Origin of the sequence: Williamsia sp. D3 (genome assembly GCF_000506245.1) — a bacterium.
Taxonomy (GTDB): Bacteria; Actinomycetota; Actinomycetes; order Mycobacteriales; family Mycobacteriaceae; genus Williamsia; species Williamsia muralis.
Genome location: NZ_AYTE01000004.1, coordinates 1 through 227,919, shown reverse-complemented (window position 1 = coordinate 227,919; position 227,919 = coordinate 1). Strand labels below are relative to the sequence as shown.

Sequence of the window (227,919 nt, the reverse complement as noted above, 5' to 3'; positions counted from 1 at the left end):
GACTGATCATCGCCGCGTCTCTGCTGTAGTCCGCTCCATTGGCCACATCCACCGCCCCACCCGACACCACCGCGCCGCCGCCACTACGCCGGGCAGCACGGTCAGCGCTCCTGGCGGTGGTGTTCATCTGCGCCGCTTGCGGACTGGTCTACGAGCTCGCGCTCGTCACGCTGGGGTCGTACCTGATCGGGAACACGGCCACGCAGGCCGCAATCGTGTTGTCGGTGATGGTGTTTGCGATGGGCATCGGATCGCTGGCCGCAAAACCTCTGCAGAACCGGGCCGCCGTCAGCTTCGCAGTCATCGAGCTGGTGCTGGCTCTGCTTGGTGGTCTCTCGGTGCTGGCGTTGTACGGGGCGTTCGCCTATCTGTCGCTCTACACACAGTCGCTCGTCGTGGTTGCCTTTGTGCTCGGAATGCTGATCGGCGCCGAGATACCGCTGCTGATGGTGTTGCTCCAACACATCAGGGAGCAGTCGGCAGGGTCTGCGGTGGCCGATCTGTTCGCCGCCGACTACGTGGGCGCGTTGCTCGGCGGCCTGGCGTTCCCGTTCCTGTTGCTGCCGTTGCTCGGCCAGATCCGCGGCGCGCTCGTGGTCGGCATGATCAACGCCGTTGCCGGAGCCGCTCTTGTACTCATCGTGTTCCGCCGAGACCTCGGTCGAGTCCGCATGCTGGCATTGGGGGCCGGGTCGGTCGGTGTGGTCGCGGTGTTGATGGCGGCGATGTTCTATGCCGACACCTTCGAGGTCAACGCACGGCAGGCGCTGTATCGCGACCCGATCGTGCTGGCCGACCGAACCCCGATCCAGGACATCGTGATCACCAATCGCGGCCTCCCCGACGGCGAGGACACCCGACTCTTCCTCAACGGCGATCTGCAGTTCTCCAGCGTGGACGAGTACCGATACCACGAGTCGCTGGTGCACCCGGCGCTGGCGCAAAAGCGGGACAACGTCCTGATCCTGGGCGGTGGCGACGGTCTGGCACTACGCGAGGTGCTGAAGTACCGCGATGTGCAGTCGGTGCACCTCGTCGAACTCGACCCCCGGATGATCGATTTGGCGCGCACGGAACCGAGACTCACCGAACTCAACGGCAACGCCTTCGCCGACGACCGGGTCTCCGTGGTGACAGCCGACGCGTTCAACTGGTTGCGTGAGGATTCGGGTCTGTTTGACGCCGTCATCGTCGACATGCCGGACCCGGACGAGACGGCAACCGCCAAGCTGTACTCGGTGGAGTTCTACGGGCTGATCCGCGGGCACCTGGCGCCGGGTGCCCGAATGGTCGTCCAGGCGGGCTCGCCCTACTTCGCGCCCCGCTCGTTCTGGTGCATCGGTCAGAGCATCGCCGAGGCAGGGGTGACGACCGCGGCCTATCACGTCGACGTGCCCTCGTTCGGTGACTGGGGTTTCTTTCTGGGGGCAGCGGGTGACGTCGCACCGGCGGTGACGGTGGACCCTGCGGTGGACCGTCGCTTCTTGTCGGCGGACGAGCTGGATGCCGCCCGTACGTTCCCGCCCGACCGCCCACCATTGGAGATGCCCTCGTCCACCCTGATGCAGCCGCGGATCCTCGAGTACTCGCAGTCGGAGTGGTCGGTGTACTGACCGTTCCGGCGATGCACCGAAGGGATGTCTTCCGCAAATCGGACCCTGTGAGTTGTCGTCTCCGGTTGACGTGAAGTTATCCACAGGCGTCGCCTAACGCGCTGGTTCAGAGCCTGCCAGCAAACACTCAACCTGTGGATGAGGCTGTGGAAACTGTGGAGAACTCGGCGTTTTGAGTGAATTGTTAGTGAACCTCGTCACAAATCATGTTGCTGCTCGAAGGATTATCTTTCGGATTGTTAATTATCTCGACATTTGGGCGACGATGAGCGGAACGCGGGGCCCTGTGGATAACCTGTTGAAAACTGCGGGGTGGCGGCGCACGCCGGGGCAGCGTGCCACCATGGACGGGTGACTATGTCGGATGTTCCGTCGGTGCCCGTCACCGACCTACCGGTCGATTTCACGGCAGAGACGAACAGGATCCTGCTGGACGTTCGAGAAGACGACGAGTGGGCGAACGGGCACGTTCCCGGAGCCTCCACATCCCTCTCGCCGAAGTGCCCGCTCGGGTCGACGAGATCGACCCCGACGCCGAGCTGTTTGTCATCTGTCACTCGGGTGGCCGCTCGGCCCGCGTGCTCGGGTACCTCTTGCAGCGCGGGTACGAGGGCGCGAACGTCGGGGGCGGAATCCTGGCGTGGGCGCAGGCCGGTAGGCCCCTGGAGACAGGCGCAGGTGGATCCGGGGGAGCGGCGTCCTCGGAGACCGGGCGGTGACAGTTCCGCCTTCTGGCCCGGTCCGGGACTACTGCCCGCACTGCCGGATCGCTGGACCGCACGATCCCCGTCGACCACGCTGCCCACGATGTTCGGGTCCGCTGACCCCGCTCGACGCCTACGGCCGCGCCGTGGTGTTCCGGCCGCCGCCGCAGCAACGGCCCGTGTCTGCCCCGGGAGGCGTTCCCGCACCCCCTCCGCCTGGCCCGCAGCCGCGGCCGAACAACATGTACGTCCCGCCGCGCAGTCAGCGTCATCAATCGGTGTCCGGCGGCGCGCCGCGTCAGATGTCTCCGACAGCACGGCGGATGGTGCGCTGGGTGGCGCTGCGTCCGCCGGAGGCCCGGCCGCGTCCGCGAGCCCGGGTCGAGCGGCACGAAACACCCACGCCTCGCTACCGAAGCGTCCCGCAGTGGGGTCTGCAGGACAGCCCGGCAACCGAACCCGAGACGCGTGAGCAGAACCTGATCGAACAGGCTACAGCCCGGCTTCCGCAGCTGTTGCTGATCGCAGCGGGCGTACTCGTCGCGGCGGCCGCCGCCGAGGCGTGGATCTACGCATTGCTCGTGGTCAACCTGGAAGAACCGGTCGGCCGCGGTATGCAGGTCGCTGCCGAGGGCGCGGTGTGGATCACCGGCCTGGCGTCGGTGGCGATGATGCTCGCGTGCCTGGCCGGCGCCGCCGGATGGTTGATCGAGGAGCGGCGGAGGTCATACGGCGAGCACGGTCAATACGACCCGCGAACCCGCCGGGAGATCTTCATCGGGTGCTGGGTCCCGGTGATCAACGTCTTCCGTCCGGTGGCCTTCATGCGCGAGGTACTCGAACTTCGCGACGATCTGCCGCGCGACCACATCCGTAAGCGACTGTGGTGGTTGTGGGCCGGCTGGGTACTGGTGAATCTGCTGGTGGTCGGGTGCATCGTGCTGCGGATCTTCGCCGAGTCCCTGCTGTGGCAGTCGAATGCAGTGCTCCTTGTCATCGTGTCCGACCTGGCCAGCGCCGGGTTCGCGGTTGCGGTGTGGTGGACGATCACGCGACTGCTCGACCGGGAAGCCGAGACGGCGGCCCCCACCCGATGGCTGGTCGCGGTATGACCGACACCCATCGGGTGCTGCGCACGGAAACGCCTGCGGTGGTGGCTCACCGGGGGGCGTCGGGCCACAAACCCGAACACACGCTGATGGCGTACGAGCTCGCCCTCGAGCAGGGCGCTGACGGACTCGAGTGCGACGTCCGGCTCACCGCGGACCACGAGCTGGTGTGTGTCCACGACCGCACGATCGACCGCACCTCCGACGGCAGCGGTGTGGTCAGTGAACTCACCCTCGCTCAGCTCCGGGAGTTCGACTTCGCGAGTTGGCATACGTCCGGTCTCACCTCGAAGGTCCTCACACTGCGCGAACTGATGGAGCTGACGCTGGACTGGAAACGCCCGGTGCGCCTGTTCATCGAGACCAAGCACCCCGTTCGATTCGGTGGTCTGGTGGAGCAGCTGCTCCTCGCCGAACTGCAGCGGTTCGGTGTGGCGACGCCGGCATCGGCAGATCACAGCCGCGCCGTGGTGATCTCGTTCTCCACCGCAGGTGTGTGGCGCATCCGACGCAACGCGCCGATGCTGCCCACCGTGCTACTCGGCGACACCGCCCGGTTTCTCGGCGGAAGCGCCGCCACCGCCGTAGGGGCCACGGCCATCGGACCGTCGATCTTCAGTCTTCGGGAGCATCCCGATGCGGTGGATCGTGCTGCCGCCGCTGGTCGGGCCACGTACTGCTGGACGGTCGACGAGCGGCGCGACGCGACATACTGTGCCGATCTCGGCGTCGGCTGGATCGCCACCAACTACCCCGACCGGGTGAGGGGCTGGCTCGCTGCGTAAGTTCTTCTCACGTGGCTAAGAAGAGCAAACGTGGCAGCGGACCCCGACCCGGAAGCAATCGCGCCGAACGGGTGGCGGCACGCAAGGAACGGCAGGCCCAGGCAGCTGCGCCGCTCTTCCGGCCGTTCGCCGGGATTGCCGCCGAATGCGACCTGGTGGCCCTGAGGGCCTTCGTCGCCTCGGCCACCGCCGAGTTGCCGCTGACCACACCGAGCACAAACCCCGTGCGACTGGTGACGGTTCTGCCCGGTGCCGGACCGGCACTGGTGCGTGAGGAGTCCGGCGCAGCTGTGGGTCTGGTTGCGCTGCAGACCCAGCCCGAGCACGAAGAGCCCGGTGCCGCATTGGCTGCCGCGATTCGTTGGGCAACCGAAAGTGCTGCGGGAGAAACACTTTCAGAGGTCGACATCGCCGAGGCCGGTGCACTCGAGGACGTGCTCGATCCCGCCGCTGCGCTCGACATCACCGTGCACAACGACTTCAACTGGTGGATCGAGGGTCAGGACAGCCCCGCTCCTCAGATCACCGCGATGATCGAGCAGGCCAACGCGGCCATCATGCCGACGGCCCGGTTGGCCGGGGACTTCGTCGGGGCGCCGTGGTGGGTCGACGCCGGTGAGCGTGCACATCTGCGGTGGATCCGCCCCGAACCCGAAGACGACGTGATGGCGGCGCTGGCGCGCGTGCATGCATCGGGTGGGCTGACACTCGGCGAGGGATCACGCTTCGCGGGTTCATTCCGTACACACGGGCTGCTGGTTCCGGTGTTCGACCTGGACCGCGAATTGCACCCCACCGAGTGGACTGCGGGCGTGGAGACGTTCAACAACCGGCTCAACGAGGCGCTGGCCTCGGACGCCGAGCTGACCAGCGACGAGCGGCGCTCACGCGACGGTATCCGGGCCCGGCAGGTCACCCTTCGCTGAGGTGGCGGGCAGTACGCCCGAACAGACACGACAACAAAGTGCGCGGCCGGAGAGATCCGGCCGCGCCCTTTGTGCGTGTTTACGTGCTGTTGAGCGGGTTTACAGGGTGCCGCCGGCGGCGCCGGGCGCCGTGGCGTCTGCCTTGGCGGCGGTGCCGACCTCTCGGGCGACGAAGTTCTCGAGGTCGAAGAGATTGCCTTCGCACCGATCGGCGACGGTCTGCAGGGTGCGCATCACCGCGACCTCTTCGATCTGCTCCTTGAGGAACCACTGCATGAACTGCTCGCCCAGGTAGTCACCTTCGTCGCGGGCCGTCTTGGCCAGTTCGACGATCTGGTCGGTGACACGCTGCTCTTGCGAGAGTGCCACCTTGATCGGGGCGCGGTAGTCGGCGAACGAGTTCTCCGGCTGATCGATGCCCGGGGTGTGCACCACCATGTCGCGGTCGAGGAAGTACTGCACGATCATCATCGCGTGGTTGCGCTCTTCGACAGCCTGGGCGTAGAAGTGCTTGGCCAACTGCGGCAGGTCTTCGTTGTCGTAGTAGGCGGCGATGGCGATGTACTGCTGTGACGCAGAGAATTCTTGACGAATCTGGTCGTGCAGGAGCTCATGGAAGCGGGTTCGGATTGTGCTCATGACGACCAGGTTAGGACCAGGTGAAAGCCGTTGTCATCCAAGCTCATCCTTACTAAGGGTGGCATTGCCGAACTTGTCCGAGGGAAGGTTAACCTTGGCTGACAACAACTTCAGCGCTCCGTGCGTGTGATCGGCGCGGTGTGAGCTGACGGCGCCTCACACCGCATCGTCGAGCCGGCGCCGCGCGATCCGGTCGGCAGCCACACCGGCCGCGATGTTCTCTCGGGCTGCGGTCTGAAGAATGAATGTCATTGTGTCAAAGACGGATTCGACGCGCTTGCGTACCGCTTCGCGGGTGCGCCCGCGGAGCTCGCCCTCGACCTGGATGAGCCCACCGGAGTTGGCCACATAATCCGGTACCCACACGATTCCGCGGTTGACGAGTGTCCTCTCGGCCCCAGGGGTGAGCAACTGGTTGTTCGCGGCGCCGCAGACGATGGATGTGTTCAGCGTCTCACTGGTGGCTATGTCCAACGTGCCGCCGAGCGCACACGGGGCATAGACGTCGAGGCGCTCGGCTCGGACGTCTGCCGCCACCCTTGTGCGGGGGAAGGCGTCCAGCACGCGGTCGAGTGAGGGCTGATAGACGTCGGAGACCAGAACCTCAGCACCGGCATCTGTCAGGAGCGACACCAGTTCGAAGCCAACCTTTCCCGCACCCTCCACGCCCACCGTGCGTCCGGCGAGTTCGCGTTCCCCCCACACCTGCACTGCCGCTGCGCGCATGGCCTGGAACACCCCGAGGGCGGTGTTGGGCCCGCTGTCACCCGATCCGCCGGCAGCCGTGTTGCGGCCGACGACGTGTGCGGTCGATTCGCCGATGATGTCGAGATCGTCGCTGTTCGTGCCCACATCGCCGGCCGTGACATACAGACCGTCGAGTCTCTCCACGAATCGGCCATAGGCGCGCAACAACTCCGGCGTCTTGATGGTCCGCGGATCACCGAGGATGACGGCCTTGCCTCCGCCGAGGTCGAGTCCGGCTGCCGCAGCCTTGTACGTCATCCCGCGGGACAGCCGCAAAACATCTGTGAGCGCGGCACTTTCGTCAACGTAGGGATGAAACCGGGTGCCGCCGAGGGCGGGTCCCAGCGAGGTGGAGTGCAGCGCGATGATGGCCTGCAGGCCGCTTGCGCTGTCCTGGCAGAACACGACCTGCTCGTGCGCGGGCTCGTCGATGGGGAAGTCTGATCGACCGAACACGTGGCTTGTGGCCGACTCTGCGGACAGAGGGGTGACGGTGACGGACATGGAAACCTCCGGGTAGGTGGTCGAGGGTTGAGTGTGCAACTAGCTGCACGAATGTTGTCCCGGAGCGACGAAGTGGTCAACAGTGAACTGGATAATTGCGCAACGTGCACATTTTGGTGCGTGTGCCGGCTGTCACGTTGCTCAGATTGCCGCCTCGGTCACCACGCGCCCTGGCCTCACCGACCGTGCGCGAGCCGCTCGAGCAGGGGGCGGGTCCGGTAAGGGATTGCGTCGCGCATGGCCACCGACATGGTGGTCCGTTCGACGCCGGGTACTGCCAGGATCAGCCCGGCCACGCGGTAGAGGTCGTCGGCGTCGAGGGCTGCGACCGCGATGAGAAGGTCTGCGTCCCCGGAGATCCCGATCACCTCGATCACCTCCGGGATGTCGCTGAGGAGGGCAATGATCGGTTCGAGTCGGTGCTGGTCGACGACCGCGCTGATGTAGGCGCGCAGCGTGTATCCGAGGTCTCTGGTGGAGATCAGTCGGTCCATCGGCGCCAGCACACGCCGCTCTTCCCATCGGGCCAACCGGGATTGGACGGTGTTCCTGGCCATCTGGAGGGCGGCCGCCAGCTGCACCCCGGTGGCGCGTGGGGTCTCGCAGAGGGCGAGTAGAAGGCGGGCGTCAGAGCGGTCGAACTTCGTCATGTCGCACAGTGTCGCACGTCTCATCGCCGCGAAGTTGGTCAAAATGCGCAAGTTAGTCGATAGCTCTTGTGCAGTGTGGCGCTCACTGGTTGCCTGACATGCACCGAATGAACCGTGGGCGAATGTCCACGTCAGCCCTGGCGAGTGGAGGCCCCGGTGATCGACAACGACGATGTGGTCCAACTGATCAGCCCGACGGGCGAGCGACTCGAGCACCCCGAGTACTCCGACCTCGTCTCCGACATCGACGTGGACGCGTTGCTGCGCCTCTACGAGGACCTGGTGGTGGTGCGGCGCATCGACGCCGAGGCAACCGCTCTGCAGCGCCAGGGAGAGCTCGGCCTGTGGGCGCCGCTGCTCGGCCAGGAGGCGGCGCAGGTCGGCTCGGCGCGGGCGCTCGATCCCCAGGACTTCGTCTTCGCCAGTTACCGCGAGCACGCGGTCGCCTACTGCCGCGACGTGGACCCGGCCCACATGCTCCGGTTCTGGCGAGGATCCACCCATTCGGGCTGGAACCCCTATGAGTACCGGATGACAACACCGGCGATCATCGTGGGCTCGCAGGCGTTGCACGCCACCGGATACGCGCTGGGCATGCAGTTCGACGGTGTGGACGGCGCCGCGATCACCTACTTCGGTGACGGGGCCACCAGCCAGGGCGACATCTCCGAGGCCTTCGGTTTCGCCGCGAGTTTCCATGCCCCTGTTGTCTTTTTCTGCCAGAACAACCAGTGGGCGATCTCCGAGCCGGTCTCGTTGCAGTCGCGTGTGACCATCGCCGAACGTGGCCGGGGTTTCGGGGTTCCGAGTGTGCGGGTCGACGGGAACGACGTACTTGCCGTCATCGCGGTCACCCGCGCGGCGTTGGCGCGGGCCCGAGAAGGCAGTGGCCCGACCTTGATCGAGGCGGTGACCTATCGGATGGGACCGCACACCACATCCGACGATCCGACGCGATATCGACCTGCGGCGCTGGACGACGAATGGCGCGCCAAGGACCCTCTCGACCGGGTGCGGGCGCTGCTCGACGCGGCAGGCGTACTGACCGACGATGTCTACGAACGGATTCGAAACCAATCGGACACAACCGCAGCCGAACTCCGACGCGGCTGCCTCGAGACCGTGGAACCGACGCCGCTGTCGATGTTCGACGAGGTCTATGCCGAGCAACACCCCCTGATCGATGAGGAACGACGCGAGTTCGCCCTCGTACCTCGAAGGATTCGAAGGAGACGCCCGATGAGTGCCCCGGCCATCACCCCCGCGGTCATGCCGATCGGCAAGGCCATCAACTCCGGCCTGCGCAAAGCGATGGAGAAGGACCCGAAGGTGGTGCTCCTCGGCGAGGACATCGGCAAGCTCGGAGGTGTGTTCCGGGTGACCGATGGTCTGCAGAAGGACTTCGGACCGCAGCGGGTCATCGACACGCCCTTGGCCGAATCCGGGATCATCGGCACGGCAGTGGGTCTGGCGATGCGCGGCTACCGGCCTGTGTGTGAGATCCAGTTCGACGGGTTCATCTATCCCGCGTTCGACCAGATCGTCTCGCAGGTTGCCAAGCTGCACTACCGGACCGGCGGCAACGTGAAGATGCCCATCACGATCCGGGTTCCCTACGGCGGTGGAATCGGCGCGATCGAGCACCACTCCGAGTCGCCTGAGGGCTACTTCGCCGCGACCGCTGGTCTGCGTGTGGTCACCTGCGGTACCTCCGCCGATGCCCACCAGATGATCCAGCAGGCAATCGAGTCCGATGACCCGGTGCTGTTCTTCGAACCCAAACGCCGGTACTGGGAGAAGGGGCCGCTCGCCGAGGCCGGGGATGCCTACCCGCTGCACAAGGCCCGCGTCGTCACGCCCGGCTCGGATGTCACCCTGGTGGCCTACGGCCCCCTCGTCACCACCGCGGTGCAGGCGGCGAAGATCGCAGCGGGAGAGGGCCGTTCGATCGAGGTGATCGACCTACGCTCGATCTCCCCGCTTGATGTCGACACCGTTGCGGACTCGGTTCGCCGCACCGGGCGCCTGGTGATCACCCATGAGGCCCCGGTGTTCCTGGGTATCGGCGCGGAACTCGCGGCGCGCATCGGTGAACGCTGCTTCTTCCATCTCGAGGCCCCGGTGGCCCGCGTGGGCGGGTTCACCCTGCCGTATCCGCCGGCCAAACTCGAAGAACACTTCCTTCCCGACGTCGACCGCATTCTCGACGCCGTCGACCGCACGTTCGCATCGTAGGAGCCAGCTCATGTCGACAACCCAGACCTTCTTGCTCCCCGACCTCGGCGAGGGGCTCACCGAGGCCGAACTGCTCACCTGGCTCGTCGCGGTCGGCGACACTGTCGAACTCAATCAGAACATCGCCGAAGTGGAGACGGCCAAGGCCTCGGTCGAACTCCCCTCTCCCTACGCGGGAACCGTTGTGGCGCTGTACGCAGACGAGGGCGCCACCATCGAGGTGGGCCGGCCGTTCATCGACATCGCCGTCGAGGGCGCCTCCACTGACGACCACACGCCGACTGCCCCGCAGGATCCCGTCTCATCAAGCCCTGCCCCGTCGGACTCACGTCCCGCGAGCAAGGAACGCACGCCGGTTCTTGTCGGGTACGGCGTGGCCGAGGAGAGCACGGGACGGCGTCGACGGCGGACAAACGCGGCCACCGTGTCGGCGGCCGATGCTGTTGTGACAGAGCAGGAGCGCCCGCTGGCCGCGCCGCCGGTCCGGTTCGCAGCCAAGCAGAACGGTGTCGATCTGGCCGAGGTGCCCGCCACCGGCGATCGGGGACAGGTCACCCGCGACGACCTCGAGCAGTACCTGGCCCGATCGGCTGCCGACCCGGTGTCTGAGCCCGTACCCGTACCCGAACCCGCCGCAGCTCCGGGCGAATCCGCCCGCCCTGCCGCGGCGGTGCTGGACGAAGAACGCACCCCGATCAAGGGGGTACGCAAACACACCGCCGACGCCATGGTCCGCAGTGCCTTCACCGCACCGCATGTCACCGAGTTCGTCACCGTGGACGTCACCCCGGCCGTCGATCTGCTCGCACAACTCAAGGAGTCCAAGCACTTCCGGTCGGTACGCATCACGCCGCTGGCGTTGGTGGCCAAGGCGCTGCTCGTGGCACTGCGGTCCAATCCGTCTCTCAACTCTGCGTGGGACGAGGCGAATCAGGAGATCGTCACCAAGCGGTACGTCAACCTGGGGATCGCAGCGGCCACCCCGCGCGGCCTCATGGTGCCCAACATCAAGAACGCCCACACATTGAGCCTGCGTGACCTCGCCGAAGCGCTCACCGCGTTGACGACAACGGCGAAAGAAGGGCGCACCGGGCCACAAGACCTGTCCGCCGGCACCATCACGATCACCAATGTCGGTGTGTTCGGGGTGGATTCGGGTACCCCGATCCTCAACCCCGGCGAGGCGGCGATCCTGTGCTTCGGCGCAATCCGCCGACAGCCGTGGGAGCACCGAGGTGAGATCGCCCTGCGATCGGTGACCACGCTCAGTCTCTCGTTCGACCACCGGCTGGTCGACGGCGAGCAGGGATCTCGTTTTCTCGCAACCATTGCCGACATCCTGTCCGATCCCGTCACCCTGATCGCGCTGAGCTGAGCGCAACCGGAGGAAAAGCCATGACCGACATCCCCGACGTCCTGATCCTGGGAGGCGGGTCGGGTGGGTACGCTTCGGCCTTCCGCGCCGCCCAACTCGGCAAGACCGTCACCCTCATCGAAGAAGACAAGGTGGGAGGGACCTGTTTGCACCGCGGCTGTATCCCGACCAAGGCGTTGCTCCATGCAGCCGAGGTGGCCGACACGGTTGCCCACGCATCCAAGGTCGGGATCGGAGCCGAGCTCACCAAGGTCGATGTGGCGGGAATCCACACGTACAAGAACTCAGTGGTGGACCGCTTGTACCGCGGCCTGCAAGGGCTGGTGAAGGCCCACCGGGTCGACATCGTGAACGGCACCGGCCGCTATGTCGGGGGACGCAGCGTTGAGGTCGGGGGGACCACGTTCACCGGACGATCACTGGTGCTCGCGACGGGTTCAGCAGCCCGGACCTGCCGGGTGTCGACCGCGGTGGTCGAGTCCTGACGAGTGATGACGCCCTCGAACTGCCCACGCTTCCCGAGCGGGTGGTGGTTCTCGGCGGCGGGGTGATCGGCGTCGAGTTCGCAAGCGTCTGGACATCTTTGGGGGCTCAGGTCACCATCGTCGAAGCGCTGCCACGATTGATCGCCACCGAGGACGAGTGGTCGTCCAAACAACTCACCAGGGCTCTCAAGAAGCGCGGCGTGACCGTCAGGACGGATGCGCGGTGCGAGGCTGTCACGCAACAGGCCGACGGGGTGACCGTGGCACTGGCAGGCGGAGACCTTCTCGAGGCGGACGTTGTGCTCGTGTCGGTGGGTCGTGGTCCGCGGACGTCTGGGAATGGCTTTGCAGAAGGCGGCATCGAGCTCGACGAGCGTGGATTCGTGCGCGTGGACGGTGCGCTGCGCACATCTCAGGACGGGGTATACGCGGTGGGCGACATCGTCGCGGGACCACAACTCGCCCATCGCGGTTTTGCGCATGGCATCCACGTGGCCGAGGTGATCGCCGGACGCGATCGGGTTCTCGCCGACGACTCCTTTATCCCACGAGTCGCGTACTGCAATCCGGAAGTCGCATCTGTCGGGCTCACCGAGGTGCAGGCGCGTGAGAAGTACGGTGAGGTGTCAACGGTGGTCTACGATCTGGCCGGAAACGGGAAGAGTCAGATACTCGGGACCGGCGGCGGGATCAAAGTGGTTCGTGCGCAGAAGGATTCGGGACCGGTAGTCGGCATCCACATGGTGGGTGAACGCGTCGGCGAACTGATCGGCGAGGCACAACTGACCGTGGGGTGGGGTGCCTACCCCGACGACGTCGCCGCTCTTGTCCATGCTCACCCGACCCAGTCCGAAGCGCTGGGTGAGGCGCACATGGCGTTGGCGGGGCTGCCGTTGCACAGCCACGGCTGAACCCCGCCCGCCTCGTCACACGGTGGCGCCTCTCCCGTCGAGTGCGGAGGCCACCAGGTTGCTCGCCGCAAGCGGTTCGCCCTTGTCGACTGCCGCAGCCCACTGCTCGGTTGTCGCCACGGCCGCGAAGTTCGAGTTCAGCAGAACCATGATCGTCTCGTGTAGCTGCTGGGCCGACACACTGCCGGCCTCGTTCGACAACGCTATGGCTCCGGTGGCGTCAGAGAGCACCTCGGTTGTGAACCCGAGGGACTCGGCGTGGGCGGCGGTTGCGATGTCGCAGTTGTTGGTCATGAAGCCGACGATCGAGATGGTGTCGACACCGTTGTCGTGCAACCACTCTGCTGCATCCGTTCCGGCGAAGACGCTTCCGTACACCTTCTCGACACGCTTCCACTCGGGTTGGACCATTTCGGCCACCGCGGGGTGCAGTTCACTGCCCGGCGAGCCGGGAGCGAACACGGGGGCACCTGCCGGGAGGAGATGCTGAACGACCACAACGGGAATCGACTGCGTTGTGGCGACTTCGATCGCCCGTACAACGTTCGCCAGCGAGTCCTCACGGGGCGGGTACTGGATCTCCAGGGGGCCGTCGAAGTATTCCTGCTGGACGTCGATGACGATGAGTGCGCGTCGAGGGGACGACATGGGTGACTCCTTCTGGGTCAGGTGCGTGCTGGTGTACCCGCCATTCTTCGGGTCGGACGTACACTGCGACAGTGGCCCATATGCACTCTTTCGATGAGATCGTGCCAATCTGATGCGGATCGGTATCTACGCTTTCGACGGCATCACGTCGTTTCACCTGGCCACTCCCCAGATGGTGTTCGGCGAAGTGGCGCGGCTGGGCATCGACGCTGCATGGGAGACGTTTCTGTGGTCCGATTCGCCGGGGAGCATCAGAACGCTCGAGGGATACACGGTCGATTCGGTCGGCGGACCGGAACTCGCTGATGGGGCCGACATCATTGTTGTGCCGTCCTGGCCCGTTGATGCGCCGGCGATCGGTGATTCCCTGCGACAGAGCCTGATTCGTGCCCACGATGCGGGCGCCATCATCGTAGGGCTGTGTCTCGGTGCGTTCGCCGTTGCCGATACCGGCATCCTGCACGGACGCAGCGCCGTGACCCATTGGGAGGCGATGCCCCAACTCTCGCGCCGGCATCCGGACATCGTGCTGGACGATTCGGTCCTCTATGTCGACCACGGCGATGTGTTGACCTCTGCGGGCACCGCAGCCGCAATAGACGCGTGCCTGCACCTCATCCGCAACCACATCGGCGCGGCAGTCGCTGCCCGCGTGGCGCGAAGTCTGGTCGTGGCTCCACATCGGGAAGGTGGGCAGGCCCAATACATCGATCGGCCTGAGGCGCTTCCCCGGATCAACGGGGCCATCGCGGAGATCCAGCACTGGGCACTCGAGCACCTCGATGAACCGCTCGGTGTGGATCGCTTGGCTGCACACGCCCGGATGAGCCGGCGCAGTTTCATCCGGAAGTTCACCCAAGAGACCGGATCGAGTCCCGCCAGATGGGTCTTGAGACAACGAATCGGCGCTGCCCGGGCACTCCTCGAGAGCACGGACTGGGGGATGGATCAGATCGCCGACGCCTGCGGGTTCGGCAGCACCGTTACTTTCCGGCAGAACTTCGTGGCCATTCTGGCGACAAGCCCGACCAGCTATCGCCGCCAGTTCACGACGCAGAGCACGCCCACCGGCGACCGTGGCCAGAACCGCCGGCGGGACAGCCGAGAGCCGGTCAGCGCGCGGCGTTGATCGCGAACCGCTGGTTGCGTGCCCGCAGTTCGGACTCGGTGGCCGGAACCATGAAGTCGCGGGCTTCGTGAACGCCTTCTTGCGCGGTGGCCACCCGCGGGCGCAGCAACTGCTCGTAGCGGGTGAACGCGATGTCATGGGCGGCGCCGGCTTTTGTCATCTCCGACACCAGGGTGTGGGCACCGATCATCGCCAGTGAGGTGCCTCGCCCGGAAAAGAGTGATGCGGCGTGTGCGGCATCGCCGATCAGGACCACCCGCCCGCTCGACCACCGGGGCATGTGCACCTGGCTGACCGAATCGAAGTACAGCCTGTCGGCCTCGGCAACGGCCTGCAGCAAGAACGGGGACTCCCAACCCTGCTCGCCCTTCATCAGGTCGACCAGCACGCGCTTCTGGTCGCCCAGGTCACGGTTGTCGTAGTCGACCTCGGGGGTACGAGCGGCCATGAATCCGATTGTGCGCGAGCCGAAGTCCGTGATGCAGAACATGCGGCCTGGGGTGTTGTAGGTGACGCTCTCGCCCGGGGTTCCCGAACCCAGGGGAAGGTCGACAAAAGCGGTATAGGTGTCGAGGTGCCGGCGGAAGGTGGTCTCGGGTCCGAACACGGCTTCTCGGACCGTCGAATGGATACCGTCGGCGCCGATGACGAAGTCGAAAGCGCCTGTACGGCCGGACGCGAGCGCGACATCGACGGCAGTACCGGTGTCGGTCACGTCGACGATCGAGTCGTCGTAGACGAACTCGACATTCGGGCCGATGGCGCCGTGCAGGATTCCGATCAAACTGTCTCTGGCGATCTCGACGTCGTCGGCCGAGTCGGTGGCGAACTCGTTGGGGAGCACGGCAATCGGGTGGCCCTGATCGTCGACCCAGGTGGTGAACGCCTCACGGCCGGACGTCGGCACCCTGCTGTCGCGGATGTCGCCGAGGATTCCCATCGCGTCAGCGACCGCGAGTGCGTCGCCACGGATGTCGATCGGTGACCCTGCAACCCGTAGTGCGGGTGCGCGCTCGACCACTGTGACCTCGTGACCGGCCTTCTCGAGCCAGAATGCAACCGAGAGACCGGCGACGCTCGCTCCCGAAACCAATACAGCCATGGTGGCCTCCTTCAGATCTGAGCCCGCATCCGATCGTATGCAATTCGGCTACAATAGGATCCAATCTAGCATTGTGTGCGTGTTCGCGCACTCGATTGCGACGATGTTTTCCTCCCATCGAGAAAGAAGATCGACATGTCAGACATCGTGGTCACGCTCCGAGACGGCAGATCGGTGCCATGCATCGTAAAAGGTTCTGGCGCACCGCTGTTGCTGATCCACGGGGCCGAGAGTGATCGGACGCAGTTCGCCGACCTGATGACACGGCTCCCATCCGGCCTGCAGGCAGTCGCCTACGATCAGCGCGACACCGGCGACCAGGTCAGCCCAGATGAGCACTACAAAATGGACGCCATGGCAGACGACGCCGCCGAGGTGATCGAGGCACTGCAATGGTCGAATGTGCACGTGCTCGGAACCTCGTACGGGGGGCGTGGTCGCCCAGTCGCTGGCGATCCGGCACCCGGAGCGGGTCAGGACACTGTCGTTGGTGTCGACCACCGGTGCGTACTCATGGCTGAGTGGATTCGCGGAGAAGTCGAAGAAGATGTCGGCCGCCGCGAGGGCCCAGACCATGCTCGACGCCGCGGTCAGCCCAGACGCGCGAGCGGCCGATCCAACGCTAGTGGACCGTATCCGGGCGGCCTTGGTGGACCGGACAGCCGAGCAGCACGCCCGGCGGATGAACGCACTGAAGCACCACGACTCGAGGCAGCAGCTTCACCGGATCGGTGTGCCCACTCTTGTTGTGCACGGCGCCGACGACCCGGTGATCCCAATCGCCGCAGGTCGGGAGTTGGCCGATCACATTCCTGGGTCCGCATTCTGGGAGATCCCGAACGCGCGGCACGCCACCGCGTTCGAGTACGGCGACGAGTTGTCCGGGAGGGTGGCGACTTTGGTGGAAGGCCGATGATCGTGCCGTGATCCGGGTTGGTCAAGCCACACAAAGAGGGTGCCTCCGAGCGGAGGCACCCCCTTCTGCGGTGGCTGATCTCAGTCGGTGAGGTGCTCCTCCAGGTCGTGGCCATGGCCACGGCGCCGGTACACGACGGCCCCGTAGATTGCGCCGATGACGGGGATCGCCGGCATGGCTGCGACGATCCAGGAATCGCTACCGGTGACGTCCTGGTAGTTGATCACGACGATGACCCCGATGGCGGTGAGCAGCAGACCCGAGATGGCCGGTGCGATCTTCGACGACCATGCGGTCTCTCCGTCGAGCCGACCACGCATCGAGGCGACGACAACACTGAGGGAGCAACCGATCATCAGCCGATGATCGACAGTGATGTGATGCCTGAGACCGCCGGGAAGAGATTGATGATGGGGTCGGACTCGGCGATGACAAACGGTACGAGAACGATCAGGGAGATGGCGATCTGAACGGCACACGACACCTGTGGCGTGCCGAAACGGGGGTGGACGTCAGCGCATCGCTCCGGCAACAGCCGCGACCGGCCGAGGGCGAACATGTAGCGCGCGGCCATGTTGTGGAAGGCAACCGCTGCGGCCAAGAAGCTGAAAGCGACGAGCAGGCTGAGCATCTCATCGGACCATCCACCGAGGTATTCGCTGGCGGTGGCGAAGATCAGGCTTCCTGGATCCTCGGCGGCCACGGTCTGGACGTCAGGAAACGCTGCCACGATCGACCACGTCGAACCCATGAACACCAGTACAAGAAGCGCCAGAGCGCAGTACGTCGCGACCTTGATGCTGCGCCGGGGTGCGCGCGCCTCCTCGCCGTAGATCGCCGTGGCCTCGAAGCCTGCGAATGACAGCACGCAGAACACCAGCGACAGTGCGAGGTTGCCTTCGAACATCCGGTCCGGGGCAAATACGTTGAGGGAGAAACCCTCCGGGCGTTGGACGAGGATTGCGATGCCAAGCCAGATGATGATGCCGAACTGGGCGATCGAGACCAATGAGGTCACCTGTTTCGTGATCTCCACACCCACCAGTCCGAGGACTGCGGTGATCACCAGTGCGATTGCGCCGTAGACGTACCAGGGCAGGTCGATGTCGGTCATCGTGCCCACCGCGATGTCGGCGAAATAACCGGTGGCAGCGATCATTCCAGCGGCAGCGAGGTTGTATGCGATCGTCGCCACGAATGCCGAACCGGCGCCGGACGCCTTGCCGAGACCGTAGCCGATGAATGCGTAGTAGGCACCGGCGTTGATGACCCGCCGACTGAGAACCACGTAACCGGCCGTGAAGATGGCGAGCAGGATGCCGACCAGGACAAGCAGTCCGACAAGTCCCTCACCGACTCCGAATGCCAGGCCGATCGAGAGGTTCGACGCCATCGCGGTCAGGGGAGCGGTCGCAGCGACGACCATGAACACCATGCCGGCGACGCCGATGGTGTTCTTCTTGAGTTGATGTGTTTCTACCGGGCTCGTGAGCTCGTCGTTGGGGACGGCCATGTCTTCTTCTCCTGGTGAGGGGATCTGTCTGTGGTGATCAGGGCGCACGGAATCGCAGTCGGGCATCGCCGCCCCGTGGTGGTGTTCTGCGTGGCGCCGCTGGGGCGCCGATGTTCAGATGGTGAAGGAATCAGCGATCGGCGGGTGTGGTGAACGACCCGCGATCGTTGTGCTGCCAAGGCAATTCGGTCTCGCTCGGCGAGGTCTCGAGCAGTTCTACGACGTAGTGGGTGACGGTCTCGTCACCAAGGTTGCGGATGCGGTGAGGATTGAGCGGCTTCGCCGATCCCACGGTCTTGTAGAGGACAAAGCCGGGCTCCGCGTGCTGCGTGATGCCCCATTCGTCGTCACCCAGCTCCTGCCCCTGGGCGTTGCCGGCTGCGGGCCAGATGACGACGTGATCGTGGTGGTGCTGATGGAAATCGAACATCCCCCCGGGTTCGAGCGTCATCGACCACACGCGCACTCGATCGTTTTCGAAGATGAGGGTGTCACCGGGCGTCGGGGGAATGGCGGTGCCGGGACGGGTCGGGGTGTCGGCCATGTGGTTGCTCCTAGCGGGTGGTGAAGTGCTGTGTCCAGTGTTGCTGATCTGAACGCGGTTCGTAGTTGGATCCAAGAAATTGAAACAGGATGCAACGGCGACCTTGCCACTTCGCGAACAGCCCGTCAATAGGAACGTCGGTTATCTACGCAGGTAGAAGATGTTTCGCGGACGTTACACCGCCTGGTTCGCGGTATGCGGTGGTCGGATGACCGTCGCGAGTTGCTCACGTAGTGGGCACCAACCCGTTCTGGTATGGCTACTATTCGAGTAGATAGGATCCAATAACGAGAGCCAGTGAGGTTGACGATGCCCTTCACGCCCCCGAGTGAGTTCCTCACCCGCCCAGACCTCAAGGGAACCTTCGGGATGTCGGCCTCGACGCACTGGCTGGCGTCGGGTGCGGCACAGTCGGTGCTGGAACGCGGTGGTAACGCCTTCGACGCAGCCACGGCTGCCGCGTTTGTGTTGCACGTTGTCGAACCGCATCTGAACGGCCCGGGTGGCGATATGGTCGGCATCGTCTCCCCGGTGGGCAGACCACCGCAGGTGCTGATGGGCCAGGGTCCGGCGCCGGCCGCAGCCTCCATCGCTCACATCCGTCGACTCGGTCTGGACATGGTGCCGGCGTCTGGTGCACTCGCCGCCGCGGTGCCGGGTGCGGTGGATGCGTGGTTGCTGCTCCTGCGTGACCATGGCACCTGGGAGCTGAGCGACATCCTCGATTACGCGATCGGCTACGCCGACAACGGCCACTGCCTGTCAGGACGAGCGTGCGCGGTGATCGGCACCGTCGCCGACCTCTTCTTCGAACACTGGCCGACATCGGCAGCGCTGTGGATGCCCGACGGTCGCGTGCCACTCGCCGACCAGTTGTTCAAGAATCCGGCGTACGCGGCGACTCTTCGACGGCTGATCGCCGCCGGCCGGGACCGACGTTCACGATCAGAGCGGATAGAAGCTGCGCGTACGGAGTGGGGCTCGGGGTCGATAGCGGCTGAGATCGATGCGTTTGTGCGACAACCGCATCGGCATTCGTCCGGACGGGACCATCGAGGGGTGTTGGCGCTCGCTGACATGGCGGCGTTCAGCGCCTGCTGGGAGCATCCGGTGGCCTTCGACTTCCATGGATCGACCATCCTCAAGTCCGATGCCTGGGGGCAGGGGCCGGTGTTGCTGCAGGCGCTGGCCATTCTCGACGAACTGCCCGACGAGGATGTCGATCCGTCGACCGCGGTCGGTGCACACAACGTCCTCGAGGCGCTCAAGCTGGCCATGGCCGATCGAGAGGCGTACTACGGCGACGGCCTCGACCGGTCGCAGCTCGAGGTGTTGCTGTCACGGGAGTACGCCGCCGTTCGCCGCAAAGAGATTGCGTGGCATGCGTCCAGCGAGTTCCGGCCCGGGGTGTGCGGCATCGAACCCTACGTGCCCCCTCTGGTGGAAGCGGCCGGCCAGGCGTCGGGCGGTGCGACCGGCGAACCGACCGTCACCGTCACCGGCGAGACGCGCGGCGACACCTGTCACATCGATGTCATCGACCGGTGGGGCAACGCGATCTCGGCGACTCCCTCGGGCGGGTGGCTGCAGTCGTCGCCGACCATTCCCTCGTTGGGTTTTGCTCTGGGAACACGACTTCAGATGACGTGGCTCGATGCCGCCAGCCCGTCTGCCCTTCGCCCCGGGAAGCGGCCGCGGACCACGCTGACCCCCACCATGGTGATGCGCGATGGATGGGCGGTTGCTGCGCTGGGCACGCCCGGTGGCGATCAGCAAGACCAGTGGCAACTCAGCTACCTCCTACGAACGCTTGTCGGCGGCTACACACCTCAGCAGGCGATCGATGCCCCGACGCTGCACACCACGTCGATGCCGGGCTCGTTCTGGCCACGCACCTGGGAGCCGGGAGGAGCAGTGGTCGAGGATCGGCTGGGGGACGGGGTGATCGGGGAGCTCGTCGCTCGTGGGCACCACATCACCCGCGCCGGTGATTGGTCACTGGGCCGGCTGAGTGTGGTCACCCGCGACCCGTCTTCCGGCGTACTCGGGTCGGCTGCCAATCCCCGTGGGGCACAGGGTTATGCAGTCGGGCGATGATCGGCGCGGACGATGGGATCTGTGACGGTCAGGGCGTGAAGGTCTCTTGTGATCGGCTGGTGATGAGTTCGCGAGCCCGGCGGGAGTGTTCGATCATCAGGTCCCGGGCAGCGTCGCCGTCCCGGCGGTCGATGGCTTCGACGATGCGTGCGTGCGCGTCGGCGTTCTCGGCCAGCAAGCGTGGGTCGGCATCAAGAGCCGTCCATGTGAGGTTGCGGGGGATCCGGTGATGCAGCGACGACACCGTCGCGGTGAGCTGAGTGTTCCCGCCCGCGTCCAGGATCGTGTCGTGAAAGGTGGAGTTGGCCTTGACCCAGCGCTTGCGAAGCTCTGCAGGCGTGGACTCCCCGTCGAGGGCAGCCTGCACGACGGCACGGAAATCATCGACGGCCGCGTAGAGAACCTGCAGTTGAGAGTGGGTGATCAACCGGGCTGCCTCGTGGGCGGCGTGCCCCTCGAGCAACGCCCTGACCTCGAAGACCTCGGTCAACTCGCGCAACGACGGCTGACGGGGCCGGGCTCCGCGGTTGGGGACGATCTCAACGACGCCCAGAGCCTGCAGTTGGCCGAGCGCTTCACGGATCGGCATCCGGCTCACGCCGAGTTCTCTGGCAAGCGACTCCTGGCGTATCCAGGTCCCGAAGTTGTACTCGCCGCGGCTGATTCGCTCCGCGATCGTGTCCACGAGCTGCTGGACCAGCGGCGAGGTGGCTCCGGCGGGCTCACCGCCGCCGTTCTGTGCCATCGATTTCCTTCCGCAGACGTCTCGAGGATTGGATCCAGATGAATGCTACTGACTCGGTCGGTGCAGTGTGGGCAATGGTACCCACGCCCTTCACACCAGGCGGCGAACGTATCTGCGAGCAGTCCCTCCGGGCGCTGACCCGCGAAATGCTCGGGCGAGGATGTACGGGATCGATCGCGCTCGGGGTCATCGCCGAACCGGCCTCGCTCTCGCTCGACGAGAAAATGACGGTGCTCGACGTCGTGATCAGCGCATCGCAAGGCGCTCCCGTCATCGCCACGGTCATGTCACTGGACCCGGCGGTCGCGGCGGACGAGGCGACGGCGCTCGGCACACGGTTCGGGACGTCGCTGGCAGGAGTGATGATCCCTGTTCGATCAAACGACGCCGATGTCGTAAGACGTTCAATTGTTGATACGCACGGCCTCAGCAATCTGCGGGTGATGGTGCAGGATCTGCCGTCGGCCACCGGTGTTCGCATCGACATCGACGATCTGGTCGGTGCACTGGCAGGTCTGGGACCATCGCTGATGGCGGTCAAAGCCGAGGCGCCGCCGACATTTTCGAGAATTCGCAGGCTTCGGGAAGACGTGGACACCGTGGTTGTCTCCGGTAACGGTGGCATCGGCGTGGTCGATGACTTCCTGGCCGGGGCCCGGTGGGCTGCTGCCGGGATCTCGCGTCCCGAGGTACTGGTGCAGGCAGTCAGGCGCATCGAGTCGGGCGACCTCGTGGGTGCACAGCGAATGATCGACCCCGTGGCCTCGCTGATTTCTTACGAGACCCAACCGGGCACGAGCATTGCGATCCGCAAGGAGCATTGGCGACGGCAAGGTGTCATCGCCGACTCGGCTGTCAGGCGACCTACGATGTCGTACGACCCGGCATTCGACGTCCACAGCGAGCGAATGGGTTTCGCTGCCGGCTGAGCCCACACCGTCCGTTGCCGAACTCAGCCCGCCCTACCAGTTGGAGCACCCGATGACATCCCCGAAAGAACCGGCACTTCTCGACCGCGTCGAAAGGCGGGGCCTGGTCCTGATGTTGGTACTGACGTTTGTCACCGGCGTGGTCGATGCGGTCGGCTACCTGGGGCTGGACCGTGTCTTCGTGGGGAACATGACGGGCAACATCGTCATCCTCGGAATGGGTGTCGCCGGCGCCGACGATCTCCCCGTCCTCGGACCCGCCATTGCGCTCGGCACCTTCGTGATCGGGTCTTTTGCCGCCGGAATGGTTTTGCGGCGCAGGCCGAAGGGCTGGACAACGGCCGTGACTGGTTGCCTTGCTGCGGGTTCGGTGATCCTCGCGGCCGCGGCGACAGCTGCCGCCCTCACCGACACCGAACACTCTGTGTCGGCTCAGATCTGCGTTGCCGCGGCAACGGCCGCCGCAATGGGCATCCAGGCGTGCGTGGCACGCAAGGTTGCCATCGCCGACATGACCACGGTGGTGGTGACCTCCACCCTGACATCGCTGGCCGCCGAGACATGGACGCGTGGTGGTCGAACCGCTCTGTGGAACCGTCGATTCGGCGCGATCGCAACGATTTTCGTCGGAGCGTTGATCGGCGCTCTGCTGCTGGCTGTGAGCGCCGTGGGTGTCGCGCTGGCCGTCGCCGCGGGGTTGTCGGTCCTGGTGACCGTGATCGGGCACATTCACATGCGAGCGTCGGCCTGAAGAAGTTGTGATCCGCTGTGCATCGGGAGTGGACTCCCGACCGTCACTGCTCTTGAGTGTGCGGTGCGGGCGGTATCCGGAAGCCCCGGAATGTGACCTGTTCGCGTACGCGGAAACCGAGTCGTTCATAGAGTGAGACGGCAGCGGTATTCGACTTGATCACGTGCAGGAACGGCCGATCACCGCGGGCCATGATGCTGGTGACAAGCGCGGTTACCAGTTGAGACGCGTAACCGCGTCCTCGAGCCCCGGGGGCCGTGCAGACTGCACTGATCTCAGTCCAACCCGGTGGCCGCAGCCGTTCACCGGCCATCGCCACCAGAGCACCGTCCTCACGAATTCCGATGTAGGTGCCCATCTCTGGGGTCTGCGGGAAGAACGGTCCGGGGCGGGTCAACGCGACGAGGTCGAGCATGGCGGGCACGTCCTTCGAACCCAGCTCGACCACGTCGACGCTTGCGTGCCCCCACGGTTCGTCGTCGTCGTAGATCATCTGAAAGCCGTCGAGATGGAACACCGGTTCCCAATCGGCCGGTGGCTCTGCGGTGGAGCTGAACATGTCGGCGAGCTCACCTGGGCCCACCAATTGCGCGAGATCGTCCCATCTGCGGGGATCTTGGTCACTGTCCACGGCCGCAAAGGTGGCGACGCCGGAACGGTATGCGCTGGCCCGGCCGAATCTGCGCGCGAGATGAGCGTGACGATGCCGCAGTGATTCACCGACTGGGTCCGCCAGCGGGCCGATGTCGCTCACCGGTGTGGAGCTGGTGTTCTTCTCAATGCCTGCCACCTCGCGAGTATGCACGACTCCTCCGTGGGGTTCAGTGCACACCGTGGCGCCGATCGCCGAGAATCCTGGTGGTCACCGCTGTCTCGATCTCCCGTGAGAACGACGCCGCCCTGGCTTTGACCGCCGCCTGCGCATTGCTGGAGATGAGGTCGAAGTTGATGGCGGCGGCGGCCCTCATCCCACCGGCTGCCGACGACCCGACCGTTGCCGAGAGGTCGGTGACATTGCCTGCAGCCCAGACACCTTCGATGTCGGTGCGACCCATCTCGTCAGTCGCCACGTAGAGGCCACCGGACATGTGGTCGGACAGCTTGCCGCCGAGCAGCTCGTAGACGTCGGCTCGTGCGACCATCCGCGGCATGACCGTGACGGCCTCGACATCAAAACGTCGTCCGCCGGCCACCTCCACTCCGCGCAGCGTGCCATCTTCGATGACAAGCTGCGTGACTCTCCCTTGCACCACAGACACATTCAGGGCAGCGAGCTGCAACCATTCGCTCTCGCTCGGTTCGGGCATCTCGTGCAAGAACAAGGTGACGTTGTCGCTGAGCTGGCGGAACAACAGCGTCTGGTGCACGCTCATGGCTCCGGTGCCGAGCACCCCGAGCTTGCGTCCGCGCACTTCCCAGCCGTGGCAGTACGGGCAGTGCAGCACGCTCGATCCCCACAGCTCGGCCACGCCGGGAATGTCGGGGAGTTCGTCGATGAGGCCCGTCGCCAGCAGGAGTCGGCGGCAGTTGACGGTGTGGCCGTCGGTGAAGTCGACCTCGAAACCGTCGGTGTCGCGTCGGACCGCCGACACGCTGCCGGTCGTGATCTGCGCGCCGTAGTGCTTCGCTTCGCGTCGGCCCTTCGCCAGCAGCTCAAGTGGTGAGATGCCCTCGTTGCCGAGCAGATTGTGCGCGCCGTCTGCCTTGGCGTTGCGTGGTTCGCCGCCATCGATGACCAGGACCGTGCGAAGCGACCGCGCCAGGGTCGTCGCTGCGCCCAGCCCAGCCGGTCCGCCGCCGATGACGACCACGTCGTAGAAGTTGTCAGTCGAGTTCATGAATCCTCCTTGAGGTGCTCATCGCCTATCGATGGGCACGATTCAAGGTGGTTCAAGGTTTCGAGATCCGGCAAGTATTCTTGCTGGATTGGCAACTTGTGGGCGGGTTCGGGTGTAGGACGGGTTGTGTCGCCACCGCGGGCGCGGGTCAGAGAAGCTCAGGAAACCGGGCCAAGCTGAGGCCGGCAACGCCGGTCATGAAACCCGCGCGCGCTCGGTCTGCGGGCCGAGCGTTGGTCGGTATCGCGAGCGAAGCTCTGGGCCCGCTCGCGAAACTGGGCGTTGCGTCGTCTGTAGTCCGAGCGTGTGCCGGTTTGGCGAGCGCTCCTGGCGGCCCGGTCACGAAACTCGAGCGTCGGCCGGTACCGCGAGCGCACACCCCCACCCAACGACAAAAGGCGACGCGGTGAACACCGCGTCGCCTCTGCCTTGTCGTACTGGCTACTTGGTTTTCGGGTTGTCCGCTGCAGCGATCTCGACTTCGGCTGTGGCCTGGATCAGCGCCAGCAGTTCCTTGTCGAGGCCGGGTGCGAACTCTTCCTTGCGTTCCGGCGCGATGGTCATGGGGAAGCCCTCGGGCATCACGGCAGTCGACAGTTCGGTGCCGTCATTCGACGGTGACGCTCCGCGGTAGAGCTTGGCGGCTTCACTCTGGTCGTCAGCGCTGAAGGTGTACTGGATGCTCTGCAAACCCTTGTCGATGAGCTTCTTGACCTCCGGGAACGATTCGGCATTCGTCTTGGGAATCGGCAGCACCTTGCCCCAGTTGACGCCGAGACTCTCCAGTGCTTGGCGAAAGCGTTCTCGTGGGCCTGATCGCGCACGATCAGATAAGAAATCGTCGAGCGCGCCGCTTTGTTGTCGGTCATCTCGTAGATCCGGCATTTCTGCAGTCGACCGGTCGACTCCAACATCAGGTTGTACAGCAGGTCGAGGACCAGGTTCCCGCTGTTGTAGACATACGACCCCGACCACGGGTTACCGGCGGCGTCCACAGGCAGCGCGCCCTGCGCGCCCACCAGGTAATGGTGGATGTTGCTGGTGTCGAGAGCGATCTTCAGCGGCGTCGCGCCCTTGGCACCAGGCTTGTCGACGGGATCGGTCTTTTTGCCGTTGTACTCGGGTGACCCGTCCAGGAGCCGGGAAATGGTGGTTCCGATCAGCTCGACGTGGCTGATCTCCTCGGTCCCCACGCCCTGGAGCAGGTCTTTGTATGCCTTGGACGACGCATCGCCGCGGAAGTTCATCGACTGGAAGAGGTACTGCATCATCGTGCGCATCTCGCCGAACTGACCACCCAGACCCTCTTGCAGCGCGTTCGCGGCTGCGGGATCGGGCTCGTCGATGGCGATCTCATTGATCAACTGCTGTGTGTGCAAGTACACGATTTCTCCTCAAGATTATTTCGGTGAAACGACCGGAAAACATAAACTGAATGCATTTGTTCACCGACTCAAAGCGGGCGGCAACGGCGTCTTTGTATTCGCCCACCGCATTCGGAGCAACCGGTCAGTCCTCTAGTACCCATGTAATCTCAGATCAAACCGACGTGTCCGTATTAGGGATGTCAAGCGTTCAACCGCGGGTCGTAGGTTGGGTCCGGATACATTGCGGGGGAGCCCTTCTCAATTGCGTCGAGGCGCATTTCGAAGTGCCACGGCTCGTTCTGATAGATGCGGCACAGCCCGTACCGTGCACCGTGCGTGGACAGCCACGCCGCCGCCCGTGGGGGCCCGACGTCGATGGCGTCTCCGGAGACATGTGCCGATCTCTCCGGCGCGGCGACCCACCGTGCCGCCTCTGCGCGCGAGCCGAACTTCAAGACCGCGTCCTGAAGGAGCTGCGCCTGATAGGCCGGGGAACGCCATCCGCTGTTGACCTGCAAATCGACGCCTTCGGCTGCCGCGTCAACGGCCGCGCGGCGAACGGCACGGAGGAGGTCGCGGTGGACGTTGGCCACACCCGGGAGGTGCTCGTCGAACACGGAGGTGCCTGGGGGCAGGACTCCGTCATCCTCGGACAGGACGCGGTGACCGTTGGTCGCGCTACTAGGTGCCGGTGCTGTGCGGGTCATGGTTCCAGTGAAGGAACTCCCGTGTTGCCAGCGTGTATGTGCTTTTCGGTATGTCGACGATATGCGGCGGCTCGTAGCATCAGCGAATGCGTGTTTTGGTGGTCGAGGACGAACCGTTGATGGCCGAGGCCATCCGGGATGGGCTGCGCCTTGAGGCGATTGCCGCCGATACTGCCGGTGATGGCGACACCGCTCTCGAGTTGTTGAGCATCAACTCCTATGACATCGCTGTGCTCGACCGCGACATCCCCGGGCCGTCCGGCGATGAGATCGCCGAGAGCATCGTCGCTTCCGGCAGCGGGATGCCGATCTTGATGCTGACGGCGGCCGACCGGCTCGACGACAAGACAACCGGGTTCGAGCTGGGTGCCGACGACTACCTCACCAAGCCGTTCGAATTGAAAGAGCTCGTGCTCCGGCTCCGCGCGCTCGACCGCAGGAGGACACGCAACAGGCCGCCCGTACGGGAGATCGCGGGGTTGCGCGTGGACGCATTCCGCCGGGAGGTCTACCGGGATGGTCGGTATGTGGCGTTGACCCGCAAGCAGTTTGCTGTGCTCGAAGTCCTCGTCACCGCTGAAGGAGGTGTGGTCAGCGCCGAAGAACTTCTGGAGCGGGCATGGGATGAGAATGCGACCCCTTCACCAATGCGGTGCGGATCACGGTCTCGGGATTACGGAAGCGGCTTGGTGAGCCCTGGCTGGTCGCCACCGTGCCGGGAGTCGGGTATCGGATAGACACGGCGGCCAGCACGGACGACGTAGGAGAAGGACGTGGATAGGAAGCCCGGGTTGAGTGTCCGACTCAAACTCACTCTCAGCTATGCCGGGTTCCTCATGCTCGCGGGAGTTCTGCTGCTCGGTGCAGTGCGGGTGTTCCTGCTGCGCTACGTACCGGAGGTTGCCGAGATGAACTCGGGCGGGATGCCGAGGATGCCGGGCTCCGGCCCCGACCGCTCCGACCTGGAGGACGCTTTCATACCCAAGGCGGCCGCCGCGATGGCGTTCCTGCTTGTGTTCGGCCTCGTGGGAGGCTGGATCCTCGCCGGACACATGTTGGCACCGCTGACGCGGATAACCACCGCCACCCGGCTGGCCGCGGGTGGGTCACTGTCCCACCGGGTTGCACTCGAGGGCCGCAACGACGAGTTCCGCGAGCTCGCCGACAGCTTCGACGCAATGCTCGCCCGACTCGAAGCGCACGTCGCGGAACAACAACGGTTCGCCGCCAACGCTTCTCATGAGCTGCGCACTCCACTGGCCATCACACAGACCCTTCTCGATGTGGCACGCAGCGACCCGAACCGCGACACCGGAGATTTGATCGACCGCCTCTATTTTGTCAACTCGAGGGCGATAGATCTCACGGAAGCGCTCCTGCTGCTCAGCCGTGCCGACCAGCGCGTGTTCAGTCGGGATCACGTCGACTTGTCCCTCATCGCCGAGGAAGCCGTCGAAACCCTTCTTCCCCTTGCAGAAGACCGTGGCCTGACCATCGAGACCGTCGGTGACATCGCTTCCACCGCCGGTTCACACGCACTGCTGCTCCAGATGGTGACCAACCTGGTTCACAACGCGATCGTCCACAACCTGTCCGAATCGGGCACGGTGTGGATCAGCACGACTGTCGGGCCCGACGCGGTTGTTCTCACGGTGGACAACACCGGCGACAAGCTGACCGCTCGAGCGGTTTCCACGATCACCGAGCCATTCCAGCGGGGTACCGCCCGTGTTCGAGACGGCCACGCGGGTGTGGGTCTCGGTCTGGCCATCGTCAAGAGCATCGCCCACGCACACGACGGAACGCTGACCCTCACGCCGCGGCCGGCCGGAGGCCTGCGCGTCATCGTCCGATTGCCCGCGGCAGGTGAGCGCATCGTCAGGTGAAGTCGGCCCTTACTCCGTTGATGTGCGTCGGTCGGCGACAACATTCAGTACATGGCGGGCGAGAACCACGTCGGCATCCGGTGCGCCTGATGCCGATGCCGCGGCCGACATCGCCTTGAGTCGAACGTGATTCGTGAGCAACGGGATCAACGTGGTCTCGATCCAGGTCGTGTCGAGGCACGCGTCTTCGATCTCTATCGCGCCGCCGGCCGCCACAACCGGCGCTGCGTTCAACCGCTGCTCGCCCCCGCGCAACGGCAGCGGTACGTACGCTGCCGGTAGGCCGACGGCGCCGAGTTCTGCGCACGTCATGGCGCCAGAACGGCAGATCGCGAAATCTGCTGCAGCGTAGGCATATTGCATGTCGTCGACATACGGGACAACGACATAGGGTGCGCCCTCGAAGTCGCCACCGGGAACATCGATCCGGCGCTGAGGTCCCGTGATGTGCAGTACCTGCACACCGTGTGCCCGCAGTGACGGCGCCGCACCGGAGACCGCCGCGTTGATGGTTCGGGCACCTTGGGATCCGCCGGTCACCATCAGGACCGGCAGGTCGGTTCGCAGGCCGAATCGGCGGCGGGCCGCGTCGCGCAGACTGAGACGATCGAGCTGAGATATGTCCGGGCGCATGGGTATTCCGATGACCTCGGCGTGTGGCAGGCGAACACCGGGCGCGCCGGTGAACACATGTGTCGTGAGTCGGGCGCCGAGCCGGTTGGCCATGCCGGGCTGGGCGTTCGCCTCGTGCACAACGATCGCGAGACCACGCATGCGTGCGGCGAGATACGCCGGCGCGGAGACATATCCGCCGAAACCCACCAGAACCTCCGCGTGGGCCCTGTCAAGGACCGCACCCGCAGACCGTACCGAAGCGCACAGCCTCGTCGCAGGTTCAGCAGCGCACGGTTCAGTCGGCGGGGTAGCGGAACCGGTGGTATCAGTTCAAGCCGGTATCCCCGTGACGGGATCAGGGTGGTGTCGAGTCCGCGAGTGGTACCGAGCGACGTGATGACGGCAGTGGGTTTCAGGCTGTGGAGTGCGTCGGCGAAGTTCAACATCGGCTCGATGTGGCCGGCTGAATGTCCCCCGGCCACAACCACACGCGGAGCCGGTACCGGGCCGGCTGTCACGTGATCGGGAAGTCGAAGTAGGTGTCGGGGTGGGGCTCGTCCCTCAGTGTGTAATGCCACCACTCACTGTCGTACGAGGCGAAGTCGCACGCCTCCATGAGGGAGCGCAAACACTCGCGATTCCTGGCCGCGGCGGCTGTGGTCCCGGGCGCGCCATGATGCGAGATGGGATCCATCAGGTCATGCCCGCCACCCATGGCAGCGAGTTCTCCGGTGTCCAGGTGGTACAGCGTCAGGTCGGTGGTGCTACCCCGGCTGTGGCCCGATTTGTAGGCCACATAACCTTTGTCGAACATCTCGGTTCTGCTGATGTTGGGGTGGTACCGGGACTTCGTCTTCGCGTCATCGGGCTGCTGTGCCCAGCGGACGAAGCAGTCGACGGCGCACTGAGGACGGTAGCCGTCCCAGAGCAGCAGGCCGAACCCGAGTGATGCGGCCTTGTCCCTCACCTGCTCGAGGGCCGAGCACAGGGCTCGCGTGCCGACTATCCGATTGGCGAGGTACCCGTCCACGGGTTTGCCGGTGAAGTTGTCCCACGTCGCATACTTGGCGTCCCAACGTATGCCGGACACGAACTCATCGACGTAGACGAAATCGGCATTCATGAGTACGCACCGGCCAACGTCATGGAGACCATGTGGTCGATCACGTCGGACAACGACATGCCGGCAGCGGCCATCATTCTCGGGTAGCGGCTGTATGAGGTCAGTCCTGGCAGGGTGTTGACCTCGTTGAGGATCACCTGCCCGTCCTCGGTGAGGAACATGTCGACGCGGGACAGCCCCCGGCAGCCCAAAGCGCGGTAGATGGCCTTCGCTGTCTCCTGCACATGTGCTCGCGACTCGGCGGATATGTTCGCGGGAACGGTGACGGTCGAGTTCTCCGAACCACTTTCCGGATTCGCCTCTTGATGAATTCGAAAGAAGCCGTCGGACAACGTGATCTGGTCGACCTCCCCGACGATCACGTCGCTGCTGGTGCCCAGCATGGCGCAGCCGACTTCGCTGCCGAGAACTGCCTCCTCGATGAGAATCTTCGAATCATACTGGCGTGCATCGGCAATGGCATTCGCGAGCTCGCCCGGACCCCGCACCTTGCTGACGCCGAACGACGACCCGGAGCGTGCCGGTTTGACGAAGACCGGGTAGGGAAGTTGATCGGCGTCGACGTCTCCCTGGACACCGACAACCCAGAAGTTCGGCGTGGCGATTCCCGCGCTTCTGGCGACGGTGTACGCGAGTGATTTGTCCATACAGAGGGCTGAGCTCTGGATGTCGCAGCCAAGGTAGGGAATGCCGGATAGTTCCAGCAGTCCCTGGATGGCCCCGTCCTCGCCGAGGGTGCCGTGCAGAACGGGAAGCACCAGATCCAGACGCATGATCTCGTAGCGTCCGTGGTCAAGGACCAGCAACCCGTGGACGCTTCGGTCGGGAGACAGCAGCGCCGGTCGAGATTCGGCTGTTTCCCAACCGTATTCAGGGTTGTCGCACAGCCGCCAGGCGCCACTTCTGGTGATGCCGATGTAGAAGGGCTCGTACTTCGCGAGGTCCACGTGCTTGGCCACCTCCTGCGCGGACTTGACCGAGACGGGGTGTTCCTCGGAACATCCGCCGAAGATGATTCCGATGCGCAACCTAGCCATGATGTTCCCTCTCGAATCTCAAGCAGTTGACGATGGAGTTCTCGACCGTGTCGCGCAGTGCGTGGTCGGTGTAGTAGGCGGTGTGCGGACTGACGATCACGTTCGGCATCCTCTGCAAACGCGACAGGAGGGTGCTTCTGAGCGATCGAGTCCTGCAGTCCGCGTAGAAAATCCCCTCCTCGCCCTCCACCACATCGAGGGCCGCGCCACCGAGGTCGCCCCTCTCCAGCGCACCTACGAGCGCCTCGGTGTCGATGAGCGAGCCCCGGCCGGTGTTCACGATGTACGCGCCGCGCTTCATCCGGCCGAGTCGTTCGCGATCGAGGAGGTGGTGTGTTCCCGCGTGGAGCGGTGTGTGCAGGGTGATGAGGTCACTCTGCTCCACCAGTTCGTCGAGGTCGACGAAATCGATGCCAACCGTGGGGCGGGTGTCGTAGGCCAGGATGCGGCTACCGAAGCCTCGCAGTCGATTCATGACGGCGGTGCCGATGCGGCCGGTGCCGATCACTCCCACGGTCATATCGCGCAGTTCTCGACCGCGAACCTCACTCAACCGGTAGTCGCTGACGTCCGTGCGTCTGATGACCGACTTCGCATCTCGCACGGACATCAACATCAGCATCACGGTGTAGTCCGCGACGCTGTCGGGGGAGTAGCTGACATTCCCGACCGAGATGCCCAGCCGCCGAGCATATTCGACGTCCAGATGGTTGTAACCGATGCTCCTGGTGGAGATGTACTCCACACCGGCCCGGCTGAGTGCCACCAAGGTAGGATTCGACACCGGTGTCTTGTGCCCGATGCTGATGCAGCGATTCCCCTCTGCCAGCCCTGCATTGGAGGTGGAAACCGTTGCTGCCGTGATGGTCATCGCCACACCCAGCTCGAGCGCCATCTCTTCGAAGAGGTGGGCTTCGTCGTGCTCGCAGCCGTACACCGTGATTCCCACGAAAGGTGCGGGCGTTGCGGACGAACCGACAGGCATCGGCCGGTGGGCCGCCTGGTGTACTGATGTGCTGTAGGGCATGCCCACAGTCAAGACAGGCGGGTGTTGCCAGGACGTATGAGGAAATCGATACGCCGACGATACGTGCCGCTTCTGGTTGTGCTTACGGCATCACGCCGTGTGAAGGGTCAATCCTGTTGCAAGGCCTCCTGGTCGCGGCCTGCCATATCTCCGGTTCCGGGAGTCCCATCGGCGAGTTCATAGCGCAGATAGACGGTGCCGCGAGGCCCCGCTGCCGGTGGTTCGACGAGGGTGAGATTGGTGGGAACGGCACCGCCATCGAATATCTTCTTGCCGACTCCGAGCATGATGGGATGAAGCCACAGATCGATCCGGTCGAACAGCTTGTCGCGCAACAGGGTCTGTACGAGGTTCAGACTTCCGACGACCTTGATGTTCTCGTGCCGCTCACGGATCTCGTCCACCGCATCGGACAGATTCGGTCCGAGTTGAGAAGAGCCTGCCCACGAGAGGTCCGGCTTGCCGCGTGAGGCGACGTACTTGGGGATGCGGTTGAACAACGTGGCGATCTCGTTGTCGGGGCCTTCCTCCTGATGAGGCCAATGTGCAGCGAAGATGTCGTAGGTTCGTCGGCCGAGAAGAAGGGCGTCGGTGCCCTCGTAAGCAGCGCCGACCTGGCCCCCTGCGACCTCGTCGAACAGTGGTGCCTGCCAGCCACCGAACGGGAACCCGATCGGGTCCTCGTCGGGTGCGCCGGGCGCCTGTCCGACGAGGTCGAGGGTTGCGAACAATTCCAGGTATATCTTGCCCATGGTGTGCTCCCGATGAAGTGATCTGGCCGTCGAAGAGTGGACCCCGCAACTCGTCGGAACTCATCGGTGACAAGGCCGGGACGTCAGTACAGGGTTTGGTAGGCGACCTCGATGTCCTCGTCGATGCGGTGCGCGGTGGCCTCATCACGCTGCAACTGAGCGGCCATGATCTCGCCGGTGGTCGGTACCTCTCCCGGTGACGCAAGACTCGCGGGGTCCCACAACTTGGATCGCAGAATGGCCCTGCCACAGTGTAGATATGCCTCGTCGACCTCGACGACGAGAGCGAGTCCGGGAGTTTTGTCCTTGGCCGCGAGTTGGGGCAGGAGGTCAGGATCCTCGGTCAGGTAGCCATTCCCGTTGATACGCAAGGTCTCGCGATGACCGGGCACAAGAAAGATGAGACCGATGCCGGGGCGGGACAAGATGTTCTCGAACGAATCGATCCGCTTGTTGCCGATGCGGTCGGGGATGGCGATGGTGGTGTCGTCGAGAACTTTCACGAATCCTGGCTGGTCGCCGCGTGGAGAGCAGTCGGCGGATCCGTCGTCGTTGGAGGTGGCCATGCACAGGAACGGCGAACGTGCGATGAACCGGCGGAAGCTGGGGTCGATGGTGCGTTGCACTTTTGTCACCGCCAGGCCCGCGGGCTCACCGATCAACTCCCTGACCCGGTCATGCGACATGCGGCTCGGACGTCCCGTGGGGGCGGGCCCACCTGATGTCGATGTCATGGCAGAAACGCCCTTTCGATGGTCGGATTGATCCGTGTGAAGGATCAGCCGGTCTGGATCAGTTCGGGCGGGACCTCTTTGCCGTCTGCGATGGCCGCGAAGAACGCGGTGGTGTTGTCGCCCCAGGCAAGTGAGTCACCGTCATCGGTGAAGATCGACCCGTCGTTGGGAGTGGTCACCGTGACCGGGTCACTGCGCAGGGCCCACGCGAGGCGTGCGAGATGCCATATGTGGTCGCCGTTGTCGACCGTCAGGGAGCTCACGGTCCCGTTCACCAAGGGCCAGAAGCGGAACGGGTTCAGGATTGTCGAGGCGCTGGTTGCCTTCTTCATCAGCGCTGCCATGAACTTGCGCTGGTTCACCACACGCTCGAGGTCGGCGTTCGCGAATGCGCGGGTGCGGACGAACCCCAGGGCCTCGCGGCCGTTCAGGGTCTGGCAACCGGCCTTGAGGTCGATTCCGGCGAGCGGGTCGTTGATCGGGGCGTCGAGACACATCTCGATACCACCGACCGCATCGACCATCTTGTCGAATCCGCCGAAGCCGATTTCTGCGTAGTGGTCGATCCGCAGGCCGGTGTTGGTCTCGATGGTCTGTACCAACAACTTCGGGCCGCCCAGGTTGAAGGCGGCGTTCACCTTGTGTGAACCCTGACCGGGGATGTCGACGTAGAGATCTCGCGGGATGGAGATGATCATCGGCTTACCGCCCGACCCGAAATGGACCAGCATGATCGTGTCTGTCCGAGAGCCCTCGCTGTCGCCTGTCGAGAGAGCTTGACGCTCGGCCTCACTGAGGTCGGCGCGGGAATCAGAGCCGACCAGCAGCCAATTGGTGCCGGCGCTGCTCGCGACCCGTCCCTCGTAATTGGACAGGGCGTCGACGCGATTGAGTTTGGTGTCGAAGTAGACGAGCAGGCCGACGGTGCCGAGCACCATCACCAGCAGCAGGATCAGGACAGTACGCACGATCGGGAGCCGTCTGCGGCGGCGCGGCGGTGGTGGCGGTGGGACCGTACGGTCTCGGCGGCGATCCCCCGGATCGCGCGGAGGTTGCCGCGGCGGCCGGTTGTAGGCGACCACCGGGGGTGGTCCCTGAGCAGGTCGCGATGTTCGGGTCTCGGGCGCGCCGGACTCCGACCAAGCGCGGGCGGGTTGGTAGTCCTGCGGGCGTGGGTGGCGGACCCGTGAGGCGACCGCGGTGGTGCGGCGGGAGGTGGGGCCTGACGCGGCGGACCCTGCCCTGGGACACGTCCGCGGAATGGGTCCTGCTGTGGTGGGCGCCCGGGAACCGGGCCGGGCCTTTCGTTGGGTTGGCCACCACCGGGGCCCGGGACCATCCGCCGGGTCGGCCCCCCGGGCTGGGGCGGTTGTCCCTGACGGGGACGTCCCGCGCCGCCTGGGCGGCGGATGAACGGCTCGTCCTGGTCAGTCATTGCACAGACTCTACTGAAGAACGCAGGGCCGAACGCGACTCAATTCGCTTCCAGCCACCCGAGGTGGTCCTTCAGCATCGCGTACCCGACAAAGGCGACCGTATCGATGAGTGCATGCCCGATGACCAGCGGCCACACTCGATTGGTTCGCTGGAAAACGCGGCCGTAGACGAGGCCCATGACGACGTTGCCGAGTCCACCGCCGACACCTTGGTAGAGGTGATAGCTACCGCGCAGCACAGCAGAGAACAGGAGGCTGCGGTTCTCGCTCCATCCGAGTTGTCGCAGCCTGGTGATGATGTAGGCCACCACGAGGAACTCTTCGGCTGCCGCGTTGCCGATTGCCGCGAACACCAACATCGGCAATCTCCAGAATGTCTCGTCGAGATTCGACGGGAGAACCTGGACGTTGAGATCCAAAGCCCTTGCGACAACGTAGAGACCCAGGCCGGGTATCCCGATCAGCGCGGCCAGCCCGATTCCCAGGGGGAGATCGAAGCGCGCCTTGATGCGCGGAAAACCGATGCGTGCCAAGGGAACCCCGGCACGCCAGATCAGGTACACCGCCAGTGCGGCGATGCCGAACAATCTGCAGGCATCAAGCAGTTGGTAGAAGAAGTCGATGAGACCGAGATCGGATGCGCTGTTGTTCAGTGCGACGGCGCTGCCGCCCACCCCGCGCTCGGACATGGCGGTTTCGATGAGCGAGAGAAGAGAACGAGCGCCCGACAACCCGAAGGTGAGGACGAGCACGATCGTGATCTCGATACCGATCGCGCGTCGCTGACGGGGATCGGTGATCACCTCCGGCTGCGCCGGTCGTGTCGGCTGTAGCCACGGGCGCAGGTTCACCCGGTCGAGATTACTGGCGCTTTCTGCGCAGCGTCGTCAGCTCTGGCCGGGCAGGCTGTTGATGTAAGGGCAGCCGGCCAGGGCTCGCAGGGCACGCGACAACTCGAAGACGTCGTGAACCGGTCGTGGGAACGACAGCCGAACATCGGAATCGCTCTCGGGTCCCTCGATACGGAGCCGGACGCCGAAGCGGTCGATACCCAACGGACGCACCTGGCCTTCGCGCAATTCTGCCGGCAACCGGCCGCTCAGCGCGGCGACCAGATCGGCGTGATCCTCGTCGAGGTGGGCGACCCAATCGGCCTCCAGCTCCCAGAAGGGGTCCGGCGCGGCGGCGGCCAACTCAGGCGTGGACACCGAGGCGGCTCCGGACGAATTGGCAAGAACCGCGGAGCTCAGGTTCAGGCGGAGCAGCGAGTAGCCGTGACCGATGTCGAGCAGTCCCGCCGAGGGGTGGTCGGTGGCGATCTCACAAGCCAGATCCCGTTCGAGATCCGAGGGCACCGAGTGCAGTGCCCCGTTGAGCCAGATCAGGGAACGGACCTGTTCCCGTAGCTCGATGGGGGCGAGGTCGGTCACCTCGACCATCGCCGGCAGTCCCGCTGAACCGGCCTGCCAAGCCAGCGCGCACGCGGCGGAGTCGGAGGGTACGAGAACAAAGGCCTGCGAGTCGTACAGGTGCACCATCGTCACCGGCGAGGGTTCGCTGCCCTCGATCGCGAGCATTGCCTCGGTGACGCGCATGCAGGCGGTACGGATCAGCTCGGCGTCTGACGGTCGTGCGGTGGCGATTTTCGACATCTGCTGTCCTCGATGGTCGGCGGAAGGGTGTCACCCTGTCTGCTCGGTGTAGGTAACCCTAACCTAATCACGGGTTGCTTCGGCTCGCAAGCTTTCTGGCGGCTCCGGTTCACTGCCGTAATCTTCAAATCGTGCCTGCGATCGCCTACTTCGGACCCTCCGGAACGTTCACCGAGATGGCTCTGGAGCAACTGCTCACCGAGAATCCGTCGTTCGGGGACGACGGTGATGTCGAACGAGTCAGTGCCACGAGCCCGGGCCGAGTGATCGATCTCGTCCGTCGAGGTGAGGTCGCCTACGGATGCGTCCCGATCGAGAGCTCGGTGGAAGGCTCCGTGCCGGCGACCCTGGACGCGCTGATCAAGGGCTCGAGGGTGCAGATCTTTGCCGAAACCGTTCTGGACATCGCCTTCACGTTGGCCACCCGGGGGCCGATGGCCTCCTCGGACATCACGACGATCGCCGCCTACCCGGTGGCCTCGGCACAGGTTCGCGAGACGCTCGAGCGCGACTACCCGGGGGCGCAACTCGTCACCAGCGGATCCAATTCGGCGGCTGCGCAGGACGTGGTGGAAGGTCGGGCGGATGCCGCGATCACCACGCCCCTGTCGGTCCGGCTCTACGGCCTGCACGCGTTGGCGACGGGCGTCGCCGATTCGGCCGAGGCCAACACCCGCTTCGTGCTGGTGGGCCGGCCCGGTCCGGTCCCCGCTCGCACCGGCCGCGACCGCACGTCGGTGACCCTGGACCTGCCCAACGTCCCGGGTTCGCTGATGGCTGCCATGTACGAGTTCGCGACGCGCGGCATCGACCTGACGCGTATCGAGTCACGACCCAGGCGGGAGCCAGGCGGCTTCTTCTTCAATCTCGATGTGGTGGGCCATCTCGACGATCCGCCCATCGCCGAAGCGCTCGGGGCCCTCCATCGGCGCGCGACGGCGATGCACTTTCTCGGCTCGTGGCCGTCGGCCCGGCCCAACGGCACCCCGCCGCCCAGCCATCAACACAGCGATCAGTGGCTCGAATCGATCAGGCAGGGTCTGGACCGATGAGCTCATTGCATCTCGTCCGGCACGGCGAGACCACCTCGAATGTGCTCCAACGACTCGACACCGCATTGCCAGGCGCGGGTCTCACCGACTTCGGCGCACGTCAGGCCGCCAGGTATGCGCTCGAACGACCTGACGTCGCGGACCCGGTGCTGTTCTCGTCGCAGGCCCTGCGCGCCCGGCAGACGGCCGACCTGATCGGTTCGGTGTGGGAAGTGCAGAACCAGGTACTCGACGGCTTGCACGAGGTGCAGGTCGGCGACCTCGAAGACCAGACATCCGAAGACGCGCACAAGGTGTTCTCCACCACGGTCCGAAGCTGGTTCGCCGGCGACCTCGGCGCGCGGTTGCCCGGTGGTGAATCACTGAACGACGTCTACGAACGTTTCCTGCCTGTCATCGAGGACATCGCCGACCGGTACCTGCAGGCCGACGACTCCGGTCCCGATGTGCATCTGGTGAGTCACGGCGCAGCCATCCGGCTCGTCGCAGCCCGCCTGGTGAACATGCCGACCGAGTTCGCGCTCGCCCACCACCTCGGGAACACAGGATCGATCGAACTGACCCGGACCGCCGACGGATGGACATGCCTGCGGTGGGGGAGCGAATTGCCGCCGTTCCGGCGTGACGACGAACCAGAGCTCGCCCGCGACCCGATGGGCTAGCCGTGGCGGTTTGGCTGGTCGGGGTGGCCCGCGCTCCGGTCTCAACCCCACCCGTTGGCGTGGAGCCAATCGTCGGAGATCCCGAAGTGATGTGCGATCTCATGGACCACCGTGATCGCGACCTCTGAGATCACCTCGTCCTCGCTGTCGCACATGTCGAGGATGGGCTCGCGGTAGATGGTGATGGTGTCCGGAAGGGTGCCGCCGTAGTGGCTGTCGCGTTCGGTCAGTGCGATTCCGTAGTACAGCCCGAGTAGGTCGGGTTCCTCGGGATGGTGCGGCTCGACCAGGACCACCACGTTGTTCATCGCAGCGGCGAGTTCTTCGGGGATGGTGTCGAGCGCATCGGACACCAGTTCGTCGAACGCTTTGTCCGACATGACAACCGGCATCGGTCAGCCACCACCGCCGCCGGCCGGCGCCGGGGTTTCGATCGGATTGGGTTCGATGCCGGGGGGCAGTGGCACCGGCGATGGGATGAGGCGTCCAGGAGGCTCGGCGGGTGGCGGGGTGGGCACCTTGCCGTTGATGAGCAGGGTCCCGGTCGCGGCGTCGCCGACCAGCGTCGCGAATCCGCCCTGATCAGGCAAGCCGATGTAACACACCACTTTTCGGCTACCTGCCAGCCAACTCGGCTCGGCGAGTGTGGACCACTGCAGGTTGAGGGTGGTCTGTGTCAGCTTGTCGGGGCCGCCGAGGAACTGGCTGGTGACGTCGGGGCAGGTGGTCTTGAGATAGTTGTCCTGTTCGGCCACAGGGGGATACGGCGCACCCGCCCCCGTGGGGTCGAACCTCGCCGAGAGGTCGACCACAGACGTGACTTGAAAAGCGTGGGGCTCAGCGCAATCCACCGGGTCGGTGGGCTTGCGGGTGGCCGGGTCGATCCCGATACACGTGCCCTCTGGCCACTGCTGTGACTGGTCCTGGTCACGCACCAGACCGGCGAACGGCTTCAACGTTCCGGTGGTGCCCGACAACTGCAGCCCACAACGCAAACTGCGCTCACCGTCTGTCCACTGCTGTTGAGAGGGATACATCAGCCCGACCGAGAACCGCCCGGCCGGATCGAGCTGCCCGCCGAGGTAGTTGTTCACCACCACCGGGCAATGTTCGTCGCGAATTGCGGTGAACTGCTCGGCGGTGGGCCACGGTGCGTCCTCGCCGAACTGAACACCCGGGTAAGCAGCGGTGTCCACTGATCCGGCGACCTCGAACATGTGCTCGGCGGTGCAGTCGACCTTGGACTGTTTGGCCGGTAGGTCCACCGGCCAGGTCAGGCAGTCGCCGGCAACCGACTCCGAGAACGGGCTCGACCGCGCCGACGTCTTGGCGTCGCCGATCTCTTCTCCGTCGACCTTGCCGGGATCGTCGAAGCCACCCAGCACAGCAACCACGCCTGCGCAGATCACCGCACCCGCGAGGATGGCGGCAAGCAACACCCTGACCGGGTGTCGAAGCACATGACCCAGTCGATCCCGTCGGCCGTCTCTGTCAACCATCGGTGTCCATCATGCACTGAGGACTATTGCCGCGAGACGAAACCCTCGTGCGCATTGGCCCGCGTTGTGCACTGAGGACTATTGCCGCGAGACGAAACCCTCGTGCGCATGGCCCGCGTTATCGTCGGAGGATGGAATCAGACGCGCGAGGCGATGAATCCGACGCCGTGACGCCGAGCGAGGACGTGGCCGAGCTGGCCGGACGGCTGTTCGACCTGGCGCGGTCCGGTGACACGGCCGTGCTCGACTATGTGAAAGCCGGTGTGCCGGTCAATCTGACGAACGGCGCCGGCGACACCCTGCTGATGCTGGCGGCCTACCACGGGCATCACGACGTGGTGTCCGGGCTGATCGAATCGGGTGCCGACGTCAACCGCGTCAACGACAAGGGGCAGACGCCGCTCGCCGGCGCTGTCTTCAAATCGCATGACGACGTGGTGCGAGCGCTCATCGCCGCGGGGGCCGATCCGGACACGGGGCACCCCACCGCGCGTGATGCCGCTTCCATGTTCGGGCGCGAAGATTACCTGGGGCTGCTCGACCAGTAGGGTTTCCAGAGTGATCGACCTGAAGATTTTGCGCGACAACCCCGACCTCGTCCGGGCATCTCAACGGACCCGCGGTGAGGATCCCGGCCTCGTGGATGTGCTGCTCGCCGCCGACTCCGAGCGTCGGGCCGCCATTGCCGAGGCCGATCAGCTGCGCTCGGAACAGAAGGACCTCGGCAAGCTCATCGGGAAGGCGCCCGCCGAGGACAAGCAGGAACTGCTCGCCCGGGGCAAGCACCTCGCGGACCAGGTCAAAGCCGCTCACGCCCGTGAATCCGCGGCCGACGAGAAGATGGCTGCCGCTCATCGCGCCATCAACAACATCGTGGCGCCAGAGGCACCGGCCGGTGGCGAAGAGGACTTCGTCCTCGTGGAGACCGTGGGCGAGCCCACCCCGATCGAGGACCCCAAAGACCACCTGGAACTCGGCGAGAGCCTCGGTCTGCTGGACATGGAGCGCGGGGCGAAGGTCTCGGGCTCACGCTTCTACTTCCTGACCGGGCCGGGAGCCATGCTGCAGCTGGGGCTGTTGCAGCTCGCAGCGCAGAAGGCGACAGCCAACGGCTTCACCGTGATGATCCCTCCGGTTCTCGTTCGACCCGAGGTGATGGACGGCACCGGATTCCTGGGTGCCCACTCGGCCGAGGTCTACCACCTCGCCGAAGATGATCTGTATCTCGTCGGTACCTCCGAGGTCCCACTTGCCGGCTACCACATGGGTGAGATTCTCGACCTGTCCGCCGGACCCAAGCGGTATGCGGGTTGGTCAAGTTGTTTCCGTCGTGAGGCAGGCAGCTACGGCAAGGACACCCGCGGGATCATCCGGGTGCACCAGTTCGACAAGGTCGAGGCCTTCATCTACTGCAAGCCCGAAGACGCCGAGACCGAACACGAGAAGCTCCTTGGCTGGCAGAAGGACATGCTCGCCGCGATCGATGTGCCGTACCGCGTCATCGATGTTGCCGGCGGCGACCTCGGTTCGTCGGCGGCCCGCAAGTTCGACTGTGAGGCATGGGTTCCGACACAGAACACCTACCGCGAGCTCACCTCGACATCCAACTGCACGACGTACCAGGCCAGAAGGCTCCAGGTGCGTTACCGCGGGGACAACGGCAAGCCGCAGGTGGCCGCGACCCTCAACGGCACCCTGGCCACCACCCGCTGGATCGTGGCGATCCTGGAGAATCACCAGCAGCCGGACGGCAGCGTGCGGGTGCCGGAGGCGCTGGTGCCCTTTGTGGGTTCGGAGATCCTCGCGCCTGCCGCACTCAGGCCTTGATCAGGAAGCCGGTTGAGGCAATTCGCCCGTGACCTGAAAGACGATACGACGACCGATCAGCACTGCGTGATCGGCAAAAACGCTCGTAGAACCGACCGAGAAGCGTCACGTCTATCGCGGCGGCGACGCCGTGCGGCCACGAGCTGTCGTCGAGGGTCGCCGTCAGTCGGTGGTGCAGATCATCCATGATGTCGTCATCGTCGTGGAGACGGCGCGCATCGGCCGGGTCACGAGTGAGCAGCACATCGCCGACGGTGTGCGACATCGTCACGGCGACCTGTGCCATCTCCGAGAAGTAAGGGGCCACCTCGTCCGGGACGACGCTCTCGGGATGACGCCTTCTCGCTGCTTCGGCGATGTGGACGGCGAGTCCGCCCATGCGATCGATATCGGCGATGATGTGCGTCGCGGCGACAACCGTCCGTAGATCACAGGCCACCGGGGCCTGCCGGGCCAGTAGCAGGAAAGCCTGAGACTCGGCCCTCGCTGACAACGCCCGTAGGTCATCGTGTGAACTGACGACCTCCTCTGCAGCTGCAAGGTCTGCGCATAGAACGGCGTGACTGGCTCGCTCGACGGCATTGCCGGCAAAAGTGGCCATCGTGCTGAGCGTCGTGTTGAGGTCGCGTAACTGGTCGCGGAATGTGCTGCGCATGAGAGTGTCTCTCTGTGTGGAGCCAGTGGCCGAGTGGAGATCGCCGAGCGAGTGATGCACTCGCTGAAAGTGACTGCGCATTCTTCGACAGATGGCGAGATGGCGCACGAGCGGTGCGCCTGTGATTCATTCTACTTGTCCGGTCATGGGTGACGAGGACTACAAGCGCAGCGCAACCGATTCCGCCGAATCAGAGGCAGCACGTTGCTGAATCGGTTGAAGACCAGGTCAGCAACGTGGGTTTGCGCATCGCTCGACGATGCCGGACAGCGCTGCGCACGAAGGCCGCGACACCGATGGGTGTCGCGGCCTTCGCGTCAGACAGGACGATGTTCGCCAGTGCGCCTCTCGGCAAGTGGTTGCTCGCAGCAACTTTGGGGTGGTACCCGGGGCAGTGATACGAACACCGTCGGTTCCTACAACGGGCGGAGGTACCGCACTATTCCCCGCTCCAGGCGCGTTCGTGCGCGGAAGTCGTCGGGCCCCGACATAATCCCCTCATGATCATCGGGATTCTCGCGGCGTTGTTCGCCTGCATCGCATACGGGGTGTCCTCCGTCATGCAGGCCTATGGCGCACGCTCGGCAAAGCAGGCGGCGGCCGCGCGTGGCGAGAGCCGTTTCGAGACCGACAAGGGCGCACCGACCATGCGGTCGACGATGGCCGCGGTCTTGACGACCGCATTCATCGTCGGAACCGTTCTCGATGTCGTCGGGTTCGGCGGCAGCGCGGTGTCGGCACGTCTCATCCCGCTCTTCCTGTCGCAGACGATCGTCAGTGCGAACCTGGTGGTGACAGCGATCCTCGGCATCTTCGTGCTCGGCATCAACCTCCACAAAAGGGACTGGCTGGCGATCGCCGTCGTGATCGTGGCGCTGTTCGCGCTGGGCATCTCGGCGGACTCCGAAGGCCACGGGCACGACGCCGCCTGGTTCCACTGGGGCCTGCTTGCCGTCACCCTGCTGTTGTTCGCCGGTTCGATCGGTTTGATCAGATGGCTGGGCTCCCGGGCGGCGATCGCCGCCGGGCTGTGCGCGGGCGCGATGTTCGGTGCCGTGGCCATCGCGGTGCGCATCCTGCACGGCATCTCTGACTTCGACGTGGTCGACATCCTCACCGATCCCGCCGCGTACGCGCTCGCTGTCGCCGGAATAGGTGGCTACTACCTCCACACCGTCGCCCTGCAGTTGGGCTCGGTCAACGGCGCGACGGCCGCGCTGGTGGTGGGCGAGACGGTGGTGCCCGGTCTGGTCGGCATCATCTGGCTGGGCGACAACGCACTCCCGGGGCGGACATGGTTGGCTGTTCTCGGTTTCATCTTCGCGGTCGTCGGCGCGGTCACAGTGGCGTGGTCGGGCGCGGTGGAAGCCAGCGCACAGGCCGAGTCCGGAGCAGAGAAGGCACCAGCATGAGCACCACGATGTACAAGCGGTCCACCCGAATGGTCCGCTTCGATGAACTGTCCATGGAGATGACAGCAGCCCTGGCAGAACATGCACAAAGCCACCAGTTGGTTCTCAGCGATGACATGCCGGCCTGGCTCACCTCCAGCCAGAACCTGCCATCCAATTCGCTTCTCGGAAAGGTGTTCCGCCGCAAGGCCAACTGGACCGATCCCGATGCGGCGCACGAGGTGCTCGTGGTCATCCATTCCACGCACCTGATCGTGGTGACAGCGGGTGAGAAGCGGGGCACCGCGGTGTTGTCGGTTCCGATGTCGCAGGCCTCGGCCCGGGTGGGCAGCGCGCTCGAAGACACCTTTGCGGCGGTGGAGGATTCAGGGATCACACTGGGCGGCTTCCCGGGAGAGCACGGACAAGCCGGTACCTTCTACATCGGGCTCGGTCCCGAACCTGCGGGAGCCGAATGCGCAGAGGCGATCCGTGAGGCGATCACCGAGGCAAAGAACCCGTAATCGGTTGTCCTGCCCGGCCCCAAGGTCACTTCGGCAATCTGGGTTGTCGCCGCGCCGACCTCAGCCGGGTAGCGTTTCGCCGCCAATCGGAGCCAGCACCTCACCGCTGTAGTACGACGACATGGTCTGCGATGCGAAGAACACGTAGGACGGTGCGATCTCGTCCGGCTGTGCGGCGCGACCCATGGGAACCTGCTTACCGAAGTCGGCGACCTTGTCGGCCGGCATCGTCGCTGGGATCAACGGTGTCCAGACAGGTCCCGGGGCAACACAGTTCACCCGGATTCCGCGGTCGACGAGACTCTGCGCGAGCGAGTAGGTGAGCGCGATGACAGCGCCCTTGGTGGCCGAATAGTCGATCAATGACTTGTTGCCGCGTAACCCGTTGATGGAACCGGTGTTGATGATGGCCGAACCCTCACCGAGGTGATCTAGGGCCGCGTGGGTCACGTGGAAGAAGCTGTGGATGTTGACATCGAACGTTCGCTTCCACTGCTCGGGGGTGATCTCAGAGAAGTCCTCGACAACGTGTTGGTACGCAACGTTGTTCACGAGGATGTCGAGACCGCCCAAGTCCTCGACCGTTCGGCCCACGATCTGGCGGCAGTGCGTGGGGTCGGCCAGATCCCCTGCGTACGTGGTGCATCGGCGTCCTTCGGCTTCGACGAGCCCCTTGGTGTGTGCGGCATCGTCGGACTCGTCGAGGTATGCGATGGCGACGTCGGCACCCTCTTTGGCATAGGCCACGGCGACCGCCCGTCCGATGCCGGAGTCGCCGCCGGTGATGAGAGCTTTTTTGCCCTGCAAGAGTCCGCGGCCTTGGTACGACCGCATTTCGTCGTGCGGCTGCTCGCTCATGTCCCCGGTCCGGCCCGGGTACTCGATGTTCTCGGCTGGATGTTCGCTCATGGTCTGCACCTTTCTGTTCCACCGCTGCTTACCCGGCGCTGACCGGGTGAAACCTCGAGTTTGACGGTCCTGCTGACGGGTAACCTCCAGGACCGATCGAACATCTCGAGAAGGAGGAAGCACATGCCGAAGACGACAAAATCGGGTGCGCCGAAGAAGAGTGAGCTGCCCAGTACGTTGATCAAATCGGGCAAGAAGGCACAACGCACCTTCACCAAGACCTACGACTCGGCGATGGACGAATACGGCGACGAGAAACGTGCGCACCGCACGGCATTTTCCGCTCTCAAGCACAGCTTCGAAAAAGTGGGCGACCGTTGGGAACCCAAGAAGAAGAAGGGTCCTTCCGACAGCCGGGCCAAGAGTGGTGGCCCCAATCCCTCAGGTAAGTCTGCCGAGGGTGTGGACGCCAACGCCAGTAAGGATCATCTGGTCAAGGTGGCGAAGCGACTCGACATCAAGGGCCGCTCTTCCATGAAGAAGAAGGAACTGGTCTCCGCCATCAAAAAGGCGAACAGAAAGAAGACTGCCAAGAACCGGTGAGAGTTCTCGAGCAGTCTTCTCCTGGTTGGCCGTGAGGCCTTCGGGCCTCAGGGACGGAGCAGGATCTTGACCGCGCCGTCCTGCTTCTTGGAGAAGATCTCGTAGGCGTGCGGGGCCTCTTCGAGACTGACCTCGTGCGTGGCGAAGGTGTCCACGCCCAGCGGGTCGTCGTCGGTGAGGAGCGGCATGATGTCGTCCACCCAATGCTTCACGTTGGCCTGTCCCATACGTACATTGATCTGTTTGTCGAACATCGTGCCCAGCGGCAGCGGGTCTGCCTCGCCGCCGTAGACGCCGATGAGAGACACCGTGCCACCGCGGCGGACAGCGTCGATGGCGGTGTAGACAGCCGTGAGCCGGTCCACGCCGGCGGTTTTGAACACCGGCTGAGCCACCGCATCGGGAAGGAGGCCGGCGACCGTCTGGACAAGCTTTGCCACGGGCGCACCGTGGGCCTCCATACCCACCGCATCGATGACGGCGTCGGTTCCGCGCCCTGAGGTGCGGTCCCGGATGACTTCCCCGATGTTCTTGTGCGAGCGCATGTCGATGGTGTCGATACCGCGCGCCGTGGCCCGATCCAGACGTTCCGGCACCATGTCCACCGCGACGACGTCGTACCCACGGTGAGCAGCGATGCGCGCACACATGTCGCCGATCGGACCGAGACCGAGAACTGTCACCGTTCCACCGTCGGGCACGTTCGCGTACTCCACGGCCTGCCAGGCTGTCGGCAGAACGTCGGAGAGGTACACGAATCGCGAGTCGGGCGGCCCCTCGGGCACCTTGATGTGGGTGAAGTCGGCCAGCGGGACTCGAAGGTATTCAGCCTGACCGCCGGGAACCTGACCATAGAGCTGGGAGAACCCGAACAGGGCCGCGCCGCGACCCTCCGACGTGACCTGTGTGGTCTCGCATTGGGTGTGGAGCCCTCTGTCGCACATGAAACAACTGCCACAACAGATCTGGAACGGGATGACCACACGGTCACCCACGGCCAGGTTCTTCACGTCTGCCCCGACCTCGACCACACGTCCCATGGGTTCGTGACCCAGGATGTCGCCGGCATTCATGAAAGGCCCGAGCACCTCGTAAAGGTGGAGGTCCGAGCCGCAGATGTTCGTGGTCGTCAGCTCGATGATGGCATCGGTAGGCTCTTGGATCTTGGGGTCCGGTACCGTTTCGACACGCACGTCCCGTTTGCCCTGCCACGTCACTGCTCTCATGAGTCCTCCTGGTTGGGTTCGCCCGTTTCGTTCCTCGGGCACGCGGGTCGGATACCCATGGAGTGCCGTGGTGAACCCAAGCGCTGCTCGAGAACAGGGCCGCATGGCAGGGTGATTGAAGACGAACTCGACGGGGTAACCCAGACGAGTTGAATCAGCAGCGTAGATGGGACCGTGTTGGAGCGAACTCAACCGAAGGCGCGGGTCTCTGACGACTATGCCGACGTCGTGGACTTGATCGCGCGTCTACGGGAGAAAGAGAAGGGCACGCCCGCTGCCGACCGTCTTCGCGACCAGGTCATCACCCGCTGCCTCCCTCTCGCCGAGAACATCGCCCGCCGGTTCAGTGGTCGCGGCGAAAATCACGACGACCTCGTCCAGGTTGCCCGCCTGGGCCTGGTCAATGCGGTGGATCGGTTCGACCCTCAGCACGGTTCGGAGTTCGTGTCTTTTGCGGTACCCACGATCATGGGTGAAGTGCGCAGGCATTTCCGGGATGCGGCCTGGGCCACCCGTGTCCCACGTCGGCTGAAGGAGTTGCACAAGTCGATCAGCGACGCCTCGGAAAACCTGTCCCAGCGCCTCGGGCGGGCACCATCGCCCAGCGAGATAGCCGCCGAGCTCGACCTCAGTGTCGCGGAGGTGACCGAAGGCCTCTTGGCGCGTGGGGCGTACCAGGCGCTGTCCACCGATTCCGGTGCAGCCGACGACGAGCTCGGCGCACCCTTGCTTGAAACACTGGGTTCGGAAGATCCCGAGTACGAGCACGTTGAAAGCTATGTCGCGATCCGGCCGGCTCTCGCCAAGCTGTCCGAGCGGGAGCGACGAATCCTGGTGCTGCGATTCTTCGGATCCCAGACCCAGACCGAGATCGCAAAACAACTCGGGATCTCTCAGATGCACGTCTCGCGCATCCTCTCCAGCACCCTCGCCAAGTTGCGTGACGAGCTCGGCTCTGACGAAGACGGGGCATTGGGTGGCCCGAATTCCTTCCTGAATTGAACAATGAATTGTAGATTGTTAATCAGGTTGGGAAGGCAGCCGGGCTTTCTGGAGTGGCCTGCTCGGTGGGCGGCGAGCTCCAGGGGCAGTCATCGCCAGTCGGCCGGAGGTTTTCATGTCGCCATCGGAGACCAATTTCTATCCTGAACTACGAGACATCGGCTCCATGACCGAGCTCGGGCACACGTGCACCAGAAAGATCACGTTCTCCTGCACCCGGGCGCATCCCGTCGTTGTCCGGGTCGATGGTGAGATGGACCGCGACACCGTAGTGCTCCTCCAGGACTACCTCGACCATCTGCTCAGCGGGACCAAGGCACTGATCGTCGACCTGTCCGACGTCGACTTCGCACCGTCGTCGTGCCTCGAACTGCTCATCAATGTCGCCGATACGGCAGCCACAGAGGATCGGTGGTTTGCGGTTGCCTGCGGGCGATCCGTGAGTCGGCCGTTGGAGCTTCTCGGGGACCTGGTCGAATGTTTCGATTCGTTGAAATCGGCACGCCAAGCCACTCCTGCGCAGTAGTAACCCGGCCCGAATCTCGCTCGAGACGGCTTCACTTACGCTCACCGCGGAAGGGTGATGCGGCGCGTGCCCGGACATCCGACTGTGAAATCGTGGGGCTCAGAAGGCACCCTGACTATTTGTTCCGCGAGAGTGCTTAGGGCAGCCATCCTCGGGGTATACGGGGTGAGACCGTAGTAGGAGTAGTGCAAATGTCGATCGTGATCAACACCGTTGGCCGGGGTAACCTGCCCGGTAAAGGGGGATCGAAGTGGTAGTGGGTGACGTCATGCGTATCGACGAAACGGCAGTGGCTCCGGTGAACATCCGGGTGCCCGCCGACAAGTCGCAAGTTGCGATGGTCCGGGCCATCGCCGAGACCTTGGCGGTGCTGGCCGATTTCTCCCTGGACGAGGTCGCCGACATCAAACTGGCCGTCGACGAGGCCGCGATGACGATCATCGGACATGCCGGACCGGGTGCCGAGTTGACGGTCGCCTTCACCACAGCCGAGCACCACTTCAACGGCGTGGTCCAGTCGTGGCTGCCGCGCTCTAACTCCTTGCCCCAGACGGGGTTTGGGTGGCATGTGCTGCAGACGCTGACCGAGTCGGTGACCGTCCATGAGGCGAGGCCGAAAACGATGGCCGTCTGGTCGCAATCGAACTGGTGAAATAGCCAGATCCCGTCCGAGCCGACGGCGCCGACCACATCGGCGCGGGCTCAATCGAGCTTGGTGAGCGGGCGGGTGGCCGGCCCTTCGAGGACCGCCCCGTCGGCCGCGAAACGTGACCCGTGAAGCGGGCAGTCCCACGACTTCTCGGCGTCATTCCAGTTGAGTACACCGGCAAGGTGAGGGCACACCGCCGACACCTTGTGCGTCTGTCCTTCCACGGTGCACACTCCCATCGGTCGGGCACCGTTGCGACGCAGCACCCCGCCGCCCTCGGGAACGGTCTCGTCGGTGGTGGTCGAGGCGCCGGGTTTGATCGCTACGCCCGCCCACCCTCTGGCCATGTGCAGCCCGACCTCGGCATTGATCACCGCGGCAGACGGGACGCCCACAACCTGCGCGGGGCGGGACGAGTCCAGGTACTCCGCCCACGCCGGACCACCGCCGAGGAGCCGGCCGGCAAGCGCCAACGCAGCAGCCACCCCATTTGTCATGCCCCACTTGGCAAATCCGGTGGCCACGTAGATACTGTCGTGCCCGGGAAGGATCGGTCCCACGTAGGGCAGCTCATCGATCGTGATGTAGTCCTGCGCCGACCACTGATGGGTCAGCTCAGCGGTCGGGAAATACGTTGTGGTCCAGTCGATCAGCTCGTCGACGTGTTCCTGCTCCGATTTGGCCCGCCCCACGGGATGGCCGCTTCCTCCTGTGAGGAGAAGTGGCTCGCCGTTGGGCCCCGGAACCCACCGGACCGACCTCGACGGCTGGTCGGCGGCAAGGTACATGCCCGCCATGATCGGCTCCGAGACCGAGAAGGCGGCAGCGTACGAGCGCTCGGGATGGACGCGGGCAAAAAAGCCGCCGCGGTCGAGAATTGGTGTACCGGTGGCCAATACGATCTTTCTGCCACGTACGGTGAGGTCGTCTCCGGTGACGGAGTCCACCTGGTCCGTGCGAAGTATCTGGTCGCCGTCTTTGCTGTGCGCAGACACGACCCTGGTGTTCTCGTAGACCTGCACGCCATGCCGTTGGGCTTCGGCGACGAGAGCTTCGAGGGCATCGAGTGGGTGGAACTGGGCCTGGTCGTCGAGGGCCACTGCCGCCACCGATGGAAATGGTGTCCCGGGATCGTCGACCCAGCGGACGTCGAGGCCCGCTTTCTGGCCGGCTTGGAATTCCTTGCGGATGCTGTCGAGGCCCTTGTCCGACTGCGCGTATGTGTATGCCGTCTCGATTTGGAACGGCACCTCGTGCTGCCCGCAGAAGGCCAGCAGCCATTGCTGCGCTTCGACGTTGGCGTCGACATACCCGCGCAGCGCAGCGGCCGAGTGCTTGCTCGAGATGGAGGACAGTCGGGTGCCCTGGAGCACACTGACTTTCGCGGTGGTGTTGCCCGTGGCCACGGCGCCGAGTTGTCGGGCTTCGACCAACGCGACGTCGGCACCCGATCGACCCAGGAGCAGCGCAGTGGTGACGCCGGTGATGCCTCCGCCGACAACGACGTAGTCGAAGCGTGAGTCGGTGATGCTTCGAACAGGCGGATCGACCTTGACGCTCTTCATCCAGAGTGAGGACACAGCGCTCTGATACCCGCGGCGTCTGCAGTTCAAACTGCTCCCGCGAAACACCGTTCCGCCGGCATCAATTGAACCGGCAGAACGGGAAAGCGGCGATGAAAGCAGAAAGTTTGAGGGGAGACTCGCTTTTTGAGTCTCCCACGCCGAAGGGAATGGTCACCTCAAACGCCGGGAAAATATAACTCCCGTACGGCTTTGAGGTCAACCGGTCTCGAAATGTCAGCGTCAGGACTCGATTCGAGCGCTGCGCAATTCATGCCCCTTGCTGGTGAGGCACCGCCCGCTGGGCAGGTCCCATGACCAGCCGTGGAGGTTGCAGGTCAGCTTGTCGCCCTCGATGACACCGAATTTGGTCAGATCGGCTTTGAGGTGCGGGCAGCGGCGCTGCAACTTCCAGCCGTCCTTCTCGATGGAGGACGAGTCATCGTGTGCCTCGGCGAACCACCCGTCGGCGTAAGCAATTCGCTCATCGGTCAGACACTTGAAAAAACGTGTACAGGAATTCGTTGTATCCGCCGATGCGCCAGGTGGTGAAACGCGTCGAGAGAAAGATCGTGTTGACCCAATCGGGTTCGTTGTCACGCAGGACAGTTCTGACCAACTCGGGCGCAATCCGGAATCCATACCGGTATTTGCCTTCTTTTTCTTTCGGTTCTCGTACTGTGCGGTTGGGGAAGTCGAGGACAACGGTCTCCTCGCCCATCACCAATCCGACCGGGTACCCGATGCCGTCGCAGATCAGATCGCTCTGGGCCATGATCGGCTCGAAGAGCTCCTTGAGAGCGGGCAGCAAGGGGTCACCGACGGCGGGGGCCCACGTGGCCTTCTGCGCTGCGATCACCGGAGCGAACTTCTCGGCCATCCGATCCAGGTATGCGGCCTTGTTGGGGCCGAAGACCTGCTCCGGCGGATACGGATGCGACAACTCGTTGAGCTGTGAGCCCGTGATGTCGACGGTGGAACCCGACACCATCATCAGGCCACGGTGCTTCTCCCCGTCGTCGGTGCCCTTCTCCTTCATCTGGTCCAGGAACGTCTCCTGGTCCGGGAAGATGCTCGTGGGGTCGTTCTCGATGTCATTGAGGTAGCGCAGATCCTCGTCGAGGAACATGGGCGGCCCGGCAGACGGGACAACCCAGGTGGCACCGACCTGCTCGATGTACGACCTCGCCCTGTCCATACCGCGCTGGCGCTTCTGGGCAGCGAAGTTGGCCTTGGAGCGTTTCGGGATGTCGTACACCATCGGGTACCAGATCGCGCCCGAGTACTGAAGCAGGTGAAGGTCGATGTGACCGAACTGCTCAGCGATCACGTCGAGATCCACAGGCCGCGCATCGTTCATGTTGAAGACGGTGGTCTCACCATCGCTGACCACAAGGCCGCTGTCGCCGATGGGACCGTCAGCCGGCGCCCGCAATGCGACGATCATCACGTCGAGACTGCCCTTGTCGTTCGTGACGGTGGTCTTCACCGAGTCCTCGGTCTCCACGAACTTCGTGAACCCCAGCTTCTCCAGTTCGCGGCGCAGGTCCGGCACCGGGTAGTCAGGAAGCAGTACGGTCGCGTCCTTGCTGACGTTGTCGCGCAGGTTCTGCTCGTCGAAATGGTCCCGATGGAGATGGCTGACGTACAGGTAGTCGCAGTTCCCGAGCGCCTTCCAGTCCAGCTCACTGTTGTCGGGGAACGGCACCCATGAGGCGAAGTAGGCGGGGTTCACCCATGGGTCGCACAAGATCGACCCGGCATCAGTCTCGATGTGGAATCCGGCGTGCCCAATGCTCGTGACCTGCACGTGCTGCCTCCAAAATCGTGGTTATTGCTTCAACTTCTGGTTCGTCGCAATGAGAACCAGAGTATCGACCAGTTCCGGTTGGCCCCTCTTTGGCCAACGCTATGCTCGCCGCATGGAACCGGTCTACGACACAGTCATCGCCATTGCCAGATCACTCTGGGCCGCCGAGGGCCTGAAGTTCACCGTGACCGGGGTCGAGAACGTACCGAAGACGGGTGGCGCGGTGGTGGCGATCAACCACACCGGCTACCTCGACTTCACCTACGCCGGCTTGCCTGCGTTTCTGCAGGGTAAGCGCAAAGTACGGTTCATGGCCAAAAAGGAGGTCTTCGATCACCGCATCAGCGGACCGATCATGCGGAGCCTCAAACACATCCCGGTGGACCGTTCGGCCGGCGCGGACAGCTACCGCGCCGCGGTGGAATACCTCCAGCGGGGAGAGCTCGTCGGCGTCTACCCCGAAGCGACGATCAGCCGGAGTTTCGAGATCAAGGACTTCAAGTCCGGTGCTGCGCGGATGGCGCTCGAAGCGGGTGTCCCGATCCTGCCGACAGTCATCTGGGGCGCTCAGCGGGTCTGGACCAAGGGCCATCCCAAGCGGCTGGGCCGGACGAACATCCCCATCTCGATAGGTGTCGGAGAGCTGATCGCGCCCGATGGCGATCCGGCCTCGCTCACCGAGCGTTTGCACAAGACGATGAGTGAGGAATTGCTGACCTTGCAGCAGAATTACGGGCCACATCCACAAGGGGAGTTCTGGGTGCCCGCCCGACTGGGCGGATCGGCGCCCACGCTGGAAGAGGCCAACCGGATGGATGCCGAGGACCTGGCCGCCCGGGCGGCCAAGCGTGACGGCGGCGTCTGACCTACTTGTCGCGCTCGGCGCCGAGGTTCCATTCCAGGTTCACAGTGGTGCCCTGAGGACTGGGGTTGATGCGCGGATGGTCCGCGAGCGCTTGCATGAGGGGAATGCCGCGGCCGCGAAGCCGGTGAGTTGTCGGGTCGGGCTCTCGCCAGTTCCCGTGGTCCTGAACGGTCACATTCAACTGCTGATCATGCGGGTGATAGGTGGCACGCAGACTCATCGTGCCCGGCTCACGCCCGGTGTATGCGTGCTCCACCGCGTTGGCAAGCGCTTCGTAGACCGCCAGCGTGATCGAGTCGGAGAGGTCGCCGACATCGGGTACATGTTCGGCAAGCCATTCAGCCAGCAACTGGCGTAGCGAGGTCGCGGCCGCCGGTTCGGCAGCCACATCGGTATACATGAGCCGTACGCCCTCGGTCGGCGAGTTCGTCATGACTTGATCGGCACCCACAGCTCACTGTTACCCAAGCAGTACCGCTTTTAAGCGGTGTAAGGATCGTTGCTCTCTTCGGCGAAGTCCGCAGCCGCGGCATCGACGGTCGCATACATGAGAATCGTCTCGTCCAGACCGACGAGACGCATGGGCCGTTCGGTGGCCGGGCCGTCGGCGACGACGCCGAATTTGCCCGTCGGCGCAATGTTCTCGTGGGCGGTGACCAGGGCGGCCATGCCCGCCGATGACAGGAAATCGACTTCGGTGATGTCGATGATGAGTCCGGCCGGCACGCCACTGATCGCCTCGCGAACGGCGTCTGCCAGCTGCGGGACGGTGAGGATGTCGATACTTCCGCGCACGGTCAACACCACCAGCCCACCTTTTCGGTCTGCGGCGATGGTCAGTCCGGTGCCCGGCAACTCATGACCCTCGCGGGCAACTTGCGCTTGCCCGTCGATCGATTCCATCGATACCCCTTGCTCAATGGTGTTGTCTACCGTGCGCGCGGTCTGGGTTGTCAAGACAGCACGCACCCCCGGCTGCTAGCTGAACCGACCTGTCCATGTTTGCACAACTCGGCGACACGGTAACCGAATGGTCGCCGAAATCGGACTCGGACTCCTGCCCGGATGCTCCCGTACGATGCGTTTGGCCGAAGGTTTGCCTGGGTATTAAACCCGTTGCCTGTTGCGACGTGCGAGATCGACAGCCCGTCGTACCCCCCCCAAGAAATGGATCGTGGGCCTCCTTCGAGCCGTTGTCGAGAGAGTCAGGAGCTTTGAGAGTCCATGAGCGGTGTTCGACTCGCAGCCGTACACGACGTCATCAGCATCAAAGTGTCGAAAAGATGACAGGCGCAGAACCTCTGTCGATCGCCCTCATCGCATCGCACCGTTATCCGATCGCGGAACCGTTTGCAGGAGGCTTGGAAGCCCACGTGTGGCATCTGGCCAGGGCACTGGCTGGGCGTGGCCACGACGTTGCGCTGTTCGCAGCTGCCGGATCGGACCTCGGTGTCGAGCACGCATTGCTCGACGTCAGCGAGTTCGAACCGAGTCCGGCGGCTCAGCGCGACACCTCCATGCCGGAACCGGGGTTCATGGCTGCGCACCACGCCTACCTCGAACTGATGATGAGACTCGGTCGCGACAACCGGTTCGACGTCATCCACAACCACAGCCTCCATTACCTCCCGATCGCGTTGGCCCGGACAGCCAAGCGCCGGTGCTGACGACACTGCACACCCCGCCGACGCCGTGGCTGGAATCAGCCATCGACGTGAACGCCGAGAACACACGGTTTGCCGCGGTCAGCGAACACACCGCCCGATCCTGGAGTCATGTCGCCCGTGACATCGAGGTGGTCAGCAACGGCGTGGATGTCAACCTCTGGCCGGCCGGGTCCGGCGGCGACGACCTTGTGTGGTTCGGACGGTTTGTACCCGAGAAGGGCGCCCATCTCGCCGCACGGGCAGCGGAGAGGGCCGGACTCGGCCTGCGCCTGGCCGGGCCGATCAGTGATCGCGACTACTTCGACCGCGAGATCAGCCCGCTGTTGTCCGATCGCATCCGGTATGTGGGCCACCTCGATCAGAATGAGTTGGCGACGGTGGTCGGCTCGTCGGCCGCCACCTTGGTGACACCGCTGTGGGACGAACCCTACGGACTCGTGGTCGCCGAGTCGCTCGCGTGCGGAACCCCGGTGGCAGGCTTCCGGCGCGGGGGGATCCCGGAGATCGTCGGCGACGACGGCGGGGTGCTCGCCGACTCCGACGACGCCGACTCGCTCGCGGCGGCGGCGCGCCGGGCGATGAGCCTGGACCGGCGGGTTGTCCGAGCGCGGGCCGAGAGTCACTGCGCCGAGGATGTGATGGTGGATCAGTATCTGGCGCTGTACCGGCGGCTGGCCGGCCGGGCGCACCTGGCCGCATGATCGGCTACTACGTCCACCACCAAGGCCACGGCCACCGAAATCGCGCGGCATCCATCGCGGGCGCAATCCGAACTCCCGTCACCGCGTTGTCGTCGGCTCCGATCGAAGCCGGCGTGTTTCACCGTGTCGTCGAATTGGCCCGCGACGACCTCGGCGAGCGCCGCGATGTCACCGCCGCCGGCATGGTGCACTGGGCGCCGATCCGTGACCCGGGGATGCGAGGTCGGATGGCTCAGCTGGCCGCCTGGGTGGAGGAGACGGACCCGGCCGCACTCGTTGTGGACGTCTCGGTCGAGATCGCGGTGTTCGCGCGGCTTCTCGGTGTTCCGGTGATCGTGGTCGCGATGCCCGGCACCCGCGACGACTCTCCTCACCAGCTGGCTTATGGCTTGGCCGACGCGATCATCGCGCCGTGGCCGTCGGCGATCTACGAACCCGACTGGCTGCGTCCGCATCTGCACAAGACCACCTTTACCGGCGGCATCAGCAGATTTGCCGGCCGCACCCGATGCGTGGATGACTCCGAACGCTCCGACGTCCTGGTGATGACGGGATCGGGAGGCACCCAGATCTCGGAACAGACCGTCGAGGCCTGCCGCTCGGCGTATCCGGATATGACGTGGCGTTTCGCCGGCGGTCCGGGGAGCTGGTTGGCCGATCCCTGGCCGGCGATGTGCAATGCCGGTGTGGTGGTGGGCAATTCGGGACAGAACACCGTCGCCGACCTGGCAGTCGCGGCGAGGCCCGCGATCCTGATCCCCGAGGACCGGCCATTCGAGGAGCAGCGTGCCGTGGCCGAGATGCAGCGGGTTCTGCGACTGGCGGCCGTGATTTCGCATTGGCCTGAGCTCTCGAGTTGGCCCGAGTTGTGTGCGACGGCGGCGCAGACGCCCTCGCACCGTTGGTCCATGTGGGAGACCGAAGGCGCGGCCGAACGCGCCGCGGCGGCGATCAAGGAAGTCGCGCAGAAATGGACATGACCGTCGCCGTGCTCACGATCGTGAGTGGCCGGCACCGGCATCTGCGGGCCCAATTACAAGCTCTCGCGGCCACTTCCGAGCGACCCGACCTCCACGTGGTGGTCGCCATGGATGATCCGGACATCGCTGAACAGGTCGAGCTGGGTGAGGCAGTGGTCGCACACGTCGCGCGCGTCGAGGACAGGCTGCCGCTCGCGCTTGCGCGAAACACCGCCGCGGCGATCGCCCGTGACCGCGGCGCCGACCTGCTGATCTTCCTCGATGTCGATTGCATCCCCGCCCCCGACCTCGTGTCCCGTTACAAGGCCGCCGTCCAGCTCCGGGCCGGAGAACGCCTGCTGTTCTGTGGGCCTGTCACCTATCTCGACGAACGGGCTTCCGAAGTGGCACGTGGCGGAGGTGACCTCGAGCCCCTGACGGCGCCCCACCCGGCTCGGCCCAATCCGCCTGCGGGGGCCGTCGAGCTTGGTACCGACATGAATCTGTTCTGGTCGTTGTCCTTTGCCATCACCGATGAGCACTGGGCCCGGATCGGCGGCTTCTACGAGGGCTATACCGGATACGGCGGCGAGGACACCGATTTCGGGCAGACGGCCGCCTCTCTGCACTTCGCGATCGCCTGGGTGGGCGGTGCCCGTGCCTATCACCAGTTCCACCCCGTCTCGAACCCGCCTGTGGAACACCTCGACGACATCTTGCTCAATGCCAGCATCTTTCACGCTCGCTGGGGGTGGTGGCCGATGGGCGGATGGCTGGACGGCTTCGCGGAACTCGGACTGGTCGTTTTCGACACCGAGCGGAATCGTTGGGTGCGAACGTGAATGGTCCACGAACCGGGGGATGGTCCTTGGTAGTACGGGCTCTGGGTGAGAACGCTAGCCGGACGAACTAACATCGTTACCCGGGTACCAGCTCCGGATTGCAGCGAGATATGTTGTCTCGCTGGCGCATTGCAGCCTCCTGTGGGCCAGTCCTCTCGAGGACTTTGACGTTGGACAGTTCGGTGGTTGCGTTGGCGAGGGTGTGTGGATCAAGTCGGAACTGATCCGATCAGCGATGAGCGGAGCGTTTCAAGTCTCAACGTCAGTTGCGTGGCGTAATCTCGGTCCGGTGGCATCGAACGAGACACGACGGCCCCGCGTCGTGATGATGTGCGGGCCAGGTGGTGCCGGAAAGACCACCTACGCCAAGCGCTTGGAGCGCGAGGGCTGGACGCGTTTGTCGTTCGAGGTGGAGTTCTGGGATCGCGGAATCACGGCGATGCCCTCCGCCAAAGTGGTCGGCGAGGTGGCAGCAGACCTGAAGGCGCGCTTGCTGCGCCATGTCGCGGCGGGGAACGATGTCGTGCTCGACTTCGGATTCTGGTTCCGGCGACAACGCGATGAGTTCCGCGCATTGCTCGCACCGCAGGGCATCCTGCCGGAGACCATTTACATTGCGACGAGTCTTGAGACCATCCTGAGCCGGGTCGACGACCGACACGGCAGGCGGGCGGACGATTGGCCACTCACCGAACAGACGGCAACGGAGTACTTCGAGCGGTTCGAGCCGCCGACGCCCGAGGAGGGGCCGCTCAAGGTGGTCCGCTAGGGCGCTTGAATCGTTTTGAGTCCCCAAAGTGCTCACGCGCGTGGACCGGGCTCGGACCCCCGCTCTGGCCGCTCTCGATTCGTTGCCAAGCTGGCCATCAGCCCTTGGATTGAGGCACGATCAACTCCCTCAAAATTGGGGTGTGGTTGATGTCGGCGTGGCCGGCTGCCGGTGGTCTACGCGTCCGGGAGGTGAAGTTCGCTTATGCCCTCCGCCCGCCGACACCGCTCTTGATTTTGAAGCACAGATGAGTTTCACTGTGACGATGACTACGAACACGACGCAGGGGCCCCGGTATGTCGGGCTGCTGGGCGCGATCATCGTGTGGAACGTTCTCTCGACGACCGTCCACTACACGCACAATTTTGTGATGGCAGAGGACTACCCACCGGTGCCACTGTTCTTCCCCAACGCAATTGCGTATCAGATTGGGATTGCAGTCTTTTTGGCCTGTTCTGACCGCGGCGGGTTTCTGGGCTTTCGCCCGGTACCGCAACGGTCATTACCGAGGGGTTTCGACCGCCCTGATCGCCTACGCGATGCTGGGATTCACCAGCCCGGGCCACTTCCTGGGCGGGGTTCCCGATATTCCGCCGTTCTTCTTCGCGACCATCTTCACCGACTTCATCGGTGGCACAGCCTTGTTGGTGTTTGCCGCGTGGCTCATCGTCGGCGGTCGCCGCGTTCGCGCACAAGCGGCGGGAACTGCGTGAGGTCGCCGGCGCCAGGCCGCCTGTTGGTGTATGGAATCTGCGGCTACACCGGCAGACTGGTCGGTGAAGAAGCAGTGCATCGCGGTCTCGATCTGGTGGCCGGGCGAAGTCGTGAACAAACGTCGCTGGCAGCCCGCGTACTCGGTGTTGAATCAAGGACTTTTGCCCTCAATGACCCCGATGTTCTCGATGAGGCCCAACGCGACGTCGACGTGGTGGCGCATTGCGCCGGGCCGTACGAACGGACAGCCGAGCTCATGGTGGCCGCGTGCCTGCGGACCGGTACCCACTATCTCGACCTGGCAGGCGAAGCGAATGTGTTCGAAGCGATTTACCGACACGATGGTGAAGCCCACGCCGCTGGCGTAGCCCTCGTACCCGGCGTCGGATTCGACGTCGTCCCTACAGATCACTTTGTCGCAGTGGCTGAATCGGCGCCGATGGGTCGATTCGAAACTCCTTGACTCAACCCTCATCCACGATCCACCGCCACGAAAGGCAGATGCTTGATGAGCAGCCATACCGCATTCCCCACCGACAAGATCTCGATCGCCGGGACCGGGCTGGCCATCGTCGGCGCAAGCCACTTTGTCGCCCCCCAAGCGTTTGCGCCGATCACCTCACCTTTGTTCCCCGACAACACCAGGGCGTGGACCCTCCGAAACGGAGGTGCCGAAACCGCCATCGGAATGGCGTTGACGGATCGCAGGACCCGCCCTATCGGGTGGTTTGGGCTGGCAGCCTATCTGGGCTTCCTCGGGTTCCGGGCCCTTCAGGCCCAACGTTGACTCTCGCTCTCCCACCTCGAGATTCACCGTGGTGACTGTCCTGCGACAGCTGACTGGACCGGTTGCCGCAGTTGCCGCCGCCCTCGTCGCAGCATTCGCAGCGGGTTCGGCCTCCCCAATGCCGGCCGAGGCGCTCAGGGCGATCGCCACCGTTGCAGGCGCTCTATGTGTCGGTTTCTGCATCCTGATCCACTGGGCCCTCCCCACTAGCACCTCCACCACAACCGAGGCTGTTCAGGCCTGGAGACCGCTGGCACTGTGGGCGGGCCTGTGGATCACCGCGACCGCTTTGTCGTTTCTTCTCACTGCCAGCGAATTGGCCAACGTAACGCCGTCGACGTTGACCGGCGCGCACCTCGGCTCCTTGCTACACGCCACAACACTGGGCCAGTGGGGTTTGGTCGCAGTGGTGTGCCCAATGGTGTTGATGGTCATCTCGATTGACGCCGCCCGCGGCGGAGTGGGTTGGCACCCGTTGGTGGTGGGCGGTGTCGCCGTGTTGGGTTTGCTCGCACCACCGGTCAGCGGCCACATGTCGGTAACCACGATCGGTTCTGTGGTGATCGGGATTCATGCCGCGGCTGCAGCACTATGGCTCGGCCCGCTGCTCGCAGCACTCATGACACTGAGAACCACAACCGCATGGACCAGGTTCCTTCCCCGCTACTCACGGCTGGCATGGTGGTGCGCAATAGGTGTCATTACCAGCGGAATCGCGGCGCTGACACTCCGCCTCGTATCGAGCCCGACCTCTGACACATACGTTGTACTCGCCGCAACCAAAGGCCTGCTACTGATTGCGCTACTCGCTGGCGGATACCGTCTGCGGCGAATATGGGTTGGCAGGCAGTGCGCAGTGACCACATCCCTGCGACACGCCATCATCGAAACCACGGTGATGGCGTCGACAGTCGGGATCGCAGCGACGTTGTCGTTCACCCCCTGAACCTGGCTACTCCTCTTCGGCAGAAGCCGCCCACGAGACCGCCCACGCTTCCAGCGGCAAACCAACCTCGAGCAAGCTTGTCCCCCAAGATGTCAACGCGTATCCATCGTCGCCCAGTTCCACCAGACCCGCCTCACGCAACTCCTTGGTCCGCGTATTCAACGTCGCCGACGCCATTCCACCAGTTGCTTCCTGAAGAGCCCGGAACGCGCATGGACCCCCGCGCAACGCCCACAGAACGGCCAGACACCCCCGCCGACCAAGCAAGTCGAACAACGCCATCAACGGCCGGCCAGTATCCGAGCCACGGACCGGGCGACCCGGCTTCGGAGCAGCAGCGGCCATGAAGGCGATGTTATCAATCTCAACATCGACTGGATAACCGATCAGAGGTTCGTCCAGCGAAGATCACCCCGAGTAAACGAGCAGCACCCGCCCAGGTGACCAACCTCTCGCCCGGCCCACTGTCGCATCGACACCACCAGCCTAGGCCACAACACAAGACCCGCACGAGCGGCCCGCGCTGAACCTGACATGATCTGTATCAGGGGCTACTTCCGTTGCGAAGCAGTCTTTTACGATTCGGCGGTGATCAGTCGGTAGCCGCCGTCGTAGTCAGTCTGTGCGTTCAGGTGGCCGTAGCGCCGCTCCCATGTTCCGTCACCGATTTCGGTTTCCAGTCGTCGGATCCCGGCGTCGACCGCGTCCTGGTTGAGTTGGGCCAGGCCTGAGCAGCAGGCGCGGACAGCGGGGTCGAGGTAGGCCTGTGGCCGCCGCCAATTCGCGATCAGAACACCATCTCGCATATCGGCGGGGACGCGCAGCGTACGGATGACGTCGGACTCAAGCAGCGAAGCGAGGCGTTCGACCGAGGGTGCACGGCCGAGTTCGAAGTGGGCGATCTCAGGGATGTAGTCGCAGAGCCAGAACTGGGCGTGCAACCTGGGGTCGTAGGTGAGGACCACTTGCCGGCGCGACACCCGACGCAGCTCGGCAATGCCGGCCTCCACATTTTCCCAGTGATGCACGGTCAAGATGGCCATAGCAACATCAAATTGACCGTCCGCGAACGGCAGATTCTGCGCCATCGCTTGGATCACTGGCGCGCTGGCCGGTGCACGCTGCTCGATCATGGTCCGCGATGGTTCCACCGCGACCACAGTCCGGTCTGTGGGTTCGTAGGACCCAGTGCCCGCACCGACGTCGAGCACCCGCGCCCCATCACCGATAGCGGACTCAATCTGCCGCATCCATCGTGGATCGGGCTGACGGCCCGTGACATAACCGACCCCAATCTGGTCGTAGACCGGTGCGCCATCATTCACCGCGTTCCGGCATTCGCCGCGCTGGCCCTCTTCAAGCATGTGCCATCACCCTCCGCTTCTCACGAACTGTAGACATGGCGGCCATCTGCGGTCGATGTTTAGGTGACTGCAGCCGGACTTCACAGTTTCAACAGCCACGCCTAGGCAGATCGTTGGGTACGGTGCCCAGGGTGGACATGGTCACCGCGGCGCTACTCGTCGTTTGCGTTGTCTTCGTGCCCGTTTCAGCGTGGGTCGCGGCGGCAATGGTGTCCGCAGCCAGCATCCTCAACGGACCGCCCGCCGTCGCACATCCGCGGCTTTGGCTATTGATCGTCTGGACGATTCCGTTAGTCGGGGCCGGCGCATGGTGGTTCTACCTGCGCCGCATCAAGTTTACTTGACATAATCATTGTTACCCGCATGATCGATTGTGCACAATACGTTTTCACCGTGCGCGGGCGGCAAATGGTGGGCGAGCGTGCGTTCTATAACGCCGCTGGCTCCCAGATGAGTGCTTCGTCGCGGATCGTCGGTTTCCACCCATCGAGTGGGGTTTGGTGTGTGATGCTCACCCTTACGGCGGCGAGCATGTCGGCGATGGATGACCATTTCGGGCCAGCCTCGTCCGCGTCGTCGCGGTCATAGGCGCGGATGCAACCGTAATGGTCGCTGGGTCGGGTGTCGCAGAAGTAGTAGTAGCTGTCGGCCCCGCTGATCGGGATGTATTCAGGGATGAAGGCGGCCACACGGCTGCCTGCCGTCGGGTGGCGTGCAACGATGTTGGCGTATCCACCTGGGTAATAGTCATTGTCGCCGTTAGCGAGGGCGGTCCAGACCTCGATCATCATTGCATGGTCAGAAGCGACTCGCTCGGTGCCAAATAGCTCGTGCGCGGGAAGAATCGAGCCGGGAATCGCGTCTGCGTAGTCCGCGGATTCACCGTTGTGAAGCGCGTAGAACTCGTGCAGCTGCGCCGGCCAGGTCACGCCGATCGACGATTCGGCCCGCCGAATCATGTCCGGCGCGCGGCGTACGGCAGGCAGTATGTTCCGGCCCGTTTTAGGGGCTTCGAGTCGGAGGACGTTCATCAGTAGTCCCCACTCGGCCGTGACTGTCATTGCCTCACACTAGAGCGCAGGGTGTACGCCGGCAGGTTCATCCAGGCACCAGGGCATGATCTTCTCCAGCACCTCAGGATGGCATTGTCGTCGACGGAACGGTTCTGCAAGGCTGCAAACGTGCAACGTCGACCCGTCAACCCCGGGCCTGCGCCAGCATTGCAGCCATGCGAGCTGACGTAAGCTACATTGGCGGCTACTTTCGTTGCAATGCAGTGGGTTTGGGTTCGGCGATGATCTGTCGGTAGCAACGCGTCGACCAACCTGACACGTCTCTGGAATTAACGTTCTCGGGCACCCCTTAATCGTCCCTCGTGACGTGTCAGAGTCCTTGAGGATGAACCTTCAAAACAGTTTTCGGAAACTCCTGTGAGTGCAGAAGGTGCTGCACGGTGGCCGCAACCAATCCGACAATCGCCATCGGGGCAGCGATCCACAGGGACACCCAGAATGACGCCCAGTTAGCTACGCCAATGAAGGTCAACGCGACAAAGGTGGCCACAACCAACCACGACATCCAGCGACGCATCACCAAGGCCGCCAGAACTGGTGGGATCGTCAGCAACATACCCAGCTGAACCAGCGGCCAGACCCCCAGCACGTTGACGAGGGAATCGCCACACTGCAACGATGATCTGTCGCCGTCAAGGCCAAGGACGCCGGTCTTCGAACACGACAACGACACGCCTGCTACAGGCTCCATCGACATAGCGATGGCGTACACCGATGCGGTTAACGCCATACCCCACCAGACCGCTCTCAGCACCGCCACAACGGCAGCCTAAACGTCACTGCGAGCCACAACCTGGCCATTTCATTTGGCGGGCGGGACTTGTCTGAGCATTGCAGCTTCCAGTTGGCCGGTTTGGGGGTCGATCACCAAGGACCAGTGCCCGCCGACGATTTGCACGAATCCCCAGTGGCAGAGGCCCGCTCGCGCGGTAGCGGTGAGGTAGTCCTCGACACCAACTCGAATCTCCTTCGCTGTTGGGTCGAGCTTCTGAGCACTGTCATGCAGACCTGCACGCGTCACTTCCACGATGACCGCGGACGGGCGCTGCAGTGTGGCGACCTCGTCTGCAAATTGCCTCAAGGCCGGCGTTGACTGGTTCGTCTCGCTCAGCGCTACCAGTTCTTCAAGGTGCAGCGTTGTTACGTGGGGCGGTGCCGGCGGAAAGCCTCGGAAGATGCCGTCGTCGTCGGCCGCATCTGCGAACGAGCGAAAGTCCATGTTTGAGATCGACAGATTGGCCTCCACCGACGCCATCTGGTTGGGCACCACACGAAACGTTCGCCCAGGCTCGTGCCCGTATTCTGGCCGGCCAGAATCGACGGCCAGGATAGGCATTTCTGGATGGCTCATTGAGACCGAGTCAGCCATGAATGCGTAGTACGGAGGATCTTCGCCGATCCGAGCAACCAGATCGGCGACTGTGAGCCCGGCGTTTTCCCGGTTGTCGACACATGTGAGCCCTGCCTCGAAGGTGGGGAAGTCAGCGGAGCCACTGTCTACTGGTGCCATTGCCTCGAGCGCTACTGCCCGCCATCTCGCGTCGTCAGTGAAGTCAGTTCGTACGAGTAGTGAAACATTGCCGCCACCATGCAAGTAGTCATCGAGGTTTCGTCCCACCCCAAGGCGGTCAACGATCGCAGCCTCGGTTGCTGCAGCGTGGCGCGCAGCGACGGCCTGTTTAATGTCATCGATCGCCGCCGGCGGGTCGGGCAGTACCAAACCATCGAGTATGCGGTCGGCGTCCTCTGCAGAGACTTCTGCATACGATCGCAGCTCGACGGTCCAAGGACCTACGACCGACCGTGCGCGCGGAGTGGAGAACTCCATCGAGAAGTCGATATCGGGCTCGCCGATGTCGGTCAGCCACCGCCGGATGGCGAACTGGGTGGAATTGACTGACACTGAGGCATCGAGAGCGCCCGAGAGTGGGTCACCGTTCGTCGGGGCGGCGTGAATTTGTGTGGGCGCCCATCGGACGCTTGTTTGTGGCATCGCCGCGATTTCACGCATCTTCTGTTCGCGCTGCAGTTGTTCTGGGGAGTCGCGGAGTTCCTCCGGAGCGATTGTCGGCCCGTCCCAAGTGAACAGCGTCGAATCGAATATTTCGTCGAGCACAGGAGCGGACATCTCGATCCACTGTGAGGCTTGGCTCCACGCCAGGGTGACGCCGAGTTTCTTGTCGATCACCACGCGAATTGGCGGTCCACCGTGCAGATCGTTGAAGTGAACCTGCCAGCCCTGCCGACCACGAACGATTGTTTCGGTCAGGTCGGTGGGCTCACCGACCTGCGGTCGGTTCATCTGGTCGGGTGCGGGCCACAGCCGATGCGCGGTGAATAAAAGCTTGGGGGAGAGCCCCATCGTCGCGACCAGCCGGTGCGGCGACTTTGCGGTGTGCACGGCGATACCGTCTTCGCCGAAGCGGTACTCGTCGGTGTCGTTCTCGATGAAGGTCGGCGTCCCGTCCGGCTTCTCAATGCGCCACAACGTCGGCGGCTCGAACCACACCTCGTTCCATCCGCCTTCGGCGTAATGCACTGTGCCACGGAGTGTTCTACCGATCGGGCTGTAAGTCAAACCCCTGATCTGCGGCCACGACATCATAGTGCTCAACGTATAGGGCGCCACGAACCATCGAGCAAAAACCCAGGGTTCAAACAGATGAAGATCTTCAACTCATGTGCGCATTGCACCGAGTTTGCTGATACTTCTGCAACCATCAAACGATGGCAGAACCAACAGAAGGCCCTGCGGCCCGCTGCATCGTCCTGGGCTGCCGCCGGGATGTCACCTGGGTCGAAAGGACCTACACCTCGGACGGAGAGCACCAGTCGGACGGCCACTGGCTCTGTGAGCTACACACCCAGTGACGCAACTAATCGGCCCGGGCTTAGACGAGCTCCAACCCGCCTGACCGGCACGTCATCAAGTTGCTTGACCTATCATTGTTTCCCGGTTCGCCCGGTTTAGTGCTCCACGGCCGCTGTCAGGAAGTTCATCGAATGAAGTGATGCCGCTGTGACTTTGACGCCGGTCAGCCTTTCGCCGAGTGCGAAACAGGCAGCGCGGTAGTTCTTACGTGGCTCGTCCTCGTCAAGCCGGATGCCGCCCACCTCCTTGACCAGGTCGAGCAGGGCGCCTGGCTCATAGCCGTCGAATCGTTCATCGGGGAAGTACCCTGAACCGGGCACGAACCTCGTTTTGAGCGCGCCGGCCGCCCACCACTGAAAGTGGGAGACTGCGTTGACGTTCGAGCCGTGGTAGATCCAGTCATGGTGGGCGGCTATCGGCGCCACCTTGCGATGGTCGACGCCTACCCATCCACTGTGACACTCGGCCAGTACGCACCACTGATCATCGACTCGCGCGGCTCCAACGGCACTGTTGATCCCATGCTCCCAATCCGCAGCGAGGGAGCCGTCACCCTCAACGCCGACAGTAATAACCCGATGCGTGTCAGCGCCAAGTTCATCAAGCAGCTGCTCCGGCCCGATATCGCGGACGAACGCCAAACCATAGCCAGTCTCTACCCAACCCGGGAACTCGTCATCAACCCAGGTGTAATCGGTATACCTAGCAGACATGTTGCCACCCTAGACGCACCACGAGTCATCAAGCTGGACCCACAGACTCAGACAGATGAACATCCACAAAAGCGCATTCGCGTCGACTGAAATTGCTAAGTCTTCTGCGGCCATCAAACGAGGGCAGAACCAGCTGAACACGCAGACCGCTGCATCACCCTGGGCCTGCCGCCTTGAGGCGACCTGGGTTCAGATGACCTACGCCGCCGACGGAGGGACCGAATCAGACGGCCACCGGCTATACGAGCTACAGACCCCACGACACGACTAGCCCGTGTTGGAGCGCCGGAATTACCAAACCACCAGCACAGCGTTAAGCTCATAATCATTGTTAGCGGTTGCTTCGTGACGAGCAAGTGTGAGGCGTGCAAACCCGCCGGCCGCGCTGCTAATTTCGTTTACTGCGTATCCCTCGGCAGAGCGTCGAGGTTGAGGTCGACGAGGACGCCGATAACTCGCTCATTTGGTTCGGTGGCATGTAGTTCGGTGAGGTTGGGCCATCTGGGCGCGCTATCAACGTCTTCGTATCGAAAGCCAGCGTTGGGCACAGGAACCCATGCCCCGCCGGATAGCCCGTACTGCGTGGATACCAGCGATACGTGGGTAACTCGTCCGAGCGCCGATCCTCGCGCCCACGGCGCGACGGAGAATCCGCCAGTCATCTCAACAATCCCACTGCGGGGTTGGCTACCAACCCACGTAGCAGTCCAGCCGTCTCCCCGCAGAAGACCTGTCCACTGCCAATGCGCTCGGTGTTTCGCCGGCCGCGAGGCAGACGAGGTTTGTCACTGGCAAGCTCAAGGTCCGCCTGCACGGCCATTATGCGACGCCCGGGATCCCCAACAAGCCCGTCCTCGGAGAAGGCCAACGGCAGACGCATCACCGCGCCCACCCGTGGCTGGAAGTCCCCGGCCTCCACCAACATCGAACCGACGAAGACCGTTAGGACTCGACGCGCGCTCATGCGCCTTTCGGCCTGGTGGGCAGCATGAAACAAACGCTACACCCGATTCATTTATTGCATCATCAATGCCAGACCGCAGGTCAGCAAGCGGCAGGCACCCGGATTCACAGTCTCAACAGCCACGCCTAGGCAGATCGTTGGGTACGGTGCCCAGGGTGGACATGGTCACGGCGGCGCTACTCGTCGTTTGCGTTGTCTTCGTGCCCGTTTCAGCGTGGGTCGCGGCGGCGATGGTGTCCACGGCCAGCATCCTCAACGGACCGCCCGCCGTCGCACATCCGCGGCTTTGGCTATGCTCGTCTGGACGATTCCGTTAGTCGGGGCCGGCGCATGGTGGCTCTACCTGCGCCGCATCAAGTTTACATGATATGAGGTATCCTATTGGCATTATCAATTGCAACACAACAACTTTCGCCACCAGTGACGAAACGTAGCCTGAGTCAGGGCGTCGAACCACCGCGGTCCTCACCGCCTGCCCGCGTGCTGGCGAACATGACGTGTCAGGTCAGCAAATGCGTGTTCGGTTCGCGGTGCCGAGTTCGGCCGCCTCTTGTGAGGATCACTTTGGCGGTGGGGCGGTGCTGAAAATGGGCCAGCAGATCTCGGTGGCTGTGAACGTTGTCGGTTTTGCGGGCGTGCCGCCGATGTAGTGCTCGCGGATTGGTCCTTGGTCGCTGATCAGATGCTCGTTTGTGTATGTTCCCAGCGCCGCGTAGCTGCGGTCGATGCCGTGGTGGCCGCCAGAGTGGGTGAGCACCGCGAACTGGGCCTGAGGCAGGACTTGGACCTGGACGGCGTGCGGGGGGTCCACCGAGGGCGGAGCTGCGACGAAGAGTGTTGCGTTTCCTCGGGATTCGAGGAACAGTGCGCGGTCGTAGAGGCCGCCTGGTACGACCTCGGAGTGAACACTTGTGGCTGATGCAACTGCGTCTCGTAGTTTGTGGACCGTGGCCGCGAACCAGCTGTCGATTTCGGCGGTCTCGAGAGTGGCGCCGATAGACCAAACGGTGAGTGCTGGTTCAACCCGCAGCTCGATCTCGGCGGGGGCGTGGACGGGAGAAAGCAACTCGCGCAGCGCTCCGACGGTGTCGCGAGTGTGCTGAGCTGCGCTTCCATCTGTGCGAGATGAGTCGTGATTATCTCGGTGCGGGACGCTGCGTCGTCTGTGCCCAGCAGTGCTTTGATGTCCGGGATCGACATCCCGAGGGATCGGAACCGGCGGATGATGTGTGCGTGATCGACCTGGCTGGTGTCGTAGAAGCGGTAGCCGGTGTGCACGTCGATGTGGGCCGGTTCGAGAATCCCGATGTCGTGGTAGTGCCGTAGCGCTTTCCGGCTCAGGCTGGTCATCACCGCGAAGTCGCCGATCGAGACCCGTGCGCCCATGACATGCTCCTGTCGTTGCGTCGTCGGCGTTGTTGTCAGGTGGGGTCCATCGTGAGGCTTGCCCCTAGGGGAAGGTCAACAGGGGCCGGCGCCGAGTGTCCGACATAGACACCAGTTTGCGACTCAGTGTTGACTTTCCCCTTACGGGAAGCACGACCGTGGGGCCATGACAACAGATTGGGATTATCTCCCGGACAACGTAAAGAAGTTCATGACCGCGATCGACGCCCGACAGCGCGCTCAAGCGCTCGCCGTGTTCACCGCGGATGCCGTGGTGACCGACGAGGGCCGCGACCACTCGGGCCGTGACGAGATCGGGGTCTGGCTGACCGACTCGGTCACTGAGAGCGAGTACACCTACACCTCCGAGTTCACCGGTGCGACCACGACCGGCACGACCGTCGACGTCCAGCAGCACCTGGCGGGTGACTTCCCCGGTGGGGTTGCCGACCTGCACTACCGGTTCACGCTGAACGATGGCCTGATCAGCCGGTTGGTGATCGAGCCATGAGCAAGCGGTGGTTCATCACCGGCGGCACACCCGGCAACTTCGGCATGGCGTACGCCGAGACTGCCCTAGAGACAGGGGACCGCGTGGTACTGACCGCCCGACGTCCCGAGGAGCTGGCGACGTGGGCTGACCACTATGGCGACCGCGTTCTCGTTGTGCCCATGGATGTCACTGACGCGGCGCAGGTACGACACGCGGTACGAGCCGCCGAGGAGCGTTTCGGCGGTATCGACGTGCTTGTCAACAACGCCGGGCGCGGCTGGTACGGCTCGATCGAGGGGATGAACGAAGCCTCGATACGGGCGATGTTCGAGCTGAACTTTTTCGGCGTGCTGTCCGTGACCCGCGCAGTGCTACCGGGAATGCGTGCCCGCAGAAGCGGGTGGATCGTCAACGTGTCGTCGGTGGCCGGGCTCTTGGCGGCGGTCGGATTCGGCTACTACAGCGCAACGAAGTACGCCATCGAAGCCATCACCGACGCACTGCGCCAGGAGGTCGCCGAGCAGGGCATTTCCGTGCTCACGGTCGAACCGGGGTCGTTCCGCACGAACGCCTACGCCGGATTTGCCAGCGAGCCCGTCGCAGAGGCGATTCCGGATTACCACGACATGCTCGAGCAGGTCCGTGCCGCCTTCATCGACATGAACGGGGTGCAACCCGGCGACCCTCACCGCGGTGCACGTGCGGTCATTGCCGCGATGACCCAAGACCGGCCACCCCGCCGCCTGGTCCTGGGCAACAGCGGGTACGACGCCGTGATCGATGCCTTGGAGCAGAACCTGGACGACATCCGATCGAGCGAAACGTTATCTCGCAGCGCGGACTTCCCGTCCTAGACCGATCCCCACGGTGACAGCGGCCAGGTCGCCCTCCTGGACCTGGCCGCCGTCACGCGTTCCACGGTCAGAGCCGGGAGGCGACGTTGTACCACAAGCCGTTTCGCTTCAACTGTCGTCGGACGGCCTGACCTGCGCCAGCTTCTGCTTGGCGGTGTTCTTCACCACCTGCCACGCGTCCTCGTCGCCTTTGATGAGCGCGCTGCCGAGTGACTTCGCTTGCTCGAGCGTTGCATGCGGCGGGATGGGCGGGACGTTCGGGTCGCATCGGACGTCGAGCAGTGCCGGCCGGTCGGCCGCGAGGGCGGCGTCCCAGGCAGGTCCGATCTCCTCGGTGGTGTCGACATTGATGCCGAGAAGCCCGATGCCGCGGGCGAACTCGGCGTAGTTCATGTCGGGCAGTGACTGCGACTCGACGAACTTGGGGGTTCCCTCCATCCCGCGTTGTTCCCAGGTGACCTGATTCAGGTCGTTGTTGTGCAGCACCACCACGATCAGCCGCGGATCGGTCCACTGCTTCCAGTACCGGGCGATGGTGAGCATCTCGGCGAGGCCGTTCATCTGCATCGCGCCATCGCCTTCAAATGCGATTCCGGGGCGGTCGGGGTGGGCCCATTTCGCCCCGATGACGTATGGCACCGCGGGGCCCATTGTTGCCAGTGTCCCCGACAGCGATCCGCGTACCGAACCGCGGAACTTGAGATGGCGCGCATACCAATTGGCGGCGCTTCCCGAGTCTGCGGTGATGATGGCGTTGTCCGGCATCCGCTCCGACAGCTCGTGGAACATCCTGATCGGATTGGTCGGTTCGGCGTCGGTGGTGGCCTGACTCTCGGCCATCGTCCACCACTGGTCGACATTCGACTCGATGGTCTCCCGCCAGCTGCGGTCTTCCTTGCGATGTAGCAGCGGAATGAGTTGTCGCAGCGTGGTCTTCGCGTCGGCGACGATGTTCAGCTCGTAGGGGTAGCGCATGCCGATCCACTTTCCGGATCGGTCGATCTGAACGGCCCTGGCCTGGTCGAGTTCGGGCAGGAACTGGCTGTATGGGAAGTTCGACCCCACGGTCAGCAGGGTGTCGCAGTCGTTCATCATCTGGTAGCTGGCTGTGGTGCCCAGCAGTCCGACCGATCCGGTGACCCACGGAAGATCATCCGGCAGAACATCTTTCCCGAGCAGTGCCTTCGCGCATCCCGCGCCCAGGAGGTCGGCCACCTCGGTGAGTTCCCCGACGCAGTCGCGCGCGCCCTGACCGATCAGGATGGCAACACGCTCGCCGGCGTTGAGGAGGTCCGCGGCCTGCTGGACCGCGGCCGGATCGGCGGCGGGCGCGCCAGGTGAGAGTCCCAGGCTCGACGGCACGTGCTTGAACTCGTGCTTGGGTGGCGTGTGTTCAAGTTCGAACACATCCGACGGGAAGATCAGCGCTGTGGGTGCCTGCTCGGACAGGGCGATCCGGATCGCGCGGTCGATGAGATTGGGTATCTGCTCGGGCACGGTGCACATCTGGACGTACTCACTGCAGACGTCTTTGAACAGCGAGAGCATGTCGATCTCCTGCTGGTACGACCCGCCCATGGCGCTGCGCTCGGTCTGCCCGACCAGTGCCAGTACCGGCACGTGGTCGAGCTTCGCGTCGTAGAGCCCATTGAGCAGATGGATACCGCCGGGGCCACTTGTGGCGGCGCACACTCCGATCTGTCCGGAGAACTTCGCATAACCGACTGCCTGAAAAGCCGACATCTCCTCGTGGCGGGACTGGACGAACTGGGGAGAATTGTCGGCGCGACCCCAGGCGGCCAGCAACCCGTTGATGCCGTCGCCCGGATAGCCGAAGACCTGCCCGATGTTCCACTGCCGTAGACGTTCCAGGACGACATCGCCGACCGTTGCTGACATGGCTCTCCCTGTGGTGGGTGAATCACTCTCCGTGCCGGCCGCATACCCGCCCGGCAGCTCGCTCACACCCCGTGTGCAGAGGTCGCGTCACCTTTGGGCCGTTACCCTGAGCGCATGGAACCGGTATTCCGGGCGCTCGAGATCACCGCCAAGACCCTGGTCAAGGTGCAGGGCCTGAAGCTGACGTTTCTTGGTCTCGACAAGTTGCCGGCCGCCGGCGGAGTGGTTCTCGCGATCAACCACACGGCCTATGTGGACTTTCTGCCCGCAGCATTGGGCGTCCACCACCGGGGTCGCCGCGTGCGTTTCATGATCAAGTCGGAGATGCAGCAGATCGCGATCATGCGGTTCCTCATCAAACACACCCGCACCGTGCCGGTGGACCGGTCCGCGGGGGCGCAGGCGTACGAACTCGCGGTGCAGGCCTTGCGTGATGGTGAGGTGGTGGGTGTGTATCCGGAGGCGACGATCAGTCGGAGTTTCGAGATCAAGACCTTCAAGTCGGGCGTCGCGCGGATGGCGATGGATGCCGAGGTGCCGATCGTGCCGGCCATCGTCTGGGGTGCTCAGCGGATCGCCACCAAGGGTGGACCGAGGAATCTGGGTCGTAGCCGCACGCCGATCATCGTGCAGTTCGGTGATCCGATCTGGCCGCGTGGAGAGGATGCGGTGGAGGCCCGCCGACTGGCCGACCGTCTGCGGTCGACCATGCAGGGCATGCTCACGGACGTCCAGGAACGCTACGGCGAACACCCCGCGGGTGCGTATTGGGTGCCGGCCCGGCTCGGCGGCGGTGCGCCCACGCTGGCCGAGGCGGACGCCCTGGACGCAGCCGATTCGGCCGCCCGGCGCGACAAGCGGCAAAATGGATGAAATGCCCCAATTGGATCAAACGCTGTCAGAGTTCGCCGGGCCTCCCACGCTGATCGCCAGCGACGTTGATGGAACCCTCATCGACAACCAGAACACCGTTCCCGAGCTCGTGCGAACGATGATCACCAAGGCGACGGCGGCGGGTGCGACGTTTGTGATCGCGACCGGCCGTCCGCCGCGGTGGATAGCCGAGATCACCGACCAACTCGAGGTCGAGCCACTTGCGGTGTGCGCAAACGGGGCGATCGTCTACGACGTCGCGACCGACCAGGTGCTGTATTCGGCGACACTCGGAGCGTCAGTGCTCGAGCAGCTGGCCGCGCTTGCCTACGAGCAGATCCCGGGGTGTGGTCTGGCGGTGGAGCGGGTGGGCAAGAGTGCACACGATGCGGCGACGCCCCCGTTTGTCGCGACCGCGGGCTATCAGCACGCGTGGCTCAATCCGGACCACATCGAGATGAGTGAAGCCGACGTCCTGTCGGAGAACGCGGTGAAGATGTTGGTCCGGCGCCCCGAACTCAGCAGCGACGAGATGGCTCGGCGTCTGGAGGCGGTGGTGGGCGACCTCGCCGACGTCACGTTCTCCACCGACAACGGGCTCATCGAACTCTCGGCACCCGGCGTCAGCAAGGCCAGCGGATTGCGGATGCTGGCCGAGCTGAAGGACCTACCGACCGGTGCGTCGATCGCGTTCGGAGACATGCCCAACGATGTCGAGATGTTGCGGTGGGTCACCCGGGGTTTTGCGATGGCCGGTGGCCATCCTGCCGCCATCGCCGCGGCAGATGAGATCGCGCCCGACAACAACTCCGGCGGGGTGGGCCAGGTGCTGGCCCGGTGGTTCTAGCGACACCGACCGCGCGCGGCCCCGAGCGTCGCGCACCGGTGTGAACCGTTGCGCGACAGCCGGAACCATGCGTCAGGTGTCAGCCTGCCGGCGGTGCGGTCGGTACCGCGGCCGCCTCGCGCTGGGCGTCGTAGGTGTCGTTGAACGTGTCGATGTAGGTACGCAGCACCCGCACGATGCCGGTGACCAGGTTCCACACCAACGTCCCGCCCTGGAAACTCTGCGTGACGCCGTCGGGTCCCGTTGTCTCCGATGACGTGGGCAGGCCCAGCGGGCTGTTCTCGAAGCCCATGAGGGCCCATGCTTTTGCGATGGCGCCCTTGACGATCTGCGCGCCGGTGGACTCGGACCAGTAGATCTTGCCGTTCTCGAAGTCCACGAACTTGGCACTGCCATTCGGTGTGGTCTGCTCGGTGGTCACGGCATTGCCGAGTTCACCGGTGGGACCGCCGGTGGCCATCCACTGCTGGGCGATGGCGCCGGTGTCGGTGGTGGACAGCACCTGAGGATTTTCGGTGCCCGACACTGGGCTTTCCACCGGCGCCGGGTCCGCTGGGGCGGGGGCAGCCGGGGGTGTCACCACGGCGGCACCCGACGCGGCGATCTCGCGGATCTGTGGGAGTGCCTCGTAAGCGAGGTTGCCCGGGCATTCGGTGGAGTAGAAGTCGCGGTGCCCGCTGATGATCGGCAGCGTCGCCGTCTCACCGGCCGCGAACAAGGCCCCGTCGAAGCCCTGCGACACCACCGAGCCCGTGCCGCGGGGATCCAGGCCTGCCAGCCGGAGACGCCAGCCCAGGAAAGATCCTGCGGCAGCGAGCATCTCGGGTGAGGGAGCCATCTCGTTGAGATTGCCCATCAGCGACAGGCCCATCGTGTCCTTGTTGAAGCCGCCGGTGTGGGTGCCCTGGACGTTCTTGTCCAACCCGCCTGCGGTGCCCTCGAAGATCTGACCGTACTTGTCGACCAGCACGTTGTAGCCGATGTCGCACCAGCCCAGGGTCTGCGCGTGGTAGGCGTAGATGCCGCGCACGATCTCGGCGGACTGTTCGCGGGTGTAGTCGTTGGTCCCCGCAGTGTGGTGCACGACAGTCTCTTTGAGGGTGTCGTCATACGTCGGCTCCGAGCACCGGATGGATTCGTCGGCGCCCCACTGCGCCCGGGTGATGACCTGCGGAGTTGCCGACGGTGTCGCCACGGCGGGCGCCGCGGCCGGTGCGGCGGGATCAGCCGCCAAGGGCTGTGATCCCAGGACCGCGCCGGTGCCGGGTGTGATCAATGCGGCACTGATGGTCGAGATCGCCTGCTGCAGCGCGTTTTGTCCGGGTGCACCGGTGGTGGTGAGCAGCGGTTCCTGCTTGGGCGTGAACGCCTGGGGCACCACCTCACCTGATGTGACGGTCGAGGTGGGGATGGAGGTGTCGGTGCGCTTGGGAACCGGGGGAGTGGTGAAGGTGGTGGTTGTCGTCGGCACCTCATCGGTGGGGCCGGTTGTGGTGGTGGGAGGTGTTCCACCCGGCGAACTCGTCGCAGACCCCTCGGTGGATCCGGTGCCGGTGCCAGGGGCGGCGACACCGTCGTCGGTGACCGCGATCTGCACCAGGTTGGTCTTGCCGACCCACACCGGTTCGGTGCCCTGCTTGTTCGGATCTTTGGCACTCACGCCGTCGACGCGGTCGGCCGAGACCCATGGGCCCCAACTGCCGTCGATCTGTTTGGCGCGCACGTAGGCGGTGGTGTTGGCGACGCCCTGCCAGGTCAGCCCGACCATGGAGAACGGGTCTGATTGACCCACCTCTTTCACGATCGCGCCCTCGGGGACGTCGTCGCCGGTCGCCGGGGCCGGAGCACTGCTGGACGCCTCTGTCGACGATGGCGACGATGGCGAAGTGGTGATCGTCCCCGGCGCGGTGGTCGAGGGGAGCAGATCGGTCGGCAGGAGGCCGGGTGGGATCTGCAGCGGAATGTCGGGCAGCTTTATGCCCGAGACATCGATCGGGGGCAAGGTCACCCCGGCGTCGGCGAGCCCGGACTTGACCAGGTTCAGCACGATCGTCGGAACCTCGTTGAGGTTGATCTGGTTGATCGTCGTCGCGGTGACGGCGGGCGGCTCGGTCGGGTCGACGGCGAAATTCGGCGCGCTTCCCCCGACCAGGACTGCAACCGGGCTGGCCACAACGACGGCGGCCACCGTCCCCAGGACGATCGACGGCTTCGGTCGGCGGTAGCGCACGTGGTTCTCCCTTGATTGTCGTAACTGATCGACAGTCTTTTCACCGGCGCCGCCACGCACGCCAAACTGGCGTCTCGTGGGCGACGTCGACTTCCCCATCGACTTGCCAGACGGCCAAATCGTGTCTTCTACGGACACCGAAGTCCACGACCGCTCTCGGCGTGGCGTGAAACTCGTGATGCTGTTGTTACTCGATGTGACTTTTGTGGCCGCTGTTTCTTCACTACTGTCACAACAGTCCCACTAGTCACATGCTCGTGGCTGTCGCGTGCGCCTGACCGCGACCGTGGGCGAGTGACGAGAGGACATCTATGCCGCGCATTCCAGGGCTGTACACAACCCGCCCCATCGAGGGCCGTGATGTGTTCGGCACCGGTCTGCGGCGGACGGCTGCGGCCGGGGTGTCACTGTTGCTCGCCGCCGGCGTGACCATGTGGGCAGTGCCGCAGACGGTGAAATCGAACGTCGATCTCACCGTCGGTGGCGAGGTGACGCTGATCGGACACGGCAACGGCCACGGACGCGGAATGGGTCAGTGGGGTGCATTCGGCTACGCCAAACAAGGTTGGTCCTCGACTCAGATCCTGAGTCACTACTACGGCGGCACCACCGCGGGGAAGGTGGACAACGTCGACGTCTCGGTAATTCTCACAGGCGAGTCGTCGGTCAATGTCTTCGCGGATGCCGGCCTGAAGGTCGGTGAGGTGGCGGTGGCGCCCGGACAAGCAGTCAGTTTGTCCGGGTCCACCGCCACCATCATTGATGGATGCGGTGGCGGTGTGGTCCAGACGGTCGAGCTGCCTCGATCGCTGGTGTCGCCCATCACCGCGGGTCCAGGCCGTCCGGTGCCCGAACTGCTGAAAATGTGTGGTTCGAACCAAACCTTCCGGGGCTCACTCGGATTCGACGGTGACCGCGTGGTCAATGTCGTGCCGCTGGACGACTACGTGAAGGGTGTCGTCCCCAAAGAGATCATCGTCAGCTGGGCCGACGAGGGCGGCGCCGAGGCGCTCAAGGCCCAGGCGGTGGCCGCCCGTACCTATGCTCTTGCGTCGATGGACATCAGCAAGCCCATCGATGACACCCAGAACTCACAGGTCTACGGCGGTTTCGGGGCCGAAGACCCACGAACGAACGCCGCTGTCGACGCCACCGCCGGTGTGGTCCTCATGAAGGACGGGAAGCCGGCCTTCACCGAGTTCTCCTCCTCAACCGGTGGCGCCACCGACGGCCGGGACTTCCCGGCGGTGCTCGACGAAGGCGACACCATCTCGCCGTACCGCGACTGGACCGCCACTGTGAGCTCGGACAGCATCGCCTCCACCTTCGGTGTCGGGTCGCTCACCGGTTTCGAGGTGATCGAGGCCTACGGCATGGGCGCGGAGAACGGCCGCGCGGCGACGGTTCGGATCAGCGGCACCGGCGGCGCGGTCGACGTCCCGGCGCAGGAGGTGCGCACCAAGCTGCAGCTACGTTCCTCGTTCTTCTCGGTCCAGGGTCAGACCACTCCGCCCGCGATCGTTGCTCCTCCCTCCGGCGTCGGTTCCACGCCCACAGGTGGCGTGCCGGCAATCCCGACGCCGGGCGGCACCCCGCTGCCCACCGGCGAACTGCCGGCAACGCCGGGTACCGGGACCGGAGCCGGAGATCTCGTCAGCGAACTGCTGGCACTCGCCGAAGCAGCCATCGGTGGCAAGTTCACCGAACTGGGCGGCAGCTCAGGTGTGCTCGGGGAAGCGCTCGGGCCGATTCTGCCGACCACATCGGGAACCGGAGCGGTTCAGCAGTTCCAGAACGGGTCGGTGTTCTTCGGTCCCGACACCGGTGCACATGCTCTCGGCGGCCTTGCCCTGCTGAACTTTGCACTACAGGGCGGCGAGAGCGTGCTCGGCCTACCGCTCGAGGACTCGCTGAGCACCCTGCTCGGGCCGGTCACCCAGGTTTTCCAGAGCAAGTTCGCCGGTGGCATCCTCGAGGTCGATCCCGCCACCGGACAGGCCTCGCGCAAGTAGGCGTTCGCGCCCGCAGCGCTGCGTTTCGGCAGCCGCGCAAACGGGCATCCGGTGTCCATGAGTATTGAAGACGGTCCTGGCGACACCCTGAGCCCAAGCGAGAGCCTCGACTCCGACGACCTCAAGAATCATGGTGACGACGACGTCGTCGATCCCCCAGAGCACTGGGCGGAAGCGGACAAGTTCGGCACCACGCACAGTGAGGAACGCGAAGGCGAGTCCCTTGACGAGCGAATCGCCGAAGAGGTCCCGGACGTGCAGCCCGAGGAACAGCCTGAGGTACCTGTCGCAGCCGCTCCCGACGACGAGCTGACCGAGAAGCTGGTCGACGAGGTGATCGATGATCAGGGACCCGACGACAATGTCCTCGCCGACGGAGTGCAGGAACTGGAGACCGACGACGGTCTGATCGTTCACGACGGTGGGTCGCGAGTGCAGGGACAGGGTCAGGCATTCCCTGACGACGGCGATTCGCTGTTCCAGGAAGTCGACTGAACGCCTACGTTCTTCTTCTCGAACAACCAGTCCGCCCGCCGGCAATGCCGACGGGGCGGACTGTTTTGTTGGACTGCTATTTGCTGGACTTGGTACCGGGCTCGCGCCGATTCAGCAGAGACAGATGCCGGCCGACTGCAGCCACGCGGTGAAAGCTGCCTGATCAGGACTGGTGGTCACCCACCAGGTCACCGTCGAGTTGGCCTCGGAGTACACGAAGTATCCGGTGCCGCCGTTGTCCATCGCGGCGAAGTACGCATATGTGGTGCCGCCGTCGAAAGGCCGGGAGAACATCTCCGACGAGTTGCCTTCGGAGTACTCCTTGTCGGCTATTGCCTTGATGTTCGAGTCCGACGACTCGATGATGACGATGCTCTCGGCGCGTACCGCTCCGGTGCCGTCGGCCACAACGGCGGGCGCCGGGTCGCAGACGATCGCGGCCAACGCGTAGTCCGGTCGCGACTTTTTCGCCACATGTGGTGATGTCGACGAGATCGGTGTTCGCATCGGCGAGCGCCTGATCGTCGGCGTCGAGCGATGTTGATGCGGTCGAGGTCTCGGTGGTCGGCTGCGTGCGCCGAGTTGTTGTTGTGGTTGTTGTCGTCGACGTTGTGGAGGACTGCCCCGGTTGTGCTTTCGGGTCGTCGTCGCCTCCCGAACTCGCCAGTGCCACACCGAGGATGACCACCACCAGAACAACAACCACGGCTGCGATGGCGGCGATGGCGATGTTTCGGTTGCGGTTGGGAATCGGCGGCGTGGCCGGCGTGGCCCCGCCGTACGGGGGCTGACCACCGCCGGATCCGTACATCGGACCCGAATTCTGCTGACCGGCAGGCACGTACGGCGACCCCTGGCCGAACGGGGCCGGTCCGTAGGGGGCTTCTTGGCCGTAGGTACCGGCCTGCCCGGCTGCGTAGGGGTCGGCTCCTGCACTGTCATAGGGGTTCTGGGCGTAACCACCGGATTGCGCGGCCGGGGCGCCCCACGACGGCGGCGGTTCGATTCCCGTAGGAATCGGTGCCTGTTGGGTGGGTGGGAACTCCGGAGTCGACGGGGCCGAGGGGGTTGCAGGGGCCGATTGGGGAGGTTCGGGTGATTTCGACAGGGGGACCGGGATGACGGGCGGCATCGGCGCGCCGGGCAAAGCTGAAGCCGATCCCTCTTGTTGTCCGACAACGGATTCCAGGGCGCCGAGGGCCACGACGGTCTTCGGGTTGTCGAGTGTGGCGACGGTGCCGAGTTCGCCGAGTCGTTGGTGCACCAGCGGCACCCGGGATGATCCACCGGTGAGATAGATCCGGACGTCGCGGCCGGCTCCGGCACGGGCCAGCGTGCGGGAGGTCAACTCCACCACGGCATCGACGTTCTGTGAGATGAGCTGCTCGAACTCACCCCTGGTGAGTTCGAGGGTGGCCTCGTGGCCACCGGCGCTGATGTTGATGACGGCCCGAGGCGACTCCGAGAGCAATTCCTTGGCCCGCCGGATGTTGTCGTCGACCGCTCGTTTGGTGGACAGGTTGGCGCCCGTGCGCAGGTACTCCAGCAGTTCGGGGTTCCGCGAGGTGAGTTGCTTGTCCACCCAACGCCGGATCATCGCGTCGAGGTTCTTGCCACCGAGACCGTTGTTGCCGTCGTGGGCCACGAGGTCGATGGGTCCGGCGCCGCCCGCGGCTCCCGCACCGAGCTTCACCACCGCCACATCGCATGTCCCGCCGCCGTAGTCGACGACCACAACCGTGGTCGAGCCCGCGTCGGCGGCATCGCCGATTGCGCTGGTGTAGTGGGCGATGGCCGCGCGTGGCTCGGAGATCAGCGTGACCGCGGATCGATCGAAACCGATCAATTCGGCAGCGCGGGTGAGGATGTCGATCTCCTCGGGCGACCACGCCACGGGGTGGGTGAGGATCAACCTCGTCGGCCTGGTGCCGCCGCGCCGCTCCGCCGCGCGTGTCAAAGCCGAATTGAGCACGGCGGCAATGAGATTCTCCAACGGCAGATCCAGATTGCCGACCGGAACGGTTCCGGCGTTGATGTGCCGCTTGGGATGGGTGATGAACGCCGCCGGGTTGTTGCCGGCCTGATTGACCGCGGCCTCGCCGACCACGATGTTGCGGTAGGAGTCTGCGTAGACCGACGACGACATGATGTCGCTGTTGTGCGAGAGCGGCACCACCTGCGGCGCGCCGTGCCCGGGTTCGTAGGCGGCCGCCGCGGTGTTGGACGTGCCGAAGTCGATTGCCAGCCACCATTGGTTCGACATCGGTGATGGGTCCTTCCGGTTTCAGGTTTCAGTGTGGGAGTGACGATTGGGACAGCGGACTCGGCCACCGTCAACCTAGTTGATCACCGGGCTGACGGCGGCCGATTGTCCTGCTGTCGAATGACCGGCGCAATGCGGTCCGTGTTGAGGCGGGGCGTCGGTACTCGTCAGAGAACCGTGAACCCGTCGGGGATACCGTTTTGATCGGAGTCGGTGACCGACAGGTCGTGCACACCGTCTTGGTCCAGGTCGGCGAAGACGGTGTCCGCCGTCCCGTCCTGGTCGAGGTCGGACAGGCTCGTCTCGCTGAACCCGTCACCGTCGGTGTCGTACGCGATGGTCTCGGCTTCCCCGTCTTCGGTGAAGTCCTGGACGATCGTGTCGCCGACGTTGTCGCCGTCGGTGTCGAGCAGCGCGGACTCGGAGTAGCCGTTTCCGTCGAAGTCGGCTGTTTCGACAGCGTAAGGCGGTTCGTCAACGTAGGGCGGCTCGACGACGTCGGAGTGGCCGCTGTGCTCGGCCGGCGGATCCTTAGGGGACGGCTCGGGGTGGACCGAATCAGACATGGTTCACAACTCCTGTGATCGTTCGCGGATCTAAAGAGCGCTGGTGTCGGGCGTCTCGACGGTGGAGGGGTCGACCTCGGTCCACTCGTCGGTGGTGATGTCGTGGGTGTAGACGGCGTCCACCTCACCGTCCTGGTTCTCGTCGACAAAGGCCACGTCGTGGACACCGTCGACGTCCTCGTCGACGAAGACCGTGTCGACTTCGCCATCCTCGTCGGTGTCGGAGACCGCCGTCTCGTGGTGCTCGTCGCCGTCGGTGTCGAAGGCGATGGTCTCCGGCTCGCCGTTCTGGTCGTAATCCTGGATGAGTGCGTCGCCGGAACCGTCGGCGTCTACATCGACCAGGGCGGACTCGACGACTCCGTCGCCGTCGATGTCGAAGACCTCGAGGACGGTGGCGTCTTCGGCGATTTCGGGGATGCTGTTGTCGGACATCGGGTTCTCCTTGTGTGCGGGGCGGGTGCAGGCCGTGGTGGCTTTGCTGTGTTGTGAATAGGAGAAACCCGGTGGCGTGAATGTTCCGGTTGTTCGGAGAAAATCTCAGGAAGATTTTGCTGCCCGGTGGATCGAGCCGGGAAAAGTCAGTGCGAACCCCTCGAGAGGGCGAGGTCGGCGGCCGCCTCGATGCCGTCGTTCCAGGGCTCGCCGTGCCCTGGCAGCACCACCGATGCGTGCGTATCGGCGAGTCTCTTGACCGAACCCAGGGCGCGACCACTGTCTGCTGTCGCGGCACCGGCAACGATCTGTGGTCCGGTCTGGGCGGTGTAGGGATCGAGCGTGACCAGTGCGTCGCCGGCGATGAGGGCGTCGCGGTCGGGGAAGTGCAGAGCGATGTGACCGACTGTGTGTCCCGGCGTCGGGATGACCACCGGCGCCCCGGGTAGCACCTGGTCGGTGGTGATCGGGGTCGGATCGAGTACTCCCCGAACCATCAGTGCCCCGGCCATGGTCATCCGCCCGAGCGCGGGAATGGATGCCGGATACCGAAGGGGGTAGAGCAGCCGCGTCTTCTCGTGCTGGTAGCGGTAGGGATGCCGGGCGAGCCGTTCGTCGTCGGTGTGCACCCACACCGGCACATTCCACTCCTTCTGCGCCCGACGTGCGGTGCCCACGTGGTCGAAATGCGCATGGGTCAGCACTATTCCTTCGACCGAGTCGGGCTTGCGGCCCAGTTCGTCGAGGGCTGAGATCAGGTGCGGCCACACCCGGGGCAATCCGGAGTCCACGATCAGCACCCGATCGCCGTACTCCACGAGATACAGATTCGTGGAGGCGTAGGTCAACATGTGGATGCCCGGGGCGACATCTTTGCTCAGCACAGTGCTGCTCCGATCAGAAGTGGATCTTCAGGGCGTCTTGTGTCTGGCGGCTCCCGGCGGATTACCCGGCCTGCGGGGCCTCAAAACGCACAGGTCCGGCGAAGGTTCCTGTTCCACCGGTTGCGCCGAGGTGATCAGAGTTCACGTTTTGTTGAGTCCGCGTTCGATCGGCGGATGCATCAAGCTCTTCTGCTCGCGACACAGTCCGAGGATGCGAGTGGTGCAGGTCGCGAACTTCTACGGCCCCCGGTCCGGGGGCCTCCGGACTGCGGTCGATCAACTCGGGGCCGGGTACTGCGCGGCAGGGCACGACGTGACGCTGATCGTTCCGGGACCACTGCACACCGAGGAGAAGTTGGCGTCCGGAGTCGTGCGGATCACCGTCCCCGCTCCCAGGGTTGCGTTCACCGGAGGATATCGGGTGGCGCGGATGCGGCCCGTGGTCGACGTCGCCGCTGCCATGCGACCCGACGCCATCGAGGTGTCCGACCGGCTGACGCTACGTGGGCTCGGGCAATGGGCTCGGCGCCGAGATGTCGCCAGCACGATGATCTCCCACGAACGCCTCGACCGCATGCTCGGTCAGGTGATGCCTGCACAGGCCGCGCGACGGCTGGCCGACGTGGCCAACCGCCGCACCGCACAGTCGTACGACACGGTGGTGTGCACCACCGACTTCGCCCGCGAAGAGTTCGACCGGATCGGTGCGACCAATGTCAGGCGGGTCCCGCTGGGCGTGGATCTCCAGACCTTTCATCCCGATCGTCGTGACGCCGGGACTCGTGCCCGGTGGGCGAGGACGGATCAGCCGCTCTTGGTTCACTGCGGCCGATTGTCGGTCGAGAAGCACGTGGACGGGAGCATCGACGCGCTTGGTGTGTTGCGCGACAACGGAGTCGACGCCCGGTTGGTGATCGCGGGCGACGGGCCGATGCGAGGTCGGCTCGAACGCCGCGCCGCCGGTCTGCCCGTTGAATTCGCGGGGTTCATCACCGACCAGCTGGCACTCGCCCGGCTGCTGGCGTCCGCGGATGTGGCACTGGCCCCGGGACCGCACGAGACCTTCGGGTTGTCGGCGCTCGAATCCCTTGCCTCGGGGACACCGGCAGTCGTCTCCGCCACGTCGGCGCTCGCCGAGGTCCTCGATCGAGGGTGCGGGTTCGTGGCAGAGAACTCGCCCGAGGGTTTCGCCCATGGCATCGGTGATGTGTTGTCCCGGCCCGAGGTCTCCCGCCGGGAGGCCGCCCGGCGCCGTGCAGAAGACTTCGGGTGGCCGCGGGCGGTCCGGGAGATGCTTGCCGCGCTGGCGGTGTGACGGACGCCCGGATCAGATCGCGCGACGCATCATCGAGTAGGTGCGCAAGAGTACGGCCACCGCCTGCTCCTCGGCCGCGGACCCGCCCATGAGGCCGGCCTCATGGACCTGGCGAAGGCGTCGATCCAGCTCGGCCGCAACGGTATTGCGGTCAGCGGTGGGCGGCAGGCCGATCCGTCCCGCGATACCCGATCCGATCAGGATCTGCCGTAACTCGCCGACCCAAGGCGACTCGGGGTCCGATCGGGTCAGGGCGTGCATCGCCTTGAACTCGGCCATGGTGTGTGCCTGAGGGGTCTGACGAACCTGCCGCAGGTACGACCGGATCTGCCCGCCTGCAGGATGGGTCAACGCCAGATGTTCGATCTCGGTGCACGCCCGCACAGCTCGCGTGATGAGTACCGACCGGGTGAGATCGAGTTCGATGTTCGCCCGGAGCTCATCGACTCCCGAACGCTGCTGCAGCCATGAGTTGACCGCGTGGGCGCCGCGCGGGGCGAGCTTTCTGGCGTGCCGTAAACCGTACTCGCCCAACAGGTCCAGCAGTCGGTCGCGCTCGGCGTCGGTGCCGATGGAGGGGGTCTCTGCTTCCAGCCAGAGCTCGAGCGCCGTGTCGGAGAGCCCGGCCAGTGCCGCCAGTGCGTCGGCATCGGATTCGGTGAACTGGCCGGTCTGCGCCGTCTGCGCCAACAGTCCGGCGACGGGCTGCACCGTCAGCAGGCTCGCCGACATCGATTCGGCGATCACGGCGGACTGTGCTCGTGCCGCGTCGATGGGATCGACGTCGCCGAACGCGCCCTCGCCCAGGGTGTCTGCCTTGGCCAGGGCCCCGATCGTGTTGACCGCCGAGAAACCCAGCTCGCGTAGGAACTGCACTTCGTCGGCGCGCGGCGTCGCGTCGAACAGGAAGATTGCCGCGTCGGCGTTCACCGACGCGTCGCGGGTCTGCCCGAACCCGTCGATCAGTGCGCGGCGGGTGGCCTGCTCGTTGCCGGTGGTGATGGTCGCCAGTCCGGGGGTGTCGATCAGCACCATGCTGCGCAGCAGTCGGCTCGGCAGGAAACGGTCGAGATAGGCGACCTGATCTGTTGGACAACCCAATTCGGTGGGTCTGCCGTCGATCAGCCGGACGGTGTGCCGGGCGCCGCCGATCTTCACCGCCTCGGCGCGCGCCGGCGCACCGTCCTGGTACACCGCAACCACCTTGGTGCACTCGGTGGCCGCGGTGTCGGCCACCAGGTCGCCGATCAGGGCGTTGACGAGTGTGGACTTGCCTGCCTTCACCCGCCCGACGACCACCACACGCGGCGGCGCCCACAGGGTGTCGCGGATCTGAGCGGTGCTGCGAGCCAAGGGGCGGTCGATTCGTGCGATCTCTGCCAGCGCCGCGGTGAGCTGATCACGGAGAGCATGGGGCCGGGTCCGTCGCCCTTCGTGGGGCCGGCTCACGGGGTGTCACCGATGGAGGCCGGCTCTGTGCCGAGTACCGGGTCCTTCTCGAGAGCCACATGCTCGCCCAGGTCCACATCGCTGCGTCGGGCATCGGCTTTGAGCCCGGCGATGGCGGCGTCCAATTGTTCGATGAGAGAGACGATCTCGGTGAGACGACGGGTCAGACCGCGCACCCGCTTGTCGCGGGTTGCCTTGTCTTCCTTTGCCGCTTCGGCTCCGGCGTTGATCTGTTCGGTGATCTCATCGGTCTGGGCACGCAGGTGACGGCGATAGGCCACCACGATTTCCGGGCGCGCGGTGGCGACGGTTCGGTCGATCACACGCAGAGTCGATTTGTTGGCGAGCGACAGTGTTTCACGCAGCCAGGTGATGAGGTGCTGGCGTCCGTTGCGCATGGCGCGGTAGCCAGGTTCACCGACAACCAGACACCTCCGGCCACGAGCCCGATCGGCAGCACGGCCGCCATCGCGAGGCTGCCGAAAATCGCGCCGCCGACCATTCCGCCGGTCAGCAGATTGGCCCCCATGAAGCCCATCATCATGGCGCTGGGATCGACGACGTCTTTCCACTTCCTTTGCACCTCTGGAGAATTGATGTCCTCGGCCACCAGCGCGCTCGCAACGGTGTCCATGATGTCTTCCCAGTGCTCGTCGTTGCCGAACAGCCGGGAGACGATGTCGTGTAGCGAGGTCGCGAAGGTGTCGAATGCCCGCGCCGACGCGGCCTGTAGGTCGGACATGATGGCGGCGGTGAACACCTGTGGTTGCTTGCGCAGGATGCGCCACCCCTCGCCGTTGATCCGTGCGCTCCAGTCCTCCTTGATCTTGTTGAAATCGGCGTCGAGCACGGCCACCGCCCGCTGACGGGCGAGGGTGATGTCGCGGGATAGGTGCTGGTCCCACTCGGTGCCGTGCTCGCGAAGCGCCTTGAGCTGTGCCTTTTTTTCGTTCAGGTCGTCGAGTGCGCTCGAATTGCCCTGCACCACAGCGATCTCGGTGTCGAGGCGGGTCTTCATCCGATGCATGCCGCTCAGGCAGACCTGCAGTCCGTCGAGTTGCGGCGCGATCTCGGCGTTGTCCAGCAAGCCGGTGATGGCGTCGCGCAGCGCCGGTATGCCCGAGGCCGTGAGGATTTCCTCGCGGGTGTCCGCAGGTTCGGTCAACGCAGCAAGCGCGCGCACCCCGGACACTCCGATCACCTGGACATCGCGACCGAGTCGGCTGCGGACTATCGTCCTGTTCTCCTCGGCGATGGTTCGCCAGTTGCGGCGGTTCTTGTCGATCTTCGTCATCGCCACCACCACGGAACCGGAGGTCTCGGTAGCGGTCCTGAGGAACTCGATCTCCGGTGCCGTCAGGGGAGCGGCGCTGTCACACACCATCACGATCGCCCCGGCGCGGCGCGCGGCGGTCAGTGCCAGGCGCGCGTGCCGTGGGTCCAGGCCGCCGGCGCCCGGTGTGTCCACCAGGGTGAGACCGGGGAGGTGCAACGGGTCGACGGCAACCACGGCCTCGGTGGGCAACGCCTCGATCGTCGGGTCGAGCACGTGGCGACCACCCATCGTCACCCATTCCGGGAGCTGGTCGACCGGGATCACCTGATCAGAATCGCCGAAGACCAGGCGGGCGGTGCCGGCCGCAAGCGTGTCGTCGGGTGGCGAGAACCACACGCTCGCGCTGGTGGTGATGTCGACACCGACGGGGGCGAGGTCGGCCCGGCCGATGAGCGAGTTCACCAGGGTGCTCTTGCCGCGCTTCACCTCACCGACGAAGACCACCGCAGCTGCCGAGTCGGCTGCGTGGAAGCGGGCTTGTGCCAACTCGGCGGCCTTCGTCTGTCCGTACTTGCGCAGCGTCTCGGTCGCAGCGGCCAGGGCTTCGGCCGCGTGGGCGGTGGCACCTGCGTTCACGGTCACTCCAGATTCGATCGAGTAAAAGGGTCAGTCGATGGATCGGTTTCGCTGCCGATAACTCTGCCGTATCCCGGGGTGTCTGCGACATTTATCAAGTGACCGACATGAGCGAGCGTGACCTGGTACTACGCAGTCAAGAAGGCGACCAGGCGGCTTTCGGTGAACTCGTCACCCGCAACCGCGACCAGATCTGGGCCGTCTGCCTACGGATCACCGCCAACCGACACGATGCCGAGGACGCCCTGCAGGACGCGCTGGTCGCTGCCTGGCAGAACATCGGCAAGTTCCGTGGCGACTCGAAGTTCACCAGCTGGATGTACCGGATCGCCGCGAACGCCGCACTCGCGGTGATCCGCAAGCGTCTCGACACCTCGGCAGACGGTCCACCGGAGTTCGAGTCGGCTGCGCCCCGGATCGATGCCCAGGTGACCGACGTCGACCGGGTTCGCACCGCCCTGGCCACGTTGCCGCTGGAGTTCCGCGAGGCAATCGTGTTGCGCGAGTTCGGCGATCTCTCATATCAGGAAATAGCCGACCAGCAGGGGGTGGGCGTGCAGACTGTGAAGAGCCGGATCAACCGGGCTCGCGCCAAACTGCTGGAGATTCTGCAAGATGCCTGAGGCAATCCCCGCCACGATCGACACCATTCCCGCCACCGCCGAGCCCGAGGATGCCCTCAATCGCTTCGCGTTCGGTCTCGACGCCGCCGACCGAGGTCTGCTCGAGTCGGCATTCACCGACGACGTCTTGTTCGACGTCAGCCGGGTCGGCGACCAGGACAGTGGATTTCCCCCGATCGAGGGCCGCGAGTCGGTGGTCGGGATGTTGCTGATGTCGATGGGACCGCTCGACACCATGCACGCACTGTCGAATTTCCGGGTTCGCGTAGACGGTGACCGTGCCGTCCTCAACTGTTACGCGATGGCCCAGCATTTCCGCCCGGGTGAAGGGCCATCGCGGCACACCACCGACCAGGTGATGATGGGCAACAAATACGACGCCGAGCTCGTCCGCGACGGCGACATCTGGCGGATCAAGCGCCTCACCATCGTCACCGTGTGGTCGCAGGGCAACCCCGATGTCCTGATCGACCACCTGCGCTAGCCCGCCCCACCCCGATGTTGTGCCCTTGTGGCGGCCTCGACCTGGGAATTTGGTCGCCAGAAGGGCACAACATCGGGTTCACAGGGTCAGGTCGTCGCCCGTGGAGTAGTCGTCGGTGAGGTCGGGGCCGATGGAGAAGTCGGTTGCATCGCCGTCGATGTCGGCGTCGTCGGTCTCGAAAACATCGTCATGGGAGTCGACATCGCCGCCATCGACACCGGCGACGAGATCGCCTTCGGTGGAGCTGTCGTCGTTGTCGGGCACCAGTTCCTCGAAACCGGAACCGTCGTGGTCGAAGGCGGCTTCGAGACTCTGGTCGAAGACCGCCGGGTCAACCGCGTCGTCGGCGGCGATCTGCGAAAAGATGTCGCTGAGCGGGTCGTTTGGGCTGGTCACGGTACTTCTCCTCGGTCGTGGGTGCCGCTGCGCGGGCGGCGCGCGGCATGTTGGTCGGTGATAGGAGTGCCGTGGACCCCGGAATGTTCCCCAGAACACCCGCTTTGTTGTCCGTGCGTGGCCCGTGGCGGGTCGAGCTGCGGGGCCGGTCCGTTACGCTGAACACCCGTGACCCCCGACAGCTCCAGTTCCGATACCACCTCAGGCTACGACCTCATCATCGTCGGATCGGGCTTCTACGGACTGACCATCGCCGAGCGCGCCGCGACCCAGCTGGGCAAACGCGTCCTGGTTCTCGATCGCCGCTCGCACATCGGTGGCAACGCGTACTCCGAGCCCGAGCCCACCACCGGTATCGAAATCCACAAATACGGTGCCCACCTGTTCCACACCTCGAACAAGAAGGTGTGGGACTACGTCAACAAGTTCACCGACTTCACCGGGTATCAGCACCGTGTCTTCGCGATGTACCAGGGGCAGGCCTACCAGTTCCCGATGGGTCTCGGCCTGGTGTCGCAGTTCTTCGGGCGGTACTTCACCCCGGACGAGGCGCGAGCGCTGATCGCCGAGCAGTCCAGCGAGATCGAGACCGACAAGGCTGCGAACCTCGAAGAGAAGGCCATCAGCCTCATCGGCCGCCCGCTCTACGAAGCCTTCGTCAAGCACTACACGGCAAAGCAGTGGCAGACCGATCCCACCGAGCTGCCGGCGGCCAACATCGCGCGCTTGCCGGTGCGGTACACGTTCGACAACCGCTACTTCAACGACACCTACGAGGGACTTCCGGTCGACGGATACACCGCGTGGCTCGAGAACATGGCCGCCGACGACAACATCGAGGTCCGGCTGAACACGGACTGGTTCGATGTGCGCGACGAGCTGCGGGCCCAGAGCCCCGACGCCCCTGTGGTGTACACCGGGCCGCTGGACCGCTACTTCGACTTCGTCGATGGCGAGCTTGGCTGGCGCACACTCGACTTCGAGACCGAGGTCATCGAGACCGGTGACTACCAGGGCACCCCGGTGATGAACTACAACGATGCCGACGTGCCATACACGCGGATCCACGAGTTCCGTCACTTCCACCCCGAACGCGAGTACCCGGCCGACAAGACGGTCATCATGCGGGAGTTCAGCCGGTTCGCCGAGAGTGGCGACGAGCCCTACTATCCGATCAACACCCCCGAGGACCGAGAGAAGCTGAACGCCTACCGGGCCCGGGCCAAACGCGAGACCGCGTCGAACAAGGTGCTGTTCGGTGGCCGACTCGGCACCTACCAGTACCTGGACATGCACATGGCCATCGCGAGCGCACTGACGATGTACGAGAACACGTTGGCACCGCATCTCGAAACCGGTGCGCCGCTGGCGGAGACGCAGCCAGAGGCGGAGCCGGGCTCCACCAAGGCCGGCTCGACCCCATCGGAGAGGCGTAACTCTTGACAGTCACCACTGCAGCCGAGCAATCACAGAATCCGCAGACGTACGACGCAGCCAAGAACCTGCTGCAACGCGTCATCCTGCCGCGCCAGGGCGAGCCACTCGACGTGCGTTCGCTGTACCTGGTGGAAGCCACGAGCAATGCGCGTCGGGCGCACGCGCCCACCCGCACATCGGTGGTGCTCGGGGCCGAGACCGAGGTGAGCTTCGAGACCTACTTCAACGCTTTCGCCGCCTCGTACTGGCGTCGGTGGACTGTCCTGAAGTCGGTGGTGCTGCGGATCGAGCTCGTCGGCAAGTGCCGAGTGGACGTCTATCGCTCCAAGGTCGACGGTTCGCGTATCGCAGTCGACGGCAACCTGGTGCCCGTCGACGAGAACGGCAAGGGCGCCATCGAGTTCGAGGTGGGACTCGAGCCGTTCGAGGATGGCGGATGGATCTGGTTCGACGTCACCACGGACACCGACGTCGAGGTGACGTCGGCCGGTTGGTACGCACCGATCGATCCTCCCGTCGGTCCGGACACCAAGCGCGTCACGGTCGGTATCCCCACCTTCAACCGCCCCACCGATGCGGTCAATGCCCTGCGGGCCCTGACCTCCGACCCGTTGGTCGACGAGGTCATCGATGCGGTGATGATGCCGGACCAGGGGACCAAACTCGTCACCGAAGAGGCCGGATTCGCCGAGGCCGCAGCAGCATTGGGCGACCGGCTCCACATGTTCAAGCAGGGAAATCTAGGTGGCTCGGGCGGCTACTCGCGCATCATGTACGAGGCCCTCAAGCTGACCGACAGTCCGTACATCCTCTACATGGACGACGACATCAGCATCGAGCCCGACTCGATCCTGCGTGCGCTGGCGATGTCCCGATTCGCCAAGTCGCCCATGCTCGTCGGTGGGCAGATGCTCAATCTGCAGGACCGCAGCCATCTGCACTGTATGGGTGAGGTGATCAACCACGACACCTTCATGTGGACCAGCGCGCCCTACGTCGACTACGACCACGACTTCGCGCAATACCCGCTGCGCGACCGCAGGCACTCCAAGAACCTGCACCGTCGCATCGATGTCGACGGCAACGGCTGGTGGATGTGCATGATTCCGCGGGAGGCTGCCGAGAAGGTCGGCCTGCCCATGCCGCTGTTCATCAAGTGGGACGACTGGGAGTTCGCCCTCCGCGCCGGCAAGGCGGGATATCCCACCGCCACCATCCCCGGCATCGCGATCTGGCACATGGCCTGGAGCGACAAGGACGACGCCATCGACTGGCAGGCGTACTTTCATCTGCGTAACCGCCTGGTCGTCGCGGCCATCCACCACGACGGGTCCACCGCCGGAATCCTGAAGTCGATGGCGAAGGCAACCGCCAAACACCTGCTGTGCCTGGAGTATTCGACGGTCGCCATCCAGAACGAGGCGATCCGCGACTTCCTTGCGGGCCCCGAACACGTACGGGACCTGTTGCCCACGGCACTGCCCAAGATCGCGGCGATGCGCAAGGAGTACCCCGATGCGGTGGTGCTGCCTTCGGCCACCGAACTGCCGCCGACCACCGGTGAGGCCACCGCGTACGGCATGACCATCCCGCTCAACCCGGTGGCGAAGATCCGTTCGCTGAGCGCGAGCATCATCAACAATCTGCGTCCGGCCGATCCTCGCCATCACGAGGTGCCGCAGGCCAACTATCCGCCGCTGCAGGCCCGTTGGTTCAGCCTCGGCCGGGTCGACGGGGTCACGGTCACCACCGCGGACGGCCGGGGAGTGGTCTACCGGCAGCGTGACCGCGACAAGATGGTTGCGCTGGCAAAGGAATCAGCTGCCCTGGTTCGTGAGCTGAAGGCCCGGTTCCCCGAGATGCGGGAGACGTACCGATCCGCTCAGGCCGACCTGGTCAGCAAAGAGAGCTGGGAACGTGTCTTCGGAATCGACTGATACGTATCCCGCGGCGTTCGCGCCGATGAGTGGCGAGACCAAAGTTCTTGTGGCCGTACAGAATGTGTTCGTGGACAAGCCGGGTGCCGTGGCTTCGGCCCGAGCACTGTCGCACTTCGGTGAACACTCACTGGGCTGGCTTGCGGTCGCGGGCACAGGTGCTGCCATCGCACAGATCCGCGGCGACGAACGTGGTCGGAACCTGTGGGTGGCCGCGGGTGTCGGAGCCTTCGGTGCCCATGCCGCCTCGGTGGTGCTCAAACGCATCGTCAGGCGCAGGCGCCCCGATCATGCCGACGTGAGGATCGGGGTCGGAACCCCCAGTAAGTTGAGCTTCCCATCCAGCCACGCCACATCGACCACGGCCGCGGCCATCCTCATCGGTCGCGCCGCCGGTTTACCTCCTGCCGCGCTACCCGCTGCGCTGGTTCCGCCCATGTTGTTGTCGCGGTTGGTGCTCGGCGTGCACTACCCGACCGACGTCATCGGGGGCGCGTTGATCGGTGCCGCCTGCGCCGCCGCGGTCGGTGCCGGTGAAAGACTGACGAGAACAGAGAGCCGAGGAATGTTGTGAGCGAGGAGCCGATCGAGCACGACGTGGTGCGCGGCCCGCCGAAGAATCTGGCGACCGGTCTGGTGAAGGCTGTCCGCCCACGGCAATGGGTCAAGAACGTCCTGGTCCTGGCTGCACCGGTGGCGGCCGGAGCGGTCGACGAACCCGACATCCTGGGCCGGACGGCCATCGCGTTCGTCGCGTTCTGCCTGGTCGCCTCGTGCATCTACCTCGTCAACGACGCCCTGGACGTCGAGGCCGACCGCAATCATCCCACCAAGCGCTTCCGTCCGATCGCGGCCGGGGTGGTCCCGGTCAAGCTGGCGTTTGTGCTCGCCGTCGTGCTCGGTGTCGCGTCGATCGGGATATCGTTCCTGGCCAACTGGCAGCTCGCGGTGGTCATCGGCATCTACATGGCCATTCAGCTCGCCTACTGCTTCGGCCTCAAACACGAACCCGTCATCGACATCTGCATCGTCTCGTCGGGCTTTTTGCTCCGTGCGGTCGCGGGTGGCGTGGCCGCCGATCTTCCCAACGGTCTGTCCAAGTGGTTCCTGCTGGTGATGACCTTCGGTTCGCTGTTCATGGCGGCCGGTAAGCGGTACGCCGAACTGCAGCTCGCCGAACGGACCGGCGCGAAGATCCGCAAGAGCCTCGAGTACTACACCACCACCTACCTGCGCTTCGTCTGGACATTGTCCGCAACCGCGGTGGTGCTCTGCTACGGCATGTGGGCCTTCGACACGGACGGCGGCCACGACGACAATGTCTGGTACGCGCTGTCCATGGTGCCTTTCACCATCGCCATCTTGCGATACGCAGTGGACGTCGACGGTGGTCAAGCGGGCGAACCCGAAGAAATTGCGCTCGGCGATCGTGTTCTCCAGCTGCTGGCAATCGCGTGGATAGTATGCGTGGGTGTCGCGGTCTATGCCATCAGCTGAACGGCGGCCATCAGCTGAACACCGGTCAGCAGTTGAGAATCGGCCGGTAGCTGAACCACGCGTGCTCGGCCGCAGCGTCAATCCGGCCACCGTTTCACTGTGGATCAGCGCTGTCGTGGTGGGTGCGATCTTCGGTTACGGCGCGTGGCAGCGCCGGTGGATCGCCGACGACGGTCTCATCGTCTTGCGCACCGTCCGGAACCTGTTGGCCGGCAACGGACCCGTCTTCAACGAGGGGGAGCGTGTCGAGGCCAACACGTCGACGGTGTGGACGTACCTGATCTGGTTCTGGAGCTGGATCACCGACGCCCAGACCGAGTACGTCGTGTTGTGGATAGCCCTGGTCCTCTCCATATCGGCCGTCCCGATCGCCATGTACGGCACCGGACGGCTCTATCGCATCCGCAAGGGCACCGGTCCGGTCAACCCCGGCTGGATGTTGCTGCTGCCTCTCGGAGCGCTGGTCTACATCACGCTCCCGCCTGCGCGTGACTTCGCCACCAGCGGCCTCGAGGCTCCCCTCTGTATCTTCTGGGCCGCGGTGCTGTGGTGTCAGCTCGTCGCCTGGAGTCAACGGCCCATCCCAGATCGCGGCATCCTTCAGGGACGCAAACAGGTGGTCACCACCCTGTTGCTCGGATTCAATGCCGGTCTGTCCCCCCTCATCAGGCCCGAACTCGCCGTCGTCGGCGGACTGGCGTTACTGCTCGTGGTGTGCGCGCCGATGACGTGGCGGATGCGCTTCGCATTTGCCGCCGCAGCGGCGGTGGTTCCGGTGGGCTACCAGATCTTCCGGATGGGTTACTACGGCCTTCTCGTTCCCAACACTGCCGTGGCCAAGGACGCCTCTGGCTCGAAGTACGAACAGGGCCTCAAGTACCTGGGCAACATGTTCAGTCCTTATGTACTGCTGCTCCCGTTGTTGGTCGCGGTGGTCGCGGCCGGTCTTGCGTGGTACCTGCAGGCCCATCGGGTCCAGGCCCAGGTGGCACCTGGGGAATCTCGTTCCGGTCGAGTCGATCTGGTGAAGGGGCGGGCCGAGTCGGGTTGGCGTGAGCGCGCCACCAGTTGGAGTCGGCGGTTGCATACCCCGACCGCGGTGGTCGCACTGATACTCGTCTCGGGATTGCTCGAGAGCTTCTATTGGGTGCGCCAGGGCGGCGACTTCATGCACGCCCGGGTGCTGCTGGTCCCGCTCTTCTTGCTGATGCTTCCGGTGATGGTGATCCCGATCGCGCTGCCCGCAGGCGTCGGGCGTGATCACCTCGCCGGTTGGGTCGGCACGGTGGTGATGGCCGGGCTGTGGATCACCACGGTGGTCTGGGCGGCTTCCACGTCTCATGTGGCCGGGATGAAGAACGGCACCGAGATCGGCAGGCAGGGCATCGTCGACGAACGGCGCTTTTATATACAGAACATCGGGGTGGAGCACCCCGTCACGGCTGCCGACTACCTCAATTATCCGCGGATCCGAGCGATGGTCGAGGAGATCGCCGAGCACAGCGACACCGGCGGGGTGTTGCTGGCGTCGCCGAACTACGACGAGTGGTACTTCGATCCGCTACCCGTCCCGCCACCGCCCGGAGTCCCCAAACAGCTCACGGTCTTCTATCTGAACCTCGGTATGACGAGCATGAACGCGCCACTCGATGTGCGGGTGACCGACCCGATGGGCCTGTCGTATCCGATCGCGGCGCACACGGACCGGCTTCCCGACGGCCGGATCGGACACGACAAAGACCTCGAGGACGAATGGGTGATCGCCGAGTCCGGCGCGTGGTCGAGATACCCGGTGTTGCCGGCGAATCTCGATGCCGACGACGTGCAACAGGCGAAGGTGGCGCTGACGTGCAAGCCCACCCAAGATCTCATCGCCTCGTACTCGCAGCCGTGGTCGTTCGCCCGCTTCAAGCACAACCTGCGTCAGGCGGCCGGATTCACCTCTTACCGGATCGATCGGATACCCGAGTACGAACTGCAGCGGTGCAAACTACCCATTCCACCGCCGCTCTACCCCCGGTAGAAATCCCACATGCTGTGCAATCGCCCACATTAGTCTGAGATTTCCCTGAGAAATCGAGGTCGATCGGCGCGGGAGCTCACCGAGCCCGCAAAACCGCAAAAGCCAAGGTCTCGAATGTGTAACGCGGCGTTTCGCGTGCCCGATAGTTAGGGAGAGCACGGATTTGGCCTGGTCAAGTGGCCAACCCAGGTCGGAGTGGATCCGGTCACAGGGTTTGTCAGCAGGGGATGCATCTAATAGGCTCCGTTCGGTTGCAGGACGGCGTCGCCAGATGACCGCCAAGCTGTGTGGCACCTGAAAATTTTGGTGCCGATTTCAAGACCCTCGTGGCCGTGGTTCGAGATGGAACCAGACAAGGCCCCGCTGCTGGACAGAGAGAGAGTTGTATTCGATGCGCGTAAGCACACCGTCGAGGCGAGTGGGGATGGGCAGACGCCTCATCGCTGCGTTTGCCGCACTGGCGACCATTGCCGGAGTCGGGGTTGTTGCCGGCACCGGCACAGCCAATGCCTGGGGCACCGGTAACGGATTCCAGCAATGGAACGTCGATGGCTGTGGGATGCCGTCCGTGAAGGTCCGGTCCTGGTCGAAGCCGGGCAACTACAAGACGGTTGTGCTGCTCGACGGCCTGCGCGCGACGTACGACGTCAGCGGCTGGGAGCACGAGACCAATGTCCAGAACATGGTCAACAGCGGCGTCAACGTGGTTATGCCCGTCGGCGGACCCGCCAGCTTCTACAGCGACTGGAACGCGCCGAGCAACTTCAATCGCCAGCCGTACAAGTACATGTGGAACTGCGTCATCACCAACACCCTGGTCAAGGGTATGGACGCACGCGGTCTTCGCGTTGGTCCCGGCGGCAAGTACGCCATCGCCGGCATCTCCATGGGTGGTAACGCCGCCCTGGTGATCGGCGCCAACAACAAGCAGAACTACTCGCACGCCTTCTCGATGTCGGGCTACCTGAACCTGTCGGCACCCGGCATGAAGTCGGCCATCCGCGTCGCGCTGCTCGATGCCAACGGCGGACCGTGGAACGCGGACAGCATGTGGGGCCCCCCGTGGAGCACCCGCTGGTACGACAATGACCCGTTTGTGCAGATCACCAAGATGCACGACATGAAGGTCCGCGTCGCGTCGGGTAGCGGTATCCCGGGCGGCTACAACCAGAACGAGAACGCGGTCAGCATCGTGCAGGGAGTGCCGCTCGAGGTGCTGTCGCTCGCCCAGACCCGCGCGTTCGAGGTCCAGGCCTTCGTGAACCGCGTCAACCTCACCACCGACTACCCGGTCACCGGCACCCACAAGTGGGGCTACTGGCAGGACATGATGTGGCGAGCACTCCAGCAGGGCTGGTTCCGCGGATAATCGTGGTGACATCCCTCTAGTCACAAAATTCACACCTGTCACAGGTGTGGCAACCTCAAAACAGAACGTCCTACGTGTAAGAAACACGTAGGACGTTCTGTTTTTGTCTGCGGGTCCGCCTTGATCCGGGCTTCGTCCGGTGACATAGGGCAGCAGAGCAAGACCACAGTGGTGACGGTGACTTGAGGAGTAGAGGTACATGCGGCAGAGATTTGTGCGCGGCGCACTGGGACTGATGGCCGGCGCGGTATCCGTGTGCACAGTGCTGGGTATGTCCTCGACCGTTGCGGTCGCCGCCCCAGCACCGCAGAGTCCGGTGGCACCTGCTGTGCAGGCTCCCGCTCTCCAGGCGCCGGCGCCGGTCCCAGGCGTCAAGATCACCAACACCTTCTGGTACTCCGACCGCCGAGTGGCGATGTGGGTGTACTCACCCGCGATGGGCACCAACATCCAGGTTCAGCTGCTGCTCGCCCGCGACTGGAACTACCGTCCGGCGAACAAGTTCCCGCAGATGTACATGCTCGACGGACTCCGGGCCCAGGAAGATCAGAACGGCTGGGTCCTCAACACCAACATCGAGGACTTCTACAAGGACAAGAACGTCAACGTTGTCCTGCCCGTCGGTGGCGAGTCGAGCTTCTACACCGACTGGGCCGAGCCGGACAACGGCAAGAACTACCAGTGGGAGACGTTCCTGACCAAGGAACTCCCACCGTTGCTGGAGAGCCAGTGGCGCTCCACGGACGTGCGCGGGGTCGAGGGGCTGTCGATGGGTGGCAGCGCCGCGATGATGCTCGCCGGCCGCAACCCGGGCTTCTTCAAGTTCGCCGCATCGTTCTCGGGCATCTTGCAGCTCAGCTCCTTCGGGATGCCGCAGGCGGTGCAGTTCGCGATGAACGACGCAGGTGGATACGACTCGAGCAAGATGTTCGGACCGCCGACCAACCCGGCGTGGAAAGAACACGACCCGTACCTGCTGGCCGACAAGCTCAAGGGCGTGAGCCTGTACGTCTCGTCCGGTAACGGCATGGTCGGTCAGTACGACACCCCGTCGACCATCCCGTACCTCGCGACGAACTACGCGGGTGTGGGCCTCGAGGTGCTGTCGCGTGTCACCTCCCAGCAGTTCGCCAGCAAGCTCAACCAGCTCGGCGTCCCGGCCCAGGCGGTCTACCGCGCGTCCGGAACACATACGTGGCCGTACTGGCAGTTCGAGATGCAGCAGGCGTGGCCGCAGGCCGCAGGTGCACTCGGGCTCGGAGTCGACAGGCCGGCGTGCTCGACCGGCGGCGCGATTGCGCCCGTCTACAAGGCCAACAAGAAGGCACTCGAGGAGTGCCTGACCCCCGAATACGACGTGCCGGGTGGACGCGCCCAGGACTTCCGCAACGGACGGATCATCTGGTCGGCGAAGACCGGCGCCAAGGTCGTCGGTGGCGGAATCGGCGGCGCGTACGTGGCTGCCGGAGGCCCGGGCGGGTGGCTCGGCTTCCCGACCAGCGACGAGCTCGCGACACCGGACCGGATCGGGCGCTTCAACCGCTTCCAGAACGGCAATATCTACTGGACCGCGAAGACCGGCGCGCATGCCGTCGGTGGGGCGATCCTGGCCGACTGGGGCAAGGCCGGTTACGAACGTGGGCCGCTGAAGTACCCGACCGGGGACGAGATCGACACACCCAACAAGAAGGGTCGGGTGCAGGCGTTCCAGATCGGCGGCTACTACTGGACTCCGTCAAACGGTGCGCACTCGGTCCAGGGCAAGATCATGGACAAGTACGCCACGCTCGACTTCGAGGGCGGCTGGCTCGGATTCCCGAAGACCAACGAGATCGGATTGCGCGACGGCGGACGGTTCAACGCGTTCGACGGCGGCAACATCTACTGGACGCCGGCCAAGGGTGCTTTCGCCATCCCTCTCGGACCCATCTATGAGGCATGGGGCAAGGCCGGATTCGAGAACGGCAAGTTCGGCTATCCGGTCAGCGATCAGATGAACATCACCGGCGGTTACCGGGTGAACTTCGAACGCGGCGCCATCGAGGTCGTGAACGGGGTCGTCACCGCCAAGTGATTCCTCAGGTGCCTTCTGTAGCCTTGCGGAGGTATTCAGGGCGCAGAGCGCGAATCCCGGCGCGCAGCGCGGGGTGTCCGGGTCGGCCTGGCGGAGCCTTTTCGGTCCGTCGGCTCACCGGACCCCGCCGTGCCGCCCGGCGAGAAGACACAAGGAAGTGACATGACAGGCAACATCATTCGGGTTGTGACCGCGGGTGCCGCGCTGCTCATCACCGCAGCGCTCGCCACCGGTTGCGGCGACGATTCGACCGCGTCGGCGCCGACTGATTCGGTGAGCGCCACCAGTACTACGACGAGCGCCACCAGCAGCGCTGCGCCGTCGTCGGGCGCCTCGACGGCCACGTCGACCGAGGCGAGCAGCGACGGACAGCCCGACGACACCCAGGGTCTTCCCGAGACGGGTCCGCCCTCGGCGAATGTGCCCGAAGGCGTCGACGAGAACGACAAGACCGAGGACTACCTCGCGGAATTGAAGAAGCAGGGCGTCGAGTTCCCCAACGACCCCGACAACGCCATCGCGCTCAGTGCTGCCTCGGCGGTCTGTCAGGGCAAGGAGCAGGGCGCCAGCCCGGCCGACATCAAGGTGATCGTGGTACCTCTCGTGGGCTCGGGCACCACCGACGAGGCCAAGGCACAGGCCAACGCCGACAAGGTGATCAAGGCCGCCGAAGCCAAGTACTGCTGACGGTCGCCGACATGACAACCACAAAGCGGCCGACATGACACGTAAGAAGCGAAGTCGGGGACGCACGTTGCTGTTTGTGGTCCTCGGTCTGGGGATCCTCAGCGTCATCGCGGTGATCCTGGTGATCATCCTGATCATCAACCTGCTTCGGCCCGACCCGGGGCAACCGGGTGGACCTTCATCGTCGCCGCCGTCGTCGGCTGCACCGCGACCCACCGCGCAGCCCGCCGATTGCCCGGACGTCCAGGTGATCGTGGTGCCAGGTACGTGGGAGTCGGCATCGAACGACGACCCCTACAATCCGACTGCGAACCCGAACTCGTTGATGCTCAAGGTGTCCGGGCCGCTCGCAGAGGAGTTCGACAGCTCGCGGGCCGACGTCTACACGGTGCCGTATGTGGCCCAGTTCCGGAATCCGACCGTGCTGACCGACCGACAGATCGACTACAACACGTCACGGGCCGAGGGCACCAGCAAGGCCCGCGCCAAGATCACCGAGGTCAACCAGAAGTGTCCGCTCACGAGCTTCGTCCTGATGGGCTTCTCGCAGGGAGCGGTCATCGCAGGTGACATCGCAGGTGAGATCGGTAACGGTCAGGGGCCGGTCGCTGCCGATCTCGTGGTGGGCGTCGGACTGATCGCCGACGGTCGCCGTCAGCCGAATCAGGTGGAGACGGTGGGTCCCAACCCTCCCGGCGTCGGCGCGGAAATCGCTCTCGACATCCTCCCGATTCCCGGGATCGACCTGACCGGGCCACGCCCCGGCGGGTTCGGCGAGCTCGCCAACCGCACGTACTCCCTTTGTGCGCCAGGCGATCTGATCTGTGATGCACCCACCATCGCCAACCCGATCGAGGGCATCAGCAAGTTGATGGGTGCCGTCAACAACCCGGTACACGCGATGTACAACACCACTCGGTACTGGAACGACGACGGTGAGCCGGCCACAGAGTGGATGACGGGTTGGGCACGTGACGTGATCGACAAGGCGCCTTTCCCCAAGCACGAATGAGCCCGCCGGACCGGATCGAGCGCATTTTGCGCTGATCAGGTGCGGAAGTATCGTCTACTGCCGAGCCGGGCCCGTAAGGCATGGGCGACGACCACCGGGCATGTTCGACAACCAGGAGACTTGCGATGACTTCAGCCGAGGCCGCACCGGGCCCCCGTAAGTTCCGGTTCGGAGCGGGTGGCGAGGGCAACCGTGACGAGGGTGGGGCGCGCAAGTTCGTCAAACTCGCGCAGACCGCCGAGGAGTACGGTTTCGACACGTTCGCCGTGCCCGACCATCTGGGCAACCAGGTGGGGCCGCTCGCGGCCCTCGGTGCACTCAGCCAGGCCACCGATCGGATCCGGCTTGCCACGTCGGTGCTGGCCAACGGGTATCGGCATCCGGCCCTGCTGGCCAAAGAGGCAACCACCATCGACGTGCTGTCCAAGGGCCGCCTGGAGCTGGGGATCGGCGCAGGATGGATGAAAGAGGAGTTCGACAAGGCCGGCATCGAGTTCGAGTCGCCCGGCGTCCGGATCCGCAGGCTCGATGAGTCGCTGACCATCCTCGACGGACTCCTGCGAGGCGAGGAGGTCAACTTCTCCGGCGAGTTCTACAACATCAAGGGTCTGGTCGGCAGTCCCCGTCCGCGGCAGGGTCCCCGGCCTCCGATCGCGGTCGGCGGCGGTGGGCCGAAGATGCTCGCGCTTGCCGCCAAGCACGCCGACATCATCTCGGTCGCGACGGGCACCACGCCCGACGGGCGGCTGCGACTGTCCGACATGACGATGGAGAAGACCATCGAGCGTGTGGACCGCATCCGGCAGGCGGCCGGCGACAGGTTCGACGAGATCGAACTCAACTGGACCATCGCCACGATCGTGATCACCGACGATCGCGAGGCGACTGCGGAGATGGCGCTGGCCGCACTCGACCAGGGCTATCCGCCGAACATCGCCATGGACGTCAAGTTGTCGGTCGACGACATCCTGGCCTCGCCGTACCTTGCTTTCGGGTCGTTCGAGCAGATCGCCGACCAGATCCGCGAGGTGCGCAGGCGAACGTCCATGTCGTATGTCGGGGTGTTCCCGACGCAGATGGATGCCTTCGCGCCGATCATTCCGATACTCAAGGGCGAGTAGCCACATTCGTGGTCGCGGAAGCGTAGGTTGTCTCACGACCCGTACCCAAGGCGAGTGGTACTGGCCGGTAAGATGTTGAAGGTTTGGCTCGGGTCGGCGGCGACCGCGAGTCCTGTTTGGCTTGAGAAGAAAAGTAGGGAACGCTGTTGGAGACGAGGCGTGTGGCACCGATGAAGCACATGGTGCCGCGCGCTGAGCTCGACCGTTCACAGGTGACGCAAGCCGAACACAAGGTGGATCACCCCGCGGACGCACTGTCACGCAGGCTGGTGACCAGATTTGTGTCAGGGGCGTCGAGGTCGCGATCAGGAGTACGAATGAACAACGAGTTTGACCAGTTCTTGGACGAGAACGGAAATCTGTTCTTCGACGACGACGTGACGCTGGTCGACTACGTGGAACGCAATGTCATCGAGCAGGCCGAGACACTCGCGTACCGCTTCATGGACTACAGCCGTGAACGCGATGGCGAGCCGATCGACCTGACCTGGGCCGAGTTCGGCAAACGGCTTCGTGCCATCGCCGCGCGGCTGCAGCAGGTCACGCAGCCGGGCGACCGGGTGGCAATCCTGGCCCCGCAGTCGCTGGAGTACGTGATCGGCTTCTTCGGATCGCTGTTCGCGGGCAACATTGCGGTTCCGCTGTTCTCACCGGACGAGCCGGGTCACACCGACCGGCTCACCGCTGTGCTCGCCGACTGCAAGCCGAGTGTGATCCTCACGGCGACCAAATCGGCCGAGGCCGTCCGTGACTTCTTCAAGCCGTTGCCTGCCAAGGAACGTCCCCGTGTCATCGCCGTCGATGCGGTTCCCGATTCGGTCGGCGACACGTGGGTCAAGCCGAAACCGGCCCTGCACGATGCGGCATATCTGCAGTACACCTCGGGTTCCACCCGGGTTCCCGCCGGCGTGGTCATCACCTATGAGTCGGTGGCCGCCAACGCACTGCAGATGATCGATGCGATCGAGTTCGACCACAACTCGCGCGGCGTCACGTGGCTGCCGATGTTCCACGACATGGGCCTGCTCACGGTCATCTTGCCCGCGCTGGGCGGCAAGTACATCACCATCATGAGCCCGCAGGCGTTCGTCCGACGGCCCGGCCGGTGGATCAAGGAACTGGCCGCCGTCGCCGATGGCGCCGACACGTTCGCCGCCGCGCCCAACTTCGCGTTCGAGCACGCCGCGGTGCGTGGCGTCCCGAAGCCGGGTGAAAAGCTCGACCTGAGCAACGTCATCGGCCTGATCAACGGCAGCGAGCCGGTCACCGTCAGCTCGATGAAGAAGTTCAACGAGGCTTTCGGTCCGTATGGACTCCCGAAGACCGCCATCAAGCCCTCGTACGGGATGGCAGAAGCCACACTGTTCGTGTCGTCGACCAAGCGCGAGAACGAGGCGAAGGTCATCTACGTCGATCGCACTGCCCTCAACGCGGGACAGTTCAAGCTGGTCGACCAGGATGCGCCGGGCGCGGTGGCCCAGGTGTCGTGTGGACAGGTCTCGGTGAGCCAGTGGGCCGTGATCGTCGACTCCGAGACCGGTACTGAGCGTCCCGACGGCCATGTGGGTGAGATCTGGCTGCACGGGATGAACATCGGCCACGGATACTGGGGTCGCCCGGAGGAGACCGAGGAGACGTTCAACAACACCCTCACCACCCCACTGCCCGAGGGCAGCCGGAGCATCGGCTCTCCCCAGGGCGCCAAGTGGATGAAAACCGGCGACTACGGCGTGTGGTTCGAGGACGAGCTGTATATCACCGGACGCGTCAAGGACCTGGTGATCGTCGACGGCCGCAATCACTACCCGCAGGACCTCGAGTTCTCGGCGCAGGAAGCCAGCCCGGCTCTGCGTCCCGGCTTCGTTGCCGCGTTCGCCGTGCCTGCCAACGAACTGCCCGAGGTGGTGTTCCAGAACTCCGCCAGCGGACTCAAGTTCGACGGGGACGACGCATCCGAGCAGCTGGTGATCGTCGCCGAGCGCGGACCGGGCAAGAAGGTCGACCCGCAAGAGGTGGCCGACACCGTGCGCGCCACGATCGCCCAGCGACACGGTGTGATGGCACGCGACGTGCTGATGGTTCCGGCGGGCTCGATCCCACGTACCTCCAGCGGCAAGATCGCCCGGCGCGCATGTAAGGCGGCGTACATCGACGGAACTCTGCGCGGTGGTTACCAGCAGACGGCGTTCCCCGATGCGCCACACGAGAATCAATAGTCTGGACTACCCGATGCCTGAACTGAACAGTTCGACGAATGAGCCCCTGAACTCCGAGGACAAGTTGCCGGGGTCGAGTTTTGGTCCGGGTGACAGTAGTGGCGCCGGTGACGGTGAGTTGGATGTGTCGCCAGTTGGTTCGTCGACCGATTCAGGCGAAGAACGGCAGAACGACGAGAAGGCCGGTGACCTGACGGTCTCGGAGCTACGGGAGTGGCTGCGGCAGTGGGTCTCCGACACGACCGGACTGCCGGTCGACCAGGTCTCCGACGATCGGCCGATGGAAGAGTTCGGCTTGTCCTCGCGTGACGCGGTTGCGTTGTCGGGCGACATCGAGGACAAGACCGGCATCATCCTCACCGCCACCGTCGCGTACCAGCACCCGACGATCGCGTCGCTGGCCAAGCGCATCATCGAGGGCGACCCGGATGCGGGCCGCGAGGACGATGACGACGACGATCTGTACAACCGCACGCGAGGCCCGAACGACGACATCGCGATCGTCGGTGTGGCAACACGTTTCCCGAAAGCGGGCCACACCCCGGAATCCACCTGGGACCTGCTGATCAACGGCGGCGACGGCATCAGTGACCTGCCCGAGGACCGCTGGACCGAGTTCAAGTCGGATCCGCGGATCGCCAAGGTGCTCGACGAGGCCAACCTCAAGGGCGGCTACCTCGACGACGTAAAGGGCTTCGACGCCGACTTCTTCCAGATGTCGCCGCGCGAGGTCGAGATGGTGGACCCGCAGCAACGCCTCGCACTCGAATTGACCTGGGAGGCACTAGAACACGCGCACATCCCGGCCAGTGACCTCAAGGGCGGCCAGGTCGGTGTGTTCATCGGCAGTTCCACCAACGACTACCAGATGCTGGCGGTCTCCGATCCCGAAGGCGCCGGCGAAACCGCCGCGTATGCCCTGACGGGTACCTCTACTTCCATTGTGGCGGGACGGGTTTCGTACTATTTCGATTTCCGCGGGCCGTCCATCGCACTCGACACCGCATGCTCCTCGTCGCTGGTCGCGGTGCACCAGGCAGTGCGCAGCCTGCGTAGCGGCGAGTCCGATGTCGCTCTCGCAGGCGGTGTCAACATGCTGATCACCCCGGCCGCGACGCTGGGGTTCGACTCCGTGGGTGTGCAGTCCAAAGACGGTTACATCAAGGCGTTCTCGTCCGACGCCGACGGCATGATCCGTGCCGAGGGTGGCGGACTCGTTGTGCTGAAACGACTTTCCGATGCCCGCCGCGACGGTGACAACGTGCTCGCGGTGGTCGCCGGATCGGCTGTCAACTCCGACGGGCGCTCCAACGGACTGCCAGCCCCGAATCCCGAAGCTCAGGTTCAGGTGCTGCGCAACGCCTACATCGACGCTGCCATCAATCCGCGCGACGTCGACTACATCGAGGCGCACGGCACGGGAACCATTCTCGGCGATCCCATCGAGGCGGACGCACTCGGTCGTGTGCTCGGCAAGGGGCGCGATGCGGCCAAGCCGACGCTGCTCGGCTCGGCGAAAACCAACTTCGGCCATCTCGAAGCCGGTGCAGGTTCCGCAGGCCTGATCAAGCTGATCCTTGCCCTCCAAGAGGACAAGCTCCCGCCGTCGCTGCATTACGCCGGCCCTAACCCGTACATCCAGTTCGACGCGCTGCGGCTCAGTGTTGTCACCGAGCCGGCTGATTGGCCCAGGTACTCCGGCCGCGCCATCGCGGGTGTCTCCGGATTCGGGTTCGGCGGCACCAACGCCCACGTGGTGGTCCGAGAGGTGACGCCAGAAGATCTGAGGGAACCCGCCGCAGAGATCATCGACGAGCCGGTTGCCGCCCAGGCCACGGTCGCCGACTTCCTCGACGAGGACGACGACCTCGACGAGTTCCTCACCGAGGCCGAACGCGCCGCGTTGGGCCAGCTCGCGGCCACACCGGCGAAAACCGAAGAGTTGCAGGCCGAGGAGGACCCGGCAGCAGGATTCGCGCCGTGCCGGGCCGAGGGTTCGGTTGTCCCGCTGGTGGTCTCGGGGTTCCTTCCGTCGCGTCGTCGCAAGACCGCCGCCGACCTCGCCGACTGGCTCGAGACCGACGTTGCGAAGAATACGCCGCTCGTTGACATCGGGCGGTCGCTGGCTCACCGCAACCATGGGCGTACCCGGTCGGTGGTGATGGCCCGCACGCACGAGGACGCGCTCAAGGGCATGCGGGCGGTCGCTGACAACAAGAACAGCCCGCTGGTTTTCACCTGTGACTCACCGGATTCGGCGTCGCCCGTGTGGCTGTTGTCCGGGTTCGGTTCGCAGCACCGCAAGATGGGCAAGCAGCTCTACACCGAGAATCCGGTGTTCGCGGCGGCGGTGGACAAGGTCGACAAGCTGATCGTCGAGGAGCTCGGCTACTCGATCGTCGAGCAGTTCCTCGACGATTCGGTGGCCTACGAGATCGAGACGTCGCAGATCGGGATCTTCACCATTCAGATCGGCCTGGCCGAGTTGCTCCGCCACCATGGTGCGGATGCCGGTGTGGTTGTCGGACATTCGATGGGGGAGGCGGCAGGCGCCTACATCACCGGTGGGCTGTCCCTCGAGGACGCCGTCCGGGTCATCTGCCAGCGGTCGCGGCTGATGGGCGAGGCCGAGGCGCAGCTGACCGGCGACGACATCCGGCTGATGGCTCTGGTGGAGTACAGCGCCGACGACATCACCGGTGTGCTCGCCGACTACCCCGATCTCGAGATCTGCGTGTACGCAGCACCCACCCACACCGTCATCGGCGGTCCTGAACCGCAGGTCGATGCCATCGTGGCGCGGGCCGAGAGCGAGGGCAAACTCGGGCGCAAACTTGCCACGAAGGGTGCCAGCCACACGTCCCAGACCGACCCGTTGCTGGGTGAACTCGCCTACGAGCTCACCGGCATCGAGCCGCTGTCGCCGAAGATCGGGTTCTACAGCTCGGTCGACCGCGAGACCTTCTACCGGCCGGGCAGCGAGCCGGTGCACGCCGTGGAGTACTGGACCAAGGGCCTGCGGCACAGCGTGTGGTTCTCGCAGGCCGTTGCCAAGGCCGTCGAGAACGGGCACACCACGTTCCTAGAACTGTCGCCGAACCCCGCGGTATTGATTTCCGTTGCTGCCGTGACCTTCTCTGTCGGCATCCACAACGCCGAACTGATCGAGACGTTGCGCCGCAAGGAAGACGAGAGCCACGGCGTGATCAACGCGCTGATGAAGCTCTATGTGCACGGTCATGCCGTCGACGTTGGATCGTTGTTCGGTAAGGGCGATTTCGCCGAGATCCCGCGGACCCGGTTCGAACGCAAGCCGTACTGGCTGACCGCGAACATCTCGGCCGGGTCGGGCGATTCCAGGATCCCGGGATCGCACGTGGCCCTTCCCGACGGTCGCCACGTCTGGCAGGTGTCCGCATCGGCGGCATCCGACCTTACCGAACTCGTCAGAGTTGCCGCTTCGCAAGTGCTTTCCGATGTACAGGTGACGGCGGTGCTCCCGCACGGTGAGCCGGTGGGCGCGTCGACGCTGACCACCACTTTGGCACCTCACCCGGGCGGCGGCGCTCTGCAAGTGCATGCCGCCGAGGGCACTTCGTTCCGACTGCTGCTCGACGCCGTGGTGGTCTCCGGTGGACCGGCTCCGGCCGCCGTCCAGACGGCCCCCGCCACCGCGCCTGTGACGGCCGAGCAGTCCGGGTTCGTCGACAACACGCTGGTGACCGAACCGGAGATCAGCGATGAGATCGGCGCCCGGTGGGATCCGACCTCCGGCGAGACCATCGACGACCGGTTGGCACAGATCGTCGCAGAGTCGATGGGTTACGAGGCCGAGGATCTGCCTCGTGAGATCCCGCTGATCGAGCTGGGTCTGGATTCGTTGATGGCCATGCGCATCAAGAACCGTGCGGAGTGGGAGTTCGACATCCCGCAGCTGCAGCTGCAGGCGATGCGCGACGCCAACCTGCAAGACGTGGTCAAGTTCGTCACCTATGCCGTGGAGCACCGCGACGAGGTGGAGGCGCTGGCCGCCGATGCAGCGGGCAAGGGTGAACTGGACACCGCCGCATTGGCCGAACTGATCAACTCTGAGGGAACCAAGCCCGTCGAGACCCAGCCCGTCGCGCCCCAGCCCGTCGAGCCCCAGTCCGAAGCGCCTCTCGAAACCTCCGCACCCGAAGAGGCTGTCGCCGAAGCGGATTCGGCGCAGGCCCCGGCTTCGCCGGCACCGGCACAAGCCCAGGCCGACAAGCCGAAGGCCAACCTGCAGAACGCGGCCGCGGTCGCCGCTGCGGCCGGTGCGGACGTCCCACCGCGAGATGCCGCCGAGCGTCTCACCTTCGGCGTGTGGGCCGTGGTGACCGGAAAGTCTGCCGGCGGCATCTTCAACCCCCTCCCGGTGCTCGACGACGAGACCGCGGAGAAGTTGACGGCCCGGTTGTCCGAACGTGCGGGCGGCGAGCTCGACATCGAGGACGTCATCGACGCCGACAACATCGAGACGATGTCGAACTACGTTCGTGAGCATCTCGAGGGTGGGCTGGTGGACGGCTTCGTCCGCTACCTCCGGACCCCCGAGAACTCAGACCGCACACCGGTGCTGGTGTTCCACCCGGCCGGTGGCTCCACCGCCGCGTACGAGCCGCTGCTCAAGCGACTGCCCGAGGACGTCCCGGTCATCGGATTCGACCGCGTCGAGGGGACCATCGAAGAACGGGTCCGCCAGTACTACCCGAAGCTGCGCGAGATCCAACCAAACGGCCCGTACGTGCTGGTCGGCTGGTCTCTCGGCGGCGCCCTGGCATACGGATGCGCGCAGGTACTCGTCGAAGCGGGCGAAGAGGTCTCGTTTGTCGGCCTGATCGATGTGGTGCGCCCGGCCGAACCGGTCGAGGACACTCCGGAGACCAAGCGGGCCCGCCTCGAGCGGTACCTCGACTTCGCCAAGCGCACCTACGGCCTCGACGATGTTCCGATCCCGATGGACCGCCTGGTGGAAGCCGACGACGACGGCCAGTTCAAGATCATCATGGAGATGCTGGCGATGAGTGACGCCAAGATCCCTGGTGGCATCATCGAACATCAGCGCACCAGCTTCCTCGACAACCGCGCGTTGTCGACGGTGGAACCGACGCGCTTCGACGGCAAGGTGGTCCTCTACCGGGCCGACAAGATGCATGATGGCGCAATCGAACTCGAACCGCAGTGGGCAAAGATCGATGAAGACGGAAGATGGGGAGAGGTGGTCGACGATCTCGAGATCATCCATGTCGGAGGCGATCACCTGGCGATCATCGACGAACCCTACATCGGAAAAATCGGTGCCGATCTGACCGCACGGTTGGAAGAGCTCGCAAGAAAGTGACCCAGATTGACTGACACCACCGCCGGCAAGCTCAAAGAACTTCGCGAGAAGCTCGAGGCGGCAAAAGAACCCGGCGGCGAGCGGGCGGTCGCGAAGAGGGCTGCCAAAGGCATCGCCTCGCCTCGTGAACGACTGGACATGTTGTTCGACCCCGGCACATTTGTCGAGTTCGGCCGACTCGCCAAGATGCCCGGCGCCGCGGACAGCGGCTACGGCGATGGTGTGGTGACCGGGCACGGCCTGGTCAACGGCCGTCCGGTCGCGGCTTTCTCGCATGACCAGACGGTGTTCGGCGGAACGGTCGGTGAGATGTTCGGTCGCAAGGTCTCGGCCATCATGGAGTGGGCGGGCAAGATCGGCTGCCCCATGGTCGGCATCAACGACTCCGCAGGCGCCCGTATCCAGGATGCGGTCACATCGTTGGCCTGGTACGCGGAGATGGGCCGTCGCAACGACCTGTTGTCGGGGCTGGCGCCGCAGGTCTCGATCATCCTCGGCAAGTGTGCGGGGGGCGCAGTGTACACCCCCGCGAACACCGACATCCTCGTCGGCGTCAAGGACGAGAGCTACATGTTCGTCACCGGGCCGGACATACTCCGTGAGGTGAACGGTGAAGACGTCACGGCCGAAGAACTCGGTGGCTCGTACAACCAGTCCAAGTGGGGCAACATCCACCACCTGGCCGATGACGAGAAGAGCGCATTCGAATGGGTGCGTGACTATCTCGAGTACATGCCGTCCTCGTGCCACGAGAAGGCACCGGTGATCAATCCCGGGCTGGAACCGGAGATCACCCCGAGCGACCTCTCACTCGACACCTTCATGCCGAACAACGACAACACCGGCTACGACATGCGCGACATCATCCTGCGCGTGTTCGACGATGGTGCGTTCCATGAGGTCGCCGAGTTGTTCGCACCCAACATCATCACCGGTTACGCGCGGGTGGACGGTATCTCGGTGGGTGTGGTGGCCAATCAGCCGAACGTGATGGCCGGCGTGCTCGACACGGACTCGTCGGAGAAGGCAACTCGGTTCGTCCGAATCTGCAACGCGTACAACATCCCCCTGATCTTCCTGGTCGACACCCCGGGCATCCTCCCTGGCGTCGAAGAGGAGAAGAAGGGCACCATCCGGCGTTCGGGCAAGTTCCTGTTCGCCTACGTGGAGGCCGACGTCCCGAAGATCACCGTGGTGCTGCGCAAGGCCTATGGCGGCGCCTACGCGGTGATGGGTTGCAAGCAGCTCGGTGCCGACATCAACTTCGCGTGGCCCACAGCCAAGATCGCGGTGATGGGTGCGGAGTCCGCGGCCACCATCCTGACCCGGCGGCAGACCGAGAATGCGACGCCGGAGGAGGCTTCGAAGATCCGGAAGGACTTCGTCGACTTTTACAACACCATGATGGCGACCCCGTACCTCGCCGCCGAGCGGGGCTACATCGACGCCGTGATCGATCCGTCGAGTACTAGGTTGCAGCTGCGAAAAGCGTTGGCGCAGCTGAAGGACAAGCACATCCTGCGGTCGCCGCGTAAGCACTTCCTGATGCCGATCTAGATCCTCCGCGTGTGGTGACATCCTCCGGTTGCAACGGGAGGATGTGGCTGTAGTCGGAGGGTGTGGGGGTTTCAGCTGTCGTCGTCGGGATGCCGGATGCCACCCGCGAGCATCACGCCGATGGCAAACCCGGCCACGGGGAACGCGTACGCCCACCCGAAGCCGATGTCGGGCAGCTGACCGTCTCCCGAGACGAGTACGGCCTTGTGGGGGACCAGCCGTATCGTCGCCAGGATGGCCGCGCCACCGAGCGTGCAGCCCGCGACCGTCGTCAGACTGAGCGCCTCACTTCGGGCGCTCGGACCGAGCCTCGCGGTGAAGCGCTCGGTGGCCCAGCCGAGCAGACCCGCGCAGATCGCGAAGGCGGCCGGGATAAGCCAGACCCAGCCCGGCACGTGGAGGGCGAGGTCGCGGCCGGACGGCACGTGCACCTTGGTCGACGACTCCGTGATCCCGGGAGTGATGAAATACCAGCCGAGGACCGCGACGAACCCGAAGCCCAGACCGATGACGGCGGCACGCAACCACGTTGTGCGCCACAGGCGTAGTACAGCTGGCGTGGACCGGACCGTTCCCATCCTCCTACCGTCGCACACAGCCGCCCCGCGACGCCGCAGATCCTCCCGCTGCAGTCACTTCCGCCGACTCGCCAGTCCCTCCGACTCGTGCCTGTTCCTCCGGTTGCAGTCGGAGGGTGTGACCGGAGTCGGAGGGAATCGGCGGGGTCCGGGCTTTGGTGGACGCCTGCTTGCCAGTTCCTCCGACTCGTGCCTGTTCCTCCGGTTGCAGTCGGAGGATGTGACCGAAGTCGGAGGAAACAGGCGGGAACCGAGACTCAGTACCGGGCCGCTCGCATCGGCGCAGGCGACCACAGACCCGAGTGCGTGCTCGATCCGATCGTCAGTTCGGCGGGCTTCGCCGGTGCGATCTCGCTGAACTGCTGCAGCGAACCCCAGTCGCGGCCCCAGTCGTTCCGCAGATAAGACGGAATGATGGTCGCGCGCAACATCGATTGGGTGACTCCCAACGGACCACCGGCATCGGCGGACATCCACGTCTGGCTGTTCTGCCGAGTTGCCTGTGCGTCGGGGAGGATGCGCCACTGCGGAACCTGGACGACGCCGTACTTCACCGCCATCGGTTTCTGGCACGGGAACACCAGCGCCGGCAGCCAGTCGATCAAGACCGGATCGTCCTTGCCCACCAGGTCGTTGAGCGTGCGCATCGTGGTGATGCGCGGCGGTGTGACCGCAAGCCACTGATCCGGTGCGCCGGCGTTGTCCTTGGCCATCACCCGGACCACCGAGGCACCCGCGGGGGCGTCGGAGAGCGGGAAGCGGAGGTTGCGCCAGATGGGTGGATCGCCGATGTCGATCGGGCTCATCTGTCCCATCGGGATGACCGTGTTACCCGGTCCGGGCCTGCCGAACTCGACCACCAGCTGCTGTCCGGGCTGGGCGATGCCCTCCCCGTCCACCGCGGCGATACGGCCGGCAGCCGACAGGGTCAGCAACGGCGCATCGGCCTGTCGCTGCGGCATCTGGTACCAGGCCGACGTGAGCGACGCGTTCTGCGAGCCGTAGCTACCCAGGACGGGGGTCTCGGCAGGGTCGAGTCCGAACGGCAACCGCACGGTGGACCCGTTGACGCCGAGCGCGCCCTGTCCGCCACCGGTACCGGCCTCGTCCGCCTCTGTCGTGTCGCCCGACCCGGCCCCGGTCTGGGCGGTGTTCTGCGCCGTGGTGGTGTCGCTGGTCTCGGTGGCATCCACCGACAGATCGTTCGGCACACCGTTGGGGGTGAATCCCGCCATGCCCGTGCCGGCCAATGCGTCGCCGGGCGACAGATCGGCCTGCCCGGCCACCGTTGCCGGTGCCAGCAGTCCGCGATTCGGATCCGGTTCCACCAGAACGTCATTGGCGAGGGCGCAGATGTTGCCCTTCAGTGCGTCGACGTTCGAGTTCAGCCACGACCAGCTGTCCCGCTGCTCGTACGCAGCCTTGACAAACGAGAGCAGCATGAACAGCACCACCAGGCCGGCCAGCACCGGCATGGGTGAAAAGGCCAGTCTGTGTAGTGCTTTCGACCCGGCGCCCGCTGTTCGGCGTCCACGTAGTCGTCCCGGAAGTGCTGGTAGAGGCCGACAAGCGTGGTGGCGACAGCGATCACCAGGACGATCCAGGTGACCCGGATCCCGCCGATGGCAGGCGGCTGGTCCCACCAGGGGATGCCGTAGCTCGCCACGAACCACCAGCCGTTGGTGCCGGCGAACGACAACGCGACCACGTACAGCACCGCGGCAGCGAAGAAAGTGCGATTACGCCTGCGCCGCAACAGAGCAGGCGCCATCATCGCACCCGCCGCGGCGGCCAGCGCCGCACCGATACCGGCGTAGACACCGAGGTGGTGGGTCCACTTGGTGGGGGTGAAGGCCAAGAAGAACATGAAGCCGAACACGCCGGCGACCAGGCGCCAGGTGGGCCCCTTCGCGATGCCCATCGGCTGACGACGACGCAGCAACATGAGCAGCACCACCATCAGGCAAAGGAACGCCATCAGGATGCCGAATCGCCTCGACAACGTGCCGTCGGCTGTGGGCAGCATCAGGTAGTAGTACCGAACCGGTTCCTGCCACCATTCGAGCGTCGGCCCCACCTCGGAGGCGACCTGCGACGACGTCAGGATCGTCGAAAGTGTCTGATCGGCAAAGATGTTGTACAGCACCGATGTTCCCGCGGCGAGGATGGGCATCAGCAGCGGTAGCAGCCCGTCGCGGTGCCTGCGTGCGACAACTCGTCTCAGCAGCGGGCGGATTCCGGCGAGCAGCAGTGCGACGGCCATCAGGCCACCTGGTGCGAGCGCGAGGGTGAAGGCGGCAACAGCCGAACCGATCGCCAGCGGCAGCAACCGGCCGGTGGCGATGGCGCGGTCGACGCAACACCAGGTGAGCAGCGCGCCGATCGCGAGTGCGGGTTCGGGGCGCAGGCCGTTGTTGAACGGCATCCAGATGGCCAGGAACACAAACGCTGCCGACCACAGCGCTGGGGTGGAGTGACGGACCGTCCGGCCGAGGCGCGGGATCACCTCACGCGAGATCAGCCACCATCCGAGAAGGCCAAGCAAGAACGCGGGCAGACGCATCCACGGCGCCGACAGGCTGACCTCGGTCATCGCCGAGATCACCTGGTAGTGCCAACCGAATGGATCCTGGGGCACTCCGTAGTAGCGGTAGTAGTTGTCGACGTACCCGGCTTCTCCGGCGATGCGCCCGACGGTGAAGTTGTAGCCGTCGTCGGAGGTGTTCGACCCCATCAGCCACCAGAAACCGAGTACCGCGAACACCACGACGTCGGAGAACCGGATGGTCCACCAGTGGGTGGGCAGGATGCGCCGATGTCTGCGACCGTCCCGGGAGTCGAGGACCGCGAGCGCTATCAGCGACACCACAGTCATTGCCACACCGATGACGAGGGCGGCGAACTTCAGGTTGGTGGGGGTGGTGACGAATCGGGTGTCGATGGTCGCGCTGAACTCCAACCCCTCGGGTGAGGTGCCTTGGGGGAGTTCGGTGAAGACGCCGACGATCTGCGGTCGGAGGTTGGGATCGCGGACGTCGAAGGACAACTGGCCTTCGGTGCCGCCGTTCTCGATGCGCCCGGCAGAACCTCCACCGTCGGCCTCGACGGTGATGCGGCAGTTCGGATCCGCCTGCGCGACAGCCCGATCCGCGGTCAGCAACACCACGTCGCGGCCGGTCACCGTGATGCTGTCGGACGTGGCCCGGATGAACAGGCCCTTGGACGTGGCCTCCTGCCCGCCGGCGGGGATCGTCGAGAGCAGAACCCCACCGTCGGCGGGGAGCTCGGCAGCGGTGGAGCAGGGAACGGAGACCCGCATGTCGGTGGGGACAAACGACACCAGCGGCGCCGCCACGTTGACCACCTGGTTGTCCTGGGGCCAGTTGAGTTGCGCCGTGGTCTGATTCACCGGCATCAGCGGGCTCAGGCAGGCGAGCAGGAACCCGATGAGGCCGGAGACGACCGCCACGATCTTGATGTTGCGGTAGCCAGGGCCGACGTAACGGCTCAGGCTCCGCTTCCCGGTGGGCGGTTCTGTGTTGATGGTGCTCGCCTTTTCACTCATTTTCCTGCGGCACCACCCTCAGTGAGCCGGTGCGTGACCATCCCCAGTTCTTCTCTGTCCCCGTGGTGATCTCGGCTGCTGGAGCATCGGGCACCAGCGGGGTGTACTTCTCCAGCGACCCCCAGTCTCGATACCAGTCGTCGTCGAGGTAGGTCGCCACGGTGTTCGCCCGCGCCAGCGCCTCGGGCACGGCCAGCACACCACCGTCGTCCGCGGCCTGCCACGTCTTGGATTGGGAGGCGGCGGTCACCCTGTCGGGCAGGATTCGCCACTGCGGGATGTCGGCGACTCCATCGGTGATGGAAAACGGTTGCTGGCAAGGGAACTGAGACGCCGCGCTCAGGTCGATCAGCGTGGGGGAGTCCGATCCGACGACTTCTTGCAGGGTCTTGAGCTGCGGTGCGCGGGGTGGGGTGACCGCGAGCCACTGCTTGGGGTTGACGTTGTTGTCCTTGGCCACGATCCGCATGGCGGTGGCATCCCGGGGGACCTGCGCCATCGGGACGCGTAGGTTGCGCCACGGCCGGTTCGGCTTGTCGGGCCCGGGGTCGATGGGCACGATCTGCGGGCCGAGGTCGGTGAACGACCCATCGGGGTTCGGGACACCGAACTGCACCTTCAGCTGCTGCCCGAAGGTCGCCACACCCTCCTCGTTGAACGTGAACACCGGTCCGGCGGCGCTGAACACGAGTAGCGGCGACGCGTCACGGGCGGGGAGGTTGTACCAGCCGGTGGTCAGTGACGCCTCTCCCGAGTCGTACCCGTAGCTGCCGAGCACCGGCGTGGTGGCCGGGTCGAGCCCGAACGGCAGCGCCACGGTGGAACCGTTGACCGTTTCCGGTCCGGTACCGCCGGTGATACCGGCACCGGCACCCGAGACCACAAAGGGTTTGTTGAAGCTGGCCGACACGTTCATCTGGCCGGGACGGGCGGAGCCCGCCTCGGGTGTCAGGTCGCCGGCAACGCCGTTCGGGGTGAAACCGACCGCATCCTCGCCCGCGAGGGCGTCGGACGCCGAAACTCCGTCGGCAGGGGTCAGCATGCCGCGGTTCGGATCTTCTTCGACCAGCACCGCATCCGCCATTGCGCAGCTGTTCCCGCGAAGAGCATCGAAGTTCGCACCGAGCACCGTGTAGGCGGGATACCGCGACAGCGCGGCTTTGGCGAACACCGCCAGCATGCAGATCACCATGAAGCCGGCGATCAGGGCGATAGGGGAGGAGGCGATGAACAGGCGGCGGCGGTCGGACCGCGCCTCGGCGGCCGACGCGTCGGGTCCGTGGGCAAGCCCCTTGTTGGCGACGTAGTCGAGGCGCAGGTGCTGCCACACCGCGACGGCGCCGGCCACCACGGCGAGAACCAGGAAGATGGTGGACACTTCGCGACCGGCGAGCACCGGTGCCTTGTCGAACCACGAGATGCCGAAGTTGTAGGCGAAGGGCCAGGCGTTCTCGCCGGCCATCGCCGCGGCGAGGGCGAAGAGCAGTCCCGCGACGAAGACCGACAGGTTGCGCACCGACCGTGCCGCCGACTGGGCGACGGCGATGGTGGCCGTGGCGGCCAGCGCAGCGGCGAAACCGGCGAACACGCCGTAGTGGATGGTCCACTTGGTGGGTGTGAACATCATCAGCAGCAACGTGATCAGCGTGGCGCCGAGCAGTCGCCAGGCCGGCCCCGGATCGACGGCACGAATCTTCTTGCGTCGCAACATCACCGCGAGTGTCACGAACACCGACGACAGCAACAGCAACAGCGGCACCCGACGGGTCAGTGCGCCGTCGGGCGTGGTGACGGTGATGAAGTAGTACCGCAGATATTCCTGCCACCACGAGATGGTCGGTCCGACGATGTAGCGCGTGCGCACGGCATCGAACACCGATGCCAAGGTCTGATCGCGGAAGACCACGAGCACGACCAGCGAGGCGGCCGCGATGGACGGTGCCATCACTGCCGCGAGGTTGAGCACCCGCACGCGGTTACCGTGTTCGGGATCGCGGCCGCGTTCGATCAGCACGCGCAGCATGGGCCGGGCGCCCACGATCAGTACGGCGACTGCGATGACACCCTGCGGCGCCACGGCGAGAGTGAGCCCCGCGCACATCGCAGCCAGGGCAGCCGGTAGCAATCGGCGGGTCGCGATGGCGTGCTCGACGGCCCACCAGGTCAGCAGGGACCCCAGGATGATGATCGATTCGCTGCGCAGACCGCTGGCAAACGGCAGCCAGAACGCGGTGAAGACGGCCGCGGCCGCCCAGATCGCCCAGGCGCTGCGGCGGACTCCGGCACCGAGGCGGGGTAACAGCACCCGCGACAGGATGAACCACGACCCGAGGCCGGCGGCCAGCGACGGGATGCGCATCCACAGTCCCGAGGCCGACACCTCCGACCAGACGGCCAGGAACGAGTAGTACCAGTCGAACGGCGCCTCGCGATGCCATAGAAGCGGTAGTAGTTGGCGAGGTACCCCGCGCCCTCGGACGCGCGACCCATGTTGAGGATGTAGCCGTCGTCGGGTGAGCCGGCGCCGAGGAAGTGCCAGATGAGCAGCACACCGGTGACGGCCAGGTCGGTGACACGCGGTCGCAGCACCTTGCCCCAGGCGGGGGTGCCGATCCGCCGGTGGTAACCGGCGAGCCAGTCGAGCCGGCCGAGGCAGATCAGTGAGACGGCGATCGCGACAAGCCCGACGATCAGCGCGAGCTGTTTGATGAGGGTTGGCGTCGAGGAGAAGCGCGTATCGACCACTGTGGTGACCGAAAGTCCCTGCGCCTGGGCGGCTTTCACGTCGTCGGTGGGGATGTCGGTGAAGACGCCGTCGAACTGTGGTCGTTGGTCGATGCCCAGGGTGCCGACCGGACCGAGACCGACGAACTGTGCACCCACCCCTGCAGGGTTCGACCAGATCCGCAGATCGCGGCACTGCGGCGATCCGACGGCGTCGCGGGGCGCGTGGCAGCCAGCTCGTTACGGAAGATCACCGACACCGACGACGCGGAGGCGGAGACGACCAGGGCCTTCTGATTGAACTGTTGGGCGCTCGGCGGCATCGTCGCCAGCACCAGGCCCCCGTCGGTTCCGAGGCTGTCGATCAGGGAGCACGGAATGGTCGCATCGAGGGTCTGCGGCGTCTGCGCGATCAACGGTGCGGTGACCGACGCGGTCGCGCTGGAAAGCGGCTGACCTGCGGGCCAATCGATCTTCGCGGTGGATTTGTCGACCGGCAGCAGAGGGGTGATCGCACACAGCACGATCCCGACCAGTCCCGCCACGATTGCGGTCCAACGGACAGTCCCCGCACTGGGGATGTGAGAGGACACAGGCACGAGCAACGATGGTATTGCACTGACCTGAGAGCCCTAACCTGCCCCGAGCGGGGGATCGGTCCTGCGACCGCTGCGGTGACCTACGGCACAGTCAGTACCGGATGGGCGCAGGACTCCACAGTCCGGACCGAGTGGTCTCGCCCAGCTTCAGTTCCGCCAGATCCGCCGGCTCACCGTAGGGCTCGTAACGGACCAGCGAACCCCAGTCGCGACCGATGTCGCCCTCGAGATAGGAGGGCACCGTGGTCTTGTCCAGGGCCACCTCGATCCATCCCAGTGGTCCACCACCGAAGGCGTCCTGCCACGCGCCGACCGCGGCGGACAGATCGGCACCGGGAGCGATCCGCCACTGCGGGATCTCAGCGACCCCGTCGCGATGGTCGAACGGCCGCTGGCACGGGAACGCGAGCCCGCTGGTCCAGTCGAGCTGGACCGGATCGGTGCTGCCGACCATCGTCTGCAATGTCTGCAGACGCGGTGATCGGGGAGGCGTCAGTGCGATGAAGCTGTCCTGTGCGAGGTTCTCGTCCTTGGCGACGATGCGGATCGCCGTGGTGTCGTTCGGGAACGAACTGCGATAGGTGCGCAGGTCCCGCCAGGAGGGTCGTGGACCCGGGTCGATCAGATCGACCTCGCCCGCCACCTGGAAGTCCTGGTTCGAGTCGCCGGACCCGGTCGAGTACTCCATCTTGATGTTCTCGATGTCGAACTGACCGGCGACCGCCATGGTGATCAGCGGGGTGTCGGCGTTCCGTGCGGGAAGCCGATACCAGGACGAGGTGAGGTACGAGGGGAACTGGTCGTTCTGCGAATAGCTGCCGAGCACGGGTGTGACGGCCGGATCCAGCCCGAACGGCAGCTTTGCCGTACTGCCGTTGACGCCGGCCTGATCGGTTTCACCGCCGCCGGTCCCGCCCGCATTCGAGTTGAGCACATCCGGCGAGATGGCGACATTGCCGCCGAGCACGCCGAGGCTCCCCGCGCTTGCGGTCGAGTCCAGGGTCAGCGGCAGACCGTTTGCGGTGAAACCCGCGTTGGCAGGCGCCCCTTCGGTCGGTTCGGACGAGCCGTTCAGGCCTAGTGCGACGTTGCCGTCCACCGGCTGGAGAAGGTCGCCTGAGGGATCGGGTTCCACCAGGACCTTCTCGGCCATCGCGCAGATGTCCCCGCGCAGGGCATCGACGTTCGACGACGGAATGGAGAACGATCCACTCTGCTTCACGCCCGAGGCAACACCGGTGCCGATCTGGAAGACCACGAGGAACGCGCCCGCGACGGCCAGAGGTGCCGCGGCGAGTGTGCTGTACCACCGGCGAGGACGGGTGCCCTGCGTCCGTGAGCCGGCCGCGACGTCGTCCTTGCGCCGATCGAACGGCTCGCGGAAGTGGAACCAGAAAGCGACGAGCAGCGCGGCCGCGCAGAGATACAGCATGACGCTGCCCAGAGCGACCCCGAAACGAACGGGAAGCGCGCCCCACGGCATGCCCCAGTTCGAGTAGTAGAAGAAGGCGTTCGGCGCGGTGAACGACAGACCGGTGATGAACAGCACGAGTGCGATGAAGAGCATCCGGTTGCGCCGGGCGTGCATGGCCTCGGCGCTCACCGCGATGGCCGCGATGGCGGCCAGTGCCGCCGCCAGTCCGGCGAACACACCGAATTGGTGAGTCCATTTTGTCGGGGTGAACATGAGGAAAATGAGCGATGCGAAGGTGATCCCGACGATGCGGCGGGACGGGCCGAGCGCTGTACCGGGTATGCGGCTCTTGCGGATGAGCATCGCGCCGGAGACCACCAGCCCGACGAGCATCGCCAGCACCGCGAACCGACGGGACACCGAACCATTGGCCGAGAACTCGAACAACGCGGAGTATCGGTCGATCTCGTTGTACCAGTGCAGTGAGGGACCCAGCGCGGTCTTCATGCTCGTCGACTGCGTGAATGCGGCGAGGGTCAGATCGGAGAAGACGACAAACATCACGAACACCCCGGCCGCGGCGACCGGAGCCACCATAGCCAGATAACTCCTGAGGTCCCCGCCGATGGCCTTGGCTCGTTTGATCAGGGCCATCACCATGGGGCGGGCACCGGCGATCAACGCCGCGACCGCCATCAAGCCCGTGGGTCCGGCCGCGAGGCTGAATGCTCCGATCGTGCAGGCCACTGCCGCAGGAAGGATCCTTCCGGTCGCGATCGCACGTTCCACCGAGCACCACGTGAGCAGCGCGCCCAGGCAGATGATCGGCTCGGGTCGGAGTCCGTTGTTGAACGGGAACCACGACGCGAGGAACACGAAGGCGGCGGTCCATGGCACGATCCGGTTGGTGGTCGCCGCGCGGCCGAGGCGAGGGAGCACCTCGTGGGACAGGATCAGCCACACCAGGATTCCGCAGACCAGCGCGGGCAGACGCATCCACGGGCTGGCGGTGGTGACGTGCGCCAGCCATCCGAACACCTGGTAGTACCAGCCGAACGGGGCCTCCGGCGCGCCGTACCAGCGGTAGTAGTTGGCGGTGTATCCGGCGTGCTCGGCAACCCGCGACATCGTCAGGATGTATCCGTCGTCCGATGTGTTCGCGCCGACGATGTGCCAGATGACAAGCGCGCCGATCACCACGCCGTCGCGGGCGTTGAACGTCCACCATCGGGCGGGCAGGAACCGGCGGTGCTTACGGCCATCGGTGGAGTCGAGCACCGCCAATGCGCCCAGAGAGATCAACGTGCAGAGCACTCCGACCGCGATCGCAAGCCACTTGAGGATGGTGGGGGCGGTGCTGTACCGATCGTCGATGGTGGCATGCGCCGTCAGGCCGGGCAGCGACGTCGCAGCGCCGGTCAGGTCTGTGTAGATGCCGGTCATCTGGGGGCGCTGGTCGCCGTCGGTTGTCTCCCCGACGAGGGGTTCACCTTCGGCGTCGGTCATCCCGACGAACTCGGCCTTCACCGATTCAGCGGTCGCGGTCACCTTGATGCTCTCGCAACCCTGCGACCGGATGTCCGCGAGCGTCGCGAAGGCCACGGGGGTGTTGCGGACCACCACCTCGACGGACTGCCGATCCAGTGCGTCCGTCGCCTGGCCGGACTTGCGAATGAAAAGACCTCGGGCAACTGCCTTTTCGGCCTGTTTCGGGGTGGTCGAGACGAGCACGGTCTGGCCGGGCCCGTTGAGTTGGTCGACGGCGCTGCACGGCACCGTGATGTCGAGGTCGATCGGCACATAGGAGACGAGTGGTGCCAGCACCGACTGCAATTTGTCCTGCTGCGGCCAGTTCACCTCGGCGGTGGTCTGATTGACGGGCAGCAGCGGCGTGGCCAGGGCAAGGAAGACGCCGAGCAGACCGGTGACGATCGCAGCGAGCTTGGCGATCCGCGCCCGGTCGTGGGTCGGTTTCGCGGTCGGGGCGTCAGCAGGCACAAACGCAGATGGTAACCGCCTGGGCGTGTCGGATTCTCTTGCGGTGCCGCGCCGAGCCATACAGTTGCCCCATGATCGACAGCCGCGAATCCGGTGACCGTGCGCCCATCCTCTTGCTGAACGGGCCCAACCTGAACGCGCTCGGCACCCGGCAGCCTGATGTCTACGGCGCCGACACCCTCGAGGACGCGGTGGCGATCGCCACCTCGGCCGCTGCGGAATCTGGTTTCACCGTGCAAGCGCGCCAGACCAACCACGAGGGCGAGATGCTCGAGTGGATCCACGGGGCACGTGGTCACGCGTGCGGAATCGTCATCAATCCCGGCGGATGGACGCATACCTCGGTGGCGCTGCGGGACGCGCTGGTCATCCCCGAGGTGCCGATCTTCGAGGTGCATGTCAGCAACGTGCACGCGCGTGAAGAGTTCCGTCACCGTTCCTATGTGTCCGGCGTCGCGGAAGGTGTCATAGCGGGGTTCGGCATCCGCGGTTACGAGTTCGCGGTGCGCCGACTCGTCGAGCTGGTGATGGCGTCGACGGGTGTCGATCGGACGTAATCTGTGACGAGCATCACATTCGAAGCACAGTAAATTGTTGAATAGAAGCCCAACGACGGGCAAATGGCTCTGACTTTCGCCAGCTCAGAGCGTTCACGGGCCGCGTGTGGGAAGGTTGGAAGCCCTTCCTCGGTTATGATCCTGCAGAACCATTGCGCCCTCTCCGGTCAGCCATCGTAACGAGATGTGTCGGACCTGTGACTTGTACGCGGTAGTTTCGCGTTCGATCCGCAAACTCGGGTCAGGCGGTACGAGCTCGAAGTAGGTAGTTGGAGGGTTATATGCGGGAGTTGATTTATGGCAACCCGTGATGCCCGATCGACCACCGCCCCGGAACTCGACTCGGCTGCGTTCGATGCCTACGAATCCGAACTGCGGGAGACCGGCTTCCGTGCCGCCGTCACCCGCGTCAATCGATACCTCGCCCGCCCTCGATGGTGGGTCGAGATCCTCATGCTCGGCGCGCTGTACGCCATCTACTCGGCCATCCGCAACAGCGTCGGCGACGTCGCCGCGGCGGCTTACCGCAACGCCGACGAGATCCTGAGGATCGAAGACAGCTGGAACTTCGCCCTCGAGCGGCCACTCAACGAACTGGTGCACACCACCACGTGGCTCGCCAACCTGGTTGCCCTCCAGTACGCCACCCTGCACTTCATCGTCACCCCCGTGGTGCTGATCTGGCTGCTGTTCCGGCGCAAACAGTATTACCGCCAGGTCAGCGGCGTGCTGGTGCTGACGACAGGCTTGGCCCTGATCGGTTTCTACTGGCTGCCCACCGCGCCGCCGCGCCTGCTCAAAGGCGAGGGATTTGTCGACGTCATGGCGCAAACCGCCTCATGGGGCTGGTGGCCTGAGTCGGGTGCGCCCGGCAGCGACGCCATCTCCAACCAGTTCGCCGCCATGCCTTCGCTGCACTGCGCATGGGCCACCTGGTGCGGTGTGACGCTGTTCTTCCTGGCCAAGTGGAAGTGGCTGCGCATCCTCGGCCTCATCTACCGTTCACCACATATTTTGTGGTCATGGGTTCGGGAAACCACTACATTCTTGATGTCATCGCGGGAGTTTGGCTCCTGGCGGTGGCGGCGCTGATCATCTACGCGCCGACGTTGACCCGATGGTGGCGCAACCGAGCGGCCCGCAGGCCGGAGAGCGCAGGGGTGTCGATCGGATGAGCTTCCCGGTGCCTTGCCGGCACTTGGCCGGCGGCCGCTCCTCCCACTCCTGGTGGCGCTGATCGCCATCGTGGGCCTGTGGGTGGCGCACCCGACGGTCGGGGATCTGCAAGCGGCCATCGCGCGTGAGGAAGCTGCTCGATCCGGCGTCGGCCTCGGTTACTGGTTCGGCTGGTACGGCGGGGTCTCGCCCGGCAGCTATTCGCTGATCGTCCCGGCCCTGTCGACACTCACCGGTTCCCTGCTCCTGCTGTGCCTTGCCACCGCTGCCATCGCTCTGCTGGCCGTCCCGCTGGCCAAAGGCGCCACGCACCAGACCGTGCTGGTCTGGGCCATCACCATCGCCGCCGTACTCAACATGCTCTCGGGCCGGGTGGCGTTCGCCGTGGGAGCGGCCATCGCCCTCGGGGCCATCGTCGTCGTACGCCGCGGGTACCTGGCGCTGGGGGTCATCGGCCTGCTGGTCGCCGGGCTCGCGAGTCCGCTGGCGCCGGCGTTTGTCGGACTGGCCGCGGTGCCATTTGCGTTCGGCCGCGACGAGCAGGCCCGGACCACCTGGTGGGTGCTGGCTGGGTCTGCCCTCGGAGTGGGCGTCCCGTTCTTGATGTTCGGCAGCCCCGGCGCCCAGGGGTTCCCCGCCACCACCCTGTTCTGGGTCGCCCTGATCGCCGCGGGCGGCGCCGCCGCGCTCACCATCCCACCGGCCCGGTGGATAGTGCCGCTGGCGAGCGCCGCGGCCATCGTCATGTTCCTCGTGCCGACGGGCGTGGGCTCCAACCTCAGCCGGTTCTTCTGTCTGGTGCTGCCGTGCCTGTGTCTCTTCTACTCGAAGCGGTCGCTCAAGTTCCTGGCCATAGCGCTGGCCCCGGCCCTCATCTACGCGACGTTCGTAGCAACCGCAGACCAGGTGGTCGGGGCCGACTCCGGTGACAGCAACCGCGACTACATCGCCCTGCGTTCACAGCTGGTCGACCGGCCGGAGATCAACAACCACCGCGTGGAGCTGGTGGATGCCCAAACCCACGCGGGCGCACACAAACTCGGGATGACCATCAAGTTGGCGCGCGGCTGGGAGAACCAGTCGGACTCGCGGTTCAACCCGATCTTCTACGAAGAGAACGCGCTGACCCCGCAGTCGTACAGGCAGTGGCTGTCGGAGAACGCGGTCGCGTTTGTTGCGGTCTCCGCCGATCCGCTGCGTCAGATGAAAAACGAAGCCGCACTGGTGCAGTCGGGCCTGCCCTATCTCGAACGGGTCTGGAGCAACGACAAGTGGGACCTCTACAAGGTCGATGACCCCGCCCCGATCGTCCCGGCGCCGCTGACAGTTGTCGAGTCGTCGCCGGCGAAGCTCGTCCTGGACGTGCCCGACACGCAGGCGCACGCAATTCAGGTGCGCTACAACAAGTATCTTGTCGCGCGCAGCAGTGTGGACGAGAACCTGTACGCCTGCATCACCGAGACGCCGGACAGCTGGGTCACCTTGCAGGCCACCCTTCCGGGTCAGTACATCCTCGAGGGCCTGCTGTCGGTCCGGGGAGTCGTGGGCGCGCAGCCGCTCGACTGTGGCCCTGACCGGTAGAGAACTAGGGGCCTGACCGGTAGAGAACTGGGGGCCCTGACCGGTAGAGAACTGGGGGCCCTGACCGGTAGAGAACTGGGGGCCCTGACCGGTAGAGCGCTAGTTGCGGACCACCAGCACGAAGGGTCCGATGTTGGTCACCGTGAATCGGGGATCCTCGAACACCGACCGGTTGAAGGTCACCGTGTAGCGACGGACGTTGGGGTCGTTGGGGTAGACGTCTTCGGCCAGGCGCAGATCGTAACCTTCTGCGCTGTAACGGAAGAGGAACACCGTCGGTGGTCGCCACGGTGAGGCGTCGAGTTGCTCGACGAGGCTGTCCGCGGTTTCGGCCGTCGACCACTGTTCGATGGCCGCAGCGCGTTTGTCGAACTCCGCCAACGGGTTCGCGTAGTGAGACGTGAGTCCCTGGAATCCGTAGTAGGGGTACACCGAGAGGAATCCGTAGTCGGCGGTTAGCACCACGGTGTCGTCGCGGGGCCGGCCCGTCTGGGTGGTGATGGCCGCGTCGATCTCGGGGAAGTAGGCCCCGGCCCCCGGCGGCCGCTGATCTGCGCGCACACCGTTGCCGTCCGTGTCGGTGTAGGCGACGGTGATCTCGGTGGCGAGGTGACCTGGGATGCTCTGTGCCACAGCGATGGCCGCACCGGTGGCGAGTACCGCCACCAGGGTGCGCACGTCACCGAATCGGCGGACCGCCACCGACGCCAACTCCGCGAAGCCGTACACGCCGGCAACACCGAGGACCACGATGAGCAACGGCTCCATGCGGAACGAGAGAAGGGTGGTCCCGGTGGCCGTGACCGCCATCGACAGCAGGCAGAACAGATAGATCGAGACGACCGTGACACCGAAGGTCAATGCTGCGGTCCTGGTGCGGAACCGGAGGATGATCCAGACCAGACCGACCATGGTCAGCGCGCCGATCAACGACCAATGCAGCATCGGTGTCGGGAGCACGGCGCCCGATCCCGGCAGGTAGTGCTCTGCCGTACCGCCCGAGGCGGGCTCGTTGCGAAGCCTGTCGTAAAGGTATGGCGCCCAGACAATGAGCGCCACGAGGATGGCTACCGCGGCCATACCGGACAGTCGCAACGCCAGGTGCAACACGGCGCGTACCCGCTCGGTACGGATTCGAGACTTGTTGACCGCCTTGTTGTCCAAGCCGAACCACGCCACAGCGGCGAGGTAGAGGGCCATCAGCACAGCCGTCATGGCGAACAGTCCGGTGTAGAGCGTGTAGAAGGTGGCGCTCAAGCCGAGGAACAGTCCACCGGCCACGATCGCGGGCACGCTGCCCGACCGCAAACCGTGCAGAATCGTCACGAGCATCGGAGCGCCGAGGATAACCAGCACCGCCGCGTAGGGCTCGGGGCTCACGTACATCAGGGTGAGCACGGTGGAGGCCAGTGTTGCCGCGATTGCCAGGTCGGTGCGGATCATCCGCTGCCACAAGGCCATCGCCAACGCGGCAGCGATGGATATCGAGATGATCGCCCACGGTTTGTACGCTTCCCAGCCGGGCTGACCGGTGAGGGAGGCGTAACGTCCGCCCAGCCAGAACCACCCGGCCGGGTAGTAGGGCGGCAGATCGGCGTAGGTCATGTCGGCCAGGGCGGGGCTGTTCGTCAGCCTGGTGAGGTACTCGGTGCGAAACTGCTGATCCACCGAGATGCCGAACAGGTAGAGCTTGGTGGCTCCCAGCGGCATCGCCAGCGTGACCGCTGCCAGGGCCGAGATACCCAGCCACGACAGGGGTTTGATCGCCCACGTCGCCTTGCCGGTCCGCGACAGAATGACGGCGACGATCAGCAGGACGACCGCAAGGACCTGACCGGTGGTGGTGAGGGCGGTCTCGACGTTGGACGAGTTGAACGCCGGCCAGTCCACGCGACCGATCGCCGCCAGCGCAATGCTCGACACCACAAGGGCGACGACGGCCGCGCCGATCAGGTCTGCAACCGACAGCAGGTGTCTACTGCCGCTTGAACCGTCCGTGACGCGATGCCCATCGTCGGCTCTCGACCACAGGTGTCGGCGCATGGATCAGATGGGAAGTTTGCGGAAGATCGGACGGGGGATGTGGCGAAGCACCATCATCACGAAACGGAACGGCGGGGGCGCCCAGACGAGTTCCTTGCCCTTGTCCGCTGCCGACACCGCCAGCTTGGCGACGTCTTCCTTCTCGACCGTCAGCGGTGCTTCCTTCACGTGCGCCGACAAGCGGGTGCGCACCATGCCCGGGCGGATGACGAGTACGCGGATGTTGTGTTCGCGTAACGCCTCACCGAGACCGAGGTAGAACCCGTCGAGGCCGGCCTTGGTGGATCCGTAGACGAAGTTGCTGCGCCGCACACGTTCTCCGGCGACCGAGCTCATCGCGATGATCTGGCCGTGGCCTTGCGCGCGCATCTTCTCGCCGAGAAGAACGCCCACAGATACCGCGGCGGTGTAGTTGATGTTGGCGGTGAAGACTGCTTTTCGCTGGTCCTGCCAGACCTCTTCGTCCACGCCCTGGACGCCGAACGCGACGATGGCCACGTCGATGTCGCCTCCGGCGAACGCCTGGTCGATCACCGCGGGATGGCTGTCGGGGGTGAGGGCGTCGAAGTCGATGCGCTCCACCGACGAGGCGCCGGCGGCTTTCATCTTCTCGACTGCGGCCTCACCGGCGGGGTCGCCGGGCATGGTTGCCAGGACCACACGCATCGGCCCCTTCTTGAGGTATTCGGCGGTGATGGCCAGTCCGATCTCGGAGCTGCCACCGAGTACCAGGACGGACTGTGGGACGCCTACGGCGTTGATCATGAATGTTCCTGTCTAGTCGGCAGATCGGGGAGTGCAGGCTCGAACGAGTTGTTGCTCAGGCGAGTTCGAGGCGGCGGGCCATGTCGGACATGAACACCCCGGTCGGGTCGATCTTTCGGCGGGTGGCGATCCACGAGTCGATCTCGGGGTACATGGCATGGAAGTTCTGCGCGGAGGTCCGCGAGTCCTTGGCCGTGTACAGGCGTCCGCCCATGGCCATCACGCGGCGATCGAGTTCGTTGAGGTATTCGCCGAGTCCCCTTTTGATCGGGAAGTCGAGGCACACGTTCCAGCCACGGAACGGAAAGCTCAAGGGCGCTTGGTTTCCGTCGCCGAAGAGCTTGATCACGTTGAGGAAGCTCACGTGTCCGGACGCCTGGATGTCGGCGATGATCCGCTTGAACTCGTCCTCGTTGCCGGTGGGCACGATGAACTGGTACTGGGTGAATCCGCCGGTACGTCCGTAGGCCCGATTCCACTCTCCGAATATGTCGAGGATGTGGTAGAACTGCGCCAAATTCTTGACCTGGCCCTTTTTGTTCGACCCCATCCGGTAGTAGGCCTCACCGACGATGGAGAAGTCGAACTTGTTTGCCAGCCCGTTCGGGAAGATGTCGGGGAAGGTCACCAGCGGTTTGCCGTTGAACTTCAGCGGATCCTTCTGCAGCTTCGGCGGCAGCTCGTCGAGTCTGGCCAGATTGCCGCGACTGAATGACCCGCGGCCGAGCTTCGGCGGCTTGCTGATCGAGTCGAACCAGCCCGACGCGTACTCATAGCCGTCTTCGAATCCGTCTTCGAGATGGAGTGCGATGGTCTCGTCGAGACTGCTGGTGGTGGCGGTGTCTGCGATGAAGTACGCACTCTCGGTCCGCTTGAGCTGGACCTTGGCCCGCAGGATGATGCCGGTCAGGCCGATTCCCGCGATCGTCGCCCAGAACAGCTCGCCCTGGGGGTCGTCGGGGCTGCCTGCGGGGGTAAGGGTGAGGATGCGTCCATCGGCCACCAGCAGCGTGATCTCGACAACGTGCTGGCCGAAGGTTCCGGCGCTGTGGTGGTTCTTGCCGTGGATGTCGTGCGCGATGGCCCCACCGATGGTGACCTGCCTGGTGCCCGGCAACACCGGGACCCACAGGCCGAACGGGAGGGCCACGGTCATCAGCTCGTCGAGCGAGACGCCGGCATCGAGGTCGACGATCCCGGTGGAGTCATCGATCGAGTGGATGCGCTTGAGCTGCGTCATGTCGACCGTCAGGCCACCGACGTTCTGCGCGGATTCGTTGTAGGAACGTCCCAGTCCGCGGGCGATCACGCCGCGACGCAGGTAGGACGGCTTGTCGGCGTTTGCATCGGCAACCTGCGCGACAGCCTTGGCGATCACCTCGACATCGGGTGTCGCCAGCACGTGACCCTCGATCGGCGTCGTACGGCTCCAGCCGACGAGCTTGCGGGTTTCAATGGGCAATTCAGCGGTAGACATCGGAGCAGAGCCTACCGGGCGTGTCATCGGAACTAGCCATTCGACAATGTGCGGTGTAAGAATCCCGTATGCCTACACGATCGGTCTTCATCACCGGTGCTGCAGCCGGAATCGGACGTCACACTGCGCTCACGTTTGCCCGCAAGGGATACCTCATCGGTGCGTACGACATCGACGAGGCGGGATTGGCCAGTCTCGTCGACGAGGTGAAGGCCGCGGGAAGCCGCGCGGTCACGGGCCACCTCGACGTCACCGACGCCGATGAGTTCGCCACCCGTCTCGACGAGTTCGCCGACAGCAATGGTGGTCGGCTCGACGTGCTGATCAACAACGCGGGAATCTTGCTGGCGGGTCCGTTCGAGGAGATCCCGCTCGCCACCCAGCACAAGCAGATCGACATCAACGTCAAGGGCGTGACCAACGGGTGCCACGCCGGGTTCCGGCATCTGAAGGCCACCCCGGGGTCGGTGCTGGTCAACATCGCGTCGGCGTCGGCGATCTACGGCCAGGCCGAGCTGGCCAGCTACAGCGCCACCAAGATGTACGTCCGCGGCCTCACCGAGGCGCTGGACATCGAGTGGGGCAAGCACGGCATCCGCGCCATCGCCATGTGGCCGCTCTACGTCCAGACCGCGATGACCAAGGGCGTCCGTACGGGCACCACCGACTCGCTCGGGATCCGCCTCGGACCCCAGGACGTCGCCGATGCCATCGTCGCTGCGGTCGAGGAACCCAAGACCAGCAAGCTCATCCACCGGGTGCACTACGCCGTGGGGCTCCAGACCAAGGCGCTGTCACTCGGTGCGCGGTTCTCGCCGGCATGGTTGACCCGGGTGGTGAACAAGAAGCTCGCCCACTCCTGAGCGCATCCGTCGACCGGGCCGAAACCACCGTCGACCGGGCCGAAACCACCGTCGAGCGGGCCGAAACCACCGTCGACCGGGCCGATATCGCCGTTGAGCGGGCCGAAAGCCGTAAGACGATGAGTGAGACGTGCCTCTACGGGTCTGATTCAGACGATCGACGGCCCGGTGAATGCAAGTTTCGGCCCGGTCGACGGGGTTTTCGGCCCGGTCAACGGACTGGCTAGCGGCCCAGCACCAGCGCCGCAGCGTTGTGGCCCGGGATGCCGCTGACACCGCCGCCGCGCCGAGCACCGGCCCCGGCGAGCAGCACCCGTCGTTGGGCGGTTTCCACACCCCATGTGCCGACTTCTGCAGGTGATTCCGCCCAAGGCCATTGCAGCGGCCGGTGGAAGATGTGGCCGCCGGGCAGTCCTACCGCCGCTTCGAGTTCCGGCGGGGTCTTTGCTTCGATGCAGGGTGCCCCGGTGCTGTCGGTCGCGATGACGTCGGCGATGGGTTCGTCGAGCACCGAGTCCAGGGCGGCCAAGGTGGCGGCCACGGCTTCGTCTTTCGCCCCTGGCCGGGTGAACAACTCCGGCGTCATGTGTAGTCCGAACAGCGTCAGGGTGTGCATACCGGTGAGGTCGGGGCCGAGGATGCTCGGGTCGGACAGGGTGTGGCAGTAGATCTCACTCGGCGGAGTCGTCGGGATCAGGCCGGCCGCGACCTCACGATGTGATCGCGCCAACGCGTCGAAGCCCTCGTGGATGTGGAAGGTGCCCGAAAACGCGGCGCCCACCGGGACATCGGTATCCCGCAGCTTCGGCAGCCGCCGCAGCAGCACGTTGATCTTGAGTTGTGCGCCACGTGGCTTCGGTTGCAACGCACCATCATTCTCGACAAGTTGATCGAGAACAAAAGGGGCGCAGGCGGCGTGGATGAACTCGGCCCTGGCCGTGCCCTGGCCCCATTCCACGGTGCCGTCGCCGGGGTCGACAGCGGTCACCTCGGCTCCGGTGCGGATGTCGGCGCCGGCATCGACGGCTGCGGTGGCCAGGGCGCCGGAGACCGCGCCCATGCCACCAACCGGGACGTCCCAGTCGCCGGTGCCACCGCCGATGAGGTGGTAGAGCAGGCAGATGTTCTGGGCCAGTGAGGGGTCGTCGAGATCGGCAAACGTGCCGATGAGCCCGTCGGTTGCGACGATGCCCCGGACCAGGTCGTCGCCGAACGTGTCGGTGATGATGGCGCCGGCCGGTTCGGTGGTGAGGCGTTCCCACATGTCCATGGCGGCGAGATCACCACCCGCGATCATCGCCATCTCGTCGGCGCTGACGAGCGGTTGCAACATGGTCGGGAAAACACCCTCGGCGATCGTCGACATCGCGGCATAGAACCGTTTCCACGCGTGGAAGTCCGCGTCAGATCCCGTGACGGCTCGGAACGATGCCGCTGTCGCTGCTTCATCGGCTGTGTCCACGAGAATGCCCCTGGACGGGTCGGCGGGCAGCGGTGTGTACGAGGAATACCTGCGCCGGACGAGGGTGATGTCGAGTCCGAGATCGGCGATGATCCGCCGTGGCAGCAGCGACACCAGGTACGAGTAGCGGGACACTCGCGCATCCATGCCGGGGAACGGCCGGGCGGAGACGGTTGCGCCGCCGACGTGCGGGGCGCGTTCGAGCACGAGCACCTTGCGGCCCGCGCGGGCCAAATAGGCGGCCGCGGTGAGGCCGTTGTGGCCGGCACCGATGACGATGTCGTCATAGATCTGCATGCCCGTCATGATGCTCTCGGTCCGCATCGCCGGCCACGCGAGCCGCGACGGTCTCTTCACACGAGTGGCCGACCGTCCAGGCCGATGAATGTTTGAGTTGGACAAAACACCCGATGCGAAAAATTGAGTCGGTCAATTCACGTATTGTTCAGGACGAGACCTCGAACACGCGGGGGACAATGGGGTAACAACTCGCAGCACGTATGCGACAAATATGTGAGACCAAAACGTCAGTGTCGCAGTGGAGAGGTGTCGACGATGCACATTTGGGGAACCGGTGTTTTCGACAATGCGCCTGCCGTCGAATGGGCTGATCAATTCGACCGTACAGCTGCCGTCGGACGCCCTGCATTGGTCCGGTCGACGCTGGCAACCGCAGTGCGTGCTGACAATCAGCGCACGTGGTTGGTAGCTCTGGGAGCAGCGACCACAGTGGCGGCAGCACTGCCCGGCGGCCTGCTCCTCTCCGAGAACACCGGCCCGAAGTCAGTGACCGACAACCAATTTCAACCCTCCGCCGAGTTGACTGCGGCTGCAGTGGAAACGCTGGAGCAGTGCATTTCTGTGTACACCGAATGGACGCGTCTGTGGACGCGTGCGGCGCTGCTCGACGACGCAGTCGCAGTTGTCGAAGCGGTGATCGAGGAGTTAAAAGAGCGAACTGCGCTGACTGTCAGAGTGCGCGAAGCTTCGTGAGCAAAGGCTCCGCTGCCTCGGCCAGGAACTGGTCTTGACTGTCGCCGCCTATTTGAACAAGTGCCACGTCCGTATAACCGGCCTCGATGAACGGCTTCGCACTTTCGGCCAATTCATCCAGGTCCGGACCGCAGGCAATTGATGACGCAACATCCTCTGGCCTCACGAATTGTGTGGCGCCGCTGAACGAGGCAGTTGTCGGCAAATCGGCATTCACCGACCAGCCGCCCGCGAACCAGCGGAATTGGTCGTGCGCGCGGGCGACAGCTGCGTCTTTGTCGGGATCCCAACAGATCGGGATCTGCCCGATTTTCCGCGACTGCTCGGGGTGGTGCTGATCCCACGACTTCACCAGATCGCCGGACGGCTCGGTGGAGATCATGTGGTCACCGAGCGGCGCGAGATGCTCGATCGACCTGTCGCCGGAGACAGCGAGACCGATCGGGACACCGCCGTTGGGCAGGTCCCAGATGCGTGAGGAGTCGACGCGGAAGTACTTGCCGTCGTAGGTGACGAGTTCGCCCGCGTGGAGTTCGCGGATGATCTTCACGGCCTCGGCGAGCATCTCTTGTCGCTGCTCAACGCCGGGCCAACCCTGACCGACCGTGTGCTCGTTGAGGCTCTCGCCTGATCCGAGGCCGAGGATGAATCGCCCGTCTGCCAGCAACTGCATGGTCGCGGCCTTCTGCGCCACCACCGCCGGGTGGTATCGCATGGTCGGCGCCGTGACGTAGGTCGCCAGTTCGACCCGCTCGGTGGCGTGGGCGACCGCGCCCAACACACTCCACGCATAGGGCGCATGTCCCTGGGATACGAGCCAGGGAGAGTAGTGATCGCTGGAGACCTCGAAGTCGAAGCCCGCGTTCTCGGCTGACACGGCGTAGCGCACCAGGTCCTTCGGTCCACTCTGTTCGGTCATCAACGTGTATCCAAAGCGCATGACGCTTGAGTTCCCTCAGAGTCGAGCGATAAACCCCCGAGTACGGCGGGTGCGCGACCGTGCGAGCTTGTAACCTGTTTCACATTGGTGGACTTCGAGTCTCTCGAACACACACGGAACCGACAGTCCAGGAGCGCACATGCCGTACATGCCGATCACCGAATCGATGTTCCTGCTGGCCGAATCGCGCGAGCATCCGATGCACGTCGGTGGTCTTCAGCTCTTCGAGCCGGCCGAGGGCAGCTCAGCCGAGGAACTCGGTGAGCAGATGTTCGAGACGCTGCAGGCGCAGACCGACGTCTACCGGCTCTTCCGGAAACGGCCCGCATCACCCGTGGCGCTGATGGGTACGGTCCGGTGGACGTACGACAAGGAGATTGATCTCGAATACCACGTTCGCCGAACGGTTTTGCCGCGCCCGGGCCGAATCCGCGAACTCCTCAAGTACGTCTCGGCGAACCACGGCGCGCTCCTCGACCGTTACCGGCCGATGTGGGAGGTGCACCTGATCGAGGGCCTCGCCGATGGCCGGGTCGCGATGTACACCAAGATCCACCATTCGCTGGTGGACGGAGTGAGCGCGCTCAAGTTGCTCGAGAAGACGCTCGACACGGACCCCGAGGCACGGAACGGGCGCGCCCCCTGGGACCCGGCACTGTTCGCGCGCAAACCCAAGGAGCCGGTGGAGGATTCGGGTTCACAGCACGTGGTCGGGCAAGTACTCAGCGGCGGGGCCAAGATCGCCGGTGAACTCGCCGGGCTGGCTCCCGCCGGTGCCCGTCTGGGGCTTCGGGCGGTTCGTGACCGCAACCTGATCCTGCCGATGCAGGCGCCCCGCACGATGTTCAACGTGCCGATCGGTGGCGCACGGCGATTCGCGGCCGATCAATGGTCGGCCACCCGGTTGCGCGAGGTGGCGGCGGGCCTCGACATCACGATCAACGACGTGGTCATGGCTATGTGCGCCGGAGCGCTCAGGTCGTACCTGATCGACCAGAACGAGCTGCCCGAACAGCCGCTGATCGCGATGATGCCGGTGTCGATGCACGCCGCGGGCAGCGACACCTCCGAGGGCAACGCTGTGACCGCCATCCTGGCGAATCTCGCCACCGATCAACCTGATCCGGAACGCCGGCTGGCCACCCTCGTGGAGTCCACGCGGTCGAGCAAGAACGTCATCCGCGACCTCAGCCCGCTGATGGCATTGGGCTACGGTGCAGCGGTGATGGCGCCGTTGGCCTTTTCTACGGTGCCCGGATTCGTGCGGTACACCCCGCCACCGTTCAACATCATCATCTCCAATGTGCCGGGCCCGAAACAGGATCTGTACTGGAACGGTGCGCGGCTCGACGGGGTCTACCCGGCGTCGATCGCCATGGATGGGCAGGCATTGAACATCACCGTGGCGTCCAACGGCGACAACATCAATTTCGGTCTGACCGGCGCACGCGCGACGATCCCGAGCCTGCAGCGACTGTTGACCCATCTCGACACAGCACTCGAGGAGCTCGAAAAACTCTGTGACATAGCCCGATAATCGTGTGGCGGACCGTGCGCCGGCCCGCTCACGATGATTGCCCCTCGCGTCAGCGGGGTAAGCGGTTCGTCATGGACACCACGACCGATGGGCCCGACGCCTTCACCGAGTATCGGGGAACGCGGTCGCGGGAATGCCCCAAGCGCATGGTGTTCGGACCATGCGGTGGCGTGCGCGACGACGCCACGTGTGAGATGGACGCCCACATCTGTCCGTTTGCCGTTCTCACCGAACCCATTCCGTGGCCACAGCCGTTGACCAGTCCGGCGTCGCCGAGTGAGTTGATCAACGCCTCCCGTACCCGCCCGGTGGTGCTGTCCGACTTGTCGGTCCCGGCCTTCGACCGGGGCGTCCTCGAACAGGTGGCATCCATTCTGGGTGAGAGCAGCGACGCCGTCCTCGTCGGAGAACACCAGAACCGGCCCGATTACCCGCCAACCGTGATGGCGCAGATCATCCGCGGTGTGGGTGGATGCCCGTGGGTGACGCTGACCTGTCGCGACCGCAACCGGGTGGTACTCGAGCAGGAACTGATGGGTCTGGGCCAGGCCGGGGCCGACGGCGTCTTCTGCGTCACCGGTGACGGCCGGGCACAGGGTGTTCGACAAGATGTGACACAGGTTTTCGATCTGGACGGTACCCGGCTCGCGGCGCTGGCGGCACAAGCTGACCTTGCCGTGGGTGTGCCGGAGGCTCCCGAAGCCGTGCCGACCAGCATCCGCCCGGCGCGTTTGCTCGAGAAGCAGAGGGCCGGCGCCCAGTTGGCGGTACTGAACCACGTCAGTACACCGGATTCGCTGAGGGCGTTCATGTCCGCAGCGCGGGCGCAAGGCGTCACGATGCCGGTCATCGCGGGCGTGGCCGTGTACACCGACGAGCGGTCCGCTCAGGTGCTGGCGGCCTTTCCCGGTCTCCACCTCGACCACTCGCAGATCACCAGGGTGCTGGCCGCTGACGACTCGGTCGAGGAGGGCATCGAGACCGCGGTAGTCGAAGCAGTTGCGCTCCTCGACATCCCGGGTGTGGTGGGCGTCAACCTCTCGGGGTTGGCGTCGGCGGCCGGTGAGGTTCCGGCAGCGAAGGTCAAGGCAGAGATCGGACGGCGGCTACGTGAGCGCCTGGCCGATGGGGCACAGTCGGTGAAGGCGGCACAGTGGTAGTCGATGCAGAGGCGATGAAAGACGAGTTCGATACGGTCCCGTCGTGGACCGTCCGGGCCGTCGAGACGCTTGGTCGCGAGTACGCCATACCCGCCGCTTGTCGCGGCAGCGGCAGCCCCGAAGCACTTCGCTGGCTGGCGGGCAAGCTCGCTCTCGACACTGAGACCAGACTCGTCGATGTCGGGGCGGGCATGGGCGGGGCCGCCGAGTTCGTCGCGCGAGAGTTCGGACCCGAGGTGGTGCTGGTCGAGCCGATGATGGGCGCGTGCCAGGCCGCGCAACGGTTGTTCGGCCGGGCCACCGTCGCGGCCGCCGGCGAGAATCTCCCGTTCCCGTCCGGGACATTCGACAAGGCGTGGTCGCTCGGAGTCCTGTGCACCAGCAGCGATCAGCCCAAGATGCTGCGCGAACTCCGACGTGTTGTCCACGCCGATGGGAGAGTCGGTGTGCTCGTCTATATCAAGACGGTCGACGACCTGCCGAACCAGCCCGAGGGCAACAACTTTCCGACGCGCACTGGTTTGGACCGGCTCGTGGAGGAAGCCGGGATGCGCATCGTCGATCGCGCAGATCTCGCCGACTTCGCTTCAGCCCCCGACTGGTGGCAGCAGCGGGTCACCGAATGCGACGACCTCGTTGCCGAGCGCCACCGCCACGACAGTCGCTGGGACAGTGCGTCCGAGCAGGAATCGATCATCACCGGATTGATCCGGGACGAACTGGTGATCGGCACGATCCTGATCCTGGAACCGACCGAATCGGGGAAGTCGGCGGTTGCCGTTTAGTGTGTTGGGGTGTCCGAGGAGCTAGCACCACGCGTCGGGGTCGACCTGAAGACCCAATTGGTCCGGTTTGTGATCACCGGGGCCGGCTCAGGCGTCCTCGACTTCGGGCTCACCCTGTTGCTCCAATACGGGTTCGGTATGCCCGAGTGGTTCGCGAAAGCCGTCGGCTTCATCTGCGGCACCACCACGGCGTACCTGATCAACCGTCGGTGGACCTTCGCCGCCGAGCCCAGCGCGCTTCGCTTTGTCGCCGTCGCGGTTCTCTATCTGGTGACCTTCGTGGTTCAGGTCGGCATTTACACCGGGCTGTCGAGGGTGTGGGAGGAGACTTTTGCCTACAGCCTCGCTGCCTTCGTGATCGCTCAGGGAACCGCAACCGTCATCAACTTCGTTGTGCAGCGAACGGTCATTTTCAAGATCCGCTGACCCGATCTTGGTGGGAAATGGCGAGGTCCACCTGGGCTTATGCTCGCCCGATCCCACCAAGATCGGGGAGCCGGGGTCAGCCGTTGACCTTGCTGATCACCGAGTCGGCGAACATGTTGAGGTTGTCGATCTTCTTCTGGAGCGGTTCGGTGTCGTCGCCGGTGATGTACGGGATCCGGAAACCGACGATGACATCGGTGATGCCTTTGTCCTCGAGGCGTTTACAGCCGTCGGGTGTGTACGCGTCGTAGGAGATGACGTGGATCTCGAAGGGGTCGTTCAGCTTGCCTTCGGCCTTGCGGATGTCGTGGATCTTGTCGAGCAGGGCGTCGAGTTCCTCGGGCGGGCCGCCGCCGTGCATCCAGCCGTCGCCGCGGATCACCGCGCGCTTGAGTGCCAGATCGGCGTGCCCGCCGACCAGTAGTGGGATCGGTTTGGTGGGCGCCGGGTTCATCTTGATCTTCGGGATGTCGTAGAACTCCCCGTGGAACTCGAAGTACTCGCCGGTGCTGAGCCCGCGGATGATGTCCATGCACTCGTTCATCCGTTTGCCACGACGCTTGTAGTCCACGCCCATGATGTCGTAGTCCTCGGCCCACGGGCTGGTACCGACACCCAGAGAGAACCGGTTGTTCGTGAGTACGGCCACCGACATCGCCTGCTTTGCGACCAGCGCGGGAGGACGGATCGGCAGTTTCAGCACAAACGGGTTGAATCGGATCTTCTCGGTGACCGCGCCCATGGCTGCCGCCATCACGAAGGTCTCGATGAAGGCCTTGCCCTCGAGGAACTCCCGACTGCCGTCTTCGGTGTACGGATACGTCGAGTCCGACTCCTCCGGGTAGGCGATGGAGTCGGGGATGGTGAACCCCTCGTACCCGGCAGCCTCGGCCGCTTTCGCCAGCGGCAGGTAATAGCTCGGATCCGTCATCGCCTCGGCAAATGTGAACCGCATGATCCTCCTAGATGTGTTCCCTGAGCCTGGTCGAGCCAGACCCGTCTCAGTTCAGTAGAACACGTTCTAGTTTGGCTTGGGAACGATTCGGCAGCAGTCGGTGGCCGTTCGTATCGAGATTGCCCGGATCAGGGTCGCGAGAACCGTTCCCGACGGCCCAGCGACTGCAGACGCAGCCACTCCCGGAAGCCGGCCAGATCCCGTTGCTGCACAAGGAAATACCAACCGAAGCGGGCGTATTCCTGCACCAGCAGCTTGCGCATACCGGGCCGGCTCATCAGATAGCCGCGATTGCGGTAGGTGAAGAATCGCTTGGTGTCGTTGTCGGGATACTGGGTGTGCATCCGCCCACCCATGATCGGCCGGAACTCGTCCGTGCCGTCCGGATGGAGATATGCGGTGGTGAGGCAGGTGCCGAAGTCGAGACCCGACCGCACCAGTCGGCGGTGCATCTCCACCTCGTCGCCGCGGACGAAGAGGCGCAGGTCGGGGACACCGACGGCCTCAATGGCCGATGCGGAGAACAGGGCGCCGTTCATCAGTGAGGCGATGCCGGGCAGAAGGTCTGAGGTCTCGTCCCCGGCGAACAGTTCGGATCGCTTGCGACGCCACACCAGTCCACGTCGCAGCGGGAAGGCCAGCGTGTCGGGGTCGCTGATGTTGCACACCACCGGCGACACCTCGGAAAGCTGATGCGTGACAGCGCATTCGAGCAGCGTGCCGAGAACGTCGCTGCCTTCGGGCCTGCCGTCGTCGTCCGCGCACCACACCCAATCGGCGCCCAGTGACAGCGCGTGCAGCATGCCGAGCGCAAATCCGCCGGCGCCGCCGAGATTGTGCTTCGACCCGATGTAGGTGGTGGGAATGGTCTGCGCGGCAACCAGTTCGGCGACCGCGGATTCGTCGGCGTTGTCGACGACGATGAGGTGGTCGACGGGCCGACTCTGGTTGGTCAGCACTTCGAGCGATTGCCGCAGCAGCTCGAGGCGACGGTGGGTGACCACCACGCCGATCACGCGGTCCGCGGTCTGCGCGCCACCCGAGGGGGCCGCGGCGGGCTCAGCCATCCTTTTCGACCTCGGCGAGGACTTCACGCACGTGGCGCGCGGCCTCCGGTCCTTCGTAGGCGTGCACCACTTCCTCGATCCCGCCGTCCATCCGGATCGCGCCGTGGTCGATCCAGAGTGCGCGGTCGCAGAGTTGCGCGAGGAACTCGTTGGAGTGGCTCGCGAACACCAGGATGCCGGACCGTGCGACCAGCTCCTGCAGGCGGATACGTGCCTTTTTCATGAACTCTGCGTCGACGGCACCGATACCTTCGTCGAGGATGAGGATCTCGGGATCGATCGAGGTGACCACCCCGAGCGCCACGCGCACGCGCATACCGGTGGAGTAGGTGCGCAGTGGCATCGACAGGTAGTCACCCAGTTCGGTGAACTCGGCGATGTCATCCATCTTTCGGAGCATCTCGCGGCGGCTCATGCCGAGGAACATGCCCCGGATGACGATGTTCTCGTAGCCCGAGATCTCGGGGTCCATTCCGACACCGAGGTCGAACACGGGTGCCACCCGACCCTTGATGCTGCATGCACCGCGAGTGGGTTCGTAGATCCCCGACAGCAGGCGGAGCAGGGTGGATTTGCCGGCACCGTTGTGTCCGACGAGTCCGATGCGATCGCCGTGTTCGAGGTGCAGATTGATCTGCTTGAGTGCCTCGACCACGACGACGTTGGAATCGTTGGCGCCGATCACGCCCCCGGCGCGGCCGAGCACCGACTTCTTGATGGACCGGGTTTTGGCGTCGAAGATCGGGAAATCGACGCAGGCGTCCCAGGTATCGACTCGAACTGAACTCATGACCTCACACCCAATACGCAACGCGAGCACGGTAATTACGCAGCACCATCAACGCCACTGCCCAGCCGCCGATCGTGCAGGCGATGACGATCAGCCAGTGGTAAAGCGCCACCGACTCGCCCAGCAGCGGACCGCGGGTGATCTCGAGGTAGTGGTACATCGGATTGATCTGGACCAGCTTGACGCGGCTGGAATCGGCCCCGACATTCTTCTCGAGATCGGTGGCACTCCAGATGATCGGCGTCATGAAGAAGACCAGTTGCACTGCGGTGGCCAGCAATTGGCCGATGTCGCGGAACCTGGTGGACAGAATGCCGAACACGATGGACACCCACACGGCGTTGAGTACGAGTAGTGCGATGCCGGGGATGACAAACACCACGGTCCAGTTCACCGGCTGCGGGAAGATGATCAGCAACACCGCATAAAGCGGGATGTTGTGCGCGAAGATGATCAGTTGCCGCCAGGTGAGGCGGTACACGTGCACGCTCAGCGGGGCAGGGATCTGTTTGATCAGCCCCTCGTTGGTGGTGAAGAGCTCAGCACCTTCGAGGATCGATCCGGAGATGAAACCCCAGAAGATGAACCCGAGCATGACGTACGGCAGGAACGTGTCGATCTCGTTGCCGAACAGCTGCGAGTAGAGAAGTCCCATGGCCACCGCCGTCACCGCTGTGGCGATGGTGATCCAGAGTGGGCCGAGGAGGGAGCGGCGGTATCTCTGCTTGATGTCCTGCCAGCCGAGAAGCAACCACAGCTCCGACTGGCGGAAGCCCGCTGCGAGGTCGCCGAATGCCCGGCGGAAGGACCGGGAATCGGACTCCGCTGAGGGCGGGCGCACCGGCTCGCGATCGACTGCTGTTGACACGAGAGACGAGCCTACCGTCAACGCCGGCCCGCCCCGGACGCCGCAGTTGTCGATCTCGGCAAACCGGGCGCCGCAGGGTTGCCGGCGGCAGGCGTCAGATCAGAGGTACTGCCCGGTGCCCGCGACCCCGTGAGGAGGCCCACCGGGGCCACCCATCGGACCCGACGGCGGCAATTGCCCCTGACGCATCTGCTCGAGCTGCGCCCGCGCGGCCATCTGCTGGGCAAACAGCGCGGTCTGGATGCCGTGGAACAGTCCTTCGAGCCAGCCGACCAGCTGCGCCTGGGCGATCCGCAGTTCCGCGTCGGACGGCGTGTTGTCATCGGTGAACGGCAGGGCCAGCCGTTCGAGCTCTTCGCGCAGCTCAGGGGCCAGACCGTCTTCCAGTTCGCGAATCGACGACTGGTGGATCTCGCGCAGCCGAACCCGGCTGGCATCGTCGAGAGGTGCCGCCCGCACTTCTTCGAGGAGTTGCTTGATCATCGTGCCGATCCGCATCACCTTCGCCGGCTGCTCGACCATGTCGGCGACACCTTGCTGTTCGTCACCTTTACCCTGGTCGGAGTTCGCCGACGGCACCACAACGATGCCGTCGTCGCTGTCGGACGGGGGTCCCTGGTTGAAAATGTCTTCGGCCATGTCCCCATTGTCCAGATGTCCCGATCTCGTGTTCGCAGCAGGCCCACAACTCAGGTGGCAGCGTCGGAAGGACGGTCTATGGTGACTGCCATGGCTTATGACGTCGCACGCGTACGGGGATTGTTCCCGTCGCTTGGAGACGGATGGATCCATCTCGATCCCCAGGCCGGGATGCAGATCCCGGACTCGGTGGCGACCACGGTGTCCAAGGCGTTCCGTGGCCTGGTCTCCGAACCCGGCGGCATCTATCCCGCGGCGAAGAAGACGGCCGGCGTCATCGACGCGGCACGGCAGGCCGTCGCGGATCTGGTCAACGGCGATCCGCGGGGAGTGGTGCTCGGTCCGTCGCGTGGGCAGTTGCTCAGCGTTCTGGCCGAATGCCTCAACACCCGGGTGTGGCTCGGTTCGGAAGTCGTGGTGAGCCGCCTCGACGACGAAGCCAATGTGGTGCCGTGGCTGCGCGCTGCCGATCGATTCGGCGCCAAGGTCCGCTGGGCTGAGGTGGACATCGAGAACGGGGACCTGCCCGTCTGGCAATACGAAGGTCTGGTCAGTCGGTCCACGAGTGTGGTCGCCATGCCTCTGGCGTCGTCGACGCTGGGGACGGTGGTCGACGTGGCGGCCGCGGCGGTCACCGTTCACGCGATCGACGGACTGCTGGTGGTGGACGCCACCAGCGCAGCGCCGTACATGCCGCTGGACATCGAGGTGCTGGGCGCGGACGTGCTGGTGGTCAGTGCGAAGCGCTGGGGCGGGCCGTCCACCGCAGCGCTGGTGTTCCGCGACCCGGAGATGCTCACCCGCGTGCGGTCGATGTCGCTGAACCCGGATGCACAGGGGCCGGAACGGCTCGAGGTCGACGGACATCAACACGCGTTGCTCGCCGGCCTGGTCGCATCGATCGAACACCTTGCGGCGCTTGATGAATCGGCTACCGGAACCCGGCGCGAGCGGCTGGTCCAGTCGATGACGGGCCTGGCGGAGTACTCGCAACGATTGCTGCGCTACCTTCTCAACTCGCTGCGGCAGCTGAACTTCGTGAACGTGATCGGCGATGCGCCGGTACAGATTCCGGCGGTCAGCTTCACTGTTTCGGGAGTCACCGCGGACAAGGTGGTCCGGCGGCTGGCCGACAATGGCATCAGCGCGCTGGCCGATGTGAACAGTCGCGTGTTGTCCGGGATCGGAGTCAACGATGTGGGCGGTGCCGTCACCATCGGGCTCGGGCCGTACACCACGCCGTATGAGGTCGACCAGCTCGTCCGCACTCTCGGTTCACTCGGCTGACGCCACCACAATCGTCCCGTTGACGCGCCTCCGAGGGCATGATTCCCTCGGTGCCCACCCAGGGGGCCGATCTTGGTGAGAAGCCCTGGGTTCAGACGGTGAGCAACACCTTGCCGGTGACTTTCCCTGATTCGAGCAAGGCGTGTGCCTCGCCCGCCTCATCCAGTGAAAATGTTGCTCCGACAACAGGTTTGACGCGGCCATTGGCGATCATCGGCCAGGTGGTCGCGATGGTGTCGGCAACGATCGCCGCTTTGTCTGACTGCTCACGACCACGCAAGGCCGTCGCATGAATGGTGCCGCGTTTGGCCAGCAGCGCACCCAGGTTCAGTTCGGCCTTGACCCCGCCCTGCATGCCGATCACCACCAGCCTCCCGTCGGCGGCCAATGCAGATACGTTGCGGCTCAGGTACTTTGCCCCGATGATGTCGAGAATGACGTCGGCGCCCCCGTGTGTCTTGAGCACCTCGACGAAGTCGTCGTCGTGGTAGTTGATGGTGATGTCGGCGCCGAGATTGCGGCACAGTTCCAGCTTTTCGGCTGAGCCGGCGGTCACGGCAACTGTGGCTCCGAGAGCCTTCGCCCACTGGATGCCGTGGGTTCCGATGCCGCTTGCCCCACCGTGTAGCAGCAGCAGTTCACCTCGCTGCAGATGAGCGGTTCGTTTGAGGTTGGACAGCACTGTGCAGGCAACCTCGGGAAGGGCGGCGGCCGCGATCAGGTCAACCGAGTCGGGTACGGGCAGCAAGTGCTCGGCGGCCACGGCCACGTATTCGGCGTAACCGCCGCCGGCGATCAACGCGCACACCTGTTGTCCGATTTCCCATCCCGTGACCTCGGTGCCGAGTTCGGCGACGGTGCCCGAGACCTCCATCCCGATGATGTCGCTCGCGCCCGGTGGCGGCGGGTAGTTTCCTTGGCGTTGCAGCAGGTCGGCGCGGTTCACGCCGGCGGCGGCCACTTTCACCAGAACCTCACCTGCAGCGGGGGACGGTCGTTCGACGTCGGTGATCACCAGGTTCTCCGGCGGTCCGAACTCGGTGACGGTCACTGCGCGCATGTTGCTCATGTCTCAACCAATACCCCAGTCCTGCCGTCGAAGTGCGGAACCGGAAGGCCGGCTGGTGCGTCACTTCTACGGTGACCGCGTCTTGACGAGCGAAAAACGTTCGGCGGATCACCGTATTGGTGCGGGGTAACCTGTGCTTCACATTGCTGATCGGTGACCGGAAATGGACCATGACAGAGGACGATGTGCCGTGGCTTGACGAGGCTGAGCAGATGGCGTGGCGTTCGTTCATGGACGGCACCCAACGTCTGTTCGACGCCATCAACGATGCCCTGGTCACCACGTCGGGTCTCACCTTTGCCGACTACCGCATCCTGGTCCTTCTGTCCGAACACGACCACATGCGGATGAGTGACCTGGCAGACGGCGCGCTTGCCACCAAGAGCACCATCTCCCGCCGGGTGGACAGGCTGGTGGAGGCCGGCTTCATCGAGCGGATGGCCAAGGACCAAGACCGGGACCTGCGCAACCGGGAATGCCGCATCACCGACCTTGGTCGCGAGAAATTGCACGAGGCGGCCAAGGGGCATGTGCTCGCGGTGCGCACCTACCTGCTCGACCACCTCGACGACCACGAGCGCGACGCGATGGCCACCACCTTTGCAAAGGTCGATACCTGGCTCCGTGAGAACGAACGACTCCGCGTCAAGTAGGCTCACTGACCGAAGGAAGCGTGGCAGAGCGGCCGAATGCACTCGCCTTGAAAGCGAGCGTGGGTGAAACCACCGGGGGTTCAAATCCCTCCGCTTCCGCTGCACGTCAGGGGCGGTTTCAATAAACCGCCTCTGACACCGAGGTTCCTCCTTTTATCCGGATCACGGCGCTCCACGCCCTTCTGAAGTAACCGCACCCCCGGAAATGGGTCGTTTTGGCGGAGCCCACCTGGGCTTTCGTTCGCCAAAACGACCCATTTCCGGAGGGCGGGCTCGTCACCGCCTCGGTTTACGTGGGCCCTTCCCGGGGGTCTTTCCGGCGGCTTCTCTGGAAGCGCGCTTGGCAGCGGCCTTCTCTTTGGCCGACCGTTTCGGGGCAGGTTCGGATTGACTCCGCGACGACGTCGCCTTACGTCCGCGCACGATGCCGATGAACTCCTCGGCGAGCTCAGATGTCGGTGCCGGCCACAGAAGGCCCACCGATCCGGTTGGCGCGTCGGTCACTGGGCGATAGGCAAGGTCTTTGCGATGGTGCAGCCGGGCCAGCGACTGCGGGACCAGCAAGAGTCCGGTGCCCGCTGCGACGAGTTCGATTGCGTCGCTGGTGGTTTCCGGTCGATGTTCCACGGCGGTTCCCGGCCGTTGCCCGACCACCAGCGGTTCGTCGAGCGGCCACAGGAGTTGTTCGTCCGCCAGATCGTCGATGCCGATCTCATCGACTGCGGTGAAGACGTGGTCTTTCGGCACGACCACGACGGTCGTTTCCTGGTAGAGCTCGATGGTGTGGTGCGGCCCCGGGTCGTGGTGATCCAGGGCATCAGGCAGCCGGGTTATCGCCATCTGTATCCGCCCGTCGCGGATGGCATCGGCGCATGCGGCGACGTCGATCGGGACGAGTTCGAGTCGCACCTGCGGTAGGCGTTCACTCCAGGTCCGTGCCCATTTGCCGGGCGTCACGCCGGGCACGAACGCCAGCTGAAATGAAAAGGCATTACCTGGCGCGGTCACGCCCACAGGCTACCGGCCGATAGTCTCGGTTCATGAGTTCGCAGTCGATGAAGCCGGCCACCGCCGCCAAGAAGTTGGACGTGTACCTGCCGGCGACGCCCGCCGAGTTCCAGGAGGGCGTCATCACCCGTGCCGAACTCGAAGCACTGCAGGCGGACCCGCCGAGTTGGCTGCGTGATCTGCGCATCAAGGGACCCCACCCGAAGAACCTGGTGGCGATGAAACTCGGCGTTTCGAAGGGCGCGCTGGTGCGCCACGAGATCACCGAGGCGCTGACCACCGAGCAGATCAACGAACTCCTGTCCGAGATGCCCGATTGGCTGGAAGCCGAGCGCGCCACGCAGGTCGAGGTTCGCGCCGAAGCGGCCGCACCAAAGTCGATGTCTCCTGCCGACCGGCCACGTTCACGCAAGCGGCGATAGACGCCCGAAATGGGTCCTTTTGGCGGAACCCACCTGGGCTTATGTTGGCCTAAAGGACCCATTTCCGGAGGGGTGGGGTCTAGAAGCTGACTTCCGCTGGGGCGGGTGCCAGGGTGACGACCTGACCGTTCGATGACACTCGACAGCGCCTTGGGCAGAGTGATTGCGGCCCAACGGAACACGCGGGTGCCCTGCATTGCGACGACCATGCGCCCGACCGGGCCGGTCTCCGAGTCTTTCGACTGGAACTCCTCGGCGCGGTCCATGTACTCGGGGATGTCGTAGTTCTCGGAGATCGCATCGCTGTTCTCCCCGTCGCTGCCCCACACGGAGGGGGAGATGCCGTTGTCCTCGCTCGGTCCGACGACCACGGCGCCGGCCCCGTCGCCGAAGATGAAAGCGGTGTTGCATCGTATCCGCTGCCCGGTTTGGTTTTTCGTCACACCAAATCATGCGTGGAATGCTTTGCTTGACGCGTGAAACATGTCTATCGCGGTCAAATCTTTCATGTCGCCGGCTCGGCGAAGGTCACCACGGCTGAAGAAGCGCTGGTCTTCGTCGCCGACGGGGCATTGGTGGTGGACAGCGAGGGCAGCATCGAGTGGTGCGGCGAGTTCGCCGACCTGCCCACCGAGCACGAGCACGCCGCGATCGTCGACTACCGGCCCGGTTTCATCCTGCCGGGGTTCGTCGACACCCACATCCACTTCCCGCAGACCTACGCCGGTGACTCCTACGGCGGCGGGCAACTGCTCGAATGGCTCGAGAGATGCATCTTCCCCTCCGAATCCAAGTTCGGTGACCGCGACTTCGGGCGGGCCGCGGCAGTGGAGTTCACCAATCAGCGGGTGAGGGCGGGTACCACCGCGGCGATGGTGTTCGGCTCGGCGTTCCCTGACGCGCAGGATGCGCTGTTCGAGGAGACGCAGCGCCGTGGATTGCGAATCGTCAGTGGTCGTGGCATCCAGACAAGAGGACCCGACTCGGCCGGACCCCTGATCACCAGCGAGGAGAAGGCCATCGAGTTGACCGCCGCAGAGGTGGACAAGTGGCACGCCGCCGACACCGGAGACGTCGCGACTGCGCTGCTGCATGTGGCACTGGTGCCGAGGTTCTCGCTGTCGGTGACCCCGACGACGATGGCCGCGCTGGGGGAGCTCTACACCGACCTGCGGTCGAAGGGTGTTTACGTCCACACCCACCTCAACGAGAACAACCGTCCCGGCACCGGTGAGGTGGACGCCACCAAGGCCGACTACCAGGTGAACTCGTACCTCGACACCTACGACGGCAAGTTCCTGCCCGGCTCGAAGGTCGGTGGCGAATCGCTGCTCGGACCGCGGACCATCATGGCCCACTCGGTGCACTGTCAAGACGGTGAGCTCGCTCGGATGGCCGAGACCGGCACTTCCATCTCCCATTGCCCGGTGTCCCAGTTGTTCCTGGGGTCGGGCACGATGCCGTGGCTGCGGACAGTGGAATCAGGCGTAAACATCTCACTCGGCACCGACCACGGTGGCGGTGACGAATGGCTGATCTCGCGAGTTGCCAACGACGCCTTCAAGGTTCACATCACCGAGCCCGGTGATGCCGGGGTGTCCATGCATCCGGCCGAGATGTTGTTCGTCGCGACTCTCGGCGGGGCCCGGGCGTTGGACATGGAGAATCGCTTCGGGAACTTCGACACCGGCAAAGAGGCTGATTTCCTGGTGATCGATCCCGAGCGTTGGCCGTCGCTGGCCAACGCCATCGACAACGGCGCCCGCGCCGATGACGAGAAGATGGCACGCGACCAGATGCTGTTTGCCTTGCTGATGCAGCTCCGAGAGCCGGCGATCAGCGCCGTTTACGTCAAGGGCCGCAAGATCGACGACGTCTGACTCCGCTGTTGTGACCGAAAGATCGACTGAGGCAACGGTACTCGTTCCGTTCCACGATGTACCGGATGCCCAGTTCGAGTCGTGGTTCGAGGAACTCGCTGCCCGTATCCAATCGGCGCCCGGTCATCTGCAGACCCTGTCGGCGGAACATGCGCAGCGGGCTGTTGCCCTGACGTTCGACACCGAGGAGTCGTTGCACCGCTGGCTGGATTCGGCAGAGTGGGCCGCCACGTTGAAGATGGCTGCAGAGAACGGTATCCGGCGGGAGTTCAGCGACCTCGTGATCGTCGAAGGCCAGGTGCCTCCCACCGGGGTGGCGTTGTTCCGTCACAAGGTCGATCGAGAAAAAACGTCGACGGGTTCATCGACGCCCAGCGCACCTTGATGGATCTGAACGCCGCCGCACCCGGCTATGAGTTCGCGGTGCTGTTCGGCCCCAGGGAGCTGGCTGACGGTTCCGACGAATGGAGCGCTGTTCTCAAGTTCCGCAACGACGAGTCGCTCGCCGCCTGGGTTGACTCACCCGACCGTGCCGATGCCTTGACTCAGCTGCGGTCGCATCTTTCGGAGGAGTACTCGGCGTCGTTCGAACACAACACCTTTGGATCCATCATGCGGGTCACCGACGGAAAGCCCACCGTCACGCCCGAATGGAAGGTCGCGATGATGGTGCTGTTGGTGCTCTATCCGACCGTGATGACCCTGTCCCGATTTGTCGGACCAGTGCTCGACGGATGGGGCGCCGACCCCTGGCTGTCGATGTGGCTCAGTCAGATCCTGTCGGTGTCGCTGCTGACTTATGCGCTGATGCCGCTGGCCACGTGGGCTTTCGGCTTCTGGCTCGACCCCGCCCGGGGCTCGACGGCGAGAGTGTCTGTGGCCGGTGCAGTTGCCGTGTGTCTGCTCTATGCGCTGACGCTCGCCGTGTTCGCCTCGGTACGATGGCTGCAGTTCTGGGATTACGCCTGAGCTCCCCGTAGCCCGAGGACGTCTTGCCAGCCTTCTTCGGCCCTCCTGCGAATCCGACTATGGGCGGCGGGGCCGACAGTCGGGGTCGATGCGCCATCGCCCGACATCGCACTGGCCGTCGTCGTTGTTCCCCGTGGCCATGACCGAACCGTCGGCTCGTAAACCGAGGGTGTGCGTCGAGCCGGCCGCGACCGCGACGATATCCCGCCACGATCCGACGTCGCATTGTCCACGGGTGTTGTTGCCTGCGGCGCGAACTCGACCTCCTGCGTCGATCCCGACGGTGTGATGACTGCCGGTGCAGACCGCCACGATGTCACGCCATCTGCACGCGTCTGCGATCCCGGCGCTGCGGTCACCGACTGCGAACACCCGTCCATCGGCATCGAGCGCGACGGTGTGCAAATAGCCCGCCGCGACTGCCCTCACCCGGCGCCATCCTGTGACCTCGCACTGAGCTCTACGGTTGTTGCCCACCGCAACCACGGTGCCGTCCGCCCGGACCCCCACCGTGTGCCAATCCCCGGCTGCCACAGCAACCATCTCGCTTCATCCGTCGACATCACAGGCACCCTCGCGGTGACGTCCTCGCGCGCTTGCTGATCCGTCTGCGAAGACAGCCACCGTACGCCGCCAACCAGCAGCAATGTCCGCCACGTTCACCCAGTCGGCGACCTCGCACTGCCCATCGTCGTTCCACCCGGTGGCGACGATGGTACCGTCCGTGCGCAATCCGACAGTGTGCGATCGACCCGTATTGGACGCCGTGTGCACATTCCCAGCCGCGACCGCAGCTACGCCCCGCCAATCGCCCACCCACGTCTCTGGAGCCAGCAGGTCGCTGGCGGCAACCACCGAGCCATCGGCCATCACACCGACCGAATGGCGCCGTCCGGCAGCGATGAACTTGCTCATCAGCAGCACCCTAGTCGGCAACAAAGACCGAAGATCCTGCACTCCACTCGGTCAGATCGGAGCTTTTTCGGTATCGATCGATGCTCTGAGAATTGTTGCCGAACGTCCTCCGGACGGCAGCGGCGATTCGTCGTCGTCTCCTGCGACCAGTTCTGGACTGTGGAGTCGATAGTGCCGGCCGCGGTGCTCGATCCGTGCCTGGCCGGCTTCGAGGACGTTTTGTACCCAGTCCGAGTGGACCCCGTAGTTGAGCACGACCGAGACGGACTGGCCGGATCTGAACACCATCACCGGTGTCTTGAACGTTTGGCCACTCCGGCGGCCGATGTGTTCGATCACGGCCATATGGGGCACGCGTCCGGCCCACAGCCGCACGATGTGGTTGGTGACATGCTTGTTGAACTGCGCCAACGCCCGCATGCCGGACGTGCCGATCGCCGACGCCAACCGGGCTGCGAATCTGGCCAATTCAGCTGCTGCATTCACGTAGGCCCCCCGGATTGATACTCCGCTTTGTTGTGAACACGGTAGGACGATCGCGCGGGGAAGCACATCGGGGAGAACCCTGAACCCCGGCCAGTCGTCCGATTCCGCGGTGCTATTCGTCAGAGTCCGCGGTGGCGAGCGCCTGGGCGAACATGACAAGAATCCCGCTTGGCCCGCGCAGATAGGTGAGCTTGTAGACCCCCTGATAGTCGGCGACGCCGCGGAGCGGGTGGTGGCCGTGCCGTGCTGCGATCGCGAGGGCGTCGTCGATGTCGTCGACGGAGAAGGCGATGCGGTGCATGCCGATCTCGTTGGGCAGCGTGGGCGGCGTATCGATCGCCTCGGGGTGAATGTACTCGAACAGTTCGATCTGTCCGTGTCCGTCCGGAGTCTGTAGAACGGCGATCTTCGCGTGGTTTCCGTCAAGGCCGACAGCGGTGTCGGCCCACTCACCGCTGACCGTGTCGCGGCCGAGGAGCGTGAGGCCGAGATCGGTGAAAAGACTGATCGTGGCCTCGATATCGCGAACGGCGATACCGACGTTCTCCAGTTTGATGGTCATCAGTGGGTCTCCTTCTTGTTGGTTCGGGGGGCTCCCTGAGGTCAGTCCCAACCGGAAGACGGTTCTGATCTCGCGTTCTCGACATCGGCGCTGCCGGAGTCGGCATACGAAACACAACTAATTACGGGTCAGGCCCATCCACGCCGGTGTTCTGCACCGAATTGCATCAAGAGCCAGCGAACATCACATGGATTTTGAGGAGCGTCGTGGAAAACCCCGACATGGAACTCGATCTGACGGCCCGGATGGTCGCCGTGGCGGGCACCCTGCGGTCGAACAGCAACGGCGTCGACACACTTGCGCAGGCCGTCACCAAGACGGCGGTGGACTGCATCCCTGGCACCGAGTGCGCAGGTGTCATCGCGTGCCTGGGCGCGCACGGGGAGCCGGTGGCGGGTAACGGTCTGGCAAGCCAGGCGGACCAGCTGCAGCACGAGCTACGTGAGGGCCCGGCCGTGCGCCCCAAAACCGATCGCTCCACCGTGTGGATCGACGATTTCGACTCAGAGGACCGATGGCCACGGTTTGCCGCGCGCGCCCAAGAGTTGGGGTTCGCCTCGATGGCGAGCTTCCGGCTGTTCTCCGGCAAGGACGATCTGGGGACCCTCAATCTCTACAGTTCGACCAAGAAGGCGTTCGATGAACGCGCTCGGACGCTCGGCGAGGTGTTCGCCGCTCACACCGCCGTTGCGTTCTCGGTACTCCGCGAGCGTGAAAACCTGTCTGTCGCCCTCACCAGCCGCGACCTCATCGGTCAAGCGAAGGGGATGGTGATGGAGCGCTACGGCATCGGCGCCGATGAGGCGTTCGCGCTGTTGGCAAGGCTGTCCCAGGAGTCGAACACCAAGGTTGCCGAGATCGCCAGGCAGGTCGTAGAGGCCGGATCAGATCCGAGCTGACCCGACCGGAGTGCGCCGTCAGCGGCTCCTCGTCGCTGCGGCTCGAGCCGCGTAACCGATGGCGGCCCCCGCGGCGATCCATGGACCACCGACAAGAATCGGATCGATCCACGCGTGGTTCTTGTCCACTCGTTTGGTTCCGGTGCGCGACGCGAGCCCGTTGTGGGTGAACTCGCTCCGGATACCGGTCTGGGTGATCGGATTGTCCGGCCGCATCGTGAGGAACGACGCGAGATGGGCCTCTACGGCGTTGATGCGATCGGCTCCGAGCAGCAGCAGCCAGTGCGCTGCGCGACCTTCGCTGTACCGATAGGCGACCTTGCGGATCACGCCCGACAACCCGGAGGGAGGCGTCGACGTGCCGAAGACAGGTGTGAGAAACCGATGTTCGATGGATCTCTCCCGCGGCCATTTCTCTGGCTGCCGTTCGGGGAAGTCCCAGTGGGCGCCGGTCGCTTCGGGGTCGAACCGTTGCTGTGGGACCGCGGGGCGATCGTTCGGGTCGAGGTCCACGCCCCACCCGGGAATCCTCGCCCGCAGCTCGTCGCTCGACGGGGACGCGGGCCTCTTCGAGGTGTAGGTGGGCACCTGATCGGTCGGTTTCTTCGGGGCTGGTGATGTCATGACTCTCCTCAGGCCGCGTCGGTGACGATGATCGGTTTGATGCACTCGTCCAGCTTCGACGAGAAGATGTGGTAGCCCTCGGCGATGTGCTCGAGCGGGATGCGGTGCGTGACAATGTCGTTCGGCTTGATGTGACCATTTCTGATGTGCTCGAACAGCCGTGGCCATTGCCGTTTGACGGGACACTGGTTCATCTGGAGGGTCAGTCCCTTGTTCATCGCGTCGCCGAACTTGACGGCGCTGAACATCGGTCCGTAAGCACCCATCACCGACACGGTTCCGCCTTTGCGGACCGAATCGATGGCCCAGTTCAACGCAATGGGAGAGCCGCCCTGCAACTTGAACTTCGACGCCGCGACGTGCTGCAGAAAGTTTCCGTCCGCTTCTGCGCCCACCGCATCGATGGCCACATCGGCGCCTAGATAGTCCGTGGACTTCTTCATCTGGACCACGATGTCGTCGTACTCCGCGAAGTTGAGGGTTTCGGCGTGCGCGAAGGTGCGGGCCTTCTCGAGTCGGTACTCGAGGTGATCGATCACGATCACCCGTCCGGCGCCCATGAACCAGGACGAGAGGGCGGCGTAGAGACCCACCGGTCCCGCACCGAAGACGGCCACCGTGTCGCCCTCACGGATGCTGCCCAGCTGTGCGCCGAAGTACCCGGTGGCCAGCGCGTCGGTCAGCAGCAATGCGTCTTCGTCGTCCATCCAGTCGGGGATGATCGCGGGCCCGACGTCGGCGAACGGGACCCGCACGAATTCGGCCTGGCCTCCGTCGTATCCACCGCAGGTGTGGGAGTAGCCGTAGATGCCGCCGACCGCGGTGGCGTTCGGATTGACGTTGTGGCAGTTGGAATACAGTCCGCGCGCACAGAAGTAACAGGAGCCGCAGTAGATGTTGAACGGCACCATCACCCGGTCGCCGGGTGTCAGGTTCTGGACCGACGAGCCCACCGATTCGACGACCCCGATGAACTCGTGTCCGAACGTCATTCCGGGGCGGGTATCGGGCATCATGCCGTGGTACAAGTGCAGATCTGACCCGCAGATCGCAGCACGGGTCACCCGCACGATGGCGTCGTTGGGGTGCTCGATCGGCGGAATGTCCTTTTCTTCCACGCGCACTTTGTAGGGACCTCGATAAACCATTGCCTTCATGCTGCCCTCCGCGCTTTTTGGTCTATTGGGGGTGGGCCTACCCCGCGCGACACGGCACTAAACGGTTGTTCATCTCGCCTGGCGCAATGGACATGCGCCGCACCGTGTTTCGTCGAGAGGGGTGGCGGTGTGTCGCGAGCAGGAAATCGCCAACGATTTCGGTCCAAATGGACGGCCGCAGCGACGATGAAGAGCCTCGGGCAGCGTGTATCGAGGCCGGTGTGAGCTCGGCCGCCCCACGAGTATGGAGCGCTTGGGTAAAGCTCCGGCTTAACTATGAATACAACCTGGTTACGGACGTTTAACTGCACCGGCGCCGGGTATTCGGCCGACACGGGACGGATGCGGGTGCAAGAGGATCGGCCGCGCCGAGACCCGACAGAGGTCGGACGGGCGTTTGCCCAGAGAAACATCTCCATCAATGTGAAGGGTTAGCACAATGAGTACACGGAGTACCCGCACCCCGCGCACAACCAAGCGTTCCCCGGTCCAATTGGCTGCACTCGCGGTCGGCGCGGTGTTCTTGCTGGTGGGAATCCTGGGTTTCATCCCGGGCATCACCACTGATTACGACACCATGTCCTTCGCCAGCCATCATTCCGATGCAAAGCTGCTAGGGATCTTCAACGTTTCAATTCTGCACAACCTGGTGCACGTTGCCTTCGGTGTCGCGGGAATTGTCCTCGCCAGGGCCGCGGCCACCGCGAAGTCCTACTTGATCGTCGGCGGCGTCATCTACCTGGCACTTTGGCTGTACGGACTGGTCATCGACAAGGATTCCGCCGCCAACTTCGTCCCGGTGAACTCGGCAGACGACTGGCTGCACTTCGTCTTGGGCGTCGGTATGGTCGCCCTCGGCGTCTTGCTCGGACGCAACCGGCACACGTCTCGCGTGTGAACAACAAGATTTCGCCACAGGAGTTCAAACGCAGCTCGCGGTAGCGGGGCGCGCGTAGGGCTCCTGTCACACAACAACATTCGGCTTCCCGGCGGCCCGCTTCAGGGCTGTCGGGAAGCCGCTTGTGGTTGCCGGGCTATTGCCATCGGTGCCCGATGTGACACACTGAAGAAGTCGGTTGAAGAGGAGCCGCCCTGCGTGGACCGGTGAATAAGCTCGCCGTAGCGCTTCTAGCCCGACAACTTTTAGGGGTCGATCGTGGCGCACAAAATTTCTAATTCAGATTTCGTTTCCGATAGTGCTGAACTCGCCGGCGGAACACTCACCATCGCGACTGTGTCGCACGGAAGCATCGTTGCCCTCACCGTGTGGGGCAGCATCGATTTGTTGACGGTTCCCCAGCTCACCGAGGCGGTCGATGAAGCAGTCGCCGGACGCCCTGAGGGTCTGATCATCGATCTGACCTACACAGATTTCCTTTCGTCGGTCGGTATGGCCGCGCTGGTCAACGCACACGACGCGGTTCTTCCGTCCGGTGGACGATTCGGTGTTGTCGCCGAGGGTTCGTCCACGGCGCGTCCCATCAAGCTTGTCGGACTCGACCAGACCATCAGTCTGTATGCGACCATTGAGGACGCACTGCAGGCGCTGACCGAGGAGTTGGCCCCGGCCACTCGCCGCGCTTCGGCGTAGCGGGTTCGGGCGCGCGGTGCGCCTGCACGCTCAATGCGTGCGAACCGAGTAGATGGAGCCGTGCGTGGGCAACAATCAGGGCAACGAGATCCACATCGCTATCGCAAATCTCGCCCGTGGTCTGCACAATTCATCGCTGGCAGGAAGCGATGTGGACACCGTCCTGGAGTCGATCACCGCCGGGGCAGTCGATCACGTGGGCGGCACCATGTATGCGGGCATCCTGCTGGTCGAAAAGCGTAAGAAGAAGACGCAGTCGGTCGCGGCCAGCGATCCGGTTGTGGAAAAGCTCGATGCCATCCAGATGGATGTCGGCGAAGGCCCTTGCCTCGAGGCAGCGTGGGAACACACCACCTTCAGGCTCGATGACTTCACCACCGAAAAACGGTTCCCCAAGTTCATCGCCGAGGCATTGGCGCAGACTTCGGTCAAGTCCAGCCTGTCGTTCGAGCTGTACAGCAACGAGCAATCGATGGGTGCCCTCAACCTGTTCTCGGACGAGACCAACGCATTCTCCCTCGCTGCCGAGGAAACCGGCCTGGTGTATGCCACCCACGCCGCTCTCGCGCTGTACCGGGCGAAAGAGAAAGAACACTTCACTAGCGCGCTGGCCAGCCGCGATGTCATCGGTCAGGCCAAGGGCATGATCATGGAGCGGTTCAACATCGACAGCCTCCAGGCGTTCGAGCTGCTCCGCAAACTGTCCCAGGATTCCAACACCCCGATCGCGGACATTGCGCGCCAATTGGTCGACACCGATCACCCCGGCCGGGATACGGATGGCGCAAAAAGCTGACGTTCGCGCCTATGTCTTTTTGATCGGAGACGGCGATTTGCCTGTCGCCTGGAACACCACCCGCTGCCCGATGAGCACCGCGTGGTCCGCGAACCGCTCGTAGTAGCGGCCAAGCAGGGTCACGTCCACTGCGCAAGGCACGCCGTGTTGCCAGTTGCGGTCGAGCAGCACGGTGAAGAGATGCTCGTGCAGCGCATCCATCGCGTCGTCGTCATCGCGTAGCCGCATCGCGTCTTCGGGGTTCTGGCTCTTGAGCGCCTCACTGGCATTGTTCGCCAGGTTGACGGCCAGACGCCCCATCTCGGCGAAGTATCCATGGACGTCTTCGGGCACAGCCTTGTCCGGATGGCGGCGGCGGGCGACCTTGGCGACGTGCAGCGCAAGAGCGCCCATTCGGTCGACGTCGGCCACGATCTGGAACGTCGAGACGATCGCGCGCAGATCGCCGGCAACTGGTGCCTGCAGCGCCAGCAGTGCGAAAGCGCGCTCCTCGGCATCAGCAGACATCCGGACTATCTGCTCGTGGTCGGTGATGACCTCCTCGGCGACGGCGAGATCGGCGCGCAGGAGTGCATGCGTCGATCTCTCCATGGCCTCACCGGCCAAGTCGCACATCTGGCCGAGCAGCTCGTGCAACGCGCTCAGCTGAGCGAGGTATACGCCCCTCATCAGCCGCAGCGATTCGTGTTCATGACGCCTCTACTCGCGATGTGTCTCGGCCCGGTCTCCCCTGGTGAGGAGTGGTAGGTGTTCGATGCGGCCGGCAGCACCGGCCAGTGCTCCACTCACAGTACGCAGCCGTGCCGACGTCGATCCGTGGGTTCGCAGAGATGCGCGGTCGAGTTGGTCACGACCGCGGTCGAGGATGGTCAAGGGGAGGGCCGCGAGCACGTTTCCAGGCGGGCGTCGGGCGACCACCGGGTGGGGGCGGGTGGGCGCGGTTCGGCGGACGACCTCCCATTGGATGCCGATCTGCCGCAACTGCTTCGGTGACACCTTGTCTTGTAGTTTCGGCAACAACACGTCTTCCTCGTCGCGCACATCCTCCCGGAGCACTGCCGCGATGCGGTCGAACAGTTCGCGGTGTTCAGGGGCGTCGGGGTCGAGCTTTTCCAACTCGGTGAACAGCTCGTTGATCTCCTGATGCTCACGTTCGATCTGGAGGGTGAGCGCCTCCCCGTCGGGAAGTTCGGCGCGGACGATGGGCCACAGCACCGCTTCCTCCGCGAAGGCGTGGGGGAACACCAACTGGCAGAGGCTGTTGATGAGGTCCTGACGTTGCACTCCGGCCGACTCGTCGATGGCGTGCAGCAGCCGGTCGAGTTCGACGTGGTCGCGTTTCTGGCGTACCAGGACACTCCGGGACCCGCCCAATTGGGACTCGGTCTGGTCGGCAATGGATCTGGTCATGGTCGCTCCTGGTCGGACATGGATTGTTCGACCGGTGAGTACCCAGGGAACGTGCTCTCAATCAGTGAGACGGAACCGACCCAGAATCGCTACTTCGCAGCGTAATCGACCAATCGGTGGTGTCATCGTTCGCCGGAACGTATGGTCGCCATAGTCCGCGGGTAGCGGACGGCAACGTGGCAGCCACACCTGACGTCGAGCCCACGGCGAGGGTGTCCTATGAGGCCCGTGATCGGGCCGGCCGAGGGGTCTGAAAAGTGCCGAGAACTGTTCGAAGTAACCCCACACCGACGACACTGCCGCACCGGTGCGGAGGCAGTAATGGCTGAGCGCGGTGCAACACCCAATGTGCCCACGCTGCGCAGGCGAGCCCTGCGCGCGATAAGTCATCTCTTCAGTCCGTTGGAACCCGACGACTACCTGGAGATGATCAATCCGCTGTGGACCACGAAGGAACTTCGTGGCCGAGTGGAGGAGGTGCGTCCGGAAGGGGCCGAGGCCGCGACCGTATGGATTCGTCCGGGCTACGACTGGCCGGGTCACCTGCCGGGACAGTATGTCCGGCTGGGGCTCGTCATCGATGGCGTGTTCTATTGGCGCGCTTACTCTTTGACGTCGGACCCGGAGCCGCGTGACGGTTTGATCGGGGTGACACCAAAGCTGGTGGAGAACGGCGTCGTCTCGCCCTACCTGGTCCAGAAGATCAAGCCGGGCGAGATCGTTCGGTTGGGCGAGATCGAGGGAGTGTTCACCCTCCCCGAGCCGTTGCCCGAGAAGATGCTGTTCATCAGTGCCGGCAGCGGCATCACGCCGATCATGAGCATGCTGCGCAGCCTCGATCACCGCGATGAGGTGCGCGACGTGGTGGTGCTCCACTCCACCCGCACCGAAGAGCAGTGCATGTTCTTCAAAGACCTTGAAGACTTGGACGAGCGGCATGAGGGGCTGCGCCTGATCATCCGGCGAACCGGGGAGGAAGGCCGGATCAAGCCGGAGGACATGGATGATCTCGTCCCGGACTGGCGTGAGCGGGAAACGCTGTGTTCGGGGCCGGGCGAATTGCTGGACGCACTGGTCGAGCACTGGGACCGCCACGATGCGTCCGACAAGATCCATCTCGAGCGCTTCCAGCCGATCATCGGTGGAGCAGCGGGCGAAGGTGAGGGCGGCAACGTCACCTTCACCAAGAGTAAAAAGGAAGTCGAGTGTTCTCCGGGAACACCGATTTTGACTGCAGGCGAAGAAGCCGGACTGGAACTGAAGTTCGGATGCCGCATCGGAATCTGTCACACCTGTACGGGCACCCTGCGGTCCGGTCAGATCAGGGATCTGCGGACCGGGGATGTCAGCGAACCGATCAACTCGTCGGTGCGTATCTGCGTGAACACCGCCGAGGGCGACGTCGAAATCGAACTGTAGAACTTTTAGGAGTCACCAATGACCATCAACGCCGAACGAATCCGTCCGATCACTCCGGACCCAGAGAACCCGCTGGCGCATCTGAGTGACGAGACCATCGAACAGCTGGGCAAAGAGTTCGATGCGATCCATGACGAGGTCTACGGCGACCTCGGTGATCGCGACCGCGCCTACATCAAGAACGTCATCGCCACCCAGCGTCAGCTGGCCGTCGCCGGCCGTGTGCTGCTGCTCGGGTCGCGGTCGAAGGTGTCCTGGGTGGCAGGCACCGCGTGCCTCGGGATGGCCAAGATCCTGGAGAACATGGAGATCGGCCACAACGTGATGCACGGCCAGTGGGACTGGATGAACGATCCGGACATCCACTCGTCGGTGTGGGACTGGGATACCGCATCCACCGGAGAATCCTGGCGTCACTCGCACAACTACATCCACCACACGTTCACCAACATTCGCGGCAAAGACAAAGATCTCGGCTACGAGATCATGCGGATCGACCCGCACCAGCGCTGGAACCCCGTCTACCTTGCCCAGCCGTTCTACAACTTCCTGCTCACCGCGTTCTTCGAATGGGGTGTGGCACTGCATGATCTGGATCTGGAGGCGATCCGCAAGCGGGAGAAGTCGATGTCGGAGCTGTGGCACGACATCAAGGGCATCGGTGTGAAGGCTCGCCGCCAGGTGATCAAGGACTACATCGGCTGGCCGGCCATCAGCGCCGGTGCGTTTGCGCTCACCCAGATCGCGTCCGGTGGGCGGATCGAGCAGCCGAAGACGTCGCGCCTCGCGCGCAGGCTGCGTCGCGTCCAGGGCGGAAAGGGTGCGGTGGGCAACGTTGCCAACGTGATGGACAAGGCCCTCCCGGGCGTCGAGCAGACCTTCATCGCGACGTTCGCGGCGGACTTCACGGCGAACATCATCCGCAACGTGTGGGCCCACGCCATCATCTTCTGCGGCCACTTCCCGGACCAGACGTACACGTTCAGTCAGAAGGAAACCGAGAACGAGACCCGCGGTGGTTGGTACGTCCGGCAGCTGCTCGGCGCGGCCAACATCGAGGGCAGCCCACTGTTCCACGTGATCAGTGGAAACCTCGGCTACCAGGTGGAACACCACCTCTACCCGGATATGCCGAGCACTCGTTACTCAGAGGTGGCACCCAAGGTCAAGGACATCTGCGAACGGTACGGATTGCCCTACAACACAGGGCCTTTCGGGCAGCAGTGGTTCCAGGTGCACCGCACGATCTTCCGTCTCGCACTGCCGGGCGGAAAACCGCGTCCCAAGCCGGGCCCGTTCCAGCGGCCGCCGCACAGCGGATCCGGACAGGACCCCCGGCCGAGCGAAGCGGCTCGTTTCCGTAGTCGCGTACCGGCCTCACACCCCAACGCCGGACCGGAGCACGAATCCGGGGGCGTCCAGGTGTCGCCGCCGCCGCGCGACTGAGCGTCGGATCTGAACTACCCACCACCGGTGCATGAGCCGAAGAGGCTCGTGCACCGGTGGTGTGCTCGGTAGGCTCGTTTTCATGGCACTCGATGATGCGACCACCGCCCTGCTCGCCGAGTTGGCCAAGGCCGGCGGACCGCCCATCGCCGAACTGAGTCCGGCCCAGGCGCGATCGGTCAGCACAGCGCTCGGAGACCTCAGCGGAGCCGGCCCACAGCTACATACGGTGCGCGACGACACGATTGCGGCCGACGACGGCTACGACATCCCCGTGCGCGTCTACAGCGCCTCCGACAGCACTCGCGGCGTCATCGTCTTCTTTCATGGCGGTGGTTGGGTGATCGGTTCGGTGGACCAGTACGACGCCCTCTCGCGCCGGCTGGCTCAGGCCACCAATTGTGTTGTGGTGACGCCCGATTACCGCCTCGCACCCGAACATCGTTTTCCGTACGCGGTGCGCGACGCCTGGGACGCGACGATGTGGGCGTCGGCGAGCTGGCCGGACGAGCCGCTCATCGTTGCCGGCGACAGCGCCGGCGGAAACCTGGCCGCAGTGGTCGCACAGCGGGCAGTGGCCGAATCGGGTCCGCCACTGGCCCTGCAGATCCTGGTCTACCCCGTCACCGGACACGATGTGAACACCGTGAGTTACCTCGACCCTGCAAATCAGTTGCTGCTGGGCCGCGACACCATGATCTGGTTCTGGGACCACTACGCCCCAGACCCGGCCGCCCGGCTCAGCCCGGAAGCTTCTCCGCTGGAGGGAGACCCGGCCGGCACTCCGCCCGCACTGGTGTTGCTGGCCGAACACGATGTCCTCAGGGACGAGGGCGAGGCCTACGCGTCGTCGATGGCCGACCGGGGAGTACCGGTGCAGTTGACGATCTTCGAGGGACAGATGCACGGGTTCTTTCAGCTGATCAACGTGCTCCCCGGCGCCGAGCAGGCGGTGCAGGCGATCGTAAACCATTTGGACACGGTGCTGGGAGTCTGACACCACTCGCCGGCGTGCAGCTCGCGGCCGGGTGACCTAGCATTGCCGCTGCAGCGGTTCACGTCCACAACTGACTTGATGTCGACACGTGTCCCGCGAGGAGATAGACATGTCAGAATCCGATTTTGTTGTCCCCCTTGTAGATATCTCGCCCTACGTGCGGCGCGGAACCGATGAGGAACGCGCAGAGGTCGCCCGGAAGATCGACAAGGCCTGCCGAGAGGTCGGCTTCATCCAAATCCTTGGTCACGGAATCCCACCCGAGATCACCGACGCGTTCACCGCCGCCATGGACCAGTTCTTCGCGCTCCCACTCGATACGAAGAAGGCCTACCGCACACCGCCGCGCATCAATCGTGGGTATGCGCCGCCCAAGACCGAATCGTTGTCATTGAGTCTGGGGGTCGAAGCGGCCAACCGGATGAACGATTTCTTCGAGGCGTTCAACGTGGGCGTCGCGGCAGCGCAGTACCCCGATCACGATCTGCCGGCCGACGACTATGCCGACAACCTGTGGCCATCTGAGGCCCCGGAGTTCAAAGCGGGCGTCGAACCCTATTTCGCCGAGGCCGCCAGAGTGGCCCGCACGCTGACACGGGTGTTCGCCGACGCACTCGATCTCGAACCCGATTTCTTCGAACGGTTCACCGACCATTCGCTGGATGTGTTGCGTATGAACAACTATGCGCTGCCGCCCGGCGAAGTGGAGCTCGACGGCGAGCTGACCGGGATGGGGGAGCACACCGACTACGGCATCGTGACCGTGTTGTGGGCGGACCAGGTCAAAGGGCTGCAGGTGCTTGCGCACGACGGCACGTGGCACGACGTGTCGCCTGCGGATGGAGCGTTGCTGGTCAACCTCGGCGATCTGATGGCCCGGTGGACCAACGAGCGCTGGATGTCGACGCTGCACCGGGTCAAGCCGCCGATCGTCGACGGCACGATCGAGCGGCGCCGTTCGGCTGCCTATTTCCACGACGGCAACATCGACGCCACGATCAGCACGTTGCCTTCGTGTGTGGGTGCCGGGAGTCGCTATTCGCCGGTGACCGTTGCCGATCACATCGCAGGCAAACTGGCGGGGTCGCGTGCCGGGGTGGCCAACGCTGCTGCGGGACGCGAAGCTGCCCGGCTCCGTTCGACCCGCGTCCGCTGACCGGAGTCTGGATCAGAGCCAGTCGCGTTTCTTGAACAGGATGTACAGCGCCAGAACGGCTACGACGATCACCACGGTGCTGGAGATGAAGCCGCTGTAGTGGTCGAACCCGGGGTAGGGGATGTTCTGTCCGTAGAAGCCGGTGACGGCGGTGGGCACCGCGATGATCGCAGCCCATCCGGTGAGCTTTTTCATCACGGTGTTCAGCCGCGCGTCCTGGAGCGACAGGTTGGTCTCGAAAAGCGTTGTCACCATGTCCCGCAACGATTCCGTCCACTCCGTGACGCGCAGGACGTGGTCATAGAGGTCCGAGAAATTGGGATCGAGTTCGCTGGGTGCATTGTTGTCCAGCCGGCTGCGCTGGATCATCGCGACCACTTCGCGCATCGGCATCACCACTCGGCGCAGCGCGACCAGATCCTTGCGGAGCTGATACGTCTGCTGTTGAAGCTCTCGACTGTTGTATTTGTCGTCGAAGAGCAGGGTTTCGAGGTCTTCTATGCCGTCGTCGAGTCGCTGCACGGCGTCGAAGTGCCCGTCCACCACCACGTCGAGCAGCCCGTGGATGAGCGCGCCGATGCCGTATTGCTGGCCCCCCATCTCTTCCCAGCGGGTGGTCACCTCGGACATGTCGAAATGGTCGGACAGCCGGACGGTGATGAGCACGTTGTCTTTGATGAACAGCGAGATGCGGTCGCTGTGTAGAGCTGCACCCTTGCCGGATGTGGGGTTCGGGTCAACGTGCACGGCGTAGACGGTGATGAAGCGGTGCGTGGGATAAACGGTTGCCTTCACGCGTTCTGCGTCGCCCAGTGCATCCTCCACGGCCCAGGTGTTGAGATCGAGTTCGGCGGCCAGCTTGCTCAATGCCTCATGTGTGGGATCCACGAGGTCTACCCAGACGAGTCTGCTGGCGTCGCCGAGGCAGTCGGACACCATCTCGAGGGCAAAATCCCGTTGTAGCTCGCCGTGTATCCAGACCCGGCCACTCACGTTCTCCGTCACGGACCCATCGTGCCAGCCGCGCCTGCCGGTCGCGTCGCAAAGGGTGCGGGCAACTGCAGTTAGATTCTAGTTAATAGAACTGCTTTCCGGAGAAAATATCCAAATGATCTCGCTGTCTATTGCTTTGGGCTCTGTCGGCGCCGGCGGCCTTACCGTCGGATTCGGCATGACAAAATGGCCTGAACACTCGCCGAAAAGTCCACATATGTCCCGGTTGTTGGGTGTGAAGTCGGCCACGAAACCGGCTGCGCAGGACACGAGAGCGCTGGTCAGTACCCTGAAAGATCCGGAATACCGTTCGCATCTGTACGTAGTTCGTCACCGAGGGGCTGCAAGATGGGTTCAACAATGAATGGTGGTACATAATGATATTCAATTACCGGTGGTCATCTTTAGCGAACCGTACTTCGTCTCAAAGTTTGTTTGACAACCTGTCTGAATAAGCGTTCACTCGAATCAAGCGGCCGGTGTCACAAGAGTTTCGCCAGAGTGGAACCACTTGACACGGCCAGGCAAATCGGGGCGCGGGGTCCGTTGTTCGCCGGGTGGACGTGAGTGGTGCCTGACCGAAGTTCGGCAGTCATTGATCTCTGAGACCCAGGATTGGGCTGAGCCAAGTGCGTATGAACCCGCAATACAGACCTGCAATCGTCCGCAAATCTCCCCTGAAGAAGGTGTTGCTGGCCGCGACGTCGGTTGTTGCCATGTCGCTTGCTGCCATCACTTTCACCGCCACGTCAGCGACGGCTGCCGCGGTGGCACCACCGTTGGGCACTGCCGAGGGGTTCGCCGTACTGGCCTACTCCGGGATCACCAACACCAACACCACCACCATCACAGCCGGCGACATCGGAACCACCACGTCGACCATCACCGGCGTCGGTCCTGGCGCAGACCAGATCGTTCCCCCGCCGGTCATCCGCAGTGTGCCCGATTCCGAACTCGCGCGTGGGTCGGCGAACGCCGCGTACAACAACATGGCCAGCCAGAGCGGGACCACCCTCGGGGGTGTCGAACTGGGCGGGCGAACACTGTTCGGCGACACGTACGACACTGGCGGTGTGCTGGGGCTCACCGGCACCCTCACCCTCGATGGGCAGGGTCGGAACGATGGGGTGTGGATTTTCCAGAGCACCTCTGCGCTCACCACGGCCGCGAACAGCAGCGTGGTTCTGACCAATGGTGCTCAGGCGTGCAACGTCTTCTGGCAAATCCCCTCTGCGGCAACGATTGGCACGGGCACGGACTTTGTCGGGACGATCATCACGAACAGCGAAGCCATCACCGTCGGCCAGGGCGCCACGATCGACGGTCGTCTCATCTCGCTCAACGCTGCCGTGACCCTGAACAACAACACAATCTTCAATTCGGGGTGTGAGGACGAGCCGACGGAAACCACCACGACGACAACGACCACAACGCCGGACACCACGACCACCACGCCGGACACCACGACCACCACGACCACCACGACTGAAGACACGACCACCACCGAGGACACCACCACAACAACGGATACGACCACCACAACTGAAGAGACGACCACCACTGAAGACACCACCACATCTACGACAACGTTGCTGCCGAACGAAAACACCTCGACCACAACGACATTGCCGACGCTAACGCTGCCGTCGATCCCCGGGCTGCCGGCTCTGCCCAACATCCCGGGTCTACCGAACATCCCGGGCCTGCCCGGAGCGCCGGGCGGACCAGGACAGCCGGGAGCACCGGGTGGACCCGGGACACCGGGACAGCCAGGAGCGCCGGGCTACAACCAGCCGGCACCGGAGTCAGGGGAGTACACCACACCCCAGGCGCCGTCACCGGGTCGTCAGGTTCCCAACGTGCCGCGTGGTTCGGTCAACACCGGCGACGGAAGCAGCGCAAGCGCCCTGAGTGTTCAGTGGCTCCAACAATTCGGCCGCGCAACGGCATCCAGTGTCCAGGTTCCCTGATGATTCCGTCGGACGCGTCGACCGGAAACGGCGGTAGACGCACAACACCTCGCCTGCCGGCGGTGCTCGCAGCTCTGTTGCTGGCGATCACATTGGTGGCCACGGGATGTGCCGGTCAATCGTCGCCTGGCAGCGTCGACGTACCGACGAGGGACGCCGTCGTCAATCCTGCGGTCAACGCCGCCGGGCTGACCAAGTCGATTCCCACCCGGATCGAGGTTCCTTCGATCGGCGTCGACTCGTCGTTGATGGGGCTCGGACTCGATGCGCAAGGGGCGATGCAGGTTCCGGCAGAAGGTTTCCCGGCCGGCTGGTACACCGGTGCGCCGACACCGGGGGAGACGGGCCCGGCAGTCATTGCCGGACACGTGGATTGGGCAGGCGCTCCAGGCGTCTTCTTCGAGCTCACCAACCTCGAGCCCGGTGCCGCGATCTCCGTGACCCGTGAAGATGGCAGCATCGCTCGATTCGAGGTCACCGAGGTGACGACGTTCCCGAAGGACGAGTTCCCGACGGACCTCGTCTACGGCACGCTCGACTACGCGGGTCTTCGCCTCATCACCTGTGGCGGCGCGTTCGACGAGAGCGCGAGCAGCTACCAGGACAATGTTGTCGCATTCGCGAAGCTGGTCGGAACGGGCTGACCGAACACCCGATCGTTGGGGCGCGGGACACCTGACGGTGTTCCGCGCCTTTCGCGGTCGCTGGTCAGTGTTCGGTGCTGAATCCAGCTCGCAGTGAGTGTCTTTCTCGAGCGAGCTCGACCAGCCTGTCGATCAACGAGCTGTAGTCGAGCCCGGTGGCCTCCCACAGTTTCGGGTACATCGAGTGGGGTGTGAAACCGGGAATCGTGTTGGCCTCGTTCAGCAACCAGCCGCGGCCGCCCTCTTCGAAGAAGAAGTCCACCCGGGCCATCCCTGAGCATCGCAGCGCACGGAACGATCGCACAGCCAACTCCCGAACGCGTTCGGCCTCGTCCTCCGGCAGCTCGGCCGGAATCATCAATGCCGCAGCGCCATTGATGTACTTGTCTTCGTAGTCGTAGAACTCGGCGCCCGGCCGCACCTCACCCGGTACCGACGTCTCGGGCTCGTTGTTGCCCAGCACGGCCACTTCGATCTCGCGCCCGACAACACCTTCTTCGATCACCACGACTTCGTCGTAGCGCAGTGCCAGCTCCACCGCCACGATGAGTTCGGCCTCGTCGTGGGCTTTCGAGATACCCACGGAGGAACCCAGATTCGCGGGTTTGACGAACATCGGGAAGCCGAGTTCGGCGACGGCTCGATCCACCAGCGTGCTGTGGTCCGACGCGCCCACCCGGTACTCGATCCACCGGCACTGAGGAATTCCGGCCTGCGCGGCAACGATTTTCGCCAACGCTTTGTCCATGCAGACAGCCGACCCGAGAACGCCTGCCCCTACGTAAGGGATCCCGGCGAGCTCCAACATTCCCTGAACGGTTCCGTCTTCGCCGTGGGGGCCGTGCAGCAACGGCAACACGACAACGGGTAACCCGTCCGGTGACGCGAGCAGCTCTGACAGCGGATCGACTTCGGTACCGGCGGGCTCGAGGGCGTCGGGCAGTGAGACGTCGGGGTCGGACAGGGCCGCGATGGCCTTGTCGTTGCGGAACCACGTGCCGTCTTTGGTGATGCCGACCGGCACCAGGTCGTACTTGGACCGATCGGCCGCGGCGAGAACGTGCGCTGCGGTCACGCAGGACACATCGTGCTCGGCGGAGACACCGCCGAACAACACGACCAGGCGCAGGCGATCGGAAAGTACGGGCGAAGACATGGCAGACACAATACGGGCCGAAAGAGGTGTCAGACGACGCCCAGGTGCGGGATGGGTCGTCTCGACACCCACGTTGCCGGTAGCGTCGACGCGTGCGATTCAAGGCGAGTGATGTGGCAGCGGCGACCGGTGGACGTCTGATCGGACCCGACACGACCATCGACGGTGCGAGCATCGATTCCCGCAGCGTGCTCCCCGACCAGCTGTTTGTGCCGATCGTCGCCGAGCGCGACGGCCACGACTTCATCGGCAAGGCGCGCGAGGCCGGGGTCACCACCTATCTGACCAGCCGGGAGGCCGAAGGTAGCGGCACGGCCATCGTGGTGCGCGACACCGCATTGGCCCTCGCCGACCTCGGACGTGCCGCGCGTGGGCGGTTGGCCGGGCCCGTCGTGGGCGTCACCGGCTCGGTCGGCAAGACGTCCACCAAGGACCTACTGGCGTCGGTGCTGGCCACGTCGTACGTCACCGCCGCGAACGAGCGTTCCTTCAACAACGAACTCGGCTTGCCGTTGACCTTGCTGGGCGCACGCGACGACACCGAGGCCGTGGTCGTGGAGATGGGTGCACGTGGCGTCGGGCACATCGCGCTGCTGTGCGACATCGCGCGGCCCACGGTCGGGATCGTGACCAGGGTCGAAGGTGTGCACCTCGAACTCTTCGGCGACATCGAGTCGGTGGCACGGGCGAAGGGCGAATTGATCGAAGCGCTGCCCGACGACGGTTTGGCCGTACTCAACAACGACCACCCGCTGGTTGTGGCCATGGCTGACCGCACGTCGGCGACCGTATTGCGTTACGGGTTCACCCCCGACGCCGACGTCTACGCCGACAACATCTCGCTGGACGACGAACTGCGTGGCAGTTTCACCCTGCACAGCCCGTGGGGAAGTGCGGCCGTCACCCTTGGTGCCCGCGGGGAACATCAGATCTCCAACGCGCTTGCGGCGGTGGCCGCTGCCGGCGGCATCGGCGTCCCGGTGGACAGGATCGCCGCAGGATTGGGACAGGCCGCGATCTCCGGTCTGCGTATGGAACTCACCCGCACCGAGGGTGGCGTGCTCATCCTCAACGACGCCTACAACGCCAACCCGACATCGATGGCCGCAGCGCTGGACTCCCTGGCGACTCTGGCCGCCTCGCGTCGTGTCGCGGTACTCGGCGTGATGGCCGAACTCGGTGAGTCGGCGCCGGCAGAACATCTGGCCATCACCGAGCGCGCCCGAGCGCTCGGCGTGGAGGTGATCGCCGTCGATGCACCCGATTACGGTCCGGACGCCCAGCATGTTCCGACCGTGGAACAGGCTGCGGCAGCACTGTCGGATCTCGCCTCGGGCGACGCGGTGCTCGTCAAGGGCAGTCGCGTGGCCGCACTGGAACGGGTGGCCGCGGCTTTGACCGCCGGCTGAGTTAGCCGCCCACCATGACCGACGCTCCGGCAGCAAGGGCAACACCCGTCGGTCGAGTCGACTCACTCACCGGGATCCGTTCTCTGGCAGCACTATTGGTGTGCGCCACCCATGCGGCGTTCTGGACGGGCAAGTACACCGACAACGTCGAGGGGTGGTTCTTCGCGCGCCTCGAGGTGGGTGTCGCGATCTTCTTTGTGCTGTCGGGCTACCTGCTCTTCACCCCGTGGGTCACCTCGCTACGACAGTCTGGAACGGCGCCGGACGTCGGCCGGTATTTCTGGCACCGGGCCCGTCGCATCCTTCCGGCGTACTGGCTCACCGTGCTCGGCGTTTACCTCGTCTTCGTCTGGAAAGAGGACAACTCCACCCTCGGTCACGGAGCCGAGGGCCTGGTCCGCAACCTGACCCTCACGCAGACCTACGGCTTCGGCTTCCTCCATTCCGGCCTCACGCACATGTGGAGCCTGGCCACCGAAATTGTCTTCTATCTGTTGCTGCCCGTATTCGGGTGGGTGATCTCCCGGTTGTGCGGCGGGCGGTGGCGTCCAGGCGTGATGATCGCCGCGGTGATCGTGCTCATGCTGGTGTCGCCGGCCTGGGCGGTGGCCACTCATCACATCACCGGGCTCGACGTCACGGCGCGGCTGTGGGCGCCCGCGTTCCTGATCTGGTTCGCCGGGGGGATGCTGCTGGCAATCCTGGGTCAGCTGATGCGTAATTGGCATCCGCTGCTGTCGGTACTGGTGGCGGTACTCGCGTTCCAGCTCGCGTGCACATCTATCGCGGGGGAGCCGACGATCACCCCGAACTCGCTGTCGGCGACCATCGTGAAGTCGGTGCTGTACCTCATCATCGCGGTCGGACTGATTGCGCCGCTGGCCATCGGCGCACGTGACCACTGGTGGAGCCGGGTGATGTCGCGGCCGGCGGTGGTGTGGTTCGGCGAGATCTCCTACGAGTTCTTCCTCGTCCATCTCATCGTGCTCGAACTGGTGATGGACATGCTCGGCTATCCGATCTTCTCTGGATCTGTGGTCGGGGTGTTCATCGTCACTGTGGTGCTGGCCACCCCCGTGGCCTGGGCGTTGCACCAGGTCACCGCCCCTTTGTGGCACAAGCGGAAGTCGGCGGTCGTGAGCGTCCGGTAATACTGGTTGAAAGCGCTTCACCGGGAGGTCACATGACCGACAGTTCTGCATTCACCGCCGACGGTGGTGCCGCCGCGGATATCCGCCGTTGGTGTGACCACTCGAAGATCCCCGGTCGGCACCCCGATCTGTCCGACGCGGCCTCGGTTTTGATCGCATCCGGTTTCCTTTCCGATTCGGCACGGGCGGTGCTGGTGCGTCGCGCAACCGCCGGGATGCCGATTCCCGCGATCGGCGGATTCGGTGACTTGCGCCGGTTGCATCGTGAGCTGGACCAACTCGACGACTACCTGCGTAATCCGCGAATGCCCCGGGTCGGCGCGATGGTGCTGCGATCGCGGATCATGACCCTGACCCGTCGGCGTGAGACCGCCCGAAATCTTGTCACCGCGTCCAAGCCTGTGTTCGCAGGGACTGTGCGCGGCATCCGGCGTGAGCGGCGCGACGGCCTCTATCTCGACATTCCCGACCGCGAACGCCTCTTCAACGCCTTGCTCTTCACCCCGACTCCCAACAGCCTCGACTCCGGTTATCTGCGTCGTGCGGGTGCGATGGCTGCGAACACCGCTGCCGGTGTGATCGGCCAGCTCACCGATGGGCGTTCACGTGCGGGGCAGTGGGTGGCGGAAAAGGCGGCGATCATCGAGGGGCCCGACGACGACAGTTCGTCGTCGGCAGGATTTGTCGACGGCTACGAGACGTTGCTCTACATAGCCGGCAGTGCCTACGACCGGATTGCCCGGTCCCCGGTATGGCGCAGCGACCACTTCTCGGTGCAGCGCACCCAGATCAATCTGCATGCCGAGCTGGCGGAAATCTCCGCCGACGTGATCAACCTCCGTACAGTCCGGATCGAGTTGGACCGGGTACGTGTGGTGGCCGCCTCCGATGAGCGACTGCGCGAGCAGCTCCGTTCACGCGAGGCCGAACTGCGTCCGGTGTGGTCGCAATTGATCGCGCGGGTGGCCGCCCTCGCCGATGTCGCCGACGCGGTGGCCGCCGCGGCTCACGAACTGCGGATCCTCGAGCAGGTCAACTACGCCGGCACCATCGACCACCGCATCGATCAATTGATAGGCCGCTCCGGCGAACGAGAGCTGTCAGCCGAGAACACCCGGCGACTCAGCGAACAGCTCGGTATGGGTCGCACTCACTTACGTGACTACCGAAACATTCTGCAGGGCAACGTCAGTGGTGTTCTGGGCCCGGTGTTCGAGGAGCCCGTGCTCCCGGCTCCGAGTCGGGCAGCCACCAACCCCCAGCTGAGGAAGAACGCAGACGGGTGATCGGCGAGGTCGTTCAGGCTCGCGACCACTGCTGTAGGTAGGACTTCTCGGTGTCCGTCAGCCGCCGGAGCCGTTGGTTCTCGATGTCGACCACGGCCATCTGCGTGCTCGCGACGCAGGCCGGCTTGGAATCCGGGCTCGCTGTTGCCGACCTCACCTCGTAACCAATCGTGAAGTCGACTGAGCGGAACCCCTTGATCCACATTGCGATTCGGAGCGGACTGTCCTCATGGCGCAGTTGGGCCTGATACCGGATCTCGACGGTTACGATCATCGCACTCTTGATCAGCGGCGCGTACAGCTCGCCAACGCTCAGCAGCCAGGCGACCCGCGCCTCCTCCATCAGGGTGATCATCCGGGCGTGATTGATGTGTCCGAACGCATCCATGTCCGACCATCGAACCGGAACTTCGGCGATGAAGGCGAAATCGCCTGCGTCTCTCGGCGTCTCAACAGTCATCGTTCGTCCCCTCCGTGTCGGCCGGCGGCAGTCGGCGTGCCACCTGGTCGAGGGTAGTCGCCGGGGAGGCCGCGAATATGTGAGGCTTCCATCATTTCGTTGCTCTCAGTACTCACGCTGGGTAGTCTTCGCGGGTCAAGAAGTCGGCGATCTGAAGGAGTGGTCCGTGCCGCGCACCATGTTTGTGGCCCGCTTGTTCGGCGCCTTGGCCGCATGCGGAGCGATCCTCGCATCGACCTCCGTCGTCGCCACCGCCACCCCGCTCGTTGGTGAGGCGACGATCGAGAAGGTTGTCAGAGTCGGCGCCCAGCGTGAAGACCTGACCATCTCATCACCGGCAATGGGCGGGGACGTACACGTCACGGTGTTGTTGCCCCGCGACCGGTCGTCCTCGCGCGGCAGCCTGTACCTGCTCGACGGCGCCGGAAGCAAGTCGTCGACCGTCAGCGACTGGATCGAAAAGGGCGGCGCTGACCGGTATTTCGCCGACAAAGACGTCAACGTTGTCCTTCCCGCGGGTCGCGGTGCGTTCTACACCGACTGGCAACGTCGTGATCCGGAGATGGGTAAACCCAAGTGGGAGACGTTCCTGACCAAGGAACTGCCCCCTCTGATCGACGAGACGTACAACAGCAACGGCAACAACGCGGTTGCGGGGCTGTCGATGGGCGGCCAATCGGCGTTTGCGCTCGCCACCCGGCATCCGTCGTTGTACACGGGCGTCGGTTCCATGAGCGGCTGCCCGCCGGTGAGTGGCCCCATCAACGAGAGCTACGTCCGTGCGACCGTCGCCAAAGACGGTGGCGATGCCACCAACATGTGGGGACCGTGGGGTTCGCCCGGTTGGGCTGAGCACGACCCGTCCGGTCGTCTCGATGCGCTGCGCGGCAAGCAGATCTACATTTCGGCGGGCTCCGGTGTGCCCGGTCCACTCGATCGACTCACTGTGCCCGACCCCGGGTTCACCAGGGACCAGGCGGTTGCCGTCGGCGGCTATCTGGAGATCGGCGCCTACCGGTGCTCGATCGAGTTCGCCGTACGGATGCGGGCCGCTGGGATCCCCGCCACCGAGAACTTCCAGGTGATCGGCACACATTCCTGGGCGTACTGGGCCGAGGACCTCAAGACTCTGTGGCCGGCGCTCTCGCCCGGTCTGTAGTCAGTTCGAAACGATCAGCGGGACGCGCGGTCGCGGGCGAAGGCCAGGAACCGGTCGTTCTCCTCGGCGTGGGTCACCGTGATTCGCACGCCCTCGCCCGCGAAGGGCCGGATGATCACCCCGGCATCCGTCGCGTCTTGGGCGAATTTCGTGCTGTCATCGTCGAGGTCGATCCACACGAAGTTCGCCTGACTCGGCGGCACGTTGTATCCGGCGTTGCGAAGCTCGCTGGTGACCCGCTCGCGCTCGGCGACCACGGAGTCGGTCCGCGCCAGGAGTTCATCTTTGGCATGCAGGCTCGCGATGGCAGCCGACTGCGCCAGCGAGTTCACGCTGAAGGGCACGTGCACCTTGAGCAACGCATTGGTGACGGCCGGGTCGGCGATCGCATAACCGACCCGGAGCCCGGCCAGACCGTAAGCCTTGGAGAACGTGCGCAGCACAACGAGGTTCTTGTAGCGGCGGTGTAGTTCGACTGCGTCGTAGCGTTGGGCCTCGGTGGGCCTGACGTACTCGTAGTAGGCCTCGTCGAGCGCCACGATCACATTGGACGGAACCCGAGCCATGAAGTCGTGAAGGGAAGCTGAGTCGACGACGGTGCCGGTTGGGTTGTTCGGGTTGCAGATGAACACCAGCCGGGTGCGGTCGGTGATGGCATCGGCCATCGCCGCCAGATCGTGCACCCGTCCGTCGGTGAGTGGCACCTGAACCGGTGTCGCACCAGCGACCCGGGTGGCCAGCGGGTACGTCTCGAACGACCGCCACGCAAAGAGCACCTCGTCTCCAGGCCGCGTGGCGATGGTGATCAGGTTCTGGCAGAGGGTGACCGACCCGCAGCCGGTCTGGATGTTCTCCGGGGCCACATCGAGGTGCTTGGCAAGCTCGCTGGTCAGCTCCACCGCACCGTTGTCGGGGTAGCGGTTGACGCCGGACGCGGCCTCGGCGATCGCGGCTGCGACACCCGGCAGGGGGCCGTCGGTGGTCTCGTTGCTCGCGAGTTTGAGAGCGCCGGGAACGTTCTTGCCGGGGACGTAGGCGGGCACGTCTGCGAGATCGGGGCGGATATGCGGGGTCACCCCAACCAATCTAGGGGAGGCCGCCGACTGCCCTCACCAGGGCCTCTTGCCGTTACGGAGGTGGCGCGACGAGGCGGTTTGCTCTGGCCGCCGCGGACTGTGTAATCTTTTGCTTCGGCAGTTCGAAAGGACTCCACCAGGAGGCGTGCCAGAGCGGCCGAATGGGACTCACTGCTAATGAGTTGTTCCGCTAAAACGGAACCGGAGGTTCAAATCCTCTCGCCTCCGCCAGTGCAACCAGACTGACGTACAACTGAACACGAGCACGCGCCCGTAGCTCAACGGATAGAGCACTTGACTACGGATCAAGAGGTTAGGGGTTCGAATCCCTTCGGGCGCACCACACGAAGGCCAGTACCAGCGGTGACGCTGTTACTGGCCTTCCTTGTTCGACGAGATCCGTTCCAAATCCATCACTTTGCCATCACTTTGCTCGAAAGCCAGCCCGTAAGTGATGAGAGCTGCGCGAACATCGCGGGCGACACTGGCTCGCTCGATGTAGTGAGCCTCTGTGATAGCTGTACTGCCGTGCCCGAGCTGCTCCTGTGCGGCCTCGATGCCATATTCGCGTTTTTTACCAAGGTCGCGACTGTCCGCCGGCACGAGTGCGGTGTCACCCACGACAGCTCCGGTCCAAGTGCCGCGCGCCACGAGCGGCGGAGGTTCGATGGGGATAGCCAGTTTCCGGTGCTTGTTACGAAGACGGCTCCGTGCGGGTTCGCAAAGGTGGGCTCGTTCATCCGGCGTTGCAACGCTTCGGCGGCGAACTGCGGTAGCAAGACGGTGACATTGGGCGCTCCGCTTTTGCGGTGCGCCTGGCGATAAAGGGTCTCGCCCCGCTGTCGCGGGGTTACAAGCGTTCCACATATCGTCAGCTGAGGGGGTGTGGCATCTAAGTCCACGTCGCCGTACTTGATCGCGAGCACTTCGCCGATCCTCGCCCCGGTCGCTAGCAAGAGGATTAGGGCGTCACGCAGGTCTGCCGACGGTTTTGGCCCGGGCCGTACGACGACTGAGCCGTCGGCTAATAGAGTCTCGCCGCGGGAGTACCGGTCTATCGCGCGTAGAACCTCAGCGAAGACAGCGTCCGAAACCGCTCGCGTTGGTTCACGCTTCGCTGACTTCAGACGGCCGACTTCAAGAGCTGGGCTCCGATTGATTATGTCCAGGCGGACGGCCTCGCCGAAGATGCCGCGACACAACACTTTTGCGTGGCGTGCGAAGCTTGGAGTTCGACCATGTATTTCGCGCAGCAACCCGTCAATCTTCCCCACCGTTACCTCAGAGATTGTGAGCTCACCAATCCGCGGCTCGCAAAGTCGCCGCCAAACGTCGAGGTAGTGATTGTAGGTCTGCTGCGAAACATTGGGCGGCTTCTTGAGCTCGAACCAGTGCACGGCTAGCTCTTTCACCAGGGACTTCTGGGTGAGGGCAGCCGGCCCTGTGCCGACATAAACGCGCGACTGCAGTTTCGACTGAAGAGCCCGCCGCGCGGAGTCGGCAGACGGACCGTTCGCCTCGACGAGTCTGAGATGTCCATCAAGGTCGCGAAGTCTCGCCCGTGCAACATGAACTCGACCGCGCTTGTAGGTTAAAATTTTCCCCCACTCACCTGGTGCCAGGCGCTCTCTGCCCACGCGTCTACCCCCCGTCGTTCTTCTCAAAAACGAGCTCTATACCCCGGAATCGCCGTCGCCAGCTGGCATCCCAGCCGCTACCATCTCCTCGAAGGCTCTTTCTGCTTGCTCCTTCGACGTCAGATATACGTATTGGAGCGTCTCGACCTCGTCAGTACCAGCGCATCGTGCCACCGCACGACGTAGTTGAGACTGCGCTGAGCGCATCGCGCGCAACGCGAGCAACCATTCACGAGTGGGCGAGACCCGATCGCGTTGTGATGCGAAGACTTCTCGGACTTCAATCTGAACTGACCGCTCTGAGTCTGTCGATTCCTGCAAAGGACTCAACAACGCACTGACGCCAGAGAACCATTGAAGTGCCTCATGTGATTCGACATACCGTCCCGGCAGCACCTCGACGTCGCCTTTCGGCAAGTCCGGGTAGACCAGTTGGACGGGAGCGACCTGCAGTGCTTGTGCGAGTACAAGCAACTCGGCAACGTCGAGACTCTTCTTCCGCCCAATTTCGAGATCGGCGATCACTGAGCGTGAAACGGGATGTCCGAGCGCCGCTGTCCGATCGGCCAACCCCGCCGCGCTCATCTTGGCGTGGTCCTTCCCTCGGAGCCGGCGAACTTCACGACCGACCCGCTCCACAATCTCCTCCGACCACCGCTGCGTCACAAGAACGCAGTCTACCCGTATTCACGCACATATTGCGTTCATACAACGACATGGCTAATCTGTGGTGCAGACCCGTGGACAACCCTGGATAACCATGTAAGTTGCGTTCCACGGCCGCAAAATGGGAGGCGATGTGACACGCAGGTTGTACACAGTGAAAGAAGCCGCGTCGATGACGGGGCTGAGCCGAGCGAGCATTTACAACAGGCTGAGCGCTGGCGACATCCGGTCCGTCAAGGTTGGAAGCCGCCGCCTGTTCCCTGATACAGCGATTGATGAGTTCATCGAACGCTTAGAGAAGCAAGCTGCGCGAGGCGGCAGCGGCGTCGCCTGACCCGCAAGTCCAACGTGAACGCCCCCGGCTGGAATGACTCGGTGTTGCGAGCACCGATCGTCGGGGGCGTTGAAACCTGCGAACCACGTGAACGGAGGTCTCAACTCAAACGATAACGCGCCCTTTCGCACAGAGCAACACATTTCCAGTCTGACTGGAATGTGTCGAACTCCTCTGTGCTGAAACTAGATTGCCGTCGTTTCTTCGCAAGGCCCGACGATAACCAGCCTGCCGCCGTTGCTGTGCACCCTTTGTAATTCCTCGGTGACCGGCCCCGAGGCGCCACTGCTTTGACTGATCATCGGAGACGTGGTGATACCGATAGCCACGCGCCGAGTGAGGCGCGGGGGCTAGAGGGCGTGGAGCGGACAACGTGGGTGCGGAAAATTGGGGTGGCCATGGGGGGTCCGGATCAGACCGCACGAAGTTCGATGTCTCTGCAGGCAAGCCCGATTACAACAGTCGCAAGTATCAGTCCGAAGTAGCCACCCACGGTGGTGAAGTACACGGAGGTATAAATGTCGGTCCACGTAGTGATGAATCAGAAAGGCGGAGTGGGTAAGTCCACTATCGCAATGAACCTAGCGGCCGTTAAGGCGGACGTCATGGCTGCGCCGGACTCGGGCGACGATGCGTCGCCCGTACTGGCGGTGTCGATTGACCCTCAAGGTTCGGCCGTTTGGTGGGCGGAGCGCGTTAACGAACTTCCCTTCCGGATCGCCCAGGCTCATGACAATGCAGATGTTCTCCGGGGCCTGAGAAACCTTCCTGGAGTTGAGCACGTTGTCGTCGACACCCCCGGCTGGATTGGCGATACACCCGGGGGTACCGAGAACGGTAACTCCGGAGATGCGCTCGAAGCGGTGTTGTCCTCGGCTGACTTGGTGATAGTGCCAATCGTCCCCGAACCGCTGGCCTTCGATCCGACCGCGAGAACGATCTTGAAAGTCCTTCAGCCGAGAGGTATTCCGTTCATTGTGGTCATTAACAACTGGGATCCGCGTGACAGCAGGACTGATCTTGAACAGACCCAGGCGTTCGTCAGGTCTCAAGGGTGGCCGTTGGCGAACACCGTTGTGCGTCGCTACAAAATGCACTCGCGGGCCGCAGCGGAAGGCAAGGTCGTTACCGAATACGCGGCGAATCGCGTCGGTCTACAGGCTCGTGAGGATTTCCAACGCCTGTGCTTAGAGCTCGAAGTGGGGATTCGGTAGTGGCCCGCAAGGGAGGACGGGTTGACCTGGCAAGCCTGGCTACGTCTGTTGGGAGCAAATCCACTGTCGATTCGACCGCTCGACTTGACGGCCTCTTTCGTTCGAATGTTCCGCTGACTCAGCTCGTCGCCAATCCTCGAAATCCTAGATCGGGGTTACGAAACCTTGACGACCTGGAGTCGATCAAGTTTCGACAACTCCAGCCCGGCAGCGTTGTCAGCCGGGCAGCCTGGCTTGGACTGTGGCCGGAGGACGAGCAGCACCTCGAGCAGGCCAAATGGGTCGTGGTCAACGGGTGTCGCAGGCTGGCTGCCGCGCACAAGTTCGGCCGCGAAGGGCTGGATATCGTGATTCGCGACGGTCTGGCCGTCGACCGGGAGACAATCCTGTGGGCGGCGGTCGTGGAAAACATCGACCGAGAAGACTTCGATGTCCTCGAAGAGGCACATGCAGTCGAATTGATGGTTACCGAGCTCGGAGGAGCAGGTGTCGCTGCCAAGCGGCTTGGTAGGAGCGAAGGCTGGGTCTCACAACGCCGTGCTCTGCTCAAGCTCGCGCCCAAACTCCAGGAGTCGTTGCGGGCCGGCGAACTTGCGTTACGAGATGCGCGGTCGCTGGCCACGGTGCCCCGAGCGGAACAAGTAGCCGCTTGGCAGGCCGCCCAGGAGCGTGAACAGCAACGGAAAGGCGACGAGGGGGGCAAACCCGCGCCTGCACCTGCCGAACCGCCGTCCCTGAAAGCTGCTGTTCGTGCGCTTCGGCGACTACGCACAGATCCTGCGTCGCTGGCGGCGGCGGTGCGTGATGTGTTCTCGGCAGAGCAGATCGAAGAGTTGGTGTCCGCCCTGTCACGTGACGAATGAAATGGGCTGGTGCGTCGTCTTTACCGCGGTAAAGACGACGCGCACTCGCAGCGTGTGCTGATCATCGCACGATCACCGTCAGTTCAAGGCCGAGCGCCTCGGCGTCGCTGATCGCTGCTTGGGCGCGGTTCGGGTTGGAGCAAAGTAGCGTTCGGGAGGTCGGACGGTGGTCGCTCCGCTGGTGGCGTCGATTCACACCGAGGATCAGCCGGCGGCCCGTCAAAGCGTCGCTTCGCGTATGCGCGGTCTGCTCGGCAGTCGCCCCCTGGCGGACCCGAATAGCTCGCCCAGGCTCGAGGGGTTCCATAACTCGACGACATGGCATGGTTTGAGCCATAGGTATGCGACATGAGTTTTGGTACGCAGGTAGCCCCAGTACGGCGTCCCGTTGAAGTGCCGTCCCAAAAACGAACGTTTATGGAACGCGCGTAGAAAGCGGGCCTCTTGGGGACCGACCATGGTCAGGTCAGCCGTCGGGGTTGTTGACTCGCAGGGCGAGCGGACAGGGGTGGTTTCCCGGGGTGTAACTCTGCAGCTTCTCTTCCCGCGCGAAGTTAGCGATAAGCACAGCGTCGGACGTCAGACGTAGACGTCCGACGCTGCGGCGAATTGTGTCTACTTGATCGTGAAGGACCCCACCGTAGTGGTTCCATCAGCGGCATAAAGGGGCACGGTTCGTGGCGCTGAATCGCTGTGGGCGACGGCCTCAGCGGGGGACACCGCTTTCGTTATGAGATCGGTCTTCTTGAGGTAGCCCGTCTCGCCTTGAGTGCCGTAGGCGGCGATCAGATCGGGTTGTTCGTCCTCGGTGCGGGCGTTCTCGGCAGATCCCAGGCTTTGACCCTTGGAGTTGGTAGTGATTTCTGTCTGCGGAACGGTGCCAGCGCTTCGTAGTGCCGGCGCCGAAAAGTCAAGTGGATCGGTGGGGAAAGTAAGGAACTGACCGTATTCGGCGCCCGTCCAATATTGGACGAATCCATGGCTGTTGTAGGAACCACTACCGCAATTGCCGTTGGTGTTCGTTGTCAGAGTGTTGGTGGACAACGGGTTGTACACCCAACCTGTGATCTGACAGAGAACGCCGGACTTAAAAAGTCGGGCCTGGACACCCATATATCCGCCCGGCACAGAGTTCCCGAAGGCTGTGTAGATCCGACTCGAGGCCTGTAGGGGGGCGTTATTAATCGTGGATGTGGTGAGGTACAGCTGATTACCCTCGCCCGGGGGGTGGGTCCCACCCAGCCGACCTTGGTCGCCGCTGACGCATCGCCCATCCCGACGATCAGTGCGATCGAAACCGCCGCTGCGCTTGCACTTGCGCATCGTATCAACCTGGCCATTTTCTTCATTTGATCTCCATTGCGTTGAGTTTTCCTATCGTGAGATAGGTCTTCATCGCGCGTTAATTGTTGGAGTGGTATCCCCAATATCTACGCGAAATCACGGGACCAGAACTAACGCCACAACCGGATGCAGAGATTAGTATCGTCAGGGTATCCGCCTGCAAAATCTGATCTATTTTGGCTGCCATCTAAGGTTTCTGTCGGTCAGCTGCGGCGTAAACCCCCGAAAAGGTGTGCGATTTTCGAGAGCGAAGGCGAGGGCTCCGAGAAGGTAGACCAGATTCTTCCACTCAGGTTTTGTCTTGACTCCACTGATTTTGTCAAATTCTCTGATTAAACCATGTTTGTCGCCGTGCCGAGAGTCGTAGATAAGGATGTGGGTAGCGTTTTCGGCAATGGGAATGTATTCAGGGATGTAGGTTTGCGTCGGTTCGCCGGCGGCGCGGGGGTAGTCGTGAGTTTTCGGCGATATGCGGAGGGCTTGTTCCCGGGTCTTCAAGGCTTGCTCAACGGTCAGTAGCCGGTAGTCGGGGAGGAGGTCAGCCCATCGGTGATCGGGGTATTGGGTGAGGATATGAAACCATTGTGTCGGTGTTTCGCGTGGATTTAGCCCGGCATTTTTGAGGGCCGAAATGACGGACTCGGCGATGACGGCAGGCTGGCCCATGGCCCGATCGGCAATTGACGCTGCACCGGCACGGCGGAGGCAACGGGTGATCCGTACCCATTGTTGGTATTCGTCAGCGCGGGGTGGCACCTTTGGGTTTTCGGGTACGACGGGTTGATGTTTGATGTGTTTCTGACCAGATGGGCCAGCGATGGGCCAGATATCGATGAGGACGTCGCTGCCCGACTCTGGGGTATGAGATCTCCGGCGGTGGGCGCGGATCATATTCCACCCGGGGGGGATCTGCTTCATCAACGTGTCGAGGTCTGGGGGGGTGTCTTTCGTGTTCGAATCGTCAAGCTGGGCGGTGTTCTCGAGCTCGCCGAACTCGGCCCCGACCTGTTCGATCGTCTCCCAGTCCTCGACCTCTATCGGTGGTTCGGCATTGTGCGTTCGGATTCGGATGTCGACAGGGCCGGCACCGTCAAAGTGCACCAGGACGAACCGGGGTCCTTGAGGGGGCGTGATCTCATCGAACTGTGCTAGTACCGGGTTGCCGGGTCCAAGCGATGCCTTGAGGTCTTTCATCTTATTTTTGCGTTTGATTGTTCCGGCGGCATCCAAGAGCTCGCTTCGGTGGATGTCGTCGGGCAAACATTGAAACCATATGGTGCATGTCCCGGTGCCATGCACGTGCACATTTGACATTAGTTCTGCGTTCTAATGCGGTCGCACGAGGAACTGGTCACCATTGAGTATCCGGGATTTGGTAAAGAACCAGGACTGTAGCGAGCCAGCTCGCGAGTTCTGTCCCCGATTGATGAGGCATACTGGAGCCTCCTCCCAGGTTTTCTGGATTCGGAGTGGAGAGTACCGGCCTATTCTCCCTATTGGGGATTCCGCATTGAGGGAATGTTCGAGCGGGCGCCGTGCCACCTTCGTTGGTAGCTGCCATGGGGTATTCGTCGCAGCTCTTACCGGCGGGTCGACCGGTCGGTCCGGCGGTCACTTTGCCACACGTGTTTCGCCGGTTGCTCGTGATTATCGTGCCGTCGGTTGTGCGGCTCAAGGTCGCTCCGTCCCCTGCCAGATTGGATCCGCCAGGCAGGCCGGACTGTTGGCCGAAGGCGACGTGATCGCGATATTCGTTGAGATTGGACTCACTGGTCAGATCCCAGACTGGAATCGTGTCCGCAATCACGCAACCGCGAGTGTTGCGCATTTGGGGAGCCGAGTCGCATCGCACCCGCGAAGTCTGCAGTTCCTGCCGGTATGGACCGGGTGATGGCCCATCTGTGGGCGGCACCGTGGCGATTACTTGGATGGTGAACCGAACTTGACCGAACTTTATTTGCCCGGCTGCGGGAGCGCCCACATTGATGCTGTGCGGCGACTCGAGGTTGACCACGGTACCCACAGTCAGGAAGACATCGTTGACCGATTGTGCAGCGCCGTCGCATGGTCCTGTGCCACCGAATCTGATTGCGCACGTAGACTCTACAGACAACGCTGAGGTCAAGAAGTTCTCGATCTTCGTGACTTCAAAGCTGTACTTACCAACGAACTCGGTGGATGTGTAGCCCTCGGGGTTGACGCTCATTGACTCGATACCTTCGATGCGGCCAATTTCCTGAAGCTGCGTATTCCTCGCGATAAACGCCGTGTTTTTCTTCACGTAGCAGCCGTCTCGGCGTGAGGCGTACCAACTATTCAGGCGCATGGCGCACATCGAGGTTTCCGGTGCCCGGTTTGCTGATGGCGGGGCGTCGCTCTCGGCCTCACCGCGGCACCATGTCACTACACTATTTTCCTGACTGGGCAACGCGGGTGCAGATTCCGATGTCGTTGGTGCAGGCGTCAAGCTTTCTGAGGAGCTCGGGACGCTAGTGGTTGTGTCGGCTTGCGATGGGAGCAGTGGCCCCCGTGACGTATCGGCTGGCGCGGTCGTTTCGCTGGGCGTCGTCGTGTTCGATGGGGTCGTCGGCTCGCTGCCAGCTGGTGTGGACGGGCCATTGGGAGCCGCGTTGTCGTCCGAGGCTGGGCTGCTTGGTTCGGACGCTGGGGTTGTGGAGGTGGAGCACTCTTCTGCGGGTGCTGCGGAACGGCCACCTGGTACCCCAGGGAAAAGCCCTCCACCTGGGGGCGGTGTCCCAAGTTTTTGAGAACCGACTGTTACACCCCGCGCGTCGAATCCGCAGGTCGTGTTCTGCTCGCAATCGGCTGCGTAGTCGACGGTTCCGTCGCCCTCGTAGTCCTCCGCAAAGCCATCGGGTTTCCAGACGATCGACCCGCCTTGGAAGTCCTGCCGCCGTCCACCGTCAAAATTGTATTCGTCGCTTACTGGATAGCCATACGTGCCGTGTTCCCAGGTGTTGTCAGCCCACGTCCTGTATATTTCGCTGTCGAATTTGACTGCAAATGCGTCGGTGGCACCCTGCGGCCAGTAGATTCCGCCGAATTGAAATAAATTGTAACGGCCGGGCTTGGCCCCAGCGAGCTCATGAGTGGTGGGGAAACCCAGGTAGCTGCGTTCCCAATCCAATGACCCGTACTTACCTCGAATGTAGCCGCCTATTTGGTTGGCTTTACCGTTCGCGACCGACGCTTTCCAATATATCGACTGGTTCGTGTTGTTGAACGTTTGATAACGTCCCTCTTGCTCTGCGGGCGACTCTGGACTCGTCGAAGGGCCAAAGAATCCGTATCCTCCCCGCTGGTTGTACTCGGTGAGGATCGCTCCTCCAATCGGCCAGGCGGCTTGAGCAGGAATGGCTGTAGTGATTCCTACGCCAAGCGTTGCGCACACCACAACGATAAATCGCACGAAATTCCGTCGTAGCCAACTCGATTTCATTGCGTATGCCCCTCGTTGCGCGAAATTTAGCCGAGGTACTCATTCGACCAAAAAATCATCTGTACGCGCGTCCTTTGTACGAACTACCCGAGCACTCGTAGTTAACTACTACTGATCACAGTTTGCATATTCAAACATTAGCAACTGGCGGGACTATATTCGCAGGTGGAGCGCTGCGTGCCATCGAATAGCGCGGGCAACGGGCATTCGCGACGGCTAGAATTTGACGGGATTTAGCAAAGGATTAACGAGAACAGTAGATCTGTGAGGTTATTTGTGTTAGTGCTCAATCGGCCCGCGGTTTACTGAATCGGTATTGTTCGTTACGCGGATGCTGGACACATCTAGTCACAGCGGTCTGCGTCCTAATCTGTAGCCATGACCAGACCCAAGCTCCCCGAAGAATCAGCACTCATCCGCACCGACTACACCGACGACGGCGCCTGGAACCAAGTAGTCGCAGCAGCCCAAGCACCCCAAGCGCCCGACGGCTTCATGGCTGACCTCACGCCCGTCAACGACCCATCATGGGACGGCATCACCGTCGCCGAACTCCTCGCCGAAATCGGAGAGCCGCCACCGTATTACGTCTTCATCGTCGACCGTGAAACACTCACCAACCCCGAACACCCCATCCTCGCCATCGACATCAGCGGCACCGAGTACCCAGAAGAACACGGACAAACCGTCCGCGTCATCCCGTCCGCAATGTGGTCCATCGAGAACAACCTCTCACTCGCCAACATGGACTTCATTGAGTTCGTCGAGAGCGCAGACGACGACGGCATTTTCCGCCGCTTCTAACCCGAACAACAGAGCTACCGCGACATCAAGCCTCCCGCGACCCATCACAGCTCCGGCGAGCACCTATAACATCTTGCGGGCCTGGAGGCGATCACTTCAGGTTCCCGACGACGTTCGAGGCGAGTCGGACAATCACCAGCTGCTAACGCGTTAAGTCCCGCCGGATCCCTAACGCGGTGTACCGCACGCGACGCGGGGCTTGCTGGATCGAGAGTGCAGGGGGCTCCGAAGCGTCAGTAGATACGGCCGCAGCACCGTTCAGAGCAAGTTGTGACGTTGAAGTACCTTACGGAGTCCACCTGGGGTGAGGTCGCCGTCTTGCTGGAGTTCTTTCCAGGAGGCGCCGGCCTTTTTGGCGGCCAGGAGATGGATATCGCGTTGTGTGAGTAGCTCGTTGACGGTTCTTTTTGCCTCGTCCAGTTTCTTGACGGTTTCGCGTAGTGCTGCGAGTTCGGTGTCTTTGATGGAGTCGGCCATTGCCGGGACTATACCGGGCTAGTGCTCGGTGACCGGCGCAGTTCCTGTGCGAGGTCGCCAAGCGTGGGGGCTGCGCTGCGTAGGGCGCGTTGGTAGGCGGCTTTGACGGCCGAGGATTGGTTGATGGTGAGGGGATGGTCGAGCCTGGAGACCAGGCCGACCATGGTGTCGAGGGTGAGGGCTCGGCGTGGGCGGGACGCGGCGAGGAGTTCTACTGCGCGTTCGTTGGTCGTCATCGTGTGTAGGGCTTGCGGGTTCGGTCGGTGATGCGTTCGCGGGCTGTGTAGGTGTAGCTGGCGGTGGCGATCGCGGCGAGGGTGAGTACGACTGCTCCGGCCATTTGGGTGGGTGTGGCTGAGATCCAGATGGCGGCGAGGCCGGCGGCGGCGCCGAGGGCGGCTGGACACCAGGCGTAGTGCGCGAGGTCGATGATGCGCAGCAGGGTGGTGGCTAGGGTGGCCGTGTTCGGGTTGTTGGGGTCCGCGGTGGCGGCGTGGTTCCACCATTTCCGGTCCCTGCGTTTGGCGGTTTCGAGGAGTCCGACGCTGGCGAGGATGGTGAGCGCGCTGATGAGGTAGAGGATCGTCAGGAGCGTCTCGTCGGTCATCGGTTCGCCTTGTGCGAGTGGCGGTGTCCGCCGCGGAGGACTGGTGGGGGTGTTTGACCGCCGGCCATGTGCCACACGCGGCGGTAGACAAAAATGAATGGCGTTGCGGACAGCAATGTTGCACCGCAGATCAACAGTTCCAGGATCATGCCGTCTGCTCCCGTCGGGGGTTGCTTCTGGCGGGTGTCCGGGTGCAGATCAGCCATCCGATCGCGTTGGTGAGCAAGGCGACGGCGAGGACGCCAAGCAGTATGTAGCCGACGACGGAGAGGTCGTTGTTGAGGGTGGCGGCGATGAACTGGTTCACCAGGCCGACGACGAGAAGGCCGACGGTGACGACAGTTCCGTTACGGAATGCGTACCGGCGTTCGAGCCCTATGAAGCTGGGTCCGAGCAGGCCTATTCCGGCGGTGGTGACGCCGAGTAGCGACCCGACAAACAGGATTGCGTAGAAGACGAAGAGCAGTGCTGAATCGATGTTCTCTGGCATCAGACGGCTGTCCTATCTCGAGTGATGTACTCGCTGAGGTTGATCAGGGGTGCGGCGATGCCTCCGATAATGAACGCGACGCCGACCAGTGGTGTGGTCATCGCGAGGATGACCGCAACGATGACTAGGGCTACCCCGGTCAGGGCTGCGGTGATGGTGGCTCTTTTGTCGGTGGTGCGGTGGGGTGTTCGCCGGGACAGCAGGGAGCCGATGGCCATGGTGATCAGGCCTATCGCTGCTGCGGTGACGGCGATGTTTCCCAGGGTGGTGTGGTGGATGATGATCGCGATTTGGAGCAGTACACCGCCAGCGATGGTCAGGACGGCACCGATGAATGTGGTGTCGCGTTTGGCTGGTGGGAGTGGGTGAAGGGTGACGCGGCGGCTGGACGGCATCAGTTGTTCCTTTCGAATCCGGCGGAGCGCCCCCATCGGCGGATGTCAATCGCCAACCACAGCGCGGTCCCGGCGAGCACGACGAATGATGGGGTCAGGCCGACCAAAAGCCCTGTGCACCAGACCCTCATGGGCTCGGGCGCTGAGTCGTAGTAGAAGAGAAGTGCCAGACTCATCGCTGCCAAACCGGTGAGCGCAGCTGCTGATGCCACATAGTTTCGCAGTCGGTAGGCCGCCTCTCCGACGGTCTTTGGAGGTGTCATCGCGGATCCTGGGGCCGGGGCTGAATGTTGTTGTCCTGTGCGGGGTGTGCGCCGGGCAGGGGAAGTGACAGGTACCAGCTCATCGCGTTGACGGCGGTCAGACTTGCAGCAAGCCCGAGCATGAGCCAAGCCGTCTGTCCGAGCGCGAAGGGCTCTAGGTCGGCTCCGGCAGTCCAGGCGATGATGCGAGTGCCAAAGGCAACGGTCACGAATATTGTGGCGCTGGCCATGCAGTGTCCGTACAGGTCATGGCGTTGGGTGGCGTCGGGTTTTCTTGGCACGAGCGTGGCCCCGACGAGCGCAAAGCCGATGGCCGCGGCGAGGAGCAGATAGACGACGATGTTGGTAGCGGTGTTCGTGGCCATCATGATGGGCGTTGGTTCGATGGTGCTGGTGAGTGCGGTCAGCATTGGTTCCCCCCGGTGCTGATTCTGTTGTGTGGTTGCAGAGATTTCTAGTGTCACATGGGCCCCTGACATCACGGGGTCGGTGCAGGCCCGGTGATGGCCGATGCGAGGAACGCTGCGGCGAGGTCTGTGAAGTCGTCGGGGTTGGGATGGGCGAAGCCTTCATCGTTGGTGACGCAGTGGTGCAGGACGGCGAGGCGGGTGAGTGCGACTCCGAGGTCGGGGTGGGTTTCGGCCCATTCGTTGGGCACTGGCCCGCAGTCGGTCCACCAGAGGATGAATTGCTCTCCGGTAGCGATGACCTTGGCGTGGGTCTGGGGGAGTGTGAGCGTGGCGATGGCGGGGGCTTGGAAGTAGTCCACGATGGTCTCCTTGGTCAGGCTGGTGGGGTGAGTGATCGGGCATCGATGTCGTAGCCGCCCCAGGGGGAGCGGCCGGGAACGGCCCGGTCGCCGTCGCCTGGGCGGGCGGTGATGATGGGCCAGCCGTCGGGGCGATCGCCGTAGAGGCCGGCGACTTCGTCGTCCCACCGTTGTTGCTTCTTGGTGCCGTCGAAGGGGCGTGATCCGACGATGGGGCTTTGCCGCCAGCCGGGGTGGGTGTGGTCTAGGGCAGCGAGGACGGCGTCGGTTTCGGTGGCCACCAGCTCCGAGCGCCAGGTGCAGCCGCGGCAGCGGGCGCGGAACGGACTGTTGTAGGCACCGACGCACATACATCGTTCGGTCCAGCGATGGTGGTGGCAGCTGGTGCTGGCGTGCATGATCACTGGCTGGCATCCGCTCAGTGGGCGGGGACGGTAGAACGAGTCGCTGATGGCGAACCGCCAGGCATGGGACTGAGCGATGGAGTTGAAGCGACCCCAATCCTGTTGCCACTGGTCAAACACGCGGTCGTAGTCGGCCAGATCGTCAGACTCGAAGGCGTACAGGGTGGGGATGCCGTGAGTTTCGCGTTCGGCTTGTTCGTCGGCTGCGGCCATGGCGAACAGATCGAGTTGGATGGTCATCAGTTGTCGCCTCCGAGCATGGCCAGGCGGATGGCGCGGGCGGCGTCACTGCCGCAGTCGATTCCGAACAGGTCGGTGTCGATGACGCCAACGACTTGCTTGCCGCTGCCGCCTTCGCCTCGTCGGGCGGCTTCGGCGGCATCGATGACGGTCATGTCGCTGATGTAGGTGCCGTCGTGGAAGTAGACGCTGTAACTGGCCATGAGAGGTAGTCCTTTCGATCAGTGATCGGTGAGGGCGAGCAGGTCGAACAGGTCATCGGGTTCGGCCATGGCGTCGATCGCGAAAGCGATGCGGAGCAGCCGTTTTTCCTCACTGAGGGTGTGGAAGAACAACTCTTTTTCTTCCTGGTACTGCTCGGGGGTGTAGTGGGTGGCGCGGCCACAGTCACGCCCGCAGTTGCACCAGTCCCACCGGGCCACCAGCACCGACTGGTAGCGGTGGCGGCAGTGCTTCATCTGGGCGATCAGGTCAGCGGGCAGGGTGGCGGCGAAGGCGGCCAGCTCGGCGGTGGTGACCACGACTGAGCCCTGGCGAGCGCGACTGTAGGACATGCCCGAGGCGATGGTTCCGTACGCGCATCGAAAGCCCTCGCGCAGCCAGTCCGGTCCCTCGCCGTCGCGCTGACCGTTGGACGATCCTGCCATCGACTGCATCAGGCGGGAGATCCCGGTCGCAGGGTCGATGAGGCAGTCGAGCATCTGCCAGCCGCCGACGGCGTAGCAGAGCCAGCGCTGATCTTTGCTCAGTGTTCCGGAGGTTCTTCCCATACGACTACTATACCAGGTATAGTAACGGCATGTCTACAACGAAAAGCCATGGAGCACAGGACTTCTTTGTTGCCGCCGACACTGATGTGTGCCGGTTTCCCGGGTGCGTGCGGCCGGTGTCGCACGACGAGACCTCGAGGTACTGCCGGTGGTGCCAAGAGGCCTTCGCCGACACCGGAATCATCGACCGGGAGATGGCCGAGCTGTTGGCCGGATCGCGGGAGGTGAGCGTGAGCTGCGGCGGATGCGGCCAGAGCGGAACCTGCGCATTGACCCGTCGCGGATGGAAATGCGAGGACTGCGAACGGCTTTGACACCCAGGCGGCGGTGGGGCGCATTTCCTGGGCCGTGAGTGTCTCGAAGCGGTGGGGTGAGCGTCAAGCAGCCCGCCGAAACCACAGCCACGCGCTGCGCTTATTTCGCGGCAGTTCTTTCGCCGAACAACTGGACCCACACCCCACCGCCCACGAGAGCGGCATGTAACAGGAAATGGAAGCTGTGAAACACGCTCTGATCTGCAAGAACGTTACTCAAATGTGTTGTGTAGCAACGTAATTCACGCTAGAATAGAACAAAGAGACAGACCAAGACTCAGTCGCACCGACACCGAGAGGCCGAAACCAATGACTGCAACCGCCATCACCGTCTACACCAAACCAGCGTGCGTCCAATGCAACGCCACCTACCGGGCGCTGGACAAAGCTGGGATCGCCTACGAGGTCGTGGACATCACCACCGACAACGACGCCCGCGACTACGTGATGAGCCTGGGCCACCTGCAAGCGCCCGTTGTTGTTGCTGGAGAACAGAACTGGTCCGGTTTTCGCCCCGAGCGCATCAAAGCCCTGACCCAGACCGCCGCCTGAAAGGACCAACAATCATGACCACCACACACACCATCGATGCCGAACGCGAAGAGCGCATGGTCAACGAGGACCACGGCGCCGCGACGAACTACTACGCAGGCCCGTTCTGCGGGTGCGGCGACTACAGCTGCCCCGCCAACAACAACCCGCACGCCCAGTGCGTCAACCAGGAGTACCCCGGCGACTACCTGTACTTCGACGTCGACTCCGAGGGCAACACCATCGTCGTCTGAGCCACCTTTCATCGCCAACCGCAATCACCAAATACACCAGAACTGAGGACACCAGAGATGACTACAGCCACCACAACCACCCTTCCCGACACCGACGATTGCTGCCCCGTGTGCGGCGAGCACTTCAGCGATCCCCACGGGCCCGGCTGCCCCAATACTCCGGCCGTTGACGACGAAGAGGACCGGGCGCAACAGGCCCGGTTGCACGCCCAGTACGAACAGCGCGCCGCCCGCTATTGGGTTGGTGCCGAACGTGCCCGGGCTGAGGGGGACACCGGGCATGCTGCGGAGTTGGAAGACCTCGCAGGTCAGTGCCAGCAGTGGGCCATCGAAGCCCTCACCGCGAGCACCACCGACTGACCACGCGCGACATCAACCACGGGGGAGAACGACGATGAGCACACCAGCAGACGACCAGGAGCCCGAGCGCTCAGCGCAGGTGTTGGACCTCTACAGCGGGAACCCGCCCGGCCCGGAGCTGGTCGAGGACCGAGATCCCGCTGAACAAGCCGAATCGTTCTTCCTGTGCGCATTGATGTGGGCCGACCGGCCCACCGCACTGGCCGCCACCGATCACGTGCGAGCCTCTGACTTTTACGGTTCGGCCGCCGCTGAGGTGTTCGGCATCATCCGCCAGATCCTCACCCACGGCGGCGACGAAAGCCCTCATACCGCTGTGGCTGTGCTCGGGGAGCTGCGCCGACGAGGCCAAGCACACACTGCCTCTCAGCTCACGATGCTGCTCAGCTACGTCGCCGACACCGCCACCGCCGCCAACCCCTGGGCGCAAGGTCCCGAGATCACCGGAGTCCAAGCGCCCGCGTATGCCGCTGAAGTCCTCGCCCTTGCCTATCGGCGTCTGTACCGGACCGCAGGCGAAGGACTGATCACCGCCGCTGAAACCTTGCCCGAAGACGACCTTTTCGAGTACATGGCCACCCACGGCCGCCACGCCCGCGACCTACGAGACCGCCTCGCTGCCGTCCGAGCAGGTGGCCTCACCGACGAAGGTGCCGTTCAATGACCACCAGCGATAACACCCTGTACGAGCACGAAACCCCCGAATACCGTGAGCAGCTGGTCTACGAGTTGCACCACGACCACGGGCACTCACTGTCGGCGCTCTCTGACATGTTCGAGGTCAGCACCGGCGAGATCCGGCAATGGATGGACACCTACATCGCCCGCACCGACGCCCAGGCCGCCACCGCGCAACCAGGACTGTTCGACATCTGACATCGCCACACACGCACTCCAGGGGAGGGGAGAACACATGACCGACGTTGCTGCGTTCATCAAAGATCGCTTACGCGAACAAACCGCGCTGGCCAGGGCCGCCAACAAGGCCTTCGCTGAGGACAACGAACCCGACGGTCTGCTCCAACTGTGGACGTGGGGCCGGCGAACTGACGGCGCACTGGCAGTACGCCACAAAGACGATCCCCGAGGAGAACTCGAACAAACACCGGTGACCGAGCTCATCGACCGCTTCAGCCCTCTTCAAGCATTCAGTCAGGCCAGTGTTCTGTACTCGTTCGTCGAGACGGCCAACGACCAGCAGCTCATGTCCCTGGCGTTCTTATGGTCTGAGCATCCCGACTTCCCGTTCGACCCGAACGCCCACCACCCCGCGCCGAACACGTGACCGGCGAGGAGAACTGTGACGACAGGCAGACACGATGACGACAGCTAACCAAGTACCTGGCGACGGGCAGGTAGTGGTGCGGCCCGGGATTCAGGCGTTATGGCCGACAACGTCCGGTGCACGGCAGGTAATGATCGCGGCTCTTGTAGCAGTCGGTCTTGCAGGGTTGGTCATGCTGTTGAAGGTCTACGACAGTGTCACTGGCTTGTCAGAGAGCGCCCATCATTCCTCCGCTACTGACGAAACCACCAGTGAATCAGCCAGTTCGGCGATAGTGTTCGCAATGTTCGGAGTGTTCGCGACGGCTGGCCTGTGGGTGGTTCGACGACAGATTTACCGGTCCTGCTGTGCTTCGTTGCCGCCGCTTGGTGTCAAAGAACGTTTCGGCCGTCCTCAGTGGCAGACGCCGGCAGTTAGTCGCACCGTCGCCGCTTTCGCCGCCTTCGGAGTGGCGATGGCGGTCAGTAGTGGAGTGCAAATCGCGCTCTACCATCTTGGCTGGTTGGGAAGGTCGTCCTCGGCGGATGAAACAGGAGGGCCTGGGTGGGAACTCGTTGCAGGTGTCGCGGCGGGCTTTTGGGAAGAACCACTTTTCTCAGCACTACCCGTTCTGATTTCCGTGATCGTTCATCGATCACTTCTGGTGCCCCTGATTGTCCTTTCGGCGGTGCTGCGGGGCGGGCTGCATATGTATCAAGGGTGGCAATGGTGTGTGCTGGCGATGGGTTGGGGAGCAGTAGCAGTACTGGCCTATGCGGCGCTGGGATCGCTCGCCGGCTTGATCGTTGCTCACGCCCTGTTCAACGCAACGGTGGCCGGGCCCTGGAACGAAACCTGGACTTGGACTTGGACCACCCCGCCCGTGGTCCTGGTGGTCCTAGCGGTGGGATGGTCTATCCGGCACAGCCGCACTTTGCGCAGCGACGCCGGTGGCAACGCAGGTCGCCGCAGCCGGACGATGACACTGCCGATGATCACCAGGGACCCAGTGCGAGAGGGTGCTGACGGGCGATCGGAGCAGAGCGTGCAGTTCGTCAATGGTGCGACCACGCACGTCCCGGTGACCGGTTGGCAATTTCCTGGTTCGTTTGTACTCCTGCTGGAGCAGCAGGAGCCCGAGCCGGACAGCGAGGGCACAGCGTTAGTCGTTAACCGAGACGTGGAATGACCAACGCCTGGGGATTCATTTGATCGCTATTTCAGCTACCGCCTTGCACCCAACGAAAGGACCACCCTCATGCCGCTACCCATGGTTAGCAACACAGACCCCGTCCCCACTACTGATGGACACACCATCTACGTAGTGGAGTTCGCAGACGGCGCTACAGCCCGCGTCGCCAGTAGAAAGCCGCTGGTGCCAGGCCAATTCATGAACCTCACCCCATCACATCCTGACGACCTCCCGGAACAGCGAGAGTACGAGTTCGACGGTATTCCGGTGGAGTATCTCGTTGTGGAGGTGTGATGAGGATGGGTGGGGTTGTGCCGCTGCGCTTTCGGGGCGTAGCGGCGTTGGTGTGTCTGGGTTTTGTGGTCGCAGGGTGCAGCGAACCTGACACCGACATCCGAGTCCGCAACCCCACAGGCGGTGTCCAGACCGCTCTACCTGTGCAGGTCTTACGGGTGATTGATGGGGACACCCTGCAGGTGCAGATGCCCAATGACAACGAGCGTCGGGTGCGAGTGATCGGTATTGATACCCCCGAAGTCAGTCATCCGCCCGATCGAGACGAGGCTGAGTGTTTTGGGCCCGAAGCCGCAGAGATGACCGCCGCACTCGCTGATGGGCAGGTCGTGCGGTTGGAGTCTGATCCGGTGGCCGGTGAGGAAGATCGGTATGGCCGACGGCTGGCGCATGTGTGGCTGCCGGACGGGTCGTTGCTGTCGCGGCGTTTGCTGGCTGTGGGAGCGGCCCGCGAGTACACCTATCAGGGTCAGGATTATCTCTACCGCAACGAGTTTCGTTCGGATGAGAGTGATGCGAAGGCGTCCGGGCAGGGTTTGTGGGGGAGGTGCTGAGGGAGCTACACCTGGGCGAGTGGTTGCTTGTTCGCCATAGCTGTTCGATGCTGGGAGCACTCTGCAACCAAATTGAATAGGCGTACTCCAACATGGCTACCAGTAACTCTGCTGGTCGCGGTGGCGACCAGTTGGATCTATTTGCCCAGCACAATCAGACAGAAGGCGAAGACAATGAGCGAGGTCAAAGCGGCAGTTCACCAGCGGTATCGGACCGAGCTGGCCGAGATGGATCGGGCGAGTTACGAGGACTTCGTGACCGACCGGACAGCGGAGCTCGAGCAGACGATCGCGGAGACGACAGCGGCGACCGAGCATCAGGTGATCGCCGAGTGGGAAGCGTCGATGGGGCGGGCAGCGGACCATCAGGAGCGGGTCAACCTGTTCAATCAGGCCCGGTTGTCGGCGCAGGAGGTCGCGTTGGCGACTCTGTGGGAGGGCTACCAGGACCCGGAGGACCGGGCGCTGAGGGAGGCCGAACAAGCCCAGATCGAGCAGGACGCGGCCGAGGAGCGGGCGATGCGAGCGTTGCCGGCGATGGATCGGTGGACAACTCCGGCGGCGAGCAACCCGACTCAGCAGATCGAGGAGCTGACCGAACAGGTGTGGCCGACCGAGTCGATCGGGTTTCAGGTGTACGCGGCGAGTCTGTTGCAGGCCCGCAGCGAGGACCAGATGCCGCTGCCGACCGGCCCGGGCGATCCGCTGGCAGCCGAGCTGGGTCAGGTCGTGACCGCACGCCGGGCCGAAGCAGAACAGCGTCAGGCGCAGTACCGGGATCGGCGGCGGCAGAACAGCTAGAAGCGTCCCAGGGGCTGCTGTTTGAGTCTCTGGACGATTTCCGGATCCCGACCGATCCGGCGGTAGTCGATCCCGGCGGCACCCCGTTGCCGGCCGATCCGTCCGAGGTCGAGGCGTTGCCGTTGGTGGCCCCCGGCGAGATGGGTGTGCCGGTCTCGCAGCTGGCGAAAGTCCGCGCCCGCGAAGCACGCCGCCCCGATGGGTCCCGCGTCTGGGTCAAAGCCAACCATCAGATCGCTGGTCTTGAACCCGATCCCGAACCCACCGAGACACCGGCACCGACGGCGGCAGAAGAGCCCACCGTGGCCGCTGAGGTGGCCGTGGAGCCGGTGTTCGTGCCGCCGGTACCGTTCACCCACCTCGGTGGGGTGTTGGTGCCGTCGGGGGAGAAGGCGCGGGCCCGGGCGAACATCGCTGCCCTCGAGGTGGCCCGAGCCTGTGACCAGGAAAGTCGGTACGCCCGCCCCGGCGAGCAGCAGATCCTCTCGGCGTGGTCCGGGTGGGGTGGGTGCCCGAACATCTTCGATGACCAGCGCCCGGAGTGGGAGCCCGAACGCGCCCAGCTCGCGGACCTGCTGACCGAGGGCGAATACCGAGAGGCCCGTGCATCGACCCTCAATGCCCACTACACCGATCCGGCGATCGCCCAGGTGATGTGGACGGCGCTGGAGCAGGCCGGTTTCGAAGGTGGCCGGGTCCTTGAACCTGGTTGTGGCAGCGGCAACTTCATCGGTTTGGCCCCGGAGTCGGCGACGATGGTGGGAGTGGAGCTCGACCCCACGACCGCCCGGATCGCGCACCTGCTCTATCCGCAGGCCCAGGTCCGCAACGAGGGCTTCGAGCAGACCCGCGTCCCCGATCACAGCTTCACCGCCACGATCGGCAACGTGCCGTTCGGGTCGTTCTCGGTCCCGGACCCGGTACACAACCCCGGCCGGCACCGTATCCACAACCACTTCGTCATCAAGTCCCTGCATCTGACCGCACCCGGCGGGTACGTCGGGGTGATCACCTCGGCGTGGACGATGGACTCCACCGACGACAAAGCGCGCCGCGAGATCCACGACATGGCCGACCTGGTCGGCGCGGTGCGGTTGCCGTCCAACGCTTTTGCCCGTGTTGCCGCCACACAGGTCGTCACCGATGTGCTGGTGTTCCGCAAACGCGAACCCGGCGACGAGGTACCGAACCCGGCCACGGTCGACTGGCTGCATTCGGGGCAGGTATGGGTCGATGGCCGGGGCGGTGAGCGCCAGCTGGTGGCGCTCAATCAGTTCTTCGATCTGCACCCCGAAGCGGTTCTGGGTGAGGTCCGCGCCGAGAACGGGATGTACCGCGACAACCAGCTCACCGTGGTCGCCGGCGATCTCGCGCAGGTTCCGCAGCAACTGTCCACCGTGCTGTCGAGTCAGGTGGCCACCGCTGTGGAACAGGGCAAGGGTTTGACTGCCCGTCCGCGAGTGGTGCGGCCCAGTGACTTTGACGCGGGGATGGCCACGGCCCGTGAGTTGTATGGCGACCGCACCCCGATCGGCCGGGTCGAGTACGACACCGAGGCCGGGGAGTTCGTGCGTCAAGGCCTCGAGGGCCGCGAGGTGGTGAAGATCCCACGGTCGCGGAGCACCGAGACCCGGCATCTGCTGCGGTTGCGTGATGTGTCGGAGGCGACGATCGCCGCTCAGCGCGGTGATGCTGACTTCGACACCCGGGAGGCGCTGCGCGCGGAGCTGGGCACCATCTACGACGGCTATCTGGCCGCCTATGGTCCGATCAACCGGGCCAAGATCACCGGTGGCCGTGACCGCACTCCTGCCGAAGCGAAGGCGAAGTTCGCTGTCGCCGAGCAGAAGTGGCGGGAGAAGAACGCCGATCAGGACGGCATCGCCTACGCCGGCCCGTTGCCCGAATCAGTGGCCAGTGAGCTGGAGGAGAAGGCGTGGCAGGCCTCGCCGACGATCCGGCGGCAAACCCACATCGAGGCGCTGCGCCAAGACCCGTCGCTGGCCACGTTGTTGGCGTTGGAGCGCTATGACTCCGAGACCGGGGAGGTGTCCAAGACGGCGATCTTCTCGCGCGATGTGGTGACCAAATTGGCATCGATGACCTCGGCCCAGTCGCCGGAGGAAGCGGTGTCGATCGTGCTGGGCGAGTCCGGGACCATCGACCTCGAACGCGTCGCTGACCTGCTCGGTACGAGCCGGGTGCAGGCACGGGAGCAGATCCGCGGCCTGGTGTACGCCGACCCGGACCAGAACGGGTTGTTGGTGCCGGCGGCGGTGGCGCTGTCGGGCAACGTCCTGGCCAAGCATGAACGGGCGTTGGCGGCCGCGGAGAACGATCCGGGCAACACCGAGTGGGCCGAGTACGCCGAAGCGCTCTCGGAGGTGATTCCCGAGCCGAAACAGCCCTCGCAGATCGGTGCGGTCACGTTGGGTGCGACGTGGATCGAACCGGCCGATTACGCCTTGTTTGTGCGTGAGGTGTTCGGCGCCGAGGAAGTGTCGGTCGATCACACCTCACAGGGCTGGGACGTCAACGTTCCGTCCTGGCAGCGCAATACGACGCTGATGCGCACTGACTACGGCGCTGATCATGCCCATCCGGACAAGGCTGTCGACGCGGTCGCGTTGTACGAGGCGTTGCTCAACCAGCGTCCGATCGTGGTGAAGAACCCGGCGAAGCTTCGCGAAGACACCGGGGCACCCGAGGTTGATGCCCAGGCCACGATTTTGGCGCAGGTCCAGGCCCGGAAGATCGTGGGGGAGTTCCGGTCGTGGTTGTGGTCCGATGATGAGCGCCGTGACCGGCTGGTGGGTGAGTGGAACCGCCGGTTCAACTCGTGGGTCCCGCCCAAACACGATGGCCGGTTCCTGCAACTGCCTGGGCTGTCGCCGACGTTCTCCCCGCACCCGTACCAACGTGATGCGGTGGCCAGGATCGCTGCGGAGTCCACGGTGCTGCTCGACCATGTGGTCGGGGCGGGCAAGACCGGCACCATGTTCATGGCCGCGATGGAGCTCAAACGCCGCGGGGTGGTGGCCCAGCCGTGGATTGTGGTGCCCACCCACCTGATCGAGCAGTTCGGTCGGGAGGTCAAGCAGTGGTATCCGGCCGCTGAGGTGCTGGTGGGCAACAAGGGCATGTCCGCCCAGGATCGGCGGATGTTCGTCGCGCAGACCGCGACCAGCAACTGGGACATGGTCATCGTTCCCGGTTCGGTGTTCGAGCTGATCAACGTCAGCGAAGACCGGCGCACCGACTATCTGCAAGCCCAGATCGACCAGCTCGGCGAGGAACTGTCGAGCGGTCGGGACTCGATGAACCCGACCACGATCAAAAAGATCGAGACCGCCAAGAAGCGGATGGATGATCGCCTGCAGAAGTTGCTCGACAAGGACCGCAAAGACGACGGGGTGACGTTTGAGCAGACCGGGTGTGACTACCTGTTCATCGACGAGGCGCACGAGTACAAGAACAAGGCCCGTACCTGTGCGATCGACACGTTGGCCCACACCGGGTCGCAGAAGGCCGAAGACCTGTCGATGAAGCTGGACCTGCTGCGTGAGCGGGTGCAGGACCAGGCCCGCGCGGTGGGGCACTATCTGCCGGCGGGCGCGGAGCGGGTGGCCACGTTCGCCACCGGCACCCCGATCGCCAACAGCCTGTCCGAGGCGTGGGTGATGCAGCAGTACCTACGCCCCGATGTCCTCGAGACAGCTGGGGTGCGGTCGGTGACCGATTGGGCGGCGTCGTTCACCACGACCAAGTCCGAGACGATCACCAATGCCACCGGTACCCGGCTGCGGGTGGTGACGACGGTGTCGGCGTTCGCCAACCCCCGTGAAATGTTCGCGATGGCAGCGCAGTACACCGATGTGGTCACCCGAGCCCAGGTGCCGGCGAACCTGCCGACCTATGACGGTCGGCAGATCATCACGACCACACCGGGCCAAGAGGTGGCCGACTTCATCGCCGATCTCGAACACCGCCTCGACAACCTCGACCCCCGCCATCCGGAGTTGGACAACACCCTCAAGGTGCTCTCCGATGGCCGCAACGTCGCCCTGGATCCCCGGTTGGCGAACCTGCGACCGGATCCTGGGAACACCCGCAGCGACGCGGTCGCCGAGCAGGTCGCGCAGATCTATCACGACAACTCGGGTAACGAGTACCGCACCGAGACCGGGGCGGTCTCACCGACCACCGGCGGGTTGCAGATGATCTTCTGCGACCGGGGCACCCCGCAACCGGGCGGTGGGTGGTCAGCGTACGAAGCGGTGCGCGAAGGGCTCATCGAGCGTGGGGTCCCGGCGGAGAAGATCGCGTTCATCCACGACGCGAAGTCGCCGTCACAGAAGTTGGAACTGGCCGCGCGGGCACGGTCGGGTCAGATCGCAGTGCTGCTGGGGTCGACCAAGAAGATGGGCACCGGCATGAACGTCCAGGACCGGATGGTCGCGCTGCACCACATGGATGTGCCGTGGCGGCCGGCCGATCTGGAACAGCGTGAGGGCCGGATCATTCGGCAGGGCAACCAGAACGAACGCATCCGCATCCTGTCGTATGTGACAGCCGGGACCACCGACACAGTGATGTGGGGCAAGGTCGAATCGAAGGCAGCGTTCATCGAGCAGGCAAAGTCCGGTCAGCTGGATCCGAACATGACCGAGGTCGAAGACATCGACGCCGAGTCGATCGCGGCCGCGGCGGCGGCGACCAAGGCGGCGGCGACCGGTGATGAGCGGTTCATGACGTTGGTGCACCTGGAGGACGAGGTGAAAAACCTCGAAGCCCTCTCGGGTGCGCACGCTGATTCACGGCGCAATGCCCGCAGCATCGTGCGCCAGGCCGACAAGCGGATTCCCGAACTCGAGGTCGAGCGCGAGGAGCTCGAGCGCCTCACTACCGGGCATGAGCAGTGGGCGGCCGGTGGGAAACCGTTCACCGTGCAGGGCCAGGAGTTCGCTGAGCGCCCCGATCGCAGCCGAGCCTTGCTCGACCGCGCCCAGGCCGTGCACGTTGCGCTCAAAGGTCAGGGGATGGGTCGGTCGATGGAGCTGGCCGAGTTCGGCAACGGGGTCGTGGCCAAGGCGGCGAGGCTGGCCCGCACCGACGAGTTGTGGGTGTGGCTCGATGTTCCAGGGCAGCCGCAATTCATTATGAAGCCGGAGCAGTTGTGGCCGCGTCAGGCTGCGCTCGGTGAGGATCCGCAGGACAACGTCGCAGCCGTCGCCAGTGGGTTGGCGACGCGGTTGGAGAATGCGTTCGAGCGGATGCCCGACAAGATCGGCGGTATCGACCGGGAAATCGATCGGTGGCGACGGGAGATCGAGGTGCAGTCACCGCGCATGGATGCGGTGTTCGCTTAGGCGGGGGAGTTGCAGGCCAAACAGGTGCAGATGCAACAGCTCCGGATCGACATCGAGGCCTCGCAGAACACCCCCGAAGCGATCGCCGCCCGCGAGGCCGCCGATCAACGTCTCCTCGAGGCCGGCCGCGCACCCGGATGGTCGTTGATGCTCAACCCGACCAAGGCGATGGTCGAAGAGTCACCGTTTTTGACCGCCGACGATTTCGTGTCAGCGACACAGCGCGGGCACATGCTCGAAGCCACCCGCTACGCACGCGACCAACGCCGCAGCGGCCGCGCGAAGACAGTCCTGGAGGCCACGGCCGACCACCCACGACAACACATGCAGCACAACGCCACCGTCGCCGTCGAACGTCCCGAGCACCGCCCACCCGACCAAGATGGACAGCACCACGGACACGGTCAGCGACGATAGTGTTCAAGTTCGGTGCAATTACTCAGAGCCATTTGGGAGACAGCAGCAGGTATGGACGAGGTGAAGCAGCAAAGGCGTCGGGCCCGTCTGATCTCCGAACTGAGGGATGAAGATGTCGCCCTGATTGAGCCGAGCACCATTTGCGACCCTCCTTATCCTGGTGCGCCACTTCCTCGAGGGTGGATCCGTCCCGATCAGGTGGGTCAACTTACCGATGCACTGATTGACGAGTTGCTTCATGCGATCTATCCGCCGGTGCACGAGCGAAGGACCCCCTCATACGGGGCCATCATTTTCGCCGTAGATGTGGAGAAGCCTCGCTTGTCTGGGCATACGAAGCTGCAACTTTTTGAGCCGCAGTCTTCTTCAGATTCTCGGTTTGAGAATCCCAACACGTTGACCGACCCCGATGCTGGTTCGCCATCAGCTGAGATGCGGGAGTTGGCGAATGGCGTGTCGACGTTCGTAGTACGAACTATGGCGGGGCACGGGCTCGCACACGTCAACACGTCAAATGAGCTCGATCTGATCACTCTCTGTGTTGAGAACGGCTGTTGGGTCGTTCAACGACACCCCAGCGGAGTGATCAAGATCTTTGGACGGGAACGACTGTACTTGTGGGAGAACATGGTGTGGCGTTCGCGCACCTATGCGCATACGCGGTGGATGCACCTGATGCATACGACTGGTACTCGCGATGAGTATGTCGGCGGATGGTTGCTCGACTTCTGTCTTCACGTTCTGTCGGCCCGTCATATCGGGGCCACTCTGGTCTGGCTTCCGCGGGAACCTACAGACGGTCTGGACGCCCATCTCGGCAAACCGGCTCGGCGGACCGGGATTGCTCTCAGCGCGGAAGAACCGGCACGGCGCGAGGCACTAGCAACGCTGTTGGCTTCGGTGGATGGCGCGGCGATAGTGAACCGAGACGGGACTGTCCGCGGCGTAGAGGCGTTTCTCAAACATAGCGACGACGCAGAGAAGTTCGTGCACAGCAACCGAGGCACGCGTCACAACTCCGCGGCCAGGTTTTCATACGATGTACCGGAATCGATCGTCTTTGTCGTAAGCGAAGACGGCCCGGTCACCGTGTTCAGCGACGGGGCAGACCTGCTTCGCCTCGACACCACTGAACCGACAGTGTCGACGTCTCAGCTCTTCCGCACCGACCCGGTCTCGGTAGAGCGGGTGCAGTGTCCGCAATGTCAAAAGCCGCTCATCACAGAAACCATCGCGGCCTCTGACCTGGTCGACGCAGATCTCTGTGCAGGTCCGGTGGATTGCCCTGTGTGCGGTCACCCAGGCATTGCGCCGACGGGAGCCGATGAAGGCGTGGCCGTTGTGGTGCGAGTCGCAAAGCCTTGGGAATCGCCCGATGCCACTGTTTCGTGGATGGTCGGGCTTTGGAAACCACCACTGCAGTGATGCCCCTCAGCCGATGGCTGGGGGCATCACTTGTATCGGAGAACTTGCGAGGTTAGACGCCGTCGTTGTGGTTGCTGTGGTCGGTCGATGCAGTGTTCTCGTGCTGCGTTGGGGTGCTGGTGGCCGGCGAGGTGGTGCGGCGCGGTGCGCGGCGGGTCGTCCCGTTGCGCCGCGATGTAGTGGCGACAGTGGGGATACCGGCCTTCTTCAGCGCGGCGTCGGTAATGCCGAACTCGCTGGCGCGGACACGCAGCTGCAAGTGCTTGGCGCGGGCAGTGTCGAGGTCCTGTTCGCGTTGGAGGATGTCGCCGTAGGACGCGGCGAGTTCGCGGACGACGCGTTCGCGTTCGCTTTGTTCGGCGAGGAGCGCGTTGGCAGCGACTTCGGGATCGAAACTGATTGCTGTGGACACAGGTGTCCCCTTTCACTCACTGGATCAATATTTGGTTGCAGAGTGCTTCCAGTGTTCCACGGGTGAGTGACAGCGGTCGAGAGCAATCAGTGCGTGGCGAGTGGTTCGACGGTGCCGCCGACGCTGCTCGCATATTTGTGGGCGTCGTCTTTCTCTGCGTCGGTGAAGACACGGACGTCAGCGGGTCGACCGGGAACGCGAACGATCAGCGTGAGGTCAGCGATGTTGGCGCGCGCACGTTTTGACCCCTGCCAGGGTCCAGCGTTGTCGGGGTCGGTCATTGGCTACGCGGACGCTGCGTGCTTGTGCGTTGTTTCGACGAGCTGGTGTGCGCGTTGCTGGGAGATGCCGAGGATGGCACCGATGTCGCGGTAGGGGATGCCTTTGTCGGCGAGGTCGCAGGCGAGCCGGCGGGTGTGTTCGCTGGCTTCACGTTCGTAGCGGTCGGCTTTCTCTTTGAGTTCACGAACGGTTGCCGATGCTGCGGTGGCGTCCACGTTGTCTACGTGCACGCGGATGTTCACCGACACAGTGGACTTGGCGACGTCGGTGTCGACGGCGATGTAGTCGATCGCTTCGGCTTCGGCGTCAGCGAGTCGGCGGGTTTGGGTGAGCCCGTCGAGGGCGGGGATCGAGATCATCCACCACCGCCCCTCGCGGGTGACCTCAACGTCGTAGGTCATGTCGGTCGTCTCCTGGGTCGGGATCATTTGCAGTCACACTCGGCGATTGCTTTGTTCACTTTGCGGATCACTCCGGGGCTGATGGTCTTGTGTCCGTCGGGGATGGTCATGGTGTGTCGGCCCGTCGGGCAGGCCCAGAAACCGTGGCTGCCCTTGGCATCACGCACACGCGTGAACCCGGCAGCGCGCAGTTCTTTGGTCACCTTACGAGTCGGCTGCTCCGCAATCATGACTTTAGTCTACCCCCCTAGACTGAAACAAGTCAAGGGGGGTTGATGTTACGTGGGTTGTTTCGCTCGACCTGTAGCGAATGCACGTCGGTTCGCCCAGCTCGTGTCTGAGATATCTACGTCTTCGGGTGGACTGTTGTACCAGGGATGTGGGTCATGTGGGACTAGGAGTTCGTAGGTGGCTTGGTCGAAGTCGTCGAGTTTCCACCTCGAGTCACTGACGCCGAGGATCTTGCTTTGGGTTGTTAGTCGGGCGGCCACGTCACCGAGTGTGAACTCGCCTGCTGCGAGAGCTGTTGCGATTGATTGTGCGAGCGGTGTGATCTGTTCGTGTGCAATAAGGAACTGGATCATCGACCGGGGCGCTTCGTCCTCGGCCGCGTTGTCCTGGGCTCGTAGGTGGTTCAGCGTTCGGGCGGTCATGTCGTGACCGAGGTTGGTGGTCACTGTCTTCCAGCACGACGGTTGGTCACCATTTCGTTCGGTGAGGCGCACGATCTCGAGTCGCGCGTCGATCGTGGGTGCCTTGTTGAGCGCCTGTGTGACGGCGGGCTCGCCAATCGCGTCCGTGAGTTGAGTCAGAAGTGTGGCGACCCAGGCGATGACATGACGTGGAGGGTTCATGAAGAAGCTGTCCTCGTCGTCAGGGATCTGCCCAACGACAGACAGCAAGGTGTCGATTAGAGCGAGACGTTTTGTATCCCCGGCATCATTTAGCGGGATGGCCTCTGACGTGTCGGTGCCTTTGTCGATCACGAGGAGTACTCGTTGGACGTTGGGCTGTGTCAAGAGAGCTGCCAGGGCCACGGGGTCGCCTGCGGTGGCCGAGTTGACCGCCTGGGCTACTTCAGCATTGGCAACGTCGTGGGTGGGGATTCCCATTGCAAAGTATCGGTCGAAGAACCGCGGATCGTTGATGCGAGGAGGGCGAGGAGTGCCGCTGGAGAATCCGTGGGGGGAGAGTTTCGGGAACAGGTCGTGCAAGAGAACGCGGGCATCTTCCCGAGACGATTTCGGGACGGCCGCCCGCGCTAGAAGATCCTCGACGCTGAAGGGCTCGTACTCGATAGTTGACCCGGTGTTGCGCTTCATCTCACCGGTGTGGCCAGACACCAGCTCGTCACGCCATCGCGGCAGCTGGATGTAGAGCGTTGGGAACGCCGCGCGTAACAAGGTCAGCACAATGACGTCGACGTCGTCGATCTCTTCGGCGGCCACGAGGGGGAGGTGGTGTCGTAACTGTGCAAGGTATCGATCGATGGCGCGGGGTGTCGACAGTTGTGACAGGTAGACGTCTATGAGCTGGCTAAGGCGCGAGCTGGTTAGTGCCGGCCGTTGCGCCTCGGTCATCGCGGCGTCAATTCCAGCGTCAAGTCGGAACAGGAGTTGAGGACGCAGCAGCGGTGGTACGACAAGCGGGTACTGAACGATCTTCTCCATGAATCGAGCTGCTTCGCCATCGTCGTTCTTTCCGACCAAGTTTGCGCCAGAGAGAGTTTGGTAGAGCGTGGCTTCGTCGTAGGCGAGCAGGTAGTGGACACCCGGAAAACGGCCGAGAAGTCGAACAACTTTGAGTAGCGCGAGCAGCTCGCTGGTCTGTAGACGGTCGATGTCATCGGCGATCATCAGGACGGGTGTGTTCAGCTTTTTGAGGGTTTCAACAGCCTTCTTGAAAGCGGCGTCCCATGGTTCTTGTTGTTTTAGGGCGTCGCCGGCGGCGCCGACCGCTCCCGCGACCACGCTGCCGCCGAAGGGCAAGGCGTTCGCTGCGGGTGCGGATACTTGTGCCAGCGTACCGAGTGCATTACGCACCTTTTCGGCCTTCTTCTTCTTTGGTAGAGCTTCGCCGAGCGATGCGTAGAAATCTCCGAAGAGTCCACCAATATCGCTTGTCGCCCAGGGGGTGAATCTCGCGATTCGCCAGTCGGGGTGGGACCGCTGGAGTTCTTCGCCGATCATTGCCAGCATCGAACTCTTCCCGCTGCCCCAGGGGCCTGTCAGGCCGAAGACAATGCTGTCGTCCCAGGAGTGACTCGCTGCGACCAAGTGGGCGGCGTGCACCGCGTAGTCCGCTCGATTGAAATCATCGTCGTCTTTCGTTGTGATCGGAGAGTCGCTCCACGCAGCAGCCATAGCCACAGTCTGCCCAGAGTGTGCACCCCGACCGCCGGACGGGTGGAGTTGCTGTGGCGCGGAGACACCACCGCTGTCCCCAGCTGGAGGCCGCGCAGCGGCCGATTGTTGGTCGCGCGAAGCGCGGCCGTTCCCCGAATGCTCCGCAGTGTGAGGCGGGATGCCCTACGGACGGTAGTCCGGCGGAGCAAGATATGACTTAGGTCCCCTAAGTCGTGGTGTTCTGCCTAGCTTGGGGCTAGGCTGAACACCGAGAAGAGATGAGGTTCCGCGCTTGGGGCGCGGGCCTTCGGCACCGGGACGGCATTGGCAGGGGGTTCGCGTGACGGGGAGTACGTCGGTGCGGCGCAAGCGGCAGGCGAATGTTCCTGGTGGGCGGACTGCGTCACCGTTCAAGGTCAAGCCGACTGATGAGCAGCGCGAGTTGTTGGTGTTGCGCGCGGCGGCTGAGGGGGTGTCGGTGCCGCGATTGTTGATCGAATCGACGCTCAATCCGCAGTGGCGGGGTGAGGGTCCGGACGCAGTGATGTCGCGCCGGCAGGAGGCGTTGGTGGCGTTGGAGCAGGCTGCGGACACGCGGAATCTGTTGCTGGCGATCGGCCGCAACATCAACCAGATCGCCAAGCATGTGAACTCGACTGACGGTGAGTTGCCGGAGGAGTTGTCGGCGGCGTTGGCGTCGGTGACCCGGTCGTGCGACGAGGTGACGCGGCGTATGCGTCAGGTGTCGTCGGGTCGTACGGCTGCGCGGTCTGGGGCGGTGACGCGGTGAGGGGCAAGATCACTCGCGGCCAGAAGATGGCCGGCCTGATCTATTACTTGCAGGGTCCGGGTAAGCACAACGAGCACACCAACCCGCACATGGTTGCCGGTCGCGGCGGTGCGGTCGAGCGGTTCATGTGGTCGGCCGATAGCTCGGTTCGGGTGTTGTCGAAAGACGACGCGATCGCGGTTGCCCGCGAACTCGATGAACCTCACGTGCTGCATGACGTGAAGGTCCCGTGGGTCGATCCCAAACGTAAGAAGGCGGCGCTGGCGGAGGGCTACACCGAGACCGGGGCGCGGGCGATGGCGCGGGTGGAAGATGCGAATGTGTGGCAGTGCTCGCTGGCTCTGCGAGCCGACGAGGCCGAGTTGAGCGATGAGTTGTGGGGGAAGATCGCCGAGGACTTCATGCGCGAGATGGGCTTTGACTCGGTCGATCCCACCGACGCCGGTAGCCGGTGGGTGGCCATCCATCACGGCAAGAGCGCGAACGGCAACGACCACATCCATATAGCGGCGTCGATGGTCCGTGAGGACGGGTCGTTGGTGAAGTTGTTCGTGCCCCCCGCGCCGGGACAGAAGCCGCAAGGTGACGGCCCACGTTCCTCGAAGGTCATCCAGATGCTCGAACGCAAATACAACTTGCAGATCGACCGGGACGACCAAGCTGTGTCGCCGTCGTACCACCAGGCTGAGGTCGAGACCGCGTTGCAGATGCGCCCCGACGTTGATGCACCCGCCGTGGAGGCCGGCCGCACGGCCGATCGCCCGGTTACCGAGGCGGGCAAGAAAGCAAAGCAGCAGCGCGGCGAGCCGGTGCGGTTCGAACTGGCACGTCGGGTGCGCGCGGCCGCCACAGCAGCCAACGACGAGGCCGACTTTGTCGAGCTGTTGGCGAAGCAGCTCGACGTAGTGGTGCGGCCGCGATGGTCGGAGACCGAGAACAAAGTCGTCGGCTACTCGGTCGGATTGATGTCGGCGGGGACCGACAAAGCGAGCGTGGACGCGGCGGACGTCGTTTGGTACTCGGGAACGAGTTTGGGTCGCGACCTGACGATCACACAGCTGCGTAAGCAGTGGGGTGTGGCCAGTTCGGAGATCGACAGCATGGCTCGGCGGCGGTGGCGCACGCTTGCAATTGGCGCACCCGCACGTGATCCCGAAGCGGTCGAGCGAGCACGAGCGAAGCTGCCGTACACGGTGCCCGACGAACCGGCAGTGGCAGCGGCCGAAGGTGTCGATGCTGCCGCGATCCAGCGGCGGCAGCTAGACCAGGCGCGCCGCGAGCTGGCGGGGTGGACCGACTACGTCCGGTCGATCCCTGCCGAAGACGGCGAGCAGGTCGCACGAGCAGCCGGCGTTGTATCGGGGGTGTTCGCCGCGTGGTCCTCGCGCACCGAACCGATCCCCGGGCCACTGGCGCACGCAGCGAACACATTGGCGCGCACCGCCTCACGGACCTACAGCCGACCGCGCCCGGTGATGCGCACCCGGTCATCGGGCACACGCGCCGCCGCGGTGTTGATGATGGCGTCAGCGCACACCGACCCGGCGATGGCGTGGGCGATGGTCATGGGCCAACTCCTGGCCGCTGTCGAAGCGATCGCCGACGCACAAGCAGCTGCCAACAACGCCGCTGCTGCACAACGTTTGACAGCGCTACGCGAGCAACAACTTGCTGAACGCGCCCAACGAATCGTTGGCACCACGGCAGTCCTCGAAGCTGAACCCGCACGCCGCCATCTCTCGGACGACGAGTTCGCCGCCCTGCAACCACCGACACCAACACGCGGCCCACTCGCGCAACCGTCCAGCGATACGCGACACCAGGACGCCTCACCCCGGCGAAGCGGATACGACGACGCACTCCGCCGCCGGCGAGACGGGCCACGCCGGTAAGCCGTTTGACCGACCCCACGGGCTGATTGCAAGCCCTGCAACACTTGTGGCCATGACCCGGCACCGCGTGTTCTCACTCGCCCGAGGGACTGTTTCTTAATCGGTGTTTTGGCCCGACACGCTGGGTGAATGCTCAGCGGGAAGGGTGCCGTGATGACGACACTAGATGATGTGACGAAGAAGAAATCGACACCACCGTCGGCCGAGGAGGCGGCGGCAGCTGAGCTGGTGCGGTTGGCGAAGGAGCAGGGCCTGTCGTTGACGGGTCCGGATGGGCTGCTCAAGCAGTTCACCAAAACGGTCCTGGAAACCGCGCTGAACGAGGAGATGACCGAGCACCTCGGGCACGACAAGAACCAAGCCAAGCCCGATCGGGAGTCAACAAATATCCGCAACGGGACCCGGCCGAAAACGGTGCTGACCGAGTCCACCGGCCAGGTACCGATCGAAGTCCCCAGAGACCGCGAAGGCACCTTCGAACCGCAGATCGTCAAGAAACGACAGCGCCGACTCAACGGCGTGGATGAGATCGTTTTATCGTTGTACGCCAAGGGTTTAACGACCGGTGAGATCAGCGCGCACTTCGCGGAAATCTACGGCGCATCGGTCTCGAAGGAGACCATCTCGCGGATCACCGACAAGGTGATCGAGGAGATGCAGGACTGGTCCGCGCGGCCGCTCGATGAGGTGTACGCGGCGATTTTCATCGACGCCATCGTCGTCAAAGTCCGCGACGGCCAGGTCGCGAACAGGCCGATCTACGCCGCCATCGGGGTGAGTCTGGACGGCCGCCGCGACGTACTCGGGTTGTGGGCCGGCACCGGTGGCGAGGGCGCCAAGTTCTGGATGAGCGTGCTCACCGACATCCGCAACCGCGGCACCAAGGACGTGTTCTTCCTGGTCTGCGACGGTCTCAAAGGACTGCCGGAGGTGGTGGAGAACGTCTGGCCGGCCACCACCGTCCAAACATGTGTCGTGCACTTAATCCGCAACACCTTTCGGCTCTCGGCACGGCAGCACTGGGACGCGCTCAAACGGGAACTGAAGCCGATCTACACAGCACCGAGCGAGCCCGCCGCCCGAGCTGCTTTCGACGACCTGGCCGAGAACTGGGGCACACGGTATCCGGCGATCATCCGGATGTGGAACAACGCCTGGCCAGAGTTCATCCCGTTCCTCGACTACGACACCGAGATACGGCGAGTCTTGTGCTCTACCAACGCTATCGAGTCTCTGAATGCGCGGTACCGGCGTGCGGTGAAAGCACGAGGTCATTTCCCCAGCGAGCAGGCCGCGTTGAAATGTTTGTACCTGGTGACCCGTTCGCTGGACCCGACCGGCAGAGGTCAGGCACGATGGATCACACGGTGGAAGCCCGCTCTGAACGCTTTCGCGATCACCTTCGCGGACCGTTGGCCCGGATCAGAAACCTACTAATGGAAAACGGCCGAAACACCGTTAACGGGATAGTCCCTCGCCCGAATCACTGGCCATAGTGTGTGGTGGGTCTTTATGGTGGTGACCCTCTTTGCGGGTGGCATTACTTGGACGGGTGCCAGTAGTTATGGCTACGGCTACTTCCTTGGCGCCACGTCCCCCGCTGGGTGGTCAGGGAACTGGACGGCCAACACTCCGATTCAAGCGCCAGTGGCTATCGCGAATTTCTCTGCATCGTCGTCGTATCAGGACCCGTGGACGCAGTTGGAGGTGTGGTCGTTGGTGACGTTTGCGGTGGTGCTCATCGCCGCTGCGGTCGAGGCGATTGCAGTACGCCAGGTAGTACCGGGGATCGTGACGGTAGCCGCGCCGTGCGTGGCGTTTGGACTGCTGTTGTTGGCTACCCCCGGTGTCCTCGACGCTGTCGAGTTCAGCACGATGGCCACCGTGGCTGTGGTGTTGGTTGCAGTCGCCGTCCGTGAAACTTGGGCACGCCGCTTCGCCCCGACGCTTACCGACGAGTGACTAACGAGCCAGCTGCCGTCGGCGGCTATTCCCGCACAGACGAAGTGGATCTGTACTGAACCAGTGCTACCGCCGTCATCGTGCGGTCGTAGCGGTACTTCTGGTTGGGATGCCGTCGATTCTGTTATTCGGCGATGATCAGTCGGTAGCCGCCGTCGTAGTCAGTTTGAGCGGTTAGGTGTCCGTAGCGCCGGTCCCATGTTCCGTCAGCGATGTCGGTTCTCAGTTGTCGGATCCCGGTGTCGACCGCGTGCTGGTCGAGTTGGGCCAGGCCTGAGCAGCAGGCACGGACAGCGGGGTTGAGGTAGGCCTGTGGCCGCTGCCAGTTTGCGACCAGGACACCGTCGCGCATGTCGGCGGGGACGCGCAACGTGCGGATGTCCTCGGATTCGAGCAGGGACGCGAGACGTTCGACCGAGGGTGCACGGCCGAGCTCGAAGTGAGCGATTTCGGGAATGTAGTCGCAGAGCCAAAACTGGGCGTGCAGCGTGGGGTCGTAGGTGAGGACGACTTGTCGGCGCGATACCCGACGAAGTTCGGCAATGCCAGCATCCACGTCTGCCCAGTGATGCACGGTCAAGATGGCGAGCGCGACATTAAACTGACCGTCCGCGAACGGCAGGTTTTGAGCCACTGCTTGGACAACCGGGGCGCTGGCCTGCGTCCGCTGCTCGATCATGGTCCGCGATGGCTCCACCGCCACCACAGTCCGGTCTGTGGGTTCGTAGGAGCCAGTGCCCGCGCCGACATCGAGCACCCGCAGACCATCACCGATAGCGCATTCGATCTGCCGCATCCATCGCGGTTCTGGCTGGCGGCCGGTGGCATAACCGATCCCAATCCGGTCGTAGACCGGTGCGACACCATTCACATCGTTCCGGCGTTCGCCGCGCTGACCTTCTTCAAGCATGTGCCGTCCCCCTTTGCTCGTCACGACCATAGATACGGCCAAGCGGTAAACGGGCCGCATACAGATGAATTCAGCGTCCTGCGCTGGCTTGGAGCGTTTGAACGGTGGTGACGAAGTCGGCGGGTTTGTCTACGGAGATTGCTAGTCGTCGGGTGTATGCGTCAGCCATCTGTACGGGGTGGTTGAACTCGATGGTCACGGTGCCCTCGCCGTGACACAGTCTGCCCACGTTGGTGTGCGGGTCAATGACTAAGCCCGACCGGCCGGTGTTGTGCGTGGTGGCAACACGGCCGAGCCTCACCTGATCGAGGGGCAGTCGGTACTCGTAAAAGATGCTGTCACGCAACACGATGAACCGTTCATTCACTTCGTGCGGAAGGGTGCGCAGTGACGCGAGGATCCCCAGGATCCAGGACACTGCGTACAGGTGAACTGCGGCCAGAACCCACAGCCACCAGCCGTGGCCGAACATGGCGCCCACGACGAACTCGATGATTAGCCCTTCGAGGACGAGTAGCCCGATGACCATGCCGAGCAGCGGTCGGAGATCGCGGCCATAGGAGAATTTACCGCGACCCGGCCGGCGATGACGCGGCCAGCGAGCTAACGCCCACCACGCTCTGGCTTCGATCCCCATTGCCTGTGCGGCACGCCGGGGGAGCACTGAGCGCAGAGCCGATTGAGTTGCTTCCCAGCGACTTTCGCTACCTGCGCTCGCAGCGCTCCGATAGTGGTGCACGGCGGCCACAATCACTGTCAAACCAACGACCGCTAAAGACGCTTCCACGAGCACGAACACCCATACCGCCCGCGCCAGACTCAGCACGCCACCAGCCACCAATGACAGTTCGACTAGCACCACAGTCGGAGTCAAACAGGCAAGCGCTCGGCGAGTCCGGACTGTTGCCACCACGCTCTTCCTCCCTCCCCAGAGAAGGCCCAACAGCCAGTGTAATGACGAACGACGAGACAGGCTCAGCAGTCGAAACCCGCAGAGCACACGGCCCCGGATGGACATGGGCGCTCGGATTCGAGCGAAGTCGGCTCGGGACGGCTGAGTGCCGCTCTACAAGGTCAAATATTGGATGGACCGCCGCGATGTCGGTGACTTTTACGCCCTTCGGGCGGCGTCAGGATCGCGGTCGGCTAGGGGTCGACGTAGAAGCTGCCGGCGCTGGGAGTGACGGCGTAGATCCTGGGTTGACGCGGGTACTCGCCGGTGACGACGACCTGTCCTGGGCCGGTGCGGGTGGCGGCGCGGCGGTGGGGGAAGTCGAGGATGGTGCCGGCGGCCCCGGTCGACAGGTTGCGCCAGTGGAAGACATAGCCGTACCCGACCGGTGTCGGGTTGATGTGGCTGTCGCCGTAGAAGACGCGAGGCTGGTAGATGCCAGCGCCGCCGTAACCCCACACGGCGCCGGGCACCTGCAAGGTGATGGACGACTTCAATGACGGCTGCGGCGGAGGGGCGGCCGCAGCGGTTGGGGCCGCCCACAACGATGCAGCGGTGGCCACACTGAGCAGAGCGCACGACATCACACGCTGACGTTTCATCGCTCGACGGTATAGGCCGCAATCATCCTGCGGTAGTCCAGGACTGGCGCAGCATTGCCTTGATAGGGGTAAGCCTGGTCCCGGTGCTCGCGGTCTAGGGGGGTGCGAGCACCTGGATGCGACGGGGGGAGTGTCGCATTGGGACCAGGCTCGGTGGTGAACGTTAGCAGTGCGCACGGACATTCGTGGTGTCACTGGGAGGTGTTTCGACACACACGGCACTGAATGGCTAGCGGGTTGGGCCGATTGGGTTGCGGCGAGGCGTGTCGTGGATGGGTGTGGAGGGTGCGTGTCCGTTGGTGGCTCGGGCGATGTCGTGGCGAGGGTGGCTGGCTGTGGCGTCGAGGACTGACGGCGGGCCTTGGGCGCGGTCGTTGTCGCGTTGTTGCCGGCGTGGGCGACTCGGGTACCGAGCTGATTGCTGGGCGGGTCAGTGGATGGTTCTTTCTGGATCGCTTGGGCTTGCTCGAGGAACACTGAGGCTTGGGCGCGCTGCGTCTCGGAGGACTCCGGCCGGAGTATGAGGTCGGCGCATTGGGTTTCGGCGTGGTGGGCGAAGGAGCGGCGTCGGGTGCTGCCGGGGGGTTCTCTGTCGGCGTCGATCAGGTTCTGTCGGGCGTCTTCGAGGAGGTAGGCGGGATCGTCGGGAATGCTCACTGGTGGAGGTCCTTTGGTTGAATGGGTAGAGCCGCCGACACGTGGGGTGTCGGCGGCTCCAGGTCCGGGCGTTAGATCGTTTCGCCCCAGAAGTAGTACGCCTGCACGGGCCAGAAGTCGTGGAAGCATCCCGACACCCTGATGTAGGGAGTCATCGCCGTTTGGCAGGCCTGCATCGACGGGTACGGGCCCACTTTGTAATTGGGCCAGTTGGGATCGTCGGCGTTGGCGGTGCCTGCACCGGCTCCTACCGCGATGGTGGCAGCGGCAACGATTGTCATTGCGCTGGCGGCGATTTTGGAGCGTATCGAGGTCATGGTGATCCTTGTCTTTGGTTGCAGAGAGTTGCAGAAGACTGATTGCTGTATGCGATTGCTTGTGTCGAATCGTTGAATGTTGCGGCTGTGTGGCTCCTTTCGAAGTGGCCGTGCGATCGGGCTAGTCCCGGTCGCTGAGGTCGTAGGTGTGCGCAGCGATGCGCAATCCGAAGGTGCGTGGTGTCGCGATGAGTTCGGCTGCTGCCTTCCCGGCGGCGGCGGGGTGCGCACCGTTGACGGGTGTGAGCACGAGATAGACCTCCCCGGCGCTGGCGGGGTGGGCGTCGACGGTCACTGTTCTCAGTTGCTTGGTGAGGCTGGCTGCCCATTGGGTGTCGGGTTGGACGCCGCTTGGTAGTGCCGCGCGCACGATCACCATCTCGTGCGCCCCTGCTGGCGTTGAGCTGGTGGTGTCACCGGCTGGGTGGAGGCGGCGTGGGTGTTCTCGGGTGGCCCGGCGACCAGGGATGCTGTCGTCGCCGGGACGGTGGTGGCGCGCAGCAGCTCCGACATTGCTGCTGCGGTATCCGGCGGTGACGGTGAGGAAGAGCGCTGCTGGGCTGCTACTGCTTTGACTCTGTCCGGGCGGAACCCAGACCAGTGGTGCTCGCCGGCAACCACCACGGGCGCTTGCTGATAGCCCAAGCTCATCACGTAGTCGCGGGCGTCGGGGTTGGTGGTGATGTCGACGGTCTCGTAGTCGATGCCAGCTTTGTCGAGCGCTTTGTAGGTGGCGGTGCACTGCACGCAGGCCGGTTTGCTGTAGACGGTGATCGGGTCCGCGGGCTGTTGGGGCGATGGTGCGCTCAAGGGTGCTCACCGGCCTGAGGCGGCCGGTGTGGCCAGCAGGTCGGAGAGGCGGTGTTCGTGCCAGTCGCGGTACCCGGGGGCGTCGAGGCAGATGGCGGTGGCCGGGTTCTCGGCCGAGTCATCAACGTGTGAGAGTGTCACGGCCACCAGGTGTTTGACCCCGGCGCGGGCGAGCGCCGCAGCGTCGAGGCCGGGGTGGCTGTGGTGGATGATGACTCGCACCATTTCCAGGCCCTGATCGTCGCGGACTTGGCCGGCGAGCCAGACCGCTTTGCGGGCGGCATCGGTGGCCACCGCCAGCTCGTCGGTCATCTTGTCTCGGTCGTTGGGGTGCACGTTGCCGAACCACACCGGGTCTCCGGCCAGGTCGGCGATCGCGAACGCCGGGACGATCTCGACTTCATCGGGGTCGTCGCGGCTGGGTTTCTCGAGGAGTTCGCCTGCGGTGTACAGCTCGACGGTGGGCGCATCGGCTGATGAGTCCGACAGGTGGCGGGCTTTGTCGGCGAGGGCCGCAGCGGCGTCAGCACGCATCTGGTCGAGGTCGATGCCGAGCTGTTTGCGTAGTTCCGTGCGCACTTTGGGCCATAGCGACTTCCCGCCGTGGCGCTTCTTCTCGCAATATTTGAAAAGTGCGCTGGGTGAATCGAGGTCGTGGAGCTCGTCGGCGTGCTCGGCGACGAACTCTTTGGCCTTGGCCCATTCTTCTGCGCGGGATAGCGCCATGAGGGGTACTCCTTCTCACTCGGGTGGTTGGTTGCAGAGATGTCGAACGTTCCTCGGGGTCAGCGTGATTGGCGGTGCTGGGGGCCCTGGGTGTTGGTGAGGTTGCGGACCTGACCGGTGGTGTTGGCTTTGCCGGCAGTTTTGGCTTTTGCTCCGACCGCGGCCTGTGGCGGATGGGCGGAGCTGATGTCAGCGGCCATCCGAGCGGAGATCGCTTCCTCGGTCGCTTCGGTGTTCTCGCGCACCCATGCTTCGGTCGCCTCCCGCCTTTCCACGGTGTCGTAGCCGGCAGGACGCTGATCTGCCGCTTTCGCTGCCGCCGCATCGAGGTTCGGGCCCGTCGCGTCGGTGGCCAGTGTTTTCACTGCTGCCACTGTCGGTTCGGCGTCGGCGGCCAGCTGCGCACCAGAGGCGATGACGTCCGCCAGCGGCGACGGCGTGCTGTCCGGGGAAAGGCCGGTGGTGGGATCGGGCATGTTCAGCAGCGAGGCAGCTGGGTCATCGGGTGAGGCGGTGTTGGTGTTGGTCTGCGGCAGATTGAGCAAGGGTCGTGATGGATCGATGTCCTCGACCTGGTCGTCGCGCTCCGGGGTGGGCGGCAGATTGAGCAGCGGTGACGGCGTGCTGCCAGGAAGGCCGGTCGCGCTGCGCTTCTTGCCGGCGAGCATCGCGCGGATCTCTTCTCGCGCTTTGGCGGCGGCGGGGCTGTACTCGACAGGGGTGTGGGCCGGTCCACCGTCGGCGTCAAGTTCGGCGTCGACTTGGGCGTCCTCACGGTCGGCGTCAGCAATGAGCGAATCGGCGAGGTTCTGGGCGGTGAGCCGGTCACTGCCAGCGTCTTGGCCTTGCTGCTGTTCACGTTTGCGTTCGGCATCACGTTGGGCGCGTTGGCGGGGTGTCATGTACGCCTCCGCCAACGCCGTGTCGAGGTCTTCCTCGGACACGTCGGCGAGGTTGAGTCCTTTTTCGGCGCCGACGCGTTCTTCGATGACCTCTGCGGCGTTGATCGCCGCTCCGGACTCGCCGCGCCATTCCTGGGCCTGGCGGTACGCGGTCGCAATCTTCTCCGGTGTGGCGTTCTCCCACCACTTATCGCGATCGACTCGATTGAGCTGGTACTCAGCGATCCGGCGTGCGGTCTGATGTCGTTCCCGGTCAGCGAACAGGGCATCGCGAGCGGCGTTCCGGTCAGCGATGGCCTGGTCTCGAGCTGCTTGCTGTTTGGCCCGATCTTGCTCCCGGGCCGTCTGTTGCGCCGCCCGATCCTTCTCTGCTTCGCGAGTGCGCAGCTCCCGCTCCTGCGCGTCAATGTCGGCTTGGCGTTCGCGGGCGATGCGTTCGAGTTGCTGCTGACGCTGCTGACGTTGGCGGGCGCGGTGCTGGGCCAATTGGGAGGCCATTGCCAACGCCACCCGCATCACCTGCCCAAACGCTCGGCCTACTTCCTGCTCATGGCCGGTATCTGTCTCACTCACAACGGGTTTCCTTTCCTAGGGGTGTGCGGGCTATCGGCTGGGAGAGGCCGCGGGTTGCGGCGTTCTACCGGCCTCGGCCGAGGGCGCTGGTGGTGGGGTGGTGCGGGTACGCACGGCGTCGGTGACCTCAGCTGGGGTGTCTTCAAACAGCCCTGGCGGGGTCGGGTCGCACGGAAGCGGCGGAAGAGACTTCGCGTGGTGGGTGGCTTTGCAGCCGACCAAAGGTCCGCTCGGGGAGGTCAGCGCATTCATCAGGGGCAGCAGGTAGTCGCGCTGCCACACCGCAGGCCCGGTGCCTGGGTCGTTGCGCAGCACCTCGAACGACAGCCACAACCCGGTTAGTGTGACGACTGCTGGTTCGTGCTCGAACCAGCGTGGGCACCACAGATAGTCGCGGCCGTGCACAACATCTCGGCGAAATACCCGGGCGATGTAACCGGTCACGAAGGCATCGAGGGTTTCGAATTGCAGTTGCGGTTCTGGCGGATACACCAGGTCAGCAACCGCTTCGACAATCGCTTCGTCCACCGCCGCAGGGGTGAACGCTTGGTGCACTGCGCGAGCGGTGTCTGCCTCGAACTGAAGGAGCAGCTCACTGCCCTCGATCGCAGAGCTGAGCGGATCGCCGGTCGCTTTCGCAAGGACCTGCCCGATGGATCGTTGGGCAGCGTCACCCAGCGTCTCGACCAGTTTGTCAGCGATAGCTGCGACAGTTTCTGCACCGGGGTCACGAGGTGGGGCAGGAGCGTCAAACCCGTTGTGGTCCAGAGTCATCGCGCAGATCCTCCGTCGTTCAGGTCGAGGAGGGTTTTGGCAGCGTCGTCTTCGTCGGTGGCTTGCTGGGCCTTTTTGCCCAGTGGGGTGTTGAACCAGAACTCGGTCTCGATCAGGACCGGGGCGGCTGACCCTCCGAACGCGATGACGCGGCCGAACGGGATCGCTCCGAGGTCGGCGACGTCGAGGACGCGTTCGGTTTGGGTGCTGCGCGAGGTCGAGCCGCCTCCGCCGCCGGAGCTGCGGGATACCGACTGGTACTGGTACTGGCCGATCAGTTGGGAGAAGTCGCCCAGGGGGTCGGTGTCTTTGATGCCGCCGCCGTAGATCGCGACTCCTGCCGCATCCCAGAGCGTCGACCAGCCTTCTTTGCCGAAGGTCGCCACGCCCTGGCTCCAGGACTGGAACATCGCCGAGAGCAGGATGCCGCGCGAGCCGTAGTGGGTGTACTTCTCGGCCATGGCGGGCCAGCGCAGCACGTTGCCGGCCTCATCGAGCTGGCAGACCAGCGGCACCTGCAGACGTCCACCCTGCTCGGCGGCGAACTGCTCGGCGGCCTCGCACACTGCCACGGTGAGCAGCGTGGCGATGGGTCCAGCGGAGCTGCCGTCACCCTTGCCTCGAGACAGGACGTAGGCGGTGTCTTTGGACCGCACGAACGCGTCCGGGTCGAAGTGTGGTCGGCCGTCGCCGGGGTCGGTGATCCAGGCTTGGATGGTGGACATGGTGAACACTGACGCCCAGTTCAGGGCTGTTTCGAATACACCGCCACGCTGATCGGATGGGGAGGCGACCGCGGCGCGGACTTCGTTGGCGAGCCGGGGCCATCCGTGGCGGTCGAGGATCTCAGCGGCCTCGCTGGCGTCGGTGGGAATGGCGGTCCAGGCGGCGACGATCGGTGCGGGTTTGCGGTCGAGTGCAGCAGCGAGCAGGAGGCATTTGAGCAGGCGAGAGGCTGCTTTGTGGAAGAACTCGGCGCTGCCTCCGCCGCCCCCTCCGGTGGGCACGCCGTCGACGGCCAGGACAGAGACCGCTTTTTCGGCGGTGTCGTCGTCGGTGATGTAGGTCAGGGGGTTCCACCAGAAGTCCGGTTCGTGGTTGGCGATCTTCTGGAGGTCGAACAGCCAGATCCGGCCCATGCGCCGGCGCAAGGCGCGGGTGGCTTTGACCATGTAGTCGTACTTGTTTGAGGTGGCCAGCACCGCGCCGGGCGCAGCGAGGATGCCGGGGATGATCCGGCTCAGGGTTTTACCGCGTCGAGGTCCCCAGATGTCGACGGTGCAGGTTTCCCAGTTGGAGTACAGCCGTCTGCCGCCGGCGACTGCTTTGCCGAGCGGAAGCCCGGGACCGAATGCTCGGGGGACGCCCAGGGTTGCGGCTTTGGCGAGGGCACCGCGTTCGGTGAGGAACTCGATCTGGCGGCCGCGGCCCATCAGACGGGCGGCCCGGTCGAAGTCGCGGGCTGCGGGGTTGGAGCGGCGCACATACAGCCACACACCTGCCGCGGCCAGCCCGACGAGCAGAAGCGTTTCGGCGACGGCAATCGCCGTCATCGCACCGGTCCAGGGCGTCTTGTCCTGGGCAATGCTCAACGTCAAGGCTGCCGGGTTGATCGGAGCATTGTCGGCGCCGGACAGGTGAACTGAGGACACCAGCACGATCGAGACCACCGCGAGAACGGTGATGGCGATGCCGGCGAGGACTAGCCCGGGGTCGGTGGCAGATTCGCGTTTACCGGGGGTGACCCGGCGGGTGGTGCCCATCATGTTCATCGGTGTCTCCTAAAGTGCGGCAGGGTTATTCGGCGTTGTCGGGGTAGGTGGCGAGTTTCCAGGTGCCCTCGACCTGGCGGAGCTGGGCGTGGACGGTGAACGAGCGGTAGGGGGTGGATCCGCCGTTGAGGTGGAGGACGGTTTGGGTGACGTTGGCGCGTCCGAATGCCTTGCCGGGGCTGGTGAGGGTGGCTTGGGCGTCGGTGACGCGGGCGGTGATCAGATCACCGGAGCTGCGCCACCCGGCCCATTCGGTGCTGGTGCGCACACCGCGAGCATCGGGGGTCTGCGCTGAGGCGAGGGCGTCACCGGTCAGGTGCGGGGCCGCGCGGCGCAGGGCGTCAGTGGGGGATTTATCGGTCACCGGTTCCCAGCTGAAGATCGCCGCCAGAGCTCTGGTCAGCGCCCCACTGGGCGCCGGGGCGTCGACGAGTCCTGGTGGGGCGGTGTAGTGCTCACCGTGCTCGTGGTCGGTGTGCGGGCGGTGGTCGTCGCTGGATCCACACGCGGTGATGCCGAGCAGGGCCAGCACCGTGACCACGGCGACGGCGAATGTGGTTGCGGGGGTGCGGGTCATCGTTGATCCAGTCCTTGTTGGGCGAACTCGTGCATGTAGCGCACGACATTGGTGCCGTAGGGGCGGGTTTGGACGTCGTAGTCGCCGCCGGAGGGCTCACCACCGGCCTCGAGGATCGCTCCGACCCCGGCGTTGTAGGACTCGGCGTAGAGCTTGGGTGCGCCGCCGTCGGCGGGGGCTTTGACGGTGCCTTTGGCGATCGCCTCGTCCACGATGCGGGCGTTGTCGCAGGAGTAGCGGCCTGCGGCCATCACCGCATCGCCGATGTCGGTGGGTGAGGCAGTGCCGTTGCCGTCATCGTCTTTGGCCCACGACGGGTAGGTGTAGTCCATGAACTGCATGGGGCCTCGGGCGCCGACGGGGGACACCAGCGAGGCGTTGAAACCTGTTTCCTGCTTACCGATTCCGGCGAGGAACGCGGAGCTGATTTGCGGGCACAGCTTCCCGGCTTTGCGGAACCAGGGTTCGTACTCCGGGGGCACTTTGCCGGCCGCGAGGTTGTCGACCCCGCCGCCAGGGGTGCCGCCCTCGGGCTGGTCACACTCGGCGGTCGGAGCGCTGCCTGAACCGTTGACCCCGGGCGCGGTGTAGACCTCGTTGCCCTTGGGAGCGCCGCCGCCGACGACGGTGACGTGCACGTGGTCGAAGTGGTTTTCGGTGGGGGTGCCGCGGTCTCCCATCGTGCTCGGGGCACCGACTGCGGGGAAATACTGCTGCCGCCAAATGGTGTATTCGACGTGAAAGAAGTCTTTGTTGTCCAGGACGTACTTGTTGATTTCGTCGCCGAGCGCGATCCCGTCCTGGGAGGTGTAGTTCGGGATCATGAAGTCGACGGCGCGACCTTCAGGGTGATCTCCGACCGGCCCGCCGCCGGCGCGCCATCCGCCGATGGTCTGGATCTGAGGGAACTTGGCGGCCACGGCACGCGCAACGCGCACCGAATCGACCTGGAGCTGGGCTTCGGTGCCCTTGGTGGCCGGTAGCGGTGGCAGCGGTCCGCTCTCGGCAGCAGCCTTGGCGTCCGGAGCGGGCGCGGGAGTGGTCGCGGCGTTGACGAAGGCCCCGGCGGGAGCGGGCGTTTTGTTGGTGACCCCGGCTTCTACGGACGTGGTCGGCCACGCCCCCCATCCCTGGGTGCCCAGGACGCGGTTGGCGACCTCCATTTGCTGTTTGCGGGTGGCTTTGTCGGCGGTGGCGGCGTATTGGCCGCCGCCGTTGCCGGTCCAGGTTTGCGGATTGAACTGCAACCCACCGAAATAGCCGTTGCCGGTGTTGATGGCCCAGTTGCCGCCGGATTCGAGCTGGGCGACCTTGTCCCAGTCCGCCGCCGAGACCACCGTGGAGTCAGCGGGTGGGGGAGCACGCGCTCCTACCGGGGCTGGAGCGGGAGCCGGTGCGGGCTCGGCCGGGGGTGCGGGTTGGGCAGGTGGGGGCGCGCTTCCGGGTTCGGGGCTGTCGTTGACCCATCCGGCCGGGTCGATGGCGGTGCCGCCACCGAAGTCGCGGTGCCCCCCGTCCCAGACCTCGAAATGCAGGTGTGGACCGCTTGATTGGCCGTTGTTACCCAGCGCGGCGATGTGTTGGCCGGCGGTGACGTGTTGGCCTGGTTTGACGAGCACGCCGTGGGGCCACATGTGCCCGTACACGGTGGACCACTTGTGGCCGTTGATGTTGTGGTCGAGCACGATCCACTGCCCAAACCCGGAGGCGTCACCGGCCGCGATGACGGTGCCGTCGGCGGCGGCGTAGATCGGTGAGCCGTCGTCGCCGGCGAGGTCGATGCCCTGGTGCATGCTGCCGTCGCGGGGCCCGAAACCCGAACTGATCACGAAGTCAGCGGTTTTCATTGGCTTGACCTGCTGGCCGGGCGACAGACTTGCGCCGGCCGGTGCGTCGATGACGCTGGAGTTCAGGGGAGCGCAGGCATCGTCGTCGCTGGCGACCGAGGACACGATGATGCCGCAGGCACCGAGAAACAAGACGATGCCCAGGATGAAGGCCATCGCCCCCTTCGCGGCGCCCTCACCCATCAGAGACCGTCGCGGTAGTGGCGGCGGGCGAGGTCGGTGAGTTCGCGGTTGATGCGCTGGGCCACCGCGAGGCGGGCTTCGTACTCGCGTTCGCGCACGCCCAGGGTGTCGTCCCGGCCGACGCCGGCCAGTTTGCACCAGCGCAGCACCGTGGTCACCCCGCAGCCGATACTGACCGCGACCTCGGTGGCGGCAGCTGAGACAGACATGCCGGTGTTGCGCAGCAGTTCACGCACGGCTGAGACGGCCAGCTCCTGCACTTCGACGGGGTGCGCGGCCCGCGTCGGGTTATGGGATCCGAGTCGCTCGAGGAGGTCCTCGACCACCTCATCGCCCGAACCGTCGGTGGCGGCGTCGGCACTCATCGACGTGCCCCCGTGGCGTCAGCAGTCGCCTGCTCGGCGGCAAGGGTGGTGGGCCGTCCCCGCTTGAACCGGCTGTTGGTGTTGTGCAGCTCCAGGGCGCGTTCGGTGGGCGTCAGGTGCATCTGCACGGGGATGCCGGGAAGATCGCTTTCGCCGTTTTTGATGAGGAACTTGCCCATGCCGGGCGGGATGGAATGCCCGCCGGTTTGTTCGGCCCGTTCCCCGGCGGCCCACCGGTCTTCGCTGATCTCGGGGACGACCGGGTCGTCCACGCCGCGCGGAGTGGTGGCCCACTCGGCGAGGGTGGCTGATTCTTGGGCGTTGAGGTTGACTTTGCCTTCCATCAATTTGGCTTCCTCGATGGGCAGCGGAAAGCAGATCGTGGCGCGGGCCCGGTCAAGAAATCCCATGGCGCGCTGGCGATCTTCCATCGAGTCGAACGCCTGGAGGTCTTTGACGGTGTGGGTGGTGAACAGGGTGCCGGTGCCTTGTTTGCGTTGCACGCGGGTCACTTCATCGACCCGCTGCACGATGCCGTTACCGACGCCGAGGACCAGCGAAAACTCGTCGCACACCAGGTTGTAGTTGCGGGGGCCTTGCATGCCGGCGTCGGTGAGTTTGTGAGAGGCCTCCACGGCCGAGAAGCCGTCGGACCAGCACGCCAGCAGCACCGCTGCGCGCAGGGCGTGGTCGCTGTCGGGGATGTTGGACATGTCCACGCACACCCCGAGGGCATCGATGTCGATGGGCGTTTCGGTTTGGGCGTTGAAGATTTCCCCGAACTGTCCCGAGACCATCTGGTCCAGGGATTGGCGCAGGTTCTCGGTCAGCAACAGGTAGCGGTCGATCGCCAGTTCGTCGCTCGGGCGCCGGCCCAGGGAGCCTGAGGCGTCGAGCAGGTCGCGGGCGCGGGCGAGTTCGGGGTCGGTGTCGGTGGCGGTGGCGGTGGCATCGATCAAGGTCTGCGGCACTTTGCGCAGCAGGTCGAGCACGTCGCCGGGGATGGGAGCGTGGGTGAGGGTGAACTCGTTGCTCGAGGCGTACAGCACGCGCAGCGCGGTGGTGAGCAAGGTCCGTTCGTGCGGGGCGATGCGTTTGCCGGCCGAGATCTCCAGCAACCCGATGGCCGCAGACACCTGGCGGGCCCGCATTTCTCGTTCGGCCATCTCCCGGTGCGCAGCGGGCAGGCGGGCGATGAGTTTGCCGAACGCGCCGACGGCCAAGGGGTTGAGCGGATGGCCGAAGCCGACCGCTGACACCTGCGGGGCGTACGGCTGCCCGGTCTCGGGATTGATGACGACATTGCCGTAGTCGTCGCGCTGCACCATCTTGCGCATCAGGTCGGTGAAGTCGGGGCGATGATCGCCCATGATCAGCGGTCGCACCCCGGTGGCGATGTCGTACATCACCTGGCGTCTACCGAAGGTCGACTTACCGAAACCGTTGAGACCGAACACCATCGCCGACGGTGCGGTGATCTCCCCGGCTTCAAACCACTCGATCGCCGAGAACCCGACGATCGCACCGGTCACCTGATGAATGCCGGTGGGTGCGCCGGTCAACGGCGCCGAAGCACCGATGGGGAACGGGTAGAACCCGGGCACCTGAGCGGTGGTACCCCGAAACTCGTTGGGACGAGGCACGTGGGCGACGGTGCCGCCGCCTTTGCCGTCATAGCCGGCGTCGGTACGGGCCAGCGACGGAATGTCGAACTCGATGGGGCGTTCGTGGGCTTCGCGGCGCTGCTGGCGGCGACGGGCATCGTTGTCCAGGCGGGATCGGGCGACCGCGGCTTTGATGCCGAGGCCACCCTGGCGGGTCTGGTCGGCGAGATCCTCGCGCTCTTCCTCGGAGTACAGCTCGCGTTGCTTTTTCTTCTTGACCTTGGTGGCCGGGGGCGGGGTGGTCAGGGTGCCCGCGTGTAACGCCAGCACATCCTCGTCGGCCGGGACCGGGGTCTGCGGGTCGCGGTGACGGCCGCTGCGGGAGGACAAATCGGTAATGGTCATGAGCGCTACCTACTTTCGGGTCGAAGGGCCGGTAATCAGTCCGCAGCGCGGCGGTGGCGGTGGCGAGTGGGCTCGTCGGTGATGTCGCTGTGCTCGGGCAGGAGCACCCCGATGCCCACGCCGGCCGCGAACAACTCGGCGTGCCGGTCATAGCCCTTGCGCAGACCCAGACGGCCATAGAGGGGCAGACCGTCGGTGACCGGCTCGATCGTGGGTGTGCGGCCGAATGGTTCGGTGGCGGTGATGATCCCGCCGAAACGCTCCAGGTGTGGGGTGTGCAGCAGCGCCGACGGATCGTCCGGGTCGATCTCGGGGGACAGGCGGGTCGAGCGATAGGTGACAGTGACCCTTTTGCGCGGCACCAATGCTGCTGGTGCGATCAGTGTCTGGAGCACTTCGGCATCGAGAACGTGGGGGCTGATCAGCCACGACGAGGAGACAAAGTCGTCGTGGCACAGCAGGGTACGCACCCGGTGCGATTCCACCGGCCCGATCTCGGGCCAACTGACCCCGTCGGTGTCGGTGATCTCGTTGTAGGCCGCGCACACCAGGTCGAGCACGTCGCCGGTTCCCATCGGGGTCACTGCCAGCCCGGTGCCCAGCAGCGATCCGATCAGCGCCGGAAGGCGTGCGCCGACTTCCACGCCCATCTCCTGCGGCTCTTTGCGGGTGTCGTCTGCGACGGCGGCGAAGGTGACCGACACATGAGCGCGCACGGCGATGTCGGTCTCGGGGTCGAGGTAGTGATGTCCCTCGGCCAGGAGCCATTGACGGCGGCCGTCGACGCTGGCCGGGGCGCTCTCGCACACCGCTGAGAGCCCGACTACGTCCGGGGCGTCCGGTCCCATACTGATGGCCCGATGCCCAAACAGGTTCGCCCACTGGGCCAATGAGCCCTCACAGTTGAGGAGCACCGTGTAGTGCGCGGTCTGCTCAGCGTGCACCAAAGCGAAGATGTGGCCACCGGCTGAGGGGTAGTCCGCGATCGAGAGTGGTGTGGACACCTGCGGCAAGCGGGCGCTGGTGCGGACCAGGCGGCGCGAGCGCCCAAGAACCGACACCATCACCGGCTCCGCTCGTCGTCAGCTGGTCCCTCGATGCCTGGGGCGGCCGCCGATCCAGAGGGGGGCCTGCGGTCTGGTGCGAACCAGCGGTGGGCCAGCACCACCATGAACAAGGCGTAGATCGGGGCCAGCGGAGCGGCCATATGGTCGGGTACCAGCCACACCAGCGATCCCGCGCCGAGCAGTGCGATAACGCAAAACACGATCGTGCGAACGCTATTGATGACGATCAGTTTCAGGAAGTGATGGCGGCGGGCGTCGTCGGTGGGTGAAGAGTTGAAGATGGGCATGGTGTGTGCTCCTGGCTGGCGGTTAGGCGGCGAGTTTGTCGGAGACGGAGGCTTCTTCGGCCAAGATCACGCCGAACCCGAGACCGGCTTCAAAGACGGCGAGTTGCTGGTCCTTGGCCGCGGTGAGACGAACGGCGGCAGCCAAACCGAGGTCGGTGACCAGGGTCTCGACCTTGCGGGTGTCACCCTCGACCGGAAGGGTCGCGGTGACGATCATCGACACCCGGGTCATACCCGCGCCGCGAGCTTGTTCCTGGCGGGCAGCTTCGCTGGACTCCATCCGCACCAGCGACCGTTCGGACAGCTTGCCGACGTGGGTTCTGATGGCCTGGCGGGCGTCGTTGTGGTCCTTGTTGACGATCTTGGTGGCCTGGGACGGGGTGTAGGGCTGGTAGACGAATGTCACTCGCTTGCGGGGGATTTCGGCACGGGTGTTGAGCAGATCGGAGAGCACGTTGGAATCGAACGGGGCCTCGGGTTCGCCGGCCATCGTCCAGTTCAACGATCGGGCGGCGTCGTGCAGGTAGCAGTCATGTTGATCCGAGGCGGAGACCGGGCCGCAGTCTTCCCACCGCAACCGCATGGGCTCGCCGGTCATCAGCCCGGTCTCCAAGTCGAGTTCATCTCCGGGAGAGAATGATCGGCGCACGATGGCGCAGATCTCGCGCTCGAGCATGGGTCGCACCCGCAGCCCGGCGGAGTGGCAGTAGTCCTTGACCCGGCCCAGACGGCGGGAGATTTCCTCGCCCATGTCGGTGGCGTCGCGTTTGCGGAACGCGGTGTCGGCGCGCCAGGTGACCGCTACGCGGGCATCGAGTTTGACTTCGGCCGACGGGATTTTCTCGACAGCTTCGATGATGACCTGGCGGGCATCGACCGGCGAGTTCTCATCGAGGCGTGAACGCATCAGGGTTGAGGCTCTTTTGCCTGATTCGGGCAGAGTTTCGATGGTGATGGTCACCGCGACCAGGTCGGGTGACTGGCCGATGAAGGTGAGCATGTCGCCCAGGCGTGCGACCCAGCGGTCACGGGTGGCTTGAATGTTCCACTCCCCGCCCTGGGGCCACGTACGCAACACCAGCGTGTAGAAGTTGCGGGAGGACAACTGGATCAGCCCGAACGGGGCGCTGCCATCGCCGGGATGAAAGTCGAAGGTGCGGCTGGTGGCCAGCAACCCCGGTGGCGGTGTGCCGTTGGGGATCTGGCTGAACGGTCCGGACCGGTACATCGATTGTCCGCGCCGTTGCTCAGCGATGACCGCCCCCTTGCCCATCGCCACTTCCCACAGTGACCGGCCACCGATCGAAATGACCAGCGGCACAATCCCCAGCGCCAAAGCAACCGGGTAGCCGAGGTACTTGATGATGGCGGGGAACGGCAGCATGAGCACGATCACCCAGGTGAACAAGGCACCCAACAAGAGCATCGTGGAGAACATGGTCAGGCCGAACGCGCCCGCGGAACGAAACGCATGGGCGGGCCGGTACAACAACCGCTGTTGGGAGGGCTGCTGACTCATCGGGGTCACTCACTTTCAGGTGGTGCTGGCTACGGGGTGGGCAGAGGTGGGGTTAGCGGTCCATGGCGTTTTCGCCCCACCCCGATTGCATGCGCGGCTGCATGGAGATCGGGGGACCACCGACGTCGGATTCATTGCCCACTGCCGAGCCCGCCGCGCCCACCCCGGCCCCGGCCATAGCGCCAACACCACCGGACTCGGTGAGAGCCTTGAGCGGCCCGGCTGAATCGCCGCTGCCCGAGGAGCTACCGGAGTCGTCACCGCCGGACAAGGCAGGCTGGGCCCCGGGTTTGACCGAGGGTGGCGACGAGGGTGGGCTGTTGTTGCTGCCACCGTCCCCGCCGCTGCCCGGGCCGGGACTGCCGGACGAGCTGGTCATCGAACCGCCGGTTTGGCCGCCGGTGCGCCCGGCAATCGGGGAGGTGCCCGCGCCGCCACCGGCTCCGC

213 protein-coding genes, 3 tRNA genes and 18 pseudogenes (1 of these 234 only partly in view) are annotated in these 227,919 nt (G+C 64.3%); 117 read left to right on the top strand and 117 right to left on the bottom strand.

What is annotated here, in order from left to right; all coding sequences use genetic code 11:
• The 6 genes and pseudogenes from W823_RS34780 to W823_RS34760 form a co-directional block, all read left to right on the top strand.
• Window positions 1–29: the final stretch of a DUF350 domain-containing protein gene (locus W823_RS34780; RefSeq protein WP_023955017.1), read on the top strand. Its footprint begins 412 nt before the window's first position; only the last 29 of its 441 coding nucleotides appear in the window; the start codon falls outside the window, past its left edge; its stop codon occupies window positions 27–29.
• A gap of 9 nt (window positions 30–38) precedes the next feature.
• Window positions 39–1,613, top strand: coding sequence for a polyamine aminopropyltransferase (locus W823_RS34775; protein ID WP_023955015.1), 1,575 nt, complete (start codon window positions 39–41; stop codon window positions 1,611–1,613).
• Window positions 1,614–1,970: 357 nt separating this feature from the next.
• A pseudogene (locus tag W823_RS34770) lies at window positions 1,971–2,332 on the top strand (rhodanese-like domain-containing protein).
• A gap of 164 nt (window positions 2,333–2,496) precedes the next feature.
• Window positions 2,497–3,429: a DUF4328 domain-containing protein gene (locus W823_RS0127925; RefSeq protein WP_235189397.1), complete on the top strand. Its 933-nt coding sequence runs from the start codon at window positions 2,497–2,499 to the stop codon at window positions 3,427–3,429.
• Window positions 3,426–4,211 (top strand): glycerophosphodiester phosphodiesterase, encoded by a 786-nt coding sequence (locus tag W823_RS34765; RefSeq protein WP_023955010.1) that lies wholly within the window; start codon window positions 3,426–3,428, stop codon window positions 4,209–4,211. The genes W823_RS0127925 and W823_RS34765 overlap by 4 nt, the downstream gene beginning before the upstream one ends.
• A gap of 11 nt (window positions 4,212–4,222) precedes the next feature.
• Window positions 4,223–5,137 (top strand): DUF5926 family protein, encoded by a 915-nt coding sequence (locus W823_RS34760; RefSeq protein WP_023955008.1) that lies wholly within the window; start codon window positions 4,223–4,225, stop codon window positions 5,135–5,137.
• A 99-nt stretch (window positions 5,138–5,236) separates the two neighbouring features.
• Here W823_RS34760 and W823_RS34755 read toward each other — a convergent pair whose 3' ends face one another.
• The 3 genes from W823_RS34755 to W823_RS34745 all read right to left on the bottom strand — a co-directional run bounded on the left by W823_RS34755 (window position 5,237) and on the right by W823_RS34745 (window position 7,677).
• On the bottom strand, window positions 5,237–5,776 hold the full coding sequence (locus W823_RS34755) for a ferritin (protein WP_023955006.1): 540 nt from the start codon (window positions 5,774–5,776) through the stop codon (window positions 5,237–5,239).
• Between the two features lie 156 nt (window positions 5,777–5,932).
• A complete protein-coding gene (locus W823_RS34750; RefSeq protein WP_023955004.1) occupies window positions 5,933–7,027 on the bottom strand; it encodes a Glu/Leu/Phe/Val dehydrogenase in 1,095 nt (364 codons plus the stop codon).
• 176 nt (window positions 7,028–7,203) lie between these two features.
• On the bottom strand, window positions 7,204–7,677 hold the full coding sequence (locus W823_RS34745; protein WP_023955002.1) for an Lrp/AsnC family transcriptional regulator: 474 nt from the start codon (window positions 7,675–7,677) through the stop codon (window positions 7,204–7,206).
• A gap of 156 nt (window positions 7,678–7,833) precedes the next feature.
• Here W823_RS34745 and pdhA point away from each other — a divergent pair.
• From pdhA to lpdA, 4 genes and pseudogenes are all read left to right on the top strand, one after another.
• Window positions 7,834–8,920: pseudogene (gene pdhA, locus W823_RS34740) on the top strand (pyruvate dehydrogenase (acetyl-transferring) E1 component subunit alpha).
• Window positions 8,917–9,912, top strand: a complete 996-nt coding sequence (locus tag W823_RS0127915; RefSeq protein WP_031331369.1) for an alpha-ketoacid dehydrogenase subunit beta — start codon at window positions 8,917–8,919, stop codon at window positions 9,910–9,912. Before pdhA ends, W823_RS0127915 begins: the two are co-directional and overlap by 4 nt.
• Before the next feature lie 10 nt (window positions 9,913–9,922).
• The gene (locus W823_RS34735) at window positions 9,923–11,287 is read left to right on the top strand and encodes a dihydrolipoamide acetyltransferase family protein (RefSeq protein WP_023955000.1); all 1,365 of its coding nucleotides are present in this window, start codon (window positions 9,923–9,925) and stop codon (window positions 11,285–11,287) included.
• A 20-nt stretch (window positions 11,288–11,307) separates the two neighbouring features.
• Window positions 11,308–12,683: pseudogene (gene lpdA, locus W823_RS34730) on the top strand (dihydrolipoyl dehydrogenase).
• A gap of 15 nt (window positions 12,684–12,698) precedes the next feature.
• Here lpdA and W823_RS34725 read toward each other — a convergent pair.
• Window positions 12,699–13,331, bottom strand: coding sequence for a cysteine hydrolase family protein (locus W823_RS34725; protein WP_023954998.1), 633 nt, complete (start codon window positions 13,329–13,331; stop codon window positions 12,699–12,701).
• A 112-nt stretch (window positions 13,332–13,443) separates the two neighbouring features.
• Between W823_RS34725 and W823_RS34720 the strand changes: the two genes are divergently transcribed.
• A complete protein-coding gene (locus W823_RS34720) occupies window positions 13,444–14,460 on the top strand; it encodes a GlxA family transcriptional regulator (RefSeq protein WP_023954996.1) in 1,017 nt (338 codons plus the stop codon).
• On the opposite strand, the gene W823_RS34715 is transcribed toward W823_RS34720, so the two are convergent.
• Window positions 14,444–15,562, bottom strand: a complete 1,119-nt coding sequence (locus W823_RS34715; protein WP_023954994.1) for an FAD-dependent monooxygenase — start codon at window positions 15,560–15,562, stop codon at window positions 14,444–14,446. The two genes, W823_RS34720 and W823_RS34715, sit on opposite strands and share 17 nt — an antisense overlap.
• 135 nt (window positions 15,563–15,697) lie before the next feature.
• Between W823_RS34715 and W823_RS59475 the strand changes: the two are divergent.
• Both W823_RS59475 and W823_RS0127900 read left to right on the top strand, forming a co-directional pair.
• Window positions 15,698–15,937 (top strand): annotated as a pseudogene (locus tag W823_RS59475) (alpha/beta fold hydrolase); the annotation flags it as partial.
• A gap of 25 nt (window positions 15,938–15,962) precedes the next feature.
• Complete coding sequence (locus tag W823_RS0127900; protein ID WP_081729619.1) at window positions 15,963–16,478, top strand: alpha/beta fold hydrolase; 516 nt, start codon at window positions 15,963–15,965, stop codon at window positions 16,476–16,478.
• 80 nt (window positions 16,479–16,558) lie between these two features.
• On the opposite strand, the gene W823_RS58325 is transcribed toward W823_RS0127900, so the two are convergent.
• The 3 genes from W823_RS58325 to W823_RS34705 all read right to left on the bottom strand — a co-directional run bounded on the left by W823_RS58325 (window position 16,559) and on the right by W823_RS34705 (window position 18,535).
• A complete protein-coding gene (locus tag W823_RS58325) occupies window positions 16,559–16,834 on the bottom strand; it encodes a hypothetical protein (protein WP_200866345.1) in 276 nt (91 codons plus the stop codon).
• Window positions 16,834–17,991, bottom strand: a complete 1,158-nt coding sequence (locus tag W823_RS34710; RefSeq protein WP_200866344.1) for an APC family permease — start codon at window positions 17,989–17,991, stop codon at window positions 16,834–16,836. Before W823_RS34710 ends, W823_RS58325 begins: the two co-directional genes overlap by 1 nt.
• Window positions 17,992–18,121: 130 nt before the next feature.
• Entirely contained in the window at window positions 18,122–18,535 is a 414-nt protein-coding gene (locus W823_RS34705) for a hypothetical protein (protein ID WP_023954992.1), read from the bottom strand.
• A gap of 309 nt (window positions 18,536–18,844) precedes the next feature.
• Here W823_RS34705 and W823_RS0127890 point away from each other — a divergent pair, with 309 nt between their 5' ends.
• Entirely contained in the window at window positions 18,845–20,632 is a 1,788-nt protein-coding gene (locus W823_RS0127890; protein WP_031331364.1) for a gamma-glutamyltransferase family protein, read from the top strand.
• 28 nt (window positions 20,633–20,660) lie between these two features.
• Here the strand turns inward: W823_RS0127890 and W823_RS34700 are convergent, their stop codons facing one another.
• Window positions 20,661–21,377: a GntR family transcriptional regulator gene (locus W823_RS34700; RefSeq protein WP_023954986.1), complete on the bottom strand. Its 717-nt coding sequence runs from the start codon at window positions 21,375–21,377 to the stop codon at window positions 20,661–20,663.
• Window positions 21,378–21,415: 38 nt separating this feature from the next.
• Between W823_RS34700 and W823_RS34695 the strand changes: the two genes are divergently transcribed.
• Together W823_RS34695 and W823_RS34690 are read left to right on the top strand one after the other, a co-directional pair.
• Complete coding sequence (locus tag W823_RS34695) at window positions 21,416–22,306, top strand: dihydrodipicolinate synthase family protein (RefSeq protein ID WP_081729618.1); 891 nt, start codon at window positions 21,416–21,418, stop codon at window positions 22,304–22,306.
• A gap of 52 nt (window positions 22,307–22,358) precedes the next feature.
• Window positions 22,359–23,057: a YoaK family protein gene (locus W823_RS34690; protein WP_023954982.1), complete on the top strand. Its 699-nt coding sequence runs from the start codon at window positions 22,359–22,361 to the stop codon at window positions 23,055–23,057.
• 43 nt (window positions 23,058–23,100) lie between these two features.
• Here the strand turns inward: W823_RS34690 and W823_RS34685 are convergent, their stop codons facing one another.
• The 5 genes from W823_RS34685 to W823_RS34670 form a co-directional block, all read right to left on the bottom strand.
• Window positions 23,101–23,847, bottom strand: a complete 747-nt coding sequence (locus W823_RS34685) for a GNAT family N-acetyltransferase (RefSeq protein WP_023954980.1) — start codon at window positions 23,845–23,847, stop codon at window positions 23,101–23,103.
• A 31-nt stretch (window positions 23,848–23,878) separates the two neighbouring features.
• Window positions 23,879–24,895 carry an NAD(P)/FAD-dependent oxidoreductase gene (locus W823_RS34680; RefSeq protein WP_023954978.1) on the bottom strand — a complete coding sequence of 339 codons (1,017 nt, stop codon included), beginning with the start codon at window positions 24,893–24,895 and terminating at the stop codon, window positions 23,879–23,881.
• A gap of 441 nt (window positions 24,896–25,336) precedes the next feature.
• The gene (locus W823_RS58630) at window positions 25,337–25,477 is read right to left on the bottom strand and encodes a hypothetical protein (protein WP_235189396.1); all 141 of its coding nucleotides are present in this window, start codon (window positions 25,475–25,477) and stop codon (window positions 25,337–25,339) included.
• Window positions 25,477–26,280, bottom strand: a complete 804-nt coding sequence (locus tag W823_RS34675; protein ID WP_235189394.1) for a manganese catalase family protein — start codon at window positions 26,278–26,280, stop codon at window positions 25,477–25,479. Before W823_RS34675 ends, W823_RS58630 begins: the two co-directional genes overlap by 1 nt.
• Window positions 26,281–26,462: 182 nt before the next feature.
• Entirely contained in the window at window positions 26,463–26,969 is a 507-nt protein-coding gene (locus W823_RS34670; RefSeq protein ID WP_023954976.1) for a M15 family metallopeptidase, read from the bottom strand.
• Between the two features lie 86 nt (window positions 26,970–27,055).
• On the opposite strand from W823_RS34670, the pseudogene W823_RS34665 reads away from it, so the two are divergent.
• Window positions 27,056–27,750, top strand: a pseudogene (locus tag W823_RS34665) (response regulator transcription factor).
• Complete coding sequence (locus W823_RS34660; protein WP_031331359.1) at window positions 27,743–28,855, top strand: HAMP domain-containing sensor histidine kinase; 1,113 nt, start codon at window positions 27,743–27,745, stop codon at window positions 28,853–28,855. The pseudogene W823_RS34665 and the gene W823_RS34660 overlap by 8 nt, the downstream one beginning before the upstream one ends.
• 9 nt (window positions 28,856–28,864) lie before the next feature.
• Here W823_RS34660 and W823_RS34655 read toward each other — a convergent pair.
• The 9 genes and pseudogenes from W823_RS34655 to W823_RS34620 all read right to left on the bottom strand — a co-directional run bounded on the left by W823_RS34655 (window position 28,865) and on the right by W823_RS34620 (window position 37,231).
• A pseudogene (locus W823_RS34655) lies at window positions 28,865–29,916 on the bottom strand (glycosyltransferase).
• A 68-nt stretch (window positions 29,917–29,984) separates the two neighbouring features.
• Window positions 29,985–30,593 (bottom strand): D-Ala-D-Ala dipeptidase VanX, encoded by a 609-nt coding sequence (gene vanX, locus W823_RS34650; RefSeq protein ID WP_023954972.1) that lies wholly within the window; start codon window positions 30,591–30,593, stop codon window positions 29,985–29,987.
• A complete protein-coding gene (gene vanA, locus W823_RS34645) occupies window positions 30,590–31,630 on the bottom strand; it encodes a D-alanine--(R)-lactate ligase (protein WP_031331356.1) in 1,041 nt (346 codons plus the stop codon). Before vanA ends, vanX begins: the two co-directional genes overlap by 4 nt.
• Window positions 31,623–32,615 carry a D-isomer specific 2-hydroxyacid dehydrogenase family protein gene (locus W823_RS34640; protein WP_023954968.1) on the bottom strand — a complete coding sequence of 331 codons (993 nt, stop codon included), beginning with the start codon at window positions 32,613–32,615 and terminating at the stop codon, window positions 31,623–31,625. Before W823_RS34640 ends, vanA begins: the two co-directional genes overlap by 8 nt.
• Window positions 32,616–32,764: 149 nt before the next feature.
• Window positions 32,765–33,409 carry a dihydrofolate reductase family protein gene (locus W823_RS34635; RefSeq protein ID WP_023954966.1) on the bottom strand — a complete coding sequence of 215 codons (645 nt, stop codon included), beginning with the start codon at window positions 33,407–33,409 and terminating at the stop codon, window positions 32,765–32,767.
• An 83-nt stretch (window positions 33,410–33,492) separates the two neighbouring features.
• A complete protein-coding gene (locus W823_RS34630) occupies window positions 33,493–34,143 on the bottom strand; it encodes an MSMEG_1061 family FMN-dependent PPOX-type flavoprotein (RefSeq protein WP_081729617.1) in 651 nt (216 codons plus the stop codon).
• A 44-nt stretch (window positions 34,144–34,187) separates the two neighbouring features.
• Window positions 34,188–35,111, bottom strand: a complete 924-nt coding sequence (locus tag W823_RS0127870) for an LCP family protein (protein WP_369792571.1) — start codon at window positions 35,109–35,111, stop codon at window positions 34,188–34,190.
• Between the two features lie 506 nt (window positions 35,112–35,617).
• Window positions 35,618–36,430: a CPBP family intramembrane glutamic endopeptidase gene (locus tag W823_RS34625; protein WP_023954963.1), complete on the bottom strand. Its 813-nt coding sequence runs from the start codon at window positions 36,428–36,430 to the stop codon at window positions 35,618–35,620.
• A 36-nt stretch (window positions 36,431–36,466) separates the two neighbouring features.
• On the bottom strand, window positions 36,467–37,231 hold the full coding sequence (locus W823_RS34620; protein WP_023954961.1) for a DUF2470 domain-containing protein: 765 nt from the start codon (window positions 37,229–37,231) through the stop codon (window positions 36,467–36,469).
• A 131-nt stretch (window positions 37,232–37,362) separates the two neighbouring features.
• Between W823_RS34620 and pheA the strand changes: the two genes are divergently transcribed.
• A complete protein-coding gene (gene pheA / locus W823_RS34615) occupies window positions 37,363–38,283 on the top strand; it encodes a prephenate dehydratase (RefSeq protein WP_023954959.1) in 921 nt (306 codons plus the stop codon).
• Entirely contained in the window at window positions 38,280–38,945 is a 666-nt protein-coding gene (locus W823_RS34610) for a histidine phosphatase family protein (protein WP_023954957.1), read from the top strand. Before pheA ends, W823_RS34610 begins: the two co-directional genes overlap by 4 nt.
• 41 nt (window positions 38,946–38,986) lie before the next feature.
• On the opposite strand, the gene W823_RS34605 is transcribed toward W823_RS34610, so the two are convergent.
• Both W823_RS34605 and W823_RS34600 read right to left on the bottom strand, forming a co-directional pair.
• Window positions 38,987–39,337, bottom strand: coding sequence for a metallopeptidase family protein (locus tag W823_RS34605; RefSeq protein ID WP_023954955.1), 351 nt, complete (start codon window positions 39,335–39,337; stop codon window positions 38,987–38,989).
• A 3-nt stretch (window positions 39,338–39,340) separates the two neighbouring features.
• Window positions 39,341–40,444, bottom strand: coding sequence for a septum formation family protein (locus W823_RS34600; RefSeq protein ID WP_023954953.1), 1,104 nt, complete (start codon window positions 40,442–40,444; stop codon window positions 39,341–39,343).
• A 131-nt stretch (window positions 40,445–40,575) separates the two neighbouring features.
• On the opposite strand from W823_RS34600, the gene W823_RS34595 reads away from it, so the two are divergent.
• Window positions 40,576–40,992 carry an ankyrin repeat domain-containing protein gene (locus W823_RS34595; RefSeq protein ID WP_023954951.1) on the top strand — a complete coding sequence of 139 codons (417 nt, stop codon included), beginning with the start codon at window positions 40,576–40,578 and terminating at the stop codon, window positions 40,990–40,992.
• A gap of 10 nt (window positions 40,993–41,002) precedes the next feature.
• Window positions 41,003–42,271 carry a serine--tRNA ligase gene (gene serS, locus W823_RS34590; RefSeq protein ID WP_023954949.1) on the top strand — a complete coding sequence of 423 codons (1,269 nt, stop codon included), beginning with the start codon at window positions 41,003–41,005 and terminating at the stop codon, window positions 42,269–42,271.
• On the opposite strand, the pseudogene phoU (W823_RS34585) reads toward serS, so the two are convergent.
• Window positions 42,272–42,926: pseudogene (gene phoU, locus W823_RS34585) on the bottom strand (phosphate signaling complex protein PhoU). It abuts the gene before it with no gap.
• Between the two features lie 500 nt (window positions 42,927–43,426).
• Between phoU (W823_RS34585) and W823_RS34580 the strand changes: the two are divergent.
• Together W823_RS34580 and W823_RS34575 are read left to right on the top strand one after the other, a co-directional pair.
• Window positions 43,427–44,338, top strand: a complete 912-nt coding sequence (locus tag W823_RS34580; RefSeq protein WP_023954947.1) for a hypothetical protein — start codon at window positions 43,427–43,429, stop codon at window positions 44,336–44,338.
• Complete coding sequence (locus tag W823_RS34575; RefSeq protein ID WP_023954945.1) at window positions 44,335–44,841, top strand: hypothetical protein; 507 nt, start codon at window positions 44,335–44,337, stop codon at window positions 44,839–44,841. Before W823_RS34580 ends, W823_RS34575 begins: the two co-directional genes overlap by 4 nt.
• A 60-nt stretch (window positions 44,842–44,901) precedes the next feature.
• On the opposite strand, the gene W823_RS34570 is transcribed toward W823_RS34575, so the two are convergent.
• On the bottom strand, window positions 44,902–45,750 hold the full coding sequence (locus tag W823_RS34570; RefSeq protein ID WP_030167597.1) for an SDR family oxidoreductase: 849 nt from the start codon (window positions 45,748–45,750) through the stop codon (window positions 44,902–44,904).
• 123 nt (window positions 45,751–45,873) lie between these two features.
• Between W823_RS34570 and W823_RS34565 the strand changes: the two genes are divergently transcribed.
• Window positions 45,874–46,293, top strand: coding sequence for a ChaB family protein (locus W823_RS34565; protein ID WP_023954941.1), 420 nt, complete (start codon window positions 45,874–45,876; stop codon window positions 46,291–46,293).
• Between the two features lie 47 nt (window positions 46,294–46,340).
• On the opposite strand, the gene W823_RS34560 is transcribed toward W823_RS34565, so the two are convergent.
• Window positions 46,341–47,519, bottom strand: coding sequence for a zinc-dependent alcohol dehydrogenase (locus W823_RS34560; RefSeq protein WP_023954939.1), 1,179 nt, complete (start codon window positions 47,517–47,519; stop codon window positions 46,341–46,343).
• A gap of 174 nt (window positions 47,520–47,693) precedes the next feature.
• On the opposite strand from W823_RS34560, the gene W823_RS34555 reads away from it, so the two are divergent.
• The 3 genes from W823_RS34555 to W823_RS34545 all read left to right on the top strand — a co-directional run bounded on the left by W823_RS34555 (window position 47,694) and on the right by W823_RS34545 (window position 49,699).
• Window positions 47,694–48,521, top strand: coding sequence for a SigB/SigF/SigG family RNA polymerase sigma factor (locus W823_RS34555; RefSeq protein WP_023954937.1), 828 nt, complete (start codon window positions 47,694–47,696; stop codon window positions 48,519–48,521).
• Between the two features lie 115 nt (window positions 48,522–48,636).
• A complete protein-coding gene (locus W823_RS34550; RefSeq protein ID WP_023954935.1) occupies window positions 48,637–49,047 on the top strand; it encodes an STAS domain-containing protein in 411 nt (136 codons plus the stop codon).
• A 268-nt stretch (window positions 49,048–49,315) separates the two neighbouring features.
• Window positions 49,316–49,699 (top strand): ATP-binding protein, encoded by a 384-nt coding sequence (locus W823_RS34545; protein WP_152537979.1) that lies wholly within the window; start codon window positions 49,316–49,318, stop codon window positions 49,697–49,699.
• A 50-nt stretch (window positions 49,700–49,749) separates the two neighbouring features.
• Here W823_RS34545 and W823_RS34540 read toward each other — a convergent pair whose 3' ends face one another.
• Entirely contained in the window at window positions 49,750–51,276 is a 1,527-nt protein-coding gene (locus tag W823_RS34540; RefSeq protein WP_023954933.1) for an FAD-dependent oxidoreductase, read from the bottom strand.
• A 225-nt stretch (window positions 51,277–51,501) separates the two neighbouring features.
• Window positions 51,502–53,068 (bottom strand): annotated as a pseudogene (locus tag W823_RS34535) (Rieske 2Fe-2S domain-containing protein).
• Between the two features lie 112 nt (window positions 53,069–53,180).
• Between W823_RS34535 and W823_RS34530 the strand changes: the two are divergent.
• Complete coding sequence (locus tag W823_RS34530; protein WP_023954931.1) at window positions 53,181–53,933, top strand: 1-acyl-sn-glycerol-3-phosphate acyltransferase; 753 nt, start codon at window positions 53,181–53,183, stop codon at window positions 53,931–53,933.
• A gap of 1 nt (window position 53,934) precedes the next feature.
• Here W823_RS34530 and W823_RS34525 read toward each other — a convergent pair whose 3' ends face one another.
• Together W823_RS34525 and W823_RS0127850 are read right to left on the bottom strand one after the other, a co-directional pair.
• Window positions 53,935–54,366, bottom strand: coding sequence for an ATP-binding protein (locus tag W823_RS34525; protein ID WP_023954929.1), 432 nt, complete (start codon window positions 54,364–54,366; stop codon window positions 53,935–53,937).
• A gap of 47 nt (window positions 54,367–54,413) precedes the next feature.
• Window positions 54,414–54,836, bottom strand: a complete 423-nt coding sequence (locus tag W823_RS0127850; RefSeq protein WP_081729630.1) for an STAS domain-containing protein — start codon at window positions 54,834–54,836, stop codon at window positions 54,414–54,416.
• A gap of 380 nt (window positions 54,837–55,216) precedes the next feature.
• Between W823_RS0127850 and W823_RS34520 the strand changes: the two are divergent.
• The 8 genes and pseudogenes from W823_RS34520 (at window position 55,217) to W823_RS56275 (ending at window position 61,318) form a co-directional block, all read left to right on the top strand.
• Window positions 55,217–56,301: pseudogene (locus tag W823_RS34520) on the top strand (glycosyltransferase family 4 protein).
• Window positions 56,298–57,281, top strand: a complete 984-nt coding sequence (locus W823_RS34515) for a hypothetical protein (protein WP_023954925.1) — start codon at window positions 56,298–56,300, stop codon at window positions 57,279–57,281. The pseudogene W823_RS34520 and the gene W823_RS34515 overlap by 4 nt, the downstream one beginning before the upstream one ends.
• The gene (locus W823_RS34510; RefSeq protein ID WP_023954923.1) at window positions 57,272–58,102 is read left to right on the top strand and encodes a glycosyltransferase family 2 protein; all 831 of its coding nucleotides are present in this window, start codon (window positions 57,272–57,274) and stop codon (window positions 58,100–58,102) included. Before W823_RS34515 ends, W823_RS34510 begins: the two co-directional genes overlap by 10 nt.
• A 289-nt stretch (window positions 58,103–58,391) precedes the next feature.
• Window positions 58,392–58,871 (top strand): ATP-binding protein, encoded by a 480-nt coding sequence (locus W823_RS0127840; RefSeq protein WP_235189390.1) that lies wholly within the window; start codon window positions 58,392–58,394, stop codon window positions 58,869–58,871.
• Between the two features lie 416 nt (window positions 58,872–59,287).
• Window positions 59,288–59,584: a hypothetical protein gene (locus W823_RS57980; protein ID WP_161633969.1), complete on the top strand. Its 297-nt coding sequence runs from the start codon at window positions 59,288–59,290 to the stop codon at window positions 59,582–59,584.
• A 26-nt stretch (window positions 59,585–59,610) separates the two neighbouring features.
• The gene (locus W823_RS57975; RefSeq protein ID WP_161633968.1) at window positions 59,611–60,048 is read left to right on the top strand and encodes a saccharopine dehydrogenase NADP-binding domain-containing protein; all 438 of its coding nucleotides are present in this window, start codon (window positions 59,611–59,613) and stop codon (window positions 60,046–60,048) included.
• A 45-nt stretch (window positions 60,049–60,093) separates the two neighbouring features.
• Window positions 60,094–60,372 (top strand): hypothetical protein, encoded by a 279-nt coding sequence (locus tag W823_RS57040; RefSeq protein WP_023954916.1) that lies wholly within the window; start codon window positions 60,094–60,096, stop codon window positions 60,370–60,372.
• A 31-nt stretch (window positions 60,373–60,403) separates the two neighbouring features.
• Window positions 60,404–61,318 carry a hypothetical protein gene (locus W823_RS56275; RefSeq protein ID WP_152537978.1) on the top strand — a complete coding sequence of 305 codons (915 nt, stop codon included), beginning with the start codon at window positions 60,404–60,406 and terminating at the stop codon, window positions 61,316–61,318.
• A gap of 575 nt (window positions 61,319–61,893) precedes the next feature.
• Here W823_RS56275 and W823_RS34490 read toward each other — a convergent pair.
• Window positions 61,894–62,682 carry a class I SAM-dependent methyltransferase gene (locus W823_RS34490; RefSeq protein WP_023954910.1) on the bottom strand — a complete coding sequence of 263 codons (789 nt, stop codon included), beginning with the start codon at window positions 62,680–62,682 and terminating at the stop codon, window positions 61,894–61,896.
• Window positions 62,683–62,813: 131 nt separating this feature from the next.
• Here W823_RS34490 and W823_RS34485 point away from each other — a divergent pair, with 131 nt between their 5' ends.
• Complete coding sequence (locus W823_RS34485) at window positions 62,814–63,026, top strand: hypothetical protein (protein WP_023954908.1); 213 nt, start codon at window positions 62,814–62,816, stop codon at window positions 63,024–63,026.
• 84 nt (window positions 63,027–63,110) lie between these two features.
• Here W823_RS34485 and W823_RS34480 read toward each other — a convergent pair whose 3' ends face one another.
• From W823_RS34480 to W823_RS34470, 3 genes are all read right to left on the bottom strand, one after another.
• Window positions 63,111–63,743: an SMI1/KNR4 family protein gene (locus W823_RS34480; RefSeq protein WP_023954906.1), complete on the bottom strand. Its 633-nt coding sequence runs from the start codon at window positions 63,741–63,743 to the stop codon at window positions 63,111–63,113.
• Window positions 63,744–64,065: 322 nt separating this feature from the next.
• Window positions 64,066–64,509, bottom strand: coding sequence for an ABC transporter permease (locus tag W823_RS34475; RefSeq protein ID WP_161633967.1), 444 nt, complete (start codon window positions 64,507–64,509; stop codon window positions 64,066–64,068).
• A 48-nt stretch (window positions 64,510–64,557) separates the two neighbouring features.
• Entirely contained in the window at window positions 64,558–65,946 is a 1,389-nt protein-coding gene (locus W823_RS34470) for a hypothetical protein (protein ID WP_235189387.1), read from the bottom strand.
• Window positions 65,947–66,482: 536 nt separating this feature from the next.
• Between W823_RS34470 and W823_RS57970 the strand changes: the two genes are divergently transcribed.
• Window positions 66,483–66,626, top strand: a complete 144-nt coding sequence (locus tag W823_RS57970; RefSeq protein WP_161633966.1) for a hypothetical protein — start codon at window positions 66,483–66,485, stop codon at window positions 66,624–66,626.
• Between the two features lie 96 nt (window positions 66,627–66,722).
• Here the strand turns inward: W823_RS57970 and W823_RS56270 are convergent, their stop codons facing one another.
• Complete coding sequence (locus tag W823_RS56270) at window positions 66,723–67,340, bottom strand: DUF6461 domain-containing protein (RefSeq protein WP_023954900.1); 618 nt, start codon at window positions 67,338–67,340, stop codon at window positions 66,723–66,725.
• Between the two features lie 1,523 nt (window positions 67,341–68,863).
• Window positions 68,864–69,690: pseudogene (locus W823_RS34455) on the bottom strand (MerR family transcriptional regulator).
• 166 nt (window positions 69,691–69,856) lie between these two features.
• Between W823_RS34455 and W823_RS34450 the strand changes: the two are divergent.
• A complete protein-coding gene (locus tag W823_RS34450; RefSeq protein WP_031331328.1) occupies window positions 69,857–70,201 on the top strand; it encodes a nuclear transport factor 2 family protein in 345 nt (114 codons plus the stop codon).
• Window positions 70,198–71,037: an oxidoreductase gene (locus tag W823_RS34445; protein WP_023954892.1), complete on the top strand. Its 840-nt coding sequence runs from the start codon at window positions 70,198–70,200 to the stop codon at window positions 71,035–71,037. Before W823_RS34450 ends, W823_RS34445 begins: the two co-directional genes overlap by 4 nt.
• A gap of 108 nt (window positions 71,038–71,145) precedes the next feature.
• Here the strand turns inward: W823_RS34445 and W823_RS34440 are convergent, their stop codons facing one another.
• Entirely contained in the window at window positions 71,146–72,936 is a 1,791-nt protein-coding gene (locus W823_RS34440) for a thiamine pyrophosphate-requiring protein (RefSeq protein ID WP_023954890.1), read from the bottom strand.
• 114 nt (window positions 72,937–73,050) lie between these two features.
• Here W823_RS34440 and W823_RS34435 point away from each other — a divergent pair, with 114 nt between their 5' ends.
• Both W823_RS34435 and W823_RS34430 read left to right on the top strand, forming a co-directional pair.
• A complete protein-coding gene (locus tag W823_RS34435; protein WP_023954888.1) occupies window positions 73,051–73,809 on the top strand; it encodes a 1-acyl-sn-glycerol-3-phosphate acyltransferase in 759 nt (252 codons plus the stop codon).
• 1 nt (window position 73,810) lies between these two features.
• A complete protein-coding gene (locus W823_RS34430; protein WP_051406338.1) occupies window positions 73,811–74,656 on the top strand; it encodes a Cof-type HAD-IIB family hydrolase in 846 nt (281 codons plus the stop codon).
• 79 nt (window positions 74,657–74,735) lie between these two features.
• On the opposite strand, the gene W823_RS0127810 is transcribed toward W823_RS34430, so the two are convergent.
• Complete coding sequence (locus W823_RS0127810) at window positions 74,736–76,886, bottom strand: N-acetylmuramoyl-L-alanine amidase (protein WP_031331324.1); 2,151 nt, start codon at window positions 76,884–76,886, stop codon at window positions 74,736–74,738.
• Between the two features lie 311 nt (window positions 76,887–77,197).
• Between W823_RS0127810 and W823_RS34425 the strand changes: the two genes are divergently transcribed.
• Window positions 77,198–78,898, top strand: a complete 1,701-nt coding sequence (locus W823_RS34425) for a SpoIID/LytB domain-containing protein (protein WP_023954884.1) — start codon at window positions 77,198–77,200, stop codon at window positions 78,896–78,898.
• Window positions 78,899–78,955: 57 nt separating this feature from the next.
• Window positions 78,956–79,393 (top strand): hypothetical protein, encoded by a 438-nt coding sequence (locus tag W823_RS34420; RefSeq protein WP_023954882.1) that lies wholly within the window; start codon window positions 78,956–78,958, stop codon window positions 79,391–79,393.
• A gap of 163 nt (window positions 79,394–79,556) precedes the next feature.
• Here W823_RS34420 and W823_RS56265 read toward each other — a convergent pair whose 3' ends face one another.
• The 4 genes from W823_RS56265 to W823_RS34410 all read right to left on the bottom strand — a co-directional run bounded on the left by W823_RS56265 (window position 79,557) and on the right by W823_RS34410 (window position 83,541).
• Window positions 79,557–81,656 (bottom strand): Hsp70 family protein, encoded by a 2,100-nt coding sequence (locus W823_RS56265; protein ID WP_023954880.1) that lies wholly within the window; start codon window positions 81,654–81,656, stop codon window positions 79,557–79,559.
• A 167-nt stretch (window positions 81,657–81,823) separates the two neighbouring features.
• Window positions 81,824–82,222, bottom strand: coding sequence for a hypothetical protein (locus W823_RS56260; RefSeq protein WP_023954878.1), 399 nt, complete (start codon window positions 82,220–82,222; stop codon window positions 81,824–81,826).
• 30 nt (window positions 82,223–82,252) lie between these two features.
• A complete protein-coding gene (locus tag W823_RS0127795) occupies window positions 82,253–82,657 on the bottom strand; it encodes a hypothetical protein (RefSeq protein WP_023954876.1) in 405 nt (134 codons plus the stop codon).
• Window positions 82,658–82,803: 146 nt separating this feature from the next.
• Window positions 82,804–83,541 (bottom strand): MBL fold metallo-hydrolase, encoded by a 738-nt coding sequence (locus tag W823_RS34410; RefSeq protein WP_023954874.1) that lies wholly within the window; start codon window positions 83,539–83,541, stop codon window positions 82,804–82,806.
• 211 nt (window positions 83,542–83,752) lie between these two features.
• On the opposite strand from W823_RS34410, the gene W823_RS34405 reads away from it, so the two are divergent.
• Window positions 83,753–84,856, top strand: a complete 1,104-nt coding sequence (locus W823_RS34405; protein WP_031331318.1) for a glycosyltransferase — start codon at window positions 83,753–83,755, stop codon at window positions 84,854–84,856.
• Between the two features lie 12 nt (window positions 84,857–84,868).
• Here the strand turns inward: W823_RS34405 and W823_RS34400 are convergent, their stop codons facing one another.
• The 3 genes from W823_RS34400 to W823_RS0127785 are packed head-to-tail and all read right to left on the bottom strand — an operon-like array spanning window position 84,869 to window position 88,217.
• Entirely contained in the window at window positions 84,869–86,305 is a 1,437-nt protein-coding gene (locus W823_RS34400) for a GTPase (RefSeq protein WP_023954870.1), read from the bottom strand.
• Window positions 86,302–86,628: a hypothetical protein gene (locus W823_RS0127790; protein WP_031331315.1), complete on the bottom strand. Its 327-nt coding sequence runs from the start codon at window positions 86,626–86,628 to the stop codon at window positions 86,302–86,304. Before W823_RS0127790 ends, W823_RS34400 begins: the two co-directional genes overlap by 4 nt.
• Window positions 86,625–88,217, bottom strand: coding sequence for a dynamin family protein (locus W823_RS0127785; RefSeq protein ID WP_161633965.1), 1,593 nt, complete (start codon window positions 88,215–88,217; stop codon window positions 86,625–86,627). Before W823_RS0127785 ends, W823_RS0127790 begins: the two co-directional genes overlap by 4 nt.
• Window positions 88,218–88,324: 107 nt before the next feature.
• Between W823_RS0127785 and W823_RS34395 the strand changes: the two genes are divergently transcribed.
• Complete coding sequence (locus W823_RS34395) at window positions 88,325–88,840, top strand: RNA polymerase sigma factor (protein ID WP_023954868.1); 516 nt, start codon at window positions 88,325–88,327, stop codon at window positions 88,838–88,840.
• Window positions 88,833–89,324, top strand: coding sequence for a nuclear transport factor 2 family protein (locus W823_RS34390; RefSeq protein ID WP_023954866.1), 492 nt, complete (start codon window positions 88,833–88,835; stop codon window positions 89,322–89,324). The genes W823_RS34395 and W823_RS34390 overlap by 8 nt, the downstream gene beginning before the upstream one ends.
• A 78-nt stretch (window positions 89,325–89,402) precedes the next feature.
• On the opposite strand, the gene W823_RS34385 is transcribed toward W823_RS34390, so the two are convergent.
• Entirely contained in the window at window positions 89,403–89,720 is a 318-nt protein-coding gene (locus tag W823_RS34385; protein ID WP_023954864.1) for a hypothetical protein, read from the bottom strand.
• A gap of 168 nt (window positions 89,721–89,888) precedes the next feature.
• Here W823_RS34385 and glf point away from each other — a divergent pair, with 168 nt between their 5' ends.
• The 14 genes from glf to W823_RS59470 all read left to right on the top strand — a co-directional run bounded on the left by glf (window position 89,889) and on the right by W823_RS59470 (window position 112,951).
• Window positions 89,889–91,163: a UDP-galactopyranose mutase gene (gene glf, locus W823_RS34380; protein WP_023954862.1), complete on the top strand. Its 1,275-nt coding sequence runs from the start codon at window positions 89,889–89,891 to the stop codon at window positions 91,161–91,163.
• The gene (locus W823_RS34375) at window positions 91,160–93,094 is read left to right on the top strand and encodes a glycosyltransferase (protein ID WP_023954860.1); all 1,935 of its coding nucleotides are present in this window, start codon (window positions 91,160–91,162) and stop codon (window positions 93,092–93,094) included. The genes glf and W823_RS34375 overlap by 4 nt, the downstream gene beginning before the upstream one ends.
• Window positions 93,075–93,668 (top strand): phosphatase PAP2 family protein, encoded by a 594-nt coding sequence (locus W823_RS34370; protein WP_031331309.1) that lies wholly within the window; start codon window positions 93,075–93,077, stop codon window positions 93,666–93,668. Before W823_RS34375 ends, W823_RS34370 begins: the two co-directional genes overlap by 20 nt.
• Complete coding sequence (locus tag W823_RS34365) at window positions 93,665–94,591, top strand: decaprenyl-phosphate phosphoribosyltransferase (RefSeq protein ID WP_023954856.1); 927 nt, start codon at window positions 93,665–93,667, stop codon at window positions 94,589–94,591. The genes W823_RS34370 and W823_RS34365 overlap by 4 nt, the downstream gene beginning before the upstream one ends.
• Window positions 94,578–96,614 (top strand): flagellar motor control protein ZomB, encoded by a 2,037-nt coding sequence (zomB, locus tag W823_RS34360; RefSeq protein WP_031331306.1) that lies wholly within the window; start codon window positions 94,578–94,580, stop codon window positions 96,612–96,614. The genes W823_RS34365 and zomB overlap by 14 nt, the downstream gene beginning before the upstream one ends.
• 424 nt (window positions 96,615–97,038) lie before the next feature.
• A complete protein-coding gene (locus W823_RS34355; RefSeq protein WP_023954852.1) occupies window positions 97,039–97,983 on the top strand; it encodes an alpha/beta hydrolase family protein in 945 nt (314 codons plus the stop codon).
• Between the two features lie 199 nt (window positions 97,984–98,182).
• Window positions 98,183–100,057, top strand: a complete 1,875-nt coding sequence (locus W823_RS34350; protein WP_023954850.1) for an alpha/beta hydrolase-fold protein — start codon at window positions 98,183–98,185, stop codon at window positions 100,055–100,057.
• A gap of 162 nt (window positions 100,058–100,219) precedes the next feature.
• The gene (locus W823_RS34345) at window positions 100,220–100,744 is read left to right on the top strand and encodes a DUF732 domain-containing protein (RefSeq protein WP_023954848.1); all 525 of its coding nucleotides are present in this window, start codon (window positions 100,220–100,222) and stop codon (window positions 100,742–100,744) included.
• A gap of 34 nt (window positions 100,745–100,778) precedes the next feature.
• Complete coding sequence (locus W823_RS34340) at window positions 100,779–101,756, top strand: cutinase family protein (protein ID WP_023954847.1); 978 nt, start codon at window positions 100,779–100,781, stop codon at window positions 101,754–101,756.
• A gap of 125 nt (window positions 101,757–101,881) precedes the next feature.
• Window positions 101,882–102,877 (top strand): LLM class F420-dependent oxidoreductase, encoded by a 996-nt coding sequence (locus W823_RS34335; protein ID WP_023954845.1) that lies wholly within the window; start codon window positions 101,882–101,884, stop codon window positions 102,875–102,877.
• A 317-nt stretch (window positions 102,878–103,194) separates the two neighbouring features.
• Window positions 103,195–105,093, top strand: coding sequence for a long-chain-fatty-acid--AMP ligase FadD32 (gene fadD32, locus W823_RS34330; RefSeq protein ID WP_031331302.1), 1,899 nt, complete (start codon window positions 103,195–103,197; stop codon window positions 105,091–105,093).
• Between the two features lie 13 nt (window positions 105,094–105,106).
• Window positions 105,107–110,458 (top strand): polyketide synthase Pks13, encoded by a 5,352-nt coding sequence (gene pks13, locus W823_RS34325; RefSeq protein ID WP_023954841.1) that lies wholly within the window; start codon window positions 105,107–105,109, stop codon window positions 110,456–110,458.
• 6 nt (window positions 110,459–110,464) lie between these two features.
• Entirely contained in the window at window positions 110,465–112,015 is a 1,551-nt protein-coding gene (locus W823_RS34320) for an acyl-CoA carboxylase subunit beta (RefSeq protein ID WP_023954839.1), read from the top strand.
• Window positions 112,016–112,249: 234 nt separating this feature from the next.
• Window positions 112,250–112,951, top strand: a complete 702-nt coding sequence (locus tag W823_RS59470; RefSeq protein ID WP_152537976.1) for a leucine zipper domain-containing protein — start codon at window positions 112,250–112,252, stop codon at window positions 112,949–112,951.
• On the opposite strand, the pseudogene W823_RS34310 reads toward W823_RS59470, so the two are convergent.
• The 3 genes and pseudogenes from W823_RS34310 to W823_RS34300 all read right to left on the bottom strand — a co-directional run bounded on the left by W823_RS34310 (window position 112,851) and on the right by W823_RS34300 (window position 122,953).
• Window positions 112,851–116,158: pseudogene (locus W823_RS34310) on the bottom strand (arabinosyltransferase domain-containing protein). The gene W823_RS59470 and the pseudogene W823_RS34310 overlap by 101 nt on opposite strands.
• Window positions 116,151–119,481, bottom strand: a pseudogene (locus W823_RS34305) (arabinosyltransferase domain-containing protein). Before W823_RS34305 ends, W823_RS34310 begins: the two co-directional pseudogenes overlap by 8 nt.
• A 91-nt stretch (window positions 119,482–119,572) precedes the next feature.
• Complete coding sequence (locus W823_RS34300; protein ID WP_081729613.1) at window positions 119,573–122,953, bottom strand: arabinosyltransferase domain-containing protein; 3,381 nt, start codon at window positions 122,951–122,953, stop codon at window positions 119,573–119,575.
• 11 nt (window positions 122,954–122,964) lie between these two features.
• Here W823_RS34300 and aroQ point away from each other — a divergent pair, with 11 nt between their 5' ends.
• The 3 genes and pseudogenes from aroQ (at window position 122,965) to W823_RS34285 (ending at window position 126,207) form a co-directional block, all read left to right on the top strand.
• Window positions 122,965–123,450, top strand: a complete 486-nt coding sequence (gene aroQ / locus W823_RS34295; protein WP_023954832.1) for a type II 3-dehydroquinate dehydratase — start codon at window positions 122,965–122,967, stop codon at window positions 123,448–123,450.
• Window positions 123,451–123,747: 297 nt separating this feature from the next.
• Window positions 123,748–124,625 (top strand): annotated as a pseudogene (locus tag W823_RS34290) (phosphatase PAP2 family protein).
• Between the two features lie 13 nt (window positions 124,626–124,638).
• The gene (locus W823_RS34285) at window positions 124,639–126,207 is read left to right on the top strand and encodes a hypothetical protein (protein ID WP_023954830.1); all 1,569 of its coding nucleotides are present in this window, start codon (window positions 124,639–124,641) and stop codon (window positions 126,205–126,207) included.
• A 99-nt stretch (window positions 126,208–126,306) separates the two neighbouring features.
• Here W823_RS34285 and W823_RS34280 read toward each other — a convergent pair whose 3' ends face one another.
• From W823_RS34280 to W823_RS34270, 3 genes are read right to left on the bottom strand one after another with little or no spacing between them, the layout of a single operon-like run.
• Window positions 126,307–128,250 carry a galactan 5-O-arabinofuranosyltransferase gene (locus W823_RS34280; protein WP_023954828.1) on the bottom strand — a complete coding sequence of 648 codons (1,944 nt, stop codon included), beginning with the start codon at window positions 128,248–128,250 and terminating at the stop codon, window positions 126,307–126,309.
• Between the two features lie 3 nt (window positions 128,251–128,253).
• Window positions 128,254–129,015 carry a decaprenylphospho-beta-D-erythro-pentofuranosid-2-ulose 2-reductase gene (locus W823_RS34275; RefSeq protein ID WP_023954826.1) on the bottom strand — a complete coding sequence of 254 codons (762 nt, stop codon included), beginning with the start codon at window positions 129,013–129,015 and terminating at the stop codon, window positions 128,254–128,256.
• Window positions 129,016–129,070: 55 nt separating this feature from the next.
• Window positions 129,071–130,492, bottom strand: coding sequence for an FAD-binding oxidoreductase (locus tag W823_RS34270; RefSeq protein ID WP_023954824.1), 1,422 nt, complete (start codon window positions 130,490–130,492; stop codon window positions 129,071–129,073).
• Between the two features lie 68 nt (window positions 130,493–130,560).
• On the opposite strand from W823_RS34270, the gene W823_RS34265 reads away from it, so the two are divergent.
• Window positions 130,561–131,355, top strand: coding sequence for an SDR family oxidoreductase (locus W823_RS34265; protein WP_023954823.1), 795 nt, complete (start codon window positions 130,561–130,563; stop codon window positions 131,353–131,355).
• Between the two features lie 223 nt (window positions 131,356–131,578).
• Here the strand turns inward: W823_RS34265 and W823_RS34260 are convergent, their stop codons facing one another.
• On the bottom strand, window positions 131,579–133,123 hold the full coding sequence (locus tag W823_RS34260; RefSeq protein ID WP_031331299.1) for an NAD(P)/FAD-dependent oxidoreductase: 1,545 nt from the start codon (window positions 133,121–133,123) through the stop codon (window positions 131,579–131,581).
• Between the two features lie 249 nt (window positions 133,124–133,372).
• Here W823_RS34260 and W823_RS34255 point away from each other — a divergent pair, with 249 nt between their 5' ends.
• Window positions 133,373–133,810, top strand: coding sequence for a DUF4259 domain-containing protein (locus W823_RS34255; protein ID WP_023954819.1), 438 nt, complete (start codon window positions 133,373–133,375; stop codon window positions 133,808–133,810).
• Here the strand turns inward: W823_RS34255 and W823_RS34250 are convergent.
• Window positions 133,788–134,729, bottom strand: a complete 942-nt coding sequence (locus tag W823_RS34250; protein WP_235189378.1) for a TIGR03557 family F420-dependent LLM class oxidoreductase — start codon at window positions 134,727–134,729, stop codon at window positions 133,788–133,790. The two genes, W823_RS34255 and W823_RS34250, sit on opposite strands and share 23 nt — an antisense overlap.
• A gap of 160 nt (window positions 134,730–134,889) precedes the next feature.
• Here W823_RS34250 and W823_RS34245 point away from each other — a divergent pair, with 160 nt between their 5' ends.
• From W823_RS34245 to W823_RS34230, 4 genes are all read left to right on the top strand, one after another.
• The gene (locus W823_RS34245; RefSeq protein ID WP_023954814.1) at window positions 134,890–136,287 is read left to right on the top strand and encodes a wax ester/triacylglycerol synthase family O-acyltransferase; all 1,398 of its coding nucleotides are present in this window, start codon (window positions 134,890–134,892) and stop codon (window positions 136,285–136,287) included.
• 71 nt (window positions 136,288–136,358) lie between these two features.
• Entirely contained in the window at window positions 136,359–137,447 is a 1,089-nt protein-coding gene (locus W823_RS34240; protein ID WP_023954812.1) for a methylenetetrahydrofolate reductase, read from the top strand.
• Entirely contained in the window at window positions 137,441–138,232 is a 792-nt protein-coding gene (locus tag W823_RS34235; RefSeq protein ID WP_023954811.1) for a class I SAM-dependent methyltransferase, read from the top strand. The genes W823_RS34240 and W823_RS34235 overlap by 7 nt, the downstream gene beginning before the upstream one ends.
• Window positions 138,233–138,241: 9 nt before the next feature.
• Window positions 138,242–138,658, top strand: a complete 417-nt coding sequence (locus W823_RS34230) for a GtrA family protein (protein ID WP_023954809.1) — start codon at window positions 138,242–138,244, stop codon at window positions 138,656–138,658.
• Window positions 138,659–138,734: 76 nt separating this feature from the next.
• Here W823_RS34230 and W823_RS34225 read toward each other — a convergent pair whose 3' ends face one another.
• From W823_RS34225 to W823_RS34205, 5 genes are all read right to left on the bottom strand, one after another.
• On the bottom strand, window positions 138,735–139,613 hold the full coding sequence (locus tag W823_RS34225) for an LLM class flavin-dependent oxidoreductase (protein ID WP_023954807.1): 879 nt from the start codon (window positions 139,611–139,613) through the stop codon (window positions 138,735–138,737).
• Window positions 139,614–139,741: 128 nt separating this feature from the next.
• Window positions 139,742–140,680: a glycosyltransferase gene (locus tag W823_RS34220; RefSeq protein WP_023954804.1), complete on the bottom strand. Its 939-nt coding sequence runs from the start codon at window positions 140,678–140,680 to the stop codon at window positions 139,742–139,744.
• A complete protein-coding gene (locus W823_RS34215) occupies window positions 140,673–141,470 on the bottom strand; it encodes an ABC transporter ATP-binding protein (RefSeq protein WP_031331294.1) in 798 nt (265 codons plus the stop codon). Before W823_RS34215 ends, W823_RS34220 begins: the two co-directional genes overlap by 8 nt.
• A 4-nt stretch (window positions 141,471–141,474) precedes the next feature.
• Window positions 141,475–142,338 carry an ABC transporter permease gene (locus W823_RS34210; protein ID WP_030167806.1) on the bottom strand — a complete coding sequence of 288 codons (864 nt, stop codon included), beginning with the start codon at window positions 142,336–142,338 and terminating at the stop codon, window positions 141,475–141,477.
• A gap of 99 nt (window positions 142,339–142,437) precedes the next feature.
• A complete protein-coding gene (locus W823_RS34205; protein ID WP_023954800.1) occupies window positions 142,438–142,977 on the bottom strand; it encodes a bacterial proteasome activator family protein in 540 nt (179 codons plus the stop codon).
• Window positions 142,978–143,067: 90 nt separating this feature from the next.
• Here W823_RS34205 and W823_RS34200 point away from each other — a divergent pair, with 90 nt between their 5' ends.
• Window positions 143,068–144,264 carry a cysteine desulfurase-like protein gene (locus tag W823_RS34200; RefSeq protein ID WP_031331293.1) on the top strand — a complete coding sequence of 399 codons (1,197 nt, stop codon included), beginning with the start codon at window positions 143,068–143,070 and terminating at the stop codon, window positions 144,262–144,264.
• A gap of 91 nt (window positions 144,265–144,355) precedes the next feature.
• On the opposite strand, the gene W823_RS34195 is transcribed toward W823_RS34200, so the two are convergent.
• Window positions 144,356–145,324, bottom strand: a complete 969-nt coding sequence (locus W823_RS34195) for an NAD(P)H-quinone oxidoreductase (RefSeq protein ID WP_031331292.1) — start codon at window positions 145,322–145,324, stop codon at window positions 144,356–144,358.
• A gap of 179 nt (window positions 145,325–145,503) precedes the next feature.
• On the opposite strand from W823_RS34195, the gene W823_RS34190 reads away from it, so the two are divergent.
• Both W823_RS34190 and W823_RS34185 read left to right on the top strand, forming a co-directional pair.
• On the top strand, window positions 145,504–145,986 hold the full coding sequence (locus W823_RS34190; protein ID WP_031331291.1) for a MarR family winged helix-turn-helix transcriptional regulator: 483 nt from the start codon (window positions 145,504–145,506) through the stop codon (window positions 145,984–145,986).
• Window positions 145,987–146,000: 14 nt separating this feature from the next.
• Window positions 146,001–146,085: transfer RNA gene (locus W823_RS34185), tRNA-Ser, on the top strand.
• Window positions 146,086–146,262: 177 nt separating this feature from the next.
• Here the strand turns inward: W823_RS34185 and W823_RS34180 are convergent.
• Window positions 146,263–147,000, bottom strand: a complete 738-nt coding sequence (locus W823_RS34180) for a LysR family transcriptional regulator substrate-binding protein (protein ID WP_023954792.1) — start codon at window positions 146,998–147,000, stop codon at window positions 146,263–146,265.
• A 41-nt stretch (window positions 147,001–147,041) separates the two neighbouring features.
• Between W823_RS34180 and W823_RS34175 the strand changes: the two genes are divergently transcribed.
• A complete protein-coding gene (locus tag W823_RS34175; RefSeq protein WP_031331290.1) occupies window positions 147,042–147,416 on the top strand; it encodes a DUF5997 family protein in 375 nt (124 codons plus the stop codon).
• 119 nt (window positions 147,417–147,535) lie between these two features.
• On the opposite strand, the pseudogene W823_RS57035 reads toward W823_RS34175, so the two are convergent.
• Window positions 147,536–147,823, bottom strand: a pseudogene (locus W823_RS57035) (3-oxoacyl-ACP synthase); the annotation flags it as partial.
• Between the two features lie 69 nt (window positions 147,824–147,892).
• Between W823_RS57035 and W823_RS34170 the strand changes: the two are divergent.
• Genes W823_RS34170 through W823_RS56250 form a run of 3 tightly spaced genes read left to right on the top strand, consistent with a single transcriptional unit; the run spans window position 147,893 to window position 150,265 of the window.
• Window positions 147,893–149,296, top strand: a complete 1,404-nt coding sequence (locus tag W823_RS34170; protein ID WP_023954786.1) for a guanine deaminase — start codon at window positions 147,893–147,895, stop codon at window positions 149,294–149,296.
• 10 nt (window positions 149,297–149,306) lie between these two features.
• Window positions 149,307–149,681 (top strand): DUF1330 domain-containing protein, encoded by a 375-nt coding sequence (locus tag W823_RS56255; protein WP_051406336.1) that lies wholly within the window; start codon window positions 149,307–149,309, stop codon window positions 149,679–149,681.
• Window positions 149,681–150,265 (top strand): hypothetical protein, encoded by a 585-nt coding sequence (locus W823_RS56250; protein WP_051406335.1) that lies wholly within the window; start codon window positions 149,681–149,683, stop codon window positions 150,263–150,265. The genes W823_RS56255 and W823_RS56250 overlap by 1 nt, the downstream gene beginning before the upstream one ends.
• A 57-nt stretch (window positions 150,266–150,322) precedes the next feature.
• On the opposite strand, the gene W823_RS58615 is transcribed toward W823_RS56250, so the two are convergent.
• The 4 genes from W823_RS58615 to W823_RS34150 all read right to left on the bottom strand — a co-directional run bounded on the left by W823_RS58615 (window position 150,323) and on the right by W823_RS34150 (window position 152,228).
• Window positions 150,323–150,808 carry a hypothetical protein gene (locus W823_RS58615; protein WP_235189376.1) on the bottom strand — a complete coding sequence of 162 codons (486 nt, stop codon included), beginning with the start codon at window positions 150,806–150,808 and terminating at the stop codon, window positions 150,323–150,325.
• Window positions 150,809–150,814: 6 nt separating this feature from the next.
• Window positions 150,815–151,180 (bottom strand): hypothetical protein, encoded by a 366-nt coding sequence (locus tag W823_RS58610; RefSeq protein ID WP_235189374.1) that lies wholly within the window; start codon window positions 151,178–151,180, stop codon window positions 150,815–150,817.
• A 51-nt stretch (window positions 151,181–151,231) separates the two neighbouring features.
• Window positions 151,232–151,666, bottom strand: coding sequence for a nitroreductase family deazaflavin-dependent oxidoreductase (locus tag W823_RS34155; RefSeq protein WP_023954784.1), 435 nt, complete (start codon window positions 151,664–151,666; stop codon window positions 151,232–151,234).
• 112 nt (window positions 151,667–151,778) lie between these two features.
• Window positions 151,779–152,228 (bottom strand): VOC family protein, encoded by a 450-nt coding sequence (locus W823_RS34150; RefSeq protein ID WP_023954782.1) that lies wholly within the window; start codon window positions 152,226–152,228, stop codon window positions 151,779–151,781.
• 206 nt (window positions 152,229–152,434) lie between these two features.
• On the opposite strand from W823_RS34150, the gene W823_RS34145 reads away from it, so the two are divergent.
• Window positions 152,435–153,127: a GAF and ANTAR domain-containing protein gene (locus W823_RS34145; protein WP_023954780.1), complete on the top strand. Its 693-nt coding sequence runs from the start codon at window positions 152,435–152,437 to the stop codon at window positions 153,125–153,127.
• 18 nt (window positions 153,128–153,145) lie between these two features.
• On the opposite strand, the gene W823_RS34140 is transcribed toward W823_RS34145, so the two are convergent.
• Together W823_RS34140 and W823_RS34135 are read right to left on the bottom strand one after the other, a co-directional pair.
• A complete protein-coding gene (locus W823_RS34140) occupies window positions 153,146–153,751 on the bottom strand; it encodes a hypothetical protein (RefSeq protein ID WP_023954778.1) in 606 nt (201 codons plus the stop codon).
• Window positions 153,752–153,759: 8 nt separating this feature from the next.
• Entirely contained in the window at window positions 153,760–154,908 is a 1,149-nt protein-coding gene (locus W823_RS34135; protein ID WP_023954776.1) for a zinc-dependent alcohol dehydrogenase, read from the bottom strand.
• A gap of 439 nt (window positions 154,909–155,347) precedes the next feature.
• On the opposite strand from W823_RS34135, the gene W823_RS34130 reads away from it, so the two are divergent.
• The 3 genes from W823_RS34130 (at window position 155,348) to W823_RS34120 (ending at window position 157,295) form a co-directional block, all read left to right on the top strand.
• The gene (locus W823_RS34130) at window positions 155,348–155,806 is read left to right on the top strand and encodes a DUF4383 domain-containing protein (RefSeq protein WP_023954774.1); all 459 of its coding nucleotides are present in this window, start codon (window positions 155,348–155,350) and stop codon (window positions 155,804–155,806) included.
• Between the two features lie 258 nt (window positions 155,807–156,064).
• On the top strand, window positions 156,065–156,499 hold the full coding sequence (locus tag W823_RS34125) for an STAS domain-containing protein (protein WP_023954772.1): 435 nt from the start codon (window positions 156,065–156,067) through the stop codon (window positions 156,497–156,499).
• Window positions 156,500–156,563: 64 nt separating this feature from the next.
• Entirely contained in the window at window positions 156,564–157,295 is a 732-nt protein-coding gene (locus W823_RS34120; protein WP_023954770.1) for a GAF and ANTAR domain-containing protein, read from the top strand.
• Window positions 157,296–157,304: 9 nt separating this feature from the next.
• On the opposite strand, the gene phoU (W823_RS0127750) is transcribed toward W823_RS34120, so the two are convergent.
• On the bottom strand, window positions 157,305–157,964 hold the full coding sequence (gene phoU, locus W823_RS0127750; RefSeq protein ID WP_031331283.1) for a phosphate signaling complex protein PhoU: 660 nt from the start codon (window positions 157,962–157,964) through the stop codon (window positions 157,305–157,307).
• 30 nt (window positions 157,965–157,994) lie between these two features.
• Window positions 157,995–158,705: a hemerythrin domain-containing protein gene (locus W823_RS0127745; protein WP_031331282.1), complete on the bottom strand. Its 711-nt coding sequence runs from the start codon at window positions 158,703–158,705 to the stop codon at window positions 157,995–157,997.
• A 321-nt stretch (window positions 158,706–159,026) separates the two neighbouring features.
• On the opposite strand from W823_RS0127745, the gene W823_RS34115 reads away from it, so the two are divergent.
• From W823_RS34115 to W823_RS34100, 4 genes are all read left to right on the top strand, one after another.
• Window positions 159,027–160,124 (top strand): ferredoxin reductase, encoded by a 1,098-nt coding sequence (locus W823_RS34115; protein WP_031331280.1) that lies wholly within the window; start codon window positions 159,027–159,029, stop codon window positions 160,122–160,124.
• Between the two features lie 18 nt (window positions 160,125–160,142).
• Entirely contained in the window at window positions 160,143–161,570 is a 1,428-nt protein-coding gene (locus W823_RS34110) for an acyl-CoA desaturase (protein ID WP_023954766.1), read from the top strand.
• Window positions 161,571–161,652: 82 nt separating this feature from the next.
• Complete coding sequence (locus tag W823_RS34105; protein ID WP_023954764.1) at window positions 161,653–162,567, top strand: alpha/beta hydrolase; 915 nt, start codon at window positions 161,653–161,655, stop codon at window positions 162,565–162,567.
• 109 nt (window positions 162,568–162,676) lie between these two features.
• Window positions 162,677–163,723 carry an isopenicillin N synthase family oxygenase gene (locus W823_RS34100; protein WP_023954762.1) on the top strand — a complete coding sequence of 349 codons (1,047 nt, stop codon included), beginning with the start codon at window positions 162,677–162,679 and terminating at the stop codon, window positions 163,721–163,723.
• A 12-nt stretch (window positions 163,724–163,735) separates the two neighbouring features.
• Here the strand turns inward: W823_RS34100 and W823_RS34095 are convergent, their stop codons facing one another.
• On the bottom strand, window positions 163,736–164,728 hold the full coding sequence (locus W823_RS34095; protein WP_023954760.1) for a magnesium transporter CorA family protein: 993 nt from the start codon (window positions 164,726–164,728) through the stop codon (window positions 163,736–163,738).
• Between the two features lie 623 nt (window positions 164,729–165,351).
• Between W823_RS34095 and W823_RS58320 the strand changes: the two genes are divergently transcribed.
• Together W823_RS58320 and W823_RS34085 are read left to right on the top strand one after the other, a co-directional pair.
• The gene (locus W823_RS58320) at window positions 165,352–166,686 is read left to right on the top strand and encodes an ice-binding family protein (protein ID WP_023954758.1); all 1,335 of its coding nucleotides are present in this window, start codon (window positions 165,352–165,354) and stop codon (window positions 166,684–166,686) included.
• Complete coding sequence (locus W823_RS34085; RefSeq protein WP_023954756.1) at window positions 166,686–167,330, top strand: class F sortase; 645 nt, start codon at window positions 166,686–166,688, stop codon at window positions 167,328–167,330. The genes W823_RS58320 and W823_RS34085 overlap by 1 nt, the downstream gene beginning before the upstream one ends.
• Before the next feature lie 64 nt (window positions 167,331–167,394).
• Here W823_RS34085 and W823_RS34080 read toward each other — a convergent pair whose 3' ends face one another.
• Window positions 167,395–168,486 (bottom strand): D-alanine--D-alanine ligase family protein, encoded by a 1,092-nt coding sequence (locus W823_RS34080; protein ID WP_023954754.1) that lies wholly within the window; start codon window positions 168,484–168,486, stop codon window positions 167,395–167,397.
• Window positions 168,487–168,578: 92 nt separating this feature from the next.
• On the opposite strand from W823_RS34080, the gene murF reads away from it, so the two are divergent.
• Genes murF through W823_RS34065 form a run of 3 tightly spaced genes read left to right on the top strand, consistent with a single transcriptional unit; the run spans window position 168,579 to window position 172,332 of the window.
• Window positions 168,579–169,895: a UDP-N-acetylmuramoyl-tripeptide--D-alanyl-D-alanine ligase gene (gene murF, locus W823_RS34075; protein ID WP_023954752.1), complete on the top strand. Its 1,317-nt coding sequence runs from the start codon at window positions 168,579–168,581 to the stop codon at window positions 169,893–169,895.
• A 14-nt stretch (window positions 169,896–169,909) separates the two neighbouring features.
• Complete coding sequence (locus W823_RS34070) at window positions 169,910–171,046, top strand: acyltransferase (protein WP_023954750.1); 1,137 nt, start codon at window positions 169,910–169,912, stop codon at window positions 171,044–171,046.
• A 32-nt stretch (window positions 171,047–171,078) separates the two neighbouring features.
• Window positions 171,079–172,332: a hypothetical protein gene (locus tag W823_RS34065; RefSeq protein WP_023954748.1), complete on the top strand. Its 1,254-nt coding sequence runs from the start codon at window positions 171,079–171,081 to the stop codon at window positions 172,330–172,332.
• Window positions 172,333–172,345: 13 nt separating this feature from the next.
• Here W823_RS34065 and W823_RS34060 read toward each other — a convergent pair whose 3' ends face one another.
• Window positions 172,346–172,792: a thioesterase family protein gene (locus tag W823_RS34060; RefSeq protein WP_023954746.1), complete on the bottom strand. Its 447-nt coding sequence runs from the start codon at window positions 172,790–172,792 to the stop codon at window positions 172,346–172,348.
• A 178-nt stretch (window positions 172,793–172,970) separates the two neighbouring features.
• Between W823_RS34060 and W823_RS34055 the strand changes: the two genes are divergently transcribed.
• Complete coding sequence (locus tag W823_RS34055; protein WP_051406334.1) at window positions 172,971–173,951, top strand: alpha/beta hydrolase family protein; 981 nt, start codon at window positions 172,971–172,973, stop codon at window positions 173,949–173,951.
• Between the two features lie 14 nt (window positions 173,952–173,965).
• On the opposite strand, the gene hisC is transcribed toward W823_RS34055, so the two are convergent.
• Window positions 173,966–175,027 (bottom strand): histidinol-phosphate transaminase, encoded by a 1,062-nt coding sequence (hisC, locus tag W823_RS34050; protein ID WP_023954742.1) that lies wholly within the window; start codon window positions 175,025–175,027, stop codon window positions 173,966–173,968.
• Window positions 175,028–175,166: 139 nt separating this feature from the next.
• On the opposite strand from hisC, the gene W823_RS34045 reads away from it, so the two are divergent.
• Together W823_RS34045 and W823_RS34040 are read left to right on the top strand one after the other, a co-directional pair.
• Window positions 175,167–175,258: transfer RNA gene (locus W823_RS34045), tRNA-Ser, on the top strand.
• 36 nt (window positions 175,259–175,294) lie between these two features.
• Window positions 175,295–175,370, top strand: a tRNA-Arg gene (locus W823_RS34040).
• A gap of 29 nt (window positions 175,371–175,399) precedes the next feature.
• Here W823_RS34040 and W823_RS58605 read toward each other — a convergent pair.
• From W823_RS58605 to W823_RS56245, 3 genes and pseudogenes are all read right to left on the bottom strand, one after another.
• Window positions 175,400–175,648, bottom strand: coding sequence for a hypothetical protein (locus W823_RS58605; RefSeq protein ID WP_235189371.1), 249 nt, complete (start codon window positions 175,646–175,648; stop codon window positions 175,400–175,402).
• A 5-nt stretch (window positions 175,649–175,653) separates the two neighbouring features.
• Window positions 175,654–175,953: pseudogene (locus W823_RS59465) on the bottom strand (site-specific integrase); the annotation flags it as partial.
• 747 nt (window positions 175,954–176,700) lie between these two features.
• On the bottom strand, window positions 176,701–177,249 hold the full coding sequence (locus tag W823_RS56245) for an XRE family transcriptional regulator (protein ID WP_235189369.1): 549 nt from the start codon (window positions 177,247–177,249) through the stop codon (window positions 176,701–176,703).
• 235 nt (window positions 177,250–177,484) lie between these two features.
• On the opposite strand from W823_RS56245, the gene W823_RS34025 reads away from it, so the two are divergent.
• From W823_RS34025 to W823_RS34015, 3 genes are all read left to right on the top strand, one after another.
• Window positions 177,485–177,664, top strand: coding sequence for a helix-turn-helix domain-containing protein (locus W823_RS34025; RefSeq protein WP_235189367.1), 180 nt, complete (start codon window positions 177,485–177,487; stop codon window positions 177,662–177,664).
• A gap of 518 nt (window positions 177,665–178,182) precedes the next feature.
• On the top strand, window positions 178,183–178,878 hold the full coding sequence (locus tag W823_RS34020; RefSeq protein WP_023954734.1) for a ParA family protein: 696 nt from the start codon (window positions 178,183–178,185) through the stop codon (window positions 178,876–178,878).
• A 284-nt stretch (window positions 178,879–179,162) separates the two neighbouring features.
• Window positions 179,163–179,741, top strand: coding sequence for a ParB/RepB/Spo0J family partition protein (locus tag W823_RS34015; RefSeq protein WP_369792569.1), 579 nt, complete (start codon window positions 179,163–179,165; stop codon window positions 179,739–179,741).
• Window positions 179,742–180,356: 615 nt separating this feature from the next.
• Here the strand turns inward: W823_RS34015 and W823_RS56240 are convergent.
• The 4 genes and pseudogenes from W823_RS56240 to W823_RS58595 form a co-directional block, all read right to left on the bottom strand.
• Window positions 180,357–180,797: a hypothetical protein gene (locus W823_RS56240; RefSeq protein ID WP_023954730.1), complete on the bottom strand. Its 441-nt coding sequence runs from the start codon at window positions 180,795–180,797 to the stop codon at window positions 180,357–180,359.
• A gap of 459 nt (window positions 180,798–181,256) precedes the next feature.
• Complete coding sequence (locus W823_RS57625) at window positions 181,257–182,345, bottom strand: hypothetical protein (protein WP_133248707.1); 1,089 nt, start codon at window positions 182,343–182,345, stop codon at window positions 181,257–181,259.
• Window positions 182,346–182,436: 91 nt separating this feature from the next.
• Window positions 182,437–183,366: a hypothetical protein gene (locus tag W823_RS58600; RefSeq protein WP_235189403.1), complete on the bottom strand. Its 930-nt coding sequence runs from the start codon at window positions 183,364–183,366 to the stop codon at window positions 182,437–182,439.
• A gap of 600 nt (window positions 183,367–183,966) precedes the next feature.
• Window positions 183,967–184,545: pseudogene (locus tag W823_RS58595) on the bottom strand (LGFP repeat-containing protein); the annotation flags it as partial.
• A gap of 378 nt (window positions 184,546–184,923) precedes the next feature.
• On the opposite strand from W823_RS58595, the gene W823_RS33995 reads away from it, so the two are divergent.
• Window positions 184,924–185,349 carry a hypothetical protein gene (locus tag W823_RS33995; RefSeq protein WP_023954722.1) on the top strand — a complete coding sequence of 142 codons (426 nt, stop codon included), beginning with the start codon at window positions 184,924–184,926 and terminating at the stop codon, window positions 185,347–185,349.
• A gap of 258 nt (window positions 185,350–185,607) precedes the next feature.
• On the opposite strand, the gene W823_RS33990 is transcribed toward W823_RS33995, so the two are convergent.
• The 11 genes from W823_RS33990 to W823_RS0127735 form a co-directional block, all read right to left on the bottom strand.
• Window positions 185,608–185,826 (bottom strand): hypothetical protein, encoded by a 219-nt coding sequence (locus W823_RS33990; protein ID WP_023954720.1) that lies wholly within the window; start codon window positions 185,824–185,826, stop codon window positions 185,608–185,610.
• Window positions 185,827–185,834: 8 nt separating this feature from the next.
• Window positions 185,835–186,062, bottom strand: a complete 228-nt coding sequence (locus W823_RS33985; RefSeq protein WP_023954718.1) for a hypothetical protein — start codon at window positions 186,060–186,062, stop codon at window positions 185,835–185,837.
• On the bottom strand, window positions 186,059–186,433 hold the full coding sequence (locus W823_RS33980) for a hypothetical protein (RefSeq protein ID WP_023954715.1): 375 nt from the start codon (window positions 186,431–186,433) through the stop codon (window positions 186,059–186,061). Before W823_RS33980 ends, W823_RS33985 begins: the two co-directional genes overlap by 4 nt.
• Before the next feature lie 145 nt (window positions 186,434–186,578).
• Window positions 186,579–186,923, bottom strand: coding sequence for a hypothetical protein (locus W823_RS33975; RefSeq protein ID WP_023954713.1), 345 nt, complete (start codon window positions 186,921–186,923; stop codon window positions 186,579–186,581).
• On the bottom strand, window positions 186,923–187,318 hold the full coding sequence (locus W823_RS33970) for a hypothetical protein (RefSeq protein ID WP_023954711.1): 396 nt from the start codon (window positions 187,316–187,318) through the stop codon (window positions 186,923–186,925). The genes W823_RS33975 and W823_RS33970 overlap by 1 nt, the downstream gene beginning before the upstream one ends.
• Window positions 187,318–187,581, bottom strand: coding sequence for a hypothetical protein (locus W823_RS33965; RefSeq protein ID WP_023954709.1), 264 nt, complete (start codon window positions 187,579–187,581; stop codon window positions 187,318–187,320). The genes W823_RS33970 and W823_RS33965 overlap by 1 nt, the downstream gene beginning before the upstream one ends.
• Window positions 187,578–187,991, bottom strand: a complete 414-nt coding sequence (locus tag W823_RS33960; RefSeq protein ID WP_023954707.1) for a hypothetical protein — start codon at window positions 187,989–187,991, stop codon at window positions 187,578–187,580. The genes W823_RS33965 and W823_RS33960 overlap by 4 nt, the downstream gene beginning before the upstream one ends.
• A 68-nt stretch (window positions 187,992–188,059) precedes the next feature.
• Window positions 188,060–188,350: a hypothetical protein gene (locus tag W823_RS33955; protein WP_023954705.1), complete on the bottom strand. Its 291-nt coding sequence runs from the start codon at window positions 188,348–188,350 to the stop codon at window positions 188,060–188,062.
• A 14-nt stretch (window positions 188,351–188,364) separates the two neighbouring features.
• The gene (locus W823_RS56235; protein WP_023954703.1) at window positions 188,365–188,994 is read right to left on the bottom strand and encodes a DUF6349 family protein; all 630 of its coding nucleotides are present in this window, start codon (window positions 188,992–188,994) and stop codon (window positions 188,365–188,367) included.
• Complete coding sequence (locus W823_RS33945) at window positions 188,994–189,197, bottom strand: hypothetical protein (protein WP_023954701.1); 204 nt, start codon at window positions 189,195–189,197, stop codon at window positions 188,994–188,996. Before W823_RS33945 ends, W823_RS56235 begins: the two co-directional genes overlap by 1 nt.
• 18 nt (window positions 189,198–189,215) lie before the next feature.
• The gene (locus W823_RS0127735; RefSeq protein ID WP_023954699.1) at window positions 189,216–189,764 is read right to left on the bottom strand and encodes a hypothetical protein; all 549 of its coding nucleotides are present in this window, start codon (window positions 189,762–189,764) and stop codon (window positions 189,216–189,218) included.
• Window positions 189,765–189,793: 29 nt separating this feature from the next.
• On the opposite strand from W823_RS0127735, the gene W823_RS33940 reads away from it, so the two are divergent.
• From W823_RS33940 to W823_RS33895, 14 genes are all read left to right on the top strand, one after another.
• On the top strand, window positions 189,794–190,078 hold the full coding sequence (locus tag W823_RS33940; RefSeq protein WP_152537974.1) for a hypothetical protein: 285 nt from the start codon (window positions 189,794–189,796) through the stop codon (window positions 190,076–190,078).
• A gap of 309 nt (window positions 190,079–190,387) precedes the next feature.
• Window positions 190,388–190,630 (top strand): glutaredoxin-like protein NrdH, encoded by a 243-nt coding sequence (gene nrdH, locus W823_RS33935; protein ID WP_023954695.1) that lies wholly within the window; start codon window positions 190,388–190,390, stop codon window positions 190,628–190,630.
• A gap of 14 nt (window positions 190,631–190,644) precedes the next feature.
• Window positions 190,645–190,863 carry a hypothetical protein gene (locus W823_RS58315; RefSeq protein ID WP_023954693.1) on the top strand — a complete coding sequence of 73 codons (219 nt, stop codon included), beginning with the start codon at window positions 190,645–190,647 and terminating at the stop codon, window positions 190,861–190,863.
• 57 nt (window positions 190,864–190,920) lie between these two features.
• Window positions 190,921–191,223 carry a hypothetical protein gene (locus W823_RS58310; RefSeq protein WP_023954691.1) on the top strand — a complete coding sequence of 101 codons (303 nt, stop codon included), beginning with the start codon at window positions 190,921–190,923 and terminating at the stop codon, window positions 191,221–191,223.
• A 34-nt stretch (window positions 191,224–191,257) separates the two neighbouring features.
• Entirely contained in the window at window positions 191,258–191,887 is a 630-nt protein-coding gene (locus W823_RS56230) for a DnaB-like helicase N-terminal domain-containing protein (protein WP_023954689.1), read from the top strand.
• Window positions 191,884–192,099: a hypothetical protein gene (locus W823_RS33920; protein ID WP_023954687.1), complete on the top strand. Its 216-nt coding sequence runs from the start codon at window positions 191,884–191,886 to the stop codon at window positions 192,097–192,099. The genes W823_RS56230 and W823_RS33920 overlap by 4 nt, the downstream gene beginning before the upstream one ends.
• A gap of 37 nt (window positions 192,100–192,136) precedes the next feature.
• Window positions 192,137–192,508: a hypothetical protein gene (locus W823_RS33915; protein ID WP_023954685.1), complete on the top strand. Its 372-nt coding sequence runs from the start codon at window positions 192,137–192,139 to the stop codon at window positions 192,506–192,508.
• A gap of 172 nt (window positions 192,509–192,680) precedes the next feature.
• A complete protein-coding gene (locus tag W823_RS57620; RefSeq protein WP_152537973.1) occupies window positions 192,681–193,676 on the top strand; it encodes a CPBP family intramembrane glutamic endopeptidase in 996 nt (331 codons plus the stop codon).
• Between the two features lie 69 nt (window positions 193,677–193,745).
• Window positions 193,746–193,973, top strand: coding sequence for a hypothetical protein (locus W823_RS57615; protein WP_023954681.1), 228 nt, complete (start codon window positions 193,746–193,748; stop codon window positions 193,971–193,973).
• Between the two features lie 5 nt (window positions 193,974–193,978).
• Window positions 193,979–194,527, top strand: a complete 549-nt coding sequence (locus tag W823_RS0127710; protein WP_023954679.1) for a thermonuclease family protein — start codon at window positions 193,979–193,981, stop codon at window positions 194,525–194,527.
• Between the two features lie 174 nt (window positions 194,528–194,701).
• A complete protein-coding gene (locus tag W823_RS56225) occupies window positions 194,702–195,328 on the top strand; it encodes a hypothetical protein (RefSeq protein WP_023954677.1) in 627 nt (208 codons plus the stop codon).
• Between the two features lie 86 nt (window positions 195,329–195,414).
• Window positions 195,415–200,697 (top strand): DEAD/DEAH box helicase family protein, encoded by a 5,283-nt coding sequence (locus W823_RS33905; RefSeq protein WP_051406333.1) that lies wholly within the window; start codon window positions 195,415–195,417, stop codon window positions 200,695–200,697.
• 9 nt (window positions 200,698–200,706) lie between these two features.
• The gene (locus tag W823_RS58590) at window positions 200,707–201,114 is read left to right on the top strand and encodes a hypothetical protein (RefSeq protein ID WP_051406332.1); all 408 of its coding nucleotides are present in this window, start codon (window positions 200,707–200,709) and stop codon (window positions 201,112–201,114) included.
• A gap of 51 nt (window positions 201,115–201,165) precedes the next feature.
• Complete coding sequence (locus tag W823_RS33895; protein WP_081729609.1) at window positions 201,166–202,539, top strand: DNA integrity scanning protein DisA nucleotide-binding domain protein; 1,374 nt, start codon at window positions 201,166–201,168, stop codon at window positions 202,537–202,539.
• Window positions 202,540–202,591: 52 nt separating this feature from the next.
• Here the strand turns inward: W823_RS33895 and W823_RS33890 are convergent, their stop codons facing one another.
• The 5 genes from W823_RS33890 to W823_RS33870 all read right to left on the bottom strand — a co-directional run bounded on the left by W823_RS33890 (window position 202,592) and on the right by W823_RS33870 (window position 205,997).
• A complete protein-coding gene (locus W823_RS33890) occupies window positions 202,592–202,951 on the bottom strand; it encodes a hypothetical protein (protein ID WP_023954671.1) in 360 nt (119 codons plus the stop codon).
• An 86-nt stretch (window positions 202,952–203,037) separates the two neighbouring features.
• On the bottom strand, window positions 203,038–203,232 hold the full coding sequence (locus W823_RS33885; protein ID WP_023954669.1) for a hypothetical protein: 195 nt from the start codon (window positions 203,230–203,232) through the stop codon (window positions 203,038–203,040).
• 3 nt (window positions 203,233–203,235) lie between these two features.
• Window positions 203,236–203,634 carry a hypothetical protein gene (locus W823_RS33880; RefSeq protein WP_031331256.1) on the bottom strand — a complete coding sequence of 133 codons (399 nt, stop codon included), beginning with the start codon at window positions 203,632–203,634 and terminating at the stop codon, window positions 203,236–203,238.
• 23 nt (window positions 203,635–203,657) lie between these two features.
• Window positions 203,658–203,864, bottom strand: coding sequence for a type II toxin-antitoxin system HicA family toxin (locus W823_RS33875; protein WP_023954665.1), 207 nt, complete (start codon window positions 203,862–203,864; stop codon window positions 203,658–203,660).
• 48 nt (window positions 203,865–203,912) lie between these two features.
• On the bottom strand, window positions 203,913–205,997 hold the full coding sequence (locus W823_RS33870; protein WP_023954663.1) for a KAP family NTPase: 2,085 nt from the start codon (window positions 205,995–205,997) through the stop codon (window positions 203,913–203,915).
• Window positions 205,998–206,337: 340 nt separating this feature from the next.
• On the opposite strand from W823_RS33870, the gene mobC reads away from it, so the two are divergent.
• The 4 genes from mobC (at window position 206,338) to W823_RS33850 (ending at window position 210,623) form a co-directional block, all read left to right on the top strand.
• Window positions 206,338–206,769 (top strand): plasmid mobilization relaxosome protein MobC, encoded by a 432-nt coding sequence (gene mobC, locus W823_RS33865; protein ID WP_051406331.1) that lies wholly within the window; start codon window positions 206,338–206,340, stop codon window positions 206,767–206,769.
• Window positions 206,766–208,661, top strand: a complete 1,896-nt coding sequence (locus W823_RS33860) for a hypothetical protein (protein ID WP_023954659.1) — start codon at window positions 206,766–206,768, stop codon at window positions 208,659–208,661. Before mobC ends, W823_RS33860 begins: the two co-directional genes overlap by 4 nt.
• 153 nt (window positions 208,662–208,814) lie before the next feature.
• Entirely contained in the window at window positions 208,815–210,098 is a 1,284-nt protein-coding gene (locus tag W823_RS33855; protein ID WP_031331253.1) for an IS256 family transposase, read from the top strand.
• A 210-nt stretch (window positions 210,099–210,308) separates the two neighbouring features.
• Window positions 210,309–210,623, top strand: coding sequence for a hypothetical protein (locus W823_RS33850; RefSeq protein WP_023954655.1), 315 nt, complete (start codon window positions 210,309–210,311; stop codon window positions 210,621–210,623).
• Between the two features lie 124 nt (window positions 210,624–210,747).
• On the opposite strand, the gene W823_RS33845 is transcribed toward W823_RS33850, so the two are convergent.
• The 3 genes from W823_RS33845 to W823_RS33835 all read right to left on the bottom strand — a co-directional run bounded on the left by W823_RS33845 (window position 210,748) and on the right by W823_RS33835 (window position 213,087).
• Window positions 210,748–211,533, bottom strand: coding sequence for a class I SAM-dependent methyltransferase (locus W823_RS33845; RefSeq protein ID WP_023954653.1), 786 nt, complete (start codon window positions 211,531–211,533; stop codon window positions 210,748–210,750).
• A 70-nt stretch (window positions 211,534–211,603) separates the two neighbouring features.
• Complete coding sequence (locus W823_RS33840) at window positions 211,604–212,293, bottom strand: hypothetical protein (RefSeq protein ID WP_152537972.1); 690 nt, start codon at window positions 212,291–212,293, stop codon at window positions 211,604–211,606.
• Window positions 212,294–212,679: 386 nt separating this feature from the next.
• Window positions 212,680–213,087 (bottom strand): hypothetical protein, encoded by a 408-nt coding sequence (locus W823_RS33835; protein ID WP_023954649.1) that lies wholly within the window; start codon window positions 213,085–213,087, stop codon window positions 212,680–212,682.
• Window positions 213,088–213,570: 483 nt separating this feature from the next.
• Here W823_RS33835 and W823_RS57965 point away from each other — a divergent pair, with 483 nt between their 5' ends.
• Window positions 213,571–213,765, top strand: coding sequence for a hypothetical protein (locus W823_RS57965; protein WP_023954647.1), 195 nt, complete (start codon window positions 213,571–213,573; stop codon window positions 213,763–213,765).
• Window positions 213,766–213,815: 50 nt separating this feature from the next.
• Here W823_RS57965 and W823_RS33825 read toward each other — a convergent pair whose 3' ends face one another.
• The 15 genes and pseudogenes from W823_RS33825 to W823_RS57960 all read right to left on the bottom strand — a co-directional run.
• A complete protein-coding gene (locus W823_RS33825; RefSeq protein ID WP_152537971.1) occupies window positions 213,816–214,061 on the bottom strand; it encodes a hypothetical protein in 246 nt (81 codons plus the stop codon).
• A 121-nt stretch (window positions 214,062–214,182) separates the two neighbouring features.
• On the bottom strand, window positions 214,183–214,440 hold the full coding sequence (locus tag W823_RS33820) for a hypothetical protein (protein WP_023954642.1): 258 nt from the start codon (window positions 214,438–214,440) through the stop codon (window positions 214,183–214,185).
• A 164-nt stretch (window positions 214,441–214,604) separates the two neighbouring features.
• Window positions 214,605–214,835 (bottom strand): annotated as a pseudogene (gene nrdH / locus W823_RS58585) (glutaredoxin-like protein NrdH); the annotation flags it as partial.
• A 42-nt stretch (window positions 214,836–214,877) separates the two neighbouring features.
• Window positions 214,878–215,597, bottom strand: coding sequence for a hypothetical protein (locus W823_RS33815; protein WP_023954638.1), 720 nt, complete (start codon window positions 215,595–215,597; stop codon window positions 214,878–214,880).
• Window positions 215,598–215,656: 59 nt separating this feature from the next.
• Window positions 215,657–217,072, bottom strand: a complete 1,416-nt coding sequence (locus tag W823_RS33810) for a hypothetical protein (protein ID WP_152537970.1) — start codon at window positions 217,070–217,072, stop codon at window positions 215,657–215,659.
• Between the two features lie 30 nt (window positions 217,073–217,102).
• Complete coding sequence (locus W823_RS56215; RefSeq protein WP_023954634.1) at window positions 217,103–217,846, bottom strand: DUF4913 domain-containing protein; 744 nt, start codon at window positions 217,844–217,846, stop codon at window positions 217,103–217,105.
• Window positions 217,843–219,618 (bottom strand): type IV secretory system conjugative DNA transfer family protein, encoded by a 1,776-nt coding sequence (locus tag W823_RS33805; RefSeq protein WP_023954632.1) that lies wholly within the window; start codon window positions 219,616–219,618, stop codon window positions 217,843–217,845. Before W823_RS33805 ends, W823_RS56215 begins: the two co-directional genes overlap by 4 nt.
• A gap of 25 nt (window positions 219,619–219,643) precedes the next feature.
• Window positions 219,644–220,195, bottom strand: a complete 552-nt coding sequence (locus W823_RS56210) for a hypothetical protein (RefSeq protein ID WP_023954630.1) — start codon at window positions 220,193–220,195, stop codon at window positions 219,644–219,646.
• Entirely contained in the window at window positions 220,192–222,225 is a 2,034-nt protein-coding gene (locus tag W823_RS33795) for a transglycosylase family protein (protein ID WP_023954628.1), read from the bottom strand. The genes W823_RS56210 and W823_RS33795 overlap by 4 nt, the downstream gene beginning before the upstream one ends.
• Window positions 222,225–222,590, bottom strand: a complete 366-nt coding sequence (locus W823_RS33790) for a hypothetical protein (RefSeq protein ID WP_023954626.1) — start codon at window positions 222,588–222,590, stop codon at window positions 222,225–222,227. Before W823_RS33790 ends, W823_RS33795 begins: the two co-directional genes overlap by 1 nt.
• On the bottom strand, window positions 222,587–224,599 hold the full coding sequence (locus W823_RS33785; protein WP_023954624.1) for a hypothetical protein: 2,013 nt from the start codon (window positions 224,597–224,599) through the stop codon (window positions 222,587–222,589). Before W823_RS33785 ends, W823_RS33790 begins: the two co-directional genes overlap by 4 nt.
• A gap of 35 nt (window positions 224,600–224,634) precedes the next feature.
• Window positions 224,635–225,663: an SCO6880 family protein gene (locus W823_RS33780; RefSeq protein ID WP_023954622.1), complete on the bottom strand. Its 1,029-nt coding sequence runs from the start codon at window positions 225,661–225,663 to the stop codon at window positions 224,635–224,637.
• Complete coding sequence (locus W823_RS33775; RefSeq protein ID WP_023954620.1) at window positions 225,663–225,953, bottom strand: hypothetical protein; 291 nt, start codon at window positions 225,951–225,953, stop codon at window positions 225,663–225,665. The genes W823_RS33780 and W823_RS33775 overlap by 1 nt, the downstream gene beginning before the upstream one ends.
• A gap of 22 nt (window positions 225,954–225,975) precedes the next feature.
• Entirely contained in the window at window positions 225,976–227,472 is a 1,497-nt protein-coding gene (locus W823_RS33770; RefSeq protein WP_152537969.1) for an SCO6880 family protein, read from the bottom strand.
• A 52-nt stretch (window positions 227,473–227,524) separates the two neighbouring features.
• Window positions 227,525–227,919: pseudogene (locus tag W823_RS57960) on the bottom strand (hypothetical protein); the annotation flags it as partial.

Excerpts from the sequence above, each read along its gene's own strand:
- W823_RS34020 (WP_023954734.1), top strand. The coding sequence starts at position 178,183 with ATGTCGGTCCACGTAGTGATGAATCAGAAAGGCGGAGTGGGTAAGTCC.
- W823_RS34395 (WP_023954868.1), top strand. The coding sequence starts at position 88,325 with ATGAGCGAGCGTGACCTGGTACTACGCAGTCAAGAAGGCGACCAGGCG.
- W823_RS58310 (WP_023954691.1), top strand. The coding sequence starts at position 190,921 with ATGACTACAGCCACCACAACCACCCTTCCCGACACCGACGATTGCTGC.
- W823_RS0127795 (WP_023954876.1), bottom strand. The coding sequence starts at position 82,657 with ATGTCCGACAACAGCATCCCCGAAATCGCCGAAGACGCCACCGTCCTC.
- W823_RS33825 (WP_152537971.1), bottom strand. The coding sequence starts at position 214,061 with ATGACCTCGATACGCTCCAAAATCGCCGCCAGCGCAATGACAATCGTT.
- W823_RS34765 (WP_023955010.1), top strand. The coding sequence starts at position 3,426 with ATGACCGACACCCATCGGGTGCTGCGCACGGAAACGCCTGCGGTGGTG.
- W823_RS34345 (WP_023954848.1), top strand. The coding sequence starts at position 100,220 with ATGACAGGCAACATCATTCGGGTTGTGACCGCGGGTGCCGCGCTGCTC.
- W823_RS34220 (WP_023954804.1), bottom strand. The coding sequence starts at position 140,680 with ATGGCTGAGCCCGCCGCGGCCCCCTCGGGTGGCGCGCAGACCGCGGAC.
- W823_RS34300 (WP_081729613.1), bottom strand. The coding sequence starts at position 122,953 with ATGGCTCGGCGCGGCACCGCAAGAGAATCCGACACGCCCAGGCGGTTA.
- W823_RS33995 (WP_023954722.1), top strand. The coding sequence starts at position 184,924 with ATGACCAGACCCAAGCTCCCCGAAGAATCAGCACTCATCCGCACCGAC.
- W823_RS34700 (WP_023954986.1), bottom strand. The coding sequence starts at position 21,377 with ATGGCACAGAACGGCGGCGGTGAGCCCGCCGGAGCCACCTCGCCGCTG.
- zomB (WP_031331306.1), top strand. The coding sequence starts at position 94,578 with ATGCCATCAGCTGAACGGCGGCCATCAGCTGAACACCGGTCAGCAGTT.
- W823_RS33990 (WP_023954720.1), bottom strand. The coding sequence starts at position 185,826 with ATGGCCGACTCCATCAAAGACACCGAACTCGCAGCACTACGCGAAACC.
- W823_RS34100 (WP_023954762.1), top strand. The coding sequence starts at position 162,677 with ATGTCAGAATCCGATTTTGTTGTCCCCCTTGTAGATATCTCGCCCTAC.
- W823_RS34680 (WP_023954978.1), bottom strand. The coding sequence starts at position 24,895 with ATGAACTCGACTGACAACTTCTACGACGTGGTCGTCATCGGCGGCGGA.
- W823_RS34245 (WP_023954814.1), top strand. The coding sequence starts at position 134,890 with ATGCCGTACATGCCGATCACCGAATCGATGTTCCTGCTGGCCGAATCG.
- W823_RS34390 (WP_023954866.1), top strand. The coding sequence starts at position 88,833 with ATGCCTGAGGCAATCCCCGCCACGATCGACACCATTCCCGCCACCGCC.
- W823_RS34630 (WP_081729617.1), bottom strand. The coding sequence starts at position 34,143 with ATGACATCGACATCAGGTGGGCCCGCCCCCACGGGACGTCCGAGCCGC.
- W823_RS34255 (WP_023954819.1), top strand. The coding sequence starts at position 133,373 with ATGCACATTTGGGGAACCGGTGTTTTCGACAATGCGCCTGCCGTCGAA.
- W823_RS34085 (WP_023954756.1), top strand. The coding sequence starts at position 166,686 with ATGATTCCGTCGGACGCGTCGACCGGAAACGGCGGTAGACGCACAACA.
- W823_RS34595 (WP_023954951.1), top strand. The coding sequence starts at position 40,576 with ATGGAATCAGACGCGCGAGGCGATGAATCCGACGCCGTGACGCCGAGC.
- W823_RS33795 (WP_023954628.1), bottom strand. The coding sequence starts at position 222,225 with ATGGGTGAGGGCGCCGCGAAGGGGGCGATGGCCTTCATCCTGGGCATC.
- W823_RS34250 (WP_235189378.1), bottom strand. The coding sequence starts at position 134,729 with ATGACCGAACAGAGTGGACCGAAGGACCTGGTGCGCTACGCCGTGTCA.
- W823_RS34550 (WP_023954935.1), top strand. The coding sequence starts at position 48,637 with ATGTCGCCATCGGAGACCAATTTCTATCCTGAACTACGAGACATCGGC.
- W823_RS34545 (WP_152537979.1), top strand. The coding sequence starts at position 49,316 with ATGCGTATCGACGAAACGGCAGTGGCTCCGGTGAACATCCGGGTGCCC.
- W823_RS34215 (WP_031331294.1), bottom strand. The coding sequence starts at position 141,470 with ATGAGTTCAGTTCGAGTCGATACCTGGGACGCCTGCGTCGATTTCCCG.
- fadD32 (WP_031331302.1), top strand. The coding sequence starts at position 103,195 with ATGAACAACGAGTTTGACCAGTTCTTGGACGAGAACGGAAATCTGTTC.
- W823_RS34710 (WP_200866344.1), bottom strand. The coding sequence starts at position 17,991 with ATGGCCGTCCCCAACGACGAGCTCACGAGCCCGGTAGAAACACATCAA.
- W823_RS34750 (WP_023955004.1), bottom strand. The coding sequence starts at position 7,027 with ATGTCCGTCACCGTCACCCCTCTGTCCGCAGAGTCGGCCACAAGCCAC.
- W823_RS34580 (WP_023954947.1), top strand. The coding sequence starts at position 43,427 with ATGATCATCGGGATTCTCGCGGCGTTGTTCGCCTGCATCGCATACGGG.
- W823_RS34135 (WP_023954776.1), bottom strand. The coding sequence starts at position 154,908 with ATGAAGGCAATGGTTTATCGAGGTCCCTACAAAGTGCGCGTGGAAGAA.
- W823_RS59470 (WP_152537976.1), top strand. The coding sequence starts at position 112,250 with ATGGCCGCGCCACCGAGCGTGCAGCCCGCGACCGTCGTCAGACTGAGC.
- W823_RS33805 (WP_023954632.1), bottom strand. The coding sequence starts at position 219,618 with ATGAACATGATGGGCACCACCCGCCGGGTCACCCCCGGTAAACGCGAA.
- W823_RS33815 (WP_023954638.1), bottom strand. The coding sequence starts at position 215,597 with ATGGCGCTATCCCGCGCAGAAGAATGGGCCAAGGCCAAAGAGTTCGTC.
- W823_RS56225 (WP_023954677.1), top strand. The coding sequence starts at position 194,702 with ATGAGCGAGGTCAAAGCGGCAGTTCACCAGCGGTATCGGACCGAGCTG.
- W823_RS34570 (WP_030167597.1), bottom strand. The coding sequence starts at position 45,750 with ATGAGCGAACATCCAGCCGAGAACATCGAGTACCCGGGCCGGACCGGG.
- W823_RS33980 (WP_023954715.1), bottom strand. The coding sequence starts at position 186,433 with ATGACCGACGAGACGCTCCTGACGATCCTCTACCTCATCAGCGCGCTC.
- W823_RS34420 (WP_023954882.1), top strand. The coding sequence starts at position 78,956 with ATGAGTATTGAAGACGGTCCTGGCGACACCCTGAGCCCAAGCGAGAGC.
- W823_RS34105 (WP_023954764.1), top strand. The coding sequence starts at position 161,653 with ATGGCACTCGATGATGCGACCACCGCCCTGCTCGCCGAGTTGGCCAAG.
- W823_RS33855 (WP_031331253.1), top strand. The coding sequence starts at position 208,815 with ATGACGACACTAGATGATGTGACGAAGAAGAAATCGACACCACCGTCG.
- W823_RS0127850 (WP_081729630.1), bottom strand. The coding sequence starts at position 54,836 with ATGGAATCGATCGACGGGCAAGCGCAAGTTGCCCGCGAGGGTCATGAG.
- W823_RS33775 (WP_023954620.1), bottom strand. The coding sequence starts at position 225,953 with ATGCCCATCTTCAACTCTTCACCCACCGACGACGCCCGCCGCCATCAC.
- W823_RS34565 (WP_023954941.1), top strand. The coding sequence starts at position 45,874 with ATGCCGAAGACGACAAAATCGGGTGCGCCGAAGAAGAGTGAGCTGCCC.
- W823_RS34640 (WP_023954968.1), bottom strand. The coding sequence starts at position 32,615 with ATGCCTGTCGGTTCGTCCGCAACGCCCGCACCTTTCGTGGGAATCACG.
- W823_RS0127745 (WP_031331282.1), bottom strand. The coding sequence starts at position 158,705 with ATGACCAGATCCATTGCCGACCAGACCGAGTCCCAATTGGGCGGGTCC.
- W823_RS34150 (WP_023954782.1), bottom strand. The coding sequence starts at position 152,228 with ATGACCATCAAACTGGAGAACGTCGGTATCGCCGTTCGCGATATCGAG.
- W823_RS34755 (WP_023955006.1), bottom strand. The coding sequence starts at position 5,776 with ATGAGCACAATCCGAACCCGCTTCCATGAGCTCCTGCACGACCAGATT.
- W823_RS33875 (WP_023954665.1), bottom strand. The coding sequence starts at position 203,864 with ATGATTGCGGAGCAGCCGACTCGTAAGGTGACCAAAGAACTGCGCGCT.
- W823_RS58610 (WP_235189374.1), bottom strand. The coding sequence starts at position 151,180 with ATGAGCAAGTTCATCGCTGCCGGACGGCGCCATTCGGTCGGTGTGATG.
- W823_RS33885 (WP_023954669.1), bottom strand. The coding sequence starts at position 203,232 with ATGACCGACCCCGACAACGCTGGACCCTGGCAGGGGTCAAAACGTGCG.
- W823_RS56230 (WP_023954689.1), top strand. The coding sequence starts at position 191,258 with ATGAGCACACCAGCAGACGACCAGGAGCCCGAGCGCTCAGCGCAGGTG.
- W823_RS33880 (WP_031331256.1), bottom strand. The coding sequence starts at position 203,634 with ATGACCTACGACGTTGAGGTCACCCGCGAGGGGCGGTGGTGGATGATC.
- W823_RS34070 (WP_023954750.1), top strand. The coding sequence starts at position 169,910 with ATGACCGACGCTCCGGCAGCAAGGGCAACACCCGTCGGTCGAGTCGAC.
- W823_RS34275 (WP_023954826.1), bottom strand. The coding sequence starts at position 129,015 with ATGATCAACGCCGTAGGCGTCCCACAGTCCGTCCTGGTACTCGGTGGC.
- W823_RS33845 (WP_023954653.1), bottom strand. The coding sequence starts at position 211,533 with ATGCTTGAAGAAGGTCAGCGCGGCGAACGCCGGAACGATGTGAATGGT.
- W823_RS34720 (WP_023954996.1), top strand. The coding sequence starts at position 13,444 with ATGCGGATCGGTATCTACGCTTTCGACGGCATCACGTCGTTTCACCTG.
- W823_RS34695 (WP_081729618.1), top strand. The coding sequence starts at position 21,416 with ATGAATGCTACTGACTCGGTCGGTGCAGTGTGGGCAATGGTACCCACG.
- W823_RS34080 (WP_023954754.1), bottom strand. The coding sequence starts at position 168,486 with ATGTCTTCGCCCGTACTTTCCGATCGCCTGCGCCTGGTCGTGTTGTTC.
- vanX (WP_023954972.1), bottom strand. The coding sequence starts at position 30,593 with ATGAATGCCGATTTCGTCTACGTCGATGAGTTCGTGTCCGGCATACGT.
- W823_RS0127710 (WP_023954679.1), top strand. The coding sequence starts at position 193,979 with ATGGGTGGGGTTGTGCCGCTGCGCTTTCGGGGCGTAGCGGCGTTGGTG.
- W823_RS34605 (WP_023954955.1), bottom strand. The coding sequence starts at position 39,337 with ATGCCGGTTGTCATGTCGGACAAAGCGTTCGACGAACTGGTGTCCGAT.
- W823_RS34350 (WP_023954850.1), top strand. The coding sequence starts at position 98,183 with ATGCGGCAGAGATTTGTGCGCGGCGCACTGGGACTGATGGCCGGCGCG.
- W823_RS34635 (WP_023954966.1), bottom strand. The coding sequence starts at position 33,409 with ATGGGCAAGATATACCTGGAATTGTTCGCAACCCTCGACCTCGTCGGA.
- W823_RS34450 (WP_031331328.1), top strand. The coding sequence starts at position 69,857 with ATGACAACAGATTGGGATTATCTCCCGGACAACGTAAAGAAGTTCATG.
- W823_RS33940 (WP_152537974.1), top strand. The coding sequence starts at position 189,794 with ATGTCTACAACGAAAAGCCATGGAGCACAGGACTTCTTTGTTGCCGCC.
- W823_RS33785 (WP_023954624.1), bottom strand. The coding sequence starts at position 224,599 with ATGACCATTACCGATTTGTCCTCCCGCAGCGGCCGTCACCGCGACCCG.
- W823_RS34115 (WP_031331280.1), top strand. The coding sequence starts at position 159,027 with ATGGCTGAGCGCGGTGCAACACCCAATGTGCCCACGCTGCGCAGGCGA.
- W823_RS34510 (WP_023954923.1), top strand. The coding sequence starts at position 57,272 with ATGGACATGACCGTCGCCGTGCTCACGATCGTGAGTGGCCGGCACCGG.
- W823_RS34355 (WP_023954852.1), top strand. The coding sequence starts at position 97,039 with ATGGGCAGACGCCTCATCGCTGCGTTTGCCGCACTGGCGACCATTGCC.
- W823_RS34440 (WP_023954890.1), bottom strand. The coding sequence starts at position 72,936 with ATGTCAGCAACGGTCGGCGATGTCGTCCTGGAACGTCTACGGCAGTGG.
- W823_RS34175 (WP_031331290.1), top strand. The coding sequence starts at position 147,042 with ATGAAGCCGGCCACCGCCGCCAAGAAGTTGGACGTGTACCTGCCGGCG.
- W823_RS34515 (WP_023954925.1), top strand. The coding sequence starts at position 56,298 with ATGATCGGCTACTACGTCCACCACCAAGGCCACGGCCACCGAAATCGC.
- W823_RS33895 (WP_081729609.1), top strand. The coding sequence starts at position 201,166 with ATGGACGAGGTGAAGCAGCAAAGGCGTCGGGCCCGTCTGATCTCCGAA.
- W823_RS56215 (WP_023954634.1), bottom strand. The coding sequence starts at position 217,846 with ATGACTCTGGACCACAACGGGTTTGACGCTCCTGCCCCACCTCGTGAC.
- W823_RS33970 (WP_023954711.1), bottom strand. The coding sequence starts at position 187,318 with ATGCCGTCCAGCCGCCGCGTCACCCTTCACCCACTCCCACCAGCCAAA.
- W823_RS34480 (WP_023954906.1), bottom strand. The coding sequence starts at position 63,743 with ATGACAGTCACGGCCGAGTGGGGACTACTGATGAACGTCCTCCGACTC.
- W823_RS56265 (WP_023954880.1), bottom strand. The coding sequence starts at position 81,656 with ATGTCGAACCAATGGTGGCTGGCAATCGACTTCGGCACGTCCAACACC.
- W823_RS33820 (WP_023954642.1), bottom strand. The coding sequence starts at position 214,440 with ATGGTGATCGTGCGCGCGGCACTACCAAGCGGCGTCCAACCCGACACC.
- W823_RS58315 (WP_023954693.1), top strand. The coding sequence starts at position 190,645 with ATGACCACCACACACACCATCGATGCCGAACGCGAAGAGCGCATGGTC.
- W823_RS34525 (WP_023954929.1), bottom strand. The coding sequence starts at position 54,366 with ATGACGAACTCGCCGACCGAGGGCGTACGGCTCATGTATACCGATGTG.
- W823_RS57040 (WP_023954916.1), top strand. The coding sequence starts at position 60,094 with ATGAGCAGCCATACCGCATTCCCCACCGACAAGATCTCGATCGCCGGG.
- W823_RS34610 (WP_023954957.1), top strand. The coding sequence starts at position 38,280 with ATGAGCTCATTGCATCTCGTCCGGCACGGCGAGACCACCTCGAATGTG.
- W823_RS34340 (WP_023954847.1), top strand. The coding sequence starts at position 100,779 with ATGACACGTAAGAAGCGAAGTCGGGGACGCACGTTGCTGTTTGTGGTC.
- W823_RS34240 (WP_023954812.1), top strand. The coding sequence starts at position 136,359 with ATGGACACCACGACCGATGGGCCCGACGCCTTCACCGAGTATCGGGGA.
- W823_RS34060 (WP_023954746.1), bottom strand. The coding sequence starts at position 172,792 with ATGACTGTTGAGACGCCGAGAGACGCAGGCGATTTCGCCTTCATCGCC.
- W823_RS33975 (WP_023954713.1), bottom strand. The coding sequence starts at position 186,923 with ATGCCAGAGAACATCGATTCAGCACTGCTCTTCGTCTTCTACGCAATC.
- aroQ (WP_023954832.1), top strand. The coding sequence starts at position 122,965 with ATGATCGACAGCCGCGAATCCGGTGACCGTGCGCCCATCCTCTTGCTG.
- W823_RS58615 (WP_235189376.1), bottom strand. The coding sequence starts at position 150,808 with ATGGTTGCTGTGGCAGCCGGGGATTGGCACACGGTGGGGGTCCGGGCG.
- W823_RS56245 (WP_235189369.1), bottom strand. The coding sequence starts at position 177,249 with ATGAGCGCGGCGGGGTTGGCCGATCGGACAGCGGCGCTCGGACATCCC.
- W823_RS33835 (WP_023954649.1), bottom strand. The coding sequence starts at position 213,087 with ATGAAACGTCAGCGTGTGATGTCGTGCGCTCTGCTCAGTGTGGCCACC.
- W823_RS33960 (WP_023954707.1), bottom strand. The coding sequence starts at position 187,991 with ATGCTGACCGCACTCACCAGCACCATCGAACCAACGCCCATCATGATG.
- W823_RS34745 (WP_023955002.1), bottom strand. The coding sequence starts at position 7,677 with ATGACGAAGTTCGACCGCTCTGACGCCCGCCTTCTACTCGCCCTCTGC.
- W823_RS34055 (WP_051406334.1), top strand. The coding sequence starts at position 172,971 with ATGTTTGTGGCCCGCTTGTTCGGCGCCTTGGCCGCATGCGGAGCGATC.
- W823_RS34490 (WP_023954910.1), bottom strand. The coding sequence starts at position 62,682 with ATGCTTGAAGAGGGCCAGCGCGGCGAATGCCGGAACGCGGTGAATGAT.
- W823_RS0127915 (WP_031331369.1), top strand. The coding sequence starts at position 8,917 with ATGAGTGCCCCGGCCATCACCCCCGCGGTCATGCCGATCGGCAAGGCC.
- nrdH (WP_023954695.1), top strand. The coding sequence starts at position 190,388 with ATGACTGCAACCGCCATCACCGTCTACACCAAACCAGCGTGCGTCCAA.
- W823_RS57620 (WP_152537973.1), top strand. The coding sequence starts at position 192,681 with ATGCTGTTGAAGGTCTACGACAGTGTCACTGGCTTGTCAGAGAGCGCC.
- W823_RS34600 (WP_023954953.1), bottom strand. The coding sequence starts at position 40,444 with ATGGTTGACAGAGACGGCCGACGGGATCGACTGGGTCATGTGCTTCGA.
- W823_RS34670 (WP_023954976.1), bottom strand. The coding sequence starts at position 26,969 with ATGACCCGCACAGCACCGGCACCTAGTAGCGCGACCAACGGTCACCGC.
- W823_RS34280 (WP_023954828.1), bottom strand. The coding sequence starts at position 128,250 with ATGCGCCGACACCTGTGGTCGAGAGCCGACGATGGGCATCGCGTCACG.
- W823_RS33770 (WP_152537969.1), bottom strand. The coding sequence starts at position 227,472 with ATGAGTCAGCAGCCCTCCCAACAGCGGTTGTTGTACCGGCCCGCCCAT.
- W823_RS34065 (WP_023954748.1), top strand. The coding sequence starts at position 171,079 with ATGACCGACAGTTCTGCATTCACCGCCGACGGTGGTGCCGCCGCGGAT.
- W823_RS34260 (WP_031331299.1), bottom strand. The coding sequence starts at position 133,123 with ATGACGGGCATGCAGATCTATGACGACATCGTCATCGGTGCCGGCCAC.
- W823_RS34225 (WP_023954807.1), bottom strand. The coding sequence starts at position 139,613 with ATGCGGTTCACATTTGCCGAGGCGATGACGGATCCGAGCTATTACCTG.
- pks13 (WP_023954841.1), top strand. The coding sequence starts at position 105,107 with ATGCCTGAACTGAACAGTTCGACGAATGAGCCCCTGAACTCCGAGGAC.
- W823_RS33870 (WP_023954663.1), bottom strand. The coding sequence starts at position 205,997 with ATGGCTGCTGCGTGGAGCGACTCTCCGATCACAACGAAAGACGACGAT.
- W823_RS33965 (WP_023954709.1), bottom strand. The coding sequence starts at position 187,581 with ATGACACCTCCAAAGACCGTCGGAGAGGCGGCCTACCGACTGCGAAAC.
- W823_RS58630 (WP_235189396.1), bottom strand. The coding sequence starts at position 25,477 with ATGCCCGAGGGCTTCCCCATGACCATCGCGCCGGAACGCAAGGAAGAG.
- W823_RS34705 (WP_023954992.1), bottom strand. The coding sequence starts at position 18,535 with ATGGCCGACACCCCGACCCGTCCCGGCACCGCCATTCCCCCGACGCCC.
- W823_RS34425 (WP_023954884.1), top strand. The coding sequence starts at position 77,198 with ATGCCGCGCATTCCAGGGCTGTACACAACCCGCCCCATCGAGGGCCGT.
- W823_RS34560 (WP_023954939.1), bottom strand. The coding sequence starts at position 47,519 with ATGAGAGCAGTGACGTGGCAGGGCAAACGGGACGTGCGTGTCGAAACG.
- vanA (WP_031331356.1), bottom strand. The coding sequence starts at position 31,630 with ATGGCTAGGTTGCGCATCGGAATCATCTTCGGCGGATGTTCCGAGGAA.
- W823_RS34715 (WP_023954994.1), bottom strand. The coding sequence starts at position 15,562 with ATGGCTGTATTGGTTTCGGGAGCGAGCGTCGCCGGTCTCTCGGTTGCA.
- W823_RS56260 (WP_023954878.1), bottom strand. The coding sequence starts at position 82,222 with ATGTCTGATTCGGTCCACCCCGAGCCGTCCCCTAAGGATCCGCCGGCC.
- W823_RS34205 (WP_023954800.1), bottom strand. The coding sequence starts at position 142,977 with ATGGCCGAAGACATTTTCAACCAGGGACCCCCGTCCGACAGCGACGAC.
- W823_RS34110 (WP_023954766.1), top strand. The coding sequence starts at position 160,143 with ATGACCATCAACGCCGAACGAATCCGTCCGATCACTCCGGACCCAGAG.
- W823_RS56235 (WP_023954703.1), bottom strand. The coding sequence starts at position 188,994 with ATGACCATCCAACTCGATCTGTTCGCCATGGCCGCAGCCGACGAACAA.
- W823_RS34690 (WP_023954982.1), top strand. The coding sequence starts at position 22,359 with ATGACATCCCCGAAAGAACCGGCACTTCTCGACCGCGTCGAAAGGCGG.
- W823_RS58325 (WP_200866345.1), bottom strand. The coding sequence starts at position 16,834 with ATGATCGGTTGCTCCCTCAGTGTTGTCGTCGCCTCGATGCGTGGTCGG.
- W823_RS33920 (WP_023954687.1), top strand. The coding sequence starts at position 191,884 with ATGACCACCAGCGATAACACCCTGTACGAGCACGAAACCCCCGAATAC.
- W823_RS34200 (WP_031331293.1), top strand. The coding sequence starts at position 143,068 with ATGGCTTATGACGTCGCACGCGTACGGGGATTGTTCCCGTCGCTTGGA.
- W823_RS34335 (WP_023954845.1), top strand. The coding sequence starts at position 101,882 with ATGACTTCAGCCGAGGCCGCACCGGGCCCCCGTAAGTTCCGGTTCGGA.
- W823_RS34430 (WP_051406338.1), top strand. The coding sequence starts at position 73,811 with ATGCCCCAATTGGATCAAACGCTGTCAGAGTTCGCCGGGCCTCCCACG.
- W823_RS33915 (WP_023954685.1), top strand. The coding sequence starts at position 192,137 with ATGACCGACGTTGCTGCGTTCATCAAAGATCGCTTACGCGAACAAACC.
- W823_RS33945 (WP_023954701.1), bottom strand. The coding sequence starts at position 189,197 with ATGGCCAGTTACAGCGTCTACTTCCACGACGGCACCTACATCAGCGAC.
- W823_RS56250 (WP_051406335.1), top strand. The coding sequence starts at position 149,681 with ATGGATCTGAACGCCGCCGCACCCGGCTATGAGTTCGCGGTGCTGTTC.
- W823_RS57615 (WP_023954681.1), top strand. The coding sequence starts at position 193,746 with ATGCCGCTACCCATGGTTAGCAACACAGACCCCGTCCCCACTACTGAT.
- W823_RS34140 (WP_023954778.1), bottom strand. The coding sequence starts at position 153,751 with ATGACATCACCAGCCCCGAAGAAACCGACCGATCAGGTGCCCACCTAC.
- W823_RS34265 (WP_023954823.1), top strand. The coding sequence starts at position 130,561 with ATGCCTACACGATCGGTCTTCATCACCGGTGCTGCAGCCGGAATCGGA.
- W823_RS34530 (WP_023954931.1), top strand. The coding sequence starts at position 53,181 with ATGGAACCGGTCTACGACACAGTCATCGCCATTGCCAGATCACTCTGG.
- W823_RS33790 (WP_023954626.1), bottom strand. The coding sequence starts at position 222,590 with ATGAGTGCCGACGCCGCCACCGACGGTTCGGGCGATGAGGTGGTCGAG.
- W823_RS34195 (WP_031331292.1), bottom strand. The coding sequence starts at position 145,324 with ATGCGCGCAGTGACCGTCACCGAGTTCGGACCGCCGGAGAACCTGGTG.
- W823_RS57970 (WP_161633966.1), top strand. The coding sequence starts at position 66,483 with ATGGCAGAACCAACAGAAGGCCCTGCGGCCCGCTGCATCGTCCTGGGC.
- W823_RS34405 (WP_031331318.1), top strand. The coding sequence starts at position 83,753 with ATGCGAGTGGTGCAGGTCGCGAACTTCTACGGCCCCCGGTCCGGGGGC.
- W823_RS34435 (WP_023954888.1), top strand. The coding sequence starts at position 73,051 with ATGGAACCGGTATTCCGGGCGCTCGAGATCACCGCCAAGACCCTGGTC.
- W823_RS34725 (WP_023954998.1), bottom strand. The coding sequence starts at position 13,331 with ATGTCGTCCCCTCGACGCGCACTCATCGTCATCGACGTCCAGCAGGAA.
- W823_RS33780 (WP_023954622.1), bottom strand. The coding sequence starts at position 225,663 with ATGGTGTCGGTTCTTGGGCGCTCGCGCCGCCTGGTCCGCACCAGCGCC.
- W823_RS56270 (WP_023954900.1), bottom strand. The coding sequence starts at position 67,340 with ATGTCTGCTAGGTATACCGATTACACCTGGGTTGATGACGAGTTCCCG.
- W823_RS0127900 (WP_081729619.1), top strand. The coding sequence starts at position 15,963 with ATGTGCACGTGCTCGGAACCTCGTACGGGGGGCGTGGTCGCCCAGTCG.
- W823_RS56210 (WP_023954630.1), bottom strand. The coding sequence starts at position 220,195 with ATGACCCGCACCCCCGCAACCACATTCGCCGTCGCCGTGGTCACGGTG.
- W823_RS34130 (WP_023954774.1), top strand. The coding sequence starts at position 155,348 with ATGAGTACACGGAGTACCCGCACCCCGCGCACAACCAAGCGTTCCCCG.
- W823_RS34445 (WP_023954892.1), top strand. The coding sequence starts at position 70,198 with ATGAGCAAGCGGTGGTTCATCACCGGCGGCACACCCGGCAACTTCGGC.
- W823_RS34270 (WP_023954824.1), bottom strand. The coding sequence starts at position 130,492 with ATGTCTACCGCTGAATTGCCCATTGAAACCCGCAAGCTCGTCGGCTGG.
- W823_RS34190 (WP_031331291.1), top strand. The coding sequence starts at position 145,504 with ATGACAGAGGACGATGTGCCGTGGCTTGACGAGGCTGAGCAGATGGCG.
- W823_RS34620 (WP_023954961.1), bottom strand. The coding sequence starts at position 37,231 with ATGTCGAAAATCGCCACCGCACGACCGTCAGACGCCGAGCTGATCCGT.
- W823_RS33985 (WP_023954718.1), bottom strand. The coding sequence starts at position 186,062 with ATGACGACCAACGAACGCGCAGTAGAACTCCTCGCCGCGTCCCGCCCA.
- W823_RS0127735 (WP_023954699.1), bottom strand. The coding sequence starts at position 189,764 with ATGGGAAGAACCTCCGGAACACTGAGCAAAGATCAGCGCTGGCTCTGC.
- W823_RS58320 (WP_023954758.1), top strand. The coding sequence starts at position 165,352 with ATGAACCCGCAATACAGACCTGCAATCGTCCGCAAATCTCCCCTGAAG.
- W823_RS34575 (WP_023954945.1), top strand. The coding sequence starts at position 44,335 with ATGAGCACCACGATGTACAAGCGGTCCACCCGAATGGTCCGCTTCGAT.
- W823_RS34735 (WP_023955000.1), top strand. The coding sequence starts at position 9,923 with ATGTCGACAACCCAGACCTTCTTGCTCCCCGACCTCGGCGAGGGGCTC.
- phoU (WP_031331283.1), bottom strand. The coding sequence starts at position 157,964 with ATGAGGGGCGTATACCTCGCTCAGCTGAGCGCGTTGCACGAGCTGCTC.
- W823_RS0127890 (WP_031331364.1), top strand. The coding sequence starts at position 18,845 with ATGCCCTTCACGCCCCCGAGTGAGTTCCTCACCCGCCCAGACCTCAAG.